Annotated in this window: 195 protein-coding genes, 8 tRNA genes, 1 pseudogene and 2 riboswitches (1 of these 206 cut by a window edge); of the genes and pseudogenes, 74 read left to right on the top strand and 130 right to left on the bottom strand. The window is 58.8% G+C overall.

Going from position 1 to position 230,686, the window contains the following annotated elements:
- From H2O65_RS01020 to H2O65_RS01010, 3 genes are all read right to left on the bottom strand, one after another.
- Positions 1 to 42 carry the start of a response regulator transcription factor gene (locus H2O65_RS01020; RefSeq protein WP_182141778.1) on the bottom strand. The gene continues 630 nt to the left of window position 1, outside the view, so the window shows 42 of its 672 coding nt (coding positions 1–42); its start codon is at positions 40 to 42; its stop codon lies beyond the left edge, outside the window.
- 80 nt (positions 43 to 122) lie between these two features.
- A complete protein-coding gene (locus H2O65_RS01015) occupies positions 123 to 1,325 on the bottom strand; it encodes a folate-binding protein YgfZ (protein WP_182141777.1) in 1,203 nt (400 codons plus the stop codon).
- Positions 1,318 to 2,025, bottom strand: coding sequence for a heme-binding beta-barrel domain-containing protein (locus tag H2O65_RS01010; protein ID WP_182141776.1), 708 nt, complete (start codon positions 2,023 to 2,025; stop codon positions 1,318 to 1,320). The genes H2O65_RS01015 and H2O65_RS01010 overlap by 8 nt, the downstream gene beginning before the upstream one ends.
- A gap of 108 nt (positions 2,026 to 2,133) precedes the next feature.
- On the opposite strand from H2O65_RS01010, the gene H2O65_RS01005 reads away from it, so the two are divergent.
- Together H2O65_RS01005 and H2O65_RS00995 are read left to right on the top strand one after the other, a co-directional pair.
- Positions 2,134 to 3,279, top strand: a complete 1,146-nt coding sequence (locus H2O65_RS01005) for an acyl-CoA dehydrogenase family protein (RefSeq protein WP_182141775.1) — start codon at positions 2,134 to 2,136, stop codon at positions 3,277 to 3,279.
- Between the two features lie 124 nt (positions 3,280 to 3,403).
- Positions 3,404 to 4,840, top strand: coding sequence for a NaeI family type II restriction endonuclease (locus H2O65_RS00995; protein WP_220458760.1), 1,437 nt, complete (start codon positions 3,404 to 3,406; stop codon positions 4,838 to 4,840).
- On the opposite strand, the gene H2O65_RS00990 is transcribed toward H2O65_RS00995, so the two are convergent.
- The 16 genes from H2O65_RS00990 to cysS all read right to left on the bottom strand — a co-directional run bounded on the left by H2O65_RS00990 (position 4,837) and on the right by cysS (position 24,572).
- Complete coding sequence (locus H2O65_RS00990; RefSeq protein WP_182141774.1) at positions 4,837 to 5,832, bottom strand: DNA cytosine methyltransferase; 996 nt, start codon at positions 5,830 to 5,832, stop codon at positions 4,837 to 4,839. The genes H2O65_RS00995 and H2O65_RS00990 overlap by 4 nt on opposite strands.
- A 556-nt stretch (positions 5,833 to 6,388) precedes the next feature.
- Positions 6,389 to 6,745 carry a cell wall-binding repeat-containing protein gene (locus H2O65_RS10580; RefSeq protein ID WP_398396576.1) on the bottom strand — a complete coding sequence of 119 codons (357 nt, stop codon included), beginning with the start codon at positions 6,743 to 6,745 and terminating at the stop codon, positions 6,389 to 6,391.
- Positions 6,681 to 7,976, bottom strand: coding sequence for a S8 family serine peptidase (locus H2O65_RS00980; protein WP_182141772.1), 1,296 nt, complete (start codon positions 7,974 to 7,976; stop codon positions 6,681 to 6,683). Before H2O65_RS00980 ends, H2O65_RS10580 begins: the two co-directional genes overlap by 65 nt.
- Positions 7,977 to 7,983: 7 nt before the next feature.
- A complete protein-coding gene (locus H2O65_RS00975; protein ID WP_182141771.1) occupies positions 7,984 to 8,529 on the bottom strand; it encodes a hypothetical protein in 546 nt (181 codons plus the stop codon).
- Between the two features lie 114 nt (positions 8,530 to 8,643).
- The gene (gene pulA, locus H2O65_RS00970; RefSeq protein ID WP_182141770.1) at positions 8,644 to 11,301 is read right to left on the bottom strand and encodes a pullulanase-type alpha-1,6-glucosidase; all 2,658 of its coding nucleotides are present in this window, start codon (positions 11,299 to 11,301) and stop codon (positions 8,644 to 8,646) included.
- Between the two features lie 83 nt (positions 11,302 to 11,384).
- Entirely contained in the window at positions 11,385 to 11,810 is a 426-nt protein-coding gene (locus tag H2O65_RS00965) for an aspartate carbamoyltransferase regulatory subunit (protein WP_182141769.1), read from the bottom strand.
- Positions 11,810 to 12,730 carry an aspartate carbamoyltransferase gene (gene pyrB / locus H2O65_RS00960; RefSeq protein WP_182141768.1) on the bottom strand — a complete coding sequence of 307 codons (921 nt, stop codon included), beginning with the start codon at positions 12,728 to 12,730 and terminating at the stop codon, positions 11,810 to 11,812. The genes H2O65_RS00965 and pyrB overlap by 1 nt, the downstream gene beginning before the upstream one ends.
- A gap of 2 nt (positions 12,731 to 12,732) precedes the next feature.
- Positions 12,733 to 13,392, bottom strand: a complete 660-nt coding sequence (gene pyrE, locus H2O65_RS00955) for an orotate phosphoribosyltransferase (RefSeq protein ID WP_182141767.1) — start codon at positions 13,390 to 13,392, stop codon at positions 12,733 to 12,735.
- Positions 13,385 to 14,101, bottom strand: coding sequence for an orotidine-5'-phosphate decarboxylase (pyrF, locus tag H2O65_RS00950; RefSeq protein ID WP_182141766.1), 717 nt, complete (start codon positions 14,099 to 14,101; stop codon positions 13,385 to 13,387). Before pyrF ends, pyrE begins: the two co-directional genes overlap by 8 nt.
- Positions 14,098 to 15,018, bottom strand: coding sequence for a dihydroorotate dehydrogenase (locus H2O65_RS00945; RefSeq protein WP_182141765.1), 921 nt, complete (start codon positions 15,016 to 15,018; stop codon positions 14,098 to 14,100). Before H2O65_RS00945 ends, pyrF begins: the two co-directional genes overlap by 4 nt.
- On the bottom strand, positions 15,012 to 15,752 hold the full coding sequence (locus H2O65_RS00940; RefSeq protein WP_182141764.1) for a dihydroorotate dehydrogenase electron transfer subunit: 741 nt from the start codon (positions 15,750 to 15,752) through the stop codon (positions 15,012 to 15,014). Before H2O65_RS00940 ends, H2O65_RS00945 begins: the two co-directional genes overlap by 7 nt.
- Position 15,753: 1 nt before the next feature.
- Entirely contained in the window at positions 15,754 to 17,073 is a 1,320-nt protein-coding gene (locus H2O65_RS00935; protein WP_182141763.1) for a dihydroorotase, read from the bottom strand.
- Positions 17,074 to 17,140: 67 nt separating this feature from the next.
- On the bottom strand, positions 17,141 to 18,424 hold the full coding sequence (locus tag H2O65_RS00930; RefSeq protein WP_182141762.1) for an adenylosuccinate synthase: 1,284 nt from the start codon (positions 18,422 to 18,424) through the stop codon (positions 17,141 to 17,143).
- A gap of 95 nt (positions 18,425 to 18,519) precedes the next feature.
- Positions 18,520 to 22,101, bottom strand: coding sequence for a bifunctional proline dehydrogenase/L-glutamate gamma-semialdehyde dehydrogenase (locus H2O65_RS00925; RefSeq protein WP_182141761.1), 3,582 nt, complete (start codon positions 22,099 to 22,101; stop codon positions 18,520 to 18,522).
- Positions 22,102 to 22,160: 59 nt separating this feature from the next.
- Positions 22,161 to 23,123 (bottom strand): 23S rRNA (guanosine(2251)-2'-O)-methyltransferase RlmB, encoded by a 963-nt coding sequence (gene rlmB, locus H2O65_RS00920; protein ID WP_182141760.1) that lies wholly within the window; start codon positions 23,121 to 23,123, stop codon positions 22,161 to 22,163.
- A gap of 18 nt (positions 23,124 to 23,141) precedes the next feature.
- Positions 23,142 to 24,572, bottom strand: coding sequence for a cysteine--tRNA ligase (gene cysS / locus H2O65_RS00915; RefSeq protein ID WP_182141759.1), 1,431 nt, complete (start codon positions 24,570 to 24,572; stop codon positions 23,142 to 23,144).
- A 36-nt stretch (positions 24,573 to 24,608) separates the two neighbouring features.
- On the opposite strand from cysS, the gene ispF reads away from it, so the two are divergent.
- The gene (ispF, locus tag H2O65_RS00910) at positions 24,609 to 25,094 is read left to right on the top strand and encodes a 2-C-methyl-D-erythritol 2,4-cyclodiphosphate synthase (protein ID WP_182141758.1); all 486 of its coding nucleotides are present in this window, start codon (positions 24,609 to 24,611) and stop codon (positions 25,092 to 25,094) included.
- On the opposite strand, the gene H2O65_RS00905 is transcribed toward ispF, so the two are convergent.
- From H2O65_RS00905 to H2O65_RS00895, 3 genes are read right to left on the bottom strand one after another with little or no spacing between them, the layout of a single operon-like run.
- Entirely contained in the window at positions 25,091 to 26,542 is a 1,452-nt protein-coding gene (locus H2O65_RS00905; protein WP_182141757.1) for an MFS transporter, read from the bottom strand. The two genes, ispF and H2O65_RS00905, sit on opposite strands and share 4 nt — an antisense overlap.
- Positions 26,543 to 26,595: 53 nt before the next feature.
- Positions 26,596 to 27,336: a 2-C-methyl-D-erythritol 4-phosphate cytidylyltransferase gene (locus tag H2O65_RS00900; RefSeq protein WP_259349542.1), complete on the bottom strand. Its 741-nt coding sequence runs from the start codon at positions 27,334 to 27,336 to the stop codon at positions 26,596 to 26,598.
- 5 nt (positions 27,337 to 27,341) lie between these two features.
- Complete coding sequence (locus tag H2O65_RS00895; protein ID WP_182141756.1) at positions 27,342 to 27,869, bottom strand: CarD family transcriptional regulator; 528 nt, start codon at positions 27,867 to 27,869, stop codon at positions 27,342 to 27,344.
- A 179-nt stretch (positions 27,870 to 28,048) separates the two neighbouring features.
- On the opposite strand from H2O65_RS00895, the gene H2O65_RS00890 reads away from it, so the two are divergent.
- Positions 28,049 to 28,786, top strand: coding sequence for a phosphoglyceromutase (locus tag H2O65_RS00890; RefSeq protein WP_182141755.1), 738 nt, complete (start codon positions 28,049 to 28,051; stop codon positions 28,784 to 28,786).
- Positions 28,787 to 28,842: 56 nt separating this feature from the next.
- On the opposite strand, the gene H2O65_RS00885 is transcribed toward H2O65_RS00890, so the two are convergent.
- Positions 28,843 to 29,796, bottom strand: coding sequence for an aldo/keto reductase (locus H2O65_RS00885; RefSeq protein ID WP_182141754.1), 954 nt, complete (start codon positions 29,794 to 29,796; stop codon positions 28,843 to 28,845).
- A gap of 94 nt (positions 29,797 to 29,890) precedes the next feature.
- Between H2O65_RS00885 and H2O65_RS00880 the strand changes: the two genes are divergently transcribed.
- On the top strand, positions 29,891 to 32,770 hold the full coding sequence (locus H2O65_RS00880) for an FAD-binding and (Fe-S)-binding domain-containing protein (RefSeq protein ID WP_182141753.1): 2,880 nt from the start codon (positions 29,891 to 29,893) through the stop codon (positions 32,768 to 32,770).
- 411 nt (positions 32,771 to 33,181) lie between these two features.
- The gene (nagE, locus tag H2O65_RS00875) at positions 33,182 to 35,128 is read left to right on the top strand and encodes an N-acetylglucosamine-specific PTS transporter subunit IIBC (RefSeq protein ID WP_182141752.1); all 1,947 of its coding nucleotides are present in this window, start codon (positions 33,182 to 33,184) and stop codon (positions 35,126 to 35,128) included.
- A 106-nt stretch (positions 35,129 to 35,234) separates the two neighbouring features.
- Here the strand turns inward: nagE and H2O65_RS00870 are convergent, their stop codons facing one another.
- The gene (locus H2O65_RS00870) at positions 35,235 to 35,492 is read right to left on the bottom strand and encodes an HPr family phosphocarrier protein (protein WP_182141751.1); all 258 of its coding nucleotides are present in this window, start codon (positions 35,490 to 35,492) and stop codon (positions 35,235 to 35,237) included.
- A 178-nt stretch (positions 35,493 to 35,670) separates the two neighbouring features.
- Here H2O65_RS00870 and H2O65_RS00865 point away from each other — a divergent pair, with 178 nt between their 5' ends.
- The gene (locus H2O65_RS00865) at positions 35,671 to 37,362 is read left to right on the top strand and encodes a phosphoenolpyruvate--protein phosphotransferase (protein ID WP_182141750.1); all 1,692 of its coding nucleotides are present in this window, start codon (positions 35,671 to 35,673) and stop codon (positions 37,360 to 37,362) included.
- A 64-nt stretch (positions 37,363 to 37,426) separates the two neighbouring features.
- On the opposite strand, the gene H2O65_RS00860 is transcribed toward H2O65_RS00865, so the two are convergent.
- The 12 genes from H2O65_RS00860 to H2O65_RS00805 all read right to left on the bottom strand — a co-directional run bounded on the left by H2O65_RS00860 (position 37,427) and on the right by H2O65_RS00805 (position 50,700).
- Complete coding sequence (locus tag H2O65_RS00860; protein ID WP_182141749.1) at positions 37,427 to 38,068, bottom strand: hypothetical protein; 642 nt, start codon at positions 38,066 to 38,068, stop codon at positions 37,427 to 37,429.
- Positions 38,069 to 38,180: 112 nt separating this feature from the next.
- Positions 38,181 to 38,615, bottom strand: a complete 435-nt coding sequence (locus H2O65_RS00855; RefSeq protein ID WP_182141748.1) for a DUF2871 domain-containing protein — start codon at positions 38,613 to 38,615, stop codon at positions 38,181 to 38,183.
- Positions 38,616 to 38,700: 85 nt separating this feature from the next.
- Complete coding sequence (locus tag H2O65_RS00850) at positions 38,701 to 39,336, bottom strand: response regulator transcription factor (protein ID WP_182141747.1); 636 nt, start codon at positions 39,334 to 39,336, stop codon at positions 38,701 to 38,703.
- Entirely contained in the window at positions 39,333 to 40,523 is a 1,191-nt protein-coding gene (locus tag H2O65_RS00845) for a sensor histidine kinase (RefSeq protein ID WP_182141746.1), read from the bottom strand. Before H2O65_RS00845 ends, H2O65_RS00850 begins: the two co-directional genes overlap by 4 nt.
- A gap of 89 nt (positions 40,524 to 40,612) precedes the next feature.
- Positions 40,613 to 41,005 carry an HsmA family protein gene (locus H2O65_RS00840; protein WP_182141745.1) on the bottom strand — a complete coding sequence of 131 codons (393 nt, stop codon included), beginning with the start codon at positions 41,003 to 41,005 and terminating at the stop codon, positions 40,613 to 40,615.
- Positions 41,006 to 41,343: 338 nt separating this feature from the next.
- Positions 41,344 to 41,419 (bottom strand) — tRNA-Thr (locus H2O65_RS00835).
- Positions 41,420 to 41,576: 157 nt separating this feature from the next.
- On the bottom strand, positions 41,577 to 42,524 hold the full coding sequence (locus H2O65_RS00830) for a ribokinase (RefSeq protein WP_182141744.1): 948 nt from the start codon (positions 42,522 to 42,524) through the stop codon (positions 41,577 to 41,579).
- Positions 42,525 to 42,540: 16 nt separating this feature from the next.
- Positions 42,541 to 44,178 carry an alpha/beta hydrolase gene (locus H2O65_RS00825; RefSeq protein ID WP_182141743.1) on the bottom strand — a complete coding sequence of 546 codons (1,638 nt, stop codon included), beginning with the start codon at positions 44,176 to 44,178 and terminating at the stop codon, positions 42,541 to 42,543.
- A gap of 57 nt (positions 44,179 to 44,235) precedes the next feature.
- Positions 44,236 to 45,432, bottom strand: coding sequence for a DNA polymerase III subunit delta' (locus tag H2O65_RS00820; protein ID WP_182141742.1), 1,197 nt, complete (start codon positions 45,430 to 45,432; stop codon positions 44,236 to 44,238).
- Entirely contained in the window at positions 45,429 to 46,094 is a 666-nt protein-coding gene (gene tmk / locus H2O65_RS00815; protein WP_182141741.1) for a dTMP kinase, read from the bottom strand. The genes H2O65_RS00820 and tmk overlap by 4 nt, the downstream gene beginning before the upstream one ends.
- Before the next feature lie 2 nt (positions 46,095 to 46,096).
- Entirely contained in the window at positions 46,097 to 48,862 is a 2,766-nt protein-coding gene (gene topA / locus H2O65_RS00810) for a type I DNA topoisomerase (protein WP_182141740.1), read from the bottom strand.
- A 131-nt stretch (positions 48,863 to 48,993) separates the two neighbouring features.
- Positions 48,994 to 50,700: a methyltransferase gene (locus H2O65_RS00805; protein ID WP_259349541.1), complete on the bottom strand. Its 1,707-nt coding sequence runs from the start codon at positions 50,698 to 50,700 to the stop codon at positions 48,994 to 48,996.
- A gap of 23 nt (positions 50,701 to 50,723) precedes the next feature.
- Here H2O65_RS00805 and H2O65_RS00800 point away from each other — a divergent pair, with 23 nt between their 5' ends.
- From H2O65_RS00800 to H2O65_RS00790, 3 genes are read left to right on the top strand one after another with little or no spacing between them, the layout of a single operon-like run.
- A complete protein-coding gene (locus H2O65_RS00800; RefSeq protein ID WP_182141739.1) occupies positions 50,724 to 51,083 on the top strand; it encodes a DUF488 domain-containing protein in 360 nt (119 codons plus the stop codon).
- A 23-nt stretch (positions 51,084 to 51,106) separates the two neighbouring features.
- Positions 51,107 to 52,252: a PLP-dependent aspartate aminotransferase family protein gene (locus tag H2O65_RS00795; RefSeq protein WP_182141738.1), complete on the top strand. Its 1,146-nt coding sequence runs from the start codon at positions 51,107 to 51,109 to the stop codon at positions 52,250 to 52,252.
- Positions 52,253 to 52,260: 8 nt separating this feature from the next.
- Positions 52,261 to 54,558 (top strand): ATP-binding protein, encoded by a 2,298-nt coding sequence (locus H2O65_RS00790; RefSeq protein WP_182141737.1) that lies wholly within the window; start codon positions 52,261 to 52,263, stop codon positions 54,556 to 54,558.
- Between the two features lie 83 nt (positions 54,559 to 54,641).
- Here the strand turns inward: H2O65_RS00790 and H2O65_RS00785 are convergent.
- From H2O65_RS00785 to tadA, 4 genes are all read right to left on the bottom strand, one after another.
- Positions 54,642 to 54,730 (bottom strand) — tRNA-Ser (locus tag H2O65_RS00785).
- A gap of 64 nt (positions 54,731 to 54,794) precedes the next feature.
- Positions 54,795 to 55,418, bottom strand: a complete 624-nt coding sequence (locus H2O65_RS00780; RefSeq protein ID WP_182141736.1) for a superoxide dismutase — start codon at positions 55,416 to 55,418, stop codon at positions 54,795 to 54,797.
- A gap of 124 nt (positions 55,419 to 55,542) precedes the next feature.
- On the bottom strand, positions 55,543 to 57,441 hold the full coding sequence (locus tag H2O65_RS00775) for a potassium transporter Kup (protein ID WP_182141735.1): 1,899 nt from the start codon (positions 57,439 to 57,441) through the stop codon (positions 55,543 to 55,545).
- Positions 57,442 to 57,522: 81 nt separating this feature from the next.
- Entirely contained in the window at positions 57,523 to 57,987 is a 465-nt protein-coding gene (gene tadA / locus H2O65_RS00770; protein WP_220458759.1) for a tRNA adenosine(34) deaminase TadA, read from the bottom strand.
- Positions 57,988 to 58,046: 59 nt separating this feature from the next.
- Here tadA and upp point away from each other — a divergent pair, with 59 nt between their 5' ends.
- Complete coding sequence (upp, locus tag H2O65_RS00765) at positions 58,047 to 58,685, top strand: uracil phosphoribosyltransferase (protein ID WP_182141733.1); 639 nt, start codon at positions 58,047 to 58,049, stop codon at positions 58,683 to 58,685.
- A gap of 205 nt (positions 58,686 to 58,890) precedes the next feature.
- Here upp and H2O65_RS00760 read toward each other — a convergent pair whose 3' ends face one another.
- From H2O65_RS00760 to H2O65_RS00750, 3 genes are all read right to left on the bottom strand, one after another.
- Positions 58,891 to 59,754, bottom strand: coding sequence for a MetQ/NlpA family ABC transporter substrate-binding protein (locus H2O65_RS00760; protein WP_182141732.1), 864 nt, complete (start codon positions 59,752 to 59,754; stop codon positions 58,891 to 58,893).
- Between the two features lie 120 nt (positions 59,755 to 59,874).
- Positions 59,875 to 60,609 carry a methionine ABC transporter permease gene (locus tag H2O65_RS00755; RefSeq protein WP_182141731.1) on the bottom strand — a complete coding sequence of 245 codons (735 nt, stop codon included), beginning with the start codon at positions 60,607 to 60,609 and terminating at the stop codon, positions 59,875 to 59,877.
- 2 nt (positions 60,610 to 60,611) lie between these two features.
- A complete protein-coding gene (locus tag H2O65_RS00750; protein WP_182141730.1) occupies positions 60,612 to 61,601 on the bottom strand; it encodes a methionine ABC transporter ATP-binding protein in 990 nt (329 codons plus the stop codon).
- A 4-nt stretch (positions 61,602 to 61,605) separates the two neighbouring features.
- A riboswitch (SAM riboswitch) is annotated at positions 61,606 to 61,693 on the bottom strand.
- 141 nt (positions 61,694 to 61,834) lie between these two features.
- Between H2O65_RS00750 and gluQRS the strand changes: the two genes are divergently transcribed.
- Positions 61,835 to 62,761: a tRNA glutamyl-Q(34) synthetase GluQRS gene (gene gluQRS / locus H2O65_RS00745; RefSeq protein ID WP_182141729.1), complete on the top strand. Its 927-nt coding sequence runs from the start codon at positions 61,835 to 61,837 to the stop codon at positions 62,759 to 62,761.
- A gap of 213 nt (positions 62,762 to 62,974) precedes the next feature.
- Positions 62,975 to 63,649, top strand: coding sequence for a TetR/AcrR family transcriptional regulator (locus H2O65_RS00740; RefSeq protein WP_182141728.1), 675 nt, complete (start codon positions 62,975 to 62,977; stop codon positions 63,647 to 63,649).
- A gap of 101 nt (positions 63,650 to 63,750) precedes the next feature.
- Here H2O65_RS00740 and H2O65_RS00735 read toward each other — a convergent pair whose 3' ends face one another.
- The 4 genes from H2O65_RS00735 to H2O65_RS00720 all read right to left on the bottom strand — a co-directional run bounded on the left by H2O65_RS00735 (position 63,751) and on the right by H2O65_RS00720 (position 68,426).
- Positions 63,751 to 64,701 carry a carbohydrate ABC transporter permease gene (locus H2O65_RS00735; protein ID WP_182141727.1) on the bottom strand — a complete coding sequence of 317 codons (951 nt, stop codon included), beginning with the start codon at positions 64,699 to 64,701 and terminating at the stop codon, positions 63,751 to 63,753.
- Positions 64,698 to 65,681, bottom strand: coding sequence for a carbohydrate ABC transporter permease (locus H2O65_RS00730; RefSeq protein WP_220458758.1), 984 nt, complete (start codon positions 65,679 to 65,681; stop codon positions 64,698 to 64,700). The genes H2O65_RS00735 and H2O65_RS00730 overlap by 4 nt, the downstream gene beginning before the upstream one ends.
- 71 nt (positions 65,682 to 65,752) lie before the next feature.
- Positions 65,753 to 67,150 carry an ABC transporter substrate-binding protein gene (locus H2O65_RS00725; protein ID WP_182141725.1) on the bottom strand — a complete coding sequence of 466 codons (1,398 nt, stop codon included), beginning with the start codon at positions 67,148 to 67,150 and terminating at the stop codon, positions 65,753 to 65,755.
- Between the two features lie 292 nt (positions 67,151 to 67,442).
- Positions 67,443 to 68,426 carry a DUF5692 family protein gene (locus H2O65_RS00720; protein WP_182141724.1) on the bottom strand — a complete coding sequence of 328 codons (984 nt, stop codon included), beginning with the start codon at positions 68,424 to 68,426 and terminating at the stop codon, positions 67,443 to 67,445.
- A gap of 224 nt (positions 68,427 to 68,650) precedes the next feature.
- Between H2O65_RS00720 and H2O65_RS00715 the strand changes: the two genes are divergently transcribed.
- Positions 68,651 to 69,238 (top strand): TetR/AcrR family transcriptional regulator C-terminal domain-containing protein, encoded by a 588-nt coding sequence (locus H2O65_RS00715; RefSeq protein WP_182141723.1) that lies wholly within the window; start codon positions 68,651 to 68,653, stop codon positions 69,236 to 69,238.
- A 50-nt stretch (positions 69,239 to 69,288) separates the two neighbouring features.
- On the opposite strand, the gene H2O65_RS00710 is transcribed toward H2O65_RS00715, so the two are convergent.
- A tRNA-Arg gene (locus H2O65_RS00710) sits at positions 69,289 to 69,361 on the bottom strand.
- 166 nt (positions 69,362 to 69,527) lie between these two features.
- Between H2O65_RS00710 and H2O65_RS00705 the strand changes: the two genes are divergently transcribed.
- Positions 69,528 to 70,364 (top strand): HAD family hydrolase, encoded by an 837-nt coding sequence (locus tag H2O65_RS00705; RefSeq protein ID WP_182141722.1) that lies wholly within the window; start codon positions 69,528 to 69,530, stop codon positions 70,362 to 70,364.
- A gap of 46 nt (positions 70,365 to 70,410) precedes the next feature.
- On the opposite strand, the gene H2O65_RS00700 is transcribed toward H2O65_RS00705, so the two are convergent.
- Positions 70,411 to 70,502 (bottom strand) — tRNA-Ser (locus tag H2O65_RS00700).
- 87 nt (positions 70,503 to 70,589) lie between these two features.
- Between H2O65_RS00700 and H2O65_RS00695 the strand changes: the two genes are divergently transcribed.
- Positions 70,590 to 71,600 (top strand): hypothetical protein, encoded by a 1,011-nt coding sequence (locus H2O65_RS00695; RefSeq protein WP_182141721.1) that lies wholly within the window; start codon positions 70,590 to 70,592, stop codon positions 71,598 to 71,600.
- 67 nt (positions 71,601 to 71,667) lie between these two features.
- Here the strand turns inward: H2O65_RS00695 and H2O65_RS00690 are convergent, their stop codons facing one another.
- From H2O65_RS00690 to serS, 13 genes are all read right to left on the bottom strand, one after another.
- Entirely contained in the window at positions 71,668 to 72,216 is a 549-nt protein-coding gene (locus H2O65_RS00690) for a DJ-1/PfpI family protein (RefSeq protein WP_182141720.1), read from the bottom strand.
- Between the two features lie 19 nt (positions 72,217 to 72,235).
- Positions 72,236 to 73,120 carry a 3-hydroxy-5-phosphonooxypentane-2,4-dione thiolase gene (gene lsrF / locus H2O65_RS00685; RefSeq protein WP_182141719.1) on the bottom strand — a complete coding sequence of 295 codons (885 nt, stop codon included), beginning with the start codon at positions 73,118 to 73,120 and terminating at the stop codon, positions 72,236 to 72,238.
- An 8-nt stretch (positions 73,121 to 73,128) separates the two neighbouring features.
- On the bottom strand, positions 73,129 to 73,530 hold the full coding sequence (locus H2O65_RS00680; RefSeq protein ID WP_182141718.1) for a cupin domain-containing protein: 402 nt from the start codon (positions 73,528 to 73,530) through the stop codon (positions 73,129 to 73,131).
- A gap of 15 nt (positions 73,531 to 73,545) precedes the next feature.
- A complete protein-coding gene (gene lsrK / locus H2O65_RS00675; RefSeq protein WP_182141717.1) occupies positions 73,546 to 75,102 on the bottom strand; it encodes an autoinducer-2 kinase in 1,557 nt (518 codons plus the stop codon).
- Positions 75,103 to 75,160: 58 nt separating this feature from the next.
- Entirely contained in the window at positions 75,161 to 76,153 is a 993-nt protein-coding gene (locus H2O65_RS00670; RefSeq protein ID WP_182141716.1) for a sugar-binding transcriptional regulator, read from the bottom strand.
- Positions 76,154 to 76,250: 97 nt separating this feature from the next.
- Positions 76,251 to 77,336 carry an autoinducer 2 ABC transporter substrate-binding protein LsrB gene (lsrB, locus tag H2O65_RS00665; protein ID WP_182141715.1) on the bottom strand — a complete coding sequence of 362 codons (1,086 nt, stop codon included), beginning with the start codon at positions 77,334 to 77,336 and terminating at the stop codon, positions 76,251 to 76,253.
- 50 nt (positions 77,337 to 77,386) lie between these two features.
- Complete coding sequence (locus tag H2O65_RS00660; protein ID WP_182141714.1) at positions 77,387 to 78,421, bottom strand: ABC transporter permease subunit; 1,035 nt, start codon at positions 78,419 to 78,421, stop codon at positions 77,387 to 77,389.
- Entirely contained in the window at positions 78,418 to 79,506 is a 1,089-nt protein-coding gene (locus H2O65_RS00655) for an ABC transporter permease (protein WP_182141713.1), read from the bottom strand. Before H2O65_RS00655 ends, H2O65_RS00660 begins: the two co-directional genes overlap by 4 nt.
- The gene (locus H2O65_RS00650; protein WP_182141712.1) at positions 79,503 to 81,014 is read right to left on the bottom strand and encodes a sugar ABC transporter ATP-binding protein; all 1,512 of its coding nucleotides are present in this window, start codon (positions 81,012 to 81,014) and stop codon (positions 79,503 to 79,505) included. Before H2O65_RS00650 ends, H2O65_RS00655 begins: the two co-directional genes overlap by 4 nt.
- A 645-nt stretch (positions 81,015 to 81,659) precedes the next feature.
- Positions 81,660 to 81,749 (bottom strand) — tRNA-Ser (locus tag H2O65_RS00645).
- Between the two features lie 130 nt (positions 81,750 to 81,879).
- Positions 81,880 to 83,241: an AGE family epimerase/isomerase gene (locus tag H2O65_RS00640; protein WP_182141711.1), complete on the bottom strand. Its 1,362-nt coding sequence runs from the start codon at positions 83,239 to 83,241 to the stop codon at positions 81,880 to 81,882.
- An 85-nt stretch (positions 83,242 to 83,326) separates the two neighbouring features.
- Positions 83,327 to 84,235 carry an HAD family hydrolase gene (locus H2O65_RS00635; RefSeq protein ID WP_182141710.1) on the bottom strand — a complete coding sequence of 303 codons (909 nt, stop codon included), beginning with the start codon at positions 84,233 to 84,235 and terminating at the stop codon, positions 83,327 to 83,329.
- A gap of 7 nt (positions 84,236 to 84,242) precedes the next feature.
- Positions 84,243 to 85,520, bottom strand: a complete 1,278-nt coding sequence (gene serS, locus H2O65_RS00630) for a serine--tRNA ligase (RefSeq protein ID WP_182141709.1) — start codon at positions 85,518 to 85,520, stop codon at positions 84,243 to 84,245.
- 74 nt (positions 85,521 to 85,594) lie between these two features.
- Between serS and H2O65_RS00625 the strand changes: the two genes are divergently transcribed.
- Positions 85,595 to 86,950, top strand: a complete 1,356-nt coding sequence (locus H2O65_RS00625; protein ID WP_182141708.1) for a diacylglycerol kinase family protein — start codon at positions 85,595 to 85,597, stop codon at positions 86,948 to 86,950.
- Positions 86,951 to 86,952: 2 nt separating this feature from the next.
- Here H2O65_RS00625 and pheA read toward each other — a convergent pair whose 3' ends face one another.
- From pheA to H2O65_RS00610, 3 genes are read right to left on the bottom strand one after another with little or no spacing between them, the layout of a single operon-like run.
- Entirely contained in the window at positions 86,953 to 87,948 is a 996-nt protein-coding gene (gene pheA / locus H2O65_RS00620) for a prephenate dehydratase (RefSeq protein ID WP_182141707.1), read from the bottom strand.
- A gap of 37 nt (positions 87,949 to 87,985) precedes the next feature.
- Complete coding sequence (locus H2O65_RS00615) at positions 87,986 to 90,067, bottom strand: DUF6541 family protein (RefSeq protein WP_182141706.1); 2,082 nt, start codon at positions 90,065 to 90,067, stop codon at positions 87,986 to 87,988.
- Positions 90,064 to 90,888, bottom strand: a complete 825-nt coding sequence (locus H2O65_RS00610) for a DedA family protein (protein WP_182141705.1) — start codon at positions 90,886 to 90,888, stop codon at positions 90,064 to 90,066. The genes H2O65_RS00615 and H2O65_RS00610 overlap by 4 nt, the downstream gene beginning before the upstream one ends.
- 140 nt (positions 90,889 to 91,028) lie before the next feature.
- Between H2O65_RS00610 and H2O65_RS00605 the strand changes: the two genes are divergently transcribed.
- Positions 91,029 to 93,632, top strand: a complete 2,604-nt coding sequence (locus tag H2O65_RS00605; protein WP_182141704.1) for a lysylphosphatidylglycerol synthase transmembrane domain-containing protein — start codon at positions 91,029 to 91,031, stop codon at positions 93,630 to 93,632.
- Between the two features lie 48 nt (positions 93,633 to 93,680).
- On the opposite strand, the gene H2O65_RS00600 is transcribed toward H2O65_RS00605, so the two are convergent.
- Positions 93,681 to 95,378 (bottom strand): alpha/beta-hydrolase family protein, encoded by a 1,698-nt coding sequence (locus H2O65_RS00600; RefSeq protein ID WP_182141703.1) that lies wholly within the window; start codon positions 95,376 to 95,378, stop codon positions 93,681 to 93,683.
- Positions 95,379 to 95,486: 108 nt separating this feature from the next.
- Here H2O65_RS00600 and H2O65_RS00595 point away from each other — a divergent pair, with 108 nt between their 5' ends.
- A complete protein-coding gene (locus tag H2O65_RS00595) occupies positions 95,487 to 96,578 on the top strand; it encodes a Gfo/Idh/MocA family protein (protein ID WP_220458757.1) in 1,092 nt (363 codons plus the stop codon).
- A gap of 4 nt (positions 96,579 to 96,582) precedes the next feature.
- On the opposite strand, the gene H2O65_RS00590 is transcribed toward H2O65_RS00595, so the two are convergent.
- From H2O65_RS00590 to H2O65_RS00570, 5 genes are read right to left on the bottom strand one after another with little or no spacing between them, the layout of a single operon-like run.
- Positions 96,583 to 97,377 (bottom strand): class I SAM-dependent methyltransferase, encoded by a 795-nt coding sequence (locus tag H2O65_RS00590; protein WP_259349540.1) that lies wholly within the window; start codon positions 97,375 to 97,377, stop codon positions 96,583 to 96,585.
- Positions 97,374 to 98,342 (bottom strand): TIGR01777 family oxidoreductase, encoded by a 969-nt coding sequence (locus H2O65_RS00585; protein WP_182141702.1) that lies wholly within the window; start codon positions 98,340 to 98,342, stop codon positions 97,374 to 97,376. Before H2O65_RS00585 ends, H2O65_RS00590 begins: the two co-directional genes overlap by 4 nt.
- Positions 98,343 to 98,351: 9 nt before the next feature.
- On the bottom strand, positions 98,352 to 98,825 hold the full coding sequence (locus H2O65_RS00580; protein WP_182141701.1) for an AAA family ATPase: 474 nt from the start codon (positions 98,823 to 98,825) through the stop codon (positions 98,352 to 98,354).
- 4 nt (positions 98,826 to 98,829) lie between these two features.
- Positions 98,830 to 101,139: an ATP-binding cassette domain-containing protein gene (locus tag H2O65_RS00575; protein ID WP_182141700.1), complete on the bottom strand. Its 2,310-nt coding sequence runs from the start codon at positions 101,137 to 101,139 to the stop codon at positions 98,830 to 98,832.
- A gap of 2 nt (positions 101,140 to 101,141) precedes the next feature.
- On the bottom strand, positions 101,142 to 101,753 hold the full coding sequence (locus H2O65_RS00570) for an ECF transporter S component (RefSeq protein ID WP_259349539.1): 612 nt from the start codon (positions 101,751 to 101,753) through the stop codon (positions 101,142 to 101,144).
- A gap of 34 nt (positions 101,754 to 101,787) precedes the next feature.
- A riboswitch (TPP riboswitch) is annotated at positions 101,788 to 101,893 on the bottom strand.
- Between the two features lie 155 nt (positions 101,894 to 102,048).
- Here H2O65_RS00570 and H2O65_RS00565 point away from each other — a divergent pair.
- Positions 102,049 to 103,593 carry a Re/Si-specific NAD(P)(+) transhydrogenase subunit alpha gene (locus tag H2O65_RS00565; protein WP_182141699.1) on the top strand — a complete coding sequence of 515 codons (1,545 nt, stop codon included), beginning with the start codon at positions 102,049 to 102,051 and terminating at the stop codon, positions 103,591 to 103,593.
- Between the two features lie 8 nt (positions 103,594 to 103,601).
- Positions 103,602 to 105,089 (top strand): Re/Si-specific NAD(P)(+) transhydrogenase subunit beta, encoded by a 1,488-nt coding sequence (gene pntB / locus H2O65_RS00560; RefSeq protein ID WP_182141698.1) that lies wholly within the window; start codon positions 103,602 to 103,604, stop codon positions 105,087 to 105,089.
- 18 nt (positions 105,090 to 105,107) lie between these two features.
- On the opposite strand, the gene H2O65_RS00555 is transcribed toward pntB, so the two are convergent.
- Entirely contained in the window at positions 105,108 to 105,569 is a 462-nt protein-coding gene (locus tag H2O65_RS00555) for a RidA family protein (RefSeq protein WP_182141697.1), read from the bottom strand.
- A 347-nt stretch (positions 105,570 to 105,916) separates the two neighbouring features.
- On the opposite strand from H2O65_RS00555, the gene H2O65_RS00550 reads away from it, so the two are divergent.
- Positions 105,917 to 106,132, top strand: coding sequence for a cold-shock protein (locus H2O65_RS00550; protein WP_182141696.1), 216 nt, complete (start codon positions 105,917 to 105,919; stop codon positions 106,130 to 106,132).
- Positions 106,133 to 106,530: 398 nt separating this feature from the next.
- Here the strand turns inward: H2O65_RS00550 and H2O65_RS00545 are convergent, their stop codons facing one another.
- The 7 genes from H2O65_RS00545 to H2O65_RS00515 form a co-directional block, all read right to left on the bottom strand.
- A complete protein-coding gene (locus tag H2O65_RS00545) occupies positions 106,531 to 107,349 on the bottom strand; it encodes a sulfite exporter TauE/SafE family protein (RefSeq protein ID WP_259349538.1) in 819 nt (272 codons plus the stop codon).
- Positions 107,350 to 107,417: 68 nt separating this feature from the next.
- The gene (locus tag H2O65_RS00540) at positions 107,418 to 108,143 is read right to left on the bottom strand and encodes an HNH endonuclease family protein (RefSeq protein WP_259349537.1); all 726 of its coding nucleotides are present in this window, start codon (positions 108,141 to 108,143) and stop codon (positions 107,418 to 107,420) included.
- A 90-nt stretch (positions 108,144 to 108,233) separates the two neighbouring features.
- A complete protein-coding gene (locus H2O65_RS00535; protein ID WP_182141695.1) occupies positions 108,234 to 108,983 on the bottom strand; it encodes an SOS response-associated peptidase in 750 nt (249 codons plus the stop codon).
- Between the two features lie 45 nt (positions 108,984 to 109,028).
- Positions 109,029 to 109,757, bottom strand: a complete 729-nt coding sequence (locus H2O65_RS00530; RefSeq protein WP_182141694.1) for a trimeric intracellular cation channel family protein — start codon at positions 109,755 to 109,757, stop codon at positions 109,029 to 109,031.
- Positions 109,758 to 109,766: 9 nt separating this feature from the next.
- On the bottom strand, positions 109,767 to 110,909 hold the full coding sequence (locus H2O65_RS00525) for a VIT1/CCC1 family protein (protein WP_182141693.1): 1,143 nt from the start codon (positions 110,907 to 110,909) through the stop codon (positions 109,767 to 109,769).
- Positions 110,910 to 110,922: 13 nt separating this feature from the next.
- The gene (locus H2O65_RS00520) at positions 110,923 to 111,225 is read right to left on the bottom strand and encodes a YtxH domain-containing protein (protein WP_182141692.1); all 303 of its coding nucleotides are present in this window, start codon (positions 111,223 to 111,225) and stop codon (positions 110,923 to 110,925) included.
- 49 nt (positions 111,226 to 111,274) lie between these two features.
- Positions 111,275 to 111,709: a hypothetical protein gene (locus H2O65_RS00515; protein ID WP_182141691.1), complete on the bottom strand. Its 435-nt coding sequence runs from the start codon at positions 111,707 to 111,709 to the stop codon at positions 111,275 to 111,277.
- A gap of 100 nt (positions 111,710 to 111,809) precedes the next feature.
- Between H2O65_RS00515 and H2O65_RS00510 the strand changes: the two genes are divergently transcribed.
- The 6 genes from H2O65_RS00510 to H2O65_RS00485 all read left to right on the top strand — a co-directional run bounded on the left by H2O65_RS00510 (position 111,810) and on the right by H2O65_RS00485 (position 122,420).
- Positions 111,810 to 112,589, top strand: a complete 780-nt coding sequence (locus H2O65_RS00510) for an alpha/beta hydrolase (RefSeq protein WP_182141690.1) — start codon at positions 111,810 to 111,812, stop codon at positions 112,587 to 112,589.
- Complete coding sequence (locus H2O65_RS00505) at positions 112,586 to 117,226, top strand: DUF3418 domain-containing protein (RefSeq protein ID WP_259349536.1); 4,641 nt, start codon at positions 112,586 to 112,588, stop codon at positions 117,224 to 117,226. The genes H2O65_RS00510 and H2O65_RS00505 overlap by 4 nt, the downstream gene beginning before the upstream one ends.
- 23 nt (positions 117,227 to 117,249) lie before the next feature.
- Entirely contained in the window at positions 117,250 to 117,750 is a 501-nt protein-coding gene (locus H2O65_RS00500; protein WP_182141688.1) for a SprT-like domain-containing protein, read from the top strand.
- Between the two features lie 9 nt (positions 117,751 to 117,759).
- On the top strand, positions 117,760 to 120,411 hold the full coding sequence (locus H2O65_RS00495) for a phosphoenolpyruvate carboxylase (protein WP_182141687.1): 2,652 nt from the start codon (positions 117,760 to 117,762) through the stop codon (positions 120,409 to 120,411).
- 272 nt (positions 120,412 to 120,683) lie between these two features.
- Complete coding sequence (locus tag H2O65_RS00490) at positions 120,684 to 121,253, top strand: PadR family transcriptional regulator (protein ID WP_182141686.1); 570 nt, start codon at positions 120,684 to 120,686, stop codon at positions 121,251 to 121,253.
- A 42-nt stretch (positions 121,254 to 121,295) separates the two neighbouring features.
- Positions 121,296 to 122,420, top strand: a complete 1,125-nt coding sequence (locus tag H2O65_RS00485; RefSeq protein WP_182141685.1) for an inositol-3-phosphate synthase — start codon at positions 121,296 to 121,298, stop codon at positions 122,418 to 122,420.
- Between the two features lie 557 nt (positions 122,421 to 122,977).
- Here the strand turns inward: H2O65_RS00485 and H2O65_RS00480 are convergent.
- The 5 genes from H2O65_RS00480 to H2O65_RS00460 form a co-directional block, all read right to left on the bottom strand.
- Positions 122,978 to 124,327, bottom strand: a complete 1,350-nt coding sequence (locus tag H2O65_RS00480; RefSeq protein ID WP_182141684.1) for an amidohydrolase family protein — start codon at positions 124,325 to 124,327, stop codon at positions 122,978 to 122,980.
- A 32-nt stretch (positions 124,328 to 124,359) separates the two neighbouring features.
- Positions 124,360 to 125,262, bottom strand: coding sequence for a hemagglutinin (locus H2O65_RS00475; protein WP_182141683.1), 903 nt, complete (start codon positions 125,260 to 125,262; stop codon positions 124,360 to 124,362).
- A gap of 22 nt (positions 125,263 to 125,284) precedes the next feature.
- The gene (locus tag H2O65_RS00470) at positions 125,285 to 125,776 is read right to left on the bottom strand and encodes a low molecular weight protein-tyrosine-phosphatase (protein WP_259349535.1); all 492 of its coding nucleotides are present in this window, start codon (positions 125,774 to 125,776) and stop codon (positions 125,285 to 125,287) included.
- Positions 125,773 to 126,567 (bottom strand): DUF1684 domain-containing protein, encoded by a 795-nt coding sequence (locus tag H2O65_RS00465; protein WP_182141681.1) that lies wholly within the window; start codon positions 126,565 to 126,567, stop codon positions 125,773 to 125,775. The genes H2O65_RS00470 and H2O65_RS00465 overlap by 4 nt, the downstream gene beginning before the upstream one ends.
- Before the next feature lie 61 nt (positions 126,568 to 126,628).
- The gene (locus H2O65_RS00460; RefSeq protein WP_182141680.1) at positions 126,629 to 127,636 is read right to left on the bottom strand and encodes a metal ABC transporter substrate-binding protein; all 1,008 of its coding nucleotides are present in this window, start codon (positions 127,634 to 127,636) and stop codon (positions 126,629 to 126,631) included.
- Between the two features lie 467 nt (positions 127,637 to 128,103).
- On the opposite strand from H2O65_RS00460, the gene H2O65_RS00455 reads away from it, so the two are divergent.
- Together H2O65_RS00455 and H2O65_RS00450 are read left to right on the top strand one after the other, a co-directional pair.
- Positions 128,104 to 128,565, top strand: a complete 462-nt coding sequence (locus H2O65_RS00455; protein ID WP_182141679.1) for a hypothetical protein — start codon at positions 128,104 to 128,106, stop codon at positions 128,563 to 128,565.
- 3 nt (positions 128,566 to 128,568) lie between these two features.
- On the top strand, positions 128,569 to 129,000 hold the full coding sequence (locus H2O65_RS00450) for a TipAS antibiotic-recognition domain-containing protein (RefSeq protein ID WP_182141678.1): 432 nt from the start codon (positions 128,569 to 128,571) through the stop codon (positions 128,998 to 129,000).
- 33 nt (positions 129,001 to 129,033) lie between these two features.
- Here H2O65_RS00450 and H2O65_RS00445 read toward each other — a convergent pair whose 3' ends face one another.
- On the bottom strand, positions 129,034 to 129,426 hold the full coding sequence (locus H2O65_RS00445) for an ankyrin repeat domain-containing protein (protein WP_182141677.1): 393 nt from the start codon (positions 129,424 to 129,426) through the stop codon (positions 129,034 to 129,036).
- Entirely contained in the window at positions 129,423 to 131,183 is a 1,761-nt protein-coding gene (locus H2O65_RS00440) for a GH-E family nuclease (protein WP_182141676.1), read from the bottom strand. The genes H2O65_RS00445 and H2O65_RS00440 overlap by 4 nt, the downstream gene beginning before the upstream one ends.
- A 93-nt stretch (positions 131,184 to 131,276) precedes the next feature.
- Here H2O65_RS00440 and H2O65_RS00435 point away from each other — a divergent pair, with 93 nt between their 5' ends.
- Positions 131,277 to 133,085, top strand: coding sequence for a hypothetical protein (locus H2O65_RS00435; RefSeq protein WP_182141675.1), 1,809 nt, complete (start codon positions 131,277 to 131,279; stop codon positions 133,083 to 133,085).
- A 642-nt stretch (positions 133,086 to 133,727) separates the two neighbouring features.
- Here H2O65_RS00435 and H2O65_RS00430 read toward each other — a convergent pair.
- The 4 genes from H2O65_RS00430 to H2O65_RS00415 all read right to left on the bottom strand — a co-directional run bounded on the left by H2O65_RS00430 (position 133,728) and on the right by H2O65_RS00415 (position 138,047).
- Entirely contained in the window at positions 133,728 to 134,825 is a 1,098-nt protein-coding gene (locus H2O65_RS00430) for a glycoside hydrolase family 172 protein (RefSeq protein WP_182141674.1), read from the bottom strand.
- A gap of 54 nt (positions 134,826 to 134,879) precedes the next feature.
- A complete protein-coding gene (locus H2O65_RS00425; protein WP_182141673.1) occupies positions 134,880 to 135,752 on the bottom strand; it encodes a carbohydrate ABC transporter permease in 873 nt (290 codons plus the stop codon).
- A gap of 2 nt (positions 135,753 to 135,754) precedes the next feature.
- Positions 135,755 to 136,657 carry a carbohydrate ABC transporter permease gene (locus H2O65_RS00420; protein ID WP_259349534.1) on the bottom strand — a complete coding sequence of 301 codons (903 nt, stop codon included), beginning with the start codon at positions 136,655 to 136,657 and terminating at the stop codon, positions 135,755 to 135,757.
- 61 nt (positions 136,658 to 136,718) lie between these two features.
- Positions 136,719 to 138,047: an ABC transporter substrate-binding protein gene (locus H2O65_RS00415; RefSeq protein ID WP_182141672.1), complete on the bottom strand. Its 1,329-nt coding sequence runs from the start codon at positions 138,045 to 138,047 to the stop codon at positions 136,719 to 136,721.
- Between the two features lie 466 nt (positions 138,048 to 138,513).
- Here H2O65_RS00415 and H2O65_RS00410 point away from each other — a divergent pair, with 466 nt between their 5' ends.
- From H2O65_RS00410 to mcrC, 8 genes are all read left to right on the top strand, one after another.
- Positions 138,514 to 139,542 carry a LacI family DNA-binding transcriptional regulator gene (locus H2O65_RS00410; RefSeq protein WP_182141671.1) on the top strand — a complete coding sequence of 343 codons (1,029 nt, stop codon included), beginning with the start codon at positions 138,514 to 138,516 and terminating at the stop codon, positions 139,540 to 139,542.
- A 432-nt stretch (positions 139,543 to 139,974) separates the two neighbouring features.
- Positions 139,975 to 140,448, top strand: coding sequence for a hypothetical protein (locus tag H2O65_RS00405; protein WP_182141670.1), 474 nt, complete (start codon positions 139,975 to 139,977; stop codon positions 140,446 to 140,448).
- Positions 140,449 to 140,811: 363 nt separating this feature from the next.
- Complete coding sequence (locus H2O65_RS00400; protein WP_182141669.1) at positions 140,812 to 141,024, top strand: hypothetical protein; 213 nt, start codon at positions 140,812 to 140,814, stop codon at positions 141,022 to 141,024.
- A gap of 23 nt (positions 141,025 to 141,047) precedes the next feature.
- Positions 141,048 to 141,269 (top strand): hypothetical protein, encoded by a 222-nt coding sequence (locus H2O65_RS00395; protein ID WP_182141668.1) that lies wholly within the window; start codon positions 141,048 to 141,050, stop codon positions 141,267 to 141,269.
- 466 nt (positions 141,270 to 141,735) lie between these two features.
- On the top strand, positions 141,736 to 143,301 hold the full coding sequence (locus H2O65_RS00390; RefSeq protein ID WP_259349533.1) for an McrB family protein: 1,566 nt from the start codon (positions 141,736 to 141,738) through the stop codon (positions 143,299 to 143,301).
- A 30-nt stretch (positions 143,302 to 143,331) separates the two neighbouring features.
- Entirely contained in the window at positions 143,332 to 144,513 is a 1,182-nt protein-coding gene (locus tag H2O65_RS00385) for an IS30 family transposase (protein WP_259349513.1), read from the top strand.
- An 87-nt stretch (positions 144,514 to 144,600) separates the two neighbouring features.
- A complete protein-coding gene (locus tag H2O65_RS00380) occupies positions 144,601 to 144,975 on the top strand; it encodes a hypothetical protein (RefSeq protein ID WP_182141667.1) in 375 nt (124 codons plus the stop codon).
- Entirely contained in the window at positions 144,972 to 146,042 is a 1,071-nt protein-coding gene (gene mcrC / locus H2O65_RS00375; RefSeq protein WP_182141666.1) for a 5-methylcytosine-specific restriction endonuclease system specificity protein McrC, read from the top strand. Before H2O65_RS00380 ends, mcrC begins: the two co-directional genes overlap by 4 nt.
- 68 nt (positions 146,043 to 146,110) lie before the next feature.
- On the opposite strand, the gene H2O65_RS00370 is transcribed toward mcrC, so the two are convergent.
- Genes H2O65_RS00370 through H2O65_RS00360 form a run of 3 tightly spaced genes read right to left on the bottom strand, consistent with a single transcriptional unit; the run spans position 146,111 to position 151,871 of the window.
- Complete coding sequence (locus H2O65_RS00370; protein WP_182141665.1) at positions 146,111 to 147,271, bottom strand: GIY-YIG nuclease family protein; 1,161 nt, start codon at positions 147,269 to 147,271, stop codon at positions 146,111 to 146,113.
- On the bottom strand, positions 147,268 to 149,208 hold the full coding sequence (locus H2O65_RS00365; protein WP_182141664.1) for a DEAD/DEAH box helicase: 1,941 nt from the start codon (positions 149,206 to 149,208) through the stop codon (positions 147,268 to 147,270). Before H2O65_RS00365 ends, H2O65_RS00370 begins: the two co-directional genes overlap by 4 nt.
- A complete protein-coding gene (locus H2O65_RS00360; RefSeq protein ID WP_182141663.1) occupies positions 149,187 to 151,871 on the bottom strand; it encodes a DNA methyltransferase in 2,685 nt (894 codons plus the stop codon). The genes H2O65_RS00365 and H2O65_RS00360 overlap by 22 nt, the downstream gene beginning before the upstream one ends.
- A 166-nt stretch (positions 151,872 to 152,037) precedes the next feature.
- Between H2O65_RS00360 and H2O65_RS00355 the strand changes: the two genes are divergently transcribed.
- On the top strand, positions 152,038 to 152,940 hold the full coding sequence (locus H2O65_RS00355; protein ID WP_220458756.1) for a GIY-YIG nuclease family protein: 903 nt from the start codon (positions 152,038 to 152,040) through the stop codon (positions 152,938 to 152,940).
- A 49-nt stretch (positions 152,941 to 152,989) separates the two neighbouring features.
- Here H2O65_RS00355 and H2O65_RS00350 read toward each other — a convergent pair whose 3' ends face one another.
- Entirely contained in the window at positions 152,990 to 155,353 is a 2,364-nt protein-coding gene (locus tag H2O65_RS00350) for a cell wall-binding repeat-containing protein (RefSeq protein WP_182141661.1), read from the bottom strand.
- A 321-nt stretch (positions 155,354 to 155,674) separates the two neighbouring features.
- Here H2O65_RS00350 and H2O65_RS00345 point away from each other — a divergent pair, with 321 nt between their 5' ends.
- The 5 genes from H2O65_RS00345 to H2O65_RS00325 all read left to right on the top strand — a co-directional run bounded on the left by H2O65_RS00345 (position 155,675) and on the right by H2O65_RS00325 (position 158,616).
- Positions 155,675 to 157,000, top strand: a complete 1,326-nt coding sequence (locus H2O65_RS00345; protein ID WP_182141660.1) for a Fic family protein — start codon at positions 155,675 to 155,677, stop codon at positions 156,998 to 157,000.
- A gap of 278 nt (positions 157,001 to 157,278) precedes the next feature.
- Positions 157,279 to 157,773, top strand: coding sequence for a DUF2975 domain-containing protein (locus H2O65_RS00340; protein ID WP_182141659.1), 495 nt, complete (start codon positions 157,279 to 157,281; stop codon positions 157,771 to 157,773).
- A complete protein-coding gene (locus tag H2O65_RS00335; RefSeq protein ID WP_182141658.1) occupies positions 157,773 to 157,976 on the top strand; it encodes a helix-turn-helix transcriptional regulator in 204 nt (67 codons plus the stop codon). Before H2O65_RS00340 ends, H2O65_RS00335 begins: the two co-directional genes overlap by 1 nt.
- A 104-nt stretch (positions 157,977 to 158,080) precedes the next feature.
- Positions 158,081 to 158,245 carry a hypothetical protein gene (locus tag H2O65_RS00330; RefSeq protein WP_182141657.1) on the top strand — a complete coding sequence of 55 codons (165 nt, stop codon included), beginning with the start codon at positions 158,081 to 158,083 and terminating at the stop codon, positions 158,243 to 158,245.
- Positions 158,242 to 158,616 (top strand): type II toxin-antitoxin system death-on-curing family toxin, encoded by a 375-nt coding sequence (locus H2O65_RS00325; protein ID WP_182141656.1) that lies wholly within the window; start codon positions 158,242 to 158,244, stop codon positions 158,614 to 158,616. The genes H2O65_RS00330 and H2O65_RS00325 overlap by 4 nt, the downstream gene beginning before the upstream one ends.
- Before the next feature lie 96 nt (positions 158,617 to 158,712).
- Here the strand turns inward: H2O65_RS00325 and H2O65_RS00320 are convergent, their stop codons facing one another.
- Entirely contained in the window at positions 158,713 to 159,591 is an 879-nt protein-coding gene (locus H2O65_RS00320) for an aldo/keto reductase (protein WP_182141655.1), read from the bottom strand.
- A 109-nt stretch (positions 159,592 to 159,700) separates the two neighbouring features.
- On the opposite strand from H2O65_RS00320, the gene H2O65_RS00315 reads away from it, so the two are divergent.
- A complete protein-coding gene (locus H2O65_RS00315) occupies positions 159,701 to 160,390 on the top strand; it encodes a TetR/AcrR family transcriptional regulator (RefSeq protein WP_182141654.1) in 690 nt (229 codons plus the stop codon).
- On the opposite strand, the gene H2O65_RS00310 is transcribed toward H2O65_RS00315, so the two are convergent.
- Positions 160,387 to 161,016, bottom strand: coding sequence for a MarR family winged helix-turn-helix transcriptional regulator (locus H2O65_RS00310; protein ID WP_259349532.1), 630 nt, complete (start codon positions 161,014 to 161,016; stop codon positions 160,387 to 160,389). The genes H2O65_RS00315 and H2O65_RS00310 overlap by 4 nt on opposite strands.
- A gap of 106 nt (positions 161,017 to 161,122) precedes the next feature.
- Between H2O65_RS00310 and H2O65_RS00305 the strand changes: the two genes are divergently transcribed.
- Positions 161,123 to 163,255, top strand: a complete 2,133-nt coding sequence (locus H2O65_RS00305; RefSeq protein WP_259349531.1) for an MMPL family transporter — start codon at positions 161,123 to 161,125, stop codon at positions 163,253 to 163,255.
- 60 nt (positions 163,256 to 163,315) lie between these two features.
- Here H2O65_RS00305 and nrdF read toward each other — a convergent pair whose 3' ends face one another.
- The 3 genes from nrdF to H2O65_RS10535 form a co-directional block, all read right to left on the bottom strand.
- The gene (nrdF, locus tag H2O65_RS00300; protein ID WP_182141652.1) at positions 163,316 to 164,326 is read right to left on the bottom strand and encodes a class 1b ribonucleoside-diphosphate reductase subunit beta; all 1,011 of its coding nucleotides are present in this window, start codon (positions 164,324 to 164,326) and stop codon (positions 163,316 to 163,318) included.
- 123 nt (positions 164,327 to 164,449) lie between these two features.
- A complete protein-coding gene (locus tag H2O65_RS00295) occupies positions 164,450 to 165,757 on the bottom strand; it encodes an alpha/beta fold hydrolase (protein ID WP_182141651.1) in 1,308 nt (435 codons plus the stop codon).
- Positions 165,758 to 165,764: 7 nt separating this feature from the next.
- A complete protein-coding gene (locus H2O65_RS10535; RefSeq protein WP_182141650.1) occupies positions 165,765 to 166,523 on the bottom strand; it encodes a ribonuclease H in 759 nt (252 codons plus the stop codon).
- A gap of 45 nt (positions 166,524 to 166,568) precedes the next feature.
- On the opposite strand from H2O65_RS10535, the gene H2O65_RS00285 reads away from it, so the two are divergent.
- Positions 166,569 to 168,338: an ABC-ATPase domain-containing protein gene (locus tag H2O65_RS00285; protein WP_182141649.1), complete on the top strand. Its 1,770-nt coding sequence runs from the start codon at positions 166,569 to 166,571 to the stop codon at positions 168,336 to 168,338.
- An 80-nt stretch (positions 168,339 to 168,418) separates the two neighbouring features.
- On the top strand, positions 168,419 to 169,474 hold the full coding sequence (locus tag H2O65_RS00280) for an NADPH-dependent oxidoreductase (protein WP_259349530.1): 1,056 nt from the start codon (positions 168,419 to 168,421) through the stop codon (positions 169,472 to 169,474).
- Between the two features lie 36 nt (positions 169,475 to 169,510).
- Here the strand turns inward: H2O65_RS00280 and H2O65_RS00275 are convergent, their stop codons facing one another.
- The 5 genes from H2O65_RS00275 to H2O65_RS00255 all read right to left on the bottom strand — a co-directional run bounded on the left by H2O65_RS00275 (position 169,511) and on the right by H2O65_RS00255 (position 175,535).
- Positions 169,511 to 170,824: a serpin family protein gene (locus tag H2O65_RS00275; RefSeq protein WP_182141648.1), complete on the bottom strand. Its 1,314-nt coding sequence runs from the start codon at positions 170,822 to 170,824 to the stop codon at positions 169,511 to 169,513.
- A 45-nt stretch (positions 170,825 to 170,869) separates the two neighbouring features.
- The gene (gene nrdE / locus H2O65_RS00270; RefSeq protein ID WP_182141647.1) at positions 170,870 to 173,026 is read right to left on the bottom strand and encodes a class 1b ribonucleoside-diphosphate reductase subunit alpha; all 2,157 of its coding nucleotides are present in this window, start codon (positions 173,024 to 173,026) and stop codon (positions 170,870 to 170,872) included.
- On the bottom strand, positions 172,996 to 173,427 hold the full coding sequence (gene nrdI / locus H2O65_RS00265; RefSeq protein WP_182141646.1) for a class Ib ribonucleoside-diphosphate reductase assembly flavoprotein NrdI: 432 nt from the start codon (positions 173,425 to 173,427) through the stop codon (positions 172,996 to 172,998). The genes nrdE and nrdI overlap by 31 nt, the downstream gene beginning before the upstream one ends.
- A gap of 22 nt (positions 173,428 to 173,449) precedes the next feature.
- Positions 173,450 to 173,695: a glutaredoxin-like protein NrdH gene (gene nrdH / locus H2O65_RS00260; RefSeq protein WP_182141645.1), complete on the bottom strand. Its 246-nt coding sequence runs from the start codon at positions 173,693 to 173,695 to the stop codon at positions 173,450 to 173,452.
- 337 nt (positions 173,696 to 174,032) lie between these two features.
- Complete coding sequence (locus tag H2O65_RS00255) at positions 174,033 to 175,535, bottom strand: L-serine ammonia-lyase, iron-sulfur-dependent, subunit alpha (RefSeq protein WP_182141644.1); 1,503 nt, start codon at positions 175,533 to 175,535, stop codon at positions 174,033 to 174,035.
- 56 nt (positions 175,536 to 175,591) lie between these two features.
- Between H2O65_RS00255 and H2O65_RS00250 the strand changes: the two genes are divergently transcribed.
- The 7 genes from H2O65_RS00250 to H2O65_RS00220 all read left to right on the top strand — a co-directional run bounded on the left by H2O65_RS00250 (position 175,592) and on the right by H2O65_RS00220 (position 182,505).
- The gene (locus H2O65_RS00250) at positions 175,592 to 176,149 is read left to right on the top strand and encodes an S-ribosylhomocysteine lyase (RefSeq protein WP_182141643.1); all 558 of its coding nucleotides are present in this window, start codon (positions 175,592 to 175,594) and stop codon (positions 176,147 to 176,149) included.
- Complete coding sequence (locus tag H2O65_RS00245; RefSeq protein WP_182141642.1) at positions 176,146 to 176,880, top strand: 5'-methylthioadenosine/adenosylhomocysteine nucleosidase; 735 nt, start codon at positions 176,146 to 176,148, stop codon at positions 176,878 to 176,880. Before H2O65_RS00250 ends, H2O65_RS00245 begins: the two co-directional genes overlap by 4 nt.
- 125 nt (positions 176,881 to 177,005) lie before the next feature.
- Positions 177,006 to 178,031, top strand: coding sequence for a hypothetical protein (locus tag H2O65_RS00240; RefSeq protein WP_182141641.1), 1,026 nt, complete (start codon positions 177,006 to 177,008; stop codon positions 178,029 to 178,031).
- Positions 178,032 to 178,039: 8 nt separating this feature from the next.
- Positions 178,040 to 179,398 carry a hypothetical protein gene (locus H2O65_RS00235; protein WP_220458755.1) on the top strand — a complete coding sequence of 453 codons (1,359 nt, stop codon included), beginning with the start codon at positions 178,040 to 178,042 and terminating at the stop codon, positions 179,396 to 179,398.
- On the top strand, positions 179,385 to 180,086 hold the full coding sequence (locus tag H2O65_RS00230) for an ABC transporter ATP-binding protein (protein ID WP_259349529.1): 702 nt from the start codon (positions 179,385 to 179,387) through the stop codon (positions 180,084 to 180,086). The genes H2O65_RS00235 and H2O65_RS00230 overlap by 14 nt, the downstream gene beginning before the upstream one ends.
- Positions 180,086 to 181,300, top strand: a complete 1,215-nt coding sequence (locus H2O65_RS00225) for an ABC transporter permease (RefSeq protein ID WP_182141640.1) — start codon at positions 180,086 to 180,088, stop codon at positions 181,298 to 181,300. The genes H2O65_RS00230 and H2O65_RS00225 overlap by 1 nt, the downstream gene beginning before the upstream one ends.
- 155 nt (positions 181,301 to 181,455) lie before the next feature.
- Positions 181,456 to 182,505 (top strand): LacI family DNA-binding transcriptional regulator, encoded by a 1,050-nt coding sequence (locus tag H2O65_RS00220; protein ID WP_182141639.1) that lies wholly within the window; start codon positions 181,456 to 181,458, stop codon positions 182,503 to 182,505.
- Here the strand turns inward: H2O65_RS00220 and H2O65_RS00215 are convergent.
- The 4 genes from H2O65_RS00215 to H2O65_RS00200 all read right to left on the bottom strand — a co-directional run bounded on the left by H2O65_RS00215 (position 182,502) and on the right by H2O65_RS00200 (position 187,886).
- Positions 182,502 to 184,958: a GH36-type glycosyl hydrolase domain-containing protein gene (locus H2O65_RS00215; protein WP_182141638.1), complete on the bottom strand. Its 2,457-nt coding sequence runs from the start codon at positions 184,956 to 184,958 to the stop codon at positions 182,502 to 182,504. The two genes, H2O65_RS00220 and H2O65_RS00215, sit on opposite strands and share 4 nt — an antisense overlap.
- Before the next feature lie 159 nt (positions 184,959 to 185,117).
- On the bottom strand, positions 185,118 to 186,593 hold the full coding sequence (gene cls, locus H2O65_RS00210) for a cardiolipin synthase (RefSeq protein WP_182141637.1): 1,476 nt from the start codon (positions 186,591 to 186,593) through the stop codon (positions 185,118 to 185,120).
- 94 nt (positions 186,594 to 186,687) lie between these two features.
- Positions 186,688 to 187,113, bottom strand: a complete 426-nt coding sequence (locus H2O65_RS00205; protein WP_182141636.1) for a hypothetical protein — start codon at positions 187,111 to 187,113, stop codon at positions 186,688 to 186,690.
- Between the two features lie 686 nt (positions 187,114 to 187,799).
- A tRNA-Leu gene (locus H2O65_RS00200) sits at positions 187,800 to 187,886 on the bottom strand.
- A gap of 277 nt (positions 187,887 to 188,163) precedes the next feature.
- On the opposite strand from H2O65_RS00200, the gene H2O65_RS00195 reads away from it, so the two are divergent.
- Genes H2O65_RS00195 through pknB form a run of 7 tightly spaced genes read left to right on the top strand, consistent with a single transcriptional unit; the run spans position 188,164 to position 196,594 of the window.
- Positions 188,164 to 188,874: a DUF3662 and FHA domain-containing protein gene (locus tag H2O65_RS00195; protein WP_182141635.1), complete on the top strand. Its 711-nt coding sequence runs from the start codon at positions 188,164 to 188,166 to the stop codon at positions 188,872 to 188,874.
- A 6-nt stretch (positions 188,875 to 188,880) separates the two neighbouring features.
- Entirely contained in the window at positions 188,881 to 189,366 is a 486-nt protein-coding gene (locus H2O65_RS00190) for an FHA domain-containing protein (RefSeq protein ID WP_182141634.1), read from the top strand.
- The gene (locus H2O65_RS00185) at positions 189,366 to 190,646 is read left to right on the top strand and encodes a Stp1/IreP family PP2C-type Ser/Thr phosphatase (RefSeq protein WP_182141633.1); all 1,281 of its coding nucleotides are present in this window, start codon (positions 189,366 to 189,368) and stop codon (positions 190,644 to 190,646) included. The genes H2O65_RS00190 and H2O65_RS00185 overlap by 1 nt, the downstream gene beginning before the upstream one ends.
- Positions 190,646 to 192,061, top strand: coding sequence for an FtsW/RodA/SpoVE family cell cycle protein (locus H2O65_RS00180; RefSeq protein ID WP_182141632.1), 1,416 nt, complete (start codon positions 190,646 to 190,648; stop codon positions 192,059 to 192,061). The genes H2O65_RS00185 and H2O65_RS00180 overlap by 1 nt, the downstream gene beginning before the upstream one ends.
- On the top strand, positions 192,058 to 193,509 hold the full coding sequence (locus H2O65_RS00175; protein WP_182141631.1) for a penicillin-binding protein 2: 1,452 nt from the start codon (positions 192,058 to 192,060) through the stop codon (positions 193,507 to 193,509). The genes H2O65_RS00180 and H2O65_RS00175 overlap by 4 nt, the downstream gene beginning before the upstream one ends.
- Complete coding sequence (locus H2O65_RS00170; RefSeq protein WP_182141630.1) at positions 193,506 to 194,768, top strand: serine/threonine-protein kinase; 1,263 nt, start codon at positions 193,506 to 193,508, stop codon at positions 194,766 to 194,768. The genes H2O65_RS00175 and H2O65_RS00170 overlap by 4 nt, the downstream gene beginning before the upstream one ends.
- Positions 194,741 to 196,594, top strand: a complete 1,854-nt coding sequence (gene pknB, locus H2O65_RS00165; RefSeq protein WP_182141629.1) for a Stk1 family PASTA domain-containing Ser/Thr kinase — start codon at positions 194,741 to 194,743, stop codon at positions 196,592 to 196,594. Before H2O65_RS00170 ends, pknB begins: the two co-directional genes overlap by 28 nt.
- 7 nt (positions 196,595 to 196,601) lie before the next feature.
- Here the strand turns inward: pknB and H2O65_RS00160 are convergent, their stop codons facing one another.
- From H2O65_RS00160 to H2O65_RS00150, 3 genes are read right to left on the bottom strand one after another with little or no spacing between them, the layout of a single operon-like run.
- Positions 196,602 to 196,754, bottom strand: a complete 153-nt coding sequence (locus tag H2O65_RS00160) for a hypothetical protein (protein ID WP_182141628.1) — start codon at positions 196,752 to 196,754, stop codon at positions 196,602 to 196,604.
- Positions 196,755 to 196,764: 10 nt separating this feature from the next.
- Positions 196,765 to 197,532, bottom strand: a complete 768-nt coding sequence (locus tag H2O65_RS00155) for a class E sortase (protein ID WP_259349528.1) — start codon at positions 197,530 to 197,532, stop codon at positions 196,765 to 196,767.
- A 1-nt stretch (position 197,533) separates the two neighbouring features.
- Positions 197,534 to 198,226, bottom strand: coding sequence for a DUF881 domain-containing protein (locus H2O65_RS00150; protein ID WP_259349527.1), 693 nt, complete (start codon positions 198,224 to 198,226; stop codon positions 197,534 to 197,536).
- Between the two features lie 137 nt (positions 198,227 to 198,363).
- On the opposite strand from H2O65_RS00150, the gene H2O65_RS00145 reads away from it, so the two are divergent.
- A complete protein-coding gene (locus H2O65_RS00145; RefSeq protein ID WP_182141626.1) occupies positions 198,364 to 198,630 on the top strand; it encodes a cell division protein CrgA in 267 nt (88 codons plus the stop codon).
- A gap of 124 nt (positions 198,631 to 198,754) precedes the next feature.
- On the opposite strand, the gene H2O65_RS00140 is transcribed toward H2O65_RS00145, so the two are convergent.
- From H2O65_RS00140 to H2O65_RS00130, 4 genes and pseudogenes are all read right to left on the bottom strand, one after another.
- Positions 198,755 to 199,492, bottom strand: a complete 738-nt coding sequence (locus tag H2O65_RS00140; RefSeq protein ID WP_259349526.1) for a rhomboid family intramembrane serine protease — start codon at positions 199,490 to 199,492, stop codon at positions 198,755 to 198,757.
- A gap of 33 nt (positions 199,493 to 199,525) precedes the next feature.
- A pseudogene (locus H2O65_RS10575) lies at positions 199,526 to 199,591 on the bottom strand (B-box zinc finger protein); the annotation flags it as partial.
- Positions 199,592 to 199,687: 96 nt separating this feature from the next.
- Positions 199,688 to 200,212, bottom strand: a complete 525-nt coding sequence (locus H2O65_RS00135; protein WP_182141624.1) for a peptidylprolyl isomerase — start codon at positions 200,210 to 200,212, stop codon at positions 199,688 to 199,690.
- A 53-nt stretch (positions 200,213 to 200,265) separates the two neighbouring features.
- Complete coding sequence (locus H2O65_RS00130) at positions 200,266 to 201,336, bottom strand: NAD(P)-dependent alcohol dehydrogenase (RefSeq protein WP_182141623.1); 1,071 nt, start codon at positions 201,334 to 201,336, stop codon at positions 200,266 to 200,268.
- Between the two features lie 163 nt (positions 201,337 to 201,499).
- Between H2O65_RS00130 and H2O65_RS00125 the strand changes: the two genes are divergently transcribed.
- Entirely contained in the window at positions 201,500 to 201,973 is a 474-nt protein-coding gene (locus tag H2O65_RS00125) for a hypothetical protein (protein ID WP_182141622.1), read from the top strand.
- A 59-nt stretch (positions 201,974 to 202,032) separates the two neighbouring features.
- Here H2O65_RS00125 and H2O65_RS00120 read toward each other — a convergent pair whose 3' ends face one another.
- Positions 202,033 to 203,412, bottom strand: coding sequence for an NAD(P)/FAD-dependent oxidoreductase (locus H2O65_RS00120; RefSeq protein WP_182141621.1), 1,380 nt, complete (start codon positions 203,410 to 203,412; stop codon positions 202,033 to 202,035).
- A 135-nt stretch (positions 203,413 to 203,547) separates the two neighbouring features.
- On the opposite strand from H2O65_RS00120, the gene H2O65_RS00115 reads away from it, so the two are divergent.
- The 5 genes from H2O65_RS00115 (at position 203,548) to H2O65_RS00095 (ending at position 207,810) form a co-directional block, all read left to right on the top strand.
- Positions 203,548 to 204,309, top strand: a complete 762-nt coding sequence (locus tag H2O65_RS00115; RefSeq protein ID WP_182141620.1) for an amino acid ABC transporter ATP-binding protein — start codon at positions 203,548 to 203,550, stop codon at positions 204,307 to 204,309.
- Positions 204,310 to 204,368: 59 nt separating this feature from the next.
- A complete protein-coding gene (locus H2O65_RS00110) occupies positions 204,369 to 205,154 on the top strand; it encodes a gamma-glutamyl-gamma-aminobutyrate hydrolase family protein (protein ID WP_182141619.1) in 786 nt (261 codons plus the stop codon).
- A 160-nt stretch (positions 205,155 to 205,314) separates the two neighbouring features.
- Entirely contained in the window at positions 205,315 to 206,310 is a 996-nt protein-coding gene (locus H2O65_RS00105; protein ID WP_182141618.1) for a glutamate ABC transporter substrate-binding protein, read from the top strand.
- Positions 206,311 to 206,350: 40 nt separating this feature from the next.
- On the top strand, positions 206,351 to 206,992 hold the full coding sequence (locus H2O65_RS00100; RefSeq protein ID WP_182141617.1) for an amino acid ABC transporter permease: 642 nt from the start codon (positions 206,351 to 206,353) through the stop codon (positions 206,990 to 206,992).
- The gene (locus H2O65_RS00095; RefSeq protein ID WP_182141616.1) at positions 206,989 to 207,810 is read left to right on the top strand and encodes an amino acid ABC transporter permease; all 822 of its coding nucleotides are present in this window, start codon (positions 206,989 to 206,991) and stop codon (positions 207,808 to 207,810) included. The genes H2O65_RS00100 and H2O65_RS00095 overlap by 4 nt, the downstream gene beginning before the upstream one ends.
- On the opposite strand, the gene H2O65_RS00090 is transcribed toward H2O65_RS00095, so the two are convergent.
- Positions 207,784 to 209,619 carry a glycoside hydrolase family 2 protein gene (locus H2O65_RS00090; RefSeq protein ID WP_220458754.1) on the bottom strand — a complete coding sequence of 612 codons (1,836 nt, stop codon included), beginning with the start codon at positions 209,617 to 209,619 and terminating at the stop codon, positions 207,784 to 207,786. The two genes, H2O65_RS00095 and H2O65_RS00090, sit on opposite strands and share 27 nt — an antisense overlap.
- A 180-nt stretch (positions 209,620 to 209,799) precedes the next feature.
- Here H2O65_RS00090 and H2O65_RS00085 point away from each other — a divergent pair, with 180 nt between their 5' ends.
- The 3 genes from H2O65_RS00085 to H2O65_RS00075 all read left to right on the top strand — a co-directional run bounded on the left by H2O65_RS00085 (position 209,800) and on the right by H2O65_RS00075 (position 214,200).
- The gene (locus H2O65_RS00085; RefSeq protein WP_182141615.1) at positions 209,800 to 210,636 is read left to right on the top strand and encodes a PRD domain-containing protein; all 837 of its coding nucleotides are present in this window, start codon (positions 209,800 to 209,802) and stop codon (positions 210,634 to 210,636) included.
- 148 nt (positions 210,637 to 210,784) lie between these two features.
- On the top strand, positions 210,785 to 212,698 hold the full coding sequence (locus H2O65_RS00080) for a glucose PTS transporter subunit IIA (protein WP_182141614.1): 1,914 nt from the start codon (positions 210,785 to 210,787) through the stop codon (positions 212,696 to 212,698).
- Between the two features lie 23 nt (positions 212,699 to 212,721).
- Positions 212,722 to 214,200: a glycoside hydrolase family 1 protein gene (locus H2O65_RS00075; RefSeq protein WP_182141613.1), complete on the top strand. Its 1,479-nt coding sequence runs from the start codon at positions 212,722 to 212,724 to the stop codon at positions 214,198 to 214,200.
- Between the two features lie 75 nt (positions 214,201 to 214,275).
- Here H2O65_RS00075 and H2O65_RS00070 read toward each other — a convergent pair whose 3' ends face one another.
- From H2O65_RS00070 to H2O65_RS00055, 4 genes are all read right to left on the bottom strand, one after another.
- Positions 214,276 to 215,862 carry an HNH endonuclease signature motif containing protein gene (locus H2O65_RS00070; RefSeq protein WP_182141612.1) on the bottom strand — a complete coding sequence of 529 codons (1,587 nt, stop codon included), beginning with the start codon at positions 215,860 to 215,862 and terminating at the stop codon, positions 214,276 to 214,278.
- 143 nt (positions 215,863 to 216,005) lie between these two features.
- Positions 216,006 to 216,833, bottom strand: coding sequence for an NAD(P)H-hydrate epimerase (locus H2O65_RS00065; RefSeq protein ID WP_182141611.1), 828 nt, complete (start codon positions 216,831 to 216,833; stop codon positions 216,006 to 216,008).
- Positions 216,826 to 217,224, bottom strand: a complete 399-nt coding sequence (locus tag H2O65_RS00060) for a GntR family transcriptional regulator (protein ID WP_182142575.1) — start codon at positions 217,222 to 217,224, stop codon at positions 216,826 to 216,828. The genes H2O65_RS00065 and H2O65_RS00060 overlap by 8 nt, the downstream gene beginning before the upstream one ends.
- Entirely contained in the window at positions 217,208 to 218,185 is a 978-nt protein-coding gene (locus H2O65_RS00055; protein WP_182141610.1) for a DUF1648 domain-containing protein, read from the bottom strand. The genes H2O65_RS00060 and H2O65_RS00055 overlap by 17 nt, the downstream gene beginning before the upstream one ends.
- Before the next feature lie 164 nt (positions 218,186 to 218,349).
- Here H2O65_RS00055 and H2O65_RS00050 point away from each other — a divergent pair, with 164 nt between their 5' ends.
- A complete protein-coding gene (locus tag H2O65_RS00050; RefSeq protein ID WP_182141609.1) occupies positions 218,350 to 219,408 on the top strand; it encodes a mechanosensitive ion channel family protein in 1,059 nt (352 codons plus the stop codon).
- A gap of 100 nt (positions 219,409 to 219,508) precedes the next feature.
- Here H2O65_RS00050 and H2O65_RS00045 read toward each other — a convergent pair.
- The 9 genes from H2O65_RS00045 to dnaA all read right to left on the bottom strand — a co-directional run bounded on the left by H2O65_RS00045 (position 219,509) and on the right by dnaA (position 230,477).
- Positions 219,509 to 219,581, bottom strand: a tRNA-Ala gene (locus H2O65_RS00045).
- A 203-nt stretch (positions 219,582 to 219,784) separates the two neighbouring features.
- Positions 219,785 to 219,861: transfer RNA gene (locus H2O65_RS00040), tRNA-Ile, on the bottom strand.
- A gap of 91 nt (positions 219,862 to 219,952) precedes the next feature.
- Positions 219,953 to 220,402, bottom strand: a complete 450-nt coding sequence (locus H2O65_RS00035; protein WP_182141608.1) for a DUF3566 domain-containing protein — start codon at positions 220,400 to 220,402, stop codon at positions 219,953 to 219,955.
- A complete protein-coding gene (gene gyrA, locus H2O65_RS00030) occupies positions 220,395 to 222,920 on the bottom strand; it encodes a DNA gyrase subunit A (protein WP_259349620.1) in 2,526 nt (841 codons plus the stop codon). Before gyrA ends, H2O65_RS00035 begins: the two co-directional genes overlap by 8 nt.
- A 227-nt stretch (positions 222,921 to 223,147) precedes the next feature.
- A complete protein-coding gene (gyrB, locus tag H2O65_RS00025; protein ID WP_182141607.1) occupies positions 223,148 to 225,226 on the bottom strand; it encodes a DNA topoisomerase (ATP-hydrolyzing) subunit B in 2,079 nt (692 codons plus the stop codon).
- A gap of 344 nt (positions 225,227 to 225,570) precedes the next feature.
- Complete coding sequence (locus tag H2O65_RS00020; protein ID WP_182141606.1) at positions 225,571 to 226,230, bottom strand: DUF721 domain-containing protein; 660 nt, start codon at positions 226,228 to 226,230, stop codon at positions 225,571 to 225,573.
- Complete coding sequence (gene recF / locus H2O65_RS00015; protein ID WP_182141605.1) at positions 226,223 to 227,449, bottom strand: DNA replication/repair protein RecF; 1,227 nt, start codon at positions 227,447 to 227,449, stop codon at positions 226,223 to 226,225. Before recF ends, H2O65_RS00020 begins: the two co-directional genes overlap by 8 nt.
- Positions 227,450 to 227,469: 20 nt before the next feature.
- A complete protein-coding gene (dnaN, locus tag H2O65_RS00010; protein WP_182141604.1) occupies positions 227,470 to 228,606 on the bottom strand; it encodes a DNA polymerase III subunit beta in 1,137 nt (378 codons plus the stop codon).
- Positions 228,607 to 229,043: 437 nt separating this feature from the next.
- Positions 229,044 to 230,477: a chromosomal replication initiator protein DnaA gene (gene dnaA, locus H2O65_RS00005; protein WP_182141603.1), complete on the bottom strand. Its 1,434-nt coding sequence runs from the start codon at positions 230,475 to 230,477 to the stop codon at positions 229,044 to 229,046.
- Between the last annotated feature and the right edge of the window lie 209 nt (positions 230,478 to 230,686).

Genomic DNA, 230,686 nt, shown 5'->3' with positions numbered 1-230,686 from the left:
TGCAATGGCCGGATCGTCTTCAATCAGAAGTACTGTAGTCATAGAGTAAGTCTAACCCTCTTTTAGCATCTCTTGCACTTCCCTTTACCATTCGGTCTCAAAATGGTAACGGTAGGGAACTCTCACCCACCGGCTCCGGGCCCGCGGGTCCTGATGTCTCGTTTCCCTGCATCGAGCTTCTTAAGCCCGGCCCCCGGCCGTTCGGCAGGAGAATGGTCCGAGCGTCCTTCCACCGGAACAATCAACTCTTGGACGGCATCAACGCCACCCACCATCACGGCTGCAGTTGGATCCAGGTTGCGTTTCACGAGGGCGAGGGCGATCGGCCCCATCTCCCAATGCCTGGCAACCGATGTGATGACGCCAACCTGGCGACCGCCGTACTCAACAGCTGCGCCGGGCTCGGGGAGCGCCTCCCCAGAGCCATCAAGCTGCAGGAAAACCAGCCGACGCGGTGGCTTGCCAAGGTTGACGATCCGCGCAACTGATTCCTGCCCGCAGTAGCACCCCTTCTCAAGGTGAACGGCAGTGCGTAACCAGTCCAACTCTGAGGGCATTGTCCGCTCATCAACCTCACTGCTCCGAAGTGGCCTCCAAGCGGCAACCCTGGTTGCCTCGGCGGCCAGGTATCCGACGGGGCTCAGGGGCGGCAATGTTCCGCCCTCGTCCGAGACTGCCCCGCTGAGCAGTAGGCCAACAAATTCGTCCGCTGTGCTTGCGGGGCACACATAGACACGGAACTGCGCCTGCTCTCCGGGATGCGTGCCGGTGAAGTAACGCGCTCCGCCCGGGGTGACCGCTGGCCACGGATCAGTCCACATTCTGCCCCCCAAGTCTGCCAGCGCCGATGAGGCGACCCGTGCGGCCTCCTCAGACTGGCTACTGGTGAGGACGCCGCGGAAACCCGTGCTTTCGTCCTCGACCTCAACACGGAGCATAAACTGCATCGACTTCAAGAACTGGGCCAGGTCTTCAGAGAACTGGCGTTCAGTCAGCAACCACGTCGTTGTGCCGTCGTCGAGGGCGCCAAATTGGAAGGTGACCCGACCCTGGGGGTCAAGGAGCAGAACTTCCCGCGACTGGCCCGGCTGCAGGTCCGAGAGAATCTGCGACGACAGGGTCGTCAACCATGAGAGCCTGTCAGGTCCCGCAACAGTCACCACGCCGATCTCGCCCAGATAGGTAAACCCCAGTCCCCGTTCAAAGCGGTCCTGCTCATCGGCGGGCCAGCCGTAGTGCAGTGGAAGGCCAAGCGAGGGCCCACTGTCGGCCACAATTGCGCCCGCGGATGACAGTGGCCCGGGAAGCGCCCTCGGATCAGCCATCGGAAGGGTCTCCGTCCTCATGGCGCGACGCGCGGGACGTCTTGGCAGCCACCTCATCAGCCGAAGCCGTGCGCTGAAGTCGACCCGTGATCTCAACCTCGTACTCGCCGCCCGCAGGCATTGCTTCCGACGCCCACATCAACTCACCACCCACCAGTCCGAACATACGGCTGAAGTGGTCGAGGGCGTCCGCGCGAGGGGCTCGCACCACTGCGTCTGAAGCCAACTGGATGCGTGGGCCCATCACCACACCTGCCCAGAGCACTGCGAAACCGCGTGTCCCTGAGCCGACGACCCGTAGTTCGCGTCCCTCATCCGGTCCCGCAGGAACAACCGCAAGCGGTGTGTCCACTGACCAGTAGGTCGTTTCCTCCGAAATCAGGGCTCCGGGTTGTATGTTGTCAAGCCCCTCTGCCGCTGTCCATAGGGGATCGAACTCGTCCGCCAGCTCGCCCTCGTACGTACGAATGGTCATGCGCATCTGTTCGCCAACAACTGCGGCTTCAAGGTCTTGCAGCACCGCGTCAAACCTGGAGTCCGTCTCCTCCTCTGCCGGTTGAGTGGCACTGTTGTCTTTGGTGTCGGTCTCGGCGGGCGGCATCGTACCGGGGGCGGCGACCGTGCCCCACCCTTGCCAATGGCCAAGCAGCCAGGCAAGCGAACTGAGTTTCAGGGGTAAATCTGATGGGATCTCGAACATTCCCCCAGACTACCGACTTCCACGACTATGGTCACGAACCGTCTGGAACGCATTAGTCGCTAGTCTTGAAGAGACAGTCCAACTTGAACCTGCTCAACAGGAGGAAAAATGGCCTTCCTTTCCGACGAACTACTGGGCGAAATCCATTCGCGTGCGGCCAGCTATGACGCCGAAAACATCTTCCCTGAAGAGGACTACGACCAGTTGCGCAATGCGGGGTACTACGCGGCGTTTGTCCCAGAGGAATTCGGTGGGAGCGGCCTCACTCTCAGCGAAATCGCAGCCGAACAGACCAGGCTTGCGAAGGCGGCGCCCGGCACCGCCCTCGGCATCAATATGCACCAGATCATCGTCGGGTTGGGGCGCATGCTGGTTGATGCGGGACGTAGCGAAGGGGAGCAGATTCTGCGGGATGCGGCAGATGGGCACCTTTTCGGCTTTGGGATTTCGGAACCCGGGAACGACCTCGTCCTCTTCGGGTCGATCACCGATGCGAAGCCCACCGAGGACGGGGGCTACACATTCACCGGAACGAAAGTGTTCACTTCGTTGTCACCGGCGTGGACACGGTTGCTGACTTTTGGCGCGGACAGCGACAGCAGTGATGCCCCCAAGTCGGTGTTTGCAATCCTACGGCGGGAGGATGGCGGGGTGACTATCAAGGATGACTGGTATGTGTTAGGAATGCGCGGAACTCAGTCGAACACCACGCTGCTGGAGGGGGCGAGGGTCAAGGCCGAACAGGTACTGGGCCGGGTTGACCCCGGACCGAACCTTGACCCTGTCGTGCTTGGTATCTTCGCTAACTTCGAGATCTTGTTGGCCGCGACGTATGCGGGGGTTGGTGAACGCGCAATAGAGGTGGCGGTTGAGCATGTCAAGAAGCGGCGTTCAGTCATGAACCAAACCACGTATTCCAATGACCCGGCGATCCGCTGGCGTCTGGCAGAGGCCGCGCTTCTCATGAACGCGGTCGGTCCGCAGATCCGCGAAATGGCGGCGCTGGTGGAATCGGATGCGGAACCGAATCTGGGGTGGCTGCCGCGCCTGTCGGCCGTGAAGAATGCTGCGTCTGAGGCGTCCCTTCGGGTGGTTGAGCAGTGCGTTCGTGCGTGTGGGGGGTCTTCGTATTACGACAAGAATGAGCTGTCACGCTTGTACCGCGATGTCTTGGCTGGCCTTTTTCAGCCCTCAGACCAGGAGTCGCTGCACGGGGCTTGGGCGAATATGGTGCTGGGGCCGGTCGCCGACTAGCGGCAAAGCCGCCCGTCGTCGCCCACCGCCCCCAGCAGGATCACCCGTACCAAGAAGACCAGAGCCGGCAGCCAAGATGGTGTTGGTGCTGCAGTTGCCGGCCCGCACGATTAGTCTTTGTTTGATGAGTGAGCATGGACAGCAGACAGAGAAACGGCGCATAAATGTGGTTGGGGCGGTCATAATTCGTGATGGCCTGATCCTTTGCGCCAGGCGATCAAGTCGTATGTCCCTCCCAGGCATGTGGGAGTTCCCCGGCGGCAAGATTGAGGTCGGAGAAAGCCCTCAAGAGGCGCTCAGGCGTGAACTACAGGAAGAACTCCAGTGTGATGCTCAGGTGAACGACCAGCTTGAAGTCACGACACATGAGTACGACTTCGGCATCGTCACGCTGACGACGTTCTACTGCCAGCTGGTGAATGGAGAGCCACTCCTAACCGAGCATTCTGCCATCCGGTGGATGCCACCTTCCGACCTCGGATCAATAGAGTGGGCGCCGGCGGACAGGCCAGCCGTCGCACGCTTGCAGTCGCTTTGCCGCGAACCCGGTGCGAACAGCAAAACGACAGCCGAACCTGAAATGCCCCTAGAGCTCTCGGTTGACTTACTGAGCCGGCAGACGGATTCCCTGGAACGCTACGTCGATTCAGAATCAGATCATGATGACCCTGCCTCGCGAGATGCGGCGCTCGACGAGGTATTCGAAGTGCTTAGCTTTCTCGATCCAGATGGGACTCGAGCCGCACGCGTGTTTCGGGACACCTTTGACCAGCTTTACGATGGACAACACACCGGTCGTTATCGCCTGGATCATCTCTCTAAGACTGAGAAGGCACATTTCGGATCCATCATCGAGATTAATCTGCAGCGCGAGTTTCAGTTCAACGACGGATCCGTTCTGGATTACTCAATCGCGACACATGAGGTTGACTGCAAGTTCTCACACACTAGCCAGTGGATGCTCCCAACAGAGAGCTTTGACCAGATCGTTCTTGTAACTGTTGCCGACGATATGAAATCCCAATGGAGCATGGGGTTGGTCCGCGTATCCGAAGAGAATCGGAGAGCAAGCAGAAATCGAGATCAGAAGACGGGCCTGAACGCGGAGGGCAAGAAACGGGTCCGGTGGCTACACCAGAATGCGCCGATGCAACCAAACACTTTGCTCACCCTGCCGGAACCTGAAGTCGAGTGGATTATGTCCCGTCCGAGCGGCCAGAAGAGAGTGGATGAGTTACTAAGATCCGCCACTGGAAGACGCATTTCACGGACAGTCATCGCAACAGTCGCTCAGCAGAAGGACTATATGAAACGAATCCGCGAAAATGGTGGATCTCGGAGCACGCTCCGGAAGGAAGGAATACTTGTTCTGAGTGGCGACTACAAGGACCAAACCCAGTTTGCCGCGGCTTTGGGTACCGCAGTACCGGAGCGCGGCGAGATTGTCAGTGTCCGCGTTAAACCGACAGAAGACCTGGCATATCCAAGTGCGGATGGCAGGAGATGGCGTATCTGCCTTCCTGGGGAAACGACCGCGGTCGATGCGCCGATGCTCCTCTAACTAGCTGCTCTCAGAATTGGGACCCGAGAAATCTCCGAAGTTTGCTCCACGCCGAGTGCGCGAGCAATACTCACACCCACGGCTTTTGCCGTTGGAGCAGGGAAAGCATTGCCAATCTGTCTGTACACCGAAGTCTTGCGCCCCGAGAACAGCCAGTCGGGGGCGAAACCCTGGATTCTTGCGGCCATCTGATTGGTCAGCCTTGGGATGTGTTCTTTTGGCAGCTCCGGACCGGGTGCCTCATCTGCAATCCCCTTGCCATCGACGCCGAGTTTCAACCACGCCTCTTTGGCCCGGGTTGGCCCCAAGTCAGCACCTCCATGTTTCTTGGATCCACCAACTAGTGTCGGCGCGATGCTGTTTGCCCCGCGCGCCCATCTTTCTGCACCTTCCCACCCTCTGGCGGCCATGAGATCGAACAGAACTGGGCCTACAGAAGGTGGCGTCCCCACTGGTTGGGGCCAATTGAAGCTCCTAAAGTGACTTCTCTTCATGGCTACAAGGATGAATCGCGGGCGCAACTGCGGAACCCCATACTCGCTTGAGTACAGCAGCTGCCATTCTGCGTGGTATCCCGCTTCTTCCAACTGCTCGAGGATCGAGGCTCGATAGGTCGCGAATCGGGCTGTCGCCAACCCCTTCACATTCTCAAGCATCACTGCACTGGGCTGCGCTTCCCGAACAATGCGAAGCGCCTCGGGGAATAGGTCGCGTTCATCGTCAGCCCCCAGCTGCTTTCCGGCGACACTGAAGGGGGGACAGGGAACTCCGCCTGCCACTAGGTCGATTCCCCTGTAGGGCCTACCGTCAAATTCACGGATATCCCCCTCAAGGACATTCCATGCTGGCCGGTTAAGGCGGAGAGTCGCTGCGGCATCTTTGTCGATCTCAATAGCTAGCTCGTGCTGAAATCCCGCCTGTTCAAGTCCAGATGATTGACCACCGGCACCGGCGCAAAGCTCCAATACTCTGAGTTCTTCCTTCTGGGTCATACGCCAATCCTCTCATTACGCTGTCCAGGTTTGGCACAAGCGTCCGGTAGTGGAAAGTGTCTCATTGGCTTCCGACATTTAGGATTGTTGCAACCCGCCCCGTCCATAGCAACACTCAGGATGAGTGAAGCCCCGATTCCGTTTCACATGATTGGTGGCGTGCACTACAATGGACATTGACGTCGGGCCCAATGCCCCGGGCTCCAATTTCAGCCGCCTCGAGCGGCATAGCGCCGACAGGCGCATAGGTCCGGCGTCACTAAATCACCACCCCAACCGCCTTTGCGGCCGCCAGCGCCCGCACCAGCGCAGCCACCCCAGCCGCCAGCGCCCGCACATCACGAAATGTATACGTGGGGGCGAAATAATCGTCTGGGGTGCATACCCCAAGCACTCCTTTGTTCCCCACGTATACATTTCACGAACATGCAGGGGGTGCGGAGCCCAGTGACGCAAAGTACGGGGTTACGGGGCCCCCGCAATGCCATCCACCGCTGTGTTGAGCCTGCGCACAACCGTGTGGGTCAAGGGTCAAGTCGCCATCAACTCAAAACCGTCAACTGCATTGCGTCAGGCTCTGGACCGACTGTCCCAACACAGCGGGCCCCCCAACCAAATAGACATTGGACACTCTGGCTCCCACCCCCTCGATCCAAGACGACACCACCAGCTTTGGAATGCATTCGCCGTTGGAAAGAACTAGGCGCTTAGTCAACGATCCGGCAGGCACCGCCGCAGAGAGGGCATCCGGGAAGTCCTTACCGGTGGCTACAAACGCCCTACGAATCTTCTGGCCTGAAAAGAACTCTTTGAGGACTGCAGTTGAAGTACCGTAGCGATCCGATCCACTAACCCTCTTGATCTGAGTCCCCTTCAGGGCAGATCTCAATTGCTGCTCCACCTTTGGGCTCATGGCCCCCGTGCCACCAACTATGTGAGCGCGTGACGGTGTTAAGGAGACAGGTGCTGCTATGCGGAATGGGGACAACCGAGTATGGGTTCGCAACCTGCGCATTGGCGCTTCGACGCATTAGGGACACAACCTGATCGTGTCTCATAGTTGGGTTCTTCTCCAGGCCGAGGGCTGCCACTGCAGCCGCGGTTGGAGAGGCAGCAGACGTCCCGTAGAAAGCGTAGAGCCCCGTGTTCGCCCCAGTTTGGATTGGGCTGCCAAAGAAACTGTTCACTATCCCGTCAAGTCCCATGATTGTAGGGACCTCTGGGTTGACCGGTTCCGAAAGAGTCGTAGCAACGCCATTTCGCGAGGACGGTCCGAACCGGGTCTGGTTGGCCCCCAAAGACGAGTAAGACTGCACCACTGTTGGCGCCGTCCACGGCGCCGCCGCAACCGACGCCGCGCTTCCGTCGCCATTGTGACCGTACTGACTGCCCTGAATCGTGTTGTTGCCCTCGGTTCGGTAGAACTCTCTGTCCCATGCAAGCGTATTGGTATCGGCTGCAAACGGGGTTATCTGCACGGTTGGAGACCCGTAACCGGGTCGTGAGATATCGCGAACCACCACAAAATCAACCGACCGTGAAGGATTGCAAGTGGCGTCCCGACCCCAGTCCCATTGGGCGTAGTGCACTGGAAGCCCAACGCCATCAGAACTGCTTGCGGCCCCTAAGCACCTCTCTTGGCTCACTACACCACCGGATCCTGTGACAGACCTGGTCCCATACATTTGCAGTTGTAGGTTGGTCTTCAGACCATTTGCTGGCTCAGCCCAGTGCATCACCTGCGCGATTGAGGATGGCAGCTGCGCCCCCATGGTGTATTTACCGAGTGGCTGGCCCATCCAATTGGGAGAGAAATCTAGACAGTCGACACCACCGCGACTTGTTCCCTGAGGCAGAACCAACCACTCCGGACAGGAAGTCCCAACAAATGCGTTGCTCTGGTGTCGCCCAATCGGATAGCCGGTAATGCCTGGCTGGGAGGTGGGTGACCGCTTCACCCCGTTATTGTTGCCGGAGCTCGAAAAGTAGGTCACTCCCCGCGCTTTGACGCTCTCAATTGCCTGGGAAACCGGTCCTTGCTGAAAGTTCAGTTCATTGGACCAATAGATGTCGTCAACGATAATGTCTGCGCCAGCATTGAACCACGGGGAAGTACCATCTCTGAGGACCCTGCCCGGTCCCATCAACCCCCTAGCTCTGACGCGCTTGACTGACTCTGAGGGGAGCGTTCGCGACAGCAGGAACTGTGCGACACAGAGCTGGTGTCTGCGATCCGCCCACTCGGCCCACCATGTGGGGCACCTCTGCCTGAAGCTGCCCCACTTCCTGGAGTAGCTCCTCTACTTCCGCCTCACTGAGTTCACGCTCCATATGCGCAGATTGCGGAGCCAGATTGACGTCTACTGAGGCAACCCCTGGCACGGTCCGAACAGCATCCAGCTGCGATGGTGCGACCAGAACCATCGCGATCGGTTCGATTGCAAGGACCCTGCGAACACGAGCAATTGCTTCAAGCGCATCGACCTGGTCAGGCGTTGGCGCACTTTGAAACACGACTGTCGCAGAAAGTAAGCCATCTTCCTGCACTAGCGTGAGACCGCCGTCTGCACCAACCCCCAACGCTTCAGCTATCTCATCAGCCGTGATCCCCGGGTTCTCCTGTGCGATGACGATAATCTTCTCGGTGATTGTCGATTCGAAGGCCGGGGGCTCAAGATCGCTCTGCTCCCCAACCACCTCAGTCTCAGGCGCTTCTCCGTCAGTCGTGGGGACCTGCGGCTCCCCTAGAGGGGCGTCGTGGCCATACCCATCTTCAAGGGAACTGGAGTTTCTTGGTCCTTCACCACCACCTCAGTTTCTGTCCATATGCACTGTGGCGGAACGCGGTGCCACTTCGAAGTCTCTACTCTTGCCACACACTTGCAGAGTCCCAGCCCATTCTTCAGGAGTCGCGTTAAATAAGACGAAGAGTCCAGCATCTTCACTCTCCCCCTGTCCTCGCCCATCAATATGCATCGCGATTACACCGGGTTGGTCCGCGCCGTTCACACCCGTGGGCAGAAACCGCACCCTGCGACGAATCTGCTCCGCTGAACCCAACGTGAGCAACGGATGGCTGGCCCTGATTCTCAACAGTTCCATCGATTTTTCCCGACACAGGGCCATCGCGCTGGCATCCGGACGCAGCGACTTGTCCTCAAGGAGAGGTGCCATCGCGTCCCAGTGGGCTCTGTTTCGAGCAGCACTAGGCAAGCCCCGACCGAACTGGTTCCACTGACCCGTCCAATCAATCGCATTGAACCAATCTCCGGAGTTATACGAGTCCCGATCGAGAGACTTCGACCGAAGCAGCTCGGTTCCCGAGGCCCAGAAGGCTACCCCTTGCCCAAGGGCCACCGTCGCGTTCGCAAGGACCTGGGACTTCACCCGGTCTTCCATCGACGTGGTCAAAGGCAGCTTCCAGATAGCCGAATCAAACAGCGTCTCATCATCATGGGCCTCAACATAGTTGACGCACTCCTGAGGCTCATGAGCGAACGCAGCACCCTTCCCAAAGTAGTCAATGCTCTGGGACATTACCGTCCCAGAGCCATCAGACAGCGCGAGGGGATAGTCGCGAATGGCGCCAATCAGACTGATCTTCACCAGATCCATCTGCCGGTACAGCTCCGCTACCGCTTCATTGCCAGCCTCTGAGGCGTCCACCGCACCACCCAACCAGGATCCCTGCCACGTCTGTACCTCATTCGGGTCAACCGCCAGACCGGTAGCGAATCCCTGGCGCGACCTGTGATCCCCGTCCATCGGGCTCCCGCCGCGCACCGCGTCCCTCAGGCGGTCATTGAAAACCCCGATCCCGCTGCCCCCAATGTTCGCCTGCGTCGCCTGGGTAAACAGTGCGTCATCAGCAACTTCACCGAAATTCCAACCTTCGCCATAAAGATAGATGCTCTTCCCATCAACCCCGTCACGCTCGATAGTCAAGTTATCCAGCTCCGCCCGCACTGCTTCCATGTTGCTCAGGGAGTGGTGCCCCATCAGATCAAACCTGAAGCCATCAATCCGGTAGGCCACCGCGGCATCCACCACGGCATCCACCATAATCTTCTCAGCCATCACATGTTCGGTGGCTACGTTGGCGCAGCACGTCGACGTCTCAACTTCACCCCGTGGAGACAGCCGGTGATAGTAGCCGGGCACCACCTTGTCGAGGACGGAGTCTCTACCCTGCCCACACTGGAAAGTGTGGTTGAAAACCACGTCCTGCACCACACGCAGCCCCAGGTCGTGAAGCGCCTGCACCATCTCCCGATACTCCAGCGTTCGCCCACCGCCAACCTGGTTGCCCACAGATGCATACGAACCCTCTGGGGTCATCCAATGGTTAGGGTCATACCCCCAGTTGAAGGCATCTTGGTTCGCAACCTCGCCTACCGCCTGCTGCGGAAGCACCGAAGAGCGAGACCATCCCGCAACCACCTCTAGTAGCCCCTGATTTTCAGGCACGAGGGCGATCCCCTCAACTTCTGGTTGCTGCCATTCTGATCGCGCTTCTGGGATAGCCCCACTTGCAATGTCATACGTTGGGAGCAGATGCAGGGTTGTGATTCCGGCAGCAACCAACCCTTCAAGCGCTGTTCGCCCAGCACTGCCGTCCTGAAGAAAGGCCGCGTACGTCCCCCTTAGCTCTGCAGGAACCGTCTGATCCCAAGCGGAAAAGTCACGCACATGCAACTCATAAACTGCCTGGCTCGCGGCGTTTCGTAGCGGTGGAAGGACTCCGGCCCCCCAGGCGCGCGGCTTCCAGCGTTCCCTGTCCCGATTGACAATCACCGAACGCATTGAATCCACGGTGAGCCCCACCGAGTAGGGATCTGTGACCCGGTTCGTTACCAGCGATCCAACGGAGGGCACATAGACCCGTACCTCCCAGAGGTACTCCGCGTCCTCCCATTCCGGCGCCCCAACGACGGTCCAGATCCCATCATCATCCCTGTCCGCTTCACAAAGGAATCCACCGTCGGCCTTCGGGCCATCTTTGAGCCACAGCTGCAGCTTCACACTTGAGGCGGTAGGAGCCCATAGCTTCAATGTTGGGGCACCACTTTCCCAGTTCACCCCAAGTTTCTGAGCGCGGGCCCCCGCATATATGTCGTCAAGCACCCCGGCAATCTGCACCCCACACCGATCGATAACTGCCTCGTCACGAACGGTCTCTAGGAGCAGTGGTCCGCGCAGCAGATCCTTGACCTCCCCTGCAGACAGCGGCTGACCCGACGGCCCGGAGAGTACAAGTGCCTGATAGTGCGCATGCTTTGTTCGCCGATCAGCCTCTTCTTGAAGGTCGCTCAAATCACCAACCGTAAGAGAGACATGGGGCGCCGACACCAGCCGATAGGACGCCCCTGCTCGGTCCATCATGACCGGGAAGGCAATCGTTGTTCGATCCAGCCACAGAGCCCACGCGCCACTGCCACCACACCCACAGTTGTCCCTTACGTCCGTCATCGCGGTCCCTTCCCTGCGCCCTTTGGCTCAGGAAAAGATCCTCTCACGCCCCTCCGACATAATGGGTTTCAGCCCACGAAAGGCTACCTATGGTCGGGCGCCGCAGCCTCACAGTACAGACAGCGATACAGACTCCGCTGCGGATCCACCAGGGTGAAGACCTGATCGACCTCGTCCTCGACAGTAGTAATACACCGTGGATTCTTGCACTCAACGATATTGACCAGAGAGTCAGGCAAGGAGAGGTGCTTCTTCTCTTGCAACTTGCTTCCACGCACCAGGTTCACCGTGATCTTCGGATCGATGTATCCGAGGGCGTCCAGGTCAAGGTCGATATGCTGGTCAATTTTGATGATGTCCTTGCGTCCGTACTTACGCGAATCGACATTCTTGATGATCGCGACGGAGCAGTCCAGGTCGTCAAGCCCGAGAAGATAGTAGAGCCGCATGGAGTCGCCGGGACGAATGTGGTCGATGACAATTCCGTTCTCAACACCGTCAATATTCACTATGCAACCTCAAGATCCAGTAGTTTCAAAATCAGCGCCATCCGCATAATCATGCCGTTTTTGACCTGGCGGAAGTAGGCTGCACGCGGATCGTCATCAATCTTCACGGAGATCTCATTTACCCGGGGCAGTGGATGGAGAATCGACAGGTCCTGCCGCGCAAAACGCAGCCTGTCCTGATCCAGAATGAAACGGTCCTTCAGACGAATGTAATCGGCCTCGTTGAAGAACCTCTCCTTCTGCACGCGCGTCATATAGAGGACATCAAGATCCCCGAGCGCCCCTTCCATGTCATCCGTCTCCACGTAGGGGACGTTGTATTTGTCGAGGACGTCCTCGCGAATGTAGTCGGGAATCTGCAACTCCGGCGGCGACATGAGTACGAAGGAAATCCCCGGGTACGGCGCCATTGCGCTGATCAGAGAGTGAACGGTACGACCAAACTTGAGGTCACCCGCCATGCCAATGACCAGGTTGTCCAAACGACCTTTCTCCCGCTGAATGGTGAGCAGGTCCGTAAGGGTTTGGGTCGGGTGGTTGTGCCCGCCGTCCCCAGCGTTGATCACCGGGACCGGCGACCGCAACGACGCCAGGTGGGGTGCACCCTCTCGCGGATGCCGCATGGCAATAATGTCGACGTAGCAACCGACCGTCTGCACCGTGTCGCCAACGGTCTCACCCTTGGCGGCCGAGGACGAGTCCGCCGAGGAGAAACCCAAGACACTGCCACCTAGTGCCTGCATGGCGGCCTCGAACGAGAGTCGTGTGCGGGTTGACGGCTCAAAAAACAAGGTGGCCAAACGCTTGTGAGCGCAGACGTCCTGATAGGCGATCGGGTCCGCGATGATACGTTCCGCAACGGCCAGCAGGTCTGCCACTTCCTCTTGGGTGAAATCGCGGATATCAATCAGATGACGCATTTCTATTCACTCTCTCCCTGCCACCAAGCGGCAGGGTTGTCTCGGAACCGCAGCACCTCCGGTGCCTGTTGCCCGCTCAGGTAGCCCTTGGCCACCGCGACATCCACCAGGGTGTCGAGGTCGGTGAGAGCGGTGTATGTAAGTCCGCCCTCGGCAAACGTCACTGAGGCCCGCTCCATGTTGTAGGTGAAGATTGCCGCGACCCCAGACACCACCAAACCGGCGTCAAGCAATACCTTTGCCGCCTCCACGCTGGATCCGCCGGTGGAGATCAAGTCTTCAATGACCACAACGTGCTGACCCGGGGTGAAGCCACCTTCAATCTGGTTGCCCCGACCGTGGCCCTTCGAGCCGCCCCGCACATAACCCATCGGCAGCTCCAGAAGGTCGGCGGCGAGCGCCGCGTGGGCAATCCCCGCCGTGGCGGTTCCCATCAGCATCTCTGTTTCCGGGTAGGCGGCCTCGACAAGGTCCGCCAAGCCGCGTTCCACCCTGGTTCGCACCTGCAGGTGCGAGAGGATCAGGCGATTGTCGCAGTAGATGGGACTCCGGATCCCGCTGGCCCAAGTAAATGGTTCGTCAGGGCGCAAAAACACGGCCTCGATATCCAGCAAATCTGCCGCCACCATCCGCGCAACCTCACGGTGATTGAAACTAGGCATTGTTCTCTCCTAAGAACTCGTTGCGACACCGCAGGTATGCGGCGCGCGGATCCGGGGCTGATGTGATGGGGCGGCCCACGACGATGAAGTCGCTGCCAGCTTCCCTCGCGGCCTGCGGCGTCATGACCCTCACCTGGTCCTGCACATCGCCCTCGACAAACCTGATCCCCGGGGTGACGGCGAGGAAGTCTGTGCCGCAAGTCGCCTTGACCAGCGCGGTTTCACGAGCCGAACACACAACCCCGTCGAGCCCAGCCACCTGGGTGACCTTGGCGTAGTGCGCCACGGCCTCGTCGACCTCGCCAGGAATCAGCAACTCCTGGTTGAGCATGTCCTTCGAGGTCGAGGTGAGCTGGGTGACCGCTATCAGCAACGGACGCGTCCCATCAGGCCGGGTTAACCCCTCTTTGGCGGCTTCCATCATGACGCTTCCACCAGCGGCATGGAGGTTCACCATGTCCGCTCCCAAGTCACGCAGAACCGCCATGGCGGAGCCCACCGTGTTGGGAATATCGTGCAGCTTCAGGTCAAGGAAGACGCTGTAACCCTCCCCTTTCAGCCGTCGCACCAGGTCGGGACCGGCGCCATAGAACAGCTCCATCCCCACCTTCAGGTAGGGCCGCTGGTCCCCCAGTCGCCCCAAGAAGTGGTCGAGGGCGTCCGCCGTCGGGAAGTCCGCCGCGACGATAACATCGTTGTGATCTGTCATAGGGCTGCTCCAATAATCTCTTCGAGACGTTCGATTCCGAGCTCATCCATCAGGGCTGGCAGCTCCTCCAAAATCTGGGGGATGACCAGCGGGTTGCGTAGGGATTCCGCGCCAATCTGGATCCCCGTTGCCCCGGCCATCATCATTTCGAGGACGTCCCGCGCCGATGCGACACCTCCGCTCCCCATGACAGTGATGTCGAGGGCGGACCTAACCTGCGCGATCATTCGCACCGCGATCGGGAAAATTGCCGGCCCCGACAGACCACCCATCCGCTCCGCGATCACCGGGCGACGGGTTGCGACATCGATGCGCATACCCTGCAGTGTGTTGATCAAAGTGAGTCCATCGGCGCCCTCGTCAGCACACGCCCCCGCAATCGCCACGATGTTGGTGACGTTGGGGCTCAACTTGATGAAGAGCGCCGACTCCTTGACAACTTCACGTACCGCTGCGGTGACCTGGGCGGCAGCCTCAGCTGAGGCCCCAAAGCTCATGCCACCACCGTGAACATTGGGGCAAGAAACGTTGAGTTCAATAACCTCGCAGGTCCCATCTGTGGCAGCGCAACAGTGCACATACTCATCAATGGAGAACCCGGAAATGTTCATGATGACAGGCTGGTGGTAGAACTGCGCCAACCCCGGCAGTTTCTGGGCGAGAACCGCGTCGATGCCCGGATTCTGCAAGCCGATTGAGTTGATCATGCCCGAGGGTGTCTCTGCAATTCGCGCTGTCGGGCTACCCTCGCGAGGTTCGCGCGTCGTCCCCTTCAGAGCCGCTGCCCCCAGGATATTGGGGTCGTAGAAGTCCAAAAACTCCTCCCCAAACCCAAAACATCCCGAGGCCGGAATCAGCGGATTCTGTAGCGCCACACCGGCAAGATCCACGGCAAGACGTGGGTTAGCAGTCACCATGGCAGATCCTCACTGTAGAAGACTGGCCCCTCTTTGCAGACTCTCTGGAAGCCCTCTTTGGTTTCGAGGACGCATCCCATGCAAGCCCCAAACCCGCAGGCCATCCGTTCTTCCATCGAGTACTGGCCGGGCGCCCCCGCCGCCGCAAACACCGCTTTGAGCATGGGAGTTGGGCCGCACGCATACACGTAGTCCCAGGTTGCGTCGGCCTGCATCATTGCCGTGGTGACAAAACCGGGGGTTCCCGCAGTGCCGTCAACAGTCGTGATCGATACCGACACGCCAAGCGCTTCGATCTCTTCAACGAGGGCGACCTCGTCCTCGGACCCGAAACCAAAAATGACACTGGGTTTGGTGCCTGCCTTGACCAGTGCCTCAGTAAGCGCCAAGAGCGGTGCCACCCCGATTCCCCCGCCGACGACAAGCGGACTGCTGACGCCCTCGGGAATGGAGAAGCCGTTGCCAAGTCCGGAGAGGACATCCAGCGTCTCGGCGGGGGAGACATGGCCAAGAGCATCGGTGCCCTGGCCGAGGATCTTGTACATCAGGGTCAGGTGGCCGGGCCCCCACGCGCAAACAGACAGTGGCCTGCGCAGATAGAACCCTGGGATATCAACGTTGACGAATTGGCCCGGGTGGGACAGGCCCGCCGTATCTCCCTCCAGCTCCAACAAATAAGTATCCCTGGCAATTTGCCGGTTCTCCGTTACTTGGAAGAGCTGAATGGAACGCATGCTAGTCACCCACCTCGGTATCGAGTAGTCGGTCGGGGTCCCAAACTGGAGTGCCCTGGCAGACGGTGAGGTCGATCCGTCCGAACAGTTGGTCACCCTCGAACGGTGTGGCGTGACCCATGGAGAGGAAGTCGGCTGAATCAACCGCGACCTCAGCCTCGGGATCGAGAACCACGAGATCCGCCGCTTCCCCCGCCAATATCTGGCCGCCGCCCAGTTTGAAACGCTCCCGGGGGGCCGTGCACATCACCCTCACGAAGTCGGCCACGGACATGCGACCGTTGCGGACAAAGTGTGTGTAGACAACAGGAACAGAGATTTCGAGGCCGACCACCCCGTTGAGGCTTGACGCCAGTGGGCCGTCCTTCTCCTCAGCGGAATGCGGAGCGTGATCCGTTGCAACCATGTCGATGGTTCCGTCGACGAGGGCGGCTGCCACGGCCTCCATGTCTGAACGCGAGCGGATGGGCGGATTCATGCGGAACCTGCCCTCATCGCGAAGCATGTCGTCAGAGAGGGCCAGGTAGTGGGGGGCGGCCTCCGCGGTAACGGGCAGGCCCTTAGCTTTGGCGGCGCGCACCAACTCCACGCTACGTTTCGTCGAGAGGTGGCAGGCGTGGTAGTTGCAGCCCGTCTGCTCAACGAGGCGCAGATCACGTTCCAACTGAGACCACTCACTGATCCCCGGCTTGCCGATGTGTCCGTGGGTTGCGGCATACTCGCCATCGTTAATGTAACCGTCACCGGAGAGCTCAAGGTCCTCCATATGCTGGGCAACGAGGCCGCCCACCGCGGCGATTTGGCGCATTATCTCTGCCATGGCGTCCTCGTCCTGCACCCCGAAACCATCATCAGAGAACCCAACGGCAACCGTAGACAGTGCGGCGTATTCAAGGAGTTCACCGCGACCGGTGCCGCCTTTTGTGAGGCAGGCGTACGGGCGAACCTCCACCACCGCACGCTGATCGTAGACCGCGTCCTGAGCTTGGAGTTCGGCCAAGTTGTCGGGGGCTGGGTCAAGATTCGGCATGGCACAAACCGTGGTAAAGCCGCCGCGAGCGGCCGCCGCAGTTCCCGTTGGGATCGTCTCCTTGTAAGAAAAGCCGGGTTCGCGCAGGTGAACATGAATATCGGCGAGGCCGGGAAGGATCAGTTTGCCCGTAAGGTCAACGATCCGGTCCGTGAAAAGGCCGACTTGCTGCGGATCGCGAACTTCCTCGACCTGCCAGTTTCCCGTCGCCTGATCCTGTTCAAGGGAAAGATCTGCCGCACGCAGTTCCCCGTCTAGAAAAACCTGGGCCCCGTGCAGCAAGACTTTCATGTCAGGCTCCCTCATTTTGTGAGTGGCTCGCAGTGATTATTGCACCAGATTGCCGCGCGCGAAAGTTCTAGCGCACAATCGCCGCGTCGCGGGCTTGGCCGACCCCGATCGTGGAGATGCGGGCTCCGACCTCGTCCTCAATAAATGTCACGTAGTCGCGGGCTGCCTCAGGAAGGTCTTCGAAGCGGCGCACGCCCGTGATGTCGTCATTCCACCCCGCCATCTCCTTGTAGACGGGGACCGCCCTCGAAAACTCAGACTGGAAGACTGGAATCTCGGGGGTGAAGACGCCATCAACCTCGTAGCCAATCGCGACCGGGATGGTCTCATAACTGTCGAGGACATCCAACTTTGTCAGCGCGATGTCGGTGAGTCCGTTGATGCGGTTGGAGTAGCGAAGAACAACGAGGTCCAGCCACCCCACGCGGCGCGCGCGGCCCGTTGTTACACCGTATTCTCCACCCAGTTCACGCAGGTGATCGCCCGCTTCGCCGTGGAGTTCAGTTGGGAAGGGTCCCGAACCAACGCGGGTCGTGTAAGCCTTTGCAACACCGATGACCCGGTCGATCTTGGTTGGGCCAACACCGACGCCAGCCAGGGCACCCGCAGCAATGGCTGTGGAGGAGGTGACGAAGGGATAGGTTCCGTGGTCGATATCGAGCATCGCGGCCTGACCGGCCTCGAACAAGACCTTCTGCCCGGCGTCGAGCGCCCGGTTTACGATCAGGGACGAATCAACAATCAGGGGGCGCAGGCGCTCACCGTAGGCGACCAGTGCGGCAACCGTTGCATCAATGTCGAAATCAGCCTTGAACTCTGCGGGGATCTCCTCGGGGTCAAAACCGCGCAACTTAGACTGAATGTTCTGGGTGACGCGGGCTCGGACCACGTCCTCGTCCAGCAGGTCTTGGATACGTAGGCCGGTGCGGTTCATTTTGTCCGCGTAGGTGGGGCCAATCCCCCGCCCGGTCGTCCCAATCAGGCCTGCGCCGAGGGCGACCTCGTTCAACTTGTCGAACGAGCGGTTGTAGGGCGCGATGACGTGGGCATCCGCGGAAACAACCAGTCGCGAGCAGTCCACTCCGCGCGCTTCCATTGCCTCTATTTCACCGAAGAGGGCGTCCGGGTCGACGACAACGCCCGCGCCGATCACGGGAATGGCGTTTGGTGAGAGGATCCCGGCGGGTAGAAGATGCAGTGCATACGACTCGCCGTCCACGACGACTGTATGGCCTGCGTTGTTACCGCCATTGAACTTGACGACCATGGCGACGTCGCCGCCCAACTGGTCTGTCGCTTTACCTTTGCCTTCGTCGCCCCACTGGGTTCCGACAACGATGATGCCCGACATAAGCCCTGGTCCTTTTCTTGGGGACTAGTTACCAACGAAGTGTACGGGTTATGCGGGCGGGGTGGCGAGCTTATCCAGAATACTGTGCGCCCGGCTCAGTTCTCGACGAGGATTTCCTCCGTGATCGACGTTGGGTTTCCGTAGCGATGGTTGGTGATCGACACCGCCTGCTCATGGAGGAACGGCAGCGCCTCAACGCGTGCCGCCACCGTTGCCGGACCATCCCACACCGCCACCCGGATGTCACCACCCAAATCCTGCTGGATCTTCGCCCTCGTCGTGCCGAGCGCGCGGATGCGGATCTCCGTAGCATCTGGTTCATCCAAGGAGAGTCGAGTGATGAACTCATCCCTCGACTCGTTGCGAATCTCGAAACCGTACGTTTCTGCCCACTCCGCGATCTCCGCCGGCAAGACCCGGTCCGAAGACAGGGTCACCAGCGGGGTGTTCACCGCGTAGTCCGGCGACTGGCCCGGCGCGACTCGCACCAAGCGTGGTGCCCCGCTGGAATCCGGCTCGAACTCGCCAACCGCCACAGCCGCAGCCGCCAAAACCAGGACGTCCACCAACCTTGCATCGCCCTCAACCCGCAACGTTGAAGCGGCCGGAAGATAACGCAACACGTTGCGCTCCACGGCTAGCGCACTGGGGTCATTGAGCCTGTCAAAGTGCTTGGACGCTGCTCGCTCCGCGTTATATGCGGCCCGTACAACCGCCTCAAGCTCTTCGCGTCCCAACACCTGCTTCGCTGCTTCAATCAACGCTAGAAGCTGCGGCTTCGTGACGTGTGGATCCATGTCGGCGCGATTCCCCGCCAACGGTTCAATTGTCGGCGCAGAGCTCTCGTCCGAAGTCAGAGTGCCGAATCCGTACAGATAGTTGGGGCCGCCCGCCTTAGCCGACGCGCCGACACTGGAGAGCTTCCACCCCCCAAAAGGCTGACGCTGCACAATCGCACCCGTGATACCGCGATTAACGTAAAGATTCCCAGCCTGGACCCGGTCCAGCCAGTACTTGATTTCGCCTGCATTCAGCGAATGTAAGCCGGCAGTGAGGCCGTAGTCAGTTCCGTTCTGCACCTCGATTGCTTCCTCAAGTGTTTTCACCCTGATGACGCCGAGGACGGGACCGAAGTACTCCACCTTGTGGAACTCGCTACCCGGCTCAACTCCGGCCCTGATCCCGGGCGCCCACAGGCGGTCAGTTTCATCCAGCGGGAACGGCTTGAGGACCCAGTTCTGGCCCGGCTCCAGTTCAGTTAGCCCGCGACGCAACTTTTCTCCGGGCACCGTGGTGAGCGCATCCATATCCGTTGCCAAATTCTGCGGCCAATCAACGACGAGGGCGCCTGTCGCATCAACCAACTGGTTGTAGATTCGTTGGGAAACTCCGGCTGAACCCACAAGGATCAGAAGTGACGCCGCCGAGCATTTCTGGCCAGCATGGCCATATGCAGACTTCACAACATCGCGAACCGCAAGGTCAAAGTCAGCAGATGGTGTGACGATGATTGAATTCTTACCCGACGTCTCCCCCATCAGGCCCATCGATGGTTTCCAATCAAGGAACATCTGCGCTGTCTCGGATGACCCCGTCAGCACCACCCGTTCAACCTGGTCCGCCTCAACTACAGCTCGTGCCACCTCGCGATTACCCGGGATCACCAATGGCGCCAGATCCTTAGGAACGCCGGCCTTCCACAGGCACTCCATGAGGAGGGTGCCACAGCGAGTCGCCGAGGACGAGGGCTTGAGGATCGCTGCCGAACCTGCAGCAAGCGCAGCAGCCACACCACCGAAGGGGATTGCTAGGGGAAAGTTCCATGGCGGCACAATGGTTGTCACCTTGACCGGGGTGAAGGTGGCTGCGGGTAGCTGTTCTCCGGCCTCAGCGTAATAGTGGGCGAAATCAACGGCCTCGGAGACCTCAACATCGGCTTCCCCAACGGCCTTGCCAACTTCTGAGCCCGCAACCTCGATGAGGTCCGCGCGTCGCAACGCAAGTTCGACACCCGCCCGGTGAAGAACCTCGGCGCGCTCAGCCGGAGTCTTCTTCGCCCACTTCGCCTGCGCCTTCACCGCCTTTGCAAGCACTCTGTTCAGCTCGTCAACCGAGTTAACCGTGTGCTTGGAGGTAACTCCCAGTTCGGAGCCTTCCATGCGCGAGGCGATCTGGGCTGCCCATTCCCGGTTAGCAGCGAGGGCCGGGTCAGTATCCGGGGTGTTGTGAAAACGCCACCCACCACCGGGTGCGCGCACGGATGCTTCAAGTGAACGGGCCGTCTCCTTCTGACGGTTCTGCGTCCGGGCCGGATGACAGCGCTTTGTGCCTTCACCAATCATTTGCTTCAGGGATGCTTCATAGCGGTCCCGCTCTTTCGCGAAGGCTTTGGGATCGGTTGCTATGTCAAAGATTGAGGCCATGAAGTTCTGGTCCGAAGCGCCCTCTTCCAGACGCCGCACCAGGTAGGCAATCGCCACGTCGAACTCGGCTGGGTCAACCACGGGAACGTAGAGGAGGACGTCCCCAACCTCGTCCCGAATCGCTTGGGCCTGAGCATCCGCCATCCCCACAAGCATCTCGAAGTCAATGGCGTCGGCAACACCGCGAATGTTCGCCAATTCCCACGCCGTAGCAAGGCTGAAAAGATTGTGGCCCGCAATGCCCAGCGTGATGTTCTCGGTGTGCTCAGGGGTGAGTGCCCAGTCGAGAATTCGCAGGTAGTTCGCATCCGTCGCGCGCTTCGACTCCCAGGTTGTCATCGGCCAGCCGTGCAGGTCCGCATCAACCTGCTCCATGGCTAGGTTTGCACCCTTCACCAGTCGCACCTTGATCGGGGCTCCCCCGCGGGCGCGGCGTTCTGCGGCCCATTGCTGCAGGCGTTGCATTGCTTCGAGGCCGTCCGGAAGGTACGCCTGAATGACAATACCGGCCTCAAGCTCGAGCAGATCTTGCCTGTCCAGCAAAGACTCAAACACGTCCAGGGTCAGGTCAAGATCCTTGTATTCCTCCATGTCCAGGTTGATGAACTTCTCAGTCGGTGCGGCAGCAGCGTACTGGAAGATCGGCAACAGCTTCTCAACCGCAGTTTCGACAGCCTGCTCATGATCCCAGGGGCTATGCGGGCCAATCACGGAGGAAACCTTGAGAGAAACGTAGTCAACATCGTCGCGCGCCAGAAGCCGCGCCGTCTCAGACAGACGCTTGGTTGCCTCAGCCTCACCCAACACGGCCTCGCCCAGAAGGTTGAGGTTGAGCCGTGACCCATCGGCTCGCAGCTTCGCAATCTCAGCGCCCAACTTCTCATCTCGAGCGTCAAGAACCAACCCGCGGACCAACTCCATGAACACGCGCCGGGCGGCCGTGACCACAAGATCGGGGGCAACCAAGGCTGCCTTGCCACCCAACCTGGCAGGCAAACGTAGCCATGATGGCAAGAACCGCGGTGACCGGCGCACCAGTTCGCTAAGGTTGCGCGCCGCAACCTTGGTGTCTTCGGGCCGGACCACCCCATCAACAAACTCGACAGTGAAGGGTAGGCCATCGGGATCTTCAAGGACGCCGGCCAACAGCCTGGCCGCACTGGAGCTCGGATACTTCGTTGCTAACTGCGTCCAGCGCTTCGTGGTGTGAAGCGCCCGGTCAGCCGCTCTTTCGATGTCGCTTGAATGATGCATGCCCGCCCTCTCCTAGTACGTGATCCACGATACTCGCACTAGGGGAGGACACGCTGGGATTACTCTCCCGCAATCTCGTAGAGTGCGATTGCTGTCGCCACCGAAGCGTTGAGTGATTCGACATTGGAAGTCATTGGAATCGAAACAATCAGATCACACGTGTCGCGAACCAACCTCGATAGGCCGCTACCTTCGGCGCCGGTGACGAGGACGATAGGACTGTCGCCCAGATCCATGTTCCGCACCGTGGTGTCCGCATTGCCATCGAGGCCAACAATGAAAAAGCCGGCCTCTTTGCACTTGCGTAGCGCCTGCACCAGATTCGTGACGCGGGCTGCTGGTACCCGGGCTGCCGCACCTGCCGACACCTTCCATGCGGTGACCCCAACGCCAGCGCTACGACGCTCAGGCAGGATCAATCCATCCGCTCCGAATGCGGCACCCGACCGTAAGATCGCGCCGACATTGTGAGGGTCAGTGATGTGGTCGAGGGCGACCAGCAGGCCCGGCTTGTACTGTTGCAGGGAGTCGATGATCAGGTCCTCAAGATCCGAGTACTCGTACTCCGCAACCTCAACTGCGATGCCCTGGTGTGCGGCGCCATCACTGACACGGTCGAGGTCCCTCTTTGTGACCTCAATAAACGGCGCACCCGTCTCAGCAAGAAGCTCAAAGACCTCACGCATCTTGCCCTGGCTGGGATCCGATGCAAGGTAGATCCGTGAAACCTTGTTACCCGCCTTTACGACCTCAACAACCGGGTTGCGCCCCGTCACCAGTTCGTATCCGGGACGCACCTTCACCGCGCTGGCCGTCATCGACTTGGCTCGCGCCGCCTCACGCTCAGCCTGGCGTTCCTTGGCTACCTTCTGCTTGTAGGCGGGATGCCACGTGCGGTCCTCAGCCTTAGGGGTGGGACCGCGGCCTTCGAGGGCGCGGCGATGCTTCCCACCCGACCCCATCTTGGGTGGCTGGTTCTTCTTCGCTACGGCTCCACGCCGAGACTGATTACCCTTAGCCATTCGCGCCTCCTCAGCATCTCATCTTGCAGTGACCTGCCACTGCACGCCCTGCGGGCCATCTTCGACCTGGATCCCGGCCGCGGCCAATCTGTCGCGCAACTGATCGGCCCGTGCCCAGTTCTTCTCTTTACGGGCGAGGGCGCGCTCCGCAAGTACTTCGTTAATCATGACGTCGAGGGCACCCTGAAGCGTATCGCCACCAGTCATGCGCCACTGCGGTGAGCCAGGGTCAACGCCGAGGACGTCAAGCATTGACCGTACCACCTTGAGTTCGGCCTGGATTCCCTCACGGTCCCCTTCGACTAGGGCACGCCGCCCCCGTTTGACGTGCTCGTAGACAACAGCCAGGCCAGCCGCGACATTGAGGTCATCGTTGAGTGCGTCGGTAAACTCTGCAGGCAGTTCATCGGGAGTCATGAACACAACTTCGGGCTCCCCAACCTGCGCGGTCGCGTCCTCGACAAACCCAGTGAGTTTGTCCCAAGACTTGCCCGCCAACTCCAAGGTTGTCTCCGACCACTCAATCATGGAGCGGTGATGCACTGATGAGAGAGCAAAGCGGATCACCGCGGCGGGTGCCTGGCTCAGAAGTGAGGCAAGGTCCAGCGTGTTGCCAACCGACTTGGCCATCTTTTCGCCCGCGATTGTCACCCAGGCATTGTGAACCCACAGCTTCGCGAAATCGTATCCCGCGGCATGTGACTGGGCCTGCTCATTCTCATGGTGGGGGAACCGCAAATCGATGCCGCCGCCGTGAATATCGAAGGCTTCCCCCAGGTAGCGGTGCGCCATTGCGGAGCATTCCAGATGCCAACCGGGCCGCCCTCGTCCCCAAGGTGAATCCCACGAGGCCGTCTCCGGTTCCCCCTCCTTGGTCGACTTCCACAGCGCGAAGTCGCGCGGGTCGCGCTTGCCCGCACTGATTGCCTCCGTCTCGTCCTCGCCCTCAGTCGTCCGCATCTGGTTGAGGGACTGGTGGGTGAGGGAGCCGTAGTCCGCCTGCGAATGGACATCAAAGTAGACGTTTCCGCACTGGTCCGCGTAGGCGTGCCCGCGCTCAATGAGACGCTCCACCAGTGCAATCTGATCGGTAATGTGGCCTGTGGCGCGCGGCTCAATGGTTGGTTCAATCAGACCCAGGGTTGCGTACGCCTTCTGAAACTCGCGTTCAAACCGTTGAGCTAGCGCCCACCACTGCTCCCCCGACTCTGCCGATTTCGCGAGGATCTTGTCATCAATATCGGTGACGTTGCGAACATAGGTGATGTCGAGACCGTAGCGGCGCAGCCACCGAATCAGCACGTCAAAACTGGTTGCAGCACGAAGGTGGCCGATGTGGGGCATCCCCTGCACCGTCGGGCCACACAGGTAGATACCGACCTTGCCATCCCGGATTGGCACCAGGTTTTGGAGCGAGGAAGTTTTCGTATCGTAAAGACGCAGATCCATGGGGTCTATCGTACTTGGCCCGGTATCCTCTAGTGCATGACGACAGATATCCGTGTTGGCCAGGGCATTGATGTGCATGCGTTCGAGGACGACGCGGACCGCGTCCTGCACCTAGCCTGCTTGGAGTGGCCCGGCGAAGTACCCCTCGAGGGGCATTCTGACGCTGATGTGGCCGCCCACGCCATCTGCGATGCACTGCTTTCTGCAGCCGGCCTCGGCGAACTTGGGACCGTGTTTGGCACTGCGGATCCACGCTGGAAAGGTGCTTCAGGTGCGGCGCTCCTCCGGGAGACGCTGCGGCTACTCACTGAAGCCGGGTGGCGCATCGGTAATGTCTCGGTGCAGGTGATTGGCGAGCGACCCCGCATGTCACCGCGGCGCGAAGAAGGTGCGGCTGCCCTGTCGTGCGCCCTCGGTGGAGCCCCCGTGTCACTGGGGGCGACCACCACCGACAAACTTGGGTTCCTCGGCCGCAAAGAAGGGTTGGCGGCCATCGCCACCGCCCTCGTCCTTCGCGACTAGGAAGCGGATTCGCCGATTAGTTCCTTCTGCGACTTCACGGGAATCATCAGGACTAGGCCGAGGGCGATCACCACAACAATCCCCAGGATGCCCCAGTGAGTGGCGTCCACGCCATCTCCGAGGATCCGCGTACCAAGCGCGATCGCAAGTCCGTACATCATCGGCGCTAGGAACGACACCGCACGTCCTGTAGTTGCGTACAGCCCAAACACTTCGCCCTCGCGCCCCTTGGGAATGACGTTAGCGAGGAAGGTTCGTGATGCTGACTGAACCGGACCGACAAAAATCGTTAGTGCGAGGCCGAGCACCCAGAATGTGGCAGCCCCGTACCTATAGAGGAAGAAGACGCCGAGGCCGGCAACAATCATCAGGCACAGCGAAATCATGATGATGCGGCGCGAGCCCCACCTGTCATCGAGTGGGCCAAACGCCATGGTTGCGATACCCGCAACCACGTTGGCTGCGACGGCGAAAATGATGACTTCACCAGCGCTGAACCCGAATACTGAGCCAGCGATGACACCACCGAAGGTGAAGACCCCGGCCAAACCGTCACGGAACACTGCTGAAGCAATGAGGAACTTCAGGGTGTTGCGTGACTCGCGCCACAGTGACGCAACCGTGGCGAACAGCTTCCTGTAGGAATCAACGATTGACTCGTGGGGAATGTCATTGCGAACCACGCGCTTCTTTGGTGGATTGAGCAAGACTGGGAGCGCAAACAGCCCGAACCAAGCTGCGGCGATCAGCATCGACACTCTGACGTCCAACCCGTTCTCACCTGTAACGCCGAACAGGCCCACCTCCGGGTTGATGAAGCCGAAGTAGAGGAAGAGGAGGAGGACGATGCCGCCAATGTAGCCCGCTCCCCACCCGAAGCCGGAGATGGCTCCGCGGTTCTTAGGAGTAGAGATGTCGTTGAGCATGGCGTTGTAGTTGACTGAGCCGAACTCAAAGAAGACATTGCCCGCCCCAAGCAGGCCGATGCCGAGCCACAGGGCTCCGATCGGTCCCAGCGGGGAGTCCGGCGCAACGAAGAACATCAGGGCCAAGCAAACGAAGACAAGGAATGAGAATGCACCAAGCATCCGCACACCCTTGCCCGCACGGTCCGCCCTCTGACCTGTGATTGGTGCGAGGAGTGCGATGAGGATACCCGCTGCAACCATGCCCCACGACAGGTACTGATTGGCGGTGGTCTTATCTGTAAACATGCCGTCGGAAGTCAGGTAGACGGTGAAAACGAAAGAGGTGGCAACCGCGTTGAAAGCCGCCGAACCCCAATCCCACGATGCCCATGAAACGATCTTGGAGCGCGACGCTGGCGGTTCCTCTTCGATGGCTGACTCAATGTCCTCAAGTCTGGGAGGCCCCGAAAGCGCATTCTTTGCCAAGATGCTTCCGTCTAGACCGTGTTTGTCCCCGCTGGGGGATGGGGTGCTTGTCATTAGGCCTCGCTAATCGAATCCTCTGTGGACATCCTTACGAAGACTAACAAAGGTCAAGCCGGGTCGCTCACCTGAGCCAGGGCGGTGGTCAGGTTCGTCAAATCCTCAGGTGTGGTCACCTTGAATGCCAGCGGCGAGCCTGGAATGACTGCTACACCCTCGAAAAGGCTCGCATCGTCGGTGGCGGACGTCTCCTCGGTCGACCCCCTGTCGGCCGCTGCAGCATGCGCATCCCACAGGGGCCCCAACAAGAATGCCTGCGGGGTTTGAGCAACACGCAAGAACCGGCGATCAGGTGTCGCAACGACTGTTTCAACCCCGTGCTCGTCGACGGCTACCTGCTTGATGGTGTCAGTGACGGCTAGGCCCGGAATCACAGCCAGCGCACCCTCCACGACTGCTTCAACCAAACGATCCATCAGGTCGGTTGGGGCGAGGGCGCGGGCGGCATCATGAATCAGGACTACGTCTGCGGGTTCTCCGCCCTCGGACACCACCTTGTCGAGACCGGCCTTCACCGAGGCCTGCCGGCTTGCCCCACCCGCAACAAAATGGAGCCCTACCTGGCGGGGCACACCCATCCGTGGAAGCTCTTTGTCCACAACATTCGCGAACATGTCTTCGCTGCCCGCCGGGCAAGTCACGACCACTCCGGAAAGATCGGCAAGGTCCAGGGTTCGTTCGAGGGCGAGCCCCAGCAACGTCCTACCAGAAACCTCAACCAGTGCCTTTGGCACATTCGCGCCAAGTCGCGTGCCAGATCCGGCCGCCGTGATCACCACCCACGTTGACAACAGGACTACTTCTTCTTGGAGGATTCCTCTAGGGCAGCGACCGCATCCATGCCCTCTACCAGCACTTCGTCAAGTAAAACGCCTGCTTCGTCCTCGTCAATGCTGCGAGCCAAGGCCAGTTCCGAGGTAAGGATCTGGCGGGCCTTCATCAGCATGCGCTTCTCACCCGCGGATAGGCCCTTGTTGGCATCACGACGGGAGAGGTCACGAACCACCTCAGAAACCCGGACGATGTCGCCATTGGAGATCTTCTCTTGGTTCGCCTTGAAACGGCGCGACCAGTTCGAAGGTTCCTCTACTTCAGCCTGGCGCAGAACATCCAGTACTTCAGCAACGCCGATGTCATCGACAACATCACGCACGCCCACGGATTCGACGTTGGCGGCGGGAACCTGGATGACCAAATCACCCTGGTTCACCTTGAGCACCAGATACTCAGTGTCAACGCCCTTGATCTTGCGGTTGACGATCTCTTCTATCGTTGCTGCACCGTGGTGGGGGTAAACAACGGTTTCGCCGACTTTGAAAGTCATTCAATGTGCTCCTGCTAGAAAGTTCTTCAGGGCCGCCCATACAGCCCGAAGGTCCCATTCTACCAGAGCCCACAACGCACGGTTCTTTGCGGGTATTGGACCGGACGGGGCGTCCTCGTACTAAATTGGAGTTGTTGGATCGCGTCTTGTCGAACCGGAAGAAAAGGAAGAGCGTCGAAATGACCTACACACTTGTGCTCATGCGCCACGGCGAAAGCGAGTGGAACAAGAAGAACCTATTTACAGGCTGGGTTGATGTCCCACTGTCAGAGAAGGGCGTTGAAGAAGCCAAAGCTGGCGGTGTCATGCTCAAGGAAGCGGGTGTACTGCCCGACCTGCTGTTCACCTCCATGCAGAAACGCGCTATCAAGACCGCAAACCTGGCCCTTGATACCGCGGATCGCTCCTGGATCCCGGTTCAGCGCAGCTGGCGGCTCAACGAGCGTCACTACGGAGCTCTGCAGGGCCTCGACAAAGCCGCCACCCGCGACAAGTACGGTGATGAGCAGTTCATGCTGTGGCGTCGTTCCTACGACACCCCACCCCCAGCCATCGACCCCGGCTCGGAATTCGCGCAGGACGGGGATCCCCGCTACGCCGGCGATCCGATTCCGCACACCGAATGCCTCAAGGACGTCCTCGAGCGCATGTTGCCCTACTGGGATAGCAACATCGTTCCTGCACTGCAGACCGGTAAGACCGTTCTGATTGCGGCGCACGGCAACTCGTTGCGCTCGATCGTCAAGTACCTCGACGACATCTCGGATGCGGACATTGCGGGCGTCAACATTCCCACCGGAATTCCGCTGGTGTATGAGCTGGATGAAGAGACGTTGAAGCCGATCAAGAAGGGCGGGACCTACCTGGATCCCGACGCTCAGGCCAAGATTGACGCAGTGGCGAACCAGGGCAAGTAGCCAAGCAGTAAGGGGCGGCGGTCGAGAAATCGGTCGTCGCCCCTTTTTGCCATCTACTACTCTGCCTCTTCCCCTCCGAGGCCGTCTGAGAGGCGGTTCAGGGTCGTCATATCCTCACCGGTTAGCTGTATTGTGACGCCCTCCATGAGCGGGCCGACCTGCTGTGCGTTACGCGCCGAAGCAACCGGGGCGGTAACCGTCGGGTTCTCCAAGAGCCATGCAATGGCAACCGCCGCAGGGTCAACATTGTGGTCGGCCGCTATATCCCGCACTGCCTCCACGACCTCGAACGCCCGCTCATTCGCGTGGCGGCCAACAGTGGCGGCCCGATCGCCCTCGATCGCATGACCCGCACGATACTTGCCGGTCAGCAATCCACCCGCAAGCGACCAGTAGGTCATGACCCCCAGAGCAAACTCTTCAACAACCGGCTGCCACGTTGACTCATAAGGCACGCGACGCACAAGGTTGTAGGGGGGTTGTATTGCAACAGGACGTGGTACGCCCTGTTCGTCGGCGGCTTCGATCCACTGACGAATCTGCTCTGGGGTCATGTTCGACAGGCCCACTTCGCGGATGCGTCCGGTTTGCTGCTCTCTCGCGAACGCCGCGACCGACTCGGCAATTGGGGTCTCTTCGTCGAAGCGGTGCGCATAGTAGAGGTCGACATAGTCAGTTCCCAGGTTGCGCAGTGAACCGGTGAGAGCGTCCCGCACGCGAGTCGCAGAGAGCTCTCCGGCGGGATTCATGAACCCCACCTTGGTCGCAACGACCAGTTCCTCACGATTGCGGCCGGCCATCCATGCGCCAATCATCGTCTCAGACTCGCCACCAACGTTGCCTTCCTTGTGGCGGCCGTACACGTCTGCCGTATCGATGAAGTTGCCCCCGTTGCCGACGTATTCATCGAGCACGCCCCTAGCGGCATCCAGTTCCGCCGTCCACCCAAATGAGTTCGTCCCCAGGCACAGCGGATAGACATCTAGGGAGGAGGTCCCGATTGTGGTCATAATTTCCCCCATTTCCAGTTGGCTTCGCCCCCCCATTGTGTCAGGCCTGGGATAGCTCCCGACCCGGGCCGTCGACTGTGGGACAATCACCTCCATGGATGGTGCGCCAGTTCTTGACTCTGTGACCGAGGGCGAGTCTGCGGCTCTTCCCCCCGAAACGCTCGAGGCTCTTCGCCAGGTTATTGAGGTCGATGACACCTTGCGGCGTCGCGTGGAGTACTCTTCCGACGCCTCCAATTACCGAGTGCAACCGGCCGCGGTGGCTTTTCCCCGCAATGCGTCCGAGGTCGAGGACGTCCTCGCCATTGCGCGCAAAGCCGGAATCCCCGTGACCTCTCGCGGGGCAGGCACCTCGGTGGCCGGTAACGCCATCGGGCCCGGTCTTGTTATCGATTTTTCCCGCCACATGAACAAGATCCTCGACATCAACCCCGAGGCATGCACCGCGCGGGTCCAGCCGGGCGTAATCATGTCCGACCTTCAGGTGGCCTGCGCCCCGTTTGGTCTTTGGTTCGGGCCCGACCCCTCCACCAAGAACCGCGCCACACTGGGCGGCATGATCGGCAACAACGCTTGTGGTCCTCACGCCCTGACGTACGGACGCACCTCCGATAACACGGTCAGCCTCGACGTTATTGACGGGCGCGGACGTCGTTTCATAGCTGGGCGTGGCCTAGACCAGGTGCCGGGCCTTACCGATCTCGTCTCCACGCACCTGTCTCTACTGCGCACTGAACTTGGACGTTTCACACGTCAGGAGTCGGGCTACTCCCTGGAGCATCTTCTTCCCGAGAAGGGTAGCGATCTAGCAAAGGCCCTGGTGGGAAGCGAGGGAACTTGTGTAACGGTTGTTGAGGCCACCGTGACCCTCAAGCCACTTCCCACCCGTCCCGTCCTCGTCGTCCTCGGCTACCCCACGATGGTGGCGGCGGCCAGTGACGTTGTGAACCTGCTTCCAGTGGAGCCACTGGCGTTGGAGGGCATGGATTCGCGTCTGGTCGACGTGGTGCGCCGCGCAGTCGGCACCGTACCGGAGTTGCCCGGCGGTGACGGATGGTTGTTCTGCGAGGTTGGCGAGGACGAGGGCGATCCACGGTCAGCGGTCGAGCGGGCCGCCGACCTGGTAGCGGCATCCGCCTGCGTTGACCACCGCGTCGTTGAGGACGCTTCTGAAGCCGCATCGCTGTGGCGTATTCGTGCGGACGGCGTGGGGCTGGCGGGACGCACACCGGCGGGAAATCAGGCTTGGCCCGGCTGGGAAGACGCCGCGGTTCCACCCGCCAATCTGGGCCCGTACCTAACCGATTTTGAAGCGCTCATGGCAAAGTACGGGATCGAGGGGCTCCCCTACGGGCATTTCGGCGACGGATGTGTGCATGTGCGGATGGATGTGCCACTCAGCGAAGAAGGTGACATCCCGGTCTTCAAGGCCTTTATGGAAGAAGCGGCGGCGCTTGTGGGCCGGTACGGGGGATCAATCTCCGGGGAACACGGTGACGGGCGCGCCCGCGGCGCACTGCTACCGCACATGTACTCCTCGGAAGCCATTGAGCTGTTTGAGCAGTTCAAGGGGCTGTTTGACCCTGATAATCTACTGAACCCCGGCGTGTTGGTTGACCCCGCTCCGATCACCTCGGCCCTGCGCAGGCCACACGCCAAACCGATTCCGGGCCGGGGGTTTTCGTTCCGCGAGGACGGGGGCGACTTCACGGCGGCCGTACACCGTTGTGTCGGCGTTGGTAAGTGTCGGGCGAACAATTTCGCGACCGGTAGTTTCATGTGTCCGTCCTACCAGGCCACTAAGGATGAGAAGGACGTAACCCGAGGGCGAGCAAGAGTCCTGCAAGATCTGACGCGCGGGGCTCTGGACTGGGACTCTGCTGCCGTAGAGGATTCGCTGGACCTGTGCCTCTCCTGCAAAGCTTGCGGACGGGATTGTCCCGCCGGTGTCGATATGTCGATGTACAAATCCGAGGCAACGTACCGCAAGTACAAGGGGCGGTTGCGCCCTATGAACCACTACGTCCTCGGGTGGCTGCCCAGATGGGCACGACTTGTTACGATGGTTCCCGTGGTGGCCACACTGGCCAACACCGCCCTCAAGATCACGCCACTACGCAAAGCCGTCTTTGCGGTGGCTGGCCTGGACACGCGTCGACAGATGACCGCCTTCACAAATCGGCGCTTCTCCAGATGGTTCAAGAAGAACGAGCCTTCACGACGGGCGCCAGGATCGCCCGCACCCGTAAAGAATGTCATCCTCTGGGCAGATTCTTTCAGTGAGTACCTGGACCCAACTGCGGCGGAGGCGATGGTAGAGGTCTTGCAGGGTGCGGGATACACCGTACGCATCCCTTCGTCGCAGGCATGCTGTGGGCTGACGTGGATCTCTACCGGGCAGTTGGATGGAGCGAAGCGTCATCTTCGACGCCTCTTGGACATATTGGGGCCAGCCGCTGAGGCGGGAGTTCCCATCATCGGTGTTGAGCCTTCATGCACTGCTGTCCTCAGGTCGGACCTTGAAGAGCTTCTGCCCGACGACCCCAGAAGCGCGGCGGTCTCGTCAATGACTATGACGTTGGCAGAGTTGCTGGGCGACCCGGACCTGGGCCCCGAGCCTTCTTGGTTCGAAGAGTGCTCATTAGAGGGAGCAAAGATTGTCGCTCAGCCCCATTGTCACCAACACGCAGTGATGGGGTACGAAAGGGACCTGACCTTGTTGCGCAGGTTGGGTGCCGAGGTAACTCCGGTTTCCGGGTGCTGCGGCCTTGCAGGCAACTTTGGTATGGAGAAGGGGCACTACGATGTGTCTGTAGCGGTGGCGAACAACGAACTCCTGCCGACACTGGCACAGGCGGCTCCGGGCAGCATCTACCTCGCGGACGGATACTCTTGTCGCACGCAGGTTCAACAACTGGCGGATGTCGAGGGCATGGCGCTGCCAAGTTTGCTGTTGAAAGCGCATATTTCTTGAGGAAAACACCGTGATATTCGCCTTACCGGCCGCGCGTCCCATCCGAGAGCATTCGGCTCGACTGAGGTAGAAGGTGCACCCTTAGGAAGAGGCATTCTCGAGCCGCACGAGCGACGCATTTGCAGATTTGTCTGACAAACTAGGAAAACACGCGGTTTGTGGATTTTTCACACCGAGAAGGCAGAACTTCTGTGCAGCGTCGATCGCGCAAATTTGCACGGATTCTTAACTCGTTGCACAAATGTGCAGTTTCTTGACGTGGATCGTGAGAACTCTTGTTGGAGAGTTCTACCTTTCGTGCAAGCACCTGTGCGGTATTGTTGCGGCCGTGTGGTTGACGTTGGCCGCGCAAAAATGCTGACTGCCTGGTGAAAGCTAGTAGACAGTACTAGCGAGGGGGATCTCCTTAAAATGAAATTCATGCAAAGACTGGGCAAGTCGATGATGCTCCCAGTCTCCGTTCTGCCGATTGCGGCAATCCTCATGGGTATTTCCTACTGGATTGCGACAGCGGTAGGTGGCGACAACATTGCCGGGGTTTTCCTCGGCGCTGCGGGTGGCGCACTTCTTGACAACATGCCGATTCTGTTCGCAATCGGTATTTCTATTGGTATGGCCAGCAAGTCCGACGGTACTTCCGCACTTGCCGGTTTAGTTTCGTGGCTGACCATCACCACACTTCTGGCACCGGGCGCGGTTGCAGGGTACCTAGGCATTGAAGTTGATGCCGTTAACCCCGCATTCGGCAAGGTCCAGAACGTCTTCGTCGGTATCATTGCCGGCCTTATTGGCGCCTGGTGCTATGACCGGTTCAAGGGCACGAAGCTGCCTGACGCTCTGTCATTCTTCTCCGGCCGTCGCTCCGTATCGATCATGGCTGCAGCCATTTCCATCGTTGTAGCGATCGTTCTGTTCTTCGTTTGGCCGTTCGTTTACGGCGGACTCGTGACCTTCGGCGAAGCAATCGTCGGCCTCGGCCCACTTGGCGCCGGCATCTACGGCTTCTTCAACCGTCTGCTGATTCCGCTGGGCCTACACCACGCACTGAACTCCGTGTTCTGGTTCGACGTTGCAGGTATCAACGACCTCAACAACTTCCTTTCCGGTACCGGTGTACTTGGTGAGACTGGCGTATTCATGGCAGGCTTCTTCCCGATCATGATGTTCGGCCTCCCGGGTGCAGCGCTCGCGATGTACGTGACCGCTAAGCCCAGCCGCAAGCAGGCCGCTTACGGTATCCTGCTGGCCGCTTCGGTTTCGGCATTCTTCGTTGGTGTCACCGAACCTCTTGAGTTCTCCTTCATGTTCGTCGCTCCGGCCCTGTACGTCATCCACGCTCTGTTCACCGGCATTTCGCTGGCGATCACCGCGATGCTTCCTGTACGTATGGGCTTCGGGTTCTCCGCGGGCTTCATTGACCTGGTCCTCAACTGGACGAACCCAATGGCTCTGAACCCATGGGCTCTCCCACTGATGGGCCTCGGCTGGTTCGCGATCTATTTCCTGGTCTTCCGCTTCGCGATCACTCGCTGGAACATGAAGACCCCTGGTCGTGAAGATGATGATGTTGAAGAGTTCACCTCAGGTGCAGCATCCGCCCCTAACACGGATGAGGGCTACCTTATGACGGGTCACCGTTTCATCCAGGCACTTGGTGGCAAGGAGAACATCTCTGAGTTGGATAACTGTGCAACCCGCTTGCGTATGGAAATCGTTGATCCTTCTCAGGTGAACGAGGCCGCTCTGAAGCAGGCTGGCGCCTCTGGTGTCATCAAGGCTGGCGCACACAGCGTTCAGGTCATCTATGGCCTCAACGTCCAGTTCGTCAAGGACGCGATGGAGACCATCATCGATTCCAACCTTGAGGTTCCTGACAACCTGGCGCAGACACAGGCTGCAGCTGCTGACGGTCGCCTAGTCGATGGCGATCTCATGGTTGCTGCTCCCGCTGCTGTCACGCTGAAGCTTCGTCAGCCGGTTCCCGGAACTGTCGTTGCCCTCGACACTGTCCCAGACAAGACCTTCGCTGAAGGAATGCTGGGTGCAGGCGTAGCGATCGAACCTTCGGTGGGTACCGTAGTTGCTCCCGCCGACGGCACAGTAGCGATGGTCTTCAAGACCGGTCATGCTGTGGCACTGGTTCTTGATGGTGGCGAAGAGCTGCTGATTCACGTCGGCCTCGACACCGTTGAGATGAAGGGTGAAGGGTTCCAGATCCTCACGCAGAAGGGCGCCCGCGTCACCGCAGGCACCCCGCTCTTGAAGTTCGACATTGCCAAGATCAAGGCTGCCGGTCACCCGACCGTCACCCCGGTCGTTGTCACGAACAACAAGAATGCTGTCATCGAGTTCATCTAGGCCGTAAGTTTGCGGGCTTAGGGTGTGGGGCCAACCGGCCCCACACCGAACAGCACAGAGAAGGCCCCCGGATCTCAACCGATCCGGGGGCCTTCTCTGTCTTATCTCAGGCGTCTAGGTCCTGAGCAACAAGGTTCGCGATCTCTTCCACCGCTGCCTCATTGTCGGATTCAACAGTGACTTCCGCGCCGTGCTCTGCACCAAGAGTCATAATCATCATTGAGGATGAAGCATCAACGGGATCTTCACCATCTACGCTCAAAAGAACTTCATCGTCATACTTGCCGGCAGCTTCAGCTACAAGGGCAGCAGGACGGGCGTGGAGCCCAACCTTGGAACCGACGATAACAACGCGCTTGGCCATTAGTTTCTCCTTCAGAAGTGTTCAAAATAACGGTGCTTCCACACCTCGATGTACCCCGACTTACCGGGGAGCCGCTCTGCTATTCTAGCCATGTTCTTGCTCACAGGGTTCGACGATGAACTAAGTTTGGTTATAAACACCCGCATGCATTGCTAAGCGGTAAGACAGAGGGGGCACAGTGGCCACTACAAAAACTGACGATGAGAAGACTGTCCTGCACGGGACGCCTGTGGTGGATGGCATAGCCTACGCGCCAGCGGCCTGGACCCGACGTCCTCCCCTGCCACCGGCAACAGCACCTGAGCTGCCAGAGGATCAGAGGGAAGCTGCGATATCTGACTTCGAGACGGCATCCAAGGCCGTGGCTGAAGGTCTCAAAGCCAGGGCTGCAAGCGCCTCCGGAAGCGCCAAGGAAGTGCTCGACATGACGGCCGGACTTGCCACTGACCGCGGCTACCTGCGCATGGTGAAGAAGGGAATCAACGCCGGCACCCCACCCGTTCAGGCAACCATGGCTGCCACGGCTACATTCGTCGAGATGTTCGAGAAGGCCGGGCCCCTCATGGCGGAACGCACGACCGATCTTCGTGACGTTCGTGACCGAATTGTCGCGCGCCTGCAAGGACTTCCCGAGCCTGGCATTCCCCGACTTCCCTACCCGGTAGTCGTCATGGGGGATGACCTCTCCCCTGCCGATACCGCCGGAATGGATCCGAAAGACTACGTGGCGATTGTGACGGAGGGCGGTGGCCCCACATCGCACACCTCCATCATTGCCCGCCAGCTGGGCATTCCCTGTATCGTCGCCGCCCGCCACTTGGCTGAGGTGCCCGATGGGGCAGACGTCCTTGTCGACGCTACAGCAGGCACCGTCACCCTTGGGGCAGACGCTGACGAGGCTCGCAAACTCGTTGCAGAAGACCAAGTCCGTTTGGAGCGCATTCGTGCTTGGCGCGGCCCCGCAAGAACCAAGGACGGGATGCCCGTTCAATTGCTGGCAAATGTCCAAGACGGTGCCACCGCCCTCAAGGCTTCAGCAAGCGAAGCAGAGGGCATCGGCCTCTTCCGTACCGAGCTGCTGTTCCTCGACACGCCAAAAGAACCGACTGTTGAAGAGCAGAAGAAAGACTACCTTGCCGTCTTCCAGGCTTTCCCCGAGGGGAAGGTAGTTGTGCGCACCCTCGATGCAGGCTCCGACAAGCCCGTCCCATTCGCCACGCTAACGGAAGAGTTCAACCCCGCCCTCGGGGTCCGTGGCATCCGCGTCACGGGTCAAGACCCAGAGCTGATGCTCCATCAGCTGGACGCAATTGCCGAGGCGGCAAAGGAGTCTCCGGGCACAGCTGCTTGGGTCATGGCTCCGATGATCTCCACCATCCCCGAAGCAGAATGGTTTGCGGCACTATGCCGTGAGCGCGGCCTGAAGCCGGGCATCATGATTGAGGTTCCCGCCGCGGTCATCCTCATCACCAAGTTCCTCAGCATCGTAGATTTTGTTTCTATTGGAACAAACGACCTCACCCAATACACAATGGCTGCGGACCGTATGTCCCCCCACCTTGCCGAGTACACGGACCCATGGCAGCCAGCGGTACTGGAACTGATTGCTTGGACAGCCGCAGCTGGTCAGGAGCAGTCAAAGCCAGCAGGTGTTTGTGGTGAAGCAGCTGCGGACCCAACGCTTGCTTGCGTCCTCATCGGTATGGGCATCACTTCTCTGTCGATGGCCACCAACGCGATCTCCTCGGTTGGCGCGACCCTAGCCCACGTCACCATGGCTCAGTGCCGTGAAGCCGCGCAGGCTGTGCGTGGTGCACGGGACTCAAGAGAAGCGCGCTCTCTTGCCAGGTCGGCGCTGGGAATGGCGTAGACAGTCAGCTGCCTCCCTCTGGAAGTACCGATCGAACTCGGCGCAACCAGGCGGAGGCAGTTTGCTATCTGCCGCACTTCTCCTTCAGCCACCCGCGAGCGGAGTCCGTGTCTCCGTCGAGGACGGGAGCCATCTCCTCCTCGTTCTGCCTGGCAACAGGCAGTCCCTGGACTGCCTGTAGCTCTGAGAACCCTTCGATGTGCCCGCGAGCTGTAGCGGCGCCCGCGGCGTCGTCAGCGGTCTCAGCATCAATGTACGCCTCCGCCCAATCACAGCGCCACAACAGTGCCTCCAGAACCGAAATGTCACCACGGCGGTAGACCGCGTACGTCATCACACCGTCCTCGGCCTCTGGGTCAACATAGTTTTCCGGGATCTCGATCGTGATGGACGTCTTGTCACCGCTGATGAACTTCGACCCCTTCACCTGCGGCAGGAGATCAGGAACCTCCGGGGTTCCTGCCCCCTCCGGGAACGGTTGGCCAAGATTACCGAGGTCATCCATGAACCATTCTGTGACTTCCGCTGGGACAGGTCCCTCCGGTGTCGCAAGTCCCACCTCGCTGGCAGTGGTGGAAGAAGCGTCCTTGTCTCCGAAGATCTGCCCGAACATGGCCCAGGTTCCAGACGCGAGTGCGATGATTAGGCCCGCTGCAACGACGATCAAGACACTGCGCTTCGTCTCGGGAGAGAACTTGAATGCCATGGGGATCCTTCAATCTGTTGCAAACCCGGGAAGCAAATTCACTTCACCTGCGGCAATGATAGCTGCTGTGTGAGTCCCTCTTTCCCTAATGTGACACGGCGTGCAGAGAGAACTACGCCGCCTTGTCTGAAGCAGTGATTCGCTTGCCCACCAACACCATCAGCATGACGAGGGCGATGGAAAGCAGGATGTGCCCCAGGCCGGCGATGCCTGACAGGGCGGCACCGAGGTCGCCACCCTGAACGGTTGAGATGCCACGTGTCATCATGGCACCCCAAGTCACCATTACACCCAGGTTGTAGATCCAGAAGAACCACACAAACAGCTTCGAGGTCAATCCAAGGGTTCGGTCAAGCAGCAGGACAATCAGCATCATGATGAAGCCCAGCACCAGCATGTGGGTGTGGGTGGTGCCGAGTTGTGTGGAGGAGAAGCTCTCAAACTCCCCACCCCTCGTGAACTCGCGGGTAAACAGACCTGACAGTAGGCCTAGCGCCAGGTAAACCGAGGCGGCCCAGAAAGATAGTCGTGTCGCTGTTGCTCGCATTTGTTTCTCCTTTTTACTCAGTGCATAACTTCTACTCAGATCGTCTCGCGATCCTCTGCGTGGCACATCAACCGAAAGGTTGAACTCACTCCTCCAGAATGCCTTCGGTGCGTGCCCGAGCAACCGCAGCCGTCCTCGACCGCACACCTAATTTGTCGAATGTGCGGTTCAAGTGTGTCTTCACCGTGGCCTCAGAAACAAAGAGGGCCTCGGCAATCTCTGCGTTTGTTTGACCGAGGGCGACTTGGCGCAGCACGTCGAGTTCCCTGGAGGTCAAGGCAAGGGAACCCGCAGAATCATGGCTGTCCATCCGCCCTCGTACCCCTGTCCCAAGGAAACGATCACCATGGACACCAGCACGGATGGCAGTGAGCAGCTCATCTGTACTCGAGTCCTTGAGCACGTAGCCAACCGCCCCTGCTGCCAGAGCGCCCAGGACCTCCGGGTCCGAACCGTATGTGGTGACGATCAGCACCGGCGGTCCGTCGTTCTGGCGTATCGCCCGGACGCCGTCCGTCCCGTCCATGACCTTTGATTCGTGCGTGGCTCTCCCAAACCGCAGGTCCATGAGGACGAGGTCGACTTCGTGTGCTTGAACCCAGGGAATGACGTCCTCGGGGCGCTCGAACTCGCGGACCACTTCAATGTCTCCCGAGGTCCCCAAGACTGCGCGCAGCCCCGCCCTCATCACAGGGTGATCGTCAACAATCACTACTTTCATTGGGAAACCTCATCCTTTGGGATCCGCGCTGTCACTGTGGTTCCTTCTCCTGAACTGGTAGCGATGAGGCGACCCCCGACCGCTTCGACCCGGGCAGTCATGGTCGGAATTCCAAGTCCGCGACCCACCTCTGCCGACTGTTCGTTGAGGAACCCGTGTCCGTCATCTGCCACCTCGAGCGTGATGACTTCGGGACTCTCTTCCAAGCGAATCACAACGTGGTTTGCTCCAGCGTGCTCCCGCACGTTCCACAGCGCTGATTGGGCGACACGCAGGAGGGCGGCTTCTTGCATGAGGGGAAGATCGAACCTGCCTGCGCCAATCTGTACGTCAACTTCGAGATCGTCGTCAATGGGTTGCTCCACCAAGGCGCGCAGTGCGAGAGGGAGCCGCGCAGAAGAGAGCTCCGCGGGTGTCAACGCAGTCGTGATGCGACGAGCCTCAGTGAGGTTCGCTTCGGTGGCCGCCAACGCCTGTGCCACCAGCGCGTCGCAGACGTTGGGATCCGGGGAACTCTGAGCAGCGCGAAGCAGCATGGCTGTTGCAGACAGCCCCTGTGACACCGTGTCGTGTAGTTCGCCGGCCAAGCGGTGACGTTCGCGAACGAGGACGCGATCTTCCTCAGCATGTGCAAGTTCAACACGCGTCTTCTGGAGTTCCTCAAGCGCCTGCTTGCGAGCGTGAGACTCCCTGGTAATCGTCATGATGCCCCACATGAAAACAATGGCGATTAGGCCACCGAGCATCGGCCCTAAGACTGGGCCGACGAAGGAGTCCCCGGGAGAGAGTCGAGACACGGACACGGCTGTCGTAAGGACCATGGTGCACACGGCAACCACCGCACCCCACGCGGCAACCAGCACCCCAACTTGGAGAAGGATGAGGGGAAACGCCAGCCACATTGCACTGTCGCTGACGATCAGTAGACCTACCCAGAGCAGAGTGAGGGCCAACACCCACGCGATGGCAGCCCGGTGGTCGCGGCGCTGCCCAACCGGAACGCCTGCGGATCCGTGCACATTGACCGCATAGACGGCGCCGCCCAGGTAGATGGTAAGAAAGATGGCCCCGAGTGTTGCCCCGATGATCACTTGGTTTACCGCAGCTGATCCAGCGACCGCAACGCCAACCAGTAGCACCATCAGGGCGGTGACGGCCCACCTTAGAGCCCTGGGAACGACAGTCATTCCGTTCCTCCCGCCTCGATGCTGGTCCTCCGGTTGCCGCCACGACGGCCCTTCCGCCGCGTGAGCCTTCATGCTACGCGACTGTGTCACTATGCCATCGCGGCAATGGCTCCCGTGAAGTATGGGACCAGCCAAATCGTCCAGACAACCAGGCTGAACTTGTGGAAACTCTTCTTTTCGGCAGGCCTGTTGCGGATCATCACCACAACAGCCCAGGCGAGATGAAGGCCCATTAGGACGAGGGCGACCACGCCGGACACAGCCATCAGTTGCGCCAGGATTGGGCTTCCCTCAAGGCCGCTTGGACCATCGCTCTTGGCGATAGCGGACATCAGAAGCGTGCCGCTGGTGTCAGCTGCGAAACCAAGCGCAAAGGCTCCAACCTGCCACCATTTCAGCTCCCCCTGGATCCGCTCGCTCCACACCCCAATGGTGTAGAAGACCAGGGCCACGGTGATGAGAACGATTGACAGGATGAACATGGAAGTCCTTTCGGTTTGCGTGGCGGTTCAAGGCCTGAGGCGTCTGCGTGAGGTTCTTGAGCCGCGAAGTTTGGCTCGCCCCCACGACTCAACTCTTGCAACCGCCTCCCGCTTGCACATCAACCGAAAGTTTGAATTGCGGATTGTGCGTGCCAGACACAATGCGTCTGGTTGGCAGGCCACAGGTTCGTAAAACACGTATGTTGGATCTAGGTTGATACCCCGCGGTCAAATGCTGACACCCTGCAGTCTGACAGGGAGCCGACTAGGCTCAGTAAGACCTGAAATCACACCGTTATGCAAGCCTATCCGGCTCGCTAAGTCCCGGTCACCATTCTTGGAGCCGCCTAAGGGAATCGAACCCTTGACCTTCTCATTACGAGTGAGACGCTCTACCGACTGAGCTAAGGCGGCGTTCCCGGGGCGGTGGCCCCGAGAGATCTCTGACGCCTTCGGCTTGTGGCTTCAGGCTTTGAGATCCGCGGATCAGTATATCTAAACCAGACCCCACGTCCGCACCACTAGGCCGTCTTGGGGCACAGTCCACAAAACCAGCTGGTCACCCACGAACCTAACCATTGATGAATGCCGCCTGTATCTGTTCCAACGTGCCATACGAAGCCTGCGCGCCGAACCCCATCGAGGCATACGAAGCGACTACCGAGGCGAACTCTGCAGCCGCCACGAGATCCCTCCCGGACGCTAGGGCCGCCATCAGCGCGCCCGTGAAGGAATCGCCGCATCCGGTGGTGTCCACCACCTCCACCTCAACCACTGGCACCAGCGTTGCCCCGCGATCCAAGACCACGGCTCCCCGAGGACCGACTGTTACGACTGCACTTCCCACACCAAGCGCCTTGAGACGTTCTTCTGCGAAGTACCAGTCCCCCGCAATATCGCCAATCATTGCTCTCATCTCGCCCTCGTTGATGACGAGGACGTCCGTATTCGCCAGAAGCTCCTGAGGAATCGAACTTGGCATCGGCGAAGGGTTGAAAACAACGACCGCCCCTGCCTCATGCGCCATCTGGGCGGCGGCGATGACCGTTTCAATGGGGATCTCCAGTGCCAGGCCGACTGCCTTCGCGCTAGTCAACGCATCGCGAGCCGCATCCAAGATCTCGTCATCAACCTGGTTATTCGCACCTTCGGTAACCACAATCATGTTCTCAGCGCGGGCGTCCACGGTGATTATCGCGCAGGATGTCGCCACCTTGACGCGGTGCAAGTTGCCGGTATCCACACCACAGGCATCCAGGGATGCCGCGAGGAAATCCCCGTTGTCATCCATGCCGACAGCGCCGACAAAAGCGGTGGGTGCACCAAGAAGCGCCGCAGCAGCAGCCTGATTGGCTGATTTCCCACCGGGAAGCGTCGTGAGTGGGCCACCGTGAATCGTCTGCCCCGGCTGCGGCATTGCAGCCACACGCACCGTCAAGTCCGCATTTGCAGAACCAACGACGACCACGGAACCATCCAGCGGCGTAACCGCTGCGATCTTAGAGGGTATATCTATCATGTTCTCCCTTTACGGACTAGTCGCAGACTGTCCCGTCCTTTGGCAACTCCCCGTTAAGCAGGAAGCGGTCAACTGCACCTATGACGCACGAGGACGCGCTAGCGCTGTAAGCAGTATGATTCCATCCCTCGACTGTCAGAAGCGTGGTGTTGGGGATTTCCTTGTGGAGGTTCTCCGCCATCACGAACGGTGTTGCCGGATCGTGGGTGGTGCCAATCAGCAGCATTTCCGGTGCGTCCTGTGCTTGGATCGACCGTCGTGGCGCGCGTGACTCTACGGGCCACTGGGAGATCCCAGCGGAAGCAAACCCATAGTCTGCGCCAAGGATGGGGTTAGCCGCCGCGATCTGCTGGGCTTCTGCCTCCCACTGCTCCGGGGTTCCGACAGGCTCATAGTCCAGCATATTGACGGCCAGGAAGGCATCCGACTGATTTGACATGAACACCCCGTCTTCACCACGGTCGTTGAAGTAGTCAGCTAGGAACAACAGCATTGACCCGTCACCCTCCAGTGCCTGGGCCATTGCCTGCGTGAGTAGCTGGTAGCTGTCCGTGGAATACAGTGTCCCAATGACGGCGGTGCTGGCCAGCCCTTCTGTGAGAGGGCGCTGCGGATCGGCAGTTGGAAGTGGTGACGCGGCAACGTCCTCGAAGAACTTCACCATGGTTTCTTTGCCTTCTTCAAGCGTGCTGCCGAGCGGGCAGTTCTTCCCTGTAACGCAGGTTTCGATCCAGTTGTAAAGAGACGCTTCCATGCCTGCTATCTGCGCTGCTGACACCTCATTGAGGTTCATTGCGGGGTCGAGGACGCCATCAAGGACGAACCTGCCAACATGGTCCGGGAATAGGTCCGCGTAGATTGCGCCAAGCAAGGTCCCGTATGAGAAGCCCAGGTAGTCCATGGTCTCAGCGCCCAGTACCGCCCGCGTCATATCGAAGTCCCGGGCTGCTGAGTCAGAGTCAACGAAGCCGAGAATCTCTCCGTTGCGTTCCAAACACTGGTTGCCAATCGTTGCGATTTCAGCGTCATTCCACGCGACCCGCTCATCAAGACTCATGTCCGCAACATCGACGTCGCGCGCGTTATCCGCGTCCCTTTCCTCATCAGTCATGCACCAGATGGGCGAGGACGCCCCCACTCCGCGGGGGTCGAGGGCAACAATGTTGTAGGCCTGAGCAACCTGATCGGTGACGATGTTGGCGACAACTGCGCTGAGGGATTCCACGGCTCCACCACCGGGACCTCCCAGGTTGTAAAACAGTGGGGGACGCTCCCCATCTTCCGGGGCGCCGAGGTAGCGCGCCACTGCCAACTCAATGGGTTCACTGTCCGGATCATCCCAGTTCATCGGCGCATCAAGCGTTCCACACTGGTAATAGTCCAAGTCCTCAGGTGCCGCCATCAATGCGGGGGTGACCTGTCCGGCCTCGCACTCACTCCAGTCAATCGTCTGGCCATAGTATGACTCAAATCCTGCGGGCGCCTGACTGGTCAACGGCTCTGGATCCACCATCTGCTCACCCCGATTTGCGGTCGGAGTCGGCGACGCACACCCCGCGAGTAGCAGTGCAAATGCCGAGGCTGAAGCCAAGAGGCGCAGACCCGATCTTTGGGTTAGTGGCCGGGAACGGGAAGTAGGGTCAGAGTCCAACATCATCCAATCGTCGCAGGTGTATTGGCGCTGCCGCGCCCTCGATTGCCAAGACAACCCTCACACTTCAGGCCTGGTCTCTACGGGGTTCGCAAGCGTGATAACCATGGCTTCCAAAAGCAAAAGCGGTGCGGCCGTGCTCTGGTTGCGGGACCTTGCCAACTCGATAGCACCCACCCGCTCCATGGTCGTTTCAGCCGTGCTGGATGCAGCAACATCTTCAATCTGACTGACCATGTCAACGTTGACCAGTCCTGTTCCCGCCCCCAACTGCAAGTTCAGAACATCCCTGTAGAAACCCAGCAAGTCTGTGAGCGCGCGGTCAATGGCGTCGGCGAGGGCGCGGCGGGCGCGACGCGTCTCATCTTCTTCCAGTTCTTTGACCTGCTTGCGTAGGGCCGGGGGAACCGGGCGCCCCTCGGTGAGCCCCAAGACCTCAAACAACTCTTTTCGTGCCCGGGCATCAGCCTGCTCGGTGCGTTGCTTGGCTATTTCCTTCAGGGCATCATGCATGCGGCCGGCAATCAAAACAGCCTGACCCGAAGTTTTTGCGTGCAGGGGAAGGGAGAAAACAGAGCGGAAGTCATCTCTTAGAGCAGGGTTTCTGAGGATGCCTCTTGCAAAGCCGACATGAGACTGGGCGATCGTTGCGGCTCTAGTGGCATCCTCAAGTGAGACTGCGTCCGTTTCCACAAGATATTTGGCAACCTCCGCCACATCGGGGGTGCGCAGGGCAAGTTCGCGGCACCGGGAGCGGATAGTACGCAGGACTTCACCGGGCGTTGGCGCGCAGAGGATCCAGATGCCACGTTCCGGAGGCTCCTCTATCGCCTTAAGCAGCGCATTCGAGCTGTCTTCCCGAAGACGGTCGGCATCCTCGATGATTGTCACCCGCCAGCGACCATGCTCGGGGGCTCGATAGGCGTGCTCCAACCACACATCCTTGACAACACGGAGGGCGTAATTTGACGCATCCGTTGCGTAGACCCGCACGTCAGCATTGTTTCCAGCCATGGTTGTGCGACACCCTTCGCACTGACCACACCCAACCGGCTCACCCGTGCACTGCAGGCTCGCCGCCAAGCATTTGGCTGCGATGGAGCGTCCCGATCCCGGGGGACCCGTGATGAGCCACGCGTGGGAGAGAACCCGCTGGACGGAGACTTCACCACTGACCACCCCTCGTCCCTCGGCGGCGGCTCGGGTCAAAGTGGACACCGCTGCCAGCTGTCCGATCATCGTCTCCCAGACAGTCACCGTTCCAGCCTCCCCAAAAGTGAGTCCACGACGTCCTCGAATACCGTTTCTATCGGCGCAGCAGCGTCAATAACAATGAAACGTTCCGGGAACTGGGCTGCAATCCGTAGATACTCTTCGCGGACCCGGGCGTGAAACTGGCTTCCCGCCCGCTCTAGGCGGTCCAGGCTCTCACCGGTGGCTGCTACACGCGCCAAGCCCCGGGTGGAATCAATATCAAACAGCAGGGTCACATCGGGCTCAAGCCCTTCCGTAGCCCATTGTGACAGCGAGCGAATCTCTTCAGCACCTAGGTCGCGCGCCGCACCCTGGTAGGCAACAGAAGAGTCTATGTAGCGGTCCTCCAGGATCGTGGCACCCCTGGCAAGTGCGGGACGGAGCAGAGTCGCCGCATGGTAGGCGCGATCTGCCGCATACAACAGCGCCTCAGTACGTGGGTCAACATCATCTGGCCCGTGCTGAATGTGGTTGCGCAGTTGTTGACCAAGCGTCGTCCCACCGGGTTCCCGGGACGCAAGAACATCAACGCCGCGCTTCTCCAACGCCTCAGCAAGCATCCGGACCTGGGTTGACTTTCCACATCCATCACCGCCCTCAAACGAGATGAAAAGGCCGGTGCCCTCCCGGCTCTTGAGGAGTTCGGCTAGCGCGTCAAGATTCACGACTACTTTCCTGATGACTTGCGCGCCGTGGTCTTACGAGCCGGAGCCCTACGTGCAGTCGTTTTCCGCGCGGGTGTTTTCTTCTGAGCAGGCGCCTTGTCACGGCGGTCAGCAAGCAGCGTGTATGCGCGCTCTTCGGTCAGTCCCTCAACCGTCTCCGAGCGCGGCACCGTGGCGTTTGTTTGTCCGTCAGTCACATACGGACCGAATCTTCCGTCCTTAACCACAACGGGGCGTCCTGTCACCGGATCTGCGCCGAACTCACGCAGCGCGGTCTTTACTGCACCAGCCCCACGTCGGGTCTTGGGCTGTGCATACAGCTGCAACGCCTCTTCCAAGGTGACCGTCAGCAGCGCCTCTTCACTTGGAAGTGGCCGCGTATCGCGTCCTCTCTTCAGGTAGGGGCCATAGGGGCCGCTCTGGGCCGTGATGACCTCGCTTGTCTCAGGATCTTTGCCGACTTCACGCGGAAGTGACATCAGCTTGAGGGCGTCTTCGAGTGTCACAGTTGCGATGTCCATTGAAGAGAACAGGCTGGCTGTCTTGGGCTTTACAGCAGTCTTGGATTTCGCTGCCTTTGCCGTCTCGCCTTCGACCTCGGGCAACACTTCGGTGATGTAGGGTCCAAACCGGCCATTCTTGACGACCAGCATGTGACCGGTCTGCGGATGCACGCCAAGCTCACGCCCGTCAGAGGCAGCGGCCAGCAAGAGTTCTTCTGCCAGCTGCGGAGTCATTTCATCCGGAGCGACGGTGGGGGGAACTGAACAGCGCCGCCCGTCCTCGTGCTGCAGGTAGGGCCCGTACCTTCCACTGCGCAGAACCACCCCGGGAGCGACATCCACGGAGTTCACGCGGCGAGCATCAATCTCTCCCAAGTTCTCAACAGTGTGCTTCAACCCGTAGGTGGCCACCGGGTTCTCAGACTTCTCCGCCTGGTCCTCTGCATCCCGTGCCTGCGCTTCAACCAGGCCGAAGTAGAAGTCATGCAGCCACTCTGTACCTTTTGTTTCACCGGCGGCTATTCGGTCGAGGTCGGCCTCCATGGCGGCGGTGAACTGGTAGTCAACAAGCTCCGCAAGGTTCTCTACAAGCAACCTGGTCACCGAGAAGGCCAGCCAGGTGGGGACCAGGTATTGGCCGCGGTGGGTTATGTACCCACGGTCTCCGATTGTCTGGATTGTTGCCGCATATGTCGAGGGACGGCCAATCCCCAAGTCTTCCATGGCTTTGACCAGGGTCGCTTCCGTGTAACGCCCGGGGGGAGTTGTGTGATGGTCTTCAGCAGCGGCTTCTGCAACGGTGACGCCATCCCCTTCTGCAACCTGGGGAAGATCCTGTTCCTCAACCTTCCCGCCAGATTTTGAACTGGGGCCACCCTTATCCTTGCTCTCCCGGTACAGCTGCTGGAAGCCCGGATCTGTGATTACGGTGCCCGATGTGGAGGCCGACGCAACGTTGAACCCAGCGGCAGAGTCGGTCAGGTCAATATCAACCTTTACCGTGGCGGTAAAGCCAACTGCATCAACCATCTGCGAGGCAACAGTGCGCTGGAAGATCAGCCGATAGAGTGCAACCTGCTGGGCGGAAAGTGCTCCCGTGAGGGATTCCGGGGAGCGGAAGTGGTCACCTGATGGACGGATTGCCTCATGTGCCTCCTGAGCACCCTTCTGCTTTTTCGCATAGAAACGTGGCTTTTCAGGGACACTGGCAGCTCCGTACCTGTCTACCGCGACTTTGCGCGCGGCTGAGAGCGCCTGGCCCGACAGGTTCGTGGAGTCAGTTCGCATGTACGTGATATACCCGCCCTCGTACAACGTTTGGGCGACGCGCATGGTGGTTGAGGCATTCCACTTCAGCTTCCTGGATGCGTCCTGTTGGAGGGTCGAGGTCGTGAAGGGTGCTGCGGGGCGCCTGCGATAGGGCTTCTGCGTCACCGCTGACACAGTTCCGCGCGCGTCATTCATTGCGGCGGCGACACCCTGAGCGACCGGAGAATCCAGGACTATTGTTCCCGCTGTGGTGGCCTTGTCGGTCAGCTTCCCGTCTGGGCCAAAATCTGCCCCGCCAGCAATGGGAGCACCATCGAGAGTGTTGACCTTGACCGCAAACGACCGGTCTGCATCGCCGTGCGCGTCCGTGGGAATCACCGTGGCGGCAAGCGACCAGTATTCGGCGCTTACGTGAGCCATTCGCTCTTGTTCCCGATCGACAACCAGCCTGGTGGCAACCGATTGCACGCGACCGGCTGACAGCGAAGGGGCAACCTTACGCCATAAGACCGGCGACACCTCGTATCCGAAGAGCCTGTCAAGGACACGCCGGGTCTCTTGGGCGTCTACTAGGTCGCGGTCAATGTCACGGGTGTTGGCCAGAGCCCCCTGGATCGCGTCCTTGGTGATTTCGTGGAACACCATCCGTTTCACGGGAACCTTGGGCTTGAGTACTTCATAGAGGTGCCAGGCGATGGCCTCACCCTCGCGGTCCTCATCAGTTGCCAGATAGAGTTCGTCTGCATCTTTGAGGGCTTTGCGAAGTTCGGCCACCCTCTTCTTCTTGTCGGTGTGCACCTGGTAATAGGGCTTAAACCCGCCCTCTACATCAACGGCGAACTTCGAGTAGGGGCCATTTTTCATGGTCTTTGGGAGCGCCGAGGGCGTGGGAAGGTCACGGACATGACCAACCGATGCTTCCACCTGGTAGTCATCCCCCAGGTATCCGCGAATCGTCTGGGCCTTAGCCGGTGACTCTACGATTACAAGCTTCAATTTTTGCTTCCCTAGACTTCCTGCTGAGCAGTGCCCGGCACATTTGGTTTTGATAGCTATCAGAGCTGACCATATAACGGTGGTACCCAGCCAGGTCAAGCGCGCCCGCCGACATGTGGATACTTCCCAGCTCAGTGTTCTGGGGACGGAGCCTCTTCCAGAACGCCGGAGCGCAGGAGTTCAGGCACTGCTTCCTCAAGTTCTAGCGACACTTCACTCTCTTCCCGTCCGAGGAGTGCGGCGATCGCAGGAATGACCTGGGCCGGGGTTAGCTCCCCATCTGAGACACCAACGAGTGCTGCAACGACCGAACTGACGGACCGGTCCCGGCCGCCGGGACAGCCCTGCGTGATCCTCACCAACTCCGGATCGGGCTGGCCCGGAACATAGTAGCGCGCTTCCCTGACGTCACTTCGGCGCAGAAAGGTTGCATTCTTCCAGTCCCGCGGGGTACGAAGATTGTTGAGAGCAGTCTTCACGGCGTTCCCATCCGCAGGTTCACCTTCTGGTAGATATTCCGCCACTACCGTAAGGTCCCCGCTAACCATCTCTACGTCATCTTTTCTTCTCCGTAACCGCACGGCGATGAATCCGAGCCCAACATACCCGGTACCCGCCTTGGCAAAGTCACGGATCCACTCCGTGTACTCTGCGTTCCACACACCCCTCTCTACGTTGTCCCCCCACTGGTCGCGCATCCACCACTCCGCATACTGGGCAACATCAACCAGATCGCGTTGAACCACCCAGGCGTCTACCTCCACACCGTCTGCTACCAGGGTTGCGGTTGCATCCTCTACCCACCTGGTTGGTCTTCGCTGCCACCACTTCGTGTCACTGCCCACCTCCCAGTTGGCCAACATTTGTAGGCACCCACCAGGTGCCAGGTGTGCCACTGCCTGTTCAATGATGAGCGGAATCAAGTTGTCACGAACCATTCCCCCATCGCGGTACTCAAGGTTTGTCCGCGCCCGCACCGCTTCCGGTGTGATTACGAAAGGTGGATTTGAGGTGATCAGATCGAAAGATTGGCCGACAACGGGATCAAAAAGTGACCCTTGCCGAACATCAATATCCACCTGATTCAATGCAGCATTGAAACGCGTGAAGTCGCAAGCCCGCTCTGAGATGTCCGTGGCCACAACCTTCTGCGCATGAGTGGAAAGGTATAGGGCAAGAATTCCACACCCACACCCCATATCAAGGGCAGACTCCACAGGGTCCCGCATCGTCAGTCGCAAGAGGTTCGTCGAGGCCGACGCTATCCCAAGCACATAGTCCTCCCGTGGGGGGCGGCCCGTTTGGGCCTGTGAGAGGTCCGATGCCACCCACCATTGGTGGCGTTCAATCACGCCCCCGACGGGGATCGCGGCAGTGTGGGGGCGCAGGTCTAATACAGCATTGCACCACACCTCACCTTCACGACCCTCGGTTGCGATAATCCCCAGGGATACCGCGCCGTCAACTCCAAGAGCGGGCATGGCGTAGGCGAAAGAACCTGCTCTCACTGGTTGCGCGAGGACGAAAACCATCGTCAACACCGCTGCCGGTGAGGTCTGATTGCGCATCTCAAGGGCTGCCGGCACAAGCTGGTCCCTATCCATCGCTGCCAGCGCCATGGGGGACAGCAGCCCTTCCACAACGTCAACGGTCCAATCCGCCGCTAAGAGATCGCTGCGCAATGCGGCCATGAGTACCGGCTCCATGTTCAACTGTCCCATCGCTTCCTCCATTTCTACCTTGGGTCCACCCTGCCACAGCCCTCCGACATTTCTGGAGCCAACTCCGACCTCGTCAATCGCGAACCTGAGGGTTACGCTAGGTATGACGCGTGTCATATCGCGTGAGTTAGGGGTCGGCCATGAGCGGTGTCCACGTTCAAGTGAAGCGTATCTATGAGGAGCCATCACCTTCGGACGGCGCGCGAGTCCTGGTTGACCGTCTGTGGCCGCGCGGCATAAGCAAGGAGAGAGCCAACCTGACCCTGTGGGCGAAGGACGTGGCGCCCTCGACCGAGCTGCGGAAATGGTACGACCACGATCCGGCCAAGTTCGAGGAGTTCACCAGCAAGTACAAGAGCGAGCTGAAAGAGTCACCCCAGGCAGAGGAACTAGCCAAGCTGCAAGAGATGTCCCAGGATGGCACCCTCACTCTTCTGACTGCTTCCAAAGCAGTTGACATTTCGGAAGCATCCGTACTCCAGAAAATCCTGTCTTCGTAGTCCTCTACGGGTAGCCTCGAGGCATGAGCACCTTCTCCTCCAGCAAATCAGCAACCAGAGTCGTTTCTCTAGGACGCCCTCCCCGCGTGGACGGCGCAGCTGTGAATCCTCCCATCGCGATGTCCTCCACGTTTGTCGGAAGCGGCTACGTGACAGCGGAGAATCGGGTCTACGCACGCTTCTCAAATGCGGCTTGGGAACCGCTTGAGGACGCTATCGGACAGTTGGAGGGTTCGCCGACAGCGGGTCTGGCTTATGCATCGGGGCTCGCTGCAGTATCCGCAGTCTTCGATTTGGTTCCAGGCGGTGGCGTCCTCGTCATTCCCACCGCCTCCTATAACGGAACAATCGCCCTAGCCCGAGCCCTTTCCGCAGATGGAAAGCTACAGCTGCGTGAAGCTGATCCGATCGACACAGAAGCAACCATCGCAGCCATGGATGGCGCCGACCTGTTTTGGATTGAGTCTCCCTCGAACCCCCTCCTCGAGATAGCGGAGCTTCCCACCTTGATTGCGGCGGCTCACGATCGAGGCCTGCTTGTCGCAGTTGACAATACGTTCAGCACTCCCTTACGCCAGCAGCCACTACGTGTTGGCGCGGATGTCGTCGTACATTCCGCAACCAAGTTCATCGCTGGACACTCGGACGTAATCTTGGGACTCACTGTCACCAAAGACCCCGAGTTGAGGAAGACCCTTCACGCCCGACGGAGCCTTCGCGGTGGCATTCCGGGCCAGTTTGAAGCGTGGCTGACCCTGCGAGGACTACGAACCCTGGCACTTCGATTGGACAGATCTGAAGAGTCGGCAGGGATTCTGGCACGCCGACTCCTAGGCCATGAAGACATCACGCGGGTTCGTTACCCTGGATTGCCATCTGATCCCAACCATCAGCGCGCTAAAGACCAGCTGTCTGGATTCGGCGCCATCATCTCCATTGAGCTCGAGGGCGGACCCCAACGCGCAGACCGCTTTGTAGAAGCTCTAGAGTTGATCGTGCCTGCCACCAGCCTGGGCGGTGTGGAATCTCTTGCGGAGAGGCGCAGGCGTCACCCCTCCGAACCCGACAGGGTTCCCGAGTCCCTGGTACGTCTCAGTATCGGCATTGAGGACGTGGACGACGTTTGGGAAGATATCGCCCAGGCGCTTGAAGCGAGCCAAGCCCGCTAGGGGGTGTGTTGCACACAGCAAAAGACTTCTTCGCCCCACGCAGAGCAAAGGGCAGATTTGAACGCTACGTCCTAACTCTGACAGCAATCGCCGGGTCCGCAGCAGTAGTCGGCGCACTGCTTCTCAGCCTCACCCTGAGCACTGACGCCGTGTGGCGTCACCTTTGGGGAAGGCCCCTAGTGACACTAATGATGTTCATCTTGCCCTTCATCGGTGGTGTCTGCGGAACCATCGAGCTTCTGATCGGCTGCCACGCGGAAGATCTGAAGAATGCCAAGTTGCGGGCACGCACTCCCGTGATCAGACGGGCTTGCGCGATTCTATGGAGAGTCTCTTCTCTGGGCGCCATCATCACCTATGCATCGCTCCTCATTTTCTCACCTCTGAGTGGAAGTGCAGCGCCGACCGGGGGTGGGCAGGCCCCTCTTTTCAACCTGCTGGTGCTTACTATTCCCTACTCGATCGCTGCTACCGCGCAGGGCCTGACAATATTTCGTTCACTACGGGTTCAGGTGGCCCTCTGGGCCGCGTACCTGATCCTCCTTCTGACACTTCCCTTGCGCTTTGGGTCCCCACTTACCGGCAGTGGCATGGCGGCGACCATCGCCATGGCTTCCCTCAGCATCCTTCTGCTGCTCGGAAACTCATGGTTGATCTCTCTTGCTGAAGACCTCGATGAAGTCCAGGGTGAACATCGTCGCAACGAACAGGAGTTAATCGCCGAACGAGCGGTGACAACCGCGCGTCGACGGGCCAATGAGTTTGTCCACGACCACGTCCTCTCGGTTCTGTCCGCTATTGCAGGGCACCCCGAGAACTCACCACTCCTGCAGCAGGCGGCCGCAGAAGCGTCAACTGTGCTGACGGGCCGGGTCTCTGAGAAACCCCTTCACGATGTCGGGGATTTGATCCAAGCGATTCAGTCCGCCTTCCCGGAGGTGTCCGTCTGTGGGGACGAGGACGTGAGATCATTCCATCTTGGTGGCGCCTCCAGCTCCCTTTTTTCGGCAGCATCCGAGGCGGTTGGTAATTCGCTGCGTCACGGGAACCCACCTCGGGGCCACCAACTGGCCGTCGTTGCCACGTTCAAGATTGTTGATTGTGCGCTGCACGTCCGTATTGTCGACAATGGTGGCGGCTTCGAATGGGACGACGTAACAAGCCGAGGACGCTTCGGCCTCGAACACGGAATCCGCACCCGACTTGAAGAGATCGGCGGAGCTGCTGACGTACGTACAGAACTCGGCGTCGGAACAACTGTGATACTCATGTGGCCACGTGTCACAACCCCTGCGAACGAGTCGTTCTCAGAAGAGTCACGCAAGCACTGGGTAACGGGACTGGAAGGAGCCATGGTCTCGCGGGTGGGGTTTACCGTGTCAACTGGAGTTTTGATCGGCTATGGCGTCAACATTTGGCTCCTGAACGAATCGTTTGCTTCGGTCCTTCCATCGGTGCTTGCACTGGTCGCGTATGCAAGCTTGAACTTCGCTCTCCTTCGTCACCAAGCGGGCGTGGGCGCGGCGAGACCATGGGTAGTAGCCGGAGTTATCGCCATTATTGCAATGGGGAACCTTGCGGTCCTTCTTTCTCTTAGCGAGCCGCTTTGGCCGGGAGTTGAGGCCTGGACGCTTGTCCTTGGAGCTCTGCTGGCATGTGGGTTTATCTCCCGGGGCCGCATGGGCGTTGCCTGGCTGATGCTTGGCAGCCTGGCCGTAACGACTCTGGTGTGGGGCCTAGGTGAAGGCATACCTGTGCTCAAAATTGGATCAATGCTACTGGTCCCCGCACTGGCACTGCTGTTTTGGTCTCTCATTGTGTGGTGGACCACGGATGTGGTCTATGACCTGACAGCAGAAGATGAAGCGGCCAGCCGTATTACCCAGGAACGCTTACTTCAAGAAGAAATTCGCTCACGTGTCTCCACTTCACTGGAATCTATTGCTCGGCGCGCGGTTCCTCTTATCAACCCTGTGGCGCTTGGTTGTGAACTCACAACCGAAGTGCGCCAGGAAGCACGACTCCTTGAGGCAGAGCTCCGCGATGGGATTCGCGCACTATCTTTTGTCGGTACGCCGATTCTCTCTGCCGCAAGTGATGCCCGCCGACGCGGGGTCGACGTTGTCCTGCTTGATGACAGTTCCGATGTCCCCGTACCGGCGGCGCCGCCGCCGAGCTTTATCGACGAGTCCGTTCGAGTGCTGGACCAGTCCACCAGCGGACGTGTCGTTATCCGCCTGCTGCCCCCGTCATCAGGCTCCGCAGGGACCATCGTCAGTCCGCAAGGAAGCAGGCTGATCGTCTAACGGGAACCCCTCCACCGGCCCGGAAGCAGATAGCAAGAACCCCCGGTCAGATTTCTCTAACCGGGGTTCCAGCGTCTTTCAATTGGCGGAGACGGTGGGATTTGAACCCACGGTGGCTATTAACCACACAACATTTCGAGTGTTGCACCTTCGGCCGCTCGGACACGTCTCCAGGCGATCGAAAGTCTACAACGCTAACGGGCGACAGGGAAATTGGGTGAGTACCGCCTCAGCTGTTAGCCGACAAGCAGACTCCCGTAGTTCTCCTTGGCCGCCTCAAAGCGGCGTGCCACGTCGTCCCAGTTAACAACATTCCACCAGGCATCAACGTACTTCGCCTTGACGTTCTTGTAATCCAGGTAGAAGGCGTGCTCCCACATGTCCAACATCAGGAGTGGAACGGTTCCAACGGGAACATTGCCCTGCTGGTCGTAGAGCTGGAATGTCACCAGACGACCCGAAATGGTGTCGTAGGCAAGAACGGCCCATCCCGAACCCTGCAGGCCCATAGCAGCAGCGGTGAACTGCTTCTTGAAGCTCTCCAGAGACCCGAAGCTGTCATCAATCGCGCTCGCAAGTGCACCTGTGGGCTCCCCACCGCCATTTGGTGACATGTTCTTCCAGAACACGGAGTGGTTGGAGTGCCCGCCGAGGTGGAACGCCAAGTTCTTCTCATACAGGTTCACCGCAGCCATGTCCCCGGCCTCACGTGCGGCTTCGAGCGAGGCTAGCGCAGCGTTGGCACCATCGACGTAAGCCTGGTGATGCTTTGAGTGGTGCAGCTCCATGATTTCCGCAGAAATATGCGGTTCGAGGGCGTCATATGGGTAGTCAAGTTCCGGTAGTACGTAAACAGCCATGCTTCCTCCTAGTAGATCCCGCGCCGGTCGATGCCGGCGGCCCGGCTCCCTTAAACCTATCGCCTCACACCGGCATGGGCCAGTGGTCCTACGTCTGAGAGCTACGCTGTGGGGGAAACGCCGCTCACGCCTTCACCTCTGCCCCGATGACGATTGTCCTATCAGGCGGGAGGTGGAATGCCCGCGTCCTGTTGTGCGAAGTCTTTTCCATCCTCCGAAACAGCTGCCGCTGCCACCTGGGCCACTGCTGCCGGTCTCCCTTGTCCGCCGGCTCGATCCGGAAGACCGAAAGAACATAGGTAGCCTGTTCCGCATCAAACTCCAGCTCAGGACTCTTATGCAGAGCCAACTGCAACGCCCTCGGCAGATTCTGTGAGTCATTGAATCCAACGCGGTACTCAACCCGGACAATTCCATCATCAATGCTCCCCAGGTCATCGACTACAACACGATCACACTCGTTTACGGTGGGCACGCCCAGCCGCTTCACCACCATGATGATGACGTGTTCGTGGAGGACATGAGAGAAGGCAACACTGGAACGCAATGCCAGGGGGACGGTGGTGAGGCTCGCGTGTGGATAGACGGCCACACCGGGAACCCGCTGGATCTTCTTGCGGCGCAGACTTGCGATGTAGGGTCGCAATGGGCCCTCCATCTCATGGCGTCGACCGAACATGATCTTGGCGCCCCTTGCCCACGTGAATGTGAAGAGGGCGACGAGGGCGGAAACAGCCAGGGGAATCCAGCCGCCGGAAAGGATTTTTGAGGTGTTGGCAAGGAATATGGTTAACTCCAACCCACCAACGAGGACGGCCATGGGGACAACTCGAACCAGGGACCACTTCCACACCGTCCGCGCGAAGATGAGGAACAGGGACAGCTCAAGAAGCAGCGTTCCAGTCACAGCCAATCCATACGCAGATGCGAGCCGCTCCGACGAACCAAAAGCTGCAACTAGGGCGAACACGCCAACAAAGAGGATTCCATTGACTGCGGGGAGATACACCTGTCCCCCGCTGGAACGTGAGGTCTGCACGATCCTCATGCGTGGCAAGAGGTTCATATGAATCGCCTGCCGCACGATAGAGAACGCTCCCGTGATTACAGCCTGAGAAGCGATGACTGTCGCCAATGTCGCGAGAAGGACGACTGGAACCAGCGCCCATTTCGGAGCTAGTTCATACAGTGGGCTGTTCACTGCTGCCGGGTTTGACAGCAACAACGCTCCCTGGCCCAGATAGTTGAGGAGTAATGCTGGTAACGCCAAGGCGATCCACGCCACCGCTATGGGCTTGCGTCCGAAGTGCCCAAGGTCCGCATAGAGGGCCTCAGCTCCCGTGATGGCGAGGACGCACGCACCCAGGGCAAAGAACGCGATCGCGGGCCTCTCCATAGCGAATGCAACCGCATATGTTGGGCTCAAGGCGACAAGAATTCCAGGCTCCCGGAGAATCCATGGCAGACCGAGTGCAGCAAGGACCAGGAACCACATCACCATTACCGGACCAAATGCGCTACCAATGCCTGCCGTACCCTTCTTTTGGAAGGCAAATAGGGTGGTCAAGACAATCAGAGAGATCGGCACCACCAGGTGCGCAAGATCCGGGTTGATAACCGAAAGGCCTTCGGCTGCACTGAGAACCGATATGGCAGGCGTAATCATGGCGTCACCTAGGAACAGCGATGCACCGATGATCGCAATTGTGGTGACAACAAACGCCAACCGGCCGACCTTCTTGGTCTTCCTGGTTATCAGGGCTGCGAGCGCGAGTATTCCGCCCTCACCCTGGTTATTGGCCTTGAGGATAAGGCCAACGTAGGTGAAGGTAACAATGATTATCAGGCACCAGATGATCATTGAGATAACCCCGAGCACCGCAGACGGGGCAAAGTCGCCGCCATCGTGGGTGAGGACGGCACGAAGTGTATAGAGCGGGGATGTTCCAATGTCGCCAAAGACTACGCCAATGGCCCCAACTACAAGCGGCGCTAATGCGCCCGCGCGATTATCGCGAAGCATGAGGTGAATACTGTCACCACAAAGCCCCCGCGACTAGTCCCAAACCGCGCCTAATTTTGGACAGTGCGTCACGGTCGATAGTCAGCGGCGCAAGCCCTCGAAGAACGCGCGCAACTGCACTTCGGCCTCGGCTTGCATGACCCCGGAAACCACTTCGACCCGGTGGTTCAACCGGGTGTCCCGAACAACGTCCCGAATCGACCCGCAAGCGCCCGTCGCCGGTTCCCAAGCACCAAACACCAAACGGTCAAGTCGGCTGTTGACTATTGCGCCCGCACACATTGTGCACGGCTCTAATGTCACCACTAGCGTGCAGCCGGCCAGGTTCCAGGTCCCGAGGTTCTCACCGGCCTCACGTAGGGCGAGGATCTCAGCATGCGCGGTCGGGTCGTGATTGACCTCCCTGCGATTCCACCCCCGCCCAACAACGTTGCCATTTTGGTCGAGGACGACCGCACCAACCGGTACGTCCCCAGCTTGGCGGGCAGTGTTGGCAAGCAGCAAGGCTCGGCTCATCGCCCGCTCCCACCTTCGCTGAGTTTCCATGAAACCACAATAACGCCCTCGCGCGTCCAGATGGTCGGCAAGCACGATATTCTGTACCCATGGAACTCCAAGTCATTGATCACCCTCTGGTCGACCACAAGCTCACCGTTCTTCGTGACAAGAACACGCCCTCGTCGACATTCCGTTCCCTTGTTGGCGAACTTGTCTCCCTCTTGACGTATGAGGCGACACGGGATGTTGCCGTTGAACCAGTTGAAATTGAGACACCCGTGGCACAGACCACGGGTGTTCGTCTATCTGAGCCACGTCCCCTGGTTGTGCCGATCTTGCGCGCGGGCCTCGGCATGCTCGACGGCATGACGGCGATGATGCCCACCGCTGAGGTGGGCTTCTTGGGAATGCGTCGTGATGAGGACACACTGGAGATAGAGACATATGCTCGACGCCTCCCCGACGATCTGTCTGGACGTGAGGTGTACGTCCTCGACCCCATGCTGGCAACTGGTCACACCCTTGTGGCGACGATCGAATACTTAGTTGAGCACAACGCGAAGCGCATCGTTTGCATCTGCCTTCTGGCAACGCCTGAAGGGATTGCGGAGATCGAAGCGCAGATCGGCGACCGCGCTGATGTAACTGTGGTGACTGGTGCGATGGATCTGGGCTTGAACGAGAAGTCCTATATCGTTCCGGGCCTTGGGGACGCCGGCGACCGCCTCTACGGGGTCGTCGACTGAGTCGGGCTGCGCGCGGGCAAACTTCGTACGAAACGTCCGCGAGCCGACTACGCCTTAGCGTGCGAGTTCGGCTTGAATAACGGTGTAATTCCGCGTCAAAATTGGCCAAACCCGCACCGTACGTCCTAACCCGCACCGCAAAGGACCGCGCTGAGGCAAATAGTGGGGGAGCAGCAAGCAGCTGCTCCCCCACTATTGCTATCGACTAGAAGGCTGGGATTACTGAACCATCCGTCCAAGTGCTCTTGATGAACTCTGCGACCTCGTCGCTCCGGAGTAGTGCATCTAGCTTCTCAATGGCGTCAAGCTTGTCGGTACCGTTCTTCCACACAAGCAGGTTGGCGTAAGGGCTGTCCGTACCGTCCTCAACCACCAGGGCATCATCCGCTGGTGACAGGCCGCCCTCGAGGGCGAAGTTGCCATTGATTACCGCGATGTCAACATCCTGCAGGTTGCGAACCAGGGACGGTCCTTCAACCTCGATCAGGCTGATTCCCTTGAGGGGTGTCACCGTAGTCGCGTTGATCGCGCCATCTGCTGGAAGTTCGACGAGGCCGTTGGCTGCAAGAAGCTCAAGTGCGCGACCCTGGTTTGATGGGTCGGTGATGACGCCTACCTTAGCTCCCTCGGGAACGTCAGCGATGTCAGTGATGGTTTCTGAGTAGATGCCCAGGGGCTCAATGTGAACCGGGGAGCCTGCGACAAAGTCGTAGCCGCGCTCTTCTGTCTGTGCCTCAAGGTAGGGGACGGTTTGGAAGAAATTGGCGTCCAATTCGCCGGCATTGAGGGCCTCATTGGGCTGGATGTAGTCAGAGAACTCAACGATGTTCAACTGCAGGCCTGCCTCAGCCGCCAGGTTGTCGTTGATGAAGGTGAGGATTGAGCCGTGAGGACTGGGGCTGGCCCCAACAGTCAGAACCTCGACGTCTCCGCCCTCGGCTGCCTCTGTGGCAGCGTCATTCTGCTCCGCCTCGGTCGACTGGGTGGTGTCGCCACCGCCGGATGAGCAGCCTGCCAGGACAAGGGCTGCGGCCGCACCTGTTGCTGCAAAGTATCGTAGTGAACGCATGGTATTTCCTCCATTAGTTGTGCCCAATTGGGCTGTGAAGAATGAAAAGTCTGTTGGTGATGTTTAGTCGGGGTTCTGCCGAGTGCTTTGTACCATCTAGTCACTCCGGCTGGTGGCGCCTCAGCGGTGGTCCACCAGCCGGCTGATCATATCGCCGAGCATTTGGACCAGCTGCACGATGACGATGATCGCCACAACGGTGATGATCATGACGTCGTCTTGCCACTGGTTGTACCCGTAGTTCATGGCGAGGGCGCCAAGCCCGCCACCTCCGACGGCGCCAGCCATGGCGGAGTATCCGATTAGCGTGATGAACAGGGTAGTCACGGACTGCACCAGGGATGGCATAGCCTCACGGACCTGCACCGCCCACTCAATGCGCATGTTGGATGCACCCATCATCTGTGCCGCCTCGATCTTCCCGGGGGAAACCGCATTGATATTGGTCTCCACTAATCTGGCGAAGAACGGTACGGCGCCAACCACCAGGGGGACGACAGTTGCTTTCCAGCCCAGCGAACTCCCAACAAGCAGGCGAGTGAAAGGGATCAGCGCGATCAGAAGGATCATGAATGGGAAGGACCGCACCACGTTGACGACGACTCCAACAGCCTGGTTCAGCGCCGCCCTTGGCTTCAGACCCGAACGGGAACTGGACGCGAGGAGGAGGCCGAGCGGGAGACCAAGGATGACGGTGACTAGGCTTCCCCAACCCACCATCAGAAGCGTTTCGAGAACCGCTGGCCAGAACTTCTGCTGAATAGCTGGGTTATCGCCCCAGCGGGGTCCACCGGGGGCCGCAAAGATTAGGGAGAGCTGACTCGTGGAGACAAAGAGTTGCGAGAAGACCGTCATGATCAGACCCACTCTCTGACCAAAATAGCGTTGCGTTCAAGCTGGCCGCGGATTGCGTTTGAGTGGTAGGCGGGCACCGTAATAGCTAGGCGGCCAACTTGCACTTCACCAATCGACTCAAATCGGCCTGCTGCGACGTCAGCACCCAGAGAGGCAACGAGATTGAGGACCGTGGCGCCGGTTGGTACACCGGGACTGGAGGTGAAAGAAATATCCAGAAGAGCTTTCCCATCAGGGATCTCCACACCATCAATGTTGGGACGCGGCACCAGGTCCTCTGCAAGCGCAGAGTCCGGGCTCTCCAGTACCTTGGCAATTGGGCCGCTTTGAACAACGCGTCCGTGTTCCAAGAGTGTCACGGAGTCACAGTAATCCCGAACCACTTCCATCTCGTGTGTGATGATGACGACGGTAACTCCGGATTCGTCACGAAGTTTCTGTAGCAGTCCCATCACTTGTTTCGTCGAGGACGCATCCAGGGCCGAGGTTGGCTCATCACACAGCAGGACAGGTGGATTGGTGGCCATCCCCCGCGCGATTCCGACACGTTGCTGCTGACCGCCGGAGAGCTGCGCGGGGTATGAGGCTCCACGCTCTCCTAGGCCCACAACGGTCAGCAGTTCCTGAACCCGAGCAGCCGCCTTGTCTTTCGACTCACCGGCAAGTTTGAGGGGAAAACCGACATTGGCTGCAGCGGTTCGCGAGTCAAGAAGGTTAGGGGTCTGGAACACCATGCCAATGTTGCGGCGTGCTGCCCGTAGTTCCGGTCCCGATAGGGCCGTCATGTCGATACCGTTGACGACAATCTGTCCTGTTGTTGGGCGTTCGAGGGCGGTGAGGCAGCGAATCAGAGTGGATTTGCCCGCACCAGACTGACCAACAATTCCGTGGATTGCACCGGCCGGAATCGAAAGGGTGACGTTGTCCAGTGCGACGACAGAAGTCGCACCGGAGATGTCATAGACCTTTCGGACATCGACTAGTTCAATCAAGGTTCCTCCATCGGTCCTGGCGGTAGCACCACGCGTGTTGCTGGTTGCTGCAGCGTCAACGAGCCAGGTCTCTCAGCTGCTCTAGATGGTTGTTGCAATGATAATAGGGTTGTCAGACAGACCAATGGCAAATTGCCTTCCAGAGTGTGGACAGCAACCGCTGGCTGCCACCGCTGTGGAAAACGACTGAAGCAGACTCGTGAAGGAATGCCAGTAGGAGGAAGGAGGGTGCGATGAATGCGGGCCGTTACGCACCATCCCCAACGGGTGATTTACACCTTGGAAATCTCAGAACAGCCCTTATTGCGTGGGCTTACGCCAGATCCACGGGGAGAGACTTCTACCTGCGTCTTGAGGACCTTGACCGGCAGCGCTTCCGCGACCCCCAGTCCCAGATCGATGACCTTGAGGAGCTCGGAATCGACTGGGATGGGGACATTGTCGTCCAGAGTGAGCGCTTGGACCGTTACCAAAGCGCAATCGATGCTTTGCAGGAACATGACCTGGTGTTTGAGTGTTTTTGCTCGAGGCGCGACATCCGCGAGGCAGCCTCTGCGGCTCACGCACCGCCTGGACACTACCCTGGAACATGTCTGCGCCTCTCAGAGGGCGTGGCCCTTAGACGCAGGGCCGAACTGGCGGACCGCGGCTTGCAGCCAGCCCTGCGGTTGCGACCCACAGCGGCGAACTGGACGATCACCGACATGGGTCGAGGGCGGTTCACCGGGCCCACCGACAGCGCCGTCCTCCAACGAGGTGACGGAGCTTTTGCATACAACCTGGCCGTGGTTGTCGATGACATTGCGATGGGGGTTGACCAGGTGGTGCGCGCCGACGACCTACTGGCTTCCTCACCGCTCCAGGCATATTTAACTCACGAACTCGGAGGAGTCGAACCCCTTTACGGTCACGTCCCCCTCGTCCTAGGCCCCACGGGCAGGCGCCTGGCGAAGCGAGACGGTGCAGTCACTCTGCGCGAACTGCACGAAGCCGGACTCAACACGGCTGACGTGGTGCAGATACTTGCGGAGTCGCTGGAGCTCAGCAAGGTGCGAAGTGCGGCCGATTTCCTGGAGCATTTCGCCAAAGCACGTCTCACTGGCGACCCGTGGACGTTCCTACCCCCAAATATCAGACCCACAGCAGTTTCCCAAGAGTAATCGCGCTACTCCAATCACCCCGCTCAAAGGTGCAGAGATGTTTCCTATTGGTGTTATTTGGGCTGACTGGCCGTAGTCTGACATGTGGATGCAATCCATACGATTTCGTCCAAAGAGATCAACCTTGCAGGTAGAGGCACTTGCAAGGGAAGCTTGTCTAGTCAGAAATCCGCTTGAGCAGCAAACGCTGCTCTCTACTATTAAGGAGTCACCGTGGGTCGTCCCCGAATCTACGATGAGACACTACGAGAGCGCCTGATTGAAGAAGCGCGCCAGATGCTCACCGTCGACGGATACCACGGTGTTTCGTTGCGAGTTCTCACAAGAAATGTTGAGACCTCAACGAATGCCGTTTATACGCTGTTTGGGTCAAAGGAAGCCCTCATGGCGGAAGTTGTGATCCGCGACTTGGATCGACTGTTTGGCGACCAGTATGATCCCAATCCGAGCGAAAACTCCGAGGATGACCTCCTCAAGTTCGCTACTTTCTATCGCAAGCATGCAACTGCCGACCCCCTCGCTTTTGCGGGAACCTTTGAGGCAATGGAAGAGGCACGCCGCCCTGGCAGCCTTACCGACCGCATCAACCCGGAAGCAAAGAATATTGCGGCACGCATCCATGCTCCACTTTTGTCGCTATGCCAACGCATCGTCGACGAAGTCCCCGACAAGGAGATGGACGCGCAGAAAATGGCGGCGGGACTGTGGGCACTACTCCACGGGTATGTTTCGCTAGAGAATGCTCACGCTCTTCCCTTGTCGGAAGAAGAAGTTGAGGCAGCTTTCGAGCAGAGCATCCACGCCCTCTACATTTGCTGGGTCACCGTTGTTCCTTCGGGTGACACTCAAGAACTGGTTGACGAGGACGAACAGGCGACTGTTAACTAGCATCCACCCAAATCTGGCCAACCGCTCTTAAGGATCGGTGAGACAAAAGGGCCGACACCTGGGATAACACCAGGTGTCGGCCTTTTCTGTCGTCGGAACGATCAGCCCTTCACAGAACCCGCAGTTAGACCCCGCACGAAGTACTTCTGCAAGGAGAAGAACACCCCGAGCGGAATGATCATCGAGATAAACGCGCCCGCAGTAAGGAGGTGCCAATCCTGACCGCGCGACCCAGCGAGAGACTGGAGGCGCGCGGTGAGCGGAGCGGTTAGCTCCTGACCACCGGAGAACGTCAAGCCCACAAGCAGGTCGTTCCACACCCAGAGGAACTGGAAGATCGCAAATGATGCGATGGCTGGCACCATGAGTGGAAGAACCACCCGGGTGAACGTAGCCACATGTCCGGCTCCATCGACCTCGGCGGCCTCAATAAGCTCCCGTGGGATCTCTTGCATGAAGTTATGCAAGAGGAAAATCGCCAGAGGGAGCGCGAATGCAGTGTGAGCAACCCAAATCGACATGAACGGGAATGAGTTCCCAAAGGTGGAACTGAAGATGCGTAGCAAAGGAATCAGCGCCATTTGGAGCGGAACAATCTGCATTGCGAAGACAATGACGAAAACTAGGTCCCGTCCTCGCCATTTCATGAATGAAAAGGCGTAGGCAGCCATCACAGCAATAGCCAGCGGGGCAATCGTTGCTGGGATAGTGATTACCAAAGAGTTGGTCAAGTAGTTGAGCAGGTTGCCCTGAGACGAAGTGCCAAAGAGGACGGCCTCGTAGTTTGACAAGGTTACCGAAGGATTGGCAAACCAGGTCCACCAACCGGTTGACTTGATATCAGCCTCAGGACGGAACGAGGTTATGAGCAAACCCAAGGTCGGAACCGTCCACATGATCGCGATAAGAACTGCAATCAAAGATGCAAAGCGGTTGCTCAACGACTTCTTCGCCAACGTCACAGCACCTACGTGCCCGGTATCGGTCTTCTTGCCGCGACGCTTCGGGGGTGCCTGATCGTCATTCGGCAGTACTTCTGCAATGGTGCTCATCCGCGAACCTCCTTGTTCTTCAGCATCTGTCGGATGTTAAACACCACGATGGGGATAACAAGGACAAAGATGATCACGGCTGTCGAAGAGCCCAAACCGGCATTTCCGAAGGTGAATGACTGGTCATACATCTGGTTCGCAAGAACTTGGGTTTGGAACTTTGCTCCGGTCATGGTCTGGGTAATGTCGAAGACCTTCAGTGTCGCGATAGTAATAGTCGTGTAGACAACCACCAGAGTTGGCCGAATTGTCGGGACTGTAATTTTGGTCAACATCTGCCACGCATTCGTGCCATCGAGTCGTGCTGCCTCGATTAGCTCCATGGGGATGCCCTTGATAGCAGCTGAGAGGAGCACCATGGCGAAACCTGCCTGGACCCAAATGAGCACGACAATCAAGAAGAGCGTGTTGAGGGGGCTGTCCTGCAAGAAACGCACGGGTTCCCCACCAAACGCAACGATGATTGCGTTCAGTAGCCCGCGTTGATTCTGCCCGGCGCTACGGTAGTCATACATGAAGCGCCAGATGATGCCAGCACCCACGAACGATATTGCCATTGGCATGAAGAGCAGCGACTTCATGACCTTTTCAAACTTCTTGCCATCGATCAGTAACGCATAGAGCAGCCCGACAAGTACCGAGACGACCGGGACAAGCAGGACCCAGATCGCAGTATTTATGAATGCGCGCTGAGAGTCTGAGTTTGTGAACAACCACCCGTAGTTTTCAAAGCCTACGAAAGTGGTCGAAGTTCTATCAAAGAAGGAGTTATATGTCGTGAGGACTGCGGGCCAGATGAGGCCCATCCCCAGGAGGAAAAATGCGGGGATCACGAACACCAGAACCGATGCGACATTTCTGCTCTTACCCTTAAGGCGATCCGCAAGGGACGCCATCAGGAGCAGGATCGCAACGATCGCAATGATCGCGATCACGGCCAGAACCATCTGGCCGACCTTTGTATGTAGTAACCAGCTCACCATATTCCTAAGATTTGTAGCGCGGGGCCCGCTTCGGACCCCGCGCTATCTTCACCAAGACTGTCGCTAGATCAGCCCTTGGGCCAGGAATCCTGGATGTTGGTTAGCATCGTTTCCGCATCGATCTGACCGTCAATCCACTGTGTCGTACCGGTCCAGAATGAACCCGCACCAACCTCAGAAGGCATCATGTCAGAACCGTCGAAGCGAGCAACTGAGTTCGGATCCTGCAGCAGTTCGATTGCGAGACGCAGGATATCCGAGGACGCCAAAGCCGGGTCAACGAACTTGTTTGCAGAAGTCACGCCACCCAGTTCAACACGGGTGTTGGCAAACGTTCCAGAGGCCATGAAGTCCTGGACTGCTGCGGCTTCCGGGGTGTCAGCAAAGCGAGCCACGAACTCACCGGCTACCAGAAGAGGAGCTTCATCCTCGGTCTCAGCAGGTAGGTAGAAGGCAAACACGTCACCGTCGGGGGCAACTGTTGTGCCTTCTGGCCACTGTGCTTCGTAGAAGGAAGCCATGCGGTACATGTAGCACTGGTTGTCGAGGATCGGCAGGCCACCATCGTTGAAGGAGGTCGTAGCGATCGAGCGGGAGTCACCAATACCGCCATTTACGAAGGCGTCGTTGAGCAGGTAGTCACCAACAGCATTGGTGGATTCGAGAATCTCGGGAGCATTGAATGGAATTTCATTGGTAACCCACTGGTCGTAGGCATCCGGCCCTGCGACGCGGAGGACGAAGTCCTCAATCCAGTCAGTTGCCGGCCAACCCGTAGCACCACCGGATTCAATACCTGCACACCATGGCTTGGTTGCGCCATCACCAGCGGTGTCAGCAGCAATCTTTTCGGTAAGCGCCATCATCTCATCGAGAGTCTTAGGAACCTCGTAGCCGTGCTCTTCAAATGCAGACGGGGAGTACCAAACGAAGGACTTGACGGAAGCGAGCATCGGTGCAGCGTAGAAGGTGTCGTCAACGGTGCCATACGTCTTCCATTCAGGCGACCAACCTTCGTCAACTTTGGCAGTTGTGGCTTCATCGGCGGGCTGCACCTTGCCGGTGGCAACCATGCGCTTCAGGAGGCCAGGCTGCGGAATGATCGCGAGGTCGGGCGCATTGTTACCTTCAACCTGCACCACCAGCTGCTGCTCAAACTCGCCAACACCGTTGTGCTGAACTGTGATGCCCGTGCATTCTGTGAACTTGTCGAATGTGGCCTGAAGGTCGTCAGCCTCAGAGTCACGAATTGACGAGAACAGGCTCACGGTCGTTCCGGGGAAGCTTCCGTACTGCTCAAAATCCTCGCAACCTTCTGCGGCTGTCCCACCACCTGCATCCCCACTCTCGGCTCCTCCACCGGTGTCACCACCGATTTCGCCGCCGCCACTACACGCGGAGAGCACCAGCGCTGACGCTGCCGCGATTCCCGCAACGCCTGCAAAGCGCTTACTTGTTACTTTCATTGTTCCTCCGTTACCTCGTTGTACAGGTAGCCATCGCCTTCAGAATTGTGCGTGACCTGAGGAACACTAAACCAAACTTGTCGTGGGAGCGCAACCATTTGCGTAAAACCTAAGGTTGCGGTTTGGCAACGGGCCGTCCAGACCCGCCGACGGGGCCACTGATCATGGTGACGAAATGCATACGTGGGGAACCGATGTTCTCCTGGGGTATGGACCCCAGGAGCACACTTGCTCCCCACGTATGCATTTCGCGAGTTGACCGGGTTTGTACCGGCGCCGAGACTTATGTCTGTCAGACGAGCTTTTTAAGCTCGACTACCTCCTCGTGAACGTCGCTGTCCTGAGCGTCGGGGCTGATGTTGGCAGCGACGACAGCCTTGTACTGCGGCAGCCAGGTGTAGAGCTGGTCCGTCAACGGGTTGAGGCGACGCTTGGCGATCGTGTAGATCTGGAAGACAAGCACGGCGATATTAGCAGCAAGAGCCAGGGCGGAAACCACGAACAGTGCCGTTGCGCTGCGTGAACTGTTCACTGCGAACATGGAGTCCGTAACGAACATCGGCACCGCCATTGTGAACATCATCCACAACGCCAGGGTGTGAGCGCGGTGTTGCAGCCACGCACCCTTCTTGATGAAGAACGCAGGGATGGTGCATCCAATCAGCAGTGCAGCACCGGCGTAGAACGAATGGTCTCCAACGCAGTTGTACACGTACGCGAAGTTCCACAGGTCGTAGGCGATGATCCAGAACCACAGCATGTCTGGCCAAATCATGTCCTTTGACTTGTCGCGTGAAACAAAGATGCCGAACCAACCACAAATGGTAATCAGGTTGATAAGGCCCGCTACACCATTCATCCAGTTCCAAGGGCCGGACAGCATGTAGACGCCATCGACAATGCCGTCGGCGCCCATTGCTCCGACCTGGAAGTCACGGATGCAAGCCTCCAAGATGTTGATGGCCAGGATTGCGGCTGGAAAGATCAGCACCCACTTGATCTTGGCAACCTTCGGGAAGTAGCGGATCGCCATGAAACCGAGGCATCCCGCTAGAGCCGAGTAAACCTTGACCCAATGGAACCAGGTACCGGTTGACGAATCTCCACCCGCTGTTGTCGGCCAGACAAACAAGGTGAGGATGATGGGAAGGATAATGAAGAATGAGATGCCGCCCCACTTCCAGCGACGGGTCACCTCATTGAGCCCAATAAGGGCTCCGAGGACGACAAACCACATCACCCACGAATACCAAGGGATGGATTCATACAAGAACACGTTGGGTCTCCTACCAATTGAGAAGTTCACGGCGCATCTGCCGCCAGGCCGCCTCGCCGTCGCTTACTCTCAACAGGCTAGAATCTGTACCAGCACACAAGGTATAGACAGAACTCGACAAGTGTCGTGTTTACAAGAAAATGACAGGAACCGCCCGGTAGCAGCCAGCAGTGTTGGGGACTTGGGTCCCACAGGTTGCTAGCAACGGGAGTACGGGAGTGGCAATGGCGTCTACGACCAGGCAGCTACTTTCCGCAGCCCTCAAAGACCAGCTGCGCACCACACCTCTAGACAAGGTAACTGTCTCTGGCCTCACTGCGCAGGCAGGTATAACTCGGCAAACCTTTTACTATCACTACGCGGATGTTTACGACCTCGCAGTGTGGGTGTTTGAGCAAGAGGTCGCCAACCACATCATGGAGCATGCCTCCTACTCAGAGTGGGCTAAAGGCTACCGGACACTTCTCCAGTATCTGCAGGACAACTTCGAACAGGCCAAAGCAGTTCTGAACTCCCTGGGGCACCGGGAGAGGGACGCATTCTTCCTTGAGCAGTTCCGCAACATGATGGAAGCCATCGTCACTGAGCTGGAGGGCGACCTCGTCCTCACCCCTGAAGACCGCCAGTTCGTTGTCGACCACTACGCTGCGACCGTCCTCGGACACTTTCTGCGCTGGGTTTCGATGAGGCAGAAAGAGGATCCTGGAATCCTGGTTGCAAACATTGAGAAAATACTCCACGGAACCGTCCGGCAATCTCTGGAGAGGTTTTCCGAGGGCGGCTCGAAGCCTCGCACCGGTGTCCCAAAGTGAGTGGGGATAGAAGAATCCCCGCTCGGTGGGTCGCACCGGCGGGGATACTGTGCGCCTGAAGGGACTCGAACCCCCAACCTTCTGATCCGTAGTCAGATGCTCTATCCATTGAGCCACAGGCGCTTGGTTGTGTTACCTCCGAAAGTATAGGGACACAGCCCGCGCCAACACAACTTTGTTGGGCACGACGCCTCTCACATCACACTTTCCACACCTCTCGGCAGTCAGCAAGGGCCGCTGGTGAATGTGAGAGGATCGAAGAGGCACTACCCCACTTGAGAGAGACCCCATGACTGAACTGCGTGAACCCAGCGTGATTCTGCTGGATATTGATGGCACTGTAGTCAACTACAACCTGCAAATTCCCCAGTCGGCCTCGGATGCCATATCCCAGGCACGGGCAAACGGACACCGCATCTACCTGTGTACGGGACGCGCGAAAGCGGAGATCTACGAGTTCCTCTGGGATCTGGGCATTGATGGCTTGATTCTGGGCAATGGTGCCTACGTCGAGGACGAGGGCGAAGTAATCCACCGTCAAGTGATGGACCCCGAAGTTGTTGAGCGCGCGATTGAGTGGTTGGACGCGCAGGGCTTGGGATACTACTTGGAGTGCAACTCAGGACTGTTTGCCACGGATAACCTCACGGACATGGCCGTCCTCGCAGTGGGCACCGACAACCCAAACATGAGGGAGCTATGGGAGGAAGCCATGGCGGCCGCGGTGTATGACACCGGCCGGGGCCACGACGACGTCAACAAGATCAGCTTTGCACTGTCTCACCCGGTCGACCTCGACATCCTTGGACGCGAGTTTGAGGGAGATGCTCGGATCTCCACTTGGACTGCCTCCGGGAAGAAGCAGGAGTTCGGTGAGTTCGGTCAGATCGGAATCCACAAGGCAGTGGGTGTCGATGCGCTCGCGCAGCATCGCGGAATCAGCAGGGAGCAAATGATCGCATTCGGGGATGCGGAACCCGACCTCGAACTCATCGAGTACGTGGGGACCGGGGTTGCCATGGGAAATGGGGCGCAGGTTCTCAAAGAACGCGCTGACCTTGTTGCCGACCACATTGACGAGGGCGGCCTGGCAAAGGCCTTCCACACCCTGGGTCTGATCGGATAGCAAGAGTCCCGGGCCACCGTCGGAACGATGACCCGGGACTTCACGCTGGCGGAGACGGAGGGATTTGAACCCTCGAGGGGCGTGAACCCCTACCTCCTTAGCAGGGAGGCGCACTCGACCTGGCTATGCGACGTCTCCAGCGATCCCATAATACTTGTTTACACTGTACTGGGACCACTTGGCGGCCCAATCTGTGCGTAGTTCACAAACTTTCAAGGGAGCGGCATGGAGAAAACAAGGACTTGGGTCAGTGTCATTCGTTGGGTGGGAGCTCTTCTTTTCGCGGCCATTGCTGCGATGTGCGTGCCAGCCCTACTTGCGGCTTCGTGGATGAAGAACGATGTTCTCAACACTGCGGAGTTTGTGGAAACTCTTCATCCCCTGTCGGCAAGCCCGCAGTTCCACACACTGATTGCGCAAAGCGCTGCCGACCAAGTCTCTTCCGCGGTTAGTGAGAGCGTCTCGGTGTCCACCGTGGAGGGGCTGGCCAGCGGGACCGCGAGCTTCCTGGACATGCTGCCTTTTGGCACCAACCTCTCCCAGTCTGTAGAAGAGTTCACCACCAATCTGGACCAGCAGGTTTACACCATCACGGAGGAACAGACGAGGACGTTCCTGCAGTCTGACCTCTTTCCACCACTGTGGAAAACGGGGCTACGAGAAGTGCACAGCGAACTTGTCGGCACACTTTCCGGGGCTGTTCCACCAGCCCTTGGGGAGTCCGGCGAGGCTGTCCTCACAATTCAGATCGGTCCCCTCGCCGAAGTCCTCAAGCAGACACTCACAGACCAGGGCCAATGGTGGGCAAGACTAATCCCTCAAATCGAGGCTGAAGTGCCGATCGTGGAGCTCGCCGACTTGCCTACCCTGCAGAGGTACTACGCACTGGCAGAGAATGCAGACGTGTGGATTTTGGCCGTAGCAATCGCCTCTTTGGTGCTCGCCGTGGGGCTCGCACCGCGGAGGCTGCTCATAGTGGGGGTCTCGGGGCTGATGGCCTTTGTCACCACGGCGTTCGTGTGGTGGAAACTACCGGCATTCGGCCTCGAACACATTCGAGTTCTTACCGATCAGAACGCGGTGGCACTATCCGAGCAGGTTTGGGGAATGCTGACCGCGCCCCTCATCGCGTCCCTTCAACAAGTCGCTGGCATAGCGCTGATAGTCTCGGTTCTTGCCCTTGTTGTCGCGCTGATTACGTACCTGTGGGGGTCAAGGCGCCGCCCCATAACGTAAGGCCTACTGAATTGAATCAGTGGGAGCGAGCTTTCTTCAAACTCGCCCCCACTGGTCTCTACCCCTACTACTTTCTCAGCAGGGAAACATACTCTGCCATCCAGGGACCACAGTCTTCCCACGTTTGGGCCGTCACGATCTGACCATCACTGGCTACTCTGTCAGCGACCCACTGCCCACCTGCTCCCTCGACCTCGGGGATAATGTCTTCCACCGCGGTGCAGCTGCGGTTCCTTAGAAGACCAGCCTCAGCCAGGATCATCGGCCCATGGCACACGGCTGCGATAGGTAATCCGTCCTCGTGAGCCTCTTGAACAATCCTGATGACCTGAGGATTGCGCCGCAAGTACTCGGGGGCGCGCCCCCCGGGAATGATGACGCCTACGTAGTCAGAGACGTCCACGTCCTCGAACCCAAGCGTGGCCTGGATGCTCCTCCCCGGGCTCTCCGAATAGGTGTCTTCCCCATTAACTACCTCATGAACTTTGAGCGCCAATCTCTTCGGCCGTGTCGATGCCACGACGACCTGAATGCCCTCTTCGCGCATGCGTTCTAAGGGATAGTAGACTTCCAGCTCCTCGCCACCATCACCTGTGATCAACAGAATCTTTTTCACGTGAACCCGTACCTTATTCTCAGTCGTTTGCTCCACCGGACAGGTCCAGGTACATCTCGTAGGCGGCATCCGTTGTCGCGCCGTCGTGCACGATTGCGCCAACCGCCTGAATCATTGCGGCAGGACTGACCCTCTGGAAAATGTTCCTGCCCATGTCTAGTCCGGCAGCTCCAGCCGCCACTGACTTAGAAGCCATGTCGAGGGCGTCCTTTGCTTCCAGCTTCTTCCCTCCGGCAACGATGATCGGCACAGGGCAGCCGGAAACAACGTCCTCAAAGTCTTCTTCGCAGTAGTACGTCTTCACCATCTGCGCACCCAACTCAGCAATGATGCGAGTGGCAAGACCAAGGTAACGCGAGTTCCGTACCAAGTCACGACCAACAGCCGTGACGCCGAGGACGGGAATGCCGTAGTTCAGGCCAGCATCGACCATCTGGGTCATGTTGTGAACCGACTGCGTCTCCTTCTCTCCTCCAACGAAAACCTGGATCGCCACCGCGGATGCATCGATGCGCGCGGCATCCTGCATGTCCATGGCGATCCGTTCATCCGAAAGATCCTTGAGAATTGAGGGGCCGCCGGAAGCACGGACAACCAGTGACTGTGTGCCGTCTGCCGGGAAGCTGGTGCGGAAAGCTCCGCGTGTTCCCATCAGAGCGTCAGCATACTTCGCCAAGGGGGCGATATTGAGATCCAGACGCTCCAAGCCCCGCGTCGGGCCCTGGAAGTACCCGTGGTCAAATGCGAGCATTACGGTGCGACCGTCCGGGCGGAAGATCCTGGAGAGACGGCGCTTCATGCCGTAATCCAGGTTTCCTGCACCTTTTACGTAGAATCCAAATTCAGATGCGGGAACGTCGGTGTTGAAGTTCTTCGCGTCGATGTTACCTTCGAGATCAGCCATTATTCTTTCTAATCCTTCTTCTTGATTCCGTCTTGGTTGATAAGTGGCGGAAGCTCCTCACCCACGGTCCACGGGACCGGGATTACGTCAGAGGGGCTGTAAGGCGCCTTGATGAAGATGGCTTCAAATACCTCTTCAGAGTTGTTGATGAAGTAGTGCATCTCCCCGGGGTCTGCCCTGTAGACGTCACCGGGCTTAAGTTCGAAGCTCTCCCTACAATCCAGCCACATCGTTGCAGTTCCTTTGAGGACGTAGAACGTCTCCTCGATCTGCGCGTGGTAGTGATTGCCAGCCTCGGTGCCCGGGGTGAGTCGGACGATCCCCACATCTGTGCGAGGACCACGCATCAAATAGCCTGGGCCATACTCCCCGAATCGAAACTCCGCCTCATCAAAAGTGCAGTGTTCCATTGTGTTCCTTTCGTTTTATGTGCCCGGTGCGCGCCACAGAGACTCCGTGGTTCCGTTGTCAGCCAGGACCAGTTGTGGCGCATAGGCCTTCTGCCAGCGCTCTGTCACGTCTTTGTACTGCTCATGATTGCTTTTGTTTGGCAGGGCTTGGTAGTCGATGCGACTCCACGCACGCGCCGCCTCCCGTACCGAGGCGAAGGCTCTTGCTCCCACGAACGCACACAGCGCTGCGCCGGCTGCAGTCGTCTCTTTCACGACTGGGACATCCACTCGCAGATCGGAGACATCCGCAACAATCTGCGCCCAAACGGGTGACTTGGCGCCACCGCCAGCAAGGACGATCGAGTCAAGAGTTACTCCCGAGAACTCGGCAACCATCTCCATGTTGAGGGAAGAGACTATTGCGGCGTTCTCCAGAAGGGCCCGGTACATCCCGGCCCGCACCTCGTCTCCACTGCGGTGGATTGGAAGGTTCAAGAACGAGGGCGCAGCATGTCTCCACGCCTTGTAGTTCATGGTGTCTGAGAAAATGGGAACGATATCGTACGATCCGATCGGCACTCGAGCGGCTCGCTCATCGAGCAGTTGGAACGTGTCCACACCGGCCCGCGCGGCCTCGACCGCTTCCAGGCCAGCGAAAGTGTCACGGAACCAGCGCAACGAAGTCCCCACGTGGAAAGCGATTGCCTCTGCCCACCACATCCCGGGCTCTGCGGCGCAGTTGATGCGGACGCGCATTTCCGGGTCGGTTGTAGGGGCAGGAATATTCACGGCCTCCTGCCAGAACGTCCCTCCGACGATCAGGCCCTGACCTGCATCAACCACGGCTGCTCCCAAAGCAGCCATCTGCGTGTCTCCGCCGCCGAGGGAAACTGCCACATCAGGTTCGATACCCAACTTCTCCGCAATCTCCGGGCGAACACTACCGATTCGAGTGCCGGACTCTCTTGCTTTTGGCAGCAGGCTCGGCTTGAGGTCGCACATTGTCAGAAGCAGGTCATCCGGCTGACGCGTAGCGAGATTCAGGAGCCCCGAAGTGGAAGCATTCGACGGCTCGCAAGCGTATTCACCGCTTAGCTTGTAGAGCACCCATTCTGAAAGCATGAGGACCGTAGTGACCTCTGCGTAAACAGCGGGCATGTTTCGTTTCAGCCACAGCAGCCGCGGTTGGGCGGCCAGTGCAAGGGTCTGTCCAGAGATTTCGTAGATGCGCCTTTCCAGCCCCTCCTCTTCGCGGAGGGCTCGCACCTCTCTCGTGGCACGTGCGTCAACGTTGGCGCAAGCCCACACTTCACGACCCGCTGAGTCGAGACAGACAATCGCTTCACGCATTGACGTTGCGGAAACTCCCACAAGTTTGCTGCGGTCGATGGCGGATTCAGCCAGCGCTCCTTCAGCAACCTCAAGAATCGCGAGGTATCCGCCCGCGGTGTCAAAGTCCATTGACCCCGGCACGCCCTCGACGGGAACGTGGTCCCAGTCCTTTGAATATGCCGCCAGCTCGTTTCCTTCGAGGTCGAAGATTACCGCACGAACCGAGCCTGTCCCGGCATCAATGGCCATCGAGTACATATTTACCTCTCTAGGAATAGTTTGAAAATGAGCATTTCTACATTTAGTGAGCGCTGGATTAGGATCCGGCCAAAACCTGTGGGCCAATCGCGTCCCTGAGGTAATCAACCGTTGCCGTATCTGTCACCAACACGTCGATGCACTTGGTCTTGAGAGCAGCCAGTATCGCCTCATGCTTGGCGCGTCCCGCTGCCACTGCCACAACAACTGGAATCTGTTCGAGGGCGTCCATCCCGATGCCGATACGACACGCATCCCTTGACAGTGGAACCGGGGAGCCGTCCTTGTCGAAGAAGACGGCGAGGAGGTCACCCACAGCTCCGGACTCGCGTACTTCCTGGAGGTCCTCTTCCGAGGAGGTGCCACTACGCCACAGTGAGGATTCCAGCCCGATGCCACCGATCCCAGTCAGTGCCACATCAACCTTGCGAGCATTCTCCAACGCACCCTTCACCGTTTCTTCCTTACGCAGCTGCGACGCAAGTTCCGGGTTGGATACGTAGAGGGGAGTGGGAATGATGTTTGATTGAGAGTTGTTTCCACCCCTGGAGCGCACCTGCCGAATCGCGTTGGCATAGGCGTTTACTCCGCCCGTCAAGGAGACTAGATCAATGCCCTCAAGTTCTTCGTCGTCAAGGATGGACATAACTGTAGAGACAGCCTGCCCCCACCCAAGCCCGAGCGTGCCGCCATCTCTTAGCTCAGACAGAAGGACGTTTGCAGCAAGTGTTCCCAACCTGGTATTTTCATCCACCATTGACTGGCCTTCGGATGCCATATCCGGAACCACCATGATGTCTCTGAGTCCGAACGCTTGCTTGATGTTCTGTGCAGACTCATAGTTGGCAAGGAACTTGGGGGCAATTCGGAACTGGACGATTCCAGCCAGACGTGCCTTGTCGATCATCCTCGCGACTGATGCCCGTGAAACGGAGAGTCTCTCGGCAATCTGGTCCTGGGTAAGCCCGTCAACGTAGTACCACCAAGAAACGTCCAAGAGGTCTTCCTCATTGACTGCTGATGTCCTACGACTCGACGCGGGTGTTCCCATTTCGCCTTCTGCCTTTTCTTTGAATGAGTTGGGGGCCGGGGTCGGCCCCCAACTCGATGATCACCTATTCAGCGCGTTGTCGCGCGATGAACTTTGCTTAGAAGTCGTAGTTGGCGATGTTGTCCTTTGTGAAGACAACACGCTCGGGAAGCACGATGATGCCCGACTTCTCGTTGTTCGTGGACTCGTCGTAGCCCTGGACAGAGTTGTTCTGAATCTCCAGCTCAGTACCTTCGTAGTCGATCTTGTCGCCTACCTTCAGGTCAGCACCGTTCAGCAGTTCGTTGGCAACAAATACGGAGATTGCGCCCTGCATCTTCACGTCCCACAGTGCGAACTGGTTGACGACACCGCTGTCAACATAGTCGCGCATTGCGTTCGGGGTCGAGAAGCCGACAACGATAATCTCACCCGTCTTCCCCAGGTTTTCAACGGCCTTAGCGGTACCCGGAAGAGCATTGGCATCAGGGCAAAGAATCGCCTTCAAGTTCGGGTTTGCGTTGATCAGTGCTTCGGCCTGCTGCACTGCAAGATCCGTCTGGTTCTCCGAGTAGATGGTGTCTACGATGTCCCAGCTCGTGTCCTCTGCGATCACTGACTTGGCAACTTCGGTCCACTGGTTCTGGTCGGTAACCGTCGGTGATGAGTAGTGGAAGGCTACTTCTGCGGGCTCATCAGCAGGCATCTGGTCGGTAACCATACTGACCAGCAGTTCACCCATCTGCTGGGGGGTGCCCTGCGAGATGTAGAACTGGCGGCACTCCGGATTGGTATCCGAGTCCCATGTGAGCACAACGTTGCCATCATCCATGGCTCGCTTGAGTGGAGTGCAGAGCCCATCGGGGGACGTTGATGAAACGATCAGACTCTGGAAGCCCTGGCCCAGGTAGTTGTTAATGATTTCTGTTTGCGCTGCAACGGACGCTTCCGGAGATCCAACATACTTGACGTCAAGACCCAGACGTTCGCCCTCGGCCACGGCACCTTCGCCACCGGCCTCGAAGAAGCCAACACCTGTCAGTTTAGGAATGAAGGCGACCTGGGCGCCAGAGCCTTCTGCAGCCCCAGATTCCCCTGCAGTCCCGCTTTCCGGTGCTGTTTCGGCCCCACCGCCGGATGAACATCCGGCCAGAACTGCTAGGGAAGCCAAGACACTGAAACTCGCCAATGCGATACGTTTCATTCTCTTTCCTTTCGTTGAGGATCAGACATCCTGACCCGCTGTTTTTGTTTCTATGAGGTAGTACTTGCGGCCAGTTTTTTCTGAGCACGCTGTTCACGCCGTTGTCCCTTACGGTTCGCAAAGGACTCCGACCCTCGGACAGCCCACCAGCGAAGCGACGCGACGACAATAAGGACGGTGCCGACGATCACGCCGACTTGATGCTCAGTCAAACCAGCAAATCGGAGCCCCTGCTGCAGGTAGCCGATTACGAAGGTTGCGAGCACCACGCCCAGGACACTTCCCTCCCCACCGAACATGGACACACCACCGATAACCACCAATGTGAGGGCGGGCATGAGGAGTGTGACTCCAACGTCCGGTCGTGAGGAGCCGAAGTAGGAGGTAAGCAGGATGCCCACCAAGCCGGCAGTAACGCCCATGATTGAGTACATCAACATGTTGATCTTGGTGATGTTGAGTCCTGCATACTTAGCCGCGTTGGGATTCATTCCCAAGAGGCGAACCTGGCGACCAAACGTTGTCTTGGAGATGAGGACCCAAAAAATCCCCGCCAACACCAAGAAGATCACCAGCATGTTGGGCACCGCGGGGATCAACTTCCCGATACCGATTTCGTTGAACCAGTCTGGGAGGTTTGAGATCCCTTCAAATGCGGAGACTCCACCCAGACCGGAAACCCCGAGGGCAAGTCCAGCAAAGAGAAATTGAGTACCCAGTGTGATCACCATCGGCGCTGCCCCGGTATAGACGATGAGCCCCCCGTTGATCAGGCCCGCAACCAGACCCGCAATGAGACCAGCCACCATTCCGACCACCATCGAACCGCTGAGAAGGTACGCGACACCCGTGGTGATTGCTCCGAGCGAGACAATCGATCCAAATGAAATATCGATGCCGCCCGACAGCATGATCATCGCCAACGGCAGAGCTAGCATGCCCGCCGCGACAAAGTCTGATGATGATGAGAGCAGTCGAATCGGGTCAAGGAACCTCGGGTTAATTGCCCCGAAGATCAGGATTTCAACGATGATCACCAACGCTAGGGATGTCTCCCATTTGGGTAGCGACTTCAAGAATCTCATCGGGTTCCTCCAACACTTGCTGACAACATCTCTGGCTTATCGGTGGGTTGGTTCAGCGCCTCAGAACCCTGACCCAAATCCGCAACCGCTGGGGGACCACCTTGATCCGTGCGGTCAAAGTCTCGGCGGTATCGTTCAGCAATCCGGCGCTGATCCATGCGGCGCCGAACAATCGCATCCGCAAACAGCGCGATTAGCAGGACCGCACCAATGACTGCGCTGGACCAGAATCCAGGAACACCCATGAACTGCATGGCCGAGGTCGCAGCGGTTATGAACAGCCCACCGAACAAGGACCCAATCACGGTTCCCACACCACCGGTCAGGGCCACACCGCCGATTACCGCGGCAGCAATGGCACTCATCTCCATGCCGACCCCAGCCTGATTTGAGATAGACCCGATCTGGGCGATGAAAACAACGGCTGCGAGACCTGCAAACAGACCGGAGATTGAGAAGGCAAGAACCGTCATGAGGTCTGTGCGAATGCCGATTAGTCGAGCGCCCTCTTCGTTACCGCCAGTCGCGTAGATGTACCGTCCCCATCGAGTTCGGCCCAAGAAAACCGCAAGAAGGATGACAAGGAGTATTGCGGCTATTACGAGGGCGGGAATTCCTGCGAGTGACAGCGAACCTAGTCTCGAGAACGAGCGAGGAATGTTCTCAATCGAGTATCCCCCTGTGATTAGGAAGGAGACGCCCCTGTACACCGACATCGTTCCTAGCGTCGCGACGATTGATGGGACATGCCCATAGGTGACAATTGCACCGTTGATCGCTCCGAGGACGCCACCCAACACTGCAATGAAGAGGATCACGAGCCACATGTTGGTACCTGCAACCAAGAGCTTTGCCCCGAGGATCCCCGAGAGGGCAAGGGTTGCCCCAACAGAGACATCGATGTTCTTGGTGATGATCACAGGTGTCACACCTGCGGCCAAGAGAATCAGGATGACGGCGGAGTTTGCCGTGCGGGAGAGGTTGTGTGGGCTGATAAAGGCGGTGTCAAAGAGGGCTACGACAACCAGGAGAAGTAGAACTCCGGAAATTGTGAGGATCTCACGCCGCTTCAAAAGCTCTTTCATTTCTGTCCTCCGTTGGTTACGTCGAAGCAGCAGTCGCGGACAGTCTCAAGACAGATTCTGTCTCCGGTTAGCTCTTCCTTAAGTTCACCGTCGCGCATCACAAGGATCCTGTCCGCGACCTCGACGATTTCCTCAAAATCTGAGGAAATAACGAGTACCGCGGTGCCCGAGGACGCCAGTTCGTTGATGAGTACGTAAAGGTCTGCGCGGGCTCCGACATCGACTCCGCGGGACGGCTCATCAAGGATCACGGTCTTGGGCGCCGATGCCAGTGCCTTGGCCAAAGAAACCTTCTGCTGGTTACCACCGGACAGCTTGCCGACTGCGCGGGAGAGGGATCCTTGCTGCAGGGCGAGGCGCTGTGTGAGATCTTTGACTTTGTCCTGTTCGAGTTTGGACTTGATGAAACCGCTCGCGCTGATGCTACCCAAGATAGTCGAGGTCGTGTTATGGACGATGTCCCCCAGAAGAAACACGCCGTTGGCATGACGATCCTCGGGAACATAGGCGATTCCAATGCCTGTTGAGGCCGCCGGAGACCGATGCGAGTAGTCGACACCGTCAAGCAGGACCTTGCCGCTACCATCGCGAATCCCGTAGACCGTTTCGACGAGCTCGGTCCTTCCCGAACCCACAACTCCCGCGATTCCGACGATCTCACCCGGGTAGACCTCAAACGAGATGTCGTTGAATCCCTGGCCGGTTAGCTTGTCTACTTTCAGCGTGGGGACCTCGACCTCAAAGGACTTGTCCCCCTTTGTACGTGCAGCAACCTGTACGGCATTAGGGACCATTTCCTGCACAACTTCGGCCACAGAAGTATCTGAGACCCGGGAGTTGAAGACCATGTTCCCATCGCGCAAGACGGTGACGCAGTTACATAGATCAAAGATCTCGTTCATCCGATGCGTGATGTAGAAGATGCCAACCCCGTCGGCGGCAAGAGCGCGAAGACGCTCGAACAGCGAATCAACCTCTCGAGCAGTCAGGGAAGATGTTGGTTCATCAACGATCAGCACTCTGGCATCCCTGAGCATTCCGCGAACAATCTCAACTAGCTGCTGGTCAGAAATAGACAGGTCACCAGCGGGGGCATTGAGGTTGATGTGGGGTGCAAGCGACTTCACAACCTCGCGAATTCGACTGGTTGGCACATTGAGGCCGGTAAGCGATAGCGAAATGTTCTCTTTGACAGAGAGGCTCGGAAACAGCTTCGGTTCCTGGGGAACCATGTAGATGCCGTTCTCGTGAGCCGACCGAGGGGAAAGACGCCTAAGCTCTTTTCCGTTGATAACCACAGAACCTGAGTCTGGAGTCACCACTCCGGTTAGGACCTTCATTAGCGTCGATTTGCCGGCACCGTTGCCACCGGCCAGGGCGTGGATTTCACCGGCACGCAGGTTTAGTGACACACCCTTGAGGACGGGTATTCCGCCATATGACTTCCAAACGTCTGAGACAGATGCCAAGTATTCTGTCTCTTCATGTTGGTCAACACTGTCAAGCATGAAGGCTTTCCTTTCACCATCCACCGCTTCGTGAACGTATGCGCAGGCTTTGCGCATACGTTCAGTATGGACAGTTGATAACCGTCCGTCAAGGCCGAAGCGGCTTCGTGCAGCTTCGTTACCGTCTTGTTACCAACGGCTGCCACCTGCGGTGTTCGGCGATCCGGGGGCGCCCCGCTACGCCCCGCGAGATCGCTTAACTCCGCCAGTTTCGGCGCAATAACGATGTTATCTAGCGGAGTTAAGCGATCTCGCGAAATAGCGACGACTAGAGCGTGGCAGCAGCACGGCAGAGTCCCGGATGCTGGCTGACCGACTGTTTGGAGTCGGCAGGCAACTGTTTGCTTGTTGAGGTTGGCGCCGGCGCTACCCCGCGTCATAACGGTGCGGGTTACGCCTTACGGAGCGGGTTTGGTCAACATAACGCCGTAATTTAAAGAGAAACTGAACCAAACTCGCTCCGTACGGCATAACTCGCACCGTTACCGTCTTGCCCTAGATGGCCCTCGCCTGCGGCGCTCTTGGATTTGGCCGTTGCACACGACTCCATGTGCGACTTGGGCGCGGCAGGAGAGCAGGATCGCGGGCGGTGGGAGCAAAAAAACCCCGGAACTTCAACAGTTCCGGGGTTCTCCTTACCACTAGTGGCGGAGAGTAAGGGATTCGAACCCTTGGTGCCATTGCTGACACATTGGTTTTCAAGACCAACACCTTCGGCCACTCGGTCAACTCTCCAGCGCTTCATTGTAACTAGGTGGGCCCAGAAGTGAAAACTGAGAGCCCGCCGGGATGCAACGTAGAGCCCGCCGGGGCGGAGATGCGGGCCCGCCGGGGTCGAACTGGCGGAGAGTAAGGGATTCGAACCCTACTCCCCCCAAGAGAAGATTGACCTCTGCCCACGTCCGCCCTTGCCACGCCTGTTCTGCGGGCGCCGCGGTGCCCCCTCGGGATGGTCTAGGAGCCCACGCGACAGCGCAGCCCCAAGCGGCGGCCACATCGGAACACGGCCAATCAAGAAGGCCTGGATCGTGTGATAAATGTCTGGGCGGGCTGAAATCGTGCCCTCCATCGGCTCGTTGTCCTCATTGAGGGCACGCGCGATCACACCCGGCTCCAACATCATGTAGTCATTGAGGTAGTCAATCCACGAGTGGTAGGAGTGCTCATAGGCTTCAACGTGCCCCGCATGGCCCCCGTCATCCAGTGTTGCCCGCCGCAGTGCCACCGTTGCGCAGATCCCCTCACAAAGGACCCACTGCAAACGTTCGGTAAGAACCGGGTTTCCCTCAAAATCTGTCGTGTGCACAAATCCCGGTTTGCCATTGCGTCGCCAACCGTCCTTACGCGCACGCTCAAACAGTTCGATTGAGCCCTGACCCAAGTAGGCTGGCTCTTTCAATCCCTCTTCTCGCAACGCCCCGCGCAGTTGCACACCGAGCCGCGCCAGCTCCATCCCGTGACCAATTACGAACCCGTAAGGGTAGTGCGGCACATTTGGATCATCCTTGTTGAAGTCAAGGAGAGGCCGCCAGTCGGCGTCGTGATGTTCCGGGACGCGCCACGAGTAATGACTGGCTTCCCGATAAGCGAAGCCCAACATTCTCTCAGCGCGTTGAATCCACTCAATATCCTGTACGGCCTCGGACGCAGCCAAGTACGCCTCCACCGTATGCATGAGAGAGTTCATGCCCCGGTACGGTTCACAAACTAACCAATCCCGACTGTAACGGTCTGCTACCAGCCCGTTTTCTTCGTCATACCAGTGGAGCATTTGGTCGGCGAGGGCGTCCTGCAGCAGCTCGTGGGCCCCGGGTCGGTTGGCATTCGTGGCTGTTGCTGCCGCGAGAATCAGAAACGCGTGAGCATACTGCCACTTAGAGTCACCGGCGTCAGCCCAGGGAACACCGTGTCCGTCCTCGTTCGGATCGTGGTCGATGGCGGTAAACCACCCGCCATACTCACGGTCGCGGAAGTATGTTTGCAGGCAGCGTACCCCGTGGTCAGCATAGCGACGACACCCTGGGATTCCCATCAGGACACCCAGCGAAAAAGCGAAGGTCATTCGCGCAGTAATGGCAAGATCAATAGGTTTGTCGAGGTCGAGGTGCCCATCGGGTCGGAAGTACCCAAATCCAGTCGGCGCCCATGCTGCGCGCCCTCTTTCCAAGAGATCCTGGAGTTGTCTGGAAAGCCACCGATTGTGCTCAACCGACTCTAACCAACCCATGTTTTCCACCTTTGGCTACATAGAACGAGGCAGCGCCTAGGGCGCCCGACCCATCATATCGCCCCAGACGGTCTACCCCTGAGTCTTAATACCTCTCTAGGAGGGCGTCGAGGACGGCGGCGGCACCATCGTGGTCAACAGCGCCTGTGGTTGTGTTCGCTGCGGCAATAATGTCAGGAGTTGCAGTTCCCATGGCAACACCGTGCGCGGCCCACTCGAGCATTGCAATGTCGTTGGTCCCATCCCCAACCGCGATTGTTCCGCGCCGGTCGATGCCGAGGTCGGAAACCAGCGTTTCCAACCCCTTCGCCTTTGTTGTTCCGTGGGCTGTGAGATCAGCCCACGATGTCCACCCAATGGCACACTCAACAGAGGACAGGTCAACGGAAGTGAGAGCGTCCTCGAACTCGACCCTGGTCAACCAGGGTGCGCGCACCACCATGCGCAATGTGGGGAAGGAAAGCAGCTCCTCAAGCTCATGCAGGTCTTCCACCGACGCTAACTCCCCCGGCGGGAAGTACTGGTTGACGCGCATGCGTTCGTCACCACCGTCAGCGCCAAGGATGGTCCCGGGAATCACCCCGAGGACCGCTTGAACTGCAGCGCGGGGATCAAAGTACGTCTCACTCAACGTCTCATAGACGTGGCGGCCGTCCTGGGCCCTCTCCCAGCGGACGATCTGTGCACCATTCGAAGAAACGGAGAAACCGGAGGGGAGTTCCAGCTCCTGGAAGACCGGGCGTGTTGCCGCAACCCCGCGTCCGGTGGCGATGACGACGTTGATGCCTGCCTCAATGGAGCTCGCAACTGTGCGTCGCACGTTCTCAGACGCGCCGTTCGCCGTCACGAGCGTCCCGTCAACGTCAAGAGCCACAAGCACCTTGGAGGGGTCATCGGGCAAGTCCGCGGGCAGAGCCTCTCGCGCGTGGTCTACCTGTTCTTCATATGGAAGGGAGGGCGCATCGTGAGGCGGCGGCGTAATCAGTGTTTGCAAGTGGCGTTTACCTTTGCCCGGGAGTCATTACTTCGAGGCCGCCCAGGTAGGGACGCAGGGCAGCGGGTACGTTGACCGACCCGTCCTCGTTCTGGTGATTCTCTAGCATCGCGACCAACCAACGAGTCGTGGCAAGCGTTCCATTCAGCGTGGCAACGGGGCCAATGCCGTCCTCCGTGCGCTGACGCACCGAGAGGCGGCGCGCCTGGAAGGTGGTGCAGTTCGAGGTCGAAGTGACTTCCATCCACCGCTCCTGGGTCGGAAGCCATGCCTCACAGTCAAACTTACGAGCCGCAGATGAGCCGAGGTCGCCCGTGGCAGTGTCTATAACCCTGTAGGGAAGCTCTACCTTTGCGAGCATCTCCTCTTCCATCGAGAGCAGCCTCTGGTGTTCCTCGGCAGCGTCTGTCGGGTCACAGAAGGAGAACATTTCAACCTTGTTGAACTGGTGGACTCTAATGATGCCGCGGGTGTCACGTCCCGCAGCTCCCGCTTCCCTGCGGTAGCAGGTTGACCAGCCGGCGTAACGCAGGGGCCCGTTGCTGAGGTCAAGAATCTCCCCTTCGTGGTAGCCCGCAAGCGCAACTTCGGAGGTGCCTACCAGGTAGAGGTCATCGGCAGGCAGATAGTAGATCTCATCCGCATGCTCGCCGAGGAACCCTGTTCCACGCATAATTTCGGGCTTCACAAGGGTGGGTGTTATCTGCAGGGTGAACCCGGCCTTGGTTGCTTGGTCTGCGGCCATTGAAAGGAGCGCCAACTCAAGGCGGGCCCCGATGCCACTGAGGTAGTAGAAGCGCGCCCCGGACACTTTGGCGCCACGCTTGACGTCTATCGCACCAAGGCCCTCACCAAGTTCCAGGTGGTCTTTGGGGGCGTACCCATCCTTCTCAAAGTCCCTTGGCGTGGGACCCTCGTGACGGAGAACCACAAAGTCGTCCGGACCGCCAATGGGTGCTTCTTGCTCCACAACGTTTGACAGGAGCATGGAGATCCGCGTGACCTCGGCATCGGCCTCGTCTGCTTTCTCTTTGGCTTCCGCCACTTTCGCCGACAGCTCACGCGCCGCTGCCAGGGTCGCCTGCCGATCCTCGGGAGCCGCGTTACCAATACTTCGAGATACGGTCTTGTGTTCAGCCCGCAGCGACTCATGGTCTTGGAGCGCACCCCTGCGCTTCTCATCTGCGACAATCAGCGCGTCCACCAGGTCCGGGTCTTCACCACGGGCTTCCTGGGATGCGCGGACTCTGTCTGGATCTTCACGAAGCAAACGCATATCAATCATGATCCCATCGTAGCGGTGCAACGCCGAGTGCCCACTGTCGGGCCAAGTTCACGTCCTGGGCTACTCTTGGATGCATGTCGAGCAGCGAGATTTTGTGGGCTTCACTGTCCCTTGGGGCAATTGTTGTTGTCGCCGTGCTCGCACTTGTCTTCGTACTGGTTTCGCACCGTAAGCAACGTGACATAACGGTCGAGGACGAGACCGGTTTGTTACCGGTTGATCCCGGCGCGACGGGTGAGGTGTGGGTGGTTGCGAACCCGACCAAACCATCCGACTATGACGCACTTCGTATCCAAATTAACGCCGAGGTCGTTCGGGCCACAGGCAGGCCCGCCAGGTGGATTGAAACGACGGTTGAGGACCCTGGAACCGGGCAGACCATTGAGGCATTGCGCCACAAACCCGCACTTGTGATCGCGGCGGGGGGTGACGGCACGGTACGCGCGGTCGCCGCGGGCATGGCTCACTCTAGGGTTCCGATGGCCCTGCTACCCATCGGAACTGGAAACCTTCTGGCACGGAACCTGGGATTGCCACTATCCCCGAAGGGTGCAATCCGTGTTGCGCTGACCCCGGTCAGTCGGCGCGTTGATCTTGCTTGGTTGAGTGTTGACCGAGTCCAGGTGAAGTCTGAACTTCCAGCCGAAGGTCGCCTGTTGAAGCAGGCTCAGGCCGAGGACGTTCGCGCTCTTCCGGAGGGCGTGCGCGAGCCAGCTGAAACCGAATACGCCTACCTTGTTATCGCAGGGGTGGGGTTTGACGGTGAGACGATGGCCAATACCACCCCGGAGCTGAAGAAGAAGGTGGGGTGGTCAGCGTACGTTCTCACCGCCTTGTCTGCACTGCGAATAGAACGCATGAAGGCAACAGTCACAGTCCTGCGGACAGAAGATGACCCCATTAATGGCACGCCGGACCTGTTCCACGCGATTCCAATCCCCCAGTCTGTTCGGGACGCTGTGCGGGCTTCCAGCGTTCTGGCAGCCCCCACGGGGCCCTCAACGGGCACGGACACAACGAGCGAGTTTGACATGACGGCGCTCCGTGCCAGAACTGTCCTCTTCGCCAACTGCGGGGAGCTTCCATTCGCTCAGTTGGCTCCATCGGCGCTGATCGATGACGGACAGCTGGACGTTATCGCCATTGACACCCAGGTGGGCCTGCTGGGGTGGGCGTACCTGTCGGTGAAGATCTTCGGCAACCAGGCGGGGCTGCACCCCATCAACGTCAAGAATGACCTGGCGAAGATCCAGTTTCGTCAAACCCCTGCAGCTCGCGTTGATATCTCCAAGCCGTACCCCGTTCAGGTGGATGGTGATCCTGTTGGGACGGCCCGCACGGTTACCAGCCGCTCCGACAAGGATGCACTGCTAGTCCGCGTCCCTTCGGGCACCCCGGGGGCGATCCCAGAGTGGGATCGCCGGATCTGAGGTCACGCGCCAAACCTCGCGATTGACTCCACCCAGTTGCGAGCCTCCACAAAGTCCGAGTCCTTGGTTCCGCGCTGAATCTCTGCCCGAATACCATCCACCCGCGGATAGGAGCCAAGGAACTGCACCTTCGGGCAAGTTCGGTGCAAACCAACCAGTGCTGCCTGGACCCGCTCTTCACGCACATGTCCAGCAATATCAATGGAAAAGGCGTAGTGACCTAGGCCGTCACCAGCGGGACGCGACTCAATGCGGGAAAGGTTGACTCCGCGCACACTGAACTGTTCCAGCATCATCAGCAGCGCACCGGCCTCGTCTGACGGAAGGCTGACCTGGATCGTTGTCTTATCTGCGCCGGTGGCGGGCGGGACATTTCCAGACCGGGCGGCCATGATGAACCTGGTTACCGCGCCCGGGTTGTCCGCGACATCGCTGACAAGTGGGACCAGCCCGTACCTCTCTACCGACGGGGCATTGCAGAGGACTGCATCAAAGGGGCGTTCTGCTTCCTCGCTTGCGAACGACCCAAGCAGCTCAGCCGCCGCGGCAGTGGAAGTGGTGGGAACGTGCACGACCTCGGGAAGGTTTGTTTCCGCCCAGCGTCGGCACTGAGCCCACGCATGCGGGTGGGTGCCGACACTGCGAACGTCATCGAGCCGCGTCCCTGGGAGCGCTGCAAGCACAAAGCGAACAGGGACAATCATCTCGGCAACAATGTGCAGATCCTCGCCGCGAGAGAGGGTGTCGATTGTTGCGTTGACGCCGCCTTCAATCGAGTTTTCGATCGGGACCACCGCGCGGTCCGCCACCCCGTTTCGTACAGCTTCAAGCGCCTGGGGTGCGGAAGCCGCTGGGATCAGCTCCGCTCCTGCCGGGGCTATCTGCCACACTGCCTGCTCGGTGAATGTACCGAACGGACCCAGGAAGGCAATCCGTACGCGGCCACCAAGAGGTGGTGGACCCGGTATGTTCGTCACCGTTGTCGCCTGCTGAGTCATACTTCCTCTTTACTGCCTAGTTCGGCCTTGCGCGCCCTCAGTCGCAAGCCGTGATTTTGTACAGCCGGGCGCCTCCGCCCTCGGCCACCAACTCAAACCCCTCAGAAGTGTCCACGCCGTACAGTCCCGGCATGCGGTCTGACCGCATTGTCCCGTAGTATGCACCGTCCGGATTAGAGATGAAGTGGGTTATTCCAGCGGCCCGCACAGCCTCGCAGACCTGGGGATCCTCGCTTATTCTGTCGAAGTTCTCCGTAATCATCTCTTGCGTCTCAGCATCGGAGTTCATCAGGGACAACTGTGGGAAGTAGGCCCAGCGTTGCCCGATCACCTGCGCATACATGGCGCCGGCCTGGGGGTCACCCAAAACAACCGCGTCCTCGGGCAGTATGTCCGGAAGTGTTGCCATCATGTCGAGGACGCCCTGGGCCGCCATGCCCGGTTTGCCCAGATTATTGGCATCCAGCACCGAGCGCGCTGCGCCGATGCGCGCATCCATGGCCCCCACCCCGCTGGCAACGATCAGCACACCGCCTAGAGCCACCGAGATCCACCGCTCTTGCGCGGCACTCCCCCGCGCCATGCTCATATTCCACCAGTTGACGCACCACACGGCCAGCCAACCGAAACCTATCGCCACCAGGGGGACGAGGGCGAGAGACATTGCCTCCATGACGCGCCGACCGTCAACAAACCAGGGGCCGACTATCCATTTACGGATGGGCCAATCCGGACCGTAGGCAAAGAAAACAAAAGTGGCGAAAAGCAGGTAGGACCAGACGGGCCATGCCACCGGCTTCAACCCTCCCGGCCACGGCACCCAGGCCGCCCGCCTGTAGCGTCCAAGCATGACTCGGAGTATCCCGGCAACGAGCAGTGCTGAGATGACGACGTTGAAAGCCATCAACCCAAATGTCAGGTTGAACGGTGGGTTGGGAACCAGCGCCTGGGAAATTCCTCTCGAAATATCGACGCCATAGCGGGGGTAGTTGCGCATCGACTCAACCTCTGGCGTCAACTGCACCCACACGAAGGCCACCACGCCAAACACTGCGGAAGCGACGGTCCCCAGAATAAGTCCCGGACGGCGCTGGCGCAGTCCACCTGCAATAAGTCGCCAGGCTCCAGCAAGAAGTGCGGGAAGCAACAGGAACAGAAGGTTGAACGCGTAGACCTGGTGGGCTTGGATGCCACCAAGAATAGCCAGGAGAGAAACGGCCAAGAGTAAACCAAATGTGGACCAGGACTCGCTGCGTAGGGGCAGAACGGACCGGACGTCCCCCGCGGAGGACGGCACGCGCAGGATACCCATCAGCGATCTGCCCAACAGGACAACAACTGTCGCCCCACCTGGGAGGAGTGCCACCGACATGGCGTTAGGCCACTGCGAGTAGGCAGTCAGAGCATCGGCAGGCATTGATGGGAGGAGGCCCGCAATAACTGCGGCGGCCAGTGCCGCGCGGCGACTGGGATAGAGGGTGTAGGTATAGACGGCCGCACCAACAACCCACACCGCCATCAAGGCAAGACTTGAAGCGTTGGCAGTCTGAACTGTTGTCTCAGGGGTGGCAAACAGCGAAGTGAAGGCGTGCCACCCGATCGGATAGCCGTAGTTGGTTTCCCCGCCGTAGTTGTGTGCCAAGCCGTTACCTGGCGCCCCAATACCAAGCTTAGTTATCCCCCAAACACCATTGAGGTGAAATGAGGGATCCCACTGCTGGACCGGGTTGCTCGGGGGTGCCACCACCATTGTGGGAAGGGCCGCTAGCAGCCAACCCACAGCTGCGGCACCCACAAAACCGACAGACCAGAACCGCATGCGGTAGCGAGGACGTCCCACGCTGATGACTCTGCTTCTGGTGAGGAAAAGTCCGGCTCCCGCTGCCCCGATCACCACGAGCACAGGGAAGACCCGTGCCCCAGACCAGAACCAACCGAGAGTCTCGTAAAGGATCGAGATGGGGAGGATCAATCCCGCAGTAACGGCCGGAGCGGCAGCAATTGCTGCGGCGGCGGGAATGCGAGCGAGCCTCAACCAGAAGTAACTGGTCCCCACCCAAACCGCGACCATTGCAGCCGCCAGACCAATCCACGGCAACCACGCAAGGAACTGCGTCACTTGGAAGTGTCATCCCCCGGCGTCGTCACAACTTCGGTTGCGACAATGCCACTTGCCACTACTTCGTCCTCGTACGCGTCGGCAACGGCCTCCCCGGCTTTGGCTGCAGCAGGGGCCTTGGCCTTACGTTTGTTGAGGACAATCTCCACCACCATCGGCAGAACTGAGACTAAGACGATCAAAAGGACAATGACCTCAAGGTTCTCATGCACAAACGGCACGCCACCCAGTGCCGCACCCGCCCAGGTGACGCCAACACCCCAGATGAGCGCGCCAAGCATGTTGTAGCCAATAAACTTGCGGTAAGGGTATTCGGCAATCCCCGCAACCAGCGGCACAAACGTCCTCACAAATGGAACGAAACGTCCGATGACGAGGGCGCGTCCCCCGTACTTGTTGAAGAAATGCTCTGCCTGGTCCACGTACTCCGTCTTCAGGAAGCGGGCGTCGTCCTTAAAGAGGCCTCGACCGAATTTCTTGCCAAGGAAGTAGCCCACCTGGGAGCCAAGGAAAGCCGCAAGAAGGATCACCCCGATCATCACCCACATGTTGATGCCCAACTGGGAGTGCAAGAGCCCTGCTGAGAAGATCAAAGAGTCGCCGGGCAGCACTGGAAAGAGCACACCCGACTCAATGAAGACGATCACTGCGACACCGAGCAATACCCAGGGCCCCATCGCAATCAGCAGGGAGGTGGGATCGCTAAACCAACCCACAACAGTGTCGAGCCACGAGCCCCCTGTGGAAGGGAGAAGCGGCAGTGCCGCGTGCACAACGTGCGCATCGACAGTGGATACAGCTTGGACCAGTGCGGTCTCCATGAATACCTCATTTTCGAACGGGGTCTACAGACAACGATCCTATTGGAGGTCGCGGAGTCCACCTATGAAGTGCGTCCAATCTCAAATTCTCTGCGGGACGGTTACGCGAACCTCCGGCGACCCCTCGTTAGACTGACCCCATGTCGGAAGAATCGGAAGTGGATGATGCTCGCGGTGAGCCCACCTCTGTCCAAGACGTTTCCGACGGACGAATCGCCCAATCCCGGCTGGACCATCCCGTCTTTGTCTCCGACTCAATCCCCGGGCGTCAACGCCGCCTTGAGGACGGACTAGAAGCTATCCTCTCCCTGGCCGGAGTTGGGTTGGTTCTACTACTGGGCGTCTATGCACAGTCGACAACGCAGGGCGTTGAAGAAGATGTCCGCGCCGCCCTCGCCCAAGTGATTCGCCAGATCCTCTTCCTTCCACTCAGCCTGCTTGAAGGCATTTTTGTCATTACCGTCCCCATCGCGCTCATCATTTATTTGCTGCGCCGCGGGGACTACACGACAATCCTCTACACCGTCCTCACCGGCATCGCATCCGCTCTCTGCGGGTGGGGAATACTCCTAGCCCTTCCCCACCTGCCGGAAGCAATCACCGCCAGTCTGGTCGTCACTACACCCACCGGTACCCTCAATTCTGTCAACGTTGTTTTCATGGTTATTACTGCCATGGCGACAACTGCGGGAACGACCTCGGCGTCCAAGAGCGTCAGCTTCACGTGGATCGGCATCTGGGTCCTACTGCTTGTCTCACTGATTCGCGGAACTGCAACACTTCCCGGCATTTTGGTCACCGTTCTCCTTGGACGAGCCTTCGGTTGTTTTACCCGGTGGATTGGTGGATTCAACGACTCTCGCGCGCTGCCCGCCGACCTGGTGGATGCGGCAATCACCGTAGGGATCAACCCCTCCAGATTCGTGCGGATCGATGTCCCCACGGACCACCAACCGCTGGAGACTTGGGAAGTTTCGGAAAGTGATGAGACCCCGGACTACCGCCTCGGCATGATCAATCCGCCACTGGTGACAACCCCGGTCTCTGAGTCCGAGGGCGAATTCATTGTCACCCCCCAGTACGCCCGCGATTCGGACAGGCAATACCAGATGTGGGACGAGGATGGACGCATCCTGGACGTCCACGTCCTCGACCCTGATGCGGGCCTTCTGTCGCTAGCGTCTGACCTGTGGTCAAACATTCGTGTGCGCGGCACCGAACGTCTCATCAGTCCCGCCATCAAGATCAACGCTCAAAGGGAAATGCTGGCGGCCGGCATGGTCAAGGATGCCGGGGTGAGGACGCCCAGGCCGCTCGCCCTGTCCGACGCGGGCACCTCTGTTGCGGTTTTTTGGGAGCCACTGCCCCCGACCATCCCCCTGTTACGGCTGCGCGATGAGGGATACGACATCAGCGACGACACTCTGGATCAAGCGTGGAGCCAGCTCAAGGCGGCGCATGCCCGGGATATTTGCCACCGCAACCTGGATGTTGACTCGCTCACTTTGGACCAGGACTTCAACCTGTGGATGCTCAACTGGAACCAGTCGGACATGGGCTCCAATGACATTTCTCAGCGCATTGACTGCGCACAAATGCTGGTCCACCTGGCTCTCGCGACTTCAATAGACCGCGCCATTGCATCCGCACAACGCGAAATTGGAACCCCGGAGTTGCTTGCTACCGCGCTTGTGCTTCAGTCCGTCGTACTGCCAGCCGGGTTACGAACCAGAGCCCGCAAGGACAAAATCATCGACAGCCTGCGGGATCGCCTCTCAGAGATCACCCCGGCCTCGCCGGTTTCTGAGCCGATCAAGCTGCAGCGTTTCTCCCCGCGCACTGTCATCATGGCGCTTCTCCTAGTTGTCGCCCTCGTCGCCGTCATGGGTAGTTTGAACTTCGAAGCTCTTGAAACAGCCCTGCGCGACGCCGACTATATTTGGCTGTTCATTGCCTTCGTGGTTGGTTCAGTGACCTGGGTGGGAGCTGCGATTCCCCTGGTTGCTTTTGCACCGAAGAAGATCCGGCTGTGGAACGCGACCCTCGCACAAATGGCTGCCTCTATGGTTACCGTGGTCGCACCTGCCGGCATAGGGCCAGCCGCGCTCAACATGCGCTTCCTCAATCGCGAGAAACTGTCGACCCCCGTCGCTGTCGCAACCGTGACGCTGGTGCAGATTTCACAATTCGTTACCTCTGTGATTCTGCTGTTGCTGGTGGTTGTGGGCACGGGCAGTTCGGTCAGTAGCCTCAGTATTCCAACCATGACAATAGTCTGGGTGGTCGCCGCCGTTGGGACATTACTTGCAGCCGTCCTTGCATTCCCGAAGGTGAGGAAGTGGATCTGGGACAAGGTGCGCCCGTCTTGGGACCAGGTCTACCCGCAGCTTCTGTGGATTATGGGTCACCCAAGGCAACTGCTGATTGCAATCGGCGGCAACATCCTCATGAACCTGGGATACATCGGTGCATTCGGCTTGTCGCTGGCCGCCTTTGGATACTATCTGGACCCACTAACTCTGGCGCTGACATACCTGGTGTCGTCCACACTCGGTTCAGTCATCCCAACTCCCGGTGGTATCGGCCCGGTCGAAATGGCTTTGACCGCCGGACTGCAAGTTGCTGGTATTCCACCGGCTATCGCCCTGTCAACAGCAGTCCTCTTCCGCCTGGTTACCTTCTACGGGCGTATTCCATTCGGTTGGATCGCGTTACGCAATATGGAGAAGAAGGGGCTTCTCTGAAGGTTTGAGGCGGGTAGTTGGCGACACACGGGGCGCGCCAACCTGTCATCACGGGTCGCGCTGGTCATCGACCTCGATCGCATTGCCAATATCGATCTTCATCTGCGCTGTGACCCACGCGGTTTCCCCAAGCCGCCCCAGCGCGACGGGACCATCAAATCCGAGGACGCTCATCCAAATGTCAACCAGCTCTCGATGGTAGGTATGACCGTGACCTGCCGGGGCCGTACCCGCAACAGGAAGATCAGCAACCAGTTGAAGATAGGTTGCAACCGGGGTGAAGTGCATGTCCGGCACGTCCAAACCCGCTCGCTCACGAATCCAGTCCGGCTCTTTGAAGACCAGGTCGGAAGAGAACCACACAACCGGGTCTGAAGCGTGTTGCGCAAACACCGCTCTCGGGAAAAGCCAGGGCCCCAACTCCCTGCCGTAGCGGTCCCGCGTTAGCTGCTCCGGGTTGTTGACGAAGCGAATATGAGATCCATTTTCAAACACCGGGGCAACCTCCGGAGACCCCTTGTGTCGGGATTTTGTGAGCTGCCGCAATAGTTTCGAGGCCTGGGGAGAACCTGTCCAGATCGCTCCGTCAACACGCTCAGTCAGGTCATGGGCGTCGGCGAAAAGGTCTTGTGAGCCGTATGCGCCAAGGGACTCTCCACCGACAATAACCAGTGGACGCTCATCCTCCGGTAGTGTCGCAACCCGCTGCGCGACCTTTTCAAAAAGCATAGTCCCGGCCTTCACGCACACTGACAGGTCTGAAACCATCAGTGCCGCGGAAAAAAGGTACGAGTACTGCATGGTCACCACAGCGCAGTTGCCGCGAGTCAGGTATTCCATTGGCTGCACCAGCCACTCATCCACCCAACCGGATCCGGTCGCCGTGTTGACCAGGATTAGGGAGCGTTTGAATCCACCGGCACGCTCAAGGTCTGCCACCGCAAGATCCGCAAGCTCATCTAGGTTGGTATCGGCGGTGGGCATTCCCGCATAGATACGGATCGGCTCCATCGCGGGAAGACCTGTGACGTCCTCGATCATTTCGGCACTGGGGCCCTTGCCGATGAACTTCCTCCCCTGGCCGCCGATTGTCTCCCATGGGACTAGGGATTGCTTAGACCCTGACCTCTCCGGGACCTCGGGGCGGGCATATCCGTCGGCACTGGTCGTATTCAGCGCTGCCGCCTTGCGTGCGAAGATCGCCATCACGGAGCGGAAAACAACCCTGTTGGAGATGAATAGGACCAGTGCAATCACGGCCACTAGCGCTATCGCAAGAGCAAAGGGGCGGTAAATCCAGTTGGCAAGGAAGGAGACGATGAGGTTGAAGATTCCCCGCAACAGGCCGACCACGGTCAGCACCGCCGCAAACATGACGAAGCTCGCGGCCAGGCCAATCAGGTACTCCACCAGGTTGACCTGCTTCATCTCCTGGAGCGCAGCCGCCTTCTTGCTGGCCCAGAACGACTGCCAAATCGACCTCATTGTCCACAGCGTCACCGCGGCCACCAGCAGATAGGTGCCAGTTTGGGTGACGCTTTCGGGCGCCGAAATAGAGACATCCAGTGCTCTCAGCAGAGCTGCGCCCCCCTCTTGGAGAGCCCATCCCAAAACGTAGCCCAAACCCATGAGGATTCCGGAAACAAACGCATGCCACCACCAGCGGCGGGGCAGGACGGACGGGGTCACGGAGATTGCGTAGAAGACCATCGTGAACAAAACGCCGAAAAGCGATGGCTCAGCCATGTCTGCTAGCACCCCCAGTTCGTGTTTTGTACCCCGGTGCAGAACACAACGCGCTGATCCTGCCAGATCACGGTACCGCCCCGCGTGATTTAGAGGCAAAATCAGTACATGAGTAACAGGCTGCCCCACCCCGACCCACTGCCCCCACTATTCCAGGAAGTTGCGCCCAACATGGCCATTCCTGATCCGTTTGCTGCACCATCTTTGCGCTGGGGAATCCTTGGGGCCGGTGGTATTGCACGCACCTTTGCCCGGGATGTTCCCAAATACTCAAACCAACAGGTCGTCGCGATTGGTTCCCGCGAGCTCTCGCGCGCCCAAGCGTTCGCTACCGAAATGGGACTGCAGCAAGTTGGCACCTACGGAAGCTACGAAGAGCTGGTGCAAGCAGACGACATCGACGTCATCTACATCGCCACACCGCACATGCGCCACCGCGACGATGCGCTCCTGGCGTTGAGTGCGGGCAAGCCCGTCCTCGTCGAAAAAGCGTTTGCAACCTCGATAGACCAGGTCAATGAGGTGTTTGATACCGCCGAAGCCAAAGGCCTCTTTGCGATGGAAGGGATGTGGTCGCGACACCTGCCGCACTACCACTTCATCCGCGCCGCAATTGCATCAGGGCGTCTGGGACGCCTGGTTGAAGTGTCTGCAGACCACGGGCAACGCCTCACCCACATCGCTCGGATGACGGACCCCAACCTGGCGGGTGGGGCCATGTTAGACCTCGGCGTCTACCCAATCTCACTGATTCAGATGACGCTGGGAAAGCCGACCGAACAGGTCGCACTGGGGCGCCTCTCTGACCTGGGCGTTGACCTGGGGGACGTGGTGATTGGGAAGCACGAGGGCGGACTATCTGTGGCCACATGCCAGATGGATGGAGCGACGTCGATGCACGCCATCCTCACGTTTGAGGCCGGGACGATCGAACTTACCAAGAACTTCTATGGGCCAACGAAGGTGAGGTTGACCGTGTTCGACCTCGATCCCGCCACTGGCGCAGCCGTGTCCGTGCACAAACAGAAGTGGGATGCACGCGTTCCCGGCGGATTCCAGTACGAGGCCGCAGAGGCTGCCCGCAGAATCACCTCGGGAGATCTAGAGTCCCCTGTCGTCCCCTGGTCGGCGACCCGCGAGGTTCAGGAGATGATGGATGACGCGCTGGCGCAGGTTGGGGTGCGGTACCCGCGGTTCTAGCGGGCTAGGCCCGCGCCGTCCACACCAGTGTCGTGTACGGCAACGCGAACGGGGCAAGCGGGTCAAACCCCAGGTGCTCCAACAAATACCAGCGCAGGTTGTCCTGCATCTTTGTGCGACGAGGCGGGCTCGCCGCAAGGTATGACGACCGGGTGCGGGCAAGGCGCAAGCACTGCTCCACAGTCAGGCTCTGCTCCCAGCCGACCTCCGTCAGCAGCGGACGCTCAAACAACGGACCCAAATCCGGGGTGCGTTCGCGCCGCACCACATCACCGGAACGCATGATGCGGCTCAGCCTGTGCACCCAGGGGACCTCAACCGCCAACTGGTTGGCGACCAGTGCGAGGGCGCCTCCGGGGCGCAAGATCCGCGCCGCCTCAGCAGCAGCAAGCGGAATGTCAAGCCAGTGGGAACACTGCGCCCACACCACCAGGTCAGATGAGTCGGCCGCAAGCCCGGTGTCCTCGGCGGTTCCCGCAACAACCTCCAGCAGTGGGCCACCTCCGACCAAGTCCGCCCTCGCCTCCTGAGCCCAAGAGCCTTCCTGCAGCACCTCCCGCATTGCCGAGGACGGTTCAACCGCGACCGTCCTCACCCCACGCTCAACCAAACCCCGCGTGAACTGGCCTGTTCCTGCACCCACATCCACGGCGCTCCCAACCCCGTGGGCCGAGGCCGCAAGCACCGCGTCGTAGGCACCTGCCGGATAGGTGGGCCGAGTCTCTTCATACTCGACGGCTTCCGCACGCCCAACCGTGGCTGCGAACGGGTTTATGAACCCAGAGTTTCCCTCAGTCAAACTTTCGGCTGCTTTCCGCGCCTCGACTTCTTGCTTCGACGGGGTGTTTCCTTGCGCTGGCCCTCCAGGTCTCGCAGCGCCTGCCCCAGCACGGGATATGAAAACTTGAATCCACTGCGAGCCAACGCCTCCGGCACCGCCCTCTGGCCCGCAGCAACCGTCTCATCAACCATGTTTGGCGTCAGTGCGATCCGAGCCACGGGACTTGGGAAAGGAATGAACGTCGGCCTGTTCAAGACACGGCCATACTCCCTGGTGAAGGACGCATTGCGAACAGGATTCGGTGCAGTGAGGTTGACCGGCCCGGATACCTCGCCGTCCAACAGAGCGACCATGGCGGCAACATGATCGTCGATGTGGATCCAGGACAGCCACTGCCGACCATCCCCAATTCGGCCCGCCACGCCGAACTTGAACAGGGGTCGCAGAGCACCTAGGAAACCTCCGCGAGGCGAGAGGACATTGGCCGTCCTCAGGCGCACCACCCGCACCCCTAAGTCTGCGGCAGGAAGCGCCGCATCTTCCCACTTCTCACAAACATCAGCTAAGAACCCGGTTCCCACCGGCGCGTCCTCGGGAAGCAGGCGATCCCCACAATCGAAGCCGTAGATCCCCACCGCACTGGCCGAGAGGAAGGCTTTGCACCGGTCCGATCCCTCTTCACGGGCATCCGCAAGCGCTTGCACAACCGTCCTCGTTGACAGCACCCGTGAGGAAAGGATTTCCCGTTTGTACTCCACTGCCCAGCGGCTCCCCGCGATTGGCGCGCCCGCCAGGTTGACCACGGCGTCCACGTCAGTGAGTCCGAGCCCTGAAATTGTGTTGGCCTGCGGATCCCACTGTCTTTCCGACTCGCTGGTGGCCGGCTTGCGGACAAGGCGAACGACCTCGTCCCCCCGCTCGACTAGCGCGGCGTCAAGGCGGCTCCCCAGCATCCCGCTGGCACCACCAATGGCAATCTTCATGTCCACAGCTTAGGTTTTGATGACCAAATCGGCTAGAGTTCGCGGGCTGTTATGCGCCCAATGCTCACGTTCGGAGCGGTTCCACTGCTCCCAAAACGGGGCGTAGAGTTCCCCATCTCGCGCCAGTCCACGAGCGCGAGCCTCCTGCGGGTCGGCCTCGACCCAAATGCTCAGGGTTGCGTTCGCAGCCGTCGTCGGGGTGAGCGCGCCGCACCCCTCGATGATCCACGGCTCAGCCGGGTCCAGCACCACTTCCTCGGCATACCTTTCGCGAACCCAGTCCCACCTCGTGTAACTGTCACGCACACCTCGCAGCAGTTCCTCAGCCACAGCCGTTCCTTCGGCGAGGCCGTCCCACCCGGGGACCCAGTCCTCGACGCTGAGAACTCGGACATTCAGAAGTGAGCCAAGCTTGTTCGCAAGGGTTGTCTTGCCACTTCCGGAAGGTCCGTCAATGACGATTCGCGCGGGCTGATCTGCCATGGCCTCATCCGATCCCGAAGAGGGAGAACGTCCCCACCGCTGCCGCGACGCCGAGGGCGATGGCTGGAACGAGGGCGCAGACCGCAACCATAACCGCGTCGACCCTAGACAGCCGTGACACCCTGGCGTTTGAGCGCGGGATGTCAGACCCAAATCCCCGGGCCTCCATCGACACAGACAGGGAGTCAGCCCGGCGCAAAGCAAAGGTGGTCAGTGAGAAGGCGGCCTTCGCGAAGTGTGCACCGTCCATTCCCCTGGATCGGCGCGCCCTCTTCAACGCTGCCCAGTCGCTGAGCATCAGACCCACCATGCGCACTGCCGCAAGCGAAGAGAGAACGAATCGGGACGGCAGGTGAACCACCTGGGTGAGGGAATCCGCGACCTCGGTGGAGCCCAAACTGGGCAGGATAACAACCGCGGGGAGGCCAACGGCGAGCACACGCAAAGACATCGATAGCGCCAGGGTCACCGAGTTTTGGCTGATCACCACGGGTCCCCAAGCCGCGTAGATCTCCCCGCCGGGTGCCGCGTAGAGCAGCATGGAAACCGCGGCTAGCGGCGCCGCTACTAGCAGTGGGGAGAGTCGAATAAGAAGTGTTCGAGGGCGCAATCGCGCCAGCGGCAGCAGCATCATCTCAAGCAGCAGGGCAATGCCAGCTGAGACCGGGTCGATACTGAGCATGAGGGGGATGGTCATGAGGAGCAGGCCGAGTAGTTGCGCCGCGGGATTGACGCGAGACAGGGGTGTTCGGGGTTGGCTTACGACCCGGGTTGGCGCCTGAGCAATGGGCGTTGCGCCAGCGGCGTCCTCGATCTCGATGACACCCTCACCAAGGGCCCGCACCAAGTTCTTGTCGTGCGTGATGATGATCAGCGTGGTCCCGCGTCCTCGCGCCTCAACAAGGAGGGAAACCAGGTCCACCCAGGTGTTGAAATCTTGCCCGAAGGTCGGCTCGTCAAGCACCACAACCTCGGGCGCCGCGATCAGTGCGGTTCCAACGCCGAGGCGGCGCCGCTCCCCACCGGACAGCGACAGTGGGTGAGCCGCCCGTAAGTGACGCAGGTGCAGCAGGTCCAAGTACTTGTCGACGCGCGCGGCGATCTGGTCACCGCCCAGTCCGGACAGCTTCGGACCGAGCGCCAGTTCGTCCTCAACGGTGGAGGTGAGGAACTGGTATTGGGGTTCCTGAAACACCATCGAAATGCGGCCGAGCAGCTCCACCGGCGACCAGTCGGTCGGCTTATCGCTATGCACAGAAGTGTTGACATTGGCCGCGTTGCACACCTGCGGCCCCGCGTGAACGGCACCCGACCGTGGCTGCAGGAGACCCGCAAGCGTCAGGGCCGTAGTCGTTTTCCCCGCCCCATTGGGACCGACAACGCAGGTTGAGCGTCCTCGTTCAAAAGTTAGGTCGAGGCCAGTGAGGACCGCCGAGCCATCTTTGTAACCAACCGCAAGATCCGTGGTTGTCAGCGCCGCGCCGAGGTCCTGCGACCGACCGGGTCCGCTGCGCGGCGGGAGGAACTGGAGGGGGTCATCCCCCGGAATCCATACCCCCGCCTCACGCAACGTAGCGCCATGATCGGCAATCACCCGTCGTGGTGGGCCGTCGGCCACCACCCCACCCTCAGTGAGCACAATCAGGCGGTCCGCGCGGTCAATCCACGGGGCCAGGTTATGTTCAACAATGATCAGGGTCGCGCCCGACTGGTTCGCCAGATCCTCAGTTGCCCGGCGCACCTCTTCCGCGCCGTGGGTGTCCAGGTTTGCGGTGGGCTCATCCAGCAGCATGACCCGCGGCCGCATGGCGAGGGCGCATGCCAGGGCCAGACGCTGCTTCTCACCACCTGAAAGGTGCGAGGTCGGGTGGTCCAGAGGATAGCCGAGGCCGACCACGGCCAACGCATCCTTGACCCGCGGCCAGATCTGCTCTGCCGGGAGACCAATGTTCTCAAGGCCAAACGCGACCTCGTCCCCCAGCCGTCCCATCACCCTCTGTGTTTCCGGGTCCTGTTGAACGAGGCCGACATGCCCGCGCACCATCGGGGAAGATGCAGGCATGCCCGCGATGGTGAGGGTGCCTGCGCTTTCGCCCTCGTCCTCCCCCAAAACCCCGGCGATCCCGTGGAGCAAAGTGGACTTACCCGCCCCCGAGTTGCCAACAATGAGGACACATTCTTGCGGCGCGATTTCCAGCGTCACGTCCCGCACCGCCCACGCCTCACGCCCCGGGTGACGCCAACCCCACCCCTGCAGACGAACTGGGGGTGCGACGAGGTCCGCGACCGGATTCTGTGGGAGTGGGGAAGTCATCTCTAGACCCGCTTTTGAAGGTCGCGTCCCGACGCGAACCTGTTAAGCGCACCCGTCTTGGCGAGGGCGCGCACCAGGAAGTAGGACCCCAGGCCAGCAATGATGATGCCGGACGTGATGGTGGCTGACCAGTAGATGAGGTTGAAGAGGAAGGACTTGGCGAAGTTGCCGGAGGTCACGCCCTCGAGAAGCATCGCGCCAACTGCGGCAAAGGATCCCGACAGCGCGGCGACACCCGGGCCGAAGCGGCGGTAGCGGAACAGGGCGAAGGCCAGCTCGGCTCCGGCGCCCTGGATGAGCCCAGCGATGAGGGCCTCTGCGCCCCACTGCGAACCCAGCGCCATGGACACCACCGCAGCCAGGGTCTCCACAAAAATGGCGGCACCCGGTTTGCGGATCACCAGGGCGCCGAGCGGACCACCCATGAGCCACACGCCGGAGACAATCCCGCCAACACCGGGGGTGAGCGCATCCAAAGCCGTGAACCCGGCGTAACCCACCTGATTCCACAGAAGGAAAATCACACCCATCACGGCGCCTAGCACCGCTGCCGTAACAATGTCGACAACGCGCCACCTGTTGGCATGCAACCCAAACTCAGAGCCCGCATTCACCAGAGAACCTCCCGCACTAGACAAAACCCAGTCGTAGCCGCGAGGTCGCACTTCCTACGCCGGTACTAACCGGATCAGGTTCGACGGTCGGGAACTGCTGTTCCCCTCTCACCCCGCTTCAGGGGCCCCGTGGCTTCTTCCACCTTAGACCCTTTGCCACCGAGGACGAAAGTCCGTCCAACCCGCTTGACGGTGACATACCCCCCGTCGTGTGCTCGTGTGGAAGGGCTCGGAAGTCGCCGCGCTTGTTTATAGTGGTAGGGGCGAGCATTGCATCAAATTCAAGGGAGCATTCATGCGAATTGGAGTACCAGCTGAGAAACCAGATCAACCTCTGGTCGCTGCCACCCCAGATACGGTCACAAAACTAATCAAGCTGGGGTACTCCGTCCTCGTTCAAGCAGGAGCTGGCGCACTTGCTTCCTACCCGGACTACCAGTACGAGGACGCGGGCGCGCAAATCGTCGACCGGGATGCCGTCTACCACGCTGACATTGTGCTCACTCTTGACGCACCGGAACCGTACGACCTCGAAAAGATGCACAAAGACTCCGTGCTTGTCTCCCGCCTGGCACCAGCCCGGAATGAAGCGCTCATGGAAACGTTCGCCGGGCTGAACATCACGGCGTTGGCCATGGATGTCGTGCCCCGCATTTCTCGCGCGCAAGCAATGGATGTGCTGTCCTCGCAGGCCAACGTTGCCGGATACCGCGCCATCATCGAAGCGGCGAATGAGTTTGGCAGGCTCTTCACGGGTCAGGTCACGGCCGCCGGGAAGATGCCGCCCGCCCACGTTTACGTCATTGGCGCAGGTGTTGCCGGACTAGCGGCAATTGGCACCGCAAACTCGATGGGTGCAGAAGTCTTCGCTTCAGATGTGCGCCCGGAAGTGGCAGAGCAGGTCAACTCGATGGGTGCGCGGTTCGTCCCCCTGCTCGCAGTCCAAGAGAAGTCCGAGGACGGTTACGCGAAAGCAATGACCGCGGAGCAGGCAAAACTCGCTAACGAGGTTTACGCTAAGCAGTCCGCCACCTGCGACATTGTCATCACGACAGCGAACATTCCCGGCCGCACCTCCCCCATCCTCCTGGATGACGAAGCAATCGCGGCCATGAAGCCCGGAAGTGTCATCGTCGATATGGCGGCCGCGAACGGCGGGAACACCACGCAGACCGTTGCCGGGCAGAAAGTAGTTACCGACAACGGTGTCACCATCATCGGATGGACAGATCTGGCGGGACGACTTCCGGCGCAGTCCTCGCAGCTGTACGCGCAGAACGTCGTCAACCTACTCAAGCTCATGACACCTGAGAAAGACGGGCAGTTGGTCATCGACCTCAACGATGAGATCGTTCGGACCATCACCCTGACGGATGATGGGCAGATCCTCTGGCCTCCCCCACCCATTCAAGTCTCTGCCGCCCCCGCGGCGGCAACTGAGGACCCGGTTGACCACGCCAAAGCCGCAGCGGATGCCGCGCGAGAGGCAGCGGCAGCGAAGCAGAAGCGGTTCGCTTGGATCGGCCTTGCCGTGGTTGTGGCAGCCGCCCTCGTCCTCGTCACCCCCACAATGGCGTTGGGACACTACATGGTGTTCGTTCTGGCGATTGTCGTTGGTTTCTACGTCATCACGGGTGTTGCGCACTCGCTGCACACGCCGCTGATGTCAGTAACGAATGCCATCTCCGGCATCATCTTGGTCGGGGCAATCAGCCAGGTAGGTTCTTCAAACCTGGCTGTGACGATCATTAGCTTCCTCGCGATCGTCGTTGCGTCCATCAACATCTTTGGTGGGTTCCGCGTCACCGGCCGCATGCTGACCATGTTCCAGAAGGGCTGAGCGAAACAATGATTGCACTGCTTCCCACATTCGTAGTTCCCGCCGTTGTTGACCAGGGGTGGAGTGAACCGTCCTACTGGACCGGCCACATCGTCACGCTGGCCTACATTGTTGCCGCCATCCTCTTCATCTTGTCTCTGCGTGGCCTGTCATCCCACGAAACCTCACGCCAAGGGAACAACCTGGGGATCACCGGAATGACCATTGCACTGGCCGCGACGATCCTGGCCGCACTGACCGGCGAACCGGGACGCGGTGTGTTAGTCACCGCTCTTCTCATTGGTGTTGCCATGCTGATTGGCGCCACGATTGGGCTGTGGCGCGCTGCCAAGGTTGAAATGACGGGCATGCCTGAACTGATCGCCCTGCTGCACTCCTTCGTCGGGTTGGCGGCTGTGCTGGTTGGTTTCAACTCGTTCCTGGCTCCGGATCCAGAGGCCATCCTTCTGGGTGGGTTCCATATGGGCGAGGTATTCCTGGGTGTCTTTATCGGGGCGGTGACCTTCACCGGCTCGATCGTTGCCTACCTGAAACTGTCCGGGAAAATCTCGGGAGCGCCCCTAATGTTGCCGGCGCGCAACATGTTGAACCTGGGCGCCATTGTTATCTCCCTGCTGCTCATGGTGTGGTTCATTGCCGCAGGTCACAGCAACTGGGCCTGGTTCCCGTTTATCGCAATGACCGTGATCGCCCTCGCCCTCGGCGTTCACCTGGTTGCGGCCATTGGTGGCGGGGATATGCCGGTCGTGGTTTCAATGCTGAACTCATACTCGGGGTGGGCTGCCGCAGCTGCGGGGTTCATGCTCAACAACGACCTCCTGATCATCACGGGTGCCCTGGTTGGCGCGTCGGGTGCCTTCCTGTCGTTCATCATGTGCCGGGCCATGAACCGGTCGTTCATCTCCGTCATCCTGGGCGGATTCGGAACCGGCGAGTCGACGGCCGCATCGGGCGAGGTCGATGGGGAATACCAAGAGATCAATGCCGAGCAGGTTGCTGCAATGCTGGCAGGCTCGCGCAAAGTGATGATTACCCCCGGCTACGGGATGGCGGTCGCGCAGGCACAGTACCCGGTCGCAGAACTCACGTCAGCACTGCGTGACATGGGGGTCGAGGTCGAATTCGGCGTTCACCCGGTTGCCGGGCGCCTCCCCGGTCACATGAATGTCCTCCTTGCGGAGGCCAAGGTTCCCTACGACATTGTCATGGAAATGGATGAGGTCAATGACGACTTTGGTGACGTCGACACCGTCCTCGTCATTGGAGCGAACGACACGGTCAACCCTGCGGCTGAAGAGCCCGGGTCGCCGATTGCGGGCATGCCGGTCTTGAAGGTGTGGGAGGCGCAGAATGTTGTCGTCTTCAAACGTTCAATGGCCACGGGTTATGCGGGGGTGCAGAACCCGTTGTTCTTCAAGGAGAACTCGCACATGCTGTTCGGGGATGCTAAGGACTCTGTCGACAAGATTGTGGCGGCGGTGAAGCAGGGCGTCTGACCGGGCCGCGAGTATGGCCTAGGCAGGCAGGAACTCGAACTCGACCTCGACCTCGACCGTTGCGTTGAGGGGTAGGGCTGCAACACCAACAGCGGAACGCGCATGGCGGGAACCAAAGATGCCTTGAAGTAGGTCGGATGCGCCGTTGATGACTGACGGCTGAGCGAAGTAGTCCTCCGTCGAAGCCACAAAACCAACGACCTTAACAGCCCGGACTAGACGGTCCACTCCCCCAACTGCGGCGGCAGCTGCGGCTAGAGCATTGAGTGCGCACTGCCTGGCAGCGGCGTAGGCAAGATCATCCGTCACGGCAACTGTGCCGCACTTACCTGTTAGAAGCAGGTCGCCATCCTTCATGGGCAGCTGGCCTGAGGTTCGCACCAGCGACCCAAAGACAACGGCCGGGGCGTACGCGGCAACCGGTGCGGCAACCGGGGGTAGCTCGATGCCGAGTTCTTCCAAACGTTGCGATATTGCCATTGGTTTACTCCCTCAGGATTCGGGCCCGCGGTGGGCGGGTGGGTGTCACCCACAACATTAGACGGGTTCGTGCCACCCGGAACAGTATCTGGGGTGTCTCGCTCGCGTCCTCGTTCGCCTCCTAGTCTTCCCCGCACCACCCTCCCCGCACCAGAAATTCGTGACTCTTGGCGCATGTCCACATTCGGCTAACACTTGGCGTCAAACTCGGATACCCTTGTATGCGTAGTTTCAACTTGAATAGAAGTACCCAGCGGATTCGCCGCGGTGTGCAACGAAGAAGTTTTACTGCAACCAGGTCCGACGGGCTTGGTTCCACACCGGCAGCACAAGAAAAGAGAATCCACATGGCTGACGTAACAACTGGAATCGTAAAATGGTTTAACTCCCAGAAGGGCTACGGCTTCATTAGCCCCGAGGACGGCTCGGAAGACGTATTTGCGCACTACCGCAACATCGTTGGTTCCGGTCACCGTAACCTCGAAGAGAACCAGCGCGTCGAGTTCAGCATTGAACAGGGCGACAAGGGTCTCATGGCCACCAACATCAAGGTCCTCGACTAGTAGAGCTTGGTCTTCGACCATAGCGCGAAGGTATCGATCGCAACGCTAGGTCATCGACCTCTAGCACTGAGGTCTGAACCATTCAGGCCTTCGAAGCACTCCCTAGGAACTCCGATTTGATCGGATGCCCCGGGGAGTGTTTCTGCGTTAACACCTGGCGCGAGCCTTCTAACCGGCCAAGACCCAAGCACGCTCTCAGCCTCGTGCCTAAGGTTGCCGGATCACCTAACGTTGCCGCCGTCCCCTATGGTTGCCGGTTTCCGTCGAATTTTCGGGCAACCTTACGTGATCCCGGCAACCTTACGTGAGGGCGGCAACCGAGGCAGGGCGTCAGCCGCGTCAGCGGCGTTCCGCGTCAGCGGCGTTCCGCGTCAGCGGCGTCAGCCGCGTCAGCCGCGTCAGCGGCGGCCCGCGCCCGCGCCGCCACTTCGGAGCGCCTTCCAAAACATCTGCACCGCCACAAACGTCAAGAACACAGCAAAGGCAATGTTCGCAGCCATTGGAGACACTGCCGTCGCAACCATTGAGCCCACGAATGTTGTCACGCAGGCCGGTAGACCAACCGCAAGAGCAGCAGAAAGATCCACATTCTTCGCCCGATAGTTCGACAAAGTCCCCGTCAGGGACGTCGGGATCATCACCAACAGTGAGGTTCCCTTTGCAACCAGATCGCTGGCCCCGAACAAGAGCATCAGTGCGGGAACAATAATCACTCCGCCCCCAACTCCCAACAGGCCCGCCAAGATACCCGTCACGATCCCAAGCAGGATCATCGCTGTCGCCGTCAGCCAAGTGATGTCCAGGGCAGCATCCCGATCCGGTATCACCAAGAACAAGCTGACGATCACCACGACGATGAAGACAGCAAACCCAATCTGAAGTGGCTTCGCGGGAAGCTTGCGTAGTAGCCGCGTCCCGATCCTGGCCCCAAAGACAGAGCCAACCGCCACCAGAATCGCAGCGGTCAGCGACACGTTCCCGTTGATTGCGTACGAAACAACCCCGACCAAAGCCAGGGGAAGGATTGCAGCCAACGAAGTACCCGCAGCCAACTTCTGGTTGAACTTCAAGATCAGCAGCAGGCCAGGAACAATCAGGATCCCACCACCAACACCAAACATTCCCGACAGGAACCCGGCCGCTAAGCCCAACGCCACCAGCTCCACCCACTGCGCTGACTTACGCGCGTCGGTTCCCACTTCACTCATACCTGTCATCACCGGCCTTTCGACACCACTCTAGCCGCGGCCGCCACTGCCCCAACTTCACGCTGGAGGGCCCGTCTTCAGAATGTGATGCTGGGGCAGTCCTTGAGCACACCATTCAATGCCTGCTGCTCATCCCGCGTCACCGTGAGATTCCACTTGTATTTCACTGCCACCTGACGGGCAGCGTAATCACACCGGTACCCCTTGTTGTCCGGCAACCACTGGTCTGCAGTGGATGCACCTTTGATTTGGTTCGCCGCGCCCTCGACCGCAAGAAGGTTCAGTGGGTCGTTGGCGAACCTAAGACGATCCTCAGCATTCCACTGCCATGCTCCGGACTGCCACCCGTTCGCCAAAGCAACCACATGGTCAATTTGAACTGCAGCGCTTGTCTGCTCACCGCGTTGAAAAACAATGGTTGTGTCCGTGTAAGGATCTTCAAGAATCCCACCCTGCACAACACAGGCGCGCGCATCAGATCCGAAGTCGAGGTCGGTTAGGTCCCTTGCCAGAATCTCATTACGCGTGTTGCAACCATCAGCATCCAGATCTGCCCAACCGTCCCCAAACTGCGCTCGGGAGTATGGTGGTGCATCGCCTAAGTCCCCACCCTCTGCCACCTCAAGGGAAGCCAACTGACGAAGAGGTTCCGAGGCCGATGCATCAATTTCTATCGAACGATCAGAAGTGAACCCATTGAGGATCTGCGGAAGGAGCATCCAGGCTGCGAGCGCGAGGACGGCCACCGCCACAAAAACCCTCATGGCGGATGGACGACGCGAATCCTGCTTGCTTTTTCTCACCACCCCATTGTGCAGAAGTTCGCGAGGCCTGAGGTAACTTCGGACCTCAACATGGGGATAACTTCACTATCCACAGGACATCCAACACGATCAACTAAAGAGTTTTCCACCGTCCGGGTCGTATGGGTCGATTAGTCCTGGGAAGTTATTGCGCACGTTTCCCACCGCGGGCGCCACCATCCGCGGAGCGAGGGGGGCCGGTGGAATGGCAGCGATCAGCTGCGCAACCTTGTCCTTATCGGTCAGTTCCTGATCCAGCCACATCCCCCACAGCGAACGTGGCACAAATACAGGCATCCGGTCGTGGATGTGACCGAGTGTGTCATTAGCAGACCGTGTTAAGAGTGCGACGGTCGCGGGCGCTGGAAGCTCCAGTTTCCCGGCCTCGCCACTTTGGTCACCAGAAGCTGGCCACTCATAGATGCCGGCCATCGCCATCACGGGCTCGCTGCCAGGTGGAGCCGGGTTCCCATCAGAATCGGCGAGACTGAGGAAGTACGGTTGCTTCTTCCCATCACGCTTCTTCTGCCACTCAAAGTAGCCATTCGATGGCACCAGACAGCGCCGCTTCTTCGCGGCTGCTGAGAAGACTGGCTTCTCCGTCACCGTCTCCGCCCGAGCATTGATCAGCGTCTTGAACCCTTCCTTCGCCCAGAAGGGCACGAATCCCCACTTTTGGTTGGTGAGGAGACGCTCCGCTTCCACGTCGGAACGCACCGCGCGAATCAGCTCGGATGGTGCCTGGTTGTACGAGGGCGCGTGCTCCCCCTCAACCAAATCGATATCAAACAGGGTCGCCAGTTCCGCGTCGTCCGCGTACATCGTGAATCTTCCGCACATACCCCATTGTCTCCCGCCACCCCGCGAAATGTATACGTAGCGCGCCTAGTCCTCCCTGGGCGTCCCCGACTGCGGGTTCTCCCGAGCCCGCTGCGCCAAACGCGCCTTGAGCTGCGCGGGGGTCTCAGCGAGCGACCAATCAGAATGCACCGGCAACTGCCATTTGCGCCAGTGCGCCACAACCGTGAACGACGACCCGACAACGGTCGCCAGAATCATCCCCCAGGTGGGGCTCCCCAGGCTGTACAGCAGCACCATGATTGCCGCTGACACCAGCGCCGGGGTCGCGTAAAGGTTATTCCCCCCGAAAACCATGGGCACGTTTCCCGCCGTAACGTCACGAATCATTCCCCCGCCGACAGCGGTCGTGATCCCAAGGAGCAACGCTGGCATGATCCCAAACCCAAGCGCAAGCGTCTTCATCGCGCCCGTCGCCGCCCAGCATCCGAGGACGGTGCCGTCCGCGATGATGAGTGCGATCCTCCAGAACCTGGAACTCAACTTCCAGAAGAAGGCGATCCCCGCACCCACCAGTGCCGTGGAAATATACAGCGGGTCTGTCAGAGCCACGGGTGGCCCGTGCTGCAGCATCACGTCGCGCACAATGCCGCCTCCCATAGCGGACATGATGGCCAAGATAACGAACCCAACCGCATCAAAGTGCTTGGTTCGCGCTAGCTTCCCACCGAGGATTCCGTTCAGCAGCACACCGGTCAGGTCGATGAAACGGAAAATGTCATTGACCTCAATGCCGTAGATTTCAGCCAGGTCCATAGCCGCGCCCTACGCAACCGTTCCGAACAGGTTACCCAGCGCGAACGTGATACCCGCAGCGGTCAGGCCGATTGCCAACTGCCGCAGTGCACCAAGCCACGGCGCCCGTCCGGACATGATTCCCACCAGGCCACCTGTCATGAGTAGCGCAACTCCCACAATCGCCAGAGAAACAAGAATGGCCGCATACCCCGACATTCCAAAGACATACGGCACCAAAGGGATCACCGCACCGACGGCAAAGAAGAAGAATGATGCCAAAGCCACTTGGAATGGACGGCCCAGGTTCTCGGCAGAATCGTCTTTGGCAGCCACGCCTTGCGGCGCAATTAGTTCGAGGGCGACCGTCCCCGTGTCCTCCCCCGGAGGTCCCACGGACTCGAAGATCGCTCGCGCATGTGCGTGTGCCTCTTCGGAGGTTTCCCCTCGGGCCCGGAACAGTAGCACCAGCTCATTTTCTTGCACGTCCAACTGCTTTACCGACCGCGGGTTGAGCGGTTCGGGCGTTGAGGCCTGAATAAGTTCCCGCGCACTGGAAACACTGATCCACTCTCCAGCCGCCATCGACAAAGACCCGGCCAAGAGACCCGCAATACCTGTGGTGAGCACCCAACCGTTGCCCATACCTGCACCGGCAACGCCAAGGATCAGCGCCAGGTTGGAAACCAACCCGTCGTTTGCCCCAAAGATCGCAGCCCTGAAGTTGCCCGCAATCTTGTTGCGGGACGCGGTGGCGATTGTGCGAACGACTTCCCCGTGGATGCGTTCATCAGCAACCATCTGCTCGGTCGCATCCGCATCCGTCTCATAGTCCGACCTCTGTTCAGACCTTTGGACGAGGGCGAGCGTGAAGACCGACCCAAACCGGCCCGCCAGCCCTGCGAGCATCCGCGAGTAGAGTCTGGGTCGAGGCGCCGGCTCGGCATGCTCACCCAAGAGCGTCAACCAGTGCTTCTCGTGACGCTTCTCCGCATCCGCCAGCTCAAGCATGAACTCACGAACTTCGCCCTCTTCGCGCGCCGCCAGGTTGCGGTAGGTTTGCGCTTCAATGCGCTCTTCGGCCAGGTGACGCCGCCACCTCTTTATCTGTTGGCGTGTTGGCCGAGGGCGTGGCTCCAGCGGTGTGGTTATGGCATCCACAACATCAGCCATGACTCTTGCCCTGCTAGTCGGTTGTCGACGGAATCTCAGCGGTGGTGACACGCGCTTCGACTATGAGCGGTTCCTGCCCGGCCCCCACAATCGTGCGGTACACGGATGAAGCCGCGCGGTCCGTCAGTTCTTCACCCTTGGAGCGCACCAGCCCAGACGCGTGATCTGCAGCCGCTTCAATGGGACGGGACACCACCCGCGTGTTGCGCAGCCAGCGCATCCCCGAAGCAAATGTCTCATACGGTTTCGGGCCCAGTTTGGAACCGAGTAGAACTCCCACTGTCAGTCCCGCCGCAAGCGTGAACTTCGTGCCCATTACGCAACCCATCCTTGATTAGTCGTGGCGCCAACCCAGTCAGCACATTTCATCCCTGCACGCCCGGGTAAAGGCACCGCAGTGTTTCCGCGACAATCCTACCGGTACCCTCAGTGTCGTCCACGGGCTGGACTGTGACATCGAGTGTTGCGGCGAGGGCGACCGGCCGCCCATCGCCGTCCGCAATGATTGCTAGGTCCCCACGCTTGGGGAGGTCCCCGTCCTCGGGGTAGGAAGAGAGGGGTTCCGACACCACCAGTGTTGCATCGGCAACCAGTTGCTTCACCAACGCGGTTGCCTCCGTCGTGTCACCGCTAAGGTGCATCCACGGGGGAATCATTGTTGATGCCTGCTGTTGACCGAAGATCCCCTCAAGGGTTGCCCAGCCGACGTGGTCCCGAGCAAATGCCCAGAAGTCCGCTACGACCTCGTCCGAGGGTTGCAATGGCACGGTCGACGCATCGGCGTTGGTATCGTTCTTCATCCGACCAGACTAGGCGATTGTTGTTTCGCTGACGAGTGAATGTCTATGACTCACCTCGCGAGAGGATGCCATTATTCCCGAATCCGGCTAGTTTGGAAGGGTGAGCGAGGTCGAGATCATAACGCCCCGAGGGATTACCCTACGGGGTACTTTCGTGGACCCTGTTGATTCCACCGATGCAGCCGTCATCTTCTCTCATTCCTTCCTGTGTGACCGCGCCTCCAGCCCCCACTTCCCGATCTTGGCTGCCAAGTACCGCGCCCTCGGCTATGCAACGCTGATCTTTGATTACTCCGGTCATGGCGAGTCTGACGATGATGCGATCACGTCTGACCGCCGTATTGAGGACCTGCGGGCCGCTTCCGGATGGCTTGCTGACCAGGGTTTCACAAGGCAGCTTCTTCACGCCCACTCCTCGGGCTCCATCTCAGCTCTGCGCGCCCGACCGAAGGCTGTCAAGGCACTGTTCCTGTCCAGCCCCGTCCTGGGTCCGCTTGATTTTGATTGGGAAAAGATCTTCTCTCCCAGCCAGCTTGAGGAACTTGAGAAGAAGCATGAGACCTTCATTTTTGAGGACACGGCGGGAAGTCGCACCCACTTCCATGTCACACAGAAAACCCTGATCGACCTGTCACTCAACACCCCGGAGAGACTTCTGGAGAACCTGGAACAACCCGCCCTGATCGTTTTTGACCGCGTCGATATTGAACGTGGCTTCGATTCAGAGGTGGCGGATTTCTTCCGTTTCCTTCCCGACGGGTCACGACTGGAGATCGGGTCGGACAGGGACTTCAGTGACGAGGACGATTTGCTCGTCATGTGGGACCTGGCCAAAAAGTGGGTGAAGGCGCAGGTGCCCATCGTCAGGCCCAGGCGGTGAGTGGGCCGCGGAACGGACGAGGCCGCCCGAAGAAGCCTCGCGATTACACGTTTGGTCCGGCCCAGTTGGCAGCACGCGCCGCTGCCCTGCCGGTCGTCAGCTATCCTGACCTGCCGGTCAGCGCGCGCCGCAAGGACATTGCAGACGCGATTCGTGACAACCAAGTAGTGATTGTTGCCGGTGAAACCGGGTCGGGTAAGACCACACAGATTCCCAAGATCTGCTTGGAGTTGGGCCGCGGTATCGCAGCCATGATTGGTCACACCCAACCGCGTCGCCTCGCTGCCCGCGCGGTGGCGGAACGCATCGCCGATGAGTTGGGCCAGAAGGTCAGTAAAGAGGTTGGCGACGTTGTTGGCTACCAGGTGCGGTTCACCGACGAGGTCGGACCAACCACCCTGATCAAACTAATGACCGACGGCATCCTGCTGGCTGAAATGGGGGCCGATCCCCTTCTGCGCCGCTATGACACGATCATTGTGGATGAGGCTCACGAGAGAAGCCTCAACATTGACTTCATCCTGGGCTACCTGGGCCGACTGCTCCCCCAGCGCCGCGACCTCAAGGTCATCATCACGTCGGCGACCATTGATTCCCAGCGCTTTGCCGACCACTTTGAGAAGCAGAGTGGGAAGCCTGTCCCTGTCATCGAGGTCTCCGGTCGTGCTTACCCCGTCGAGGTCCGCTACCGTCCACTGTCCGCTGACCTTGCCGCGCCCGACACTGCCGCACCAGGGGACGAGGGCGGCCCGGCTCCGGATGAGTCCATCCTTTCCCTTGGCACCGCCCTGCACCCCGAACCAGACCCCGGGGAGTTCGCTACCTACGGCTACGGCCTCGGCGACGACCTAGACCTGGAGGCCGCCCTCACCCACGCCGTTGACGAACTGCTTGGTGAGAGCCGCGGCGACATCCTGGTGTTCCTTCCCGGCGAACGCGACATTATTGAGGCCACCACGGCCCTCAAGGAACACTTGGGCAACCGCTATGTAGCTGATGAGCGCGACCCGCACCGTCCCGACGGCGTCGAAGTCCTCCCGCTGTTTGCGCGCCTCAGCGCTGCTGACCAGCACCGCATTTACGCCCCTCATTCTCTGCAGCGCGTCATACTGGCAACCAACATTGCGGAAACATCACTGACCGTCCCGGGGATCCGTTACGTCATTGATGCGGGGCTTGCCCGCATTAGTCGCTTCTCAAACAAGACGAAGGTGCAGCGCCTTCCCATCGAACCTGTCTCGCAGGCCTCCGCGGCCCAACGGGCGGGACGTGCCGGCCGCACCAGTGATGGCATTGCGATTCGCCTCTATTCCGAACGCGACTTCGCATCCCGCCCCCACTACACGGAGCCGGAGATCCTGCGTACTTCCCTGGCTTCAGTCATCTTGCAGATGAGTGCCCTGGGCCTTGGTGAAGTCAAAGACTTCCCGTTCCTCGACGCACCCAATCCACGGGCGGTTCGCGACGGAATCCAGCTTCTCACCGAGATTGGCGCCCTCGACAACGACGGCAAAATCACCGCGATGGGCCGCCGCCTGGCCACTCTTCCCATCGATCCACGCCTGGGCCGCATGTTGGTCGAGGCCGACAGGAATGGGTGTGCGTCAGACGTCCTCGTCATTGTTGCAGCACTATCGATTCAGGATCCCCGGGAACGACCGCCCGAGTTTCAGGAGGCCGCCGACCAGTCGCATCGTCGCTACGTCGACCCCACCTCAGACTTCATCACCTACCTCAACATGTGGCGTTACCTGGGCGTTCAGTCACGTGACTTGTCGGGCAGCGCCTTCCGCAGAATGTGCAAGCGGGAGTTTTTCCACTACCTGCGTTACCGCGAATGGCGTGACATCGTTGGACAACTGCGGCAAATGTGCCGTCAGGTGGGGATTCACGTTGAACCCTTGGGCCTGCCGTCGACGACCTTCATCAACTCGCTGCGCGAGGACGCGAACCCCGTTGTTAGCGCCGTCCTTGAGTTCGGGCGCGGCAGTAAGACCGCTGATGCGGATGAGATTCACCGCTCAATCCTCTCCGGACTGCTTTCCAACATTGGCATGTGGGACGAACCGAAACGGGAGTACGCGGGGACACGTGGATCTCGTTTCACCATTTGGCCGGGGTCTGCCCTGAAAAAACGCCGTCCCGAGTGGATTATGGCCGCCGAACTGGTGGAAACGTCCCGCCTGTTTGCCCGCACTGTCGCCGGCGTGAAGCCGGAGTGGATTGAGAAGTACGCGGGCGACCTGGCCAAACACATCTACTCAGAGCCGGTGTGGTCGAGGGCGCGCGGTAGTGCGCAGATTTCCGAAAAAGTCACCCTCTATGGTCTGACCCTGGTGGCCGGACGCATGATCCCACTGACTCGGCTTCGCAACACCGTCCTCGGCCGCGAACGGGGTGGAACTGCCGCGGAATCCCTGGAGCGGCTCACCGAGGCGTCCTCGTCCCTGACTGCCCACGACCTTGCCCGTGAAATGTTCATCGCCAATGCCCTGGTGGATGGGGATTGGCGTGAGCAGCACCTGGCGTTTGTGAAACATAACCAGGGGGTCATGGAAGAGGCTGAGCGCCTGGCACAGCGCATGCGTGACCCTTCACTGGTGCCGGATGAATCGGTGCGCTACAAGTTTTTTGCCGCACGGATCCCACAGACAATCACGTCGGCAGCGGGCTTTTCGAAGTGGTGGAAGAACCGCCGCACCGAGGAGCCAACCCTTCTCAACTACCGTCTTGAAGACCTGCTGCCCTCCGGCGCGCTCCTGGACCCGAACGCGTTCCCGAACGTGTGGCGTTCTGGCGACTTGGAGTTGGATATTCGCTATGCCTTCACCCCGGGTTCGAACGAGGACGGAGTAACCATTGTCATTCCCCTCTCCGTGCTTCCGCGCGTCAAGGATGAGGGGTTTGACTGGCTGGTTCCCGGCCTCCTTGAGGAACTCTGTGTGGCGATGATTCGCGGGCTCCCCAAGCAGAAGCGGCGCTTTCTGGCGCCCGCGACCCAGACCGGGAAAGAGATTGCCACTGCCCTGCAGAAAGTGCGGGATGGGCAGGACACTTCGCTGAGCGGCGCGACTGACACTGACCCGGGAAGTGGGGCTTCCGAGGCCGACGACCTGCCCGAAGAGGCCAACCCGTACTCTTTGGAGGCGTCCCTGGACCGCCTGCGGTCTTGGGGGGCAAGGAGTGGGAACGTCTCACAGGGCGCGGCGTCTGCCCAGCAGCGGGCGGCGCAGTCCGCTAGTTCCGCCGCGCCCGCGCAGTCCGCTAGGTCCGCCGCACCCGAGTCGGCGCCGTCCGCTGAATCCACGCCGCGCCGGGCGCGTACCGTGCCCAACTTCCAGGCCTCTTTCATCCGCGCCGTACGGGATCGCAGCGGCATTGACCTGAGCCGTGACGACGTCAAAGAGGCCGCAGACAAACTACCCGCTCACCTGCGGATTGGCTTCAACGTCCTCGACGACCGGGGCGCAGTGATCGGCGCGTCCGATTCCCTACCTTCCCTGCAGCAGCGCTTCTCAAAGAAGGCGGGGGCCGCCCTTGCGACAGCCGTACAAGAGGCGCTGCAGACCGCTCGTGAGAGGACCTCGTCCAAGCAACGAGCACAAAAGCGATCCCAGCCCACCCAAACGACGCGGGCGATCACGCAAGCTGGACTCGGCGCAAGGGGACTGCAACTCGGGAGTGAGCTCACATCCGAGGACGTCGCCGGTCTTCCAACCGACGCCCTCCCCCGAGTCCTTGAGGCCGAAGATGCTGACGGACTACTGGTACGCGGCTACCCTGCCCTGGTCGTGAAGTCGGCTCCGGTCGTGCCGTCCGGCCGCGCCCCCGGAACCGGCACCACTGCGACTCCACTGGCCATTCGGATTCTTCCCACCAAGGATGAGGCCATTCATGAACACAATGCGGGCCTGACCGCCCTGATGCTGGCGAAACTGCGCCTCGATACCGGGCGCATCACTAGTCGGTGGACTGGCAGGCAGGCGCTGTTGCTAGCCGGATCGCCCTACCCGGATACGCCCTCGTTGGTAGAGGACGCGCAGAGGGCGGCGGTTCGTTCACTGCTCAGCCGCGCCCCAACACGTCCCGAGGACGTGCGGGACGAAGCGGCCCAAGAGGCGCTGCAGGCGTGGATGCGGGACCGGTTTGAAGATGAGGTTCACGCCATCCTTCTGCGCGTGACAAAAGAGGTTGAAGCCTACGCTACCTTCCAGGAAGCCTGCCAAAACCACAGCCAAGACACGTACAAGTACGTCCGCCGCGAGGCGACGCGCCACGCCAAGTCCCTCTTCAACGCCGGGTACTTAGGGAACCAGGACCTTGCCGTTGCACCGCACGTGGCCCGGTACTTACTGGCCGATGCGGAACGTGTCAATCGCGCTTCCCGCGGCCCTGGCGAACTGCAACGCGACAGGACGAATGCCGCCGAACTTGCCGGAGTTGAAGCGGCTATCGCCGCCGCCCGGCAGCGCATGGAAGCCCGCCCCTACTCGCTGAAGCACGATCGCGAACTGGCTGAAATTGGGCTGCTCGCCGAGGAACTTCGTGTCTCTCTGTTCGCTCAAAACCTGGGCACTTCGGCTAGGGTTTCTTCCCAACGCCTACTTCGCCGACTGGAGACTCTGGAACAACAGTGACACCCGCGGAACACTTTGACCCCATGACATTTGCCCAGGAAACACTGGATGTCTGGGGTCTGACCACATGGACCCTGCGCTGGGACCGCGCCAAGCGCCGCGCCGGGGCCTGCGACCATGCGCGCAATCAAATCAGACTCTCCAAGCCACTTTTTGACGTGTTTCCCGAGGACGCCCAACGCAACGTCATCCTGCATGAGGTCGCGCACGCCCTCGTCGGCCCACAGCACAAGCACGATAGACGCTGGAAGCAAGCCGCAATCATGCTTGGAGCACAGCCGCGCGCACTGCTGCCCTCCTCGCTTCCGGAGCCCCAGTGTTCCTGGGTGGGGCGCTGCCAGCGGTGCGGTGCAGAACGCAGACTGCATTCCGCCCCGCGCCGGGTCACCTCATGCGCCAGGTGTTGTAAAGAGTTCGACTTGGACTTGATTTTTGCCTGGTACCACCATGGTCACCCGGAGATTCCCCCGGGTCGGTATGCCAAAGAACTGACACAGATTCGACGCCAACGGCGGTTCAGCTAGGGTTACGGCATGCCGGATATCGCAACCACACCGATGCCCACGGAATCCACCGCCGACGTCGAACATGAGCTGTCTGGACAACTGCGCGCAGATGTCCGCCTGCTCAGCACCCTCCTTGGCAAAGTCCTGCGGGAAAGCGGCTCACCTCGGTTGTTCGAGGACGTTGAGGCCCTGCGTCACGCCACCATCCGCGCTTACAGGGACCCGACGCGTGAGTCGTTCGAGGACGCCGCGCGCATAGCCGAGTCCTTCACGGTGCAGCGAGCGGACGAGGTCGCCCGGGCCTTCACTGTCTACTTCCACCTGGTCAACCTTGCGGAAGAGCTACAGCGCGTGCGCCTGGTTCAAGAGGGGCGCCCGGAGATTGAGGGCGATACGGACACCCTCCCTAAGGCTTTCGCCAAACTGTCTGAAGAGATCGGTGAGGATGAGGCCCATGCCCGCTTCCAGAACCTGCGTTTCCACCCTGTTTTCACAGCCCACCCAACAGAGGCACGGCGTCGCGCGGTCTCTTCGAGTATTCGCCGCCTCTCTGAACTGCTGGCTGAACGCACGGTAGTTGAGGCCGATGTGGCCGCCCAGCGGCGCATTACCCGCCGCCTCATGGAAGAGATTGACACCCTGTGGCGCACCTCCCCCGTCCGCACCACTAAGCCGGGACCCGTAGATGAGGTTCGCTCGATCATGTCGATCTTTGACGAAACCCTTTACACCACCATTCCCCGCATCTACCGCTATGTTGATGACGCCCTGCAGGGTGAGGCCGCGGGGTGGAAGCAGCCGGTCGTGCCGCCCTTCATGCGTTTGGGAACCTGGGTTGGGGGTGATCGCGACGGCAATCCCTTCGTGACGGCCTCGGTAACCAAGAAGGCGATGGCCATCGCATCGGACCACGTCCTGCGCGGCCTTGAGACTTCGGCCGAGCGCATCGCACGCACCATCACTCTGGATTCTGAGGAAACTCCTGCGTCGGACGCCCTCGTTCACCTTTGGCAACAGATGGCGGCAGCGGACGAGGACGGAGCGGCCGACGCCTCTGTTCGCGCCCCTGGTGAGCCGCACAAGCAGGTGTTGACGCTGGTAGCCCGGCGGATTTCTGCGACACGTGCCCGCCACGCTGACCTGGGATATGCGGACCCGGAAGAGCTGTTGGGTGAGCTGGCAGTGGTTCAAGATTCGTTGCTGCTGGCGGGTGCGAACCGGCAGGCTTACGGCAGCTTGCAGGGGTTGATCTGGCAGATTGAAACCTTTGGTTTCCATTTGGCGGAGCTTGAGGTGCGCCAGCACTCTGCGGTCCATGCCCGCACTCTGGCGGCACTTGAAGCAGGCGAAGACCTCAGCGCCGAAACCGAAGAGGTTCTTGAGGTTTTCCGCGCTGTCGCACAGTTGCAGCGCCGCTATGGGCTGCGCAGCGCTGGGCGCTACATCGTTTCGTTCACGCAGTCGGCGGATGATCTGGCGGCCGTGTACGCCCTCGCCGAATATTCCGGGGCCAACCCGGTCCTTGATGTCATCCCGCTTTTCGAGACCTTCAATGACCTGAACAATGCGCCACAGATTCTTGAGGACGCCCTGGCGGACCCCCGGTTTGCAGCGCGCCTGGAACAGACCGGCGGGAAGATCGAAGTGATGCTGGGGTACTCCGATTCGTCCAAGGACGTCGGGCCCCTGGCAGCGAACCTTGCGCTTTACGAGGCGCAGCAGGCAATTGCGCAGTGGGCGCAGGGCCACGACCTCGAACTAACGCTCTTTCACGGCAGGGGTGGGGCGCTTGGGCGTGGCGGCGGGCCCACCAACACCGCGATCCTTGCCCAGCCGCCACACTCTGTCGACGGACGTTTCAAGTTGACAGAGCAGGGCGAGGTGGTGTTTGCGCGCTACGGAGATCCGACAATTGCGATGCGCCACATCGACCAGGTTGCAGCGGCGACCCTGGCGGCTGCTGCGCCCTCGATCGAGGCCCGCAATGTTGAGGCTGCGCAGAAGTATGCGCAGATGGCGGAGCTACTCAGCGTGACCTCGCGGGACCGCTTCGATTCCCTGGTGCAAGCCCCGGGTTTTGCGCCGTGGTTCGCAACTGTCACGCCGATGGAGGAGATTGGGCGCCTGCAGTTGGGATCGCGCCCCGCGCGGCGTGGGCTGTCCGTGGAGTCGCTAGAGGACCTGCGGGCCATCCCCTGGGTGTTCGCATGGTCGCAGGCCCGCATCAACCTGGCTGGATGGTTTGGGTTGGGGAGCGCCCTCGAAGCAGTCGGTGACGTGGAAGTGCTGCAGCGCGCCTACGAAGAGTGGCCGCTGCTGCGCACAGTTGTCGACAACGTGGCGATGAGCCTGGCGAAAGCTGATGCGCGCATCGCGGCAGAATACCTGCGGCTTGGGGATCGGGATGACTTCACCGCGATGATCCTGGAGGAAATGGAACTAACCCGCTCTTGGCTGGCGCGGATTGTTGGCGGAGAGGTGCTGCTGTCGAACCGTCCAGCCCTGCAAACCGCGGTTGAGCTGCGCAGCCCCTATGTGGATGCGCTCTCTTTGCTGCAGCTGCGGGCGCTACGGGTTCTGCGAACCCAGGAAGCGCCGACGGTCGACACTTCGGATTGGGAGCACCTGTTGCTGCTGTCCGTCTCCGGGGTTTCGGCGGGACTGCAAAATACGGGCTGATCTGCGGCGTGCCGTGAAATGTATACGTGGGGGCGAAATGATCGCGTGGGGTACGTACCCCACGCTCACTCTGGTTCCCCACGTATACATTTCACGACGCGGCGGCTGGGATGCAGGGCGCATCCCACCCTCGCCCCACTGTGACAAGTTATATATCGAGGCGACCTATCGGTTCGATACGTTCTGGTACTGTTGACACGACATAGCACCGCGATACATCGTGGCGACATACGGAAGCAGAGAACTGAGGGTTTGTGGGCGTTCGCGGGAGCATGCTTGAGTTGGCTATTCTTGGCGAACTCCAGTACCCCCTCCATGGCTATGAGCTGCGCAAACGTCTCTCCCGCGCAATCGGACCGCTGCGGCGGCTCTCATTCGGATCTCTCTACCCGGCTCTGCATCGTTTGGAGGAACGCGGTCTGATCCGCGTCACATCCCCAACATCACCGGGTCCGCGCATGCCCGCGAAGACTCCAACGGAGTCGACAAGTTCAACCCGCAAACTGGTGTTGTACCAGATTACTCAGGTTGGAACGGAGTATCTGACGGCATCCCTGGCGGGTGCGGATGTGGATGACGAGGCGTTGCCTCTCACCATCGGGCTCATGTCAAAGGCAACACCGGCAACTCGACTCAAGCTTCTGAAGGAGCGCCGCGAGCAAGTCCTCGCGCGGCAGGAAGCAGGCCGGGAAGCCAAGCAGTCAAAAGACTTCTGGATCCGTTCAAAAGCGGAACTAGATAGCCAGCAAGCTCAAAGTGAGCTCGACTGGTTAGATCAGCTAATCCAATCTGACGGCGGACCCGCAGTTCAGGGTGGGCCAGCAGTGGAACCAAGTAAGTAAGCAAAGTAAACGGTGTAAAAGCCATCAAGTGAAGGAACTCGAATGAGTAAGATTCGCGTCGCGATTGTGGGCGTAGGGAACTGCGCGTCATCACTAGTCCAGGGCGTTACGTACTACAAAGACGCAAAGCCTGAGGACACCATTCCCGGCATCATGCACGTCCAGTTCGGCGACTATGACATCGATGATGTCGAGTTCGTTGCAGCGTTCGATGTTGATGAAACCAAGGTTGGCACCGACCTGTCAGAGGCAATTTTCTCCGGTCAGAACTGCACGGTTGAGTTCTCGGAAGTCCCCTTCCTGGATGTCACCGTGCAGCGCGCCCCGACACTGGACGGCATTGGCGAATACTACGAGGACACAATTGTTGAGTCTTCCGCAGACCCCGTCGACGTTGTTGCAGCGCTCAAAGATGCCAAGGCTGATGTACTGGTTTCCTACCTTCCCGTTGGTTCGGAAGAGGCTGACCGCTTCTACGCGCAGTGCGCGATTGATGCCGGTTGTGGCTTCGTGAACTGCCTGCCGGTCTTCATCGCTTCCGACCCGGAGTGGGCGAAGAAGTTCGAGGACGCGGGCTTGCCCATTGTTGGCGACGACATCAAGAGCCAGTTTGGCGCCACCATCTCTCACCGCGACATCGTGCGCCTCATGGAAGAACGCGGCGTAAAGATCGACCGCACCTACCAGCTCAACGTTGGCGGCAACATGGACTTTAAGAACATGCTGCAGCGTTCACGCCTTGAGTCGAAGAAGATCTCCAAGACCCAGGCCGTCACCTCAAACATGAAGTCGAAGGTGTCGGAGCGCGACGTTCACGTCGGCCCCTCGGATTACGTGCCGTGGCTGGATGACCGCAAGTTCGCCTTCGTTCGTATAGAGGGCACCACTTTCGGTGATGTTCCGATCCAGATGGAGTACAAGCTTGAGGTTTGGGATTCCCCCAACTCAGCCGGCATCGTCATTGACGCGATCCGCGCGGCAAAGATCGCCCTGGACCGCGGGATCGGTGGCCCGCTGTGGGCTCCGGCCGCGTACTTCATGAAGTCGCCTCCGGTGCAGATGGTTGACAAGGTAGCGCGTGAGAAGGTTGATGCCTTCATCAACGGCGCCGACAACGTCAAGCCGAAGACCGGTGGACCTGCAAAGACAGCTGACATCGAGGACTAGGCAGCCAACTCAAAGGCCGCTGCGGGCGCCCAACGCCACCCTCGGTCACCTGGCCAGCGGCGCCCACACGGGTGGCCGCTGGCCATTTTTGTGTCGCGCCCATTTCCGGGGTCCCTACGCGCCTACCCTGCAGAATTGCTACTTCTGAAGCCTCAATTGGCACGAAATCAGCCGCTCAGAGGCTCGACGAGTAGCTTTTCTGCAAGCCCGACCACCCCGATCCTGAAATGTATATGTGGGGGCGAAATGATCGCGTCGGGTAGGTACCCCAGACGCATATTTCGCCCCCACATATACATTTCACGAAAGCCCCGGGCTGCCCGACTGTTTGGGGGCGGTGGGCTGTTGTTTGCTTGTTGTTGAGGTCGGTACCGGCACCGCCCCGTGTCGTAAGGGAGCTACTTGAGCCTTACGGGGCCCGTTCGGCTTGCATAACGATGTGATTCAAGGGTAAAAGAGGCTAACCTCGCCCCGTAAGGCGTAACAGGCTCCGTAAGGCGTAACAGGCTCCGTGAAGCAGACCGAGCGCCGGAGGGGCTGGGACCCCTCCCCTCCACCTAGTCAGCCGGGTGGAGCTCCGCTCGCTGACGCCGCTGGATCCAAGTGACACGGGCGTTCAAACCCCCGGGCTGAACCAGCGGATACCCTGAATCCCCCGATCCGAACTGTGCGATGTCAAACTCGGGCATGAAGTCCGGGTGAAAGGTGCGTCCGCCGATGATGATCTCTTCCAAGTTGGCCAGATCCTCAATCCGCTCCGTTGGGTCGCCACCCACAACCAGGATGTCTGCAGCGTAATCGGGCTCCAAGACCCCCGTCACTCCCGCCAAACCAACGGCGGCAGCGCCGCGCGACGTTGCCGCGAACAGCACTTCTTCGACCGGCAGCCCCGAAGCCACCATCTGCATGAGCCCGAACCGGTACGCACTCGGTGGGTACACCGCTCCGATATCGTGTCCCACCACTACCTTCACCCCGTGGTCGTAGAGCGCTTTGGCGTGGGGCGTGAAAGTTTCACCTTCAACCGCCGGGTACGAGGGCGGACTACACAAATCCACATACGTCCCCTGCCGTGCCATCTGGTCTGCAACATCCGCGTCGAAGGCTGTCACCCCGTTCTCCCCCACGAAGGATGCGTGCGCAATGTAGTCAAACCCGGCGTCAACTGCCCTGCGAATCCCCTGCGTGCCGTGAGCGTGAGCAGCCGTGTGTTTGCCGAGGCGGTGCGCCTCCTCCACAATCACCTCCAGCTCTTCCGTTGTGAACTGTGCATTCCACGGCGCAGAACCAGAGGTTCCAAACCCTCCCGTAGCCATCACCTTGATGACGTCAACACCTGCCTTGTGGTGAGAGCGCACCATATGCCGGATCTGGGTTATCGAATCAACTTCCCCACCGGTCGGCCAAGAGTGTCCCCCCGTGGCGGTGATTTGCGGTCCAGAAGCAACAATCCGCGGCCCTTCCGCAAGACCTTGGAAGATGGCCTCACGCGCCGCTACATCCGTGAAGTTGCGCGCCCCAAGGGACTGAACGGTCGTCACCCCCATAGACGCCAACTGGCGAGCAACCTTAATCGCACTGAGGGCGTGCCACGCACTGTCATGCACTTCCGGATCCGGCACCCCAGGTTCGGCATTGTACGCAAATCCTCCCAGGTGAGCGTGGGTTTCCACCATGCCCGGCATGATGGTCGCACCCGGATGATCTTCAACAGGCAGCGCCGCATACTCGTCGGGCACCTGCCCTCTAGGACCAACCCAGGCAACCTTGCCGTCGACAACAACCACGGCACCGTCATCCACGATGCCGCCCCGCCGCCCCGTGAACACTTTGCTCGCCGTCAGCACTCGGCTTACCTGGGGCGCCCTGGGCCTATCCAGGTTGTAGTCTTCGCTAGCACTTTTCACAGCCATTACTACGCCACCTCCCTGGTTCCAATCTACGCGGCGGGCGCCGCCGATGCTGCCGCAAGTTCCGGCGTCCCAAACCAAGCGTTGAAGTAGGCATAGAAGTTGACGTTTCCAACCGATGCGCACGCGTCGTAGCTCCCGTTGAAGACGCTCTCATTCGGCTGGTATGGCGTGTAGTTGTAGAGGTTCGAGGTCGCCAGGTTCTCCACAAACACCGGCGTTCCACCGCAGGCTTCCCCGGGGGCGTAGGGGACAAAGTCCTCACGCTGAGGCGCGGTCATGAACCTTTCGGGCTGCGCCTCGTAGACGCGGAACTGCCGCGCTGCATAGTAGACCTGGGTTGCGAACCCGAAGTATGCGGGGTCGCAGTTCGCGGAGTCCGGGCACGCATAACCCATCGCGATTGTGTAGCGGGTTTCGTTGAGGCGAGCTCCAGAGGCCGTGATGAGCCCCTGTTCCTTCTGCAGCGTGGTGAGCAGGACCTGCGGGTTGATCCCGCAAGCGTTGGCCGCCTTCCAGATTATTGCCGCGACACTGTCCCCCGCGGCGCCCTCGAACCCGCCGGAACAGAACTGGTCGGCCTCGAACGAGGGCGAGTCAGTCCGAAACTCCGTAATACAAGCCGTTCCGTCACGGCCTGTCCGGCACCCCTCATTCCACCTTTGCAGGAACCCTTCAATTTGGGCGAGGTCGTAGGCGGCAACATTGAAGAACTGCTCGTCAGAAATGATGTTGGCGGGGTTGAAACCCTCGAAGGAAAGTGGTGGAGTCACAGGCTCAGGAGGGAGAACCTCGACCCTGCTAGGCGCTTCACCACCGTCACCTCTCCCCGAACCAGCACCACCGGACCACGCCGTGAAGATGTTGAACAGCCCTGCGGTGAGCAGGGCCAAAACCACCAGGATCCCCATGGTCCCCAGTAGGCGCCCCACGGGGTTCCGTCGTCGGGCTGTCTTACGCGCCAAGGCCCAGACGCGCGTGGTCAAGAATGCTGTCGGTGGCGTCCTCGAGGATTTCCAGCGTCTCCACAAAGTCATCGATGCCGCCGTACCACGGGTCGGGCACGTCAACGTCGGCTAGCGGCGCCGCGTCGCTGGCGAAGTCGCTCCACAGGCGGATTTCGGCCCGCTCACCCTCGGGGACAGCCTGCGCCAACCGCTGCAGGGAACGCAGGTGCTCCCGCGTCATGGGGAGGACGAGGTCGTAGGCCGCGATATCCGTCCGCGTGATCTGGTAGGCACCGCGCCTTGGCACCTCATATCCCGCCTCGCGGAGAATCTTTTGCGCGCGGTAGTCGATGGGGTTGCCGACCTCATATGCGGTGACGGCAGCCGATTCGACCTCGACATCCATACCCGCATTCCGAGCCGCAGCTTGAAGCACAACTTCCGCCATTGGTGACCGGCAAATATTGCCGGTGCAGACGGTGAGGATCCGGTAGGTCAAGGTCGAACGACCATCTTTTCGCCTGCCTTCACCCTGGCTTTGATGCGGTTGTCGGCCGGGGGTTTCGGGCAGGTCCCGTAGGGACTCATGTGCGCTGGGAAGATCGTTGCACGGTTGAAGTCGATGACCACGGTTTCACCATCTACAACCAGTGGTGCGCGACGCCATCCGGCAGTCGTGTCACCGTTGGTTTCGTCGTAGAAGATCACCGAGGAGTCATCCGGGCCCTCCCCCGTCACGATAAGCGTCGCGGTGCGGTCCTTGGGCAGCGCGACCTCGGCATCCCCCCAGGCATGCAGGGTGTGACTGCCCCCAGGTACCGCTGCATCGACCGTGAGGTCTTTGATTTCGGGGTAGCGCAGCATCCGCCCTCGGACAACCCACTTGGGGTTGAACTTGTAGCGTGCGACGCGGTAGTCACCGGCGAGGGCGGGGGCGTGCGGGTCGCGGATCCTCACCCCCGGTTTGCCGAAGCGGTACATGGCTTCAACTTCGCGGCCGCGGGAATCCTTGAGGGAGCGGTCCGTCACCCCGGGTGCAACATCGATGGTGACGGTGCCGCGCACCTCTTCGCCATCGCGGTAGATGGGCTGGTCGTCGGGTACTTCAACCGTAATGGTCTGCCCGTCCTCGCTGGCGCTCCACAGGCCCGGGAAGTTTTCCAACTCCTGGGGCGTTGTACCCAGCCAGGTCAGTTCGACAAGTGAGAACCAGCCGTAGGGATCCTTGAAGGATGCGTCGCGCTCATCGCGCCATTCGCTCCAGCTTTCTTCAGTTCCAAACGATGCCATCTTCGCTCCTCAAGTTGTCGACCTCCCCCACTTTACCGGGTCGACTGGGCAGACGGTCCTACTACACCGCGCAGCTTAATCCGTGTTGCAGTGTCACCAGGTTGGAGCGGAAAACATCGACCAAATCCTTCGTCGGGTCCACCTGGGTTTCCAAGGTGTCTAGTGTTTCTTGGGAGATGCCGAGGGCGGAGGCGAGCTTGTCAGAACCGGGTGCCGTTGTGGCATCGGCCTCGTGGTCGTGATCTTCGCCCTCGGACTCGTGTTCGTGGTCATGCGCCGCACCCGCGGGCTCCACAAACAGGGCTGTCACGCCACGGTCCTCGATCAGTTTGGAAATCTCCACCAGCCGGGCCGGCGACGGTTCCGCATCGGGATCGACCCCGAGGATGCCAACTTGTTCGAGGTCGTAGCGCTTGGCCAAATACCCGAAGGCCTCGTGGGTGGTGAGCAGGGTTTGCCCCCCGCAAGCCGCGAGGGCGGTGGAGTATTCCCCATCGATCTCGCTCATCGTTGCGTCCAAATCTCTGGCGTTCGCCTTGAAGTATTCGGCATTCGCCGGGTCGAGGTCCGCAAGCGTTGCGGCTAGTTCATCACCGATCTTGGCTACTGCTAGCGGGTCGAGCCAAACGTGTGGGTCACCGCTGATGATGTCGCCCTCGGGAATGGCAGAGAAGCCGTCCATGCTTGCCACGCCGGTGCGTTGAATCGCGGTCTCAACTGCGGGTTGGAAGCCTTGGGAGAGGTAGAGGGCAACGGATGCGGAGGACAGTTGGTTGACCTGCGCGGGTGAGAGTTCCATGTCGTGGGCGTGTCCGCCACTGCTGGACAGGTCAACGATTTCAACCTTGTCACCGCCGACGGTTTCAGCGATGAAGGCTAGAGGGTAGCTGCTGACCGCAACGACCGGCATTGCGGATGCTCCGCTCTGCACCGATCCCTTGACAACGGAACAGTCGTCGCCGCACGCGTCAGTGGTGCCATCTGCCCCCGCCGAGCCTCCACCCGAGCATCCAGCCAGGGCTAGGGCCGATGCCGCGATCAGCGCAGCACTCGCAAGTAGTCGTCTCACAATGGTTCCTCCGGGATCGGTCGAATCTCTGAATAAGCTGCAGTGAACACTACCGCTAATGATAATCATTATCAACAAGGGGGCATGTGGGGGCGCTCACGGGCCTCACGTCGCCGCCCACCCGGCAGCCCTACCCCCGCAAGGGCAGGGCGCAACAAATGACGCTTCCGCCTGCTGGGATAGGGCGCGCTCCACAAGCCTGTGAAACCTGGGGCTCATGGATGGCAGCCCAGACACCGGCACGAACCGCGCCTCAACATTCTCCCCATCTGCGGGGAAGGGATCCCCGTGACAAGGGTCCATCGCAGGTTGTCTGCCCTGCAAAACACCATTGACCCTTCTCATATCCACAGATCATCTCGCCGGCGTGTTTCCACGGATTGGCTTCGACGCGCTGGCGTAGCGCCGGTCAAACGGGCAGCCTTATCTCCAGTGACATCTGACCCGTAACCGTCAATAATGGAGGGATGCTAACGGTGCCCGTCGACACGATTCTGGAGTGGATCCCACTCTTCGCGCTTTTTGTCGCGATCTGGGGAGTCAACGCTGCAACCGCTCGCGGCTTAAAGACAGAAATCCGGGCAATCCGGGAAGACCTGAGAACCCTGGAGACCTCTACCCGGACAGACATACAATCCATCCGCGCCGACATGAAGCCCATGGAAACCGGTATCCGCACCGACATGCAGAACATGGAAGCCGGTATACGCGCCAACATGAAGGTGGGTGACGCAGCCATCCGCGCCGACATCACGAGAATGGACACCCGCCTCACCGCAGAAATCCGCGAGCTCCGTGAGTACACCACGGGTGCGGCTAACGCTGCGGCACGCCGGTCAGAAGCCCTCAGCGAGCGACTCGACGCCACCAACTTCAGAATTGACAATCTTGTAGATGAGGTGCGCCGCTCCTCAATGGCTGCCAGCTGACTGATGGCCGACACAATGTTTGACGGTTTTGACCACACGAAGTACCGCGCGGAAGTTGAGGAACGCTGGGGCAGATCCGCATACGCAGACAGTGACCGCTGGTGGCGGGCGTTGGACGAGGGCGAACGGGGCGCGTGGCAGCGTCACGTCACCGAGCTCTCAAAGGACTGGTCCGAGGCCGCCGAACGCGGCATTGACCCGGCCAGCATGGAAGCCCAGGACCTAGCCGCCCGCCATGTCGACTGGTTGCGCAGCGTGCCCGGGACTCCGGCCTCGAAGCTTGGCGGCGACCTAGCCGCCTACGTCCTCGGCCTCGCCGACATGTACGTGGCTGACCCCAGGTTTGCCGCCAACTACGCAACCAGCAAGGGCGGAAGCGTAGGTTCCGAGTTCGTCCGCGACGCACTGCGCATCTACGTCGAGGCTGGCCTTTAGGGATTCAAAGGGACGAACCAGTTCGCTGGTCACCTACTCCGGAATGTCTGTATAGAACTGCTCAACGTCGTAGTTTGCAATTAGCCTGGCCAGCCCCACTGGCGTCTGCCCTGAGTCGTTGACCTGAAGGGGGTCAGCTCCGTACGACCGCAGCAACTTGATCATGTCGCCCCGGCCATTTGAGTTGAAAGTGGCAGTGAAGAGCGGAGAGTTCCCGAAGGTGTTCCTTGCGTCAACTGGCGCTCCCGCTTTCAATAGTGCCTTTGCGGCTTCAACCGCGCCTTCCTGCGCCGCAAAATGAAGAGGTGTGAAACCCTGGGCATCCTGCACATCAGCGGGTTCACCAGCCGCAATAAGGCGTCGAACCTCATCTGCCCTGTTGGTGAGCGCGGCGTCGTGTAATGGAGAACGCTTCAGACTGGTCATGGGGTCCCCTCCTTTACCAAGCATTCCGTGCCCTCGTACTTGTGGCTGCGATTACTTGATCGGGTTTCTACCTGGTACAGGTTCGGGTTGTTCGCATAGTCAATCAGCTCTTGCCTGGTCCATCCGTATGTTATCGCCGCTTCCACGATGCACCGCCACTCATATCCGGGTTTATGCCCTATGTCGAACTTCGAGCCCGCAGGGATCACTTGACCGGTGTTCGGGTCAATGAAGTTCCCGTTCTTGTCCTTGGGGGCATTTTTGGAGATGGCCTCCTTAGTGGCTGTACGGAGCTTCACCCGGCCGTCGGCAACACCTTCCTTAACTATCGTGGTGGGCCTTTCAATGTGAGTGCTGAAAGTACGATTCGATCTCCCGATCGGCCCAGTAGCCGTCGCTAGTGATTTAGATGTGTTGGCCGCGGCAGCACCTTTTTGAGCATCCGCGCCCTTCGAAGCGGCCGCAGCCCCCTTTGCAACACCGACTCCCTTGGCACCGGCAGCGACTTTAGCCAGTGCAATCCCCGGCACCACCGCCGCAACCGACAGGCCTGCCGCTAGGTAATCGCCCTCGATCGAATGCCACGTTGCGTTCAATACGCCAGCGGAGACGCCGATAACCGTGAAGGGCATGGGGATGAAAGAAGCCATGGTGAGCAAGTCCAGGACCAGGTGACCCCACTGCTGCGCCCACTTCCAGACTACGTCGGCAGCAATGATCACACAGTTCCAGTAGTCGCCAGGGTTCCACGAGCACTGACTGTCCTTTTCCACCAGTTCCTGAGCTAGGGCTTCCAGCACCGCAGCATCATGCATCGGACTTATTGGGTCGTCCGGACTCACAACGAAACCGCCTTCGGGGATGTCACTGGCCCAAGTCGCTGACTCAATTGCCGCAGACAACGCGGTCAGGGTCGCGGTTTCACCAACTGGTTGCCCCGACTCAGATTCGGGGAACTGGTACTCGAACGCTAGGAAGTGGGTAAACCTCCCAATGCTGTAGCCAGTCCCTTCAATCTCGACATTGCCTGGCAGGAAGTCGATGAAAGCCCACTCGCTTGCCTCGGGGTTCGCTGTGAGGGCGGCAGACAGTGCCAGGATTCCGTCAGTCAGTGCGACACCGCTAGGACTCGGCGCGACGTCGCCCTCCACGGCGGACTCAGGCCATTCGCTGCCACCTTCACTCTGAACGAAGTGGTAGTAGGCCGATGTCACGGACTGTAGGAAATCCGTCGACCAGTACCCGCGCGACAAGAGGAGGAAAAGGTTTGCCTGGCTCGCGTCCATCCCGTCCACCGCCAAGTCCGAGGGCGAAGTGGTCGTCACAATGAACTCTGTCGCCCATGCTGGGGGAAGCGCGCGGTCCTCTGTTCCGTGGGTAGCAAGGGCGACCGTGCCGGCCAAATCTACGAGGGATTGCTCGTATGTGTAGTCGACCTCATCCCCATAAACGCTCTCAACCCACTCCGTTTCGGATAGGTCAGAGACGGCGTCACTGAGCTCGCTGGGCGTCACGTCGGATGCAAAGAAGTATGCGAAGTCCGTATTGTCACGGTTCTTCGACAGGAGCTCTTCCAAGCGGTAGGTGTCTCCTCTTGCCAACGCGCGAGCCGCCACTGAAGCGTCGAGCCGCGCCTGCCAGAGAGGACTGCGCACGACCAGCATGTCGGTCAGAGTAATGAGCAGAAGCATCACGAGCGCCACAATGAGCAGCCCGTGGCTCAACCGCGTGCGTGTTCGGCTTGCAGTAGTACTCATTTCATGACCAGACTAGCGGAGATGCAGCCTGCCAGAGCGTGGAAGCCGTGTAGATTTGAAACGGCGTATTTCTACGGGAGGCGAAGGTAGTCCATGTCCGATCACCCAACGTTAGTTTTCCTTCACGGTGTGGGGGATGGGAACCCGCAAGGCAACTGGAAACGGATACTCAATGAGTCGCTGACACGGCTCGGCTACCCCACTCTTGACCAGGTAGAAGTCATCGCCCCAATCTACGCTCACGCACTCAAGGGCACCGATGACGAGGGGCCGGTTCCCCCTCTGACCATCCCCGACCTTCCCCGCGACAAGGCTGCCCAACACCGCTGGGCTGTTGAGACAAGGACGTCCGCCCTCGAGCGTCTTCTGAATACAGGCAACGACCAAGGACATGGCGTTCCAGGCGGCGACCAGATAGTGGAAGCCGCCTTGTTTGCCCCGGTGTTCAGGCAGGCCCGCAACTACCTTAGGGACTCCAATATCCGCGCTCGAGTCCTGCAGCGGATCCTCAAGGCCATTCCTGATCGGGGTGAAATCCTGATTGTCGGTCACAGTCTCGGTTCCGTGATTGCTGCCGACCTGGTGCGCCGACTTCCTCACGAAGTTGCCGTCACAGGCCTCGTCACGATTGGCAGCCCTCTAGCTAACGGCGAGTTCGAGGTGGACAATCTTCGTCGCTACCTTGAGGTTCCGCCCGCAAACCTAAATTGGTGGGTGAACATTTGGGATTCTCGGGACCCAGTGTCGGCATCCCGAGGTGTTTCTTCGCTCTTCCCATGGATGCTTGACCGGCGAGTGAGTACAGACCGCTTGAAGTTGCCGCACCACCTCCCGCGGTTCCTAGAGACTGACGAGGTCGCCTTGCCGATTGGTCATGCCCTCTTCGGTTCACTTTCCAAGGAGTTGATCGTCGCATCACGCGAACTCGAGATCGCCCCGACATACGTGGAAACGCTGACCCTGCTCGCGCTTCGCTACGGTCATTTGGTCGCATCGAACCTGGACCCGAAGTTGCAGACACGCTATCGCTTGGCACTCGCTGAGACGCAGACGACTGTCCTTGGCCAACTAACCGAGCAGGCAAGGTTGGAAGGTCGCCCTCAGGCGTCCGCTATCGCCGAACTTGTGAACCACCCGAAGGACGAGGACGGATGGGCAAGCTCCCCGTCCCACATCCGGCATCTATCCAAGATGAACGCCGCTAACCCGCTGGTGTCGGTGGCATTAGCGAATGTTATTGCGCCCTTCCAGATCTCTGTTCCGAAGAGTGTCCAGCGTGACGCTTTCGAAGAGCTGACGATAGAGATGGGTTTGGGACGACAGCTTGGCCTGGACTTGGTTGACTCACGCTTGGAAGCGGAGAAGGCATTGGAGGACGGCGCGCGCATCGTGTTCAAGTGGGCCGCACTTGGAGTCGGTGTGCTGGCGATCCTGACCACCGGCGGAATGGCTATAGCCGCTGCTCCGGCTGGGCTTGCTGGAGCCGCAGCCATCACCGCGGGCCTTGCAGCGTTTGGTCCGGGCGGAATGGTTGGCGGACTGCTCACAGCTGGAGCCCTGGTCGGTGTGAGCAGCGGCGGAATCGCATCATCGCTGGCCAGTACCAGGGCAAGCGTTCACGACGTGGAGACCCTGCTGGTATCTAGGCTAACCGCAGCCATTTTGCGCCAGAAACAGAAGTTGGAGCAGGACCCCGACACCTGGCTGATCCTGGTTGACTCCGAGCGTGAGATCCGCCGTTCGCTCCAGCGTCTCTCCACCTTCTCAGACCGTAATGCGGCCGTCGTGAAAGATGCCAAGAAGAAGCTGGCCTACGTCGAGAAAGCCGTGGAATACCTTGCCAAACACGGTTTGGGACCCGCGCCGCTGCAGATCGAGGACGCAGACGCGGAGGAGGGCTAACGCGGCTTCCTTTCCAACCGCATCGACGTGAAATGTATACGTAGGGACCAAATGGACGTCTGGGGTACGTTCCCCAGAGTCACTTCTTGCCCCCACATATACATTTCACGGGTTCCGGCTGACGCGACCCGGCATTGCGGCTGGACTGCTCGCCCTCGCCCCTGGTTGGGCGCTTCCTGCCGGAGCAGCTAGCGTCCTCTTCCTTCTCATCGCGGGCCCGATGCACGTCGGGAAGAAGGGAAGAACCCAAAGGAAACCCTCGCAACCTGGATTGACCTACGCGTCTATGCGATCGCAAGATGACGTCTCTAGTCTTGCCAGTTTCACGCATACGCGACAGTTGGCGATGCTGCCCGTGAAGCAGTCGATTGCCAGGACTGCGAGGATCCTGGAACATATAGAAGCCATGATCGTCTAGGACTATTGGCCAGAACTGCGCCCATGCCGTCTTGGAGGACTACCAAGCAGACTCTTCTGCAAGTTGATTATTGTCTGGTCACAGAATGGGCTGTGGATGGTGATCCCCTCACTCACTTCAGAGGAAGCATGAGCTGCTGAACAGGCGGCTTACCCCACTGTTGTCTAACCTAGGATGATTCCTCTGGGCGTGAGTTCCGTTGCGAGTATAAGGAAGATCCTTGTCTACCGTGGTTCCCTTAACTCTTTCTGAGGCAACCTATCTCCGCAGCTCTCGGGCGTCACTTGGTACCAGTATGTGACGGCGGAGATGTCATCTCGGCGCTCAAAGAGGTGTCCGCCGCGGTCTCCGATCTGTTGCAGAGTTACACGAACTCTCTCGCGAAAACGAACAGGATCAAGCAGATGCCAGCGGTACATGCCGTGGCTGATCGGCATGTCACCCACATATGGAGTACCTGCGGGACGGGAGTCCCGAACCTGTTGGTGGTAGCCGGAATACAGGGAGTCAAACACCTGCGCGGAAGGTGGGGTTTCTCCACCCATCTTGTCTTGGAAGGCCCATGCCCCTCCCACGTAGTCCTCCAGTCCTGTCCCAGCTATTGTCGGGTATTGTCGATCGTCATCTATGTAGAATTTGACTTCACCTTCGCCGTACCAAAACCGACCAAGCTGGGCGACGAAAATCTGGGTTCCGACATAGGAGCCTGCGCCCCCAGTGATCGATGCTAGTGTGCAGTCCACTCCTAGCTCGTTGTCTCCGTTCGACCGTGACCAGCTTGCGTGGAAGTACATATCCTCAGGGGTGAGCTCGTCCCCCAGTGTGTAGTCGATCTGATAGAAGAATCCGGGAACTACTGAGTCATGGTCGCTATGGATTTCTACACGAGCACGACTCCTAAAGGGCATCGGAAAGTAGCAGTTCATTCCTGCGGTCGGTGCGACAACCATTACTGCGGAGCTGTAAGTAGCGGTCTCCCCGAAGCCGCATCCAAAGAAGTCGCCTAGAGGCACTTCTACGGCGGGTGTGTTTGCTTCATCCCAGTACATGCGCAATACGAGGTTGCGAAGTACGAAGGGCTCGCCTCCTGCCTCCCGAGCCACAGTGAACCAGAAATGACGAAGCACGCCTGTGCCTTCGATGTCTGCAAGGATTACGGACTCACCTGGCTGCAGGTCGATGCAAGGGCTACCTTTCCGTCCGGGCCCAAGGCGCGAAGAGGCCTTCCCTCCTTCACCAGGCTCTCCGCTCGGATTCTCCGCGGTAATTGCACGCGACACGACACGCGAAGACTTTGCGTAGGACGGTACTGAAGAATACATAAGATATGTCTCCACTCTCTGGTTGGTTCTTTTCGACTTGAGTTCTTGCATCCACTACTTCGATGATCCAGCAGTGATCCCACGCGTGAGCGTCCTCTGGAAGATAAGGAAGAAGATGAGGGTTGGTAGCAGCGATAGTAGTGAAGCTGCCGCCAGTTGGGTGACATCCAGAGTGTTTTGGCCCTTAATGTTAGCCAGGGCAATCGGAAGCGTTTGCGACCCCGGGCCGGTCAGCATGACCATAGGAATCAGGAACTCGTTCCACGTCCAGACAAAGAAGAAAACAACAAGAACGGATAGAGTCGGCCGCATTATCGGAAAGACAACACTCCACAAAGTTCTCCACTTTCCGGCACCGTCGACCATTGCTGCTTCCAGAACTTCACGTGGAAACGAAGACATCGCGGAGGAGAGAAGGTACGTTCCGAATGCGGCTTGGAGAACGGTGAAAATGATGACAACCGACCACACCGAGTTGTGAAGCCCTGTCGCCTGCGCTCCATAAAACAATGGGTAAAGCAGTGCTTCTTGAGGAAGCATCGTGGCAATCAACAATATGAAGACAACCGTCATTCGTCCGCGAACTCGCCCAATCCCAATCGCATACGACGTGACCAAGGACAGAAGCGTGCCCAGGATTGCCACCAGCGTCGATATCAAAACAGAGTTCCAGAGAAGTCGCCAAAAGGGAACGGTGCCGAGGTATCGACCAAACGCGCTCAGTGTCCACTGCTCTGGAAGTGCCAGAGGTCCGTTAATTGAGTAGTCAGTACCTGTCTTGAAGGCATTGATTACTACCAAATAGAGCGGTGCAATCATCAGTACGGCGATCAGAAGCGCAACAACCAGGACGGTCCATTTGGTTACTACATTGCCGAATTGAAATTCCGATCGCCGAGGGGCGACGGTACGAACCTGACCATTCATTGCTATGCTCCTTCATCCACTGCTCGGGTCTGCCAGAAGACGAGCCCACCTGCTACAACGCAGATTGTGAGGGCGAGGACCGTGGCAGACGCAGAGCCGTAGCCAACTCGTGATAGTTCAAAGAAATTTCTGTAAGAGAAGAATGAAGGCACGTACGTAGAAAACTCTGGCCCACCTCGTGTCAGAACCATCACGGGCGCGAATAGCTTCATTGCTCCGATAGTGGCCGTCAGGACAACGACGAAAATATCCGCTCGAATGTGTGGCACCGTGATGTGGCGGAAACGTTTCCACCAACTTGCACCGTCGAGCTCAGCGGCCTCATAAAGGGATGGATCGATACGCTGCAGTGCTGACATGAAGATAACAACCGGATAGCCGATTTGAATCCAAATCATCATGAGCATGATGGAGTACAGTGCAATGCTGCTGTCTCCAAGCCAATCCGGGACAGAAGCGACACCCAGGCTCCGCAGAATGGTATTGAGTGCACCATCCCGTGTTGCCAGAATCCAACTCCAGAGCACGCCAGCAACGGCCACCGGAAGAATCTGTGGGACATAGTAGGTGGCCCTCAGGAAGGAAGCGACACCGCTCCCGAACTTTCGACCCAGGAAGTCGAAGAGAGTGGCGGCCAACACTAGACCGATAATCGTCGGTATGACTGCAATGGCCACAATCATGTAGCCGACATTGACAAACGAACTCCAGAAGAGAGAGTCCCGCATCAGCTCTGCGTAGTTCGCGAGCCCCACCCACTCCATTTCGGAGCGTCCTCCCTTCCAAGAATGGAAGGAAAAGAATGTGTTCATGACTAGTGGCGCGGCAACGATAGTGATGAAACCGACTGCCAACGGCACAATAAACCACCAGTAGCCTTTTTGGCCAGTACGTGTGTTTTTCATGGTTGTCCTCATATCAGAGAATGACGGTGGTGACACCACTTGTGCCACCACCGTCAGCGAATCACCGAGTTCCGGCCTCATAGAATTCCTGCATGTTCTTCAGGAACTCTTCTGCGGTTATGGACCCGGAGGTCAAGGACTGCAAGCCGTTCATCTGCACGTCAAGCAAGCCAGGAACCGGGTAATCTGGATAAAATGAGAGTTTGTCTCCATCTCTTAGCTCGATGAATATCTCATTCATCTCCTTCATACGTTCGTCTGTGATTGCGGCAGGATCCCCTAGGACGGGCAGTCCGCCCAACTGACCAATTTCATTCTGAACCGTGGGACTCATGGTCTTCTGAATCCATGCACGACCGCACTCCTTGTTTTTTGCGTCGGTGGGAATGGCCCACAGGTGGCCGGAGGTACCAGCGTTCAGGTTTTGCTCCGGGAAGAGCATCAATCCCCAATCAAACTGTGCTTCCTCGTTGACACGGTTGAACGACCAAGTACCATTCGCCATGAATGGCATCTCACCCGCGATGAATGCACGTTCCATGTCGTCACCTTTCAGACCGTTCAACTGGGTCCCCAGGTATCCCTTGTCATTCCAGTCTGCCAAGATGTCGGTTCCCTCGAGAAATGCGCCCGTCTCAACATCCACGGGCCCCTGAACCAGGATGAAATTGTCAATCTCTTCACGGTCAGCTACACCCGAGATCAGCTGCCACCATGTCTGGAGCACAGCGTGTTCGCCCGCATTGGATGAAATCGGTGTGACACCGTCAGCAACTAGACCATCAAAGACATCCTCCAACTCGGCCATGGTTGTTGGCATCTCCGTGACACCGTGCTCTGCAAGAAGATCCTTGTTGTAGTAGAAAGTGAAGTAAGAAGCAGTAGAGGGAACGCCATACCATTCGCCAGATCCTGCGCGACCTTCAGCGTCATAGATGGCGAGAGATGCTACAGCACCCTTTACGTCATCATCCCAGCCTTCCTCTTCGACAAATTCCGTTAGCGGGTCGAGTAAGCCCTGAGCAGCTAACTGCCCCGCATCCGCGTTACCTGTGTTCACTAGGACCACATCAGGCACGTCTCCACCTGACAACAGAATCTTTGCGTTCGACCTAAATGCTTCAAAGTTCGTCGTTGCCCATTCCACGTCTAGATCAGGATTCTCGGACTTGAACTCATCCAAGCCCTTCTGCCAGCCGCGGTACTGCGCCGTCGTAGTGGTCTCATATTGCAGTATGGAGCACTTCCCGCTCAGTCCTGCACCATCCACTGCTCCTCCCGATGCTGGAGTCTCGTCACCACCGCTACCACTGGACCCTCCGCACGCGCTGAGCATGAGCGCGACTGTGACTCCTCCTGCTAGTAGTCCCGAAAACCTAACCGACTTCATTGTGGTTCCTCTCGTCTTATACGACGACCTAACCGGCGTCAGAGGTAACGTTACCTCAGCGCAGCCTCTCCTACAATCTCCTCTCACTTGTTCCCATTAATTGCGATGTAGCGCTCTCGTTGTCTTTCTTCCTAGAGGGCCGCGAACACTCAGACAGGACTCGCTCGCTTGTACACTCGCAGAGCGGTGCTTTCCTGTGCGACTTCATGGTAGGGAGACCGTCTGTGGAGATTAGGATGGCTCCGCCTTGTCCGTAGCAGGAGGCGTGGCGTTCTTCCGGGAAATAACCTCTGACCTCGCGATTCACTCAATCATTCATACCTTGTAGTGTCATCAGAGCTGGAGCTGTAGAGCCTGTCCTTGAGCGACTTTAACTTTCTGACGTCCGGAACCCACTGCGCCCACTGCTCGTGTTTTGCTGACCCACCTGGTCTCTGACACGCCGCATTCTCTGTAGCATTGCATTATGGTAACGGTTAAGGACGTGGCTAGGCTGGCCGGTGTGAGCCCCATGACGGTCTCTCGCGTAGTGAACGGTAATGCTCAAGTAAATGCGGAGATGCGGGATCGAGTCCTTCTCTCCATCGCCGAGCTCGGGTACGTCCGGAACGCATCTGCCTCACGGCTGAGGGCACCGTCGGCCCCGGGATACACACTGGGACTCATCCTCCGCGATGTTTCGAACCCATTTTCCGCGGAGATGCAGAGGGCGGTCGAGGACTTTCTGCGTCAGTCTGGTTCGCTTGTCCTAATGGCCAGCAACGACGACGATACCAGCCTGACTAGGCAACTTACGGAAGTAATGCAGCGATTTCGGGTCGACGGCCTGATTGTCGCTCCCCCTCCAGGGGACCAAGGTTACCTCTCAGCGTTGGTGGAGCGAGGTTTCCCTGTAGTTCTGGTCGACCGGCCTTCCGCGGGCGTGGACGTCCCCTTCGTCATCTCCGACAACTTCGAGGCGATAAAGGGTGCCGTGCTGCATCTTTCCAGCTTTGGACACAAACATATCGCGTTCCTGGGAGACGAACGGTCAGCTCCCATGGAGGCCCGGCGTGACGGGTTTCGAGCTGGCCTCGTGGAGTGCAAAATATCCCCCGACGAAGCTTTCGAACGCCTCGATGCCTCAACTATGGAAGAAGCAACCGCCATCACATCACACTTGCTCACGGTAGCCTCACCACCAACGGCATTCATTGGTGGTCGGAACGCTGTGTCGATCGGAATTCTTCGTGCGCTCCGAGCCGCTGGGAAGCAGCATCGGGTGGCTCTCGTAAGCTTCGATGACATTGAGTTGGCTGCGGAACTAGATCCTGGACTAACCGCCATCGCGCAGGATCCCACAACGATTGGGCAGCGCGCGGCAAGGCTTGTATTGGAGATGATCCAGACCAACGGCCCTCGCTCCCCCGGTGAGTCGATCGTCGTGCCGACCCACCTCATTGCCAGAGGCTCCGGAGAAATACCTGCGCCGCAGACTCCGCAAGGTGTTGACTGACGATTAGCATGCGCTTCTCCACAGCATCCGTAGAGAACTCTCTTTCACAGACCGGATGTCGGAGTCGAATTTTCACTGTGAAGTGATCGCGGTGGCGCGACATTCACTGAGTACGTCTCACGACCCTGTGAAGTCCAGCATCTGCGTGCAACGCAACTTCGGCAGACCAGGCATAGTTGACGCCGAGTGCGATCGAAGACCACAGGCTCCCCTGATAGCAACGGACGATTGGAAACCGTGCAGCTTTACGTTCCGCAGCAATCGCCCCCTCAGACCTCCCCTCTGGTCCCGACCCAGATCCCCAATTTTGTCCGACTTCTGGGACAACCACTTGCCGCCTCCCGCGCGGCTTACGTGCCTAGCATTGAAGCGGGCTGCACTCGATGGCCCCACCAAAAACGTAACCGCTCAAAGAGGAGATTAGGTATCGTGATGGCTTCTACTAAACGCCGCATTGGTCGCGGAGCGGGTATCGCACTGGTGCCCGCTCTGAGCCTTTCAACATTGTCCGCCTGTTCGTCCGGCCGTTCCGTAGAGGCCTACTGTGATGTGCTCTCCACACACAAGGACCGTTACCTGTCAGCAATGAATGAAGTTAATACAACTGACGACTTTCTTGCCAGCCTCACAGGTGCTGTCGGTGCTTTTGGGGAGATCAGCCAAATGTGGGACGAGGCCGCCAAGGTTGCCCCTTCTGACATCCAGTCAGATGTGGAAGCAGTACGTGACTTCTGGGACGGACAACTGGAAACCGCCAAAGAAATGATCAACGACCCACTTGGGGGACTGGCCTCAGCCTTCATGGAAGCAGCCAGTAACTCAGGCGCCGTAGAACGAGTTGATGCCTACACTGCCACAAATTGTCCCAGCGTGGGTGCCATGTTCTTCACTGGCACCGGTGGGTGAGCTCAAGGAGCAGATCTGCGTTGCGGGCACCAGTAATGCAAAGAGCAGAACCCTGGTGTTTTGCCCTATTTCTGGTATCACAGACTGCCGCTGGTAGCACCTCACGCTACCTAGCATTGAAGTGCGTCACATTCGAACATAGTTGCCCAGTACCACTCGGTGAAGAGCAGGAGTCATGGCAAAAGAGCACAAATATCATAATTCTGCGGTGGTCATCCAAACCAGCCTCAGTCCAGAACAAGCACTCAACATCGCCAAAGAGGTCGTGGACTCTCAAAGAGAGGTCACTTATCTGACCTCTACTCTGACGGCTTCAGCGTCGTAGTGAAGGCACCGTTCGGGAACGTCATATTACATTTCTTGGTGACAGCGAAGCCTAACGATTGGGGGACCGAGCTGTCTACCTACATTGTTGAGTACAACACCAGCGTGGATACATTTCTTTTCATCCCCATAGGCCCCAAGACCATGGATGGTTACGGCAGCTACCGGCGCTACATGAACGGACTGGTGCAGGTTGTGAGCGCGGCCGATCCCACCTCCTTGGCCAAAATCACTGAACGAACGGCGGCATAACCATGAACAAAAGCAAAGACCCAGTGGCAAGAAACTTCGACATCGCCGCGTTGGTGGTGTTCCTCATTGGGGGTTTCTACTGGTATTCGACTCCCGACGACGTCATAATCGGTCCCCTTCTAGTAATCGCCGTCGCTCTGGCCCTAGCGGGTGCAGCTTGGTATCGAAAGAAGCAGGGCGACCAAAAAGACACTGACGAACTGGCTGAGAAGTACCGGCAGCAAAACAGCGAAGAACACCAGTAAAGAGGTCGGCATCGGCCGGATCCCTCGGCGTGGAGGAAGCCCCTACCCGGCACCGGTTCCAGGAATCAGTACCACCTGCGCATCAGAAAGTGTCCTCGGGTTGCCTTCGAGGACGGATGGTGCGCTCCACGCCCTCGGACATGGCGTGTACACACACCGCAACGCGCCGACAACCCGGTTCACTGAGCCGACTGTCGCCGTTGCTCTTGCCGGAAAAGGGGCGTTTCTGCACCGAGAATCTGTGCTTGATGTCCTTGGGCTTGGACAGTTCAATCCGCCGAAAGTGCGTGTGGGCACACAGCGTCGTGTGCGGCGCGAGCCGACAGGGACGGTCTGATATTTGGGTAGGCAGCAACCCACATTCCTTCGGCGCAGCTCGCGCGAATGCGGGACAATCGATACCGTGGGATCGCTAGCCTTCAAAGTTGAGAGCGCACGGCCCCAAGTAGATCGAAAGGGAAATGGCGTGGCCGACCGTTTAACGCTTCAAACAGCACTGGATGACTACAAACGGGACTTCGTCGACAAGACTTGGCCTGAAGAGAAGTACAAATGGCAGGCGGTCAAACACTTTCAGGACAATTGGGAGCTAGACGCTGAAGACTTCCCGGCGATGCTCAAGAGATCACTGGAGAAGACCGGCAATTTGCTTGCCTCTGCGGGCAGTTTCCCCCGATTCATGATTGAACGATTCTCACGATCTGATCCTGAACGCGTGCGGGCTATGTTTGCCGCCCTGTTCGATGAGTCAGCAGATCTGCATGAACGTATGGAAGCGTTCAAGAATGCTTCGGATTCGTTCTTGGAGTCTGACGGATCCCGCATGCACTTCCAAGATGAGAACACCATCAGCACATACCTCTGGTTGAGGTATCCGGACAAGTACTACATATATAAGTGGGGCGAGTGCCGCGCCGTTTCGAACAAGCTAGCGCTTGGCTACCGCTTCAAGAAGGGCGACTACGCCAACAACGTGCGCGACCACTTCACAATGTATGGAGCCATCTGCACCGCTGCCCAAGCAGACCCGGAACTGCGGAATCTGCTGGATTCTCAACTGGCCGGCGACTGCTACCCGGACCCAGCCCTGAAGACGTTAACGATAGACATTGCCTTCTACATCAGCCGTAGCTCTGGCGAGACCACTGACACCAACACTGAGGCTGACACAGAAGTAGAGGAGCCGAACTACTGGTGGCTAGTTGCCTCACCACATCAGAAGTTCAGATTCGCGAACCTTGACGTTGGGGAACTCGAAGGATGGTCGTTGGTCAACGATAACGGACGAAAACGCAACATCTACCAGAACTTCTTGGATGCGGACGAGGGCGACCTGGTGGTCGGATACGAGTCACACCCCGTCAAGCAGGTTGTGGCTCTTGGTCGCATAGGCGCCAAGCACGACGGGGAGCACCTGTGGTTCGAAAAGACAGAGGGTCTTGTCACTCCCATCGACTACTCGATTATCAGTGGCACTCCCGAGCTTGCTGACATGCAGGCCCTGGCTACAAACATGCGCGGAAGTCTCTTCAAACTCACCAAAGCTGAGTATGAAACCATCCTCGACCTCGTTCGCGAATCTAATCCCCTAGTCTCACCAAAACAGAATGACCCTTACACCAAAGAAGAGTTCTTGTCTGAGGTCTACATGTCCGAATCCGACTATGACCGCCTTGTGAACGTACTGCGCCGCAAGAAGAATCTGATACTCCAAGGGGCGCCGGGGGTAGGGAAGACTTTCGCAGCACAACGCCTAGCATGGTCCATCATGGGTCAACGGGACGCCGACCGTGTCGCGTTCATTCAGTTCCACCAAAACTACTCCTACGAAGATTTCATGATGGGGTACAAACCCACTGATCAAGGGTTTGAACTTAGGCGCGGGATCTTCTACGAGTTCTGCAAGAAGGCTGAGAACAACCCGAGCCTGGACTTCTTCTTCATCATTGACGAAATCAACCGAGGTAACTTGTCGAAGATCTTTGGTGAGTTACTCATGCTTATTGAGAGCGACTATCGCGGCGGGTTCTAGCGGTGAGTGCAACACCCTGAGAATAGGAGGGTGAGTACGATGATTGGTTTTTCGGAGAGGTTGCTGCCGGAGGTAACGAACAGGATTTGGGCGTTACGTAAACAAGGACGTTCCGCTAAGGAGATTGGCCAGGTTGTGGGCTGGTCTGAGAGAGCAGTGCGGGGGTTCATTAGTGATCATGGGGGGATTGACCCTCGGAAGAAGACTCGTGCGAGGTCTTTGTCTTTTGAGGAACGTATTGAGATCCAGGCGTTGTGGAAGGCAAAGATGGGGATCCGAGCGATTGCCAGACAGTTGGATCGTTCCGCGTCAACGATTAGCCGGGAAATCAAACGGAATGGACACTTCCAGTGTGAACGATCAGCGACGCTGTCCTATAGTGCTACGCGCGCTCAGGTGGTTGCTTATGAGAGAGCCCGAAGACCAAAGCCCAGTAAACTTGCTACACAGCCTGAGTTACGCGCCTATGTTCAAGACCAGCTCACTTTGAGGCGATCTCCGGAACAAATTTGTGGGAGGTTGCGGCGGGATTTCCCAGACCGGCCGGAGATGCGAGTGTCACACGAAACGATTTACCAGTCGATTTATCTCTTGGCTCGAGGCGGTCTCAAACGTGACCTTGAAGTGCGGCTACGCACAGGTCGGAAGATTCGCCGTGCGAAACGTCGTAGTACTGAACGTGTGGGTCGTATCGCGAATATGGTCAATATTGTGGATCGTCCCGCCGAGGCTGATGATCGAGCCGTTCCTGGCCATTGGGAAGGGGACTTGATCATTGGTAAGGATGGGAAGAGTGCGATCGGGACCGTGGTTGAACGGCATTCAGGCTACCTGATCCTGGTATGGATGGATCCCACCAAGAATCGTGTCGAGGCACTCACTGACGGGCTGATCGCGAAAATGAAAGACCTCCCCGACGTGCTGCGTAAAACCCTGACCTGGGACCAGGGTAAAGAGATGAGTGCGCATCAACAGATCGCGATGGCTGCTGATCTCGACGTGTTCTTTTGTGACCCACACTCACCATGGCAAAGGCCCACCAATGAAAACACCAACGGGCTTCTCAGAGAATACTTCCCCAAGGGCACTGACCTGAGTATCCACAGTCAGGCTGACCTAGACTATGTAGAGTGGGAAATGAATGACCGACCACGGAAGCGGCTCGATTTCCTAAAGCCCGCCGAAGTGATTGAAGAAATCCTGTTGCACTGACCCCTAGAACCCGCCCGCGGAAAGTCGGCAACGCTGGCATACAGCGGAGAAGCATTCTCGGTCCCCGCAAACGTTCACATCATCGGCATGATGAACACGGCCGACAGGTCCTTGGCCATGATCGACTATGCACTGAGGCGCAGGTTCAGTTTCGTCCCCATGACGCCCGGCTTTGATACAGAAGGGTTTCGGAGGTACCAGACAGGCCTAGATCACCAAATGCTCGACCAGCTAGTCGTAAGCGTGCAGACGTTAAACGCGGAGATCAGCAAGGACCCCTCACTTGGCAGTGGCTTCTGCATCGGTCACAGCTACTTCTGTGGTCAAGACACGGCAACACCGGAGTGGATGAGGGCGGTTGTTGACTACGACCTTATGCCGATGCTGGAAGAGTACTGGTTCGACGACGACGTCAAGGTAGAGCGTTGGCGGGGCCTCCTCTGCGGGGTTGTCGAGGCGTGACGACCAAAGACAGGGTGTTCATCAAGAACGTCTACTACATGCTCGCTTACGCTTTCCAGAACCTGAACCCGGAGCAGTACGAGCAAGTGGAAACGGAAGAGTTTGACCACCTCCATGACTTGTTTGCTGCGATCCTGACCAAAGGGATTGCGCGCCAACTGAAGCAAGGACTGTATCGCGAATACATTCCTCATTTTGATGATCTGGCTGTGCTCCGCGGCAAGATCGACCTACCGCGAACCATGCAGCTCCATGCAGGTGAGAGGCGGGAACTTGGATGTCAGTATGACGAAATGTCAGAGAACAACCTCCTCAACCAAGTCCTCAAGACCGTCTCACTAATGCTGGTCCGCCACGGTGAGGTCAAGCCTCGCAACAAGGCCGCGCTGAAGAAGCTTCTTCTCTTCTTTACCGAAGTGGACGCTATTGACCCGGCAGCCGTCCGATGGTCGGCGATTCGCTTTTCTCGCGCGACCCGCAGCTATCGGATGCTGATCAGCGTCTGTCAACTGGTAACCGAGGGGATGCTCCAAACTACCCAAAACGGCGACCACAAGCTCATGTCCTATATCGATGACCAGGCGATGAGTCGCCTCTACGAGAAGTTCATCCTCGAATACTACAAACGACACTGGTCCCTCCTTCACCCCAAGGCAGCACAGATTAGCTGGGCGTTGGATGAGGGCGAGCGAACCATGCTACCCGTGATGCAGAGTGACATCACGCTGTCAGATAGTTCGAGGACGCTCATCATCGACGCGAAATACTATTCGAAAAACACGCAACGAAACTACGACCATCACACGGTGCATTCAGCGAATCTCTACCAAATCTTCACCTACGTGAAGAACAGAGAGGTGTCCGACCCTCATCGGCAGATCGCCGGAATGCTGCTCTACGCGCAGACTGACCACGCCGTCCAACCGGACGCCAACTGGCGCATTCACGGCAACCAGATCTTAGTTCAGACCCTAGACCTCGGACAGGACTTCCCAGCCATCTCAAACCAGTTCGACAAGATCGTCTGCAGCCACTTCAACTTGAACGAGGGCGAGCGACTGGCGTAGGTGCGGGGGCGACTCCTATTACATATTCAAGACTGACTTCGCGGTTACTGATCCCAACCAGACCTCCCTCAGCAGACCCGCGGCTTCAACGTGCCGGATTCCCTGTCGTACACCCAGTTCACGATGCTGCCGTCTTGGACGAATGTGAGGGCTCGGTCGATCACCTCCAGAGACACATCAAACCACTCGGACGCCTCGGCTGCACGCCCATCCAGACCAACCTGCTCGAACGGCACGCGCGACGTTGCAAACACCGTGTGCAACAGGTGCTCTAGCGAGGCCGCACGCAGGTTGTACGTCTTGTAGTCCGCAACCACCTCCACGGGTGCCATCAGATACGTGACCTGCTTTTCCGCCCCAGCAAGACGCCGCTCCACACTTCCGCGGGTGAACCCGATCTTGTGCAGATTAGGCCTCCCCACTACCTCCGGGTGGTCGCTCAGAGATCTCAACACATATATGTGGCCGGTCAGTTCATCCCCTGCTTCCAGCTCCGTGATGGTCACCTCCCTCTGGGTGACGAGGAAGCTGTCCTCTTCATGCAAGCGTGAGGTGAGGGACTGCCGATACATGCTCGACTCGGTCCCGTTCTCAAAAATGACCCGCAAGCGCTCTTTGCGCCTTCCCGCGACCACTTCGGTCTCACCAACTTCCGCAACAAACAGCATGACTCCGCCGAGGACGAAGAACGTCCCCTTCTGGATGTGTGCTTCACCGGGATCTGCGGCCAGACCCGCAACGCCGGAACGCAGCTCTGCGTGTTTTTGCTTGAACAGCGGCTCGAATGCCTCGAAACCCTTGGCGCGCTCCCGTCTCGCCACCCACTCAGGCTCACCCCGAGTGATCTTCTTCGGCAACATCGAAGTGTCCAGGATGCCTGTTTCGTCGTCAAGAAGATCATCATCAAGGGCCAGGATGTCCTCTAGGGACAGATCCTCTTCAACTCCCTCGGCAAGGAGTCCGTGCTCATCCAGATCTGCGAGGGCTTCGACTTTCTCTGGGTTGGCGCGGATGCCATCTAGGCGCGCGCCCAGCCGCCGCTCCTGGATCGCCCTCACCGTCGGATCGGGTTCGCGACCATGCTCCACCACAAAGTCGTTGATCTCCACAAATGACCTTCTCAACCGATCGTGGCCTGTCAGTACCGGCGCCTTCTCTGGCTCATCAAGCAGCCCATCATCATCTGACGCGAAGATCTCTTCCAGACTGGTCGGCATCTCCGCGCTCATGCGTTCACCTTCGCTTGACTTGCTTTGGCGCGACGCAGGAACACGAGGATCTCAGCCAAGCGCTTCTCATGCGGGTCTTTAGAGCGAATGGACGGCACCCGGCCCTCCATCCGCTGGAACTCCCGGAGCTTCGGATACATCAGAACCGCTTCCTCCGCTGTGACTTCGATCCGCGTCTCCGCGATGGCATCCATAACAACCCGCAGAGTCTTAGGATCGACAGACTTTGAGAGAACTTCGAAGGCGCGCTGGAACGGGTTGACCTTGTCGATCAGGTTGATGTCCAGCTTGTCGAGGTCGACGTACTTCTTGGCCAGCATCACGAACTTCTTGTCACCGACTTCCTTGACTTCCCCAGCCTTCACAACCGAGTCGACCACGACATGCTGGCGCAAAGACTCGGCTTCGGCACCGTTCAGATCGGGGTAACGTTCTCGCAAGATCTTAGGGATCAAGACCTTGTTGGCGACCTCGGCATCAAGTTGGCCCGCCGCAGCGCGCCGGAAGCCGGGGTCTTGCAGGATCGTCGCCTTCAGATCATTCAGGTCTGTCTCGATGATCTGCCGCACCCGATCTGTTGGCGGTGCCTTCAAGCCCTTGACCGCCAGTGTCCCTGGCTCTGGCGCCTCCCCCGGTTCCTTGGGTTTGAAGTTGAAGTTTGGCGCCAAGACCTGCTCCATGAGCAGCGACGCCGTGATTGCTTTGAGCATTGTGTTGACCGCGGTCGTCACTTCGTCGGCATCGGCCGCTGGCTCCGCGATGAGGTTGGTGAACTGAGCCCGCGGCTTCCCCTGTGCGTCCCGTGTCACTCGACCGATGATCTGGATGACCTCCGTCAAGGAGGACCTGTGCCCAACTGTCAGAGCATGTTCGGCAAACGGCCAGTCGAAGCCCTCTTTCGCCATTCCGAGGGCGATGATGACGTCCACCGCATCCTTGTCTTTGGCTGCAACCTGCCCCAGGTATCCGAGAAGGTTTGACCGTGCCATCAAGTCTGAATCGTCCACAAGGTCGGCAACCCGCAGTACCCTTCCATCCGGTGTGCGCAGCCGCATGATCCCGGATTCATCCTTCCCCTCAAAAATCCCAATGAGGTCGAGGATCTTGTTGACTTCCTCGATTTTGTCCTTGGTTGATTCGGAAGAGTTCACAGAAGGAATGTGAATCAGTGTCTTCAGATCCGGGTCGAACACCTCGTGGATCGCATCCGTGTAACGCCCCTGGTAGAAGTGGTGACCGATCCCCAGGCTCTTCAGGTGCTTGTAACCGTTGAGCTGGTCGTAGTAGTTGAACGTGACTGGAGTGAACTTCTCTTCATCTTCCGGCATGAGGACGGGCACCGAATCCCCCCGGAAGTAGGAGCCCGTCATCGCCACAACATGAGCATTCGAACCCGACATGATTTCGTGCACCACTTGTCCCAGCCGACTGGAGTCCTTGTCGGCCGACACGTGGTGGAACTCGTCGATTGCCACAAGAGTGTCATCAAAAGCCGAGGCCGGAAGCTTCGCCATCGCAAAACGCAACGTCGCGTGGGTGCAAACCAGCACTGTGTCGTCACCTTCAAGGAAACGCAGGAACGCGTCAACCTTGCCGCTGTCCCCTCCGGGAGTGCACAGGTTGTTGCGATCTTCTATCTCCCAGTCCGCAAAGAACCCGTGTTGTACGAGGGCGGTGCTGGCAAACGAGGCGCCAATGGAACGTTCTGGAACAGCGATGATGACCTTGTTGATTCCCTGATGGAAGAGTTTGTCGAGGGCGACGAACATGAGTGCCCGGGACTTCCCCGATGCCGGAGGTGCTTTTACCAGCAGGTATTGCGCATCCTTCTCAGCAAATACGCGGCGTTGCATGTCTCGCATCCCAAGTTCGTCGACATCGACGGAGCTCTGGTTGGCCGCATAGTTGATCTCTATTAGATTCTCTGGCTGCCCCATGCTGATTCCTTCGCACTGGTCTTTTGCATATACAAGTCAAACAGCAACGCAAGACGGTCCTCATCCGAAGCGAACCCGCTCTTGCGATACAGGGCGTCCACTGCATCATCGAGCTCTTTGTGTGCCAGCCGCAGGTTGCCGGGCATCAGGTCAGGATCATAGAGCTCCGCCAACGTCTTCTCACTGTGGTACTCTCGCACATCCAGCACCCGCAGGGCCCTCTGGGTCAGCGTTTCCTTCTGCGCCGCCGTCAGATCGGGCACTGGGAAGGTGTTGTAAACCAGGGTGTTCGAGTAGCGGAAATCCGTCTTCAGCTTCCCGCCCACCGCACGTAGCCAAGCCATGTGCATGCGTGAGGTCACCAGCGCAAACACCCATGGCTCGGCGTCGTAGATGGCGAACGCCAGGTTTGATATGACTGTGTCCGGACCCAGGTATCCAATCGGAACATACTCACGACGCTCGGATGAGACGCTGGGAACAATGATGGCTTCGGTGTCTTTGTGGGCAGCCTGGAGAAATCGCCACGGTCTTGCTGCGAACTCTCTAGAGATGGCAGACTTTCCGTTTTCTCTAAATCTGCGAACCCTCTCGAGCCGCTTCTTGACCGGTGTGCTTCGGGCTGCCTCTTCCACTTCCTCGACTCTGATCCACAGACAGTAGCGTTCCTTATCACTTATAAGCTCGCTCGCGCCCATATACCTCTTTATCCAGCGCTCTACGGATGGGTCCTCTGCCACTGCACCTGTACGCTCCGCAGACGAAAAGATGAGGCCGCCTCCATCTGTGGGTTGGCTTCCCCTGGTCATCGGCGGCATCCCATGGCGCGGGTTCCGACCCCTCTCGACGACAACACTTGCACCCTCAGTCAGGTAGGGACTTATGTTGCCAACTGTGCGCCGGTGTCCATCCGTTATCAATACCTTCTGGCGTGGACTTGGGTTGCGCAGCGAGATGACGACGACTGTTACACCTGCGTTGGCACGAGCGCTGTTAGACCACCGGAAAGACGTATGGGCGAAGCCGATTTCTATCCCCGAGGAGAGAACACGAGGCATGAAAATTCCGACGTGGTCACCTTGGACGACAGAGTTAGTACTAACAAAGGCCAATGCTGCCGCAGTACCAGCGATGTACTCTGCACCAATAAAGAACCAGAGTGAAATGTAGTCAAGGTTTCGCGGGTACTTGTCCGTACCGAAATAGGCCTCGAAGTCGCATTTCTGCGCATTCGTCTGCATCGAGGAACCAACATACGGTGGGTTTCCCACCAAGTAGATCTCGGTTTCTCCATCGTTGGGACACACCTGGTTCCAGTCGATGCGGGCAGCGTTGCCCGTGACTATCTGGCCGGCGTCTTTGAGGGGGATTAGCGGGATGTCGATACCGAAGATCTCGTTGAACTCTTGGTTCATCTGGTGTTTGGCGATCCACAACGAAAGCACCGCTACCTCGCGGGCCAACGGGTCAATCTCAATGCCGTAGAAGTTGGTGATCTTGATGCGGGAACCAAACAGCTCAGACTGAAGGTTCTGCCCACCCAAGCTCTTGAGGATCTCGTTTTCAAGCCTGCGTAGCTCTTTGTAAGCAATGACAAGGAAGTTCCCCGACCCACAGGCAGGGTCAAAAACCTTGATGCCCCCAATTCTGTCGAGCAGGCGGTTCAGACGGACTGGTTTGCCTTGAGCGGCCTCGAACTCTTCCCACAGTCCCTCCATGAAGAGCGGGTCAATCGTCTTGAGGATGTTGGGCACAGACGTGTAATGCTGGCCCAGGTCCCCACGTAACTGCGGGTCAACGACGGCTTGGAACATGGAGCCGAAAATATCCGGGTTGATCTCATCCCACCGCAAGTGACCACTGCGCAGAAGAAGGTTGCGTGCCTGGCGGCTGAAGCGCGGAACGACCTCGGCTCCCCTGGCGAACAGCTGGCCATTCACATAGGGGAAAGCGCGAACCAGTGCAGGCTTGGCTGAAGGGTCCTCCGTGTCCAATGCGTCGAACACCTGGGTGAGGAAGCTCTGCAGGTCAGAACCGTCATCTTGAGTCAGGGACTCGACCTTCTCAGTGAAAAGACCCTTCGTGAAAATCCCCGTGTCCTCAGCGAAGAAGCAGAACAGCAGTCTGGTGAAGAAGAGGTTGAGGCTGTGACGGGAAATGTCCTCGGGTGAATTCTCTTTGGCTAGCTCATCGAACAGTTTGCCCAGACGTTCTGCGGCTTTGATGTCCGCGTGCGCCTCAGCAACATACTGCGCTTTTTCCATGCCAGCCCAGGGAAGGAAGAACTCGAAGTGTTCATCAACCTCGTCAATCGCGATATTCAAGGTCTCGCCGCTGGCACGGTCCAAGGCGACAAGATTCTCGTAGTCGGTAGCGATCAGGAAGCGCGTGTCATATTTGGTGACCGTTGGTGATGAGTCCAGCTCCGCGATAGTCAGGTAGAGATCAGCATCGGTTGGTTTGAAGTAGACGACACCCTTTTGGGCGACCTCGACCTCGGGATTATTGGCAATATTCAGGTTTCCGGAGCGCAACCGGGTGACAGAAGCCCGCGACCTTCCGAGCGCTACCAGCAGGTCGAAGATGAACTCCCGTGAGTAGGTGGGACGGCGCGCTAGATCAGCGACTCGATCTTGAATGTCCGCAACACTAAGCCGTGCCACACGTCCTCCTCGACTACAAAAATCTCAGTTTGTATCACTCAGGTTAACCGAGTGGAGCACCTGAGGAACGCAATCTGCGGCTTTACCGCACATTCTCACCTTCGCCTGTCTAACCTTGGGTAGGACAAGGAATTTGAGGTGGGACGTGGCGGGCAAGCAAATCAGGATGTTCTTAGTAGACGGAACCGTCGGCGGCCTGGTGACTGCTGAGATCCACAATTGGACCGGACACCTGCTCAAGGGGAAGCGGGAGCGCCTCAACGAAATCCAGGGTCGCCCTGAGGCGGGACGCACCGGGGTCTACATCCTCTTCGGTGACGATGCCGCGGCGTCGGGGAAACGGTCTGCATACATCGGGCAGAGTGACAACGTCGGCGCACGACTAAAGAACCACGACTCCAAGAAGGAGTTCTGGGATGAAGTAGTGATCATTACGTCCAAGGACATGAACCTCACTTCGGCACACGTGCGCTACTTGGAGTCAGCACTCATCAACCTCGCCAAGAAGGTTGGTCGTGTCTCTCTGGAGAATGTTGCCTCACCCACGGGAGGGGCGCCGCTGCCAGAGGCCGACGCTTCCGACATGGAGTACTTTCTGAGCCAACTCAAGATCGTGCTTCCCGTCCTCGGCTATGACCTCTTGCGTGGCAGGGCAGCAGCTTTGCCACCAAGCGAAGTCGTGACAGACACAACGGACAAGACCACCTCGCCAACATTCCATCTGCGAGGGTCCAAGAAACACGTGGATGCGACGGCGCAGCTTGTGGACGGCGAGTTCACACTTCTGGAGGGGTCACGAATTGCGCTCAATATGGATGCAGCAGTGAACACCTGGGCCGAAACCACCAAAGTTCAACACGCGACGCGGCAGGAGCTTCGCAGCAAGCTCTTTGCCGACGGGGCGCTCCGCTCTGAAGGTGCCGTTGCTGTCGCGACACGTGACATCGTCTTCTCGTCACCGTCTGCTGCAAGCGCAACCGCCCTCGGCAAAGCCTCTTCAAATGGTCGCATCGAGTGGAAGACTCAGGACGGACAAACGTTCTCTGCTTGGGAGCAGAGCGTCGGCTAGGGGCGCGAGAGGTTCTGACTGCCTATGACCCGGAACACGCCCTCGTCCCCTACCTGCTCTGCGCCCCCTCAGCCCGCGACTGTGCGTCGTGGTTGTCGGCGGATTGGGGTTGCTCGCCTGACTGCGGTTGGTCGGGCTGCGGTTCATCGGTCGATTGCTCCGCGGGGGCATCCGCATAGCCGAAGTGCAAGTCCAGCATTCCAAGCCTTGCTTCGAACCAGGTGAGGATCTGCTCGGTCGACACCACGTCCGAGGACGGGCGGCCAAGGGAGTTCCACCGGTTCGCCTCCGCCGTCCACACATCGCTTGGCACGGTGGCGTGTAGGTTCGCTGACTTCTGCTGGAGGTTCTCAACAGAGAAGATCCCACTGTCACGCAGTTGTGCGTAGCGGGCTTCGACCTCGGGCCTGAAGGCCTGGTAGGTCTTGAACCAAGGCTTCTCTTCCGTGTCCTCGTTCTCATAGTCCATCAGCAGCTTGGTCTCTACCGCCGGGTCCAGCAGTCTGCCGGTCGAGTTCATTCCAAACGTGGTGTCTTTATCCCAGGGTAGGAAGAACCATTTGTCGAGGTCGTAAGAGACTACCTGCAGGTCTTGGGCGCGCCCATCCCAGTCGTAGAGAAGCTCAATCATCAGAAGCATGTCGATCATGTTGCCCTTGTCGAAATGCTTGTCGAACTGTGCTTCAAAGTCCTCTTGGCTGCCGTTGATGACACTCGACAGCTCATCAATAGCCGACTTTTGCTCGTCGGTGAACAGGTCTGTTGACGACAGATAGTTGTCAATCCAAGTGCCTATGCCATCGGAGCCAAGCTTCGTCCACGTCTTCTCAAGCGTGTATCCGCCGCGGGCGTCAAACTCCATATATATGTTCGACGTGTTGTAAGGGTCGATGTTGAAGTTGTCAGGATCATGGCCAAGGGTGAGTGTGGAGATCCCATAGTGCTTCCCATCCATGGTGACCCGTGAGATGTTGGTTTGGGGGAATCCCAACGCACCGGGGTTGTTGGCTGTGGTGGAGTGGCTGACTTCAGAACCACTGTTCCGGCTAGCGATCATCTCTTCCCACAGGCCAAACGCCAATGGGTTGCGGGACTGTGTTGGATCAATCCACTCTGCCTTCGCAATCCAGGAGTCAGTCGGCACAGAAGAGCCAACCTGAACCAATATCGGGCGGGTGCGCTGCTTGTCCGAATACCACTTCAGGGTCCAGTTCTTCTTCGGCCAGCGCGCAGTGGATGTGCCCTGAACCTGGATGGTTCCAAAACTCTTGAAGGTGGAGTTCCCCGTCCCAATGGAAAGACACACGGGCAGAGGTCCCTGAGACTTGGCGGTCGGCAGAGCCTGCCCCATCGTCTCAACCCCAATGTTGATCATTGCCGACGCGTCCTGAATATGCACGGTTCCAGAGGTGGGCTGGATGTTGCCGCCACTGCAGCTTGCTGCTTGAACGCGAGGAGGGAGCGCTTTGAGGTCGCAGGGTGTGGTCGATGGCGACAAAATGGCCTCTCCACCAACCAGGGTCACGTCCTCGACCAACAGGTTCTTCAGAGCCTTGTGACCCGAGTTCGGGAGGCATGTCCGGCGGGAAAGAAGTAGGGGTTCGCCCTCACGCCCTGCAGCAGCTGCCGCAGCCAGTGCGTCCGGATAGTTCTCCCCAGTTGCCATGAACGCACCCCTGGTTGGGAGGAACTGTCCAGTCGCAATGTCCGCAGACGTTTCGTAGCGGTCAGAACCCGCGTAGCGGACGACCTCGGTCGAGGCCGCCAAGGCGCTAGAGATCTGGTTGCTTACAATTGCAGGGCCACCTGCGATGAAACTGCTTAACGCGCCAAGTTTCTTTGCGACTTTGCTGGCAGAATCCGCATACTTTTTTCCATCACCGACAAGCAGGAGCGGGGCTTGGTGTTGTCCGGCAGCCGCCCCCAACGCAAGTGCATCGGGGTAGTTCTTGCCGGTTGCGATGTAGAGGGTGTCGGAACCATCGGCGCCCCAGCCATACTCCACTGTCCGTCGGGAGGTTTCGTAGCGGTCAGCGCCACCCAGCCGGGTGATGTTGCTGGAGTTCGCGGCCGCAGCAGCCTCATTGGCAACCTTCTGGGACACGGCCCCGTCACCGCCAACGACAACGATGAGGCTGGGCTTCAGCCGCTGAAGTTCCTGCGCGGTTGCAGCAGAGAGAGTGTTCGGCGCGGTGAACAGAAGTGACCCATCAAGTTTTACGGCCAGTGGAGCCGCAGTCGTTGCGTCAGCAGAGCTCTTCCCAGAAGCCAAGACAACGGTGTCAGTCTGCCCCTTAGGGAATGAGGCTTGCGAGAGCAAACTGGCAGTCTCGTAGCGGTCGGAACCGCCGAACCTCTGTGCTACGGACCAACCATCCACGACCTGAGTGGCTGCGCTAGCAGGAACGGTCACTCCAAACATTAATGCTGCTGTAATGAATAGAGAAACGGCCAGTTTTGAAGATCGTTTGAAAATTGAAATCACCCCATGAAACAGAACTGCCAAATGTCGGAAGGCTCTGCTGAGAAAGCAGCCCCGAAAGCACATTTCAAACTAGCACGGATCGCTCGAGCAGGCAGTTCGTAGCAATGGGGAATCCCGCGGCAGCCTAGGAGGCGATCGTCCTCGAGCATTCAGGGAGGCACAACCTAAGTCGGAATAGCGGGGTTTTTGTTCCGGGTTATACTGCCTAAGTCGGAATATAGGGGCGTTTATTCCAACTTAGGAGGTAGCATGGCCGACTCCAAGGCAGGGCCCGGTCGACTTGGGGACAGCGCAGATGCAAGCGTGCCATTAATTGTCCACGGCCGCCGCGCCGTCAATTGGCAGCAAAGCCAAAGGGGTGGGAGTCGCGAAGACCGCATGATGCGGCAGACAACCGTGCGCCTACCTCCGACGATTGCCGACTACCAACCGCGACTCGGCTCGCTGGTTGCAGCGGAGTCCGAGGGCGCGCTCGCGGCTATTGCGCAGCTTGATGCCGAACACGGCCCGGACCTGGCGGCGATATCAACACTCTTGCTCCGCGCAGAGTCTGTTGCCTCATCCAAAATCGAACGCATCGAGGCTTCTGTGGAGGACTTTGCGAGAGCAGCTCACGGAATCAGGTCCAACCCCTCCGCTACCTCAATGGTGGCCTCGGCGGACGCGCTAAATGACCTGATCCTCTCCGTTGAAGGCGGCCAGCCAATAACACTTGAGAAGGTCCTCTCAGCTCACCGGATCCTCATGGCCGATGACCCCTACGAGGCGCGGGATGCTGGGCGCATCCGTACCGTGCAGAACTGGATCGGTGGATCTGACTACTCGCCACGCGGGGCGCAGTACGTTCCCCCTCCGCCCGAGACCGTCGAAGACTACCTGGGGGACCTGCTGGCTTTTGCGAACAGAAGCGATGTTCCCGTCCTCGTTCAAGCAGCCATCGTCCACGCCCAGTTTGAGTCGATCCATCCCTTCACCGACGGGAACGGACGGATCGGGAGGGCGTTGATCAACACGGTTTTCAGACGTCGAGGGGCGACCTCGCAGGTCGTCGTCCCTCTTGCTTCGGCGCTGGTCGCAAAACGGGACACCTACTTTGAGGTACTTGCCGCATACAGGGAGGGCGATGCGGGCCCACTGATCCGTATGTTTGCACTCGCAGCTCGCAGTGCGGCAAACGAATCCAGAGTGACGGCCCAGAACCTGACGCTGATGCCGGCGGACTGGGAAGAACAGTACGCAGAGAGCACCGGAAGGAAACCTCGCGCCAACAGCGCCGCGGCCAGCATTCTCACCGAGCTCCCAAACACCCCGTTCTTCGCCGCCGAAGAGATGTCAGAGCTCATTGGCAAGGCGTCCTCGTCCGTCTACAGCGCTATTGAGAAGTTGGCGGAGGTTGGGGTGTTGCAACCGTTGACCAACCGCAAGCGCAAGCAGGTTTGGTGCGTGCCATCAATAGTTGATGAACTAGAGGACCTCGGAGCGCGAATCGAGAGCCGAACAAGCCTGGACCCACTGTGGCCAGAGATCGTCAGCCAGACCGTATCGGCTCAGAAGTCCGCCGCGCAGACAGAGTGAATGTTGCCGGCAATGAACCTTGAATCAGTCGACCCGCAGTTGCGGTCCGCGCTGGCACTGCTGGACTAGGGCGCGGGTGACCAACGTCGCCGAAGTCGACACCAAACCAAGCCAAGGTCGCCGAAGACAACGTAGGTCGCCGGTGTTTGGGCGAATTATCGGCGACCTATGCTGACATCGGCAACCTTGCGCATGTCGGGTTCCACCATCAAGCCACCCATCGATCCGGGACTAGCCAACCTATTGACTTTCGATAGCTTTCTATCGATAATCGATATATGAACCTTGATCTTTCCCGCCCACCGTTGGCACTTGTCGTCGCCACCCAGGTACTTCTTGGCGCACTGTCCCTAGTCGGCCTCGGCGCAATCGCTCTACTTCCCAGCGTCTCCACAAGCGCCGCTGACAGCCTTCCCGAGTACGCGAACTTGCGCGGTCCGCTGCTGGCGCTCGCTATCGGCTTCACGGCTCTCGGCCTCGTCGCCCTGGCGATGGTCTCTCTGTTGGTGCAGCGCATCTATGGAGAGACCGTCCTCGAACAACGTTCCGTTATGTGGGTCAATGTGCTTGTGGGCACCCTGGTATGCGCGTCCGCTCTGATCGTCGTGGGATTTGTGGTGATTAGCAACGGCCAGGCGGGTAGTCCGTTTCTCGCGCTCATCCAGGTGATGGCTTGCCTCGGCCTAGTCGCCCTCGCCTGCATCACCCTGGTTCTGCGGTCGCTCCTGAAGAGCGCCATCGCCATGGCCGCAGAGCTGGACGAGGTCGTCTGATGGCAATCCGCATAACGATCGACCGCATGTTGGCCGAACGCGGGATGAGCGTCGGCGACTTCGCAGAAGCAATTGGAATCACCCCGGCGAACGTCGCGGTGCTGAAGAATGGCCGCGCGAAGGCGGTGCGGTTCACGACCCTCGACGCGATCTGCCGCGTCCTCGAGTGTCAGCCCGGGGACATACTGCGGTACGAGGACTGAGGGGCCTGCAACCTTCGGACAATCGACCACTATCACCCTTGGTACTGAAGTGGTACCATCACGACATGGCTATGCAACTACGGCTCTCACCAGAAGAAGACAGAATGCTGAATGAACTGGCTGAAGAGGGGGCGACTTCCAAGAACCAGCTCATCGCATCGCTGGTCAAAGAGGCATGGGAACGCAAGCGTGCCCGAAACTTCACCTACGCCCTTCTAGACCAGATCAGCGAGGAGCGAAGCGACCTCCTTGACCGCCTCGCCCAATGACCGTTTGGTGGCCCGAGTTCTCTGACATCCAAGCATGGCTCGTCCAGCGCGGGTATGAATCGCGCGACTGGGGTCTGTTGGCTGCATGCATTGACAGACCGCTGACCACGTTGGGCGGCCAAGAGATGTACCCAACGATATGGGCCAAGGTTGCGGCTCTGCTCGATTCCGCGGCGCGCAATCACCCTCTCATTGACGGCAACAAGCGCTTGGGCTTTCTGCTCGCAAGCCTGGTCCTGAACGGCAACGGCATACGCGATCGAGCAGTCAGTGACGACCAGTGGTATGAGCTGATTGTCGCGTGCGCATCGGACCACTTAGAGGTCACTGAGGTCGCCTCCCGACTAGAGAGCCTCCTGAAAGACCACTAGCCAAACTGCGTGGCTCAGTCGCCGTACACCTCACTCGCCATGCGGAACGCCGCCCACGCCTTCGGCCACCCGGGCGCGTATTACGCCCAGGCTGCCTCACGCCTCAGGGATATCGATGACGAGAGTATTGAAATCAAGCTCGTCGGGCACCATCGTCATACCCTGTTCGAGGGCGTCAATGGCGGCCAGCTCGTCGCCCGAAAGCTCAAAGTCGAAGACATCAAAGTTTTCCGCGATACGCGCCGGCTTCACCGACTTGGGGATAACCTGGCGGCCCTCTTGGATGTGCCAGCGCAGCATCACCTGGGCTGGCGACTTCCCGTGAGCCTCACCAATCGCCACGATGGTCGGGTTTGTCAGCGGAGTGTCGCCGTTGCTGTAAGTGCGAAGCCCACCGATTGGCGACCATGCCTGCGTGAGGATCCCGTGAGCGCGGTTGAAGTCCTGTAGTTCCCGCTGCTGCGTGTAGGGGTGCACTTCGATCTGGTTCACCGTGGGTACGACCTCGGTCTCATTGAGCAGTCGCTCCAGACGGACCGGCAGGAAGTTGCTGACGCCGATAGCGCGCAGCTTTCCGTCGGCAAGCAGGGTTTCCAGTGCTTTGTAGGACGCGATGGTCTTGTCGAACTCGGTCGGGTTGGCCTGGTGCAGGATGAGCAGATCAATCTGGTCGAGGCCGAGCTTCGCCGAAGCCTTCTCGAAAGCGTGCAGTGTTTCGTTGTATCCGTAGTCGGTGACCCAAACCTTGGTCTCGACGAAGACGTCAGAGCGGTCGAGGCCGGAACGGCGCAGCGCCTCCCCAACCCCCTTTTCGTTGCCGTAGGCAGCGGCAGTGTCGATGTGGCGGTATCCGACCTCGAGGGCGGCCTGCACGGCCACCATAGTTTCCTCGGGAGGGGTCTGGTAGACACCAAAGCCGATCTGGGGAAGGGTGACGCCGTTGTTCAGTGTGAAGTGAGGCTGCGTGGTGGTCATGGGCTGGTCCTCTCAAACTCAGAATCTCTAAACGGATTGTTTCTATCCGCTTACATGAGCGTAACACCTAAGTGGATAGTTTGTCTCCACTTAGGGTAGTGTGATCTCCATGACCGAACCAGGAAGTACCGAACCCGACACCGCGGAGCCAACGCTCCGCAAAGACGCCGCCCTCAACCGCGAACGGCTCATAGAAGCAGGCCGTGACCTATTCGCCAAACGCGGGCTCAGCGCAACCCTCAACGATGTCGCCCGTCACGCGGGGGTTGGGGTTGGCACCGCGTACCGCCGTTTCGCCAACAAGGATGAGTTGATTGACGCAATCTTGGAGCGGCAGAACCAAGAGATGGAGGCTGTGCTCCGCAGCGCCCTCGCCGAACCGGACCCCTGGGACGGCCTTGTCCTCTACATGGAACGGGCCTCTGCCATCCAGGCGGTTGACCGCGGAATGTCCCAAATTTTCACCGGACGGCACTCCTGCAAGGTTAGTTACGACGAGACGCGAGACCGCCTGGCGCCACTTGTGGACGAGGTCGCGGCGCGCGCTCGCAACTCCGGCCAACTCCGGACCGACGTCACCGGAACCGACCTCATCTTCATCCAAGTGGCGTTGAGTGCCGTTGCAACGGTTGCCCTAGACGGGCACCAACCCACAGACCGCCAGGACACCAGCGAGCTGTATCACCGCTACCTGTGGATCTTGCTCGACGGGTTGCGCGCCGACCGCGATCCGTCGCCGCTCCCGGTCCCACCACTGAGCGTCGACGACACGCATGAGCTGCTGCGGACGGAAGCCTAGCCTCGGCCGCCAACCGAACCACGATTCCCCGCTCCGTCCCACCCCTGGCTGCCCGCACTTATCTCACCAATCATGTCGTCGAGGAACCGAATCACGGTAGCGCGTTCCTCGGCGGTGAGGCGGGCAGCCGCATTGAACCGCCTCGCCTGAGCCAGCCCAACAGTCTGCATTGCCGCTTCCTTGGTCTCGTCCGTAATGGTGATGGCCAAAGCGCGCCGATCTGTAGGATGCGGGGAACGGACAATATGTCCACCCGCTTCCAGCCGGTCCAAAAGTTTTGTGGTTGACGCGGTGGATATCCCCAGGTGAGCGGCGATAATGCTGGGGGTAACAATGGCATCGGCGTGCCGGGAGACGATGAGGAAGTGGAGCGCCTTCATGTCCGTTTTGCCCAGCTTCATGTAACGCTGGGAGGCCTCTGACAAGCCCTGCTCCGCATCGCGGAGACGGGCCAGGGCGTTCATCACTTCGGTAACTTGGCGCTGATCGTCAGGGGATATATGAGACCGATCGACAAGGACGGAGTGCGGATCATTCATGTTGACGTCATAGAGGCGCACGCTTGCCGCCTGGACGTTCGCATCCTCATTCGCCATATGGACACTATACCTTGTCGCATATTTCATTATGTGTTTATTATTAGCCTCGTTAGCATTTATATAATCTAGGTACTTTTGGGACGATATGGACACGATAGCCACAAAAAGATCTTCGGCTCCACGATGGTTACGGGTGGCCATTCCGGCCGTCCTCGTCCTCATCTGGCTCACCGCTGCAGCCATCGGCGGCCCGTACTTTGGCAAGGTGTCTGAGGTTGCGTCCAATGACCAAACCACCTACCTTCCCGAAAGCGCGGATGCCACCCAGGTTCAATCTCTGCTTGGGGAATTCAACGACTCCAACGCGATTCCGGCCATCGTCGTCTTCACGGCCGCGGAACCACTGACTGAGACGCAGGTTGCTGCCCTGGAAGACGCCCTCAGACAAGCAACTGCCACCGAGGGCGTCACGGAGGTGTCCCCACTCATTCCCTCCGCAGACGACCTCGCCGCACAGGCATTCGTTCCCATCGCGACGGACTCGGACATTGCTGAAGTGGTGTCGCAACTCAGCGACGAACTCAAGTCCACCACACCTGACGGCCTTGAAGTCTTCGTTACCGGACCCGCGGGTTTCACGTCCGATCTGGTTGAGGGCTTTGCGGGTATCGACGGTATCCTTCTCGGCGTTGCACTACTGGCTGTCTTGATCATCCTCATCCTGGTCTACAGGTCCTTCCTGCTACCCATTGCTGTCCTCTCCACCAGCATGTTCGCGCTCTGTGCAGCGCTACTAACCGTGTGGTGGCTAGCGAAGTGGGAAATCCTGGCGCTCAGCGGACAAACCCAAGGCATCCTCTTCATCCTGGTCATCGGCGCAGCCACTGACTATTCGTTGCTCTACGTGGCGCGCTACCGTGAGGAGCTGCGCGTCCACTCAGACAAGTGGGCGGCCACCCAGGGAGCGCTCAAGGGAGCTTTCGAACCGATTCTCGCCTCCGGGGGCACAGTCATTGCTGGCCTCATGTGCCTGCTGCTCAGTGACCTCAAGTCGAACAGCACCCTGGGCCCGGTTGCTTCCATCGGCATCCTTTTTGCTATGGCTTCAGCATTAACCCTGTTGCCCGCCATTCTCTTTGCATTCGGACGGGCAGCATTTTGGCCGCGTGTGCCCAAGTTCGAACCAGTCGTGGTGGCGGCCGAGGGCGGACTGCCGAACCGAGGAATCTGGACGAAACTGGCGGACGTTATCAAGCGGCGCCCCCGAGCAATTTGGGTGACAACCACAATGGTTCTGCTCATCGGGGCGCTGGGAGTCACCCAACTGAATGCGGTCGGGGTCCCGCAATCCGACCTCGTCCTCGGACAATCTGAGGCGCGTGATGGTCAAGTCGCCTTGGGCGAGCACTTCCCCGGCGGTTCTGGATCACCGGCGCAAATCATCGTTGACCATGGTGAGATGCAAGCGGCGGTCGCAACTCTTCTAGCAAACGACGGCATCGACAGTGTTTCGGTCACCGCGGCTGACTCACCCAGCGGAAGCGCGCCCGTGACAGAGGACGGAATCCAACCACTCGGACCACCCGGGACGCCCAGTCCAGAACCAACTGTTGTGAACGGTCAAGTGCTCCTGCAGGGAACACTGACGGATGCGGCGGATTCTGATGCTGCGGGGCAGACCGTTCGTGATATTAGAGCGGAGTTCGAGGCCGCGGCTCCGAGCGCCCTCGTCGGAGGTGTCACCGCAACTGCCGTTGACACCAACCAGGCGTCGATCCACGACCGCAACCTCATCATTCCTGTAGTCCTCGTCGTCATCACTGCAATCTTGATGGTCTTGCTGAGGTCGATTGTTGCGCCAATCTTGTTGATCGCGACAACGGTCCTGTCGTTCGGCACGGCCATGGGGGTTTCTGCAATCATGTTCAACCATGTCTTGGACTTCCCTGGCGCGGACCCAGCTGTGCCGCTGTATGGGTTTATCTTCTTGGTTGCCCTCGGCATTGACTACAACATCTTCCTGATGACTCGAGTTCGGGAGGAGTCGTTGAAACACGGCACACGGCAGGGAATTCTGCGGGGTCTTACCATCACGGGAGGTGTAATTACGTCGGCGGGTCTGGTGCTTGCGGCGACCTTTGCGGCCTTGTCGGTGATCCCGATCCTCTTCCTGGTACAACTGGCGTTCATTGTTGCATTCGGGGTGCTGCTTGACACGTTCGTGGTGCGGACATTGCTAGTTCCCGCCTTGACGTACGACATCGGGCGGGCGATTTGGTGGCCATCGAGGTTGGCAAAGCCGGGAGATGGCGAGGCGCGCACTTAGACGCACCCGCCGCCTCGAACCACAGCACACCCGAACCACCCTTGGCTAAGGTTGGCGGGCCTAGAAGTCCCAGTCCTCATCCTCCGTCTCCACGATCTCCCCAATCACATAGGAGGATCCGGAGCCAGAGAAGAAGTCGTGCGTCTCATTGGCATCGGGGGCCAGCTGCGCCAGGATCGCCGGATTCACGTTTGTCGCATCAGCGGGGAACAACGCATCGAAACCCAGGTTCATCAGGGCTTTGTTGGCGTTGTAGCGCAGGAACTTCTTCACGTCCTCGGTCAACCCCACCGGGTCGTAAAGATCCTCAGTGAACTGCTCTTCATTGTCATAGAGCTCCATGAGGAGGTCGAGGGCGAATCCGCGCAACTCATCCTGGCGCTCGGCACTTGCCTTCTTGTACGCCACCTGGAACTTGTACCCGATGTAGTAGCCGTGAACGGCCTCGTCCCTAATGATCAGGCGGATGATGTCGGCGGAGTTCGTCAACTTGCCGTGCGACGCCCAGTACAGGGAATCGTAAAAGCCCGAGTAGAACATGAACGACTCCAGCATCACCGAAGCGATCTTCTTCTTCTCCGGGTCATCAGCAACATAGAAGGAGTTGATGATCTCAGCCTTCTTCTGCACCTGCGGGTTCTCTTTGGCCCAGCGGAAGGTCTTGTTGATGTCCTCAGTGCTGAGCAGCGTGGAAAAGATAGAGCTGTACGACTTGGCGTGCACCGACTCCATGAATGCGATGTTGGTGTAAACCGCTTCTTCGTGCTGTGTGTAGGAATCAGGAATCAGGCTCACCGCACCGACGGTGCCCTGCAGGGTGTCGAGCAAGGTCAGGTTCGTGAAGACGTTGCTGAATGTGTCCTTCTCTTCCTGGCTGAGTGTCTTCCACGAAGGAATGTCATTCGACAACGGAATCTTTTCAGGCAACCAGAAGTTGCCGGTGAGACGATCCCAGACCTCTAGGTCCTTGTCGTCCTCAATCTTGTTCCAGTTAATGGCCTCAAACACCTCATGCCCATCAACGGTTTCGCTGCCAACCCCCAGTGGGGCTTTGCGCTCTTCAGGTGACATTGAGACTCCTCCATTTCGCAATTTCTCAGTTGCATACGCGGTCCGCAGATCCTGCTTCATGCTAGACCTTCGTCCTAGCCTAACGACTTCCCGGGCCCGACTCCATTAGCCCATCCTCGCCACCTACTCAGCCAGGAGCTCTTTCAGTCCAGCAAACACCTTCGAGCCCCCAGAACGCAGACCATCGTGCTGCATGCGATTGGTCACCCACGTCCGCGTGTTCGGCATCAGGTTCGCAGTTTGCTTCGACAACTCACGTGGAACATAGATGTCATCGTCGTAAATCAGCGCCGCCTTGGGCACATCCACCTGCGCGAGGACGTCCCTGTCGTAAGTCTGCGGCCACGCGCTCCTCTGTGCCAGCGACTCAACGACCGGTAGCAACGTTGCTGTCGCGGGGTCCTCGCCGACGAGGGCGGGGAACAGGTGCTCAGCGGTCAAGTACCAGGGAACGCTCAGATCGAGAGGATCGGCGTCCAAATCAAAACCCTCAAACTCTGAAGAAAGCCGTAGCGCAGCCCAGTTGGTTCCCCCACCGGTTGCCTCGGCGGTGGTCTGCCCGTAGATGGCTTCCTGTAGAACCCAGTACAGCGGAGACAGCGCGCCTGAAAGGTGGCCCCCGACCTCAGCTAGGAAGCGGCTGGTCAAACGCCGTTGCCCGCCGCGCATCTCAAACGGCCCCTCCCACAGGTAGTGCAGCAGGTCAAAATTGATCGACCCTCCCAGGGAAAGACCCAGGGACCTGAGCCGGGTTGGGGTAAGCCGCTCGCCAGTCGGCAGCCTCTCATCACTATCGCGTAAGTGGGCTGCCACTTCGCGGATAGCCTGTTCATCTTCAACATAGCGTTTGAAGTAGGTCTGATTGCGCCCGGCAGTCAACGGGTAAGTGAGCCTGTAAATCTCCTCAATCCCCACCAGGCCAGCCAACCCCCCGGTGAAGAAAGATTCTTTGAGTGCATCCGGGTGTTGCGACAGGTAGCCCAGAGTAAGGAAGCCGCCGTACGACTGCCCCAAAGTCGACCACTTCTTGCCCTTGCCGACTTCCGCACGAAACGCCTCTGCATCGCTGAGTATCTGGTTCTGCAAGAACATGGAAGTGAACAGAGCCGGGTCATCTTCACCCATGATCACGTCTGCTGACAGAGCCGTGGACTGGCCGGTTCCACGCTGGTCGAGCAGCAGGACCCTGTAGTCGCTCAGCGCCTCACCAATCCACCCCTCACGGAAGTTACCTACCCGCGGTCCAGCACCACCGGGACCGCCCTGAAGGAAGACGAGCAACGGTCGATCTTCCCCGCCCGGAGCCACAATCTGCCGCGCAAACACCTCGATCTCACGGCCCGCGTAGTGCTGACCCGTCGGGTCTAAAGGCACGTTGAGCCGGTGCTCGTGGACCTGGCATGAATGCTGGATGTATGAAGTAGTACGCATGGGTCAATTAGAACAGGCGACCATCGCCGCCGTCACCCCCGTCATCCAGTAGTGCGAGTGCCTGCCACGCCAAGTCAGCATCCAACAGCAGAAGCGGCGCCTTCCCAGGCTCTGTGATGGTCACCGGGTCCAAATGGGCACTGGCCAGCACATCCGTCCAGCGCCGTGTCGCGTCTGCCGCCGCAATCGCGACAATGGGTTCGTCCGAGGGCGCCTGCGAGTGCCCCCGAGAGGTACCTCCCGCTGCCCGCACCGAACCGCGGGCCGCCGCAAGCGCCGTGCGCGACCCCACTGTCTCAGTGAACCCGGGTCCCGTCGGCACGGCCCGCCCGGTCTTATGCGCTTCCGCAGCCGCCCTCGCCCGCAAGTCCGCGGCCTCATTCATATCGTGTCCGGCGTGTCCCTTCACCCACTCAAAGCGGACATCCCGACCCTTCATAGCCTTGTCAATCCGCTCTAAGAGTTCCCGGTTCATCACCGGTTTGCCATCTGCCTTCTTCCAACCACGCCGCTTCCAACCTGGCATCCACTTCGTCACAGAGTTGATGACGTACTGAGAATCAGCCAGAACCACCAGCGCCTCATCCTCAAACCCAGCCGCAGCCGTGTCTTCCAGTAAGCGGACCAGCGCCATGAGTTCCCCAATATTGTTGGTCGCGCGGTCAAAACCCCCCGCAGCCCAGGCGTCGGGGGACACAACCCAGGCCCAACCGGCAGGGCCCGGATTCCCGAGGGCGGAACCATCCACAGCAGCAGTAATTGTCATGCGCTGATGATAGCTACCCCCTCCGACATCACCTAGTCTGTCCCCATGAGCAACTACTCCAGGCGCACCAACTCCGGTCCCCGCAAGTTTGATGACAGCTCCAAAACGGGCTCTCAGCAGGACCTCCTAGCTCTTCTTCGCAAGATCGACGGATCTTCTTACGGCGCCTACAAGCGCGCCATTGGGGAGTGGGATTTCGGCGGCTTCAAGGTCTACCTTGATCGGGTCCAGTCGGATCCTTACGCCCCGCCCTCGTCCCTGCGCATCACAGCGGATCCTTCCAAGATGGGATTGCCGCCCGAGACCCTGACGACGCCCGGCCAGCGGGTTGCCACCGGTGACTTCTTGATCCGCGCCTTCGGTGACGCGATCCGCCGCCATGACGGCCGCCCCTCACTGTCGATTGTGCGCACCACCCAGGAAATCCTTGATCGTTCTGCAGCAGTCGTCACCCCCGAGCGGGTTGAACTGCGCATGCAAGTGCAGCTTCCTGCCCGAGGGCGAACCATCCAGGGACGCCAAGCCGCCACCATTTTCGAGGACGAGCTGCCCGACGCGGTCGGCGAGGCCTTCGACTTCTGGTCCCCGGAAGCACGCGACTACTTGGATGACCTGCTCCGCCACATCCGTACCTATGAGGACCACGTTGCACTGACGCGCGCGCTGCGCGACAACGACTGGGTTGCGTTCGTCAATGACAACGCGATCCTGCCGCGTCGTTCCGGGGTGTCACAACTGCCGCTGGAAGACGGTGTCCCCTTTGAATCACCAGAGAGCCTGCGCCGCTCGGTCGTCCTCCCCCACGCTGGAGTGGTGGAGGGTATGGCGATCCCTCCGGGTATCACCCTGATCGTTGGCGGTGGCTACCACGGTAAGTCCACGGTGTTGTCGGCCATCCAACGCGGCGTTTACGCACACATCCCCGGGGACGGCCGCGAACTGGTCGCCGCACTACCCGAGGCCGTGAAGATTCGCGCCGCGGATGGCCGCCCCATTACGAAGGTGGATGTTTCCCCCTTCATAAACCACCTCCCTACCGGCGCGGACACGAGGGCGTTTTCCACCCAGAATGCCTCGGGCTCCACATCGCAGGCCGCGTCTATTGTCGAGGCTTTGGGCTTGCGCTCCCCCCTGCTGCTAATTGACGAAGACACGTCGGCCACGAACCTGATGATCCGCGACGAACGCATGCGGGAACTGGTTTCCGCTGCCCAAGAGCCCATCACACCCCTCATCGACCGCATCCAGGGACTCGCCACCGCGTCACAGGCTAACCCGACCCCAACCTCGTTGATCCTGGTCATGGGTGGTTCTGGCGCGTACCTGGATGTGGCGGACCTGGTTCTGCAGATGGACTCTTACAGGTGCGAGGACGTGACGGATCGTGCCGACCAAGTCTGCGCGGCTCTGCCGCGTGTGCGCAGTGATATTCCGGGCTTCCCCGCGCTCACCCAACGCGCCCCGGAGAAGTCACGCAGCGCCGCCGATCGTCCCAAGACCCGCGCTTCCGGCCTCGACACCATCACTTTGGATCGAGATGCGATTGACGTGAGCGACGTGGAACAGATTGTTGATCAGGGCCAGACGGAGGCAATTGCCTGGGCTGTGCGGGGCGTCCTCGAAAAACTCGCGGACGGCAACCGCCCCCTAGCCGACCTACTCGAAGAGCTGCAACAGCAACTCGATCAGTCGGGACTCGACGCCCTCACCAAGTTTGGTGCGCGTCGCTACCCGGCGTTTTTGGCACGCCCACGAATGGTTGATGTAGCTGCCGCCGTTAATAGGTACCGACCCCTGCAAATAAAAGACGTCTAGATCACGTTTCTTGCCGAAACTTGGTTCTACAAGGCGATTTCCACTAACGTCGTCCCACACGATGTGACATGGAGGTTGCGGTGGATTTTCTTTTTTGGTTCGGGTGGCTTGGCCCTATTTTGGTTGTCGTCTCACTGGCGGTACCCAATGTCATGTGGTTCAGGGTTCTCAATCTGATTGGAAGTACCATCGCAGCGATGACGTCCGTCATCGATTCCAACTGGCCCTTTGTCTTTATGAACGGCTCAATCGCGCTGATCAACGTCTTCTGGATTTGGACGATCACCCGCCCTCATCCGGCTCCCGCGAAGGCACTGCTACCGCAGCGCGTTGCGGATACAGTTGGGGGTATGGAAGCAAACACAAGTCCGGGACTAGTCCTCAACCAAACCATTGACACCCAGCTGAATCACCGCACCATCCGTGCCTTCACGGAGCAGCCGGTGTCCGAGGACGAAGTAGCCACCCTGTTGGACGTGGCCCGCCACGCCCCGACCACCAGCTTCTACCAGGCGTGCACGGTGCTGCGGATCAAGGATCCTGCCATCCGCGAGGTTATCTACCAGTCCTCACGCCAGCCTTACGTCGGTGGCGACCTCGGCGAACTGTTCGTGTTCGTGGTTGACCTGTCCAGGCTGACACGGATACGCGAGGCGGAGGGTCTCAGCCTTGCCCCCCTTGAGACAGTGGGCGCTTACACCCAGGGGGTTGAAGACACACTGATTGCGGCGCAAAACATGGTCGTGGCAGCCGAGAGCCTGGGTCTTGGAACCTGCTATCTGGGCTCTATCGGGAGGGATCCACTCTCTCTGATCGAAGCATTGCAGCTCCCCAAGTTCACATACCCGCTGGTGGGCATGCTGGTTGGGCACCCCAACCAGGAGCCGCAGAAGAAGCCGCGCATCCCCCGCAACGTCACGACTGGCGTAGACACCTACCCCGATTGGGATCAGCCGTCATACCTCGCTGCCATGGAGGAATACGACCAGACCATCCAGGGTTACTACGACTTGCGCGAGGGCGGAAAGCGTCAAGACTCCTACACTCTGCAAGCGCAAACCAAGCCGGGAACCGGGCCGACCGAGAAGACGGACATGCTGGCGGTCCTGCGCAGTCAGGGGATGTGCCTGCGCTAGGTGCGCCCTCGTCCTCCGGCGACGTCGCTACACGGCCTACTTACCGGTGGGGCTATTTACGAGGACCTGGAACAGATCCCAACCCGTGTTGGTGTCGGTGATTAGCATCAGGTAGGGCCGGTTCGCAACGAAGGAAACCTCAGGCTCAGGGGGCATCATTGTGGCGCGAACCCCGATTTCTGTCACAGCAGCAGCCACTGTTCCCGCTTCATCCACCCTGATCGATCCCTGCTGGATCACCTCGGAAACCACCAGGGACTCGGCGGCGGAAATGTACTGCAACGCAGGTGGGTTATCCGTGAAGACCGAGGTGAGCCCCGCCTTCTGTAGCGGGTCATTGAGGGTCACTGACGTCTTCAGATCCAACTTAGGAATGGAGACGTCAACCATCCTCTGAACGAGGTCGCCCTCTAGGGTCCCCAGAATGTCCGTGGTCACGGTCGCAGCGGGCGTACCTTCCGGTGGCAGGACAAAGTGGGCGACGAGTCTTCCATCACTGCCGTATGGCAGTTCAACCATCTGCCACCCGTCTGCCTCGGCGTAGTTCACCTGCTGTGAGCCATTGAGAAAGTCGACCTCAATGAGGGTGCCATCCGCGCTGTGGAATTCGGCTGGCGCGGTCATGTCTGCCATGAAGGGCTGTTGCCACTGCGAGGCAAGGACGATGGCGTTTTGCAAAACCAAGCGCAGGTCGGGGTCGGGTTCAATTGCTGATTTTTCAATCAGGCCCGCGGTATTCTCCCGAACCCACTCATCCAGCACCTTCTTGCCGGAGGCGTCACCGAGCTCGGCCTCGACCGTCCCGGTGTTGAACCAGCGTTTGAGGGCGTCCTGGTAGGTCCGTTCGACTTTGAAGCCGGTGTCCAGGACCATCTGGTTTGCGAGGTGAACCTGCGGATCTTCAGGGAGATCTTCCGTGTCAATCTGGTCAGCAGGAACACGATAAGAATCAAGGGTGCCAAGCAGTGCGTTGACTACTTTGTTGCGCTCTTCGCCACTGGCACCTAACAGCAGTGAGAACTGGTCTTCCGCCTCACCCGTTGCCGTCGCTCCAAGTGTTGCCAGGGCAACGACGGTTGAGACGGGTGACGTGACCAGGGTGTCCTTGGGGCTATGAGCCAGAACCTCCAACCCGAGCTTCCGAGTCGCCTTCACCACGGAACCCGCATCGCGGACGTCACCCATCGACACCTGTTCAAAATCTACCGATGTCGCTTCCGAGCTGCCGTTCGCATCAACGCCGCCTGTACTTTGCATGTCCCCGCCCTCCCCACCACCAGCGCATGCCGCCATGGAGAATCCGAATGCTGCAACTGTGCTGAGAACCAGACTTCGCGAATACTTGACCATCAGATAACTTTACTAACTGATTACCTCATCTGGTAGCGCGTTTCACTACAACATGCAGGAAACGCAACCTTCAATTTCTGTCCCTTCGAGGGCGACCTGGCGGATTCGCATGTAGTAGAGACTCTTGATGCCCTTGCGCCACGCGTAAATGTAGGACTTGTTGAGCTCCCTGGTGGTGACCGTGTCCGGGTAGAAGAGAGTCAAAGACAAACCTTGGTCGACGTGCTGGGTTGCAGCCGCATAGGTGTCGATGATCTTCTCCGGGCCGATCTCATACGCGTCCGCATAGAACTCAAGGTTGTCATTGGTCATGTAGGGCGCCGGGTAGTAGACGCGACCAATCTTGCCTTCCTTGCGGATCTCGATCTTCGTAGTGATCGGGTGGATGGACGAGGTCGAATGGTTGATGTAGGAGATTGAGCCAGTGGGCGGAATAGCCTGAAGGTTCTGGTTGTACATCCCGTACTCACCAACCTGGTCGGCAAGCGCCTTCCAGTCCTCGGGGGTGGGAATGTGGGCTGAGGACTTGGCGAATAGTTCCACTACCTTGTCCGACTTCGGAGCCCAATCGCCCTCGATGTACTTCTCAAAGAACTCTCCGGAGGCGTACTTGGAACGTTCGAAGCCATCGAAGCTCTCTTGGCGTTCCTTAGCGATCTTGTTGGACGCCTTGATTGCCTCATACGCCACGGTCATGAAGTAGGTGCCAGTGAACTCAAGGGCGTCGGGGGAACCGTAATGAATGCTCTCTCTAGCCAGATAGCCGTGCAGGTTCATGGCCCCGAGGCCCACGGCATGCGAGCGGGCATTGCCGGCAGCAACGGAGGGAACCGACTCAATGTTTGACAGGTCCGACACGGCGGTGAGTGCGCGCATGGCGTATTCGATGGTTCCAGAGAAGTCCTCTGAATCCATCGCTTTGGCAATGTTTAGAGAGCCGAGGTTGCAGGAAATATCCTTGCCAACATGTTTGTAGGAAAGGTCCGGGTAGTATTCCGAGGGCTCTGAAACCTGGAGGATCTCTGAGCACAGGTTCGACATCGAGATGCGCCCGTCAATTGGGTTGGCTCGGTTCGCCGTGTCCTCAAACATTATGTAGGGGTAGCCGGATTCAAACTGGATTTCCGCAAGGGTCTGGAAGAAGCGCCGCGCACTGATCTTCTTCTTGGAGATGCGCGGATCATCGACCATCTCACGGTATTTTTCGGTGACGGAGATGTCAGAGAACGGCTTGCCGTAAACCCGCTCTACGTCGTATGGGCTGAAGAGGTACATGTCCTCTTTGTTGCGCGCCAGCTCGAACGTGATGTCGGGGATGACAACACCCAAAGACAGCGTCTTGATGCGGATCTTCTCATCCGCGTTCTCTCGCTTGGTGTCCAGGAACGACATGATGTCGGGGTGGTGGGCATTGAGGTAAACGGCGCCTGCACCCTGGCGGGCCCCAAGCTGGTTGGCGTAAGAGAAGGAGTCTTCCAAGAGCTTCATCACTGGAACAACGCCGGAGGACTGGTTTTCAATGCGCTTGATCGGCGCCCCGGCCTCACGCAGGTTGGTCAGGGACAGTGCGACACCACCGCCACGCTTTGAGAGTTGCAGGGAGCCGTTAATCGCCCTCGAAATGGACTCCATGTTGTCCTCAACGCGAAGAAGGAAGCACGACACCAGTTCGCCGCGTGCCTGCTTGCCGGCGTTGAGGAACGTGGGGGTTGCGGGCTGGAAACGGCCCGACATCATCTCATCAACCAGGTGGCGCGCCAACTCAATATCACCCTGGGCCAGGTAGAGAGCCACCATGCACACGCGGTCCTCAAACCGCTCTAGGTAGCGCTTACCGTCAAAGGTCTTCAGGGTGTAGGAGGTGTAGTACTTGAAAGCCCCCAGGAACGTTGGGAAGCGGAACTTCCAGGCGTAGGCCTGCTGAAACAGCTTCTTAACGTCCGCGAAGGGGTAGAGGTCCAGCAACTCCTTTTCGTAGTAGCCCTCAGTCGTGAGGTAGTTGAGCTTTTCAGCCAGGTCGTGGAAGAACACGGTGTTCTGGTTGACGTGGGTCAGGAAGTACTGCCGAGCAGCCTTCTTGTCCGCGTCAAACTGGATTTTGCCGTCCTTGTCGTACAGGTTTAGCTGCGCGTTCAGGGAATGGTAGTCACGCTCGGGGTCCAGAGCTGCTTCTAGTCCTGTGTCGGTGAAGTTGTCGACCAAAATTTCCTCAGTCCTTCTTGTACTCGCGAAACGTCCTCGTTTGTTCCGAGAAGCTCGAATCTGTAGAGGTGTGGGACACCAACCTTGCTGGCGACTATCTCGCCTGCCTTACAGTATGCGGTGCCAAAATTAGTATTGCCAGCGGATATCACCCCGCGGCATAGACTGCGGTTCTTCTCATCGTTCAGGAACTTAATGACCTGCTTGGGAACAGCCCCCCGGGTGTTTCCCCCACCGTACGTGGGAACGACGAGCACGTATTCCTGCGCCACTTCGATTGGTTCATCCCGAGGGCGAAGGGGAATGCGCTGGGCCGGGAAACCCAGCTTGTCAACAAACCGTTTGGTGTTCTCTGTGGCCGAAGAAAAGTAAACAATATGCGGCTCTGTGTGCGAAGACATCAGAAACCTTCACGACTTCGGCTCAGCCGGCCACGCTCTGTAGCGCTGCGACGACCGCGTTGATGCGGTCGGGGCGGAAGCCGCTCCAGTGGCTGTCGCCAACAATGACAACAGGTGCCTGGCTGTAGCCGAGGCCGACAATGTAAGCCAGGGCGTCCTGGTCGACGGAGACATCGACGGTTTCGTATGCCACACCGTGCTTGTCCAACGCGCGGTAGGTGGCATCGCACTGTACGCAACGGGGCTTTGAATAAACGGTGATGGTCACGTCAAACTCCTTCTGACCAGAGGACCTTCCTGCCCACTGTCACTACATAAACTACACGTCTGTGATTTACGGTAATCATACCGGTTTCGCTTTGGCCAACACTACACCTTGTGGTGCGAAAGAGGGACAACCCCTATATATCGTGTCTTGCCCAATCTGTGTAAGAAACTGTCACCCCTGTGGATAGCGAATGACACGGTGGTTGTTCGAGGGCGTTGGAGCCGCAGGACAACCCCGATCCTGCCACCCACAGCCTGTGTATAAGTGGCCTGTGGATGCAGGAGGACCTGTGGATGACATCGCTGTAGTTTGCGTGCGAGCCCGGCGTGTCGCACCCTCAGCACTCAACGACGTTGACGGCCAACCCGCCGATTGAGGTCTCCTTGTACTTGGAATGCATATCCACCCCGGTTTGCCGCATCGTTTCAATAGCGACATCCAGTGAGACCTGGTGGCGCCCGTCCCCATATAGGGCCATGCGCGCCGCAGAGATCGCTTTGACTGCGCCAATGGCGTTTCGTTCGATGCAGGGAATCTGTACGAGGCCGCCAACGGGGTCGCACGTCAGGCCCAGTGAGTGTTCCATCGCGATCTCCGCCGCATTCTCAACCTGGGCCGGGGTTCCCCCCATAGCCTGAGCCAATCCTGCTGCAGCCATTGCAGACGCGGAACCAACTTCACCCTGACAGCCGACCTCGGCCCCCGCTATTGACGCGTTGGTCTTAATGATTGATCCAACCGCGGTGGCAGCAAGGAGGAAGTCCCGAGCTCCTGGGACCAGCTGTGGAAACGCTTCGAGGAGTGCATTTAGCCTCGCCAGGTCGTAGTCCTTAGCGAGTTGCTCCATGCCCCCAACCAGACGAGCCGCCCTCGTCACAACAAAGTGGCCTAGAACTGCGGGGATGATGCCAGCCGCTCCGTTCGTTGGCGCGGTGACAACCCGGTGCCCAGCCGCGTTTTCCTCATTGACGGCGAGGGCGTAGAGGGTCACCCAGTCAAGCGGCGCCAGCGGATCGTCCTCGCCCCCGTGCAGCTCAGCTCGCAAAGCAGCTGCCCGCCGAGGAACTCCCAGTCCACCTGGCAAAACGCCCTCGGACCGACAGCCTTCCTCAACGCAGGCGAACATGGCGGAAACTACCAGATCAAGGTAATCATCCACTTCGGCAATGGGTCGTCGGGACGCCTCATTTGTCCTCATGACCTCGGCGACGGAGGTGTCGGTTTCTCGGCAACGGTCCAACAGTTCAACGCCTGAGAGGAAGGGGAGGAATGGGGGCGGAACGGTCTCACCAGCATCCGCAACCACGCGCGCGACCTCCACGGGGACCATTTCTCCGCCCTCGTCAACCACGACGAAGCCACCGCCCGTGGAGTAGTAGGTGCGGCTCAATGCAACGGCCTCGTCGACATCAGTTAGACCGCCATCCCAGGCATCAATGGTGAGGGCATTGACGTGAAACGTGCGGGTAACGCGGGGTTCAAACCGCAAGTCCAAGGGCAGTGTGAAGGGAACGCAACCGCCACCGTGCAGAGGTAGGTGGCCAGACTGAGTAATCCTCGGAATGATCTGGTCCACGAGGTCGGTCTCAACCGTTTCGGGACGCGCGCCCGCTAGGCCGAGCAGCACAGCACGATTCGTGCCGTGTCCTATACCCGTGGCCGCAAGCGACCCGAACAGGGTGACCCGGACCCTGGAAGGTTCCATCCCTGCCGAGAGGAGTAGGTCCCCGAAGTGCCGCCCCGCCCTCATCGGTCCCACCGTGTGGGACGAGGACGGACCGATACCGAGCGTGAACATGTCGAACACGCCCAGTTGGCAGGCACTTGCATCAGTAGTCATGCACTCTATTGTCCACCACTTCTTCCGGTTGTCGGAGGGGGCTTTATCCTAGGGTTATGAGCCCAGAAACCTCCTCCAGTAGAAGTCAGTCGCCCACCGGGGTCGATTCAGACCTCAACGTTGAATCCTTCAACTTGGACCACCGCACCGTTGTCGCGCCCTACGTGCGGGTGGCGGATCGCAAGGTGCTGCCGGGTGGTGATGTCCTGATCAAATATGACGTGCGGTTCACGCAACCCAACGTCGACCATCTTGAGATGGATGCAGTGCATTCGATTGAGCACATGACGGCACATCACATGCGCAACCACACGGATGCCCTGATCGACTTCTCTCCGATGGGATGTCAGACGGGCTTCTACGCATTGACGTTGGGCTTGGAAATGGCGGATTTCCTGCCGATTCTTCAGGCTGCTTTGCAGGACTTGCTTGCTGCTACATCGGTGCCGGCCGCGAATGAGATCCAGTGTGGGTGGGGTGCGAACCATTCCCTTGAGGCAGCTCAGGCCGCAGTGGGCACGTTCTTGGCGGGACGTGAGGGCTGGGAAAGTGGCACGGGCACCGCCATCGCGGCCGATGAGGCGGACGGTGCGGAAGGGGTTGTGAAATCATGACTCGACCAGTCGTTATCGCCTGCGCAATGACTGAAGAAGCGCAGCCTTTCCTTGAGGCTCTGGAACCCGACGCGAGCGTTGAAGTCCCGGTCCTCCCAGACGGTTTTCGCGGCCCGGCAGACTTCAGGGGCGGAATCCTCCAGGGCCACCCGGTGGTGATTGCAACGACGGGGATCGGCATGACTAACGCCGCGCTTGCAGCCACGGTTGTCGCAACCCAACTCCGTCCTCGCGCAGTGATTTTTGCGGGAACGACCGGGGGTCTGGGTGCAAACGTTCACCTCGGTGATGTCGTGGTGTCTGAGTACGCGCTATACCACGATGCAGATGCCACAGCCTTCGGCTACGCCCCAGGGCAAATCCCACAAATGCCGGAAAAGTACCCGGCCGACCCCTGGCTGCGTGCCACCGCCTCTGGCGCGCTGCGGGCAAAGGGCTTGGCTTTTCACACGGGCACCATCAGTGCCAGTAACTCATTTGTGGACGGGGCCCAGGTTGAACCGGTACGTGCCCGCTTCCGCGATGTGCTGGCTGTGGATATGGAGACTGCGGCAGGCGCGCAAGTGTGCTGGTCGTTCTCAATCCCCTGGGTTTCACTGCGGGCAATTTCTGATCTTTGCGACCCGAACGCGGGCGAAGTGTTTGACCAGTCGGCGCCGTCCGCAGCAGCCACGAGCTTCGCAGCAGTAGAGTCACTCTTGGGTTCGCCGCCACGCCGACTCCATCCCTGACTAGACCCTGACTGATCCCTGATTTCCACTATTCCCACCCCTGCCCTCGGGTAGATTTTCAGTGACTCAACCACTCGCTCACAACACACTTGTGAGCGTCCGCAATCCTGACGAAGGTGCCCCTGATGCGCAGACAACTCACCTCTTTCACCATCATGATGACCGCTGGTGTCTTGGCTCTGGCCGCCTGCTCCCAAGGAAGCAGCCAGCAGTCCGGAAACACGGCTGGCGAGGAAGCGCCCATGGGCCCCCTCGATAAGTACCTGTCCGTCCTGTGGGAGGGACAGGACTACACGCAGGAACACTACGACAAGATCGACCTTCAACGCGAAGAGTTGATGGCGGAGTGCATGGCCAAGGAGGGCTTCGAGTATGTCCCGAATGCCAACAGTGGCACAACCGTCATGTCTGACGACGATCAAAAGGGACCGGCGTGGGACTCCCTAGAGTTTGCGCAGCAATACGGCTACGGAGTCTTCGATTGGCCCGGAAGCTCCGGAGATGACGAAGCGCCGGTAGACGAAGAAATCTATGTGGACCCGAATGAAGGCTACGTAAACTCCCTGAGTCCATCTGAGCAGGAGGCCTACTACGCCACCCTTTACGGCGAACCCCAATTCGAGGAAGTGGATGGGGACGACGAGGAGGCGTACGAGTACAACTGGGAAGACAACGGCTGCTTCGGCTGGGCTGACAACCAGCTCGCTCAGGACGACCCGACGATGGGCATGTGGGAGGACCCGGAGTTTGCCGACCTCATCGATGCTATGAACACCCACTGGGAGACCGTCCAAAACGCCCCGGAGCTAACTGCAGTCAACCAAGAGTGGGCCGCATGCATGGCCTCCGCAGGCTTCCCCGAATTCTCAACCAGGGATCAGGCGTCGAACTCCATCTATGAAGCCCAGAATGCACTCTACGAGGACGCCCAGGTTGGGGAGGAATGGGTTGAACCGTCTGCGGAAGCCATTGAAGAGTTGCGCGCCCAAGAAATCGCCACTGCAACCGCGGACTGGAAGTGCGCCGACGAAGTCAACTACGCCGAAGTCCAGCAAGAAGTCGACTTTGCCGCACAACAGAAGTTCCTCGATGAACACAAGGCGGAACTAGATGCCATGCTCGCCAAGTACGCGACCAGTCAGAATGGCTAGTCCCGAAGGTGAGCAAGAAGAAGCAGCACCCCTGGGCCGGTAAGCGCCTTGTCGCCCTTATTGCTGCGGTCGCGGTCGTATCCCTTCTGGCGGGCGTCCTCATTATGCAGTTCCTGGTCTCTCCCGCGGAACTTGCGGCACGCACCGAGGCCCCCGAACCGGGTCCGGTCACAGCAGTGGTGGAAGAACGCGTCATCGAGAACGTGGTCACCACCCGTGGGGAGGTCACCTACGCGGACCCCGTCCAGGTCGCGGTGGATACCGCATTCACTGAAGGCAGGCCCATCGTCACGGGTCAGGTCCCCGAGGTGGGTGCCGTTTTTGAGGCTGCCAGCGTTGCACTCGAGGTGGTTGGTAGACCCGTCATTGTCCTACCCGGAGAACTTCCCTCGTACCGCTCACTGTCGATCGGCATGCGCGGTCCCGATGTTTTCCAGTTGAAGCAGGCGCTCGCAGCCCTGGGTTACTGGGCCGGCGATCCCGAATCAGATCTTTTCGAATGGGACACTTCCACCGCAGTTGGGGAACTGTTTCAACGGGTTGGCTACAGCCCCTCAACGGGAGGTCCGGAAGCCACTGAATCCTTGAGGATGGCAGAGAACTCTGTCCGCTCAGCAGAGACTGCCGTGACTGTAGCCAACGCCGCGTGGAATGCGGCCGTAGCAGGTGGGGCGACCGACCTCAGCGTAGAAAACGCGGGAATTACTGAAGCCAAAGCCGCCCGTTCGGATGCCTACGCTGCCCTAGAAGAGGCCCAGATAGCAGTCCAACCGACCCTCCCTTCCGGCGAGGTTCTCTTCATGCCTTCTCTGCCCCGCAGGGTTGACGAAGTGTTCGTGAAACGCGGAGACGCCCTCGACGGTCCGGCAATGACCGTGTCCGGCGCGACCTTGACAATCCAAGGCACGGTGTCCAGCCAGGATGCCGAACTGCTTACCCCCGGGATGCCCGCGGTCTATGCGGGCCCGGGCGGTGAGGAACTCACGGCCACAATCGTCAGCATCGATGCACCCACTTCAAAATCCTCAGGCGAGGGCGAAGGTGAGCAGACTTCCGACCGCTACCAGTTAAAACTGGACCCGGGATCTCTGAGTGACGAACAGATCAGCGAACTACGCGGCACAAACGTTCGTGTCACAATCCCCGTTGCTTCAACCGAGGGAACGGTGATGGCTGTTCCTCTTGCAGCCCTGTCTGCGGCTCCCGATGGTGGCAACCGTGTGGAGATTTTGGTTCCGACACAAGCCGACCCGTTCGCCACTGAGACCGTGGCAGTTTCAGTTGGCCTCGCGGCCGGAGGCTTCGTTGAAATCAAGTCTGATGATGCGCGGATCGAACCCGGAGCAAAAGTTGTTGTCGGCCGCTGATCTGTACTTGCGGCCGCAGCCTCTGATTCGTCTGGATGATGTTACCCGCATTTTTCCCGGTCCTCCCGCCGTCAACGCGTTACGGGGCATCGACCTGACGGTTGATCCCGGCGAGTATCTGGCTATTGTTGGGCCCTCCGGTTCCGGCAAGTCCACCATGCTCAACACCCTGGGTTTGCTTGACCGCCCCAGTACCGGCACCTACTGGTTTGAAGGGGTTGACGTGTCATCCCTATCCGAGGACGCCCGCGCCGAGATCCGCGGAGGTGAGATCGGGTTTGTCTTCCAGTCATTCCACCTGCTTCACACCCGCACCGTCCTCGAAAACGTTATGCTCGCCACCGCATATGCGGGGGTGCCCCGCCAGGATCGCGAGCGTCTGGCCCACGGCGCGCTGGCCCGCGTGGACATGAGCCACCGCACCGACTTCTACCCCGGAACACTTTCCGGCGGAGAGAAGCAGCGCGTTGCTATCGCCCGAGCAGTCAGCACGTCCCCACGCCTCCTTCTTGCGGATGAGCCAACCGGGAACCTTGACCAGACCAACTCCCAGGGGGTGATGGCCTTGTTTGAGGAGCTTTCCGAGGACGGCCTTACCATCGTCATGATCACCCACGACCTGGTTGTCGCGAAGAGTGCGCGGCGGCGCGCAAGCATTCACGACGGTCGACTTACGGAGTTGGACTGATGGCACAGGGGTTCACCTTGCGGGATCTGCTTGCAGAATCGCTCGAGGGCGTTGGAGCCAGGCCCTCCCGCCTCATCATCACTCTTCTCGGCACCGTCCTCGGCATCGCATCCCTGGTCGCGACCATGGGCCTTGCTCAAACAACTGCGGGGCAGATAGCAAAGAGCTTTGACCTGCTTCAAGCCACCCGCGTGACCGTTGAGCCCGGAACCGCGGAGGGCAGGGGCGGAACTGAGAGGGTGACCGTTGCGCTCCCCTGGAATTCCGTGGAACGGGTAGAGAACCTTGTTGGTGTTCAGAGGGCGGCCCTGTACGCAGAGGTGAGCCCCACCCCCGAGGTAGCGGCCGTGCAGGTCGTAGATCCAGCCGAGGCTGCCGTTGCCCCACCACCAGTTGTGGCAGCCTCCCCCGAACTTTTAGAGGTCGTTGCGGGAACCCTCACGACGGGGCGCTTCTTTGATGCGGGGCACAACGTTCGCGCTGACCGGGTTGTCGTCCTCGGCAAGGAAGCCGCTGAGAGACTGGGAATCAACCGGGTCTCCGGCCAGCCAGCGGTGTTCATTGGGGGGCGGGCCTACTCTGTCATCGGCATCCTTGACGCGGTTGGGGTCCGCGACAACCTGCTTCGCAGCGCCATTGTCCCCATTGAAACAGCACGCGCCGACCTCGGGCTGACGTTGGCAACAAGCCTCGACATCGAAGCTGACGTGGGGGCTGGTCAGGTTGTCGCACATCAGGCGCCCATCGCCCTCGACCCCAACAATCCCGACTCTTTCAAGGTAAAGGCACCAACCCCACCCAGCGCACTGCAGGGTCAGGTTGCCGCAGACATCAACGTCCTCTTTGTGGCAATCGGCGTGGTCGCACTGGTGGGCGGTGGAATCGGCATTGCCAACGTGACACTTCTGTCCGTAACGGAGCGGCGCGGCGAAATTGGTTTGCGGCGCGCACTGGGGGCGAAGACCAGTCAGATAGCAAAACAGTTCATCCTCGAGTCCCTCACCACCGGGTTGCTGGGGGGACTGATCGGGGTCGCCGTCGGTCTTTTCGTCCTTCTAGGTGTCTGCTTGTTCCAACACTGGACCCCCGTCATAGCGCCGTGGGTTCCGGTGGGCGGTGTCTTTGTTGGCGCCCTGGTCGGCCTGGTCGCGGGAACCTATCCCGCTTTGAAGGCCGCCCGCATCGAGCCTGTCGACGCTTTGCGCAGCGCCTGAATCTAGCTCCGATTAGGGAGCGCTTCCAAATTCCTTCACCAAATGCTGCCACCACCGGGACTTTAGGGCCTCTAGTGCTCTATGATCGGTGACAAATAGCCCCTCAACAGACCTGAAGCACTTCGACCCCTACTGGATGTGAGGTGAAGGGCCAGATGACCAACCAGATCACGAACCCGGTTTCCGTCGAGGCACCTTCGGAGGGCCTGCTTGGAAGCATCACACTGGAGTCTGTCGGCGCAGCCGCGGGCGTTTCCCGCTCCACGGTGTCGCGCGTAGTCAATGGCTCCCCCAATGTCAGCCAGAAGACCATCGACGCAGTCATGAAAGCCATCGCGGATTTGGGTTATGTCCACAATCGTGTTGCTGCGGCACTCGCATCCAAGCAGGCTTCCGTCGTTACTGCACTGATCCCAGAAGACTTGGATCTGTTCTTCAAAGATCCCTACTTTCACGCCATGATTTCGGGCATCCAGGACCATTTCGCCAGCACCAATCTGGTCCTCAACCTGATGATCGCCTCACGGGACTCGTTCCCCAAGGTTCTTTCCTCACTCGCAGGCGGACAATCCGATGGGGTCCTCGTCTTCTCTCACCACACCGAACACCAGCTGGTCGACGCGCTGGAGCGGCGCATGCCAGTGGTATTTGGGGGGCGCCCCGTCCTCGATGACGAAGCACACAGCTATGTTGATGTCGACAACTCTGCCGCGTCAAAGATGGCAACAGAGTACTTGATTGGCCTGGGCTGCAAGCACATAGCGGCCATCACCGGCCCACAGGACATGCCGTCCGCTGCGGACCGTGCGGCGGGTTATCTCCAGGCCGTCCGGGCCGCCGGGGTCGCGGGCCCGCTTGTCGAGAGCGACTTCACGGCGGAGGGCGGCGCAAAGGCCGCACTTGAGCTTCTTGACGGCAACGAACCCTTTGACGCTGTTTTTGCAGCAAACGACCTCATGGCTCGGGCAGCTGTCAAAACCTTCATTGCCCGCGGGTTGCGGGTGCCTGAGGACATTGCCGTTGTCGGCTTTGATGACTCCCCCGCTGCGGTCTCCGAGCACCCATACCTGACAACGGTGAAGCAAGACGCCTATGAGCAGGGCAGATCCATGGCGCAAATGCTCCAAGAGCAGTTGCTGATGCACCCCCGCGAAGCACGCGTGATCCAGCTGCCTACAGAACTGGTGATTCGCGAGACTGCTTAGAAGCGAACCTCAACCGCGACGGTCGTACCCGCGGGTGCGTAGGGAACGGTGTTGCCCTCCCACGCCGCGCCATCAACCGTCAGAGACGCAGGTTTGAATCCGCCCTCGTCCCCAACAGCATTTCCCCCACCATGAGTGTTGAGATAGTGGATAACGTATTCTGCTCCGCGGATGGAGCGCCGAACAGTGAACTCCCCAACCTCGGCGCCAATACGCGGATCAACGATGAGGCCGCCGTAGCCGGGCCGAATCCCCAAAAGATACTGTGAGACGGCCACAAAGTTCCATGATGCGGTACCGGTGAGCCAAGAGTTCTTGGCTTCGCCATGACGGATGGCGTCTTTGCCGGCAATCATTTGCGCGTACACATAGGGTTCAAGACGGTGGATGTCAGAGATTTCTTCACGGAACGCCGGGGCGATCTGTTTGTAGTACTCCCAGGCGTACTCCGGCCTTCCCACCATGGTTTCCGCGATAGTTATCCACGGGTTGTTGTGGCAGAAGATTCCAGCGTTCTCCTTGTACCCGGGCGGGTAGCTGGAAACCTCACCCAACTCGACCTTGTACTCCGTGTAGGCCGGGTTGAGCAGCACGGAACCATGGGGGGTGTTGAGGCGTTCCCGGACCGAGTCAAGAGCCTGCACCGCACGTCCGTCCTCGAGCCCGATTCCGCCCATCACGCAGTAGCCTTGCGGCTCAATCCAGATCTGTCCCTCTTCGTTCGAGGCCGATCCGACTGGGTTACCGTAATAGTCGTAGGCGCGGCGGAACCACTTGCCATCCCAACCGTGCCTTTCCGTGGCTTCAACAACGTCCCGGACGCTGGCTTCGGCGCGGGCAGCCTCGTCCTCGTCCCCCATTAGGCGAGCCAGTTCCGCGTACTCAGGGCCGATTGCGGCCACCATCCCGGCAATGAAGACGGACTCTGCGACCCCGCCCTCGCGGTTGGGGGCAGTTTGGAAGGACTCGTTTGGTTCGGTGGAAAACACGTTCAAGTTGAGGCAGTCGTTCCAGTCTGCGCGACCAATCAGGGGCAGACCGTGAGGTCCGCGGTTGTCCATGGTGAAGTCGAACGACCTGCGCAGGTGCTCCATTAGTGGGGCAGCCTGGGCGGGGTCATTGTCGAATGGAACCATTTCGTCGAGTATGGCCAGGTCCCCGGTCTCTTTGACATAGGCGACCACACCGAGGATGAGCCACAGTGGGTCGTCGTTGAAACCCGAACCGACAGCGTCGTTGCCACGCTTGGTGAGCGGCTGGTACTGGTGGTAGGCCGATCCGTCAGGCAGCTGGGTGGCAGCGATGTCGAGGATTCGTTCGCGCGCCCGCCCGGGGACCATGTGGACAAACCCCAGCAGGTCCTGGTTGGAATCGCGGAATCCCATGCCTCTGCCGATTCCTGTTTCAAAGTACGAGGCCGAACGGGACAGATTGTAGGTAACCATGCACTGATACTGGTTCCAGATGTTGACCATTCTGTCCAGCTCGGGGCTTGTGGAGTCCACCTTGTAGACGTCCAGGAGGTCGTCCCAATAGTTCTTCAGGGCTGCGAACTCACGCTCAACCTTTGCAGGCGTGTCAAAGCGCGCCAGAATCTCTCTGGCTGGCGCCTTGTTGATAACGCCTTTGGACTCCCACTTCGCATCTTGCGCGGTCTCAACATAGGCGAGGACGAAGACGAACTCCTTAGACTCACCCGGTTGAAGAGTTACTTCAAGATTGTGCGAGCCAATCGGATACCAGCCGGAGGCGATGGAATTGCCGGAAGTAGCAGTGTGGGCAACAACGCCCTCGTCCCACCCATTCTGGGGACCAAGGAATGTGTCGCGGTCCGTGTCGAATCCGACGATGGGTTCGTTGACGGAGTAGACGGCGTAGTGGTTGCGGCGCTCGCGGAACTCTGTCTTGTGGAAGATTGTGCCGCCCTCGACCTCAACCTCCGCCAGGGAAAGATTGCGCTGGTAGTTGGTCTGGTCGTCCTCGGCGTTCCACAGGGCAAACTCCACAAAGCTAATGAGGTTCACAGTCTTGGCGTGGTCGCTCTCATTGGTGAGCGTCACCATTTGGATCTCGGCATCGCCCTCGACCGGAACGAAGTACAACGCAGAGGCCCGCAGGCCCCCACGGCTTCCAGTGATGCGCGTGTAGCCCATGCCGTGACGGGTTTCGAACTCGTCAAGTTCGGTCTTGTAGGGGAAGTACGAGGGGCTCCAAACATCTCCCCCATCATTGATGGTGAAGATGCGTCCCCCAGCGTCGACGGGCACATTGTTGTAGCGGTAACGCAGCAGGCGCCGCATCTTGGCATCACGGTAGAAGGCGTAGCCGCCTCCGGTGTGGGAAATGAGGGAGAAGAAGTCCTTGGTGCCCAGGTAGTTGATCCAGGGGTAGGGGGTGTGTGGGGTGGTAACAACGTACTCGCGTGCTGCGTCGTCGAAGTGGCCGTACTTCATTGTTCTACCTTCTTCACTAGGGCGCTCTTGACACTGGCTGGACGATTGGCCACACTCTACCAGAACTGAGAGCGCTCTCAAACTGTGTCTGGCCACCACTTTGTCAACGCTGGTTCGCTTGGCGATCACCTTCCGCGTTCGGCACCGCCTCTGAGACGCCTACTGCAGGGCCGAGGTGAGGCGGAACAGTCCGTCGAGCAACTGGCTGCGTAGCGGCTGCTTCTGCCACTCCTCGAGTGTTAGCTCTCGGGAGTTGTCATGGTAGTAGGCATTGACCTCGTCGAGTTGTCGCACGAACTCTGCCCCTCTGACAACCATTGAGACCTCCATATTGAGATTGAAGGACCGCTGGTCCATGTTCGACGATCCCACGACGGCTATCGAGTCGTCGATCGTGAAGTGTTTGGAATGCAGAATGTACGGCGGCTTGAACATGAAGATTCGGACGCCCGCGCGCAGGAGTGCCTCGTAATACGAGCGCTGGGCATGATAAACCATCGGTTGATCGCCGGTCTCAGAGACGAAGAGCTCAACCTCGACGCCGCGCGCGGTAGCTGCCCTGAGTGCGTACATTATCGCCTGATCGGGCACGAAGTACGGGCTGGTCACGCTGATCCGTTTGCTCGCAGTTCCCATGAGGGCGATGAACACCTGCAGATTGTTTTCTTCACCAAAGCCGGGGCCGCTCGGAAGCACCTGACAGTCGAGCAAATCGCTGGGCTTCACGGGGTCTGCTACTCGAGGGGGGCTGTCCTCAAGCAGCTCGCCAGTTTCGATGTACCAGTCGCCCATGAACACCCGGTTGAGGCTAGATACGACAGGCCCCGAGAATTTGACCATGATGTCTCGCCACTTCAGTCCCCGTCGCAGGTTTCCTGGTTTGTTGTAGCTCGCGTCGACCATATTCTGGGAACCAACGAAGCCGATACGTCCGTCGACCACCAGGATCTTGCGGTGGTTGCGCAGATCCGGGCGCTGCCACTGGCCACGCCAGGGCCGTACCGGCAACATGAAGCACCACTGGGCGCCCACTTCATCCAGCATGCGGGTGGTCACGGAGAGTTTTGGCTGGCGCATGGTCGCGATGTGATCGAGCATCACCCGAACCTTGACACCGCGTGCGACTACCTCTCTCATCGCCTCGAAAACATCGTGCGTCGCGTGATCATGGGAGAGAATATAGAACTCCACATGCACATAGTTCTCCGCCTCACGAATCGCGGCGGCCATCGCCGCGATGGACTCCTCGTAGTGATAGGTAATGTGCGCCCGATTTCCCGCCATCATCGGCTGAGCTCCGAGATCCAGACCCAGCTTCTCTATGTTCTCGAGGCCCGGTGGAAGGCCCTCGAGGTCGCTACCGAACTGTTTCGCGTCCTCCTTCGCGGCCTTCTGCATCTGTGCGATCACGCGTTCTTCCTTCTCACGTCGACCACGGGGCATTCGGTTCGTCCCGATGAGCAGATAGACGATGAGTCCGGGAATGGGGAGCAGGAAGATGAACAGCAACCAAGCGGTACCGGAGGTTGGGGTGCGGTTACGGGGCACCACGAAAAGTGCGACGACTCGAATGACGAGGTCGGTTACAAAAAGTATCAGTGGGGGCAGGCTAAGCCAAGTCTGATAATCTAACATTTGTTAGATCTTAGTTGAAAACCGATTGCCGTAGTGATGCACAAAGACGGGCCCGCACAGTTCGTACGGGCCCCTCCTTTTAAACCGGCAGGTGCTACTTCAGCTTCTTCGCCTCGAGATCCTCCAGCTTCGCCTCACGGTCACCCGCACGCACGGCGGTCTTGACGGCCTGGTCAGCAGCCCGGTCTTCAGCGTGCTCCGCATTCGCGGCCTCACGGTCAACAACCTTCTCAGCATGCTCGGCGGCGTGCTCTACACGTCGCTCGGCGCGCTCTGCCGCCTTTTCGAGTCGCTCCTCGCTTGCACCGCGCTCGGCGAGGTGCTCGAGGCGGTCCTCCGCGTGCGCAGCGACCTTTTCAGCGTGCTCGGCAGCGTGCTCAGCTCGCTTCTCGTAGCGTGCCTCCTGCTTCTCGAGGTGTCCTTCGATGCGCTCCTCACGCTTCTCCGCTCGAGCCTCAGTCGCCTCGACTTTGTGTTCGTAGTGCTTTTCAACGCGCTCGTTGTGCTTCTCGATGTTCATAAGTTTCTCCTCCACATGTTGTGATAAGGGCTGGCTGACACCGCCACGATGTTCAACCCCTCCCACTATCTATCATATGTTAGATAGATATGTGTCAACAAAATGTGTCAAGCGGAAAGGGTTGTGATGGATGTAGGTTTGGAGGTCTCGAGATCCTAGGGTGCTGCCGCGGAGGTGGTCGAGGAGCCGGTTGTGCTTAGCGAGCCGGTTAGGCTGGCATAACGGTGTCATATGAGAATGGCCTGCCCCGACTGGCTCCGTATGCCCCAACCGGCTCCGCAATGCTGGGGAACCCCTCGGGCGCCGTGTGCTTGGACCGCCCCACCCACACCCGCGGCGCCCACACCCACCCGCGCCTCCACCTCCACTTCCGCCTCCGCCTCCGCGAAATCGAATAGTATCGACAGTTTCGGGTCGAATAACAGTGTAATGTGTCGATGTTATTCGACTTCGTGGTTTGAGGTGGGCAGTGACGGCAACGGTGACCGGTCGTAGAGGCGAGAAGGATACCCACAGCCTCCTTTGCGAAGAGGCAGAAAAAGATGGACAGGACGCTCCAACTAACCCACCACACGCCGTCTAAAACACCACATTCTGGCCGGTATCCCCCGCTAACGCGCACCCGGCCCGCGCAACGAAAAACCCCCGACCCTTGGAACTAAATCCCAGGTCAGGGGTGTTTCATATGGTGCGCGAGGGGGGAGTTGAACCCCCACGCCCTCACGGGCACACGGACCTGAACCGTGCGCGTCTGCCTATTCCGCCACTCGCGCTTCGCCACTGAACATACCTGTCACCCAGATGTCCTGCGACTAGGCAACTATACAGAACTGGCAGGGCCTCTAGTCAAACTGAACCCCACAAACCTACCGTCGTGTCGGACACACTAGGACGGGTCCTCACGAGCACCACGGCGGCCACGCGCTTCCCCAGGCAAGACACAACCCGGGTTTGCAACAACAACTAACTGCTATTACCTTTCACGTACACGTAGAATGCAATAGTCCACCGTGGGTGGATCACGTTCGCGTGCTAGCAAGAGGAACTGATGTGGGGATATTTGACCGTTTTGAGAATGCTGTCGAGAAGGGCGTCAACAACGTCTTCTCCAAGGTGTTCCGCTCCGGCTTGAAGCCTGTGGACATCTCCTCGGCTCTCCATCGGGTTATGGATGACCAGATTGAGATTCCCGAGGGCGCAACGCCTGATAGCGCAAATCCTGTTGCCCCCAACTTCTTTGTTGTCCGCATCGCAAACTCCGACCTCGAAGCCCTGGAGGGCGAGGGAACCGAAGCCACAGCCGAAGAGCTTGAGCGTGGTGCCACCCGGTACGCGGAAGAGCAGAACTATGTCCTAGCCGGCCCAGTTTCTGTCAAGTTCGAAGGCACTGACGAAGAGTCCACCGGAACCTTAGAGATCATCGCCGAAGTTCGGCGGGGAAGCGTGGCACCTGCAACCGGCGCCACCCCAACTCCAACGCACCCCATCATTGACGTTGACGGCGACAAGTGGCTCCTCACTGAGGATGTCACCGTGATTGGGCGCTCCTCGAAAGCAGATATTCAGGTCGACGACTCCGGGGTTTCACGCAAACACGTTGAGTTCCGGATTACCCCCCAAGGAGTGATCCTTACCGACCTGGGGTCCACCAACGGCACGTTCGTTGAAGGGCATCGAGTCGAGGCCGCAACGCTCCTAGACGGAAACCAAATCACCATTGGCCGAACACGTATCTTGTTCTGGACACACCCGGAAGAGTAGACCCAAGTGACCACCGACCTCGCATTCACCGTCTTCCGCATCGGATTCCTCATCCTCTTGTGGCTAATGGTGCTTGCCGTTGTGGCAACCCTGCGTAGTGACATTTACGGAACTTTTGTTACACCTCGCGGCAGCGGTCGTCCTGATCCCGCGAGAAAGAAGAAGTCGGCCAAGAAGGAACGCCGTGCTGCAATCAGTCGTCAGCCTACGAAGCTCCTGATCACGGGGGGTCCCCTCACAGGAACTCTGCTCCCACTTGGCACTGCGGCAATTTCCATAGGCCGCGCGCCCTCGTCAACCCTTGTCCTTGATGATCCATACGTGTCCACCAAACATGCTGAACTGCGCCAGGTTGATGGAGAATGGACCCTCATCGACCTCGGATCAACCAACGGGACTTTTGTCGAAGACGAGAGGGTTTTCCAACCACAAGCCCTTGTCACCGGAACTCCAGCACGAATCGGCCAGACTACCTTCGAACTGGTGAGCTGATGGCCATCGGCTTTGTCTACGCGGCGCGCAGCGACGTGGGCCTCCTTCGCCGCAACAACCAGGATTCGGCTTATGCGGGACCGCGACTCCTAGTTGTCGCAGATGGAATGGGCGGCGCGGCGGGAGGAGACATTGCTTCTTCGATTGTGGTTGCAAATCTGGCTCCATTGGACGACTTTTCCGGAACTGCTTCCACTCTTTTGGAGACCATGAACCATGCTCTCCAAACCGCACACAATGAGCTGGTTGAAAGATCCTCGAATGATCGTGAACTGCGGGGGCTGGGCACGACCTGCACAGCCATTCTTCGTTCAGGCAACAAGCTCGCCATGGCGCACATTGGCGACTCTCGCGCCTATCTACTACGCAATGGCGAACTCACCCAGATAACCACGGATCACTCTTTCGTTCAGTACCTGATTGATACGGGGCAAATCACTAAGGAAGAGGCCGAGACGCACCCCAAACGCAACTACATTCTTCGCGTGTTGGGTGACGCACCTGGAGAGGTTGAGCTGGATGAGACGGTGCGCGAGGCCGTGCCGGGTGACCGCTGGCTGCTCTGTTCGGATGGCCTCTCAGGAGTTGTTTCGGAGGAGACACTCCAAGAAGTCTTGGTTGAAAACAGTGACCCCGACGCCTGCTGCGAAAAACTTGTGGAGCTCGCACTACTGGGCGGCGGTCCCGACAATGTGACGTGCATTGTCGCGGATGTCGAGGACGACATTTCGACACTCAGCGAACAACCCATTGTCGTTGGGGCCGCAGCCGTGAACTATAACGAGCCCACGAAGGGAACGCACGGGGCCGCCGGAAGAGCGGCAGCTCTGACCGCCGAAGTGGCTGAGCCCGATGACCGCGAGATCCCCTCCCCCAAACCACGGCGTCGACGTCGGTGGGCACTCCTTGGAGGCGTATTCCTAGCCCTCCTCGTTATTCTTGCTGGAAATGTGGCACTCTGGCAGTGGTCCCAAAGTCAGTACTATGCAATGCAAGACAATGGGAACGTCGTCATCTTCCGAGGAATACCCCAGCGTATTTTCTCGCTAGAGCTTTCAAGACCGATCGAAGTGACCGATATCTCCCTCGACAATCTCTCCGAAGCTGACCAAGTGCGCCTTGAGGACCCTGTCGTGCGCTCCTCCCTCGAAGAGATCGACGCCTACCTTGCCGAAGTGAGGGCGCGGGTAGTCACAACCTCCACCCAGAAGCTGCCTGCGCTGGCCCGGGAGGCTCAGAGCGGGCAGTCAGGATTGCCCGCAATGTCAGGGGGAGACTGATGGCAACCGTTGAGGTTTCACCGGGGCGAACCCTGGGGTTTTCGCGGCTTGTCCTGCTAGTGATAGCCGTCTCGATTGGCCTCTCCGGCCTCGTCCTCGCAAGTGTCAACAAGACGGGTGCGACCCCGGCAAACCTAACCCTCATCATGGCACTGTTCATTGGTAGTGCCGTTTTCGCCGAGGTCGTAGTACGTTTTGCTGCCCCCTACGCCGACCCTGTCATCCTGCCTATTGCGGTTGCGCTGAGCGGCCTGGGACTAGCGATGATTTACCGCCTGGACCTGTCCTATGCCCAGATGGGGTATGGCACGAACAGCGCACGGCAAGCGGTCTTCGCAATCGGTGGCGTGGTGGCGATGGCCGCTGTCCTCGTAGTTGTTCGCAACCACAGGTCACTTGCCAAGTACACCTACACGTTCATGGTGATTTCGCTTCTGCTCCTCCTGCTACCCGTTATTCCGGGGATAGGTGTGGAGAACTTCGGCTCGCAAGTGTGGGCACAGATCGCCGGTTTCACATTCCAACCAGCTGAGTTCGTCAAGGTCACTCTGGCAATTTTCTTTGCAGGTTACCTGGTGGCAAACAGGGACAAGCTCTCAGTCGGCGGGCCAAAGGTACTCGGTATGAGGATGCCGCGCCTCCGCGACCTGGGTCCGATCCTTGTGGTTTGGCTCCTCGGCATCGCCATCCTGGTGCTTCAAAGGGACTTGGGAACTTCACTGCTCTTCTTCGGCCTCTTTGTCGCGATGCTCTACGTGGCAACAAATAGGGTGTCTTGGCTCGTCATCGGTGCCGTTCTCTTCATTCCTGCCGCATTCGTTGCCATAAAGGCATTCCCTCACGTCCGGAATAGGTTCACGGTCTGGCTCAACGCCCTCGACCCAGCGGTTTACGATGCGACGGGAGGGTCCTTTCAGGTCGTACAAGGACTTTTTGGAATGGCCACGGGCGGGCTGTTGGGGACGGGATGGGGGCGGGGATACCCACAGCTAGTACCGCTCGCGCATTCTGACTTCATACTTTCTTCACTAGCCGAAGAGCTTGGCCTGGTGGGTATTATCGCCATCCTCTTGCTCTATCTGCTGCTTATTGAGCGCGGCTTGCGGGCTGGCCTCGGGTCCCGTGATGGGTTTGGGAAGCTGCTTGCTGTCGGGCTGTCATTTTCGTTTGCACTTCAGGTGTTTGTTGTCCTGGGTGGAATCACACTGCTCATCCCCCTGACAGGTCTTACTGCCCCGTTCCTTGCCCAAGGGGGTTCCTCGCTTCTGTCTTCTTGGATCATGGTTGGTCTACTGCTACGCATCTCCGACAGTGCTCGTCGGCCAGGTCCGCGCCCTCAACCGTGGTATGTGGGTGACGCGAAGAGAGATGAGCCAGCTCCCACCACCGCCTCAGTGCCGGAGGTGAGCGCATGAATCCCCAGATCCGCCGCGTCTTCCTTGTCGTCCTCGGCCTCTTCGCAATGCTGGGTATATCCGTCACGTGGGTGCAGTTTGTGCAGGCACCAGACCTGGTCGCTGACAGCCGCAATGCCAGACGCTACCTTGAGGCAGCGGAACGTGATCGTGGGCCGATCATCGTTGCCGGAAGTCCCGTTGCGTTCTCAGAACGCGAGGAAGATTCTACGCGCTTTCAACGTTCCTACCCCGAAGGGGATCTGTACGCGGCAGTCACCGGCTATTTCTCCGCCGTGAACCTTTCTGCAACCGGAATGGAAGCTGCGGAGTCATCCGTGTTGGAGGGTGAAGGCAGCACACTGTTCTGGCAGAGAATGCGTTCGCTTATTGCTGGGACACCCCGCCAGGGCGGCGGTGTTGTGACCACCATCAATCCAGACTTGCAGCGTTCCGCAGCTGACCTTCTTGGCTCTAATCCTGGCGCTGTTGTCGTGCTTGACGCCAAGACGTCAGCAGTTCGCGCACTGTACTCCTCACCGTCTTTCGACCCGAATCCACTCTCCTCACTGGACACCTCCATTGCCGCTGAAGCTGCCGCAACCTTAGAAGCGGACCCGGCTCGTCCCCTTGATAATCGGGCCATAGCGGGAAACCGCTACGCACCGGGATCTGTTTTCAAGATCATTACGACGGCTGCACTTCTGGAGGCCGGAGTTTCACCAAACACCAACGTTGAGGCCCCCGTATCTACCGTGCTTCCTAACACTGACACGTCAATCTCAAACGTGGATCAATCCGAGTGTGGGGACGGCAATCCGACCTTGACCGAGGCCTTCGCTCGTTCCTGCAACACGGCCTTCGTCATCGAATCTCAGACGTTGTCCGAGGGCGCCCTCGCCGAAATGGCCGAGCGGTTCGGATTTGGTGAGACCTTCAAGATCCCCTTGACCGTCACCCCCTCAACCTTCCCGGCCAATGTGGATGCAGCCCAACTCGCGATGAGTTCGATCGGCCAGTTCGAAGTGCAGGCAACCCCTATGCAGATGGCGATGGTCACCCAAAGCATCGCGAACGGCGGCGAAATGATGGAGCCTTTCATGGTGGAGTCGATTGTTGACGCCGACAACCAGGTGCGCTCCACTACTGACCCGAAGTCGATCGGCAACCCAGTGAGTGCAAGTATTGCCAGCGAGATTGGCTCAATGATGGTTGCTGCAGTGAACGAGAGCTACGGCTCTGGGCAAGCTGCGGCTCTGTCTAACATCCAAGTTGCTGCCAAGACGGGCACGGCCGAGGTCGGGGACGGTGCCAGGACAAATGCCTGGACTGTCGCATACGCACCCGCAGATGACCCCCAGCTGGTTGTTGCGGTGTTGGTTGAAGGCACCGATGCGCGACCTGCACCGCACGGGGGTGACGTGGCTGCCCCAATCGCAGGCACCCTCTTGGAAGTAGGTTTGCGATGACCAACACTCCCATTTCACCCTCGTCCCACAATGGCAGTACCCCAACGCTAAAGGCTGGACTCCAACTTCAGGGACGCTACAACCTCATCAATCGCATCGCTACCGGAGGGATGGGAGAGGTGTGGCGCGCCCGCGACACACGGACTGGAACACTGGTCGCAGCCAAGGTGCTGCGTCCAGAGCTGACAGGCGAAGAGATCTCTCTGTCGCGCCTACGCATTGAAGCGCGCAATGCCATGAAAGCCCACCACCCCAATATCGCCGCAGTTCTCGATTCGGGTGAAAGTGATGGTCAGGGGTGGATTGTCATGGAGTTGGTCGCAGGTGAGCCCCTGACGAACTACGTTGGCGATGGCAAGCGTCTGAGCGCGGAGGAACTGATTCCCATCCTCAGTCAAACCGCATTCGCCCTCGACGGAGCTGCCCAGGCAGGGATTATTCACCGCGACATAAAGCCCGCGAATATAATGGTCCGCCCAGACGGCATGGTGAAGCTAACTGACTTCGGGATTTCGTACACCGCCGGACAAGCGAACCTGACCGCGATTGGGATGGTCATGGGAACCGCTCAGTACTTGGCGCCGGAACAGGCCATGGGTTCTGTGGCCACGCATTCAGGAGACCTGTACTCCCTGGGTGTGATCGCATATGAGGCACTTGCAGGCTACCGTCCGTTCACCGGCAAGACTGTTGTTGAGATTGCGATGGCACACGTGAACGAGGACGTGCCTGCACTTCCCGATGATGTTCCTCAACCTCTTGCGGATGTTGTGTATAGGTTGCTTGAGAAGGACCCGTCAGACCGACCCACTTCAGGAACCGCACTTGTAAGACTCTTGAACCATGTGGCCGAAGAGCTTGGGACAACCGCTGGGATGACACCACTGAGACGCGTACCCGAAGCGGCCGCGGCCGTTGAGGTCGATCGTGAACCCCAGAGAATTCGACCGTCAGCGGTTTCCTTCACACCGCGCCCCGCGGCACCACCACCACGGAAGTGGGTACCGCTCAAGGAGGGTGAAAGGAATGCCCCTTCTCCGCGGGAGAAGATACCCACCCGAGCAGAGTCCAGACCCGATACCAAGCCTTCACTGGACCCTGGCCTACTGGTCATCGGGGGTCTGATCATCCTCACAATCGTCCTCATTATTATCGCAATGCTGCGAGATGACCCTGAAACCACCGCGTACGTCCCCCAGGGGAGTGCATCCACATATCTGGAGGTTGAACCATGGCTGACGCCGATTCCCGTCTACTAGGGGGAAGATACGAGGTCCGTTCGCTCATTGGGCGGGGCGGAATGGCCCAGGTGCATCTGGGCCGCGATACTCGGCTTTCGCGCTTGGTGGCTATCAAGATGCTCCGCATCGACCTGGCTCGGGATGCCGTCTTCCAGACGCGGTTCCGTCGCGAGGCGCAAGCATCAGCTTCTCTGAACCATCCCAACATCGTGGCCGTGTATGACACGGGTGACGAACCTGTGCGTGGCTCAGATGGGAAGGTCATCTCGGTTCCCTACATCGTTATGGAGTACGTGGAGGGACACACGGTAAAAGAGCTCTTGAGCGACGCTACCCCCGTGCCGATTCCCGAGGCCGTTGAGATTACCAGCGGGGTCTTGAATGCCCTGCAGTATGCACACTCTGCTGGGCTGGTTCATCGTGACATCAAGCCAGGAAACGTCATGCTGACGAATAGCGGCAAAGTTAAAGTCATGGACTTCGGCATTGCCCGGGCGCTGGCAGATTCGCAAGCCACAATGACCCAGACGAATGCTGTCATTGGTACGGCGCAGTATCTCTCCCCGGAACAGGCACGCGGCGAGTCCGTTGATGAGAGATCTGATATCTACTCTGCGGGTTGCCTCCTGTTTGAACTCTTGACAGGACAGGCGCCCTTCAACGGGGATTCTGCGGTCTCCCTGGCCTACCAACACGTCAACGAGTCACCGCCTGTGCCTTCCTCTCTAGCTAGTGATGTGCCATCTGAACTGGACCGGGTAACAATGAAAGCCCTGGCCAAGAATCCGGCAGACCGCTATGCGAGCGCGTCCGACATGGAGGTTGATCTGATGCGCGCCGCCGATGGGCTCCCCATTCAGGCTCCCCCTGTCGCAGCTTATTCGGCGGCGGGTGCGGCGGGTGCGGCTGCCGGCGCAGCACTGAGCCAAACGGCTGCCACCCAGGCAATGGGCGCGACAACCCAACAGATGAACGCCGCGACGCAGACGATGGCTTACACCGGTCCCACTCGTGCGGGTGCGCAAACTGGGGTTGGGGACCCGACAACAACCGGGGCCATACCAGCCACGGGGCAAGCCCAGAGGAAAAAGAAGAACACGGGGCTGACGGTTCTTATTTGGCTCCTGGTTGCCTTGGCCGCCGCAATCGTTGGACTTGTCATTTTCATGATGATGCGACCCAATTCAACCCCTGAGGCGGAGTTAGTCCCCGTACCTTATGTCATTGGTTTGTCACAGGTGCAGGCTAGGGCTGCTATCGAGGCCGAAGGGCTTGTATTCAGTCTGGATAGTGCGAATCCCGTCATGGATTCCGAAGTTGAAGAGGGAAATGTCGCGGAGACTAATCCGTCGGCCGGCAGCGAAGCTGAGGTTGGGACGACCGTGGTTGTTCGCCTCTCGGGTGGGGTGTCCACCGAACAGGTACCTGTGACATCGGGCCTTTCACTGACCGACGCAACCGCACTCCTTGAGGGTGCAGGATTTGTGGTGGGAAGAGTTGACACTGCAAATGACGCAGAGTTCGCTAAGGATATTGTCATTCGCTCCAGTCCTGCCAGTGGCAGCACGGAGAAGGAGGGCGCGCGGATTAACCTGACGGTTTCATCGGGCCAGGTTGAGATGCCGGGGATGGTTGGTCAACCAATCAGCGACGCTATTGCCCGAATTGAAGCCCTGAGAGGGGTCCCAAACATCACCTATGAGCACAGTGACTCTGTCCCTGAGGGTGCTGTGATCTCCATGAGTCCCACGGGTGTCGTGCCCCAGGGTCAGGTCATCAACCTGGTTGTTTCAACGGGTCCCGCGCCCGCCCCAACTCCGGTCCCGCCGCAGTCGGGAGACTGAGGCCGGGCTACGTGGTAACCGTCGTATCAAAGAAAGTGGCGTTGAACCATGGGTAGACCCACTCGAAAAGGGCGAACACCACGGCAGCTACCAGAAGCAGTGCCCAGACCACTTTGAGCCAAACCGGGCCCGGTAGGTGGCGGAAGATCCATCCGTACATTGTGCTTACCTCACGTTCCGTCGTGCCCGCCGCCGGCAGGTTCATCTTTCAACACAATGGGAATCCCATCGGATTTTGAAACCCAGTACTGCATTTCGCTCCAGACAATGAAGCGCTCCGAGTTCCCAAACTCGGGATGGCATGTTGTCATGGTCATGATGCGCTTTGTCGGCTCGACCCCGGGCTCGTTTGGCACCGGCAAGACAACTCTCACTGCACTCGGGTCAACAATCTCTCGTCCGGTCACCTTGTATACCAAGTACGCTTCGGCGGTCTCAACAACAATCGGGTCACCGTCCTCCAACGTGTCAATCCGTCGGAAGTTGTTCATGTAGGTGCGGCGGTGAGCAGCGATTGCGAAGTTGCCAATTTCTCCCGCTTGCTGCGTTTCTGGATAGTGACCAGCCCACCCATTGTCGAGGACGTAGTGGTTTGTCCCCTGGGCTATCGGCATGACACGGTAGTTCCATCGTGGGACGTGTAGCAAACCAAAGATCTCATTCTCCGGGATGTCACCAACCGCAGGAGGTTCATCCGTCCGCTGGATGTCCGTGAACTCTGCCTCCGCTGTACCGGTTGGCGAGGGCGGAAATTCCTCTTGGAACTGGTTGATCTCTGACCTCACGCTGCCTTCAAGCTGGAAAGATGTCCACCACAGCTGCCAGACGATGAAGAGCATCAAGAATAGACCCAGTGTGATGAGCAGTTCACCGAAGACCCCAACCAGGGCCCTCCACGGGGAGGTCTTTCTGCGTGGTGGCGCTCCAGTTTCTGCCACGCTAGCTTCCTTTCTCAATGCTTGCGAACTGCAGTGACGAGAGCTCATTTGCTGCCGGAACAGTTACGCGATCAGCGACAGTAACGTCCCAGCCCATCTGGTACCGCGCCGCATCTTCTCGATAGAGCCTAACCGATTCGTCTCCGTCCAGAGCTGCGGTCATCCCCGCAACGTTTCCGATCGCCGTGATCCTGTAGGGGGGCGCAAATGACCGCACACCCACCAGAATTACATTGCCAACGCACCTAACTGGAGTGCTGGCCGTGATGCGAATACCCTGCACTGACATGGCCTCTGCTCCGCCGAGCCACAATGCGTTCATGACCGCATCAACATCCTGCTGGTGGACAACAGCGTCATTGACGCTGACGGAATCTTCCAGTTGAAAATCCACTGGAGCATCATCCAGTATCACCGTTAGTCCCGGACCCACCAACTCCCCACGCAATGCCAGAATGGCACTCTGCTCCGGTGCTGCTGGAATCTGAAAGGCAACCAAATCGTCTTGCTGCCGTCGCAATCCGTCAACAAATTCTTCCAGATCCACGACGGCATTCTGCTGCTGAGCTACGAGGCCTGCAAGGTCGGTTTCAGCAAGTGAACCCTGCTCCCGCGCGTTTGATGCAGAAATCCCGAAGAGTAGTCCTGCCATAACGGTTACCACCAGCACCGTCGTCGTATGCTTCGCCTGCATCACGACCCCTTTCCGGTACTGGAGGGCGAACTTGACGTGGTAAGAGTCATCCCGCTTGGTTGAAAAGTAGTGCAGATACTAGTCTATGGGAAGGCTCCAAGCGAAAGTCGTGAGGCAGCGGTGCAGACGGAGGAAAAGTGGCTGAGTCAAAGAAGAAGGACAACGACCGTCAGAAGATGGTCGACCAAGAAGATGTTCCAGATAGCTGGACGAAGGGTATCCCCCTTAGTCCATCCTGGTGGGCACCAACCTTCATTACGCTGATGATCGTGGGTCTTGTCTGGCTCGTCATCTACTACTTCTCGGGAACCCTTTACCCAATCCCAGGCATTGGCTGGGGCAACATGGCAATTGGAATCGCTCTGATGATGGCTGGTTTCCTCATGACATTGAAGTGGCGTTAGCGGCCCGCTCAACCCAAGAGCAGCCATTTATCCCCAGGGATAAATAGTTATCCCCACCCGTTTCCACAGGTGGGGATAACTACATCGATGTAAACACCGCTTGGCCGCGCCAGACCGCGGACCGTCAACCAAGCAGGCTGGGGATAAGTACTGCATACAGTCCCCAAGTACCAATTGCGAAAGCCCCAAAAAGCCCGACCGTAGCAACGACCTCCCAAAGTGTTCGTTGCGAGCGCCTTGGGCCGCGCGTCAAGTCAACAACCCACATATACACGGCTGTAGCTAGCAGGCCCCCTAGGAAACCACCGATATGGGCCTGCCAGGAAATCCCTGGCACAATCAACGCGTATGCCAGGTTTATCCCCAAGAGCACGAGGATCCCCGAGGTCGACATTCCGGACCTACGGTGCGCAATGAACACTGCGCCAAACAATCCGTAGATAGCGCCTGACGCTCCGATGGTTGCCTGAGTGATGGTCTCAGGACTGACAAAGACCCAGGCGATAATGGCCATTGAGCCGACCAGAGCACTGAAGAGGTAAATGGAAGCAAACTTCCAGTGCCCCACTGCTCTTTCCACAGCCGACCCCAAGATGTACAACATCAGCATATTGAAGAGGATGTGCCAGAGCCCAGAATGGAGGAAGGTGGTGGTGAGTAGACGCCACGGCTCCATGTAAGCCGCCAAAGGCGACATGGCAAGAACCTGAAATGCCCCCGACCAGACCTCTTGGACAACAAACATCACCACGTTGATGATGACCAACGCCAGGGTTACGGGAGCTCCCGCGAACTGTGTCCCCGCTAGGGAAACCCTTCGAAACCTCTGCTTTGCCCCCGGACCTGCACAGTCAACGCACACAGAACCGACCTCGGTCGGAATCGTGCAATCCTGACATGTTGGGCGGTTGCAACGTTTACAGAACGCTACGGCCGGACGCCCGGGATGCTTCGGACACATCTCTTGGCGCGGTGACGTTGACCGTTGTCCAAACCTGGGGATTTCACTCATTCTCTACCTACAGACTCTCGGGAGGCCCAGCGGTGAAGCCCTCTCCTAGTCCTCTACTTCAATGCTCTCAATGACCACGGGTGTAACCGGACGATCCTGAGCACCTGTCGCAACGTTTGAGATGGCGTCAACCAGCGCCTTCGAATCCTCATCGATGACCTTGCCAAAAATCGTGTGCTTTCCATTCAGCCACGGTGTTGGCGCAACAGTAATGAAGAACTGCGAACCATTCGTGCCCTTACCAAAACGCTTTCCAGCGTTTGCCATTGCCAGCAAGTAGGGTTCGGAGAAGGTCAGTTCCGGCGAAATCTCATCATTGAACTGGTAGCCGGGGCCGCCCATGCCCGTACCTTCCGGGTCCCCGCCCTGAATCATGAAGTTAGGGATAACACGGTGGAAGATCGTTCCGTCATAGAGCGGACGGGAGGTCTTGGATCCGGAAGCGGAGTCGGTCCATTCCCGCTCACCTTTTGCGAGCCCAACAAAGTTCTTAACTGTGGTGGGGGCCTGTGCCGGGTAAAGCTCTACTCGGATGTCACCCATGCTGGTGTGAATTACTGCAGTCTGCATTTCGTCCTCTACCTTCTGGTGGTTAAAGTTCGTCACCAGTCTACGCGGGCTGACTAGAACGTCGCCGTGTCGATGACGTAACGGTAGCGGACCTTTGAATTCACAACGTTGTCGTAGGCCTGCGTGATATCGTCTCCCCCAATGACTTCCACTACAGATGCAATGTTGTGCTCTGCGCAGAAGTCGAGCATCTCCTGGGTGACGGGGATTCCACCTATGTTGGATCCGGCAAGTACTTTATCGCCAGATATGAGCGCGTTGAGATCTATTGTTGCCGGATCCTCCGGGAGACCGACATTCACAAAAACTCCGAACGCCTTCAGTGCAGCAAAGTAAGAGTTGTAGTCGAAGTCAGAGGCTGAAACCGTGCAGAGAATAATGTCAAAGGTGTTGCGCAGAGAACGCAGGGTTCCCTCTTCACTTGAAGCATAAAAGCTACTGGCACCCAGCCTGCGAGCGTCCTCTTCCTTTGCCCGGGTCTGCGAGATCACGGAAACGTCGGCACCCATCGCGGCTGCTAACTGCACGCCCATGTGCCCCAAGCCTCCCATCCCCACGACTGCAACTTTCTTTCCGGGTCCAGCACCCCACCGCTTCAGCGGAGAGTACGTGGTGATGCCGGCACACAGCAGAGGGGCTGCGGTATCCAGGGGGATGGAATCGGGGATCTTCAACCCGAAGCGTTCATCAACTTTGAATGTCTGGGAGTAGCCACCAGCCGTCGGGTTACCGTCCCTGTCGTCACCATACGTCCACAGGGTGCCGCTTCCGACACAGAAGTTCTCATGTCCCGCAGCGCACTGCTCGCATATTTCGTCCTCGGACGTATCCGGGTCGGACAGACACGAACCGGTCATGCACCCCACACCGATATGATCGCCAATGGCGAATTTCGTAACTTGGTCGCCGACCGCGGTGACGACTCCGGCAATCTCATGCCCCGGCACGAGCGGATACTTCTGCGGGCCCCACTCCCCACGAGCTGTATGAATATCAGAGTGGCAGATCCCCGCGTATTTGACGTCAAACAGGACGTCCTTGGGCCCCGGATCTGAAAGTTCAATGGTGTGGGGGTGAAACTGTGACGAAGTGTCATTGCACGCGTAAGCACGAACCTTGGACATGGCAACTCCTGTGTTGGGACGCTATTTTTCCCCATGCTAGCCGCACTGCGACGTATGTGGATTCATGTAGAAATGAATATCCACTCCCTTTAGGTAGCGAGACGTGACGAACCAGACTAACTTAGGTAGGGAATGTAAACGCTTACGAACAGCGAGGGCGAAAATGCGGGACGTAGAAGAACTCAAAGTGAAGGCATCGGAGATACTGACCAACGCTGCGGAAGCCGCGGAGGCTGTTGCTGAGAAGGCGATCGAGGTAGGTGTCCCCGTGGCACAGAAGACCCTAGACGCGACAAAGAGCAAGTTGGATGACTTGGAAGCACACGGCGAAGCCGCGCTTTCCAACCTAGAGAAGCACTCCAAGGCGAAGTCCTCTCACGGTGGGCGGAAGGCGCTTGGCTGGTCGCTAGCAGCCGCCGGTGCGGGCGGGATTGCCTACCTGCTGTGGCGCCGTTCGCGCCCCGTTGAGGATCCCTGGGCTGAGGAATACTGGGTTGACCTGCGGGACGAGGACGCCGAGGCCGAGGTAGATGCTGATGCTGCACTCGATGAGGCTCTGGTGGAGGCCATCGAAGAAGCACTTGCGGAAGAGGCCGTAGAGGAAGCAGCCGAAGAGGCAGCTGACGAAGAAAAGTAGCCTGAACCATAGAAGTGGTCCCCTTTCCGACTAACCAGTCTGGTGAGGGGGCCATCCTCTTAGTCATCTTGGGACAAAGCGGCCTCGTACACCTCCAAGGGGCTTTCACCGCGAACCAACCGGGTTGATCCCCCACGCCCAAGTTCCGCGATGGCTAGGCGTCCGACCAGCTGCTGGTTTGTTGAGGTTCGCTCCGACCGCGCCTGCGACGCGAAACTGACCCCCCAGTGGAACAGTGTCGAGACCCTGGACTTGAAGCCCGTGATGTAGAGGATGTGCAACCCCAACCACGCCGTCCATGCGGGGAAACCATCCAACTGAAGATCGCCGATGCTGGCCACTGCCTGTGAACGAGCAATCGTTGCCATCGACCCCTTGTCGCGGTACCCAAATGTGGTTCGCTTGGGGGAGATCCCCGCCAGGCGAGCCTTGATCTTGTCAGTCGCAAATCGTGCCGCCTGAATCGCTCCCTGGGCGACCCCCGGAACTCCCTCCAAGCTCATCATGTCCCCTATGACAAAGATGTCAGGGTAGCCACTCACAGTCAGATCCGGCTTAACCTGCACGCGGCCAGCTCGATCAAGGGTTACACCGGTCCTTTCAGAAAGGACCTTCGCAAGGGGTGGTCCCTGCACCCCAGCCGCCCAGACCTTGCAGGCACTGGGTAGCACCTCGTGGTTGCCGACCTTGTTCTTCATCGTTACGGAGTCCGCATCGATGTCAGTTACAAAGGTGTTACCGCGGAATTCCACACCCAACTTGTCGAGTGCCTCAACCGTGCGTGCACCAAGCTCCTTACCGAAGGTGGGAAGTGGGTGCGGGCCGCCCTCGACCAAGAGAACCCGCGAGTCACTGGGATTGATGTTGCGGAACTCATGCTTCAGGGTGTGCACCGCCAACTCGCGGATCTGTCCGGCGATCTCCACGCCTGTCGGACCGGCTCCCACAACCACGAAGGTCAGCAGCTTCTTGATCTTCTCTGGATCGTCCTCCACCTCGGCCTGCTCAAACGCGGCAAATATCCGCGCACGCAGTTCTAGCGCGTCATCAATGGTCTTCATCCCGGGCGCAAAGGTCGAAAAGTGGTCGTTGCCGAAGTAGGACTGGCCAACCCCGGCAGCAATAATCAACGTGTCGTAGGGTGTGGCCTTCTGGCGGCCGTAGTTGCGCCAGTAGACAACCTTCTTGTCCGGGTCAACGTCCTCGACGGTCCCCAAAACAACCTGTGCGTTGCGTTGCCGCTTGAGGATCTCACGCGTTGCCGGGGCAATCTCACCCTGGGAGAGAATTCCGGTGGCGACCTGATAGAGAAGTGGCTGGAAAAGGTGATGCCCCACCTTGGAAATCAGTTTGACCTGCACATCCGCCTTTGCCAGGTAGCGGGCCGCAAACAACCCACCAAATCCCGAACCAACGATTACAACACGGTGCTTGCCCACAGTTCCTCCCAATCGGGTTGCGCGATCTGCGCACCCGTTCCCAGGCTACTAACTTAGGGTTGCCTTTCCTATGCTGTGTGATGATGACTGCTGTGCAATTATGGCGTGAGGGCTTTCACGGGAAGAAGGATTTCGATGAGCGCAACGACAAGACCGGGCGTTGAGCCGGTTGTGCAAGTTCGCAACGTCACCAAACACTACGGGGACTTCATGGCGTTGGACGACGTCTCACTCACCGTCAATCCCGGCGAGGTCGTCGTTGTCATCGGCCCGTCCGGTTCTGGAAAGTCCACCCTGTGCCGGGCAATTAACCGTCTTGAAACCATCACCTCCGGAGAGATCCTCATCGATGGTGAAGTGCTACCTGATGAAGGCAAGGCTCTAGCAAACCTTCGGTCCGAGGTCGGAATGGTCTTCCAATCCTTCAACCTGTTCTCTCACATGTCGGTCTTGGATAACGTGACTCTCGGGCCCATCAAGGTGAAGGGGATGAAGAAGGACCAGGCTGAAGCGGAGGCAATGGAGCTGCTGACCCGGGTTGGGCTCGCCGACCAGGCGCAGAAGCTGCCCGCACAGCTCTCGGGAGGCCAACAGCAGCGAGCCGCCATCGCACGCGCTCTGGCCATGCACCCCAAGGTGATGTTGTTCGATGAACCCACATCCGCCCTCGACCCCGAAATGATCACCGAGGTTATCGACGTGATGGAGGGGCTGGCCGCCGGCGGAATGACCATGGTCGTTGTCACCCACGAGATGGGTTTTGCGCGCAAGGCCGGGGATTCCCTGGTGTTCATGGCCGACGGGAAGATTGTTGAAGAGGCCACGCCAAACGAGTTCTTCGACAACCCCAAGTCGGAGCGGGCAAAGGAGTTTCTTTCCCGCATTCTCCCCCACTAGCCGATTCAACATTTGGACGTCTTCCCCTGGGTAGAGAGTTCCTGGTAGTTTTCTGTCTTGTGGAAACCTCAGACTTTCGTCCTACACTGCTGATTTCGGGCGTTGCACTGCATCGCTCCGATGATCCGCGTGAAGCTGAGTTGACACTGCGCCTGCTTGGTTCAATCATCGAACGGGCTGCGGATCGCTGGAACACGGTGATTTCATGGGGTGAAGAGGACGGACCTCGCAAGGCCCTTCACAAGCTTTCCACGGCAGACGCCCTCGTCATCATGGGCGGACCGGACCTTTCTCCCCGTTTCTACAACGGGCAGAGCCGCTACGAAAACGCTACCGAGCACTTCCCCCGCAGTGACCGAGCGCAACTCGCCCTCATCCGTCGGGCAGTTGCAACCCACACTCCGACCCTGGGGATTTGCCGGGGAATGCAAGCCCTGAACGTCGCAATGTCGGGAACACTGACCCAGGACATCAGCGACAATCCAGGCCATTCCAGCCCGGACCTCATGAAGGACTTCGAGTTCGCTAGGCACACGGTGAACATTGCCGCGGGTTCACGCTTAGCCACCGCATTGGGTTCATGCCCCACGGCCGATCCCGTATCCCTGGATGGCGGACTGCGCACCATGATTCACAGCGCACACCACCAGGCGGTCTCTCGCCTCGGATCCGATCTTGCGGTCACGGCGACAGCCGACGACGGGACAATCGAAGCCATTGAACACGTGTCCGCTCCTGTGGTCGGCGTGCAATGGCACCCGGAAGATCCGGATGCGGACCAGGGTGGGCTTCAGTGTTTGCTTGAGCGAATGTGTTCTAGCTGTTCGCACACACTCGCTGCTTGAGCCTGCGCATCCCACATTTGGGGCCGACGCTGGCCCGCCAAATGGCAAGCGCGTGTTTCGCTGACGATGGACAACCCCCTCTAGCGCCACCTTCTACGCCTACATTTGTTAATCAACCAGTCTGTGCAGGCAAAACCTTGTGCAGCGGTAAGGAGAAGAAATGACCACGACGACAATAACCCGCAGGCGACGTTTTGCCCCTATTGCGGCTGCCATGGCGGCTTCCGCCCTCATCCTATCTGCCTGCTCAGGCGGCACATCCACAGAGACTCCCGCGTCCGGACAGAGCGCTGAGTCTGGTTCCGTGGAGCCTTCGGGTGCATTCGACAGTGGCAACGCCACGTATGACGAGGTCGTTAACCTCGGACCTGTTGCCGACGAAGCCACCATTGCGGCTTCAGAGTGGGCCACCAAAGTGAAAGAGTCCGGCGTACTCCGCGTCGGAGGCACGGAAACATCCGACCTCTTCTCAAAGCTAGATCCGGTCACCGGCAAAGTGATTGGCTTCGATGCCGGAATGTCACAGCTTCTAGCGCGATACATCTTCGGGGATGCGACCAAGACCTCACTGACGCAGGTCAGTGTTGATACACGCGAGGAACTCCTGGTCAATGGCCAGGTGGATGTCGTCATCGCTACCTACTCAATCACCCCCGAGCGCAAGGAGCGGATCGACTTTGCAGGCCCCTACTACTCCTCTGCTTCCGCTGTGCTGGTGAAGTCTGACAACACGGATATCCACAGTGTGGAAGATCTGGCGGGCAAAACAGTAGTCACTCAGGCGGGTTCCACCGGTGTGACAACCATCGAGGAGTTCGCTCCCGAGGCCGAAGTCCTAGCACTGCCCGATCATGCACAGGCAGTTGAGGCTCTCAAGCAGGGTCGAGCTGATGCCTACGTCATCGACCAGACGCTATTGCTCAATGCAGTTTCACAGAACGACGACCTGATGATTGTTGGCGAACCGTTCGGCGATGAAGACCTGTACGGAATCGGTGTACAAGCCGACACGGACGGCACTACCTTCATCAATGAGTGGCTTGAGACCATCTTCAGCGACGGGACCTGGCTGGCACTGTGGCACGCAACAATTGGCGAGATGACCGGTGTTTTGACAGAGCCAACCGCGCCGGCGATCGGTTCGGCAGGTAACTAGCCGCCCCTCCCGTGTAACGACAACGAGATAGGTTCCAATCGTGGTCCTATGGCAATATCGCGATCTCTTCTTTGAAGGGCTCCTAGTAACTCTGCAACTAACTGTGCTGAGTTTCTTGTTTGCGATGCTTGTCGGGACCGTCATGGCCATCTTTCGGATCAGCCCGATCGCACCCCTGCGCGCGGTCGGGCTGATCTACGTCGACATCTTCCGTAACGTCCCACTGCTGAGCCTCATCATCGTGGTGGTTTATGCCCTGCCCGAAATTGGGCTGATGTGGAGCTACAACAACTCCGTCATCATCTCCATGAGTCTGGTCGGTGGCGCCTTCATCTGTGAGTCTTTGCGTGCCGGCATCAACTCGGTTCCTGCGGGCCAAATCGAGGCGGCCCGCTCACTGGGTTTGGGCTTCACTGGAACCGTTCGCTACGTGGTACTTCCCCAAGCATTCCGTTCGATGGTGCAGCCGCTTGTTACCACCTTCATAGGGATCTTCCTATCGTCCTCCCTGGCGGGCACAGTCGGCGTCATGGACCTCACTGCGACAGTGACCTACATCAATAACAGGGAGGCCCGGGGCCTCATGACCTTCATGGTCGCCGCAATCATCTACCTTGTTATCTCCCTGGGCGCGGGTGCCGTCGGCGACCGACTCGAACGTAAGTTGCGGGTGCTGCGATGAGTACCATTCTGTTCGACGCGCCCGGCCCCAAAGCACAGGCACGCATCCGCGCCATCACGGTGGCGTCAACGCTTCTCATTGCAGCGGCGATCGGCTATGCGATCTACCTGTTTGGCGTCAATGGACAGCTGGCTCCTGAGAAGTGGGAAGTCTTCACGACGTGGCCCATCATCCGCTACCTGCTAAACGGCTTAGGAAACACACTTCTTGCGGCGGCCGGCTCCGCTGCGATAGCGCTTCCTCTGGGTGTCGCCCTCGCCCTCCTGCGCCTGTCCCCAACAACCTGGGTGCGCTGGATTGGGACGGCAATCATTGAGTTCTTCCGCTCAATCCCACTGCTTCTGCTGATCTATATTTTCTTCATTGCTCTCCCCAAATATGGAATCAACCCCGACCTGTACTGGAAACTGGTGATCCCCATCGGTCTCTGCTCCGGCGCGACGATTGCCGAGGTGTTCCGCGCAGGCATCCTGGCTCTCCCACGCGGGCAGACCGAGGCCGCGGAGGCCCTGGGGCTGACCCGTGCGCAGACCCTGCGCTACGTAGTGTTCCCGCAAGCGCTTCGCCTGGTGATGCCGTCCCTGTTGGCACAGGTTGCCATCCTCATCAAAGACACAACCCTGGGTTACGTCGTGTCCTACAGCGAGCTCCAGTACAGCGCGAAGGTCTTGGTTTCCAACACCGGAGACCTCATCCAAACCTATCTGCTGGTAACGCTCGTGTTCATCGTGGTCAACGTGGCAATCACCCGCACGGCCGACCGGTGGAGCAAGCGCCAGCAACGGCGCTACCTACAGCCCGGCCGCTCGCTCGCGTAGACCTTTGTTCAGCGCACACACCGTCTCCGCCGGGATTTTGAGGACGCGCCTGTCGTAGGTGAGCAGGCCATTGACCTCTTCTTCCACGTCACTTAACTGCGTGTACACCGTTGCACCCAGCCCCCGGCTGACAACCTTGGGCAGATCCACGGCGTGAAGCTTGGTGAATGCGGCGGCCAGAGCGGCCTCGTCCGGGTAGTTTTGGTAGCCAAACGTCGACCCACCCCACCTGTGATTGGCAATAGCCAACCCCAGCCCCCCGTATTCGGTGAGGGCGAGGACGCGTCTGTCGCTCGCCGGTCGCCCTCGTCCCACCATCGTCGGAGGTCGGAAGTAGACATGACGGGAAAACAGGTCGCCCCCGCCCTGGTCAAACCACCCAGAAGCGTGATCCACAGGCCGGGTCGGATCCAGACCGCGGACCATTTCGGCGACGAGGGCGGCATCGAACTGACCCCATCCCTCATTGAACGGCACCCACATGACGACAGAGGGCGTCGAGTAGAGCAGCTCGATCATGTCAGCCAGTTCCGCCGCGAACATGCGCAGCCCGTCGCTGTCCTGGCGCCCCAGCAGTCGCGTGGGGCGGTCGGGAAGCCAGTAGGGTACAACGGCGCGACTGACCTGCAGTGATTTGCGTGGCGGTCGCCCCCCATTGACCGCGTCTTGCCACACCAGCATCCCCAGGCGATCACAGTTGTGATACCAGCGCTGTGGCTCAACCTTGATGTGCTTGCGCAGCATGTTGTAGCCCATGTCTTTGGCGGTGGTGATGTCGAAGATGAGGGCTTCGTCAGCGGGGGCAGTGTATCCACCATCGGGCCAGTATCCCTGGTCCAGGAGGCCGACCGCGAAGTAGGGTTCGCCGTTGAGGAGGAGGGCGGGATGACCGTCCTCCCGCTCGCCCACCCCCAGGGTGCGTAGTGCGAAGTATGAGGTGACTTCGTCCTCGTCGTAAGTGACCCGCACAGGGTAGAGGAATGGATTCTCTGGGGACCACCACTGTGGATTCACCACTGGGACAACAGTCGGCTCATTGACGGGGATATCCACATCGAGGTCGCTTTCCCCGCGCGGTGTGGAAGAGTGCAAACCGTCTCGATATAGGGCTGGCGCGCCAATCTGCAGTCGGGCCGTTCCTTCGCCACCGGCAACCACCGTCACCTCCACACTGTCCAAACCTGGGGTGAAAACGAGCTTGTGGATGTGGGCGTCCGGAACAACCTCAATCCACACGGTCTGCCAGATCCCGGACTGCGGGGTGTACCAAATGCCGCCCGGTGTGGACGACTGCTTTCCCGTTGCGAAGTAGGAGGTGTCTGTGACATCCCGAACCGCCACGGTCACCGTGTGCTCTGTGGGACTGGAGGCATGAGGAGAAAGTGCGTCCGTGATGTCGATGGTAAAGGGTAGATAGCCACCGATGTTGCCCCCGACCTCGACACCATCGACGGCAACACGGCAACTTTGATCAACTGCCCCAAAGTGCAGGAGGACGCGGTGGCGTCCATCCACCGCACCGTCCTCGACGGTAAATGTCCGCTGGTACCAGAGGGTTTGTGAAGGCATCAGCGTCCGGTTTACCCCGGACAGCGGCACCTCGGGAGAGAACGGAACAATGATCTCACCCTGCCAATCGGGCGCCGTCATCGGGCCTACGGCGTCTTCCTGACTGTCAACAATGGCGTACTTCCAGGGCCCGTTCAAGTTTGTCCAGTCGGCGCGCACCATCTGGGGGCGTGGGTAGTCCGGTAAAGGGTTGAGCGAATCCAATTGCTCACCCCACGCGGTCAACATCACTTCGACCACACCGCCCACTTCCTTCACATTTGTTGTTGTAGCAACGCTACCGTCTCAAGTTCCTTGCGCGGAGCATCTGACTGTGTTAGTTTCAGATTGGTCGGAAGCGTTATCGTCAGAGCGCCACTCTCAACCCCGTTACTTTGGGGATGCGGAGTGGCTTTTTTCATGCACAAAGGGGGTGCTCAAATGAAAGTTGTCAAGGTCTACAACAACAGCATCGTCCTCGCACGCATCCACGATCGCCACGTCATTGTCATCGGCACAGGGTGTGGTTTCGGGAAGAAGCCTGGCGACGCAGTCGACCCAACGAAGGTGGATATGCGTTTCCCATTCACCAGTGATGAACTGGAGAAGTTGAATCTAGGTTTGCTTGAGCAACTTGACTCCAGAGACCTCATTGCGGTGAAGACCCTGGTGAACCGAGCCGAGGAAAAGCTCGGATATACGTTCCGCCCCAGCATGCTTTTCTCTCTGGTTGATCACTTGCGCAACTCTGAGACACGCACCTACCCCGACGATGAGCATCCGTTTCGGTGGATCGTCAAGAAGCTGCATCCCAATGAGTACGAGGGCGCCAAGTGGATGATTGAGGAACTCGCCAACGGGCCCCAAAAAATGTCGATCCCCCACTCAGAAGCAACCGCAATCGCACTGCACATGATCAACAATCAAGATGCCTCTACGATGCCTCAGAGCATTGACGACACCATGCATGTTCTGCGGGTTGTCACCCTCGTCGAGTACAAGCTAAATCGCTCCCTGGACAGGAATTCTCTGGGCTATTCGCGGTTTGTAACCCATCTGCGATTCCTCCTCAACCGTATTGCCCACCCGGACATGGTGCAAGAACCAGAGAACAACCGCCTCTTCCAAGTCATGTATGAAGAGGCGTCACCGGTTGCCCGCGAGATTGTTGAATCGATTTCTCTCTACGTTGAGGAATCGTTCGGACAACCCATCGGAGACGCGGAAAGGGGGTACCTACTACTACACGTTCACACGTTTGTTGATGCCTCCAAGTAGCATCAGCAACCGTCACCAATGAGGGTGGCGAACCCCGGGAGTTACATTCAGTTGGCTTTACCCCGCATTTCTGCACCTGCAGAACTGTGGGGTTCTTGTTTCAAGAACCCCTTACAACCACAAGAACAAATCCAACGAAGGATATGAAATGGCCAAGAAGGATTACGATGCACTGTCGGTGCAGTTGCTCCAAGAAGTTGGGGGCCCCGACAACATCGCTCAGGTTTACCACTGCATAACGCGCCTGCGCTTCTCACTGAAAGATCAGAAGAAAGCAAATGTTGAGAAGATAGGCAAGATTCCCGGCACGAGTGGGGCGCAGTTTGTCGGCAGTGAGCTGCAGGTCTTCATCGGACCTGATGTGAAAACGTCGTACGACAACCTCATGACCCACTATCAACCCAAGGAGGACGAGGGCGACGCGCCTAGGAAGTCCGTCCTAGACAAAATCACCGGCTTCTTTGCCGCGATCTTCCTTCCCGTCCTCCCGGCACTTGTCGGCGGCGGCATGGTCAAGTCCCTGACGGTATTGCTGCAGACCGCGGGGTGGCTGAGCCCCGAGAGTGACTGGTCGGCAATGCTGAACATTATTGGCGACGCGACCTTCTGGTTCCTCCCGTTCATCCTTGCGGTCACTTCCGCGCGCTTCTTCAAGGTTAACCAGACGCTGGCTCTAGTTTTGGCCGGAACACTCATGTATCCGACCGTCATGAATGGTCTCAGCGAGGACGTTCACGCTTTGACCCTGTGGGGCATCAACATTCCTCTGCAGAGTTACGCATCCTCCGTCATCCCCATCATTCTGTCCGTGTACCTGATGAAGTGGGTTTACAAACTGATTGAGCGAATCATCCCGGATACCGTAAAGATTGTCTTCGTTCCCACCCTGACCCTGTTGATCACGGTGCCGCTTGCCCTGGCGTTCCTCGCACCGTTGGGCTCGTATGTTGCCGGCGGACTAGCCGCCGGGGTGACCTGGCTTTTTGAAGTCTCTGGTTTCATTGCCAGTGCGATTCTGGGCGCGCTGATCCCTGTGATCGTCATGTTCGGCATGCACACAGCCTTGCAGCCCCTGATGCTGCAGAACGTTCAGTCCATTGGCTACGACTACATGCTGCCGCTGTTCTTCTTCCAGACCTTGGCGATGTCGGGCGCAGCCTTCGCGGTCTTCTTCAAGACGCGCAACGTCGACCTGCGCGGTACTTCAGTTTCCACGGGTATCGCAGCATTCCTGGGTATTACAGAACCTGCAATGTACGGCGTCAACCTTCCCTTGAAGAAGCCTTTCATTGCAGCTCTGATCGGCTCGGGTACAGCCGGTGCAGTCGGCTACCTACTTGGTGTTCGCGCCTACGCATTCGCACTTCCATCTGTCCTGTCCATTCCGACCTACATGAATGCAGAGCAGGGCAGCACTTTTGCTGGCGTCCTCATTGCTGCTGCCACCGCGTTCGTCGTTGCCTTTGCGATCACGGTGGTGTGGTGGAAGGGGAGTTCCGCCACCGCGTCTGAGGCGGCCGATGCCGGGATTGCACCCTCCGTCGCTGATGGAAACGGCGACGCCCTCATCCTCCACAGCCCGCTAGTCGCCGGGACCACTGTCGCCATCGGCGGCGTGAATGACCCTAGTTTCGCGAAACAACTGCTAGGACCATCACTTGCCTTCGTGCCCACAAATGGAGCCATCATTTCCCCGGTTGACGGCGTCGTCACGTTGGTTGCCGACACGGGCCACGCCCTCGGCATCAAGACGGACGGTGGAACAGAAGTGTTGCTTCACGTCGGAATCGACACCGTAAAAATGGGTGGGGCACCATTCACCATGAAGACCGCCGTCGGGGACCGCGTCGTGACCGGCGAGATCCTCTTGGAAACTGACCTTGACGCTCTACGCAGCAACAACGTTGATCCGACGGTCATTCTCGCCCTGACGAACACGAAGGCTGAGTACAAGGAAGATTTGCTTCACCCGGGCACCGAGATCACAGCCACCTCCCCCGTCGCGAAAGTCGCTACGGCCAGCGCCACTGCCATCCCCGCCACAGCAACCGCACGCAACTAACACTGCAGAGAGAAGAGTTTTCAATGATCAAGAACGATAGTCTGACGTTTCCTGAGGGGTTTCTCTGGGGAGGCGCAACCGCAGCCAACCAGATCGAGGGTGCTTTTGACGAGGGCGGAAAGGGGCTGACGACCTCGGACTTCGCCCAGTACAAAGAGAAGGTTAGCGACGGCGCGGACAACTTCACCTTCGAGGTGTCATCTGAAGAGTTTGACGAACTCATGGCCAACGGTGGGAAGGGTGACGGCGTCTACCCGAAGCGGTGGGGAATCGATTTTTACCACCACTACAAAGAAGACATCGCATTATTTGCGGAAATGGGATTCACAACGTTCCGCATGTCGATCTCATGGCCACGGATCTTCCCAACTGGCTTGGAAGCCGAGCCCAACGAGGAGGGCCTAGCCTTCTACGATGCAGTGTTTGACGAACTGTTGGCGAATGGGATTGAACCACTGGTCACACTGTCACACTACGAGCCGCCTGTGACCCTGACCGACAAGTTCAACGGTTGGTTGTCGCGGGAAACCATTGAACCATTCGTTCGCTTTGCGACAACATGCTTCGAACGCTACAAGTCAAAGGTGAAGTACTGGATCACGTTCAATGAGATGAACATGAATCTGGTGAGCGTCTACACGGGCGGCGGGGTACTGGCTGAGCGTTCAGACCGCCCGCTGCGTGAGGTCGCCTTCCAGGCATCACACCACCAGTTCCTGGCCAGTGCACTCGCTGTAAAGGCTGCCAGGGAGATCCTTCCAGCAGACGCAATGATCGGCTGCATGATCAACCGCCACCAGTACTACCCACTGACAACCAAGCCCGAGGACGTATATCGCGCGTGCAAGGATGACCAGATCAACCTGTTTTATTCAGACGTGCAGGTGCGTGGCTACTACCCCGGGTACATGTTGCGCTACTTCGATGAGCAGGAAATCAACGTGGTCATGGAAGAGGGTGACGACGCGATCCTTGCCGAGGGAACGGTCGATTTTGTGGCGTTTAGCTACTACATGTCGCACCTGTCCAAGGACCATCCGGGAGCCGATGCAACTGCAGGACACTTCGTCGGTACCGACAAGAACGAGTATTTGGAGCTCACCCAGTGGGGTTGGCCCATCGATCCTGTTGGGTTCCGCATCAGCCTCAATGAGATGTGGGATCGCTACCAAATTCCGCTCTACCCGGTCGAAAACGGCCTCGGTGCGAACGATGTGCTCGAGGAGGATGGGTCTGTCCACGACCAGTACCGCATCGACTACCTCAAGTCCCACCTCATCCAACTGCATGAAGCCATCAAGGACGGCGTGCAAGTCCTCGGGTACACCACCTGGGGACCAATCGACTTGGTTTCCTGTGGAACCTCGCAGATGTCAAAGAGGTATGGGTTCATTTACGTGGACCAGGACAACTACGGCAAAGGCAGCCTTGCGCGCAGCCGCAAGGATTCCTTCTTCTGGTACAAAGACGTAATTGGCTCAAACGGCGCCGCCCTGTACTGATCCCCCGGGGTAGCTGCCAAACCAGTGGGGCGCGCTTCGAAGAGTTTTCGGGCGCGCCCCACTTCTCTCAGGCACTTAGGTCTCTGGGAAGGCAGACGGACGCCTTAAAACGCGCGGCGGCTTATGTTTCTCGATTCGCCACCAAGATTGGCTTGGGTCCCTCCACTCTGGCGCCCTAACGTGAGGAACACCGTCCTCCATTCGCACATTCCACCCGTTTGCCTCAATGTGGCGGTGATGCGAATAGCACAGCAGCACCCCATTGTCGGTATGCGTCGCTCCGCCCTGAGCATGGGGAGTGACGTGGTGGATTTCGCACCAGTCAGCGGGTGTCTGGCAGCCCGGTATTACACATCCACCATCCCTTGCCAGGATTGCACGCCTCTGATTAGCGGTGAAGATTCGCTGCCGGTTTCCCAACTCAATGATCTTTCCCTTGGAGTTGGTGGCGTAGTACTGGATAGATCCGGCACAGGTAGCATGAGCCACCCCTATGCCAGAGATGCGGAGTTGCCCCTGGTTGGTCTGGACCGTGCCTGCGCGACGCTGCTGCATGTCCTCTTGGGTGGTTTGAATCATCACGGTCAGCGGCCCTCCACCCAGAGAGGGGAGGCCCTTTGAGGTCGCAGCCACGTTGAGGATCGCGGCCAATGCGTCATGGCGCAGCTGGGTCGGGGTACCGTGCTCGATACCATTTTCAAGCATGAAGCGGGCGCGGTTCTCTGCTGCGGTTGTGGGATCACTCAAGTCGGGTACGGCTGGACGGTAGGAGACCCCCTCCACCCCTCCCACAGTGGTTCGCGGCGAAGTAATCGCGTTGACCATGGCTTCCAACGTGGCGGCAACTTCGGGGAGAAGCTTCCCGCGGATCGGCACCAGCCCTTCACGTTCGCGCCCAATCGAGAAGCACCGCTCCTCACAGGTCATGCGATCTTCAAATGTCACCTGGAAGTCCAGCCACTCCACCTCAGCATCTGTGCACGCCTTACGCAACTCATCAAAGTGCATGGCCATCACAGGTCCCGCGGCGCTCGGGGATGCCATGGCGCGGATTGCTTCAAATACCTCGGCACGACTGGGAGCGGCAGCTCCTTCGACAGAGTCAACGGATTCCCGCGTGGTTGTCATGCCAAGAGCGCGACCCACAAGGTAGGTCTCCATCTCCATAGATGTTTCGGTGGGTGCAAGCACCTGCTTAGAAACAGTCGCAACAATCTTCGCCGCACCCAGTTCGGTCAGGCACCCCGCATCAAGGCCCGCAGCAACTAGAGCAAAGGGAGCTCTACCCCATTCCTCATCACCACGGCATCCAGGTCTGGGGAGGACTTCCGCTGCTAGCCTGACGCGTTGACGGGCTCGATTCAGAGTTGAACCAGTAACGTTCCGCACCAGTTCTGCAGTGTTCACATATCCAACCTGATCTTCTAGGACCTGATCCACTTCTATGGAGGAGAGGTTTCGATCCAATGCGCCAGCGCAAGCAACCTCCACGCCCTCTAACCGCCTCACGGCGAATGCTGCCACCCTCGTGAGCTCCAACAAGTCAGGGCTTGGCATGGCAGCAAGTTCTGCCGCGGTTGGCAGGATGGCTAGTGCGTCTTGCAGCGCGCGCACCGTCGCTCCAGTTGAGGATGCCGTGCCGGTAGCAACCATCTCAACCATGACCCACCTCTTCCCATACCTAACTGTCCGAGTCGACCAGAGACCCAGCAGCGAACCCACCCAATCGAACATTTGTTCTATATAGAAACCCTAACAAGGGGTTCCGACAAATGACCTTTCCGACGGGAGGCCAAGGAAAGTCGCTAGTCATCCACAATCGTGTCACCGACCGGCAATATCCTCTGAACTTCCGCTTCACCGGTCGCATCCACTTTTGCCAGCTCGTCCTCGAGCCCGATTTGCACCAGAATTACTTCGCCGACCAACCACTTTGCGTCGTCCCTGACCAAGCCCTGCTTGACGCCACCAAACGTCACAGTCACGTCAGCCGCCAAGGACACGCCAGGACATTCTCCCGTGTCAGGGTGCATGCCGCTGGGTATATCCACTGCAACCACCTGGGGCCAGTATCTTGCGCCGTCTAAGAAGTCCCAGATGTCAGAAACCAGGTCCGCAGCTTCCCCACGAAGAGACGGGTCGGGACCCGTGCCGGTGCCCAGGATCCCATCAATGACGAGGTCGTAGGGGGAATCAGGACGTTCACTCCCAGCAGCAGTGGCGACTACTTCCAGCGTCTCGCTAACCTCAAACGGTAAAACCCGCTTGGCTCCAGCCGCAAGCGCCGCGTCCATGCCGCTCGGGTGCCACCGGGTCGCCACCGGGACCACGTCGACCTGAACCCCGGCATCCGCCAGCAATGCGCCCGCATACAGCGCATCTCCTCCATTGTTTCCACTGCCGACGAGGACGAGGGCGCGTGGCCGCGCGACCGGTGCAACTCCCCTTTCGCCCTCGGTCAATCCCAGCTCTGCTAGTGCAACTTGAGCCAGCGCCCATGACGCCCTCGCCATTAGCGGGACACCGGCTTCGAGCAAAGGTTGTTCGGCCTCCCGGACTTGCGCGGCAGTATAGGTTGGGACGCTGTTCGAAGCGCCCTCGAAGATCTTCAGGCGTGCATAGTAGTCAGTCATGGTTCGATTCAACACCCGTTGGGCTGCGTGCGTCACTAAAATCTGCGCGGCGCGAGCGAAGCAATGAGATGACGCCCTCAACGTCGATGCCCGCATGTTGTGCCTGATTCAGTAGTTCGTCCGCGGCGGTCGCGAGGCTGGCCAGAATGACAGCCTTTTCGGTCACAACTGCCCCCCGCCCGCGTCGGAGTTCCACCAGTCCCTCATCACGCAGCATTTGGTAGCCCTTGAGAACCGTGTGCAGGTTGATGCCCAACTGCTCGGCAAGAAGACGAGCCGAAGGGAGCCTCGTGCCCGCGCCGATCTCCCCGGTTGCGATCTGCTTGCGAATTTCCCCCGCGATCTGAGAGAAGAGCGGCTCATCCGACGTTTGGTCAACTAGTAGCAGCATCACGTCCCTCACGTTCCCTCTCGACAAGCGCGGTTAGTGTGGCTGCGCCTCGCCGAGCGTCCTCGCACGTAACCACGAACATGCGACCGTTCGCGAGTCCCACCTGTAAGGCAGGCCCTTTGCGCGTGACGACCGCGGTTCCCTGGGGGTTGCTGCGCCATCCCCATCCACCCCACTGTTGAAATGGGTGCACTTCTCCGACCTTGACCGAAGTCACTTGCGAAAGGCCGATACGCTGCCTGGGCCATCCCAGCACTGAGCGAACTTGCAGACCTCGCTGACCAACGGACACGTGAAACATCGCGAACGCCAAGGGAAGCACCGCAACAAGAGCCGCTACCACCAGCAGGTAAAGCGGCCCTCCTGAAACGCCCAACATCGCCACCACAACGCACATGCCGATCACCACGACAGTGAACGGGAGACTGCCGGTTGCCGAGGACGTCCACACCACCACTTCCCCAGGGTTCAACTTGAGCGGCGTAACGGCCTCTCCACCTGGACTTCGCTGAGATGAGGCTGGCATCAAAGAATACACCGCGACTCCGAATGCGATCGCCACCACCAGACCCACCAGGATCAGAGGCACTATTCCGGGGGCGTCCTCGGCGGAAGGAACCCCCCGTTGGACAAACACCGAACCCGTCAAGATAGTGCCTAGGAAGAAGGACAGGCCCACGGCGGTGGCCACGATCATGCGTATGGTGGTCGTGTACACGGTCTGCCATGCCGACCCGACCACGGCTGCGCCCATGACCAGCGGGAGAATCCCGGCGAGTCCCGCAGTCATCAGTGGGTAAACCCACCTTGGCGCAAAGCCATCCGGCGTGCCACTGAACCCCCAGTGAATCGCTGCGGGATTGGGGATCTGCGGTAGCCAGATGAGGACGAGCACGGTGGTCACCACGCCGACTACAAGCGGTACGCCAACTGCGAGGGAGGCCACGAGGTTCTTTCTCATAGTTCTAACTATACTAGAATAACTAGATTATAAACGTCTCACCCAGCGTAACGAGTCCTGAGAAGTAGTATTTAGAGAGAGGGGAACCGATTCCACGATGAGCGTGCACCATTCAGTCAATGGTTCGGCCCTGTTCTTGAGCCAGACGGACGATTGGGAGGGTCATGGGATTTGAGTGGAGCTCCCTGGGCGGCTTTGCCCTGGCTGTTGGTCTGGCTGTGCTGGCAGAAGTCGCCCTCTTCATCATCCTCAGGCTGTCTACCCAAATTCTTCGGCGTCGGCACCCTCTGCTCATGGATCAGTACACGCGTGCCCGTCGCCAGCTTCTGGTCCTCTCAGCGGTCATCTTTCTCCTCATTGCTGTAGCCACATCTTGGCCACATGAAGGTTCAAAGGCAGTCCTGCAACACATATTGGTAATCGCAATTGTGGCGGCAGCCGCCGGATTCCTCACCTCTGTCGTCACGGGGACGGTAAACAACATCCGCTCCCACCACCCCATTGAAGCGGACGATGACCAAAACTCGCGGCGTATCCAAACACAGCTCTCCCTGATTCGCGGCTTCGTAAATGCTGCGATTTGGTTGGTCGCGCTAGGTTTTGCCTTCTTCACGATTCCTGGAGCTGAGGCTGTGGGAACCAGCATCCTCGCCTCCGCCGGCGTGGCCTCCGTCATTGCCGGTATCGCGGCCCAGTCACTCTTGGGAAACGTGTTCGCCGGACTTCAGTTGGCGTTCAGCGGCTCCGTTCGCGTTGGCGACCTCATCGTGGCAACGGGACAGCAAGGGCGTGTTGAGGAAGTAACTCTCACAACCGTGGTTGTGAAGACTTGGGATGGTCGCCACCTAGTGCTCCCGTCGACATACTTCACGACAACGCCATTTGAGAACTGGACCCACGGCTCCTCCGAGATGATGGGTGTCGTGCAACTGGATGTTGACTGGCGGGTTAGCCCCGCTTCCCTGCGCAAGAGACTGGAGGAAGTGCTTGCGAAGGCACCCCTATGGGACGGAAAGACGAGCGGCCTCATAGTAGAGGACGCCACCGGGGGTATGGTTCGCGTTCGCGCCGTGGTCAGCGCGGCGGATTCAAGCGACCTATTTGACCTCCGGGCGCAAGTCCGTGAGGAACTGGTGGAGTGGATATCGTCCCAGGCTACCGATGCGCTACCTGTAACAAGGACATTGGCAGAGGGCGCAGCACCGCCACCGGCGCAAGCATAGTTGATACCCTGGACATGCACCCACCAACGCGGAGGTTTTTCCGGGGTAAGTACAGCATCGACTTTCAAAATACAGAGCCGATGGCTTGGAGCATAAAAAGTGGAGCCGAGGGGACTTGAACCCCTAACCCCCTGCTTGCAAAGCAGGTGCGCTACCAATTGCGCCACGGCCCCTACGTTGGATTTCCGAGGCCGAAACCCCAGTCATCCCGCTTCCTCCGACTAGTTCCCGTAAATGGGCTAGATCTGATGCCAGAAGCGATCGTTGTCCATCATATCTATAACCATTGAAGTTGCAAGAACGAAGGTTCCCAGAATCGCAGTGGCAAGCACTGCATTTCCAACGAACTTCATCCCACACCTTCCGGCCTAGTTGATGGTGGGCCTAGATGGACTCGAACCATCGACCTCAGTCTTATCAGGACTGCGCTCTAACCAACTGAGCTATAGGCCCATCAACAATGAGAAAGACTACCTGCCGTCACCACGAAACTCCAAACCAGAACGGGCATCAGAAGGTGCGATTCCGCTCACCGTCCTCGCACTCACTCATCCATCAGGGACACTTTGATACCGCCAACCAGAGTTGCAATCAGGTTGTAGAGCAATGCAATCAGAGTTGAAATTGCCGTGAGGATGACGATATTTCCAACACCGATGATGGTTGCGTAGGAGATAACACGTGGTAGACGTACAAACTCCAGAAGAGAGAGGAATCGCTCCGCACCCAGCTCAATCAGGAAATCCTCAACAGTGCCAAATACGTTCATACCGTCGAGGACGAACCACACCACAATGACTCCCACAACAGTTGCGATGCCGAGGGCGATCGACAACAAGAATGAAGTCTTAAGAATTGACCAGGGATCAATCTTGGCAATCGTTAGCTCAACACTGCGCGGCTCATCAACGTAATGCACAGCCTCCGGTTCAGCATTCTGGTAGGCGTCGTAGTCCGCAACAACTACTTGGTCAACCTCAACCTGCTCAGTCATCTGCGTTCTCCTCACCGCTAACTGTGTCTCCCTGGTCTTCTACAGCCTGGTCTGACTCTACCTGAGGCGCTTCATCATCCACCTGCGACTCAGTGTTTCGAGTTACTGCGATTAAGCGGTCGTCCTCGTCTGGACGCGCAAGGATCACCCCGGCCGTGGTTCTACCTGTCGGACGGACGTCCGAAACGTTGACTCTCACGATCTTGCCGCCCTCGCTGATCGCCAAGAGCTCTTCGTCACCTGACGTAACCAAGGCCCCCACAAGTGCGCCGCGGTCTTCTCGAACGTTGGCAACCTTGATTCCCAGTCCGCCGCGGCCCTGCACCCGGTACTCAGAAAGCGGAGTCCGCTTGGCGTATCCGCCCTCGGTCACCACCACGAAGTCAGCATCGTCAACAACAACTTCCATCGTCAGTAGCTCATCGCCGCTACGGAGTTTGATACCACGGACACCCGAGGTCGTGCGGCCTGTCGGCCGCAAGGCTTCATCGGACGCCTCGAAGCGTAACGACATGCCTTTTCGTGTAACTAACATGAGGTCATCATCCGAGTTAGCGATGCGGGCCGAAACCAACTCGTCAGAGTTTCCGTCCTCGTCCTCACGGAGGTTAATCGCGATAACGCCGGCTGACCGAGGTGAGTTGTACGCGGACAACGCGGTCTTCTTCACCAACCCGTCACGGGTCGCGAGCACCAGGTACTCCGCATCGTCGTAGGTGGTGATTGCCATGACTTGCGCGATCGTCTCACCCGGTCGGAACGCCAACTGGTTGGCGACATGCTGACCTTTCGCGTCCCTACCGCCCTCGGGCAACTCGTAGGCCTTGACCCGGTAGACCTGGCCCTTATTTGTGAAGAAGAGCAACCAGTCGTGAGTGTTGGTGACGAAGAACTGCGCGATCTCATCATCTGTGCGCAAAGACGTGCCACGTACGCCCTTGCCCCCACGCTTCTGGGCCCTGTACTGGTCCAGTCTGGTCCGCTTCGCGAAGCCCTCACGGCTGATGGTTACGACGACGTCCTCCTGGGGAACCAGAGCCTCAATGGAAATCTCTGGTCCATAGGGGACGATCTTGGTTACTCTGTCGTCGCCGAACTTCTCATCAATTTCAGCAACTTCCTCGCTGATAATCTCCCTTTGCCGCGCAGGACTGTTGAGAATTCCCTGTAGCTCTTCAACACGTGCGGTGATTTCAGCATGCTCATCAAGAATCTTCTGCCGCTCCATGGCTGCCAAGCGACGCAGCTGAAGCGAGAGGATCGCGTCAGCCTGAACTTGATCAACCTGAAGCAGCGTCATCAAACCCTGACGCGCCTGCTCCACTGTGGGGCTACGACGAATGAGGGCGATGACTTCGTCAAGAAGGTCGAGTGCTTTCAGGTAGGCCTGAAGAATATGCAGGCGCTCCCTAGCCTTCGCCAGTCGGAACTGCGTGCGGCGCACGATGACGTCAATCTGGTGCTTGACCCAGTAGTGGACAAAGCCATCAATCGACAGGGTCCTTGGCACCCCGTCAACCAGCGCCAACATGTTGGCGGGGAAGGACTCTTGAAGGGAAGTCCTCTTATAGAGGTTGTTGAGGACAACAGTTGGAATCGCATCCCTCTTGAGCACAATGATCAACCGCTGACCATTGTGTCCAGAGGTCTCATCACGAATGTCAGAAATTCCCTGGATCTCACCGCTGCGCGTCAAATCGGCAATCTTGGCGGACAGCGTGTCCGGATTGACCTGATATGGCAACGCCTTGATGACCAGGCAGGTGCGGTTGTGGATCTCTTCAACATCGACAATGGCGCGCTGAACAATGGAGCCGCGTCCAGTTCTATATGCGTCCTCAATACCCTTGTGTCCCAGGATTGTCGCCCGCGATGGGAAGTCTGGGCCCTTAATTCTTACAAGGAGAGCTTCAAGTAGTTCCTCGCGTGTCGCTTCCGGATTGCTCAGATACCACTGCACACCACTGATTACCTCCCGCAAGTTGTGGGGAGGAATACGGGTCGCCATGCCGACTGCGATGCCTTCAGATCCGTTGACCAAAAGGTTTGGGTATCGGGCAGGAAGAACCACAGGCTCCTGGTTGCGTCCGTCGTAGTTGTCTTGGAAATCAACCGTGTTCTCATCTATGTCACGCACAAGCTCCATTGAAAGTGGCGCCATCTTGCACTCCGTGTACCTGGGAGCTGCCGGTCCGAGGTTGCCAGGAGAACCGAAGTTGCCCTGCCCAAGCACCAGCGGATAACGCATCGACCAGGGCTGGACCATGCGCGCCAAGGCGTCGTACACGGAAGCGTCACCATGCGGGTGGTAGTGCGACATCACGTCACCGACAACACGCATGCACTTGTAGAAGCCAGCATTGGGTCGGTAGCCGCCATCGAACATGGTGTAGATGATGCGACGGTGGACGGGCTTCAGCCCATCTCTGACGTCTGGCAGTGCACGCCCAACGATTACGGACATTGCATAGTCCAAGTAGGACCGCTGCATCTCGTTCTCAAGATCGACCGGGTCAATTCGCCCGTGCGTCTCCTCCCCATCAGGGTCGGCGGGTACAACAGTGTCATCAACACGGACTTGTTCGAGGGCGTCCTCGGTGGCATCTGCTACCGCGTCAGCAATCTCTGAGGGCTCAAAATCCTCGGTGTTCACGTCTTCACCACCGGTGTTGGGATTGTCCGCGCCACTGTTGTCAGTGTTGTCTTCTGGGGTCTTGTCAGTCACTTGTCGTTCCTCTTGTCCCGTTACGCGTCAATGAATCGAACATCGGCGGCATTACGCTGAATGAACTGGCGCCGCGATTCGACATCATCGCCCATCAGAACCGTGAAAATCTCATCCGCCGCTGCGGCTTCACCGACCTCAATCTTCTTGAGGAGGCGGGAATCTGGATCCATCGTGGTTTCCCACAACTCCGAGTAGTCCATCTCCCCCAGTCCCTTGTAACGCTGAATTCCGCCCTGCTTCGGTAGGCGCCACCCCTTGGCAACTCCTTCTTCAAGCATGCGGTCACGCTCCGCGTCCGAATAAACATACTGGTGTGGGGCATTTGACCACTTGAGTCGGTAAAGAGGAGGCGTGGCCAAGTAGATGTGGCCGTCCTCGACCAGCGGCTTCATGTAGCGGAAGAAGAAAGTCATCAACAGTGTCGCAATGTGCTGGCCGTCAACATCGGCGTCGGCCATCATGATGATCTTCCAGTAGCGCAACTTCTCAATGGCAAACTCTTCACCTATACCCGTACCCAGGGCGCCAATTAGGGCCTGAATCGTGTCACTACTCATGGCACGCTCTAGGCGAGCCTTCTCAACGTTAAGAATCTTCCCGCGCAAGGGAAGGATTGCCTGGCGGTTGGGGTTCCGTCCCATCACAGCAGAGCCGCCCGCTGAGTCGCCCTCGACGATAAACAGTTCGGAAACACGTGGATCCCGCGACGAGCAATCATGCAACTTTGAGGGCAGCGAGACAGCGTCCAGGACGCTCTTACGGCGGGTTGCTTCGCGAGCCTTGCGGGCCGCGAGCCTTGCCTGCTGAGCAGCCTGCGCCTTGAGGATAATGATTTTCGCCTCTGCGGGGTGAGCATCAAACCAATCCCCCATCAGGGCGTATGTCTGCTGCTGCACGAAGGTCCGCGCTTCAGTGTTGCCAAGTTTTGTCTTGGTCTGACCCTCAAACTGTGGTTCGGTTAGCTTCACTGAGAGGACTGCGGTCAGCCCCTCACGAACATCGTCGCCAGATAGATTCTCATCTTTGTCGCGAAGTATTGACTTGTCGCGCCCATACTTGTTGACGATCGTGGTGAGTGCGGCGCGGAAACCTTCCTCATGTGCACCGCCCTCGGACGTGTTGATTGTGTTCGCGTAGGTGTACAGGGTCTCGGTGTACGAGGACGTCCACCGCATCGCCAGTTCCAACGACATGGTGCCCGCATCATTCTCCGCGTCCAGATCGATCACATCGGCGTGCAGTGGTGTGACTCGTTTCGTTGCGTCTAGGTACTCAACGTAATCGGGTAGCCCACGTTCGTAGCAGTAGGACACCTGGCGGTATGCCATTTCATCTGCAGCATCAACGTCCTCGGGTACATCTCCGGGAATCGTCTCACCGGTGATTTCATCACCAACAACGGGTTCGAGGACGCGCTGGTCAAGCAGACTGATTCTCAGCCCTTTGTTCAAGAAGGCCATCTGCTGGAATCGTTGACGAAGTGTCTCGAAGCTGAACTCAACAGTCTCGAAAATTTCAGGATCGGGCCAGAAAGTCTGGACGGTACCCGTCTTGTCAGTTACTTCCTTCTGTTCAAGCTGCTGCACGGTTTTGCCACCATTGGCAAACGCAATCGTCCAGCGGTGCCCGTCCCTATAAACTTCCGTGTTCACTCGCCGGGACAGCGCGTTGACAACAGAGATGCCAACCCCGTGCAGTCCACCCGACACGGCGTATCCGCCACCACCGAACTTGCCTCCAGCGTGCAGAATCGTCATGACAACCTCAACGGTGGGAAGACCCTCAGTTGGGTGGATTCCAACAGGAATTCCACGCCCGTTGTCCGTTACCCGCAGGCCACCGTCCTCCAGGATCACCACTTCGATATGGTCGCAGTATCCTGCCAGGGCCTCATCCACAGCATTGTCCACAACCTCGTACACCAGGTGATGAAGTCCGCGTTCCCCTGTGGAACCGATGTACATTCCAGGACGTTTACGAACGGCCTCCAGGCCCTCAAGTACGGTGATGTTTGCTTCGCCGTACTCTGCTCCATTGGGCTTAGGGCGATTTGTGCCTTCTGTATCTCTGGTTACTTCTTGGGCGGAGTCGCTCACTTACTACTCCCCTTACCTGCGTCTTGAGGCGCATCGTTTGACCTAGAGGTCAGTCCTGTTGAACCCTCAATCCTGCAGCGGTCCTTTTGCACCGCACATTCACCGGAAGTTGAGAGCGTTGTCGTTACCTGTCTTCTGACGTGTAGCCCAAGCCGTTTTCCGCGTTGCGGAGGCCAGGCTACAACCTGTCCTAATCCTATCAATTTCGCGCGTGCAGCACCCAATGTCTGTGCCGTGGTATCCCCCACGAGGGAGGGGGTTGATCGCCGTCCTCGTACGTGAAACAACCCCAGTCATGAAGTTGGCAAATATTTAGGACATCCCGTGGTGGGTTTGCCAAGCGCCTAGCCGTAGGTGTCCCTAGGACCCCGACCCCCACGAAAAGTCCTCTTGCCCTTTACCCATGACGGGGCTTGTGGCGCTCGAACAATCACCTTTTCCACAATGCCCGGTCCGACTCGCTCATCTATCCGTCTGTGGATATGTGGGAGAAGGATCTGCAACTGTTGAGCCCACGCTGTTGAATCGGCCCGGGCGATAAGCGTACCGCCCTCGAAACTCTCTATCGGACAGTGTTGCGCAACCTGTGGACCAACGATCTGTTCCCAGTCACCAGTAACTGAGGCGACTGACAGCGTTCGATCCCAACCTCTCTTCGCTACTTCAATTCCAAGTACGTCTCCCAGCGCAGCTGGGTCCCACCGGGACCGACCCGTACCATTTTTTGATCTGTATGTTCCCGGGGGAGCAGTCCAGCCTGTCTCAAGTTGGTCTGTAATTCGGGGCAAATCTCCCTTGTCTGTGGCTTCTTCACCCGGCCTGTTAGCTCCCGCCCCGTCGCCTGTTGTGCTGCCCTTCTTTGGCAAACCGAAGCCTGCAACTCCACTCGTGTTCCCTGACGACGGCGTCGTGAACTGGCCACTTTGGAACGTTTGTGCGCGATAGCGCCTATAGAAGGCTCTAGCCGTCTCAGAACGGCGCTCTCTGTCCCGGTCTTCACTCATCTACAAGCACCTCAACCTGACTGGTGCCATCCCCACTGCGCGAAATACTGATTCTCTGCGCGTGCAGCTCCTGGGGAACATCTGCCTCCACTGCAACGGTGACCAAAACCTGCTCTACCTGCTTCATCTGTGAGAGCAGACCCTGTCGGCGGCTCACGTCAAGTTCCGCAAACACATCATCAAGGATCAAAACCGGATAGTCCCCATCCAAACGGAGGAGTTCCAACTCCGCCAGTCGGAGCATCAAAGCCGAGGACCAAATCTCGCCGTGGCTAGCAAATCCGCGAACTGGAAGCCCATCCAGAGTGATTGCAAGATCATCGCGGTGCGCACCTTCAAGGTTGATCCCCCGTCTCAGTTCATCACTACGTATCTCAGCCAAACGCTCCCGGTACCGCAGCGTAAGTTCTGCAACTTGTTCGTCGGCGTTCCCCTCTATCCTGCCCTCCACAACTTTCAAGCTACCGTAGGTGAGCGGTGAATCAGCGGCTTGTTCCGTCCGAAGGTGAGTTCGATACTGAACGTCCGCTAACCGATCGCCATCCGTTATCTGCCGGTATGAATTTGCCACCAGAGGTTGCAGTGCTTGGACAACAGCCAACCTGTTCACAACTATTTGTGCTGAAAGACCGGCCAACTGCCGGTCCCAGACCTCCAGAACCCCTTCATCTTCTGGAGAAAGCGGATATCCCGAACGCCCAAACTGCTTCAAGACTGCGCCGCGCTGGCGTAGCACACGCTCAAAATCTTGACGAACCCCTAAGAAATGGGGTCGCAATTTGGTGATGATCTCATCCAGGAACCGCCGTCGCACAGCCGGGTCACCCCGCAATAGTTCGAGGTCTTCCGGAGCAAAAACAACAGTTCGGAGCTTCCCCAAGATCTCCCGGGGAGCAACGTTAGCCCTATTTAGACGCGCCCTATTCGCACGTCCTCGCGCAATTTCAAGTTCAAGGAGCACGCTGCGATTCTCTTCTTGAACCCGAACCCGAACTACCGCACCGCCGGGTTGCTTTTCGCCGTCCCTGTCGACCCTCACCAAATTGGACGAGGACGAAACCCTGTGTGAAGAAAATGTCGACAGGTAGGCAATCGCCTCAACCAGGTTGGTCTTTCCGCGCCCGTTCTGCCCCTGAAAAACAACGATACCCGGCGCCAGTTCTACGACCTGTTCCCGATAGGAACGAAAGTCATTGAGAGCTAGATGAGAGACGTACACCGCGTATGCAACTGACCTTCCTACGCACCAAAACGAATCGGCATGAGCAAATACTTGAACATCGAATCACCCTCGCCATTCTCTTCGGGCTGGCCCATCATTACAGCTGCCTTGTTAGCGTCGGTGAATCCAAAACGAACGAACTCTGTGTCGAGAGAGGCCAAACCATCGCGCAAGTATTCGGGGTTGAATGCAGTCCGCAAAGGGTCACCAGCTGCAACCAGCGGAACTGCTTCCTGAGCCTGCGCCGACTCTCCAGCCCCGGCGTCCAGCGTTAGCGCACCGTCCTCGAACACGAGACGAACCGGAGTCTTACGTTCAACAACCAGGGAGACGCGCTTTACTGCTTCGAGGAGCTCCTGTCTTGCACACACATACTCCATCGGAGTCACTTCCGGAAACAACTTCCTTACGGGTGGGTAGTCCCCATCCATGAGCGACGAGGTCGCCTGTCGTTCACCAGCACTAAATCCGATTATGGCTGCTCTCTCAGTTGCGCCTCCTTGGGTCAGAGAAACATCAACTGCTCCCCCGCCACCGAGGTTTCGAGCGACGTCGTTCAATACTCGCGCCTTGACGAGAAATTCCGTTGAAAATGATGGGCTTTCAGGATTCCATTCCAGTTCCCGCAGAGCCAACCTGTACCTGTCTGTGGCAAGCAAGGTGATGCGCGATCCATCAATCTCAACTCTGACACCGGTAAGCAGCGGTAGTGTGTCGTCCTTGGATGTGGCGATCGCAACTTGGGAGACTGCCTGGGAAAAGGCTTGCCCGTCAACCTTCCCTGCGAGCGTCGGGAGTGTGGGCAAATCCGGATAGTCTTCTATCGGCATCACCTGCAGGGCAAACTTCGCACGTCCGCACTCCACATCGACGTGGTTGTCATTGAGAGTTAGCACGACATCTTGGTTAGGTAGCGCCTTAGCTATCTCTGTTATCAATCTGCCGGATACAAGAGCTTCACCGGCCTCTGTAACCACGGCCTCTACTTTTGACCTCGCGGATACTTCGTAGTCAAACGTCGAAAACTCAACTTCATTTTCACGGGCGGTAATCCTCACCGCAGAGAGGATGGGAATTGTAGGTCTTTGTTGCACAGCACGAGAAGTCCACTGAACGGCATCCGAAAATACATCACGGGAGAGTCTGAACTTCACATTTCCTCCATTTGCTAGCGCTGGTTAGTGGCGCGGAACTTAACTGTACCCGCAACTGACGCGGGTTTGGTGGGCCTCAAGAAACAACCAATAATCCCAACTGCGGGCCTAGTTAGATCTTTCATTAATTGAATTGGTAGTAGTAGTAGCACCTGTGCAAACTGTGGAAATCACCGCTTCTGGCACACTGTGCAACAAAACTAGCTGTTGAAAGATTGTTGACAAACCAGTGGAGATAGACGGGCGGGTGTGAATTACAAATCTGTTGTCATCCATCTATCACCAGAACGGCGATAGTTATGCACTGAAAATTGTAGTTATCAGGAGAGGCAGCCCCAGGTATACACAGGCAGGTGAGTTTCGTTGGCCGAGACTTGGAACTACATGAGTGAAAGATGTGAATTGGGAGAGGATTCCCTGTGGAGCGGAAGCTCCAACTAGGCGCCACGAGCCTGCCTCTTGACCCTATTTGTAATCTCAGTCACATTGTTGTAAGTTTCGCGGCGTTCAGCCATTAGTCCCTGGATCTTCTTGTTTGCATGCATCACTGTGGTGTGGTCCCGGCCGCCAAAAGCTTCACCAATCTTTGGAAGGGACAGATCCGTTAGCTCGCGACAGATGTACATTGCAATCTGCCGGGCTTCCACCATCGGTCTGGAACGGTCGGGGCCGCAGAGTTGTTCTATGGTGACGCCGAAATAGGACGCTGTCTGTCCCATGATGAGGGACGAAGATATCTCGATGTCCTCGGGGTCCGACAGTAGGTCTTTCAGAACCATTTGGGCCAACTGGAGGTCGATCTCTTGGCGCGTCAGGTTTGCAAACGCGGTCACTCGCAGCAGCGAGCCCTCAAGTTCACGAATATTGGCGGAGATGCGCGAAGCAATGTATTCCAGGACCTCTGAGCGGACCGTGATGTGTTCTGCAGCTGCTTTCATTTGAAGGATTGCAATGCGGGTCTCTAGGTCAGGTGGCTGAACGTCTGTTGTCAGTCCCGAGGCGAAGCGTGAGCGAAGGCGATCCTCAAAGCCGCCTAACTCCTTCGGGGGAAGATCGGAAGTTATGACGATTTGCTTACCGGCATCATTGAGCGCATTGAAGGTGTGGAAGAACTCTTCCACGGTCTCCTTCTTGCCTTGAATGAACTGTATGTCGTCGATAAGAAGAATGTCGCTTTGGCGATATCTCTTCTTAAACGCATCTCTTCCGCCCTCGCCGATGGCACTAATGAAATCGTTGAGGAACTCTTCGGAGTTGACGTAGGTGACTTTCAGGTGTGGGTAGAGGGAAAGTGCGTAGTGACCGATCGCGTGGAGAAGATGGGTCTTTCCCAATCCGGAATCACCGTAGATGAACAGTGGGTTGTAAGCACGTCCAGGGGCCTCTGCAACGGCGAGGGCAGCGGCGTGTGCGAAGCGGTTTGAGCTGCCAATAACAAATGTATCGAAAAGATACTTCGGATTCAGAGCAATTCTCTGGGTCGGCATATTGAGAAGTTGACGCCGCGTTGCCTCGGGACCGGGAGTATTTGATTCCTGGGACGTCAGATCCATTCTCTCGAACTCTGAATGTGACCAAACGTCAGGTTGCTCTTCTCTCTCAGGCGTTGCCTCCAGGGAAGGGTCGACGGTGACGGCGATACGAACTGGTTTACCAAGTGTTTGTGTTAGGGCCTCAGTGAGGCGCGAAGACATCCTGTTCTCGATGTAGGACTTGGTGAAATCGTTTGGAACAGCGAGGAGAATCGTCCCTTCAATGTCTCCGAGGGGCTTCACCATCTGGAGAAACGCGGCGTGGGCTGGCCCTAGTTCATCCGGGTTGACCTGGGTGACTACGTGGTCCCAGGCGGATGTGAGTGAGGAGCCCTCCATGGATGGTGCCTTCCTGTAATTCAGCGCTTGTTGATGGTGATTTTGAACACCAGGTCTCAGCCTGGCTCGGCCCTTAGCCTATCTGGATGTCGCAGAATTGACGATTGTGGAAAAAATTGTGGAAAGTATGGGCACGTCTTACACCGTTGTTATTTAGCGGAAACTTGGCATCAGCGTTATCAATTATGGGTGGTCGGTAACAAGATCTC

This window comes from Schaalia sp. JY-X169, assembly GCF_014069575.1.
Taxonomy (GTDB): Bacteria; Actinomycetota; Actinomycetes; order Actinomycetales; family Actinomycetaceae; genus Scrofimicrobium.
The sequence above is the reverse complement of the archived record's forward strand: the minus strand, read 5'-3'. Positions and strand labels throughout refer to the sequence as shown.

Bases quoted from the DNA above. Each gene is read 5' to 3' on its own strand.
- H2O65_RS00885 (WP_182141754.1), bottom strand. From the start codon at position 29,796: ATGACCACAATCGGGACCTCCTCCCTAGATGTCTATCCGCTGTGCCTG.
- H2O65_RS00105 (WP_182141618.1), top strand. From the start codon at position 205,315: ATGACCACGACGACAATAACCCGCAGGCGACGTTTTGCCCCTATTGCG.
- H2O65_RS00115 (WP_182141620.1), top strand. From the start codon at position 203,548: ATGAGCGCAACGACAAGACCGGGCGTTGAGCCGGTTGTGCAAGTTCGC.
- H2O65_RS00245 (WP_182141642.1), top strand. From the start codon at position 176,146: ATGACTCGACCAGTCGTTATCGCCTGCGCAATGACTGAAGAAGCGCAG.
- H2O65_RS00945 (WP_182141765.1), bottom strand. From the start codon at position 15,018: ATGGTGACTGCTAACCCACGTCTTGCCGTGGATCTTGCCGGTGTGGCG.
- H2O65_RS00275 (WP_182141648.1), bottom strand. From the start codon at position 170,824: ATGGTCAAGTATTCGCGAAGTCTGGTTCTCAGCACAGTTGCAGCATTC.
- H2O65_RS00760 (WP_182141732.1), bottom strand. From the start codon at position 59,754: ATGCGTTCACTACGATACTTTGCAGCAACAGGTGCGGCCGCAGCCCTT.
- H2O65_RS00585 (WP_182141702.1), bottom strand. From the start codon at position 98,342: ATGAAGATTGCCATTGGTGGTGCCAGCGGGATGCTGGGGAGCCGCCTT.
- H2O65_RS00550 (WP_182141696.1), top strand. From the start codon at position 105,917: ATGGCTGACGTAACAACTGGAATCGTAAAATGGTTTAACTCCCAGAAG.
- lsrF (WP_182141719.1), bottom strand. From the start codon at position 73,120: ATGGCTGATCTCGAAGGTAACATCGACGCGAAGAACTTCAACACCGAC.
- H2O65_RS00715 (WP_182141723.1), top strand. From the start codon at position 68,651: ATGGCGTCTACGACCAGGCAGCTACTTTCCGCAGCCCTCAAAGACCAG.
- H2O65_RS00215 (WP_182141638.1), bottom strand. From the start codon at position 184,958: ATGAAGTACGGCCACTTCGACGACGCAGCACGCGAGTACGTTGTTACC.
- ispF (WP_182141758.1), top strand. From the start codon at position 24,609: ATGACGACAGATATCCGTGTTGGCCAGGGCATTGATGTGCATGCGTTC.
- pknB (WP_182141629.1), top strand. From the start codon at position 194,741: ATGGCTGACGCCGATTCCCGTCTACTAGGGGGAAGATACGAGGTCCGT.
- H2O65_RS00415 (WP_182141672.1), bottom strand. From the start codon at position 138,047: ATGAAGTCGGTTAGGTTTTCGGGACTACTAGCAGGAGGAGTCACAGTC.
- H2O65_RS00410 (WP_182141671.1), top strand. From the start codon at position 138,514: ATGGTAACGGTTAAGGACGTGGCTAGGCTGGCCGGTGTGAGCCCCATG.
- H2O65_RS00925 (WP_182141761.1), bottom strand. From the start codon at position 22,101: ATGCATCATTCAAGCGACATCGAAAGAGCGGCTGACCGGGCGCTTCAC.
- H2O65_RS00060 (WP_182142575.1), bottom strand. From the start codon at position 217,224: ATGCTGCTACTAGTTGACCAAACGTCGGATGAGCCGCTCTTCTCTCAG.
- H2O65_RS00780 (WP_182141736.1), bottom strand. From the start codon at position 55,418: ATGGCTGTTTACGTACTACCGGAACTTGACTACCCATATGACGCCCTC.
- H2O65_RS00250 (WP_182141643.1), top strand. From the start codon at position 175,592: ATGAGCCCAGAAACCTCCTCCAGTAGAAGTCAGTCGCCCACCGGGGTC.
- H2O65_RS00450 (WP_182141678.1), top strand. From the start codon at position 128,569: ATGGCCGACACAATGTTTGACGGTTTTGACCACACGAAGTACCGCGCG.
- H2O65_RS00160 (WP_182141628.1), bottom strand. From the start codon at position 196,754: ATGTACGGATGGATCTTCCGCCACCTACCGGGCCCGGTTTGGCTCAAA.
- H2O65_RS00035 (WP_182141608.1), bottom strand. From the start codon at position 220,402: ATGACTGAGCAGGTTGAGGTTGACCAAGTAGTTGTTGCGGACTACGAC.
- H2O65_RS00500 (WP_182141688.1), top strand. From the start codon at position 117,250: ATGACATTTGCCCAGGAAACACTGGATGTCTGGGGTCTGACCACATGG.
- H2O65_RS00705 (WP_182141722.1), top strand. From the start codon at position 69,528: ATGACTGAACTGCGTGAACCCAGCGTGATTCTGCTGGATATTGATGGC.
- H2O65_RS00755 (WP_182141731.1), bottom strand. From the start codon at position 60,609: ATGACGGTCTTCTCGCAACTCTTTGTCTCCACGAGTCAGCTCTCCCTA.
- pyrB (WP_182141768.1), bottom strand. From the start codon at position 12,730: ATGCGTCATCTGATTGATATCCGCGATTTCACCCAAGAGGAAGTGGCA.
- cls (WP_182141637.1), bottom strand. From the start codon at position 186,593: ATGTTAGATTATCAGACTTGGCTTAGCCTGCCCCCACTGATACTTTTT.
- H2O65_RS00315 (WP_182141654.1), top strand. From the start codon at position 159,701: ATGACCGAACCAGGAAGTACCGAACCCGACACCGCGGAGCCAACGCTC.
- H2O65_RS00445 (WP_182141677.1), bottom strand. From the start codon at position 129,426: ATGACCAGTCTGAAGCGTTCTCCATTACACGACGCCGCGCTCACCAAC.
- H2O65_RS00320 (WP_182141655.1), bottom strand. From the start codon at position 159,591: ATGACCACCACGCAGCCTCACTTCACACTGAACAACGGCGTCACCCTT.
- H2O65_RS00595 (WP_220458757.1), top strand. From the start codon at position 95,487: ATGAGTAACAGGCTGCCCCACCCCGACCCACTGCCCCCACTATTCCAG.
- H2O65_RS00430 (WP_182141674.1), bottom strand. From the start codon at position 134,825: ATGTATTCTTCAGTACCGTCCTACGCAAAGTCTTCGCGTGTCGTGTCG.
- H2O65_RS00980 (WP_182141772.1), bottom strand. From the start codon at position 7,976: ATGGGACCGGGCAGGGTCCTCAGAGATGGTACTTCCCCGTGGTTCAAT.
- H2O65_RS00905 (WP_182141757.1), bottom strand. From the start codon at position 26,542: ATGACAAGCACCCCATCCCCCAGCGGGGACAAACACGGTCTAGACGGA.
- H2O65_RS00580 (WP_182141701.1), bottom strand. From the start codon at position 98,825: ATGGCAGATCAGCCCGCGCGAATCGTCATTGACGGACCTTCCGGAAGT.
- H2O65_RS00345 (WP_182141660.1), top strand. From the start codon at position 155,675: ATGGCCGACTCCAAGGCAGGGCCCGGTCGACTTGGGGACAGCGCAGAT.
- H2O65_RS00735 (WP_182141727.1), bottom strand. From the start codon at position 64,701: ATGAGCACCATTGCAGAAGTACTGCCGAATGACGATCAGGCACCCCCG.
- H2O65_RS00490 (WP_182141686.1), top strand. From the start codon at position 120,684: ATGCTTGAGTTGGCTATTCTTGGCGAACTCCAGTACCCCCTCCATGGC.
- H2O65_RS00125 (WP_182141622.1), top strand. From the start codon at position 201,500: ATGCGGGACGTAGAAGAACTCAAAGTGAAGGCATCGGAGATACTGACC.
- H2O65_RS00650 (WP_182141712.1), bottom strand. From the start codon at position 81,014: ATGCTTGACAGTGTTGACCAACATGAAGAGACAGAATACTTGGCATCT.
- H2O65_RS00680 (WP_182141718.1), bottom strand. From the start codon at position 73,530: ATGGAACACTGCACTTTTGATGAGGCGGAGTTTCGATTCGGGGAGTAT.
- H2O65_RS00425 (WP_182141673.1), bottom strand. From the start codon at position 135,752: ATGAATGGTCAGGTTCGTACCGTCGCCCCTCGGCGATCGGAATTTCAA.
- H2O65_RS00530 (WP_182141694.1), bottom strand. From the start codon at position 109,757: ATGGACCTGGCTGAAATCTACGGCATTGAGGTCAATGACATTTTCCGT.
- H2O65_RS00535 (WP_182141695.1), bottom strand. From the start codon at position 108,983: ATGTGCGGAAGATTCACGATGTACGCGGACGACGCGGAACTGGCGACC.
- H2O65_RS00515 (WP_182141691.1), bottom strand. From the start codon at position 111,709: ATGAAGAACGATACCAACGCCGATGCGTCGACCGTGCCATTGCAACCC.
- H2O65_RS10580 (WP_398396576.1), bottom strand. From the start codon at position 6,745: ATGAGCCCAAAGGTGGAGCAGCAATTGAGATCTGCCCTGAAGGGGACT.
- H2O65_RS00525 (WP_182141693.1), bottom strand. From the start codon at position 110,909: ATGGCTGATGTTGTGGATGCCATAACCACACCGCTGGAGCCACGCCCT.
- H2O65_RS00845 (WP_182141746.1), bottom strand. From the start codon at position 40,523: ATGACTGTCGTTCCCAGGGCTCTAAGGTGGGCCGTCACCGCCCTGATG.
- nrdF (WP_182141652.1), bottom strand. From the start codon at position 164,326: ATGTCACCTGAAGAGCGCAAAGCCCCACTGGGGGTTGGCAGCGAAACC.
- H2O65_RS00930 (WP_182141762.1), bottom strand. From the start codon at position 18,424: ATGTCGGGCATCATCGTTGTCGGAACCCAGTGGGGCGACGAAGGCAAA.
- H2O65_RS00170 (WP_182141630.1), top strand. From the start codon at position 193,506: ATGACCAACACTCCCATTTCACCCTCGTCCCACAATGGCAGTACCCCA.
- H2O65_RS00365 (WP_182141664.1), bottom strand. From the start codon at position 149,208: ATGGGGCAGCCAGAGAATCTAATAGAGATCAACTATGCGGCCAACCAG.
- H2O65_RS00070 (WP_182141612.1), bottom strand. From the start codon at position 215,862: ATGGTTGAGATGGTTGCTACCGGCACGGCATCCTCAACTGGAGCGACG.
- H2O65_RS00055 (WP_182141610.1), bottom strand. From the start codon at position 218,185: ATGAGAAAGAACCTCGTGGCCTCCCTCGCAGTTGGCGTACCGCTTGTA.
- lsrK (WP_182141717.1), bottom strand. From the start codon at position 75,102: ATGTACTCGATGGCCATTGATGCCGGGACAGGCTCGGTTCGTGCGGTA.
- H2O65_RS00130 (WP_182141623.1), bottom strand. From the start codon at position 201,336: ATGTCCAAGGTTCGTGCTTACGCGTGCAATGACACTTCGTCACAGTTT.
- H2O65_RS00670 (WP_182141716.1), bottom strand. From the start codon at position 76,153: ATGGGAACACCCGCGTCGAGTCGTAGGACATCAGCAGTCAATGAGGAA.
- upp (WP_182141733.1), top strand. From the start codon at position 58,047: ATGGAACTCCAAGTCATTGATCACCCTCTGGTCGACCACAAGCTCACC.
- H2O65_RS00640 (WP_182141711.1), bottom strand. From the start codon at position 83,241: ATGGGTTGGTTAGAGTCGGTTGAGCACAATCGGTGGCTTTCCAGACAA.
- H2O65_RS00380 (WP_182141667.1), top strand. From the start codon at position 144,601: ATGATGAACACGGCCGACAGGTCCTTGGCCATGATCGACTATGCACTG.
- H2O65_RS00355 (WP_220458756.1), top strand. From the start codon at position 152,038: ATGTTCTTAGTAGACGGAACCGTCGGCGGCCTGGTGACTGCTGAGATC.
- H2O65_RS00240 (WP_182141641.1), top strand. From the start codon at position 177,006: ATGCGCAGACAACTCACCTCTTTCACCATCATGATGACCGCTGGTGTC.
- nagE (WP_182141752.1), top strand. From the start codon at position 33,182: ATGAAATTCATGCAAAGACTGGGCAAGTCGATGATGCTCCCAGTCTCC.
- H2O65_RS00340 (WP_182141659.1), top strand. From the start codon at position 157,279: ATGAACCTTGATCTTTCCCGCCCACCGTTGGCACTTGTCGTCGCCACC.
- H2O65_RS00695 (WP_182141721.1), top strand. From the start codon at position 70,590: ATGGAGAAAACAAGGACTTGGGTCAGTGTCATTCGTTGGGTGGGAGCT.
- H2O65_RS00610 (WP_182141705.1), bottom strand. From the start codon at position 90,888: ATGGAGACCGCACTGGTCCAAGCTGTATCCACTGTCGATGCGCACGTT.
- H2O65_RS00485 (WP_182141685.1), top strand. From the start codon at position 121,296: ATGAGTAAGATTCGCGTCGCGATTGTGGGCGTAGGGAACTGCGCGTCA.
- H2O65_RS00285 (WP_182141649.1), top strand. From the start codon at position 166,569: ATGAGCAACTACTCCAGGCGCACCAACTCCGGTCCCCGCAAGTTTGAT.
- H2O65_RS00555 (WP_182141697.1), bottom strand. From the start codon at position 105,569: ATGGCAATATCGCAACGTTTGGAAGAACTCGGCATCGAGCTACCCCCG.
- H2O65_RS00660 (WP_182141714.1), bottom strand. From the start codon at position 78,421: ATGAGATTCTTGAAGTCGCTACCCAAATGGGAGACATCCCTAGCGTTG.
- H2O65_RS00205 (WP_182141636.1), bottom strand. From the start codon at position 187,113: ATGAACATCGAGAAGCACAACGAGCGCGTTGAAAAGCACTACGAACAC.
- H2O65_RS00465 (WP_182141681.1), bottom strand. From the start codon at position 126,567: ATGGCATCGTTTGGAACTGAAGAAAGCTGGAGCGAATGGCGCGATGAG.
- H2O65_RS00890 (WP_182141755.1), top strand. From the start codon at position 28,049: ATGACCTACACACTTGTGCTCATGCGCCACGGCGAAAGCGAGTGGAAC.
- H2O65_RS00220 (WP_182141639.1), top strand. From the start codon at position 181,456: ATGACCAACCAGATCACGAACCCGGTTTCCGTCGAGGCACCTTCGGAG.
- H2O65_RS00095 (WP_182141616.1), top strand. From the start codon at position 206,989: ATGAGTACCATTCTGTTCGACGCGCCCGGCCCCAAAGCACAGGCACGC.
- nrdI (WP_182141646.1), bottom strand. From the start codon at position 173,427: ATGTCTTCGCACACAGAGCCGCATATTGTTTACTTTTCTTCGGCCACA.
- pheA (WP_182141707.1), bottom strand. From the start codon at position 87,948: ATGACTCAGCAGGCGACAACGGTGACGAACATACCGGGTCCACCACCT.
- H2O65_RS00725 (WP_182141725.1), bottom strand. From the start codon at position 67,150: ATGAAAGTAACAAGTAAGCGCTTTGCAGGCGTTGCGGGAATCGCGGCA.
- H2O65_RS00180 (WP_182141632.1), top strand. From the start codon at position 190,646: ATGGCAACCGTTGAGGTTTCACCGGGGCGAACCCTGGGGTTTTCGCGG.
- H2O65_RS00520 (WP_182141692.1), bottom strand. From the start codon at position 111,225: ATGGGCACGAAGTTCACGCTTGCGGCGGGACTGACAGTGGGAGTTCTA.
- H2O65_RS00795 (WP_182141738.1), top strand. From the start codon at position 51,107: ATGAGCACCTTCTCCTCCAGCAAATCAGCAACCAGAGTCGTTTCTCTA.
- H2O65_RS00325 (WP_182141656.1), top strand. From the start codon at position 158,242: ATGACCGTTTGGTGGCCCGAGTTCTCTGACATCCAAGCATGGCTCGTC.
- H2O65_RS00990 (WP_182141774.1), bottom strand. From the start codon at position 5,832: ATGACCCAGAAGGAAGAACTCAGAGTATTGGAGCTTTGCGCCGGTGCC.
- cysS (WP_182141759.1), bottom strand. From the start codon at position 24,572: ATGGATCTGCGTCTTTACGATACGAAAACTTCCTCGCTCCAAAACCTG.
- tadA (WP_220458759.1), bottom strand. From the start codon at position 57,987: ATGGAAACTCAGCGAAGGTGGGAGCGGGCGATGAGCCGAGCCTTGCTG.
- lsrB (WP_182141715.1), bottom strand. From the start codon at position 77,336: ATGAAACGTATCGCATTGGCGAGTTTCAGTGTCTTGGCTTCCCTAGCA.
- H2O65_RS00830 (WP_182141744.1), bottom strand. From the start codon at position 42,524: ATGATAGATATACCCTCTAAGATCGCAGCGGTTACGCCGCTGGATGGT.
- H2O65_RS00420 (WP_259349534.1), bottom strand. From the start codon at position 136,657: ATGAAAAACACACGTACTGGCCAAAAAGGCTACTGGTGGTTTATTGTG.
- H2O65_RS00545 (WP_259349538.1), bottom strand. From the start codon at position 107,349: ATGACAGGTATGAGTGAAGTGGGAACCGACGCGCGTAAGTCAGCGCAG.
- H2O65_RS00655 (WP_182141713.1), bottom strand. From the start codon at position 79,506: ATGAAAGAGCTTTTGAAGCGGCGTGAGATCCTCACAATTTCCGGAGTT.
- H2O65_RS00225 (WP_182141640.1), top strand. From the start codon at position 180,086: ATGGCACAGGGGTTCACCTTGCGGGATCTGCTTGCAGAATCGCTCGAG.
- H2O65_RS00175 (WP_182141631.1), top strand. From the start codon at position 192,058: ATGAATCCCCAGATCCGCCGCGTCTTCCTTGTCGTCCTCGGCCTCTTC.
- H2O65_RS00895 (WP_182141756.1), bottom strand. From the start codon at position 27,869: ATGACTTTCAAAGTCGGCGAAACCGTTGTTTACCCCCACCACGGTGCA.
- H2O65_RS00065 (WP_182141611.1), bottom strand. From the start codon at position 216,833: ATGACTGACTACTATGCACGCCTGAAGATCTTCGAGGGCGCTTCGAAC.
- H2O65_RS00020 (WP_182141606.1), bottom strand. From the start codon at position 226,230: ATGAGTGAAGACCGGGACAGAGAGCGCCGTTCTGAGACGGCTAGAGCC.
- H2O65_RS00255 (WP_182141644.1), bottom strand. From the start codon at position 175,535: ATGACTACTGATGCAAGTGCCTGCCAACTGGGCGTGTTCGACATGTTC.
- H2O65_RS00330 (WP_182141657.1), top strand. From the start codon at position 158,081: ATGCTGAATGAACTGGCTGAAGAGGGGGCGACTTCCAAGAACCAGCTC.
- H2O65_RS00455 (WP_182141679.1), top strand. From the start codon at position 128,104: ATGCTAACGGTGCCCGTCGACACGATTCTGGAGTGGATCCCACTCTTC.
- H2O65_RS00605 (WP_182141704.1), top strand. From the start codon at position 91,029: ATGTCGGAAGAATCGGAAGTGGATGATGCTCGCGGTGAGCCCACCTCT.
- H2O65_RS00940 (WP_182141764.1), bottom strand. From the start codon at position 15,752: ATGCGTTCCATTCAGCTCTTCCAAGTAACGGAGAACCGGCAAATTGCC.
- H2O65_RS00625 (WP_182141708.1), top strand. From the start codon at position 85,595: ATGTCGAGCAGCGAGATTTTGTGGGCTTCACTGTCCCTTGGGGCAATT.
- rlmB (WP_182141760.1), bottom strand. From the start codon at position 23,123: ATGGCTAAGGGTAATCAGTCTCGGCGTGGAGCCGTAGCGAAGAAGAAC.
- H2O65_RS10535 (WP_182141650.1), bottom strand. From the start codon at position 166,523: ATGACAATTACTGCTGCTGTGGATGGTTCCGCCCTCGGGAATCCGGGC.
- pntB (WP_182141698.1), top strand. From the start codon at position 103,602: ATGATTGCACTGCTTCCCACATTCGTAGTTCCCGCCGTTGTTGACCAG.
- H2O65_RS01015 (WP_182141777.1), bottom strand. From the start codon at position 1,325: ATGGCTGATCCGAGGGCGCTTCCCGGGCCACTGTCATCCGCGGGCGCA.
- H2O65_RS00370 (WP_182141665.1), bottom strand. From the start codon at position 147,271: ATGAGCGCGGAGATGCCGACCAGTCTGGAAGAGATCTTCGCGTCAGAT.
- H2O65_RS00860 (WP_182141749.1), bottom strand. From the start codon at position 38,068: ATGGCATTCAAGTTCTCTCCCGAGACGAAGCGCAGTGTCTTGATCGTC.
- serS (WP_182141709.1), bottom strand. From the start codon at position 85,520: ATGATTGATATGCGTTTGCTTCGTGAAGATCCAGACAGAGTCCGCGCA.
- H2O65_RS00995 (WP_220458760.1), top strand. From the start codon at position 3,404: ATGAGTGAGCATGGACAGCAGACAGAGAAACGGCGCATAAATGTGGTT.
- H2O65_RS00080 (WP_182141614.1), top strand. From the start codon at position 210,785: ATGGCCAAGAAGGATTACGATGCACTGTCGGTGCAGTTGCTCCAAGAA.
- H2O65_RS00440 (WP_182141676.1), bottom strand. From the start codon at position 131,183: ATGAGTACTACTGCAAGCCGAACACGCACGCGGTTGAGCCACGGGCTG.
- dnaA (WP_182141603.1), bottom strand. From the start codon at position 230,477: ATGGAGGGCTCCTCACTCACATCCGCCTGGGACCACGTAGTCACCCAG.
- H2O65_RS00855 (WP_182141748.1), bottom strand. From the start codon at position 38,615: ATGCGAGCAACAGCGACACGACTATCTTTCTGGGCCGCCTCGGTTTAC.
- H2O65_RS00085 (WP_182141615.1), top strand. From the start codon at position 209,800: ATGAAAGTTGTCAAGGTCTACAACAACAGCATCGTCCTCGCACGCATC.
- H2O65_RS00850 (WP_182141747.1), bottom strand. From the start codon at position 39,336: ATGAAAGTAGTGATTGTTGACGATCACCCTGTGATGAGGGCGGGGCTG.
- H2O65_RS00135 (WP_182141624.1), bottom strand. From the start codon at position 200,212: ATGCAGACTGCAGTAATTCACACCAGCATGGGTGACATCCGAGTAGAG.
- H2O65_RS00295 (WP_182141651.1), bottom strand. From the start codon at position 165,757: ATGCGTACTACTTCATACATCCAGCATTCATGCCAGGTCCACGAGCAC.
- H2O65_RS00800 (WP_182141739.1), top strand. From the start codon at position 50,724: ATGAGCGGTGTCCACGTTCAAGTGAAGCGTATCTATGAGGAGCCATCA.
- pulA (WP_182141770.1), bottom strand. From the start codon at position 11,301: ATGACGGACGTAAGGGACAACTGTGGGTGTGGTGGCAGTGGCGCGTGG.
- H2O65_RS00840 (WP_182141745.1), bottom strand. From the start codon at position 41,005: ATGTTCATCCTGTCAATCGTTCTCATCACCGTGGCCCTGGTCTTCTAC.
- H2O65_RS01010 (WP_182141776.1), bottom strand. From the start codon at position 2,025: ATGTTCGAGATCCCATCAGATTTACCCCTGAAACTCAGTTCGCTTGCC.
- pyrE (WP_182141767.1), bottom strand. From the start codon at position 13,392: ATGCCTAGTTTCAATCACCGTGAGGTTGCGCGGATGGTGGCGGCAGAT.
- H2O65_RS00050 (WP_182141609.1), top strand. From the start codon at position 218,350: ATGGGATTTGAGTGGAGCTCCCTGGGCGGCTTTGCCCTGGCTGTTGGT.
- H2O65_RS00600 (WP_182141703.1), bottom strand. From the start codon at position 95,378: ATGGCTGAGCCATCGCTTTTCGGCGTTTTGTTCACGATGGTCTTCTAC.
- H2O65_RS00935 (WP_182141763.1), bottom strand. From the start codon at position 17,073: ATGAAAGTCTTGCTGCACGGGGCCCAGGTTTTTCTAGACGGGGAACTG.
- H2O65_RS00185 (WP_182141633.1), top strand. From the start codon at position 189,366: ATGGCCATCGGCTTTGTCTACGCGGCGCGCAGCGACGTGGGCCTCCTT.
- H2O65_RS01005 (WP_182141775.1), top strand. From the start codon at position 2,134: ATGGCCTTCCTTTCCGACGAACTACTGGGCGAAATCCATTCGCGTGCG.
- H2O65_RS00825 (WP_182141743.1), bottom strand. From the start codon at position 44,178: ATGTTGGACTCTGACCCTACTTCCCGTTCCCGGCCACTAACCCAAAGA.
- H2O65_RS00880 (WP_182141753.1), top strand. From the start codon at position 29,891: ATGGATGGTGCGCCAGTTCTTGACTCTGTGACCGAGGGCGAGTCTGCG.
- pyrF (WP_182141766.1), bottom strand. From the start codon at position 14,101: ATGACAGATCACAACGATGTTATCGTCGCGGCGGACTTCCCGACGGCG.
- gluQRS (WP_182141729.1), top strand. From the start codon at position 61,835: ATGAATGCGGGCCGTTACGCACCATCCCCAACGGGTGATTTACACCTT.
- H2O65_RS00575 (WP_182141700.1), bottom strand. From the start codon at position 101,139: ATGACTTCCCCACTCCCACAGAATCCGGTCGCGGACCTCGTCGCACCC.
- H2O65_RS00495 (WP_182141687.1), top strand. From the start codon at position 117,760: ATGCCGGATATCGCAACCACACCGATGCCCACGGAATCCACCGCCGAC.
- H2O65_RS00565 (WP_182141699.1), top strand. From the start codon at position 102,049: ATGCGAATTGGAGTACCAGCTGAGAAACCAGATCAACCTCTGGTCGCT.
- H2O65_RS00405 (WP_182141670.1), top strand. From the start codon at position 139,975: ATGGCTTCTACTAAACGCCGCATTGGTCGCGGAGCGGGTATCGCACTG.
- H2O65_RS00150 (WP_259349527.1), bottom strand. From the start codon at position 198,226: ATGCAGGCGAAGCATACGACGACGGTGCTGGTGGTAACCGTTATGGCA.
- H2O65_RS00805 (WP_259349541.1), bottom strand. From the start codon at position 50,700: ATGACACGCGTCATACCTAGCGTAACCCTCAGGTTCGCGATTGACGAG.
- H2O65_RS00335 (WP_182141658.1), top strand. From the start codon at position 157,773: ATGGCAATCCGCATAACGATCGACCGCATGTTGGCCGAACGCGGGATG.
- H2O65_RS00075 (WP_182141613.1), top strand. From the start codon at position 212,722: ATGATCAAGAACGATAGTCTGACGTTTCCTGAGGGGTTTCTCTGGGGA.
- H2O65_RS00435 (WP_182141675.1), top strand. From the start codon at position 131,277: ATGTCCGATCACCCAACGTTAGTTTTCCTTCACGGTGTGGGGGATGGG.
- H2O65_RS00775 (WP_182141735.1), bottom strand. From the start codon at position 57,441: ATGCTTCGCGATAATCGCGCGGGCGCATTAGCGCCGCTTGTAGTTGGG.
- H2O65_RS00870 (WP_182141751.1), bottom strand. From the start codon at position 35,492: ATGGCCAAGCGCGTTGTTATCGTCGGTTCCAAGGTTGGGCTCCACGCC.
- H2O65_RS00310 (WP_259349532.1), bottom strand. From the start codon at position 161,016: ATGAAATATGCGACAAGGTATAGTGTCCATATGGCGAATGAGGATGCG.